The following is a 180,140-nucleotide window of genomic DNA, read 5'->3' as shown; positions in this document are numbered from 1 at the left end:
TGGCAGCGGTCACGGTGAAGGTCCGCGGATCCGAGACCTGCCCCGAACCATACAACGCCTTGGCCGTGAAGCTGTGCGGTGTTATGTCCAGCCCGGAGACCGTTTTGCTCCAGACCCCGGTGACCGGGTCTGCGGTTGCTTCGCCTTTATCGTCGTCACCATCCAGAATCTGCACTTTCTGACCCTTGCTGGCCGTGCCCGTCAGGGTCACGGCCGTTTCCACGGTCAATCCGTCCGGCGGAATCTCGTCCCCGCTGGGTGAGCCCTTGACCAAGGTGATCGCGGGTTTGCTGTCCTCGATGGCTTTGATGGTGTAGGTGCGCACCGGGAAGGTCACTGCTTCGTTTTCGTCCTGGCTGCCGCCGAACGCAACCTTGAACTCAATCGTTAGCGGAGTACCATGCTTGAGGTTCTTGAGCTCGGCCAGAACCGGCGCAAGGACATCCTCTTCGTAATGGCTGCTGATCCATGCCGGATCGATAACCCTGGAGTGGGGCGCTGTCCAGACGACCCGATCATAAGGGCCATTGGCGTTGGTGCCTTTGAACCGTAGCCACACATACTGCCCCAGGGCAATCAGTGGCCATTTCAGGCTGTGCAGGCGCGCGTTGGTGCTGATGGCGTTCAGATCCAGCTCCGGCCCTTCGCCGTTGTTGGCCGCCTGGAGGATTTTCGGTGTGTGCGACAGATTCAGCGTCAGCGCCAGCACCATCAGAGACCTGATGTCCGACGGTTGCGGGTCCTGGCTGCCGCGCTTGACCGTGTAGCTCACGTTCACCGACTTGTTCAGGTTGAAGGCCACCACGCTGTTGGCCAGTGGAATCTCCTGCGGACCGAGCACGGTGACGGTTTTTTCCGGCGCGGTGTGTGAGCCTTCCCCCGGCGTGCCGGTCCAGGTGGCAATGATTTTGTCCTGTAACTTGATGTCCTCGAAATCGACCACGACGGTCAGGGTGTCCCTGGCGTCGATCGGGTCCAGGCGAGTGTCATCGGGGGCCTCCTTGATCTTCGGGGGCTTCAGGTCGAGTTTCACGCCAACACTGAACTCCAACGGATTCGAATAACTGGGCTTGCCCGTCGCATTCCGATCGATGTGATAGCGGACCCTCAACTGTTCACCGCGATGGGCTTCAAAATGCTGCTGTACAAACGCCGCATCGAGCAGGAATGTCACGTCTTTGCCGGCACTCATTGAGTTGAGGGTCTTGTCGTCCTTGAACAGCAACTTGTCTTGGGCATCATACAATTGCCAGTGCACCACATCCTTGGGCAGGGTCGGATTGTTCACGGGGTTGGGGCAGGTGACTTTGCTGATGCCGTTGGGCAGATCCTCGGGTTCAAACGTACCGTCCTTTTCACCGAGCAGGATGGCCGGAACCAGCTCAAGCCTCGGCTCGCCGATGTTCAATTGCGAGGCTGGCGGGGAAGGCCTGCGAACGATCTCGTCGTTCTCGCCTTCGCTGAGCACGTCGTACGACACCACCAGGGTGCCGCCTTCGCCGGGTTTCAGGTACTTGGGGCCTGAAATGGGGACGATGAAGCCCTCGGGGTCATCGGCCTCCTGTTGGGTCGGAGAGATCCAGTCCAGCTCGGGCTCGAAAACGGTGCCATCCGCAAGGGCAATGCTCCAGTGAATTTCAATGGCGTTGTCCGGGGTGATCAGCGGATCGTAGGGGATGCGGACGATCACGTTCGGCAAGTCTGGATTCAGCGCTCCTCCCACCTCACTTTCGACTTTGGGCGCTGCCAGGCGTTTGGGCTCGCCGATGATATTGATGAAGCGGCCTCTGGAGCGCTGAATAATGCTGCCGTCACGTTCCAGGTCGAAGAAAAACACACTCTGGGTTTTTGCCAATGCCCGGGCACCGTCGTTGTCCATCAGCACCTCGACCACCAGCGGTGGTGTTTTGTTGATGGTCTGGCGGGCATCGACCTGGATGCTTTCGCCGTCGAGGGTGGTGCCCTGCAAGTGCATGATGATGGTGTCGCCCTTGTTGTAGTCATCGGATGATGCTGCAACGACCTGGAGCAACAATGGCTCTTTATCCAACTGATCGACGTCGAGTTCGTTCCCGTCGGCCTGCTCAAGAATCGGCGCATCCAGCCGCGTGTTGCCGGTGTCGACGACGATGCGCGTTTCCTTGCACCAGTCCTCGGAGTCGTTGTCTGCAAAGTCTCTGACGAAGAATGACACCGCCAGCCCTTCGCTCCCTGAGTCGCTGGCTGCAAGGATGACGTCCTTGCTGATGTGGATGATGATGGGGTTGTTCAGCGGGTCGTCGATCTGCTCCTGGGTGACCGGATCCGACGGCACCCTTTTGCCGCCCCAGCTTACCCAGCTCACGTCGCCCACGGCGATTTCGGGGTAAGGCAGGTTCGAGCCGCTGCCGGGTTTGGCCACGACCAGAACGTCCACGCCTTTTTCGGCGGTGTCCTTGTCGACACCGTCCTGGACAATTTCCGACGGCCTGAACTCCATGTGCAGGTTGGAGTGACCCTGCCCGGGATCGGTGTCCTGGCCGGCGGGGATTTCCAGTTTGACCTTGAGTTTGAGCGGTGGCGTAAAAGGCTCTGGCGCCTGGTTGTAGCGCGTCACCCGGTAGGCCAGATCCCACGTGCCGCTCTGAAAACGACCCGGTGCGACGAACAGGGTGGTGCGCTGGGTCTTTTCGGCATCCTGGGTAACGATTTGATGGTCGACCGGGAGGTTGTTGAGCAGCAGCTCGACCTTGTCGGCCAGATCTTTGTTCGACCAGACCGGGATCTGCACCTTGAGACCATGAGTGGGAGAGTTGAGCAGTGCGGCGGCGCGGTTGATGGCCCATTCTCCGCTCGGCAGCTGCTTGGCGCCGGGGATGTCTGGGTCGAGCAGGGCGAGTGTGCCGATGGCTTTTTTGGGTTGGACGAGCATGACGGGAACTCCTGCCGGAGGGTGTGGGCGGTGGAGTGATTGAGCGATCAAACGGGTAATTTGGCTACTGTCAGATCTGACAGGTACAGGAGGGATTTAGACGAGCGGTAAACAGGGAAGCGATAGGTGTTGGCAGACCGCCCCTCCCTCCGCAAGTTGGCGCAGTTTGTAGGGGCGGTCTCCAGAGATGAATCAACTACAACGTTTCATTCTCGACAGGTACTCAACCTTTTATTTGATGCCGACCACGTTGGAGTAGTCATTCCAGGGTGGTGTCTTGGCTGCACCTTCCCCTCCCGAATTAAGGTAAAAAGTTTTTCTGGCCGGCAGGGGCCACCAAAAGTTGCTGGGATCGGTTGACCAGTAATGATGGTTTCCCATGGGCCATCGATTCCCGAAGGCCGCATGTATTTCGTATAGCTCCGCCATGCTCGGGATCCGCGTACCTGCCGACGCGACGCTTGAGTTGGCTTGCGTCCAGGTTGCATTCCCATAGCCGAAACATTGGATCACGTTCGTCACCGTCACGGTGTAACTCTTGGATTGGTAGGCTGCATCTGTGGCAGTGATGGTGGTTGTTCCCCGGCCACGCACGGTGACAAGCCCTGTTGTATCTACCACCGCTACACCTTCAATACTGGAGGTATAGGTGTAGCCTGGGCGGCCACCGGAGGCTTGATGTCGCACCGAGTTACCCGAATTGAACGCGGGAAGAACATTGGGGCTGCCCGGAATGATATAGGTCTTGCCACCCAACGTGACCGGGTTGGTATTGAAGTTCAACGGCGCTAGCGGATTCTCCCTGGTAAAGCTGCGCGACTCGGTCTGTTGATTGTTGGCAACCGATCTCGCGTAAACCGTGTTCGAGCCCAGATGAATGCCGAGGCAGAGTGACCAGACACCGCTCCCGTTGACAGGCACGGTTTGCCCCCCCACGTTGTTGAGAAAAATCTGCACGCTGTACAACGGCGTTGCCGCCCCGGTCACGGTTACCGAAGTGTCTGTTGTTTTGCCGCCATTACCCAGCTCCCCGCCTGAATGCCGGATCGAAGTGAGGGTGGTGGTGAGGTGGGCCCTGACTGTAAATGAGTGGGCAGGTGACTCAAGCTGATTTCCATAAAGTGCTTTGGCTTTTAGGACATAAGTGCTCTGACTGAGGCTGGAAAGTCGAATGCTGGCGCTGCCATTACTGCCCAGTGTTATCGGCGAACCGATGGGCGCTGCACCGTTGTAAAGCTGCACACGCTGATTGCTGTCTGCACTGACTGTTACGGTGACTTCGTTTGAGTATGTGGTGCCATTGTTGCCAACGGAACCTTTGGCATCGGTTACAGAAACGATACGAGGGGTAGTAGAAACAGCCACAGTAAAATTTCGAACTTCAGATTCCGGTTGCGTACCGTACAAAGCCTTGGCCTTGATTTTATGAGTAGTGGTTCTCAGGCCAGTCAGTGTTTTTGTCCATTCGCCCGTGCCATCTACCGGTGTATCGGGAGTGATAGCCGTTGTGTCATCGTAGATTTGCACTCGCTGATTTACGCTCGCGGTACCCGTAACCGTCACGGTGGTGTCGAACGTCGTGCCGTTGGGAAGGATTTCTCCCTTTGAATCGTTGATCAAGGAAATGATAGGAGCCAACGCTTCCAGTACGGTGAAGACTCGTACCCCGGATTCTGGCTGAGCTCCGTACAGTCCCTTTGCCAGGATACGGTACCCGGCGGGATTTAGGTTGGTCAGCGTCTTGGTCCATATCCCTTTGTCGTCGACGAGTGTGTCGGGTGCGATTGGCGTCGTGCCGTCGTAGATCTGTATCCGCTGGTTGGGAATGGCAGTGCCAATGATGGTTACACGCGAATCAAATGTCGTGCCATTGTTTTGGATAGCACCATTTGAGTCGCGAACCTCGGATATGACTGGAGCTGTAGCTTCCGCTACTTTAAATGTCCGGACAGCAGACTCAAGCTGATCGCCATAAGTTGCCTTGGCTTTGATCGGGTAAGTCTTTGTATTCAGATTCTGCAGCTTTGTACTTCCTTCACCATTGTTGCCGAGTGTTATTGGGCTTCCAATCGCCGTGGCACCCTCGTAAAGCTGCACAGTCTGGCCGCTATCCGCATGAACCGATACCGTGACCTCAGTAAAATAGGTTGTGTCGTTGTCATCAACCGGGCCGCTGGCGTCCGTAACGGCTGTAATGCTTGGCTTCGTAGCGACTGCAATTGTAAAGGTACGCGGATCGCTGACCTTGTCATCGGCGTCGTATTGGGCAATTGCCTCTACCCGGTGCAAACCCTCAATCAAATCCACCGTCAGTGTCCATTCGCTGCTGGCATCCACCGTTGGCATACCTTTGGGTACACCATTGATTTGAACATCGACTTTCTCGGCCCGAGTGGCTGTCCCTTCGATCGTCAAACGCTTGTCGTAGGTCTGACCTGCCTCAGGAATGACCGTACCCAATGCCGTTTTCACGATGGTGATGACGGGCGTGACGTACTCGTAGTGCTGGCGGATGACCAGCGGCAGTTTCGGGAGAACGATGGCGGCATCTTCATCCGTGCTGTTATCGAAAATGACCTTGCAAACCACGGTGGCGTTGGAGCCGTGCAGCAGCTTCAGCAATTCCGTTTTGAGCAGGGTTTCATTCAACCCTTGTGTGAGCTGTGTTGAGTTCACTTCATGTGCGGTGAGCAGATCGATTCGATAGTCGCCCGTGCTGGCCTGCCCTTCGATATATAGCCAGACCAACTGCTTGAGCGCAATGAAAGGCCATGCCTTGACCAGAACCCTCGCGTTCGCGGTGAGCTCCATTACCAGCAACTCGCCTGACTTCGCTTCTGGAACCTCGGGCCGCGGCAGTTCCGTTTCTGGATTCTGGAAGTTGAGAACCTTCAGCGGAAGGATTTCCGAGGGGGTCCATAAGCCATAGCGTTGGACGTCGTAATTGACCGCTACCTCACGGTTGATGTTGGCTCCAACAAAGGAGCGCGACAGGTGGAATCTCACGGTGCCGGTGGCCTCGGCAGGTTTCTCCAGGTCTTCCGAAGTCCCGGCGCCTGGCGAGCCCCGCCATTTCAATCCGAGGTTGTCGAGCAGGGCGTCCATGGTCGCGTAGCTGCAATCGATGTCCACGCCGTTGCGGCCATCCATTGGGTTCAGAATACCGCCAGGGGCCTGTACGACCGTAGGTGGCAACAGCCTGCCCAGAGGAATGCCGACCAGCACCTCAAGAGGTGCTGAATAGCTGTATTTTCCGGTGGCAGCGTGCAGCAATGTGTAGATGACGGTCACGTAGTAGCCAATGTTGGCCGAGACATATTGTTTGTCCACCCGGAATCGTACCGGTTGGCCAACTGTCGCCAACGTGATCGGCACGCTGCCGGATGTACTGCCGTAAAGGTTGATTCCGATCCAGTGGAAGGTGAGCGTATCGCCCTTGACCCAGTTCACTGGCAAGACCCGCACATGAACCAGCTTGTCAGTTTGCGAGGGGTCGAGAATGTCATCCGGAGCCTCTTCAACTTTGGGTGCCGGAAGCGTTGCCTGCCATGATCCCACGTTGACCCGCAGAAACTCGGACTCGCTGGTGCCGTAGTGGCCGGTAGCTTCGTTGAATACCCGGTACTTAAGTTTGAGACTGCCGTTTTCCAAGGCTTTGACGTGCTCGCCCATGACGTAGATCGTCACCTCGCCGGCCTTCTGCTCTTCGCCCGACACGGTATGCTCTTCTTCATGCAGATAGTCATCGTCGTTGGATTTTTTACCTAACCAGATCAGCGTCAGGACATCGCCATTTGCGATGCCTGAATATCTGATTACCACCGATGCCGCTTGTATCAAGGCGGGCAAAATGTTCCCGACTACCTCTCTGATCGTCGGTGCCGGCAGCAGCGACGGATTACCGATCACCGTGGCAAACGTACGCTTGGAATAAAGCGTTGGGCTGCCATCCTGTTTACGCAACGCATAGGAAGCGTCGAGGGTGCCCTGGGCGAAGAGTTTCACGAACTCGTAGGCAACCGGGATTTCATGAATGTACGTCGGGTTGCGGACGATGGCTTCAACGGTAAACGTCCGGGGCGGTCTGCCGGGAATCGGCGTGCCGACCACTGTGATCAGGAGAGTGTCACCGGCTGTGAAGACGTCGTCGGCTTTGATCAGGATCTGCAGGGTGACAGGGTTGGCGTCCAGGTCTGCAAGAATGATCCTCCCGTCATCCGCTTCCTTGATGATGAGCGCATCGAGGCGTGATACCCCGGCATCAACTGGCACGGAAGTCGCCTCTGACCACTTCACACTCCAGTTGTAAACCAGATCGCAAACGTCATATTGGATCTTCATTGCGGCGCTGTCGCCAGCCGTCAGGATATCTTCCGGCCTGGCCATGACGATGATTTCGGCGGTGCCTTCCACTTCTGCCTGTGTCAGCTCGTGGGGTAGTAGAAATACACTGCCCCACATTGCGAGGATGATGTCGCCAACCGCGATATTCGGATAACGCGTGATGGTCATCGGCACGCCTTTGTCGGCCCACTCTTTGGTCACGCCGTTGTCGATGACATCCTGCGGTAGCCCGACCTTTTTCAGCTCCGAGTGCCAAGGTTCGAAGGGGCGCTTGTCGTCACCGGCCGGGTCGTCGATTTCCAGCAACAGCGTCAATGTGGCCGATGGGTCGTCGGGTACGGTCTCGCCTGCCCGGGTCAATACGTAGTGGCAGGTGAAGAGGCCCGGTACAAGCCCGACCGTCGGTACGAAGAAGAACCACCGCTGATTGAGGTGCTCATCCTTGACCTTGAGTTCGCCGACCTTTTTGTCATTCAGGAATACTTCGAGAAAATCATCGATTGCCATGTTCGGATAAGGGTCGATAAGGGCAAACAACCCAGCATCGAACGCTTCGTATGCAATTCTGTTGATCCCTCCATCGGCACTTGGCACCGGGATGACCATGTCGGCGAAGTAGGGCGGGAACAGACCCGATAACGGGGCGAGCAGCTCATTACGACTCGGGAACAAGGATCGGCGAAAAGTGAACATGATCAACTCCATCCGAAGGGGTACGCCAGTGGCGTCAAGGGCTTCTGGCTTGCCGGCGGTTACGGGATTACCGGGCATGAACGCACATCTGGACGTTCGAGCTGTGGATCGGGGGCTGGAGTGATTTAAGGCGTGAAGCGAGGGAATTGTCGACTGTCAGAAATAACAGGTCGGCAAGCGTTTCCGATGAACGGTTCGTTGCTTTGAAAAGCTTGATGGCAGGGTGAGATCAGGGTTTGGACAACGTTTTCTGCCGCAAGATATAAACCGTCACCAGCACCGCGCTGGTCAGCATGAACCCCCGCGCCCAAGGCAGCGGCACCAGGTAGCACGAGAACAGAATGCTCACCCACATCAGCCCGATCGCATAGACCTTGCCCTTGAGCGGAATGCCGTTGCCATCCAGGTAATCGCGGATCCATGGCCCGAGCCGGGGATGCTCGACCAGCCATTGATAGAAACGCGGAGAGCTGCGGGCGAAGCAGGCGGCTGCCAGCAGGAGGAAGGGGGTGGTGGGGAGAACAGGCAGGAAAATCCCGATCACCCCCAATGCCACGCTCAGCCAGCCGATGGCCAGCAGGATGTAGCGCAACATCAGGGGGCGGTTGCCTATGGGATTGTCCATAGGCCGGATCTTAGTGGTGACGAGGCTTGAGGATCGCCGGTTTTTCGTCGGGTGCCTGGCACAGCAGGTACAGCGCGGTCAGGGCTTCCGGGATCTGCACGATCATGTCGTCCATCAGGTTGGCGTCCTTGGCGATGTCTTCGAACTCAGGCTGTTCGTCGAACAGGCCCGAACCGACCATGATCGGCAGGAGCATTTCGCTGACTTCTTCTTCGGCGGTTTCGAACCAGGCCGCTTCGCGCAGGAACACGCCTTCCATGAAGCCGATGCACCAGCCGCGCAGTTCGGAATCGTCCGGGTCGTCGCCCAGGTCCAGCTCGCATGGCAGCTCGAACTCTTCGTCCGACGCCAGTTGGCGGGCGATGTGGGCCTTGAGGCCGATCAGCGTGGCTTCGATCTCTTCACGCTGCGCTTCGCTGCTGTAATGCGGCTCTTCGGCGAACAGGGCGTCGATCCATTCACGCTCCGGCACCACGTCGGCGCAGATCGACAGCGCAGTCAGGTAACCGTGAGCGGCCACGTAGTCCAGCGCCTCTTCATGCAGCTCGTCGGCGTCAAGGAAGACTTGCAGGCGGGTTAGTTGCTCGGCGAAGGACATTAAAGGGCTACCTTGGGGGAATAAACAATGCGGGAATTCTAGGCCTTCTTGAGCCCTCAAGCCAGCCGCACGGCAGATTTGCCCGCACAAGCTTCTTATCGGCGGTGCCCTTTGCCGGGAAGGGCTCGGGTATACTGCCGCGCTTTGCGATCCCTGCCGGTGTCGCGGCTGATTGTGTACGGCGCGATGCAATGCGCGCTTACGTTTTGTTTAAAGCAGCCTCGGCTGTCTTGAACCAGCCTGTGCAGGGATGTTTCAGTGGATTTTTGGAGTTTTTATGCTCGAACAGGCTCAACGCGTCCTCAAGGACATCTTCGGCTACGACAGTTTCCGTGGCCGTCAGGGTGCAATCATTGAGCGCGTGGCCAGTGGCGGTGATGCCCTTGTCCTGATGCCGACCGGCGGCGGTAAATCCCTGTGCTTCCAGGTGCCGGCGCTGCTGCGCGACGGCCTGGCGGTGGTGGTTTCGCCGCTGATCGCTTTGATGGACGATCAGGTCGCCACCCTCGAAGAGCTGGGCGTGGCCGCCGCCGCGTTGAACTCCACGCTGAGCGCCGAGCAACAGCGCGACCTCGCCAACCGGATCAAGCGCGGCGAAGTGAAGATGCTCTATCTGGCGCCGGAGCGGCTGGTGCAGCCGCGCATGCTGTCGTTCCTGCAAGGCTTGAACATCGCCCTGTTCGCCATCGACGAAGCGCACTGCGTATCGCAATGGGGCCATGACTTCCGCCCGGAATACCTGCAACTGGGGCAGTTGGCGGAAATGTTCCCCGACGTGCCGCGCATCGCCCTGACCGCCACCGCCGACAAGCGCACCCGCGAAGAAATCGTCACCCGCCTGCACCTGCAGAATGCCGAACGTTTCCTCTCGAGCTTCGACCGGCCGAACATCTTCTACCGCATCGTGCCCAAGGAGCAGCCGCGCAAGCAGTTGCTGGCGTTCCTTGCCGAGCGGCGCAGTGACGCCGGCATCGTCTACTGCCTGTCGCGCAAGAAAGTGGAGGAGGTGGCCGCGTTTCTCACCGAGCAGGGCTTCCCGGCACTGCCGTATCACGCCGGTCTGCCCAACGATCTGCGCGCCTATCACCAGAAGCGCTTCCTCAACGAGGAAGGCCTGATCATGGTCGCCACCGTGGCGTTCGGCATGGGCATCGATAAACCCAACGTGCGCTTCGTTGCTCACCTCGACCTGCCGAAATCCCTTGAAGCCTATTACCAGGAAACCGGACGTGGCGGTCGTGACGGTCTGCCGGCGGACGCGTGGATGGCCTACGGCCTGCAAGACGTGGTGATGCTCAAGCAGATGCTGCAGAACTCCGAGGGCGACGAGCGCCACAAGCGTCTGGAGCAGCACAAGCTCGACGCCATGCTCTCGCTCTGCGAAGAAACCCGCTGCCGCCGTCAGGCGCTGCTGGCCTACTTCGATGAAGACATGCCGGAGCCGTGCGGCCACTGCGACAACTGCACCGACGGCGTGCAGACCTGGGACGCCACCGAGCCTGCGCGTCAGGCGCTGTCGGCGATCTATCGCACCGGCCAGCGTTATGGCGTCGGCCATCTGGTGGACGTGCTGCTGGGCAAGGACAACGAAAAGGTCCGCAGCTTCGGTCATCAGCATCTGTCGGTGTACGGTGTCGGCAAGGCGCTGAGCGAGAGCGAATGGCGCTCGCTGTTCCGTCAACTGGTTGCTCGCGGCCTGGCCGATGTCGATCACGAAGGTTACGGCGGGCTGCGTCTGAGCGACACGTGCCGGCCGCTGCTCAAGGGTGAAGTGAGCCTGGAGCTGCGCCGCGACCTCAAGCCGCAAGTCTCCGCCAAGAGCGGCAGCAAGAGCCCGGCCAGCCAACTGGTGCGCGGCGAAGAACGGGAACAGTGGGAAGCGTTGCGCGCCCTGCGGCGCAAGCTGGCGGAAGAACACGGCGTGCCGCCGTACGTCATCTTCCCCGACTCGACCCTGCTGGAAATGCTCCGCAGCCAGCCGACCTCGCTGGCGGACATGGCCCGGGTCAGCGGCGTCGGCGCGCGCAAGCTGGAGCGCTACGGCGAGGCCTTCCTCGAAGTGCTCGGCGGCGAGGCCGAGGCGCCGAAAGTCGTGGCCGACGTGCGCCACGAACTGATCACCCTGGCCCGCGCCGGCATGACGCCGTTGCAGATCTCCGGTCAATTGCAGTGCTCGGAAAAGAACGTCTACACCATGCTCGCCGAGGCCATCGGCAAGCAGCAGCTGTCGCTGGAACAGGCGCTGGATTTGCCGGAAGACCTGATGGGCGAAGTCCAGGATGCGTTCCTTGACGGCGAAGGCGAGTTGCCGTCGGTCGCCGAAGTGGCCGAGCTGTTTGCCGGGCGCGTGCCTGAAGGTGTGCTGTATTGCGTACGGGCTGCGCTGCAATCCGAGTTTGAAATGTGAGAGGGCGTTTGTGCCAACCGCTATACCGATGTAACGATTCAGTACAGGACGCCTCTTGCCTATAGGCAAATGTCATGCTTAGCTGACTAATAATTAGTTTTTCTCTATTTCTTCAGTCTGATCATGAGTGTTTTATGCCGTTAACCGATCAACACCGTTTTGGCATGCAATTGGCCCAGATGTCCCGTGGCTGGCGTGCCGAACTGGATCGCCGGCTGGCCGGCCTGGGCTTGTCCCAGGCGCGCTGGCTGGTGCTGCTGCATCTGGCGCGCTTCGAAGAGGCGCCGACCCAGCGGGAGCTGGCGCAAAGCGTCGGCGTCGAAGGGCCGACCCTGGCCCGTCTGCTCGACAGCCTGGAAAGCCAGGGTCTGGTGCAACGCCAGTCCGTGATGGAAGACCGCCGGGCGAAAAAAATCGTGCTGTGCTCACCGGCCTTGCCGCTGATCGAACAGATCGAAACCATCGCCACGCAACTGCGCAAGGAATTGTTCGAAGGCGTCGACGAAGCGGATTTGAAGGTCTGCATGCGGGTTCACGGGCACATTCTTGCCAATCTGGAAAAGTCTTGAGGCACAACCGCGTGCCGTTTTTTTGAGAGAACGCGCTGGGCAGACTATAAGAACTACTGGGCAATATCGTGTTCGTACCGGATGTGCGAACGCATAGAAGTCGGTTTTGCTTATACAAGGGATGCTCATGCTCGGAAGTCGGCACGTGGTAAAGCGTTGCGCCAACTCGCTGCTGGTGGCCGGTGTTCTCGCCTGGTCCACCGCCTCATTGGCGCTGGGGCTCGGTGACATCACCGTGCATTCAGCCCTCAATCAGCCGCTCAAGGCTGACATCGCGCTGGTGGATGTCGGGGGCGTCAGTGAAAGCGAACTGGCGGTCCGTCTGGCCTCGGCGGACGAGTTTGGCCGCGCCGGCATCGAGCGCGTGTTCTTCCTCAATGACCTCAAGTTCACCCCGATCCTGCGCGGCAATCGCAACATGATCCGGGTGACGTCCAGCAAACCGGTCAACGAACCCTTTCTGAATTTCCTCGTGCAGCTCGATCAGCCCAACGGCCACCTGCTGCGCGAATACACCGTGCTGATCGACCCGCCGGGCTCACCGGGAATTGTTCCGGCCACCGACGAGCCAACGGCGCGCGCGCAATCCTCGGAATTCCCGACCCCCGAGACTCCCACCGCAACTACGCCGGCCAAACCTGCTGCGCCGGTGCAGCCACCGGCTCCGGTCGCCGACGCGCAGGCCGAACAACTGGCGGCGAGTCTTGTGCAGAACCAGCAACTGCAAAAAACCATCGATGCATTGAACGTGAAGCTTCAGGCGCAGGAAGTGCTGATCGCTGACGGCAAGAAACAGCTCGGTGATTTGCAGGCCCGCCTCATTGAAGTGCAACAGGCGCCGCCGGCACCGGTAGCCCCTGTGGCAGCTGCGCCTGCGCCGGTCATTGCCCCGGTTGAGTCCCAAGAGGATTCACTCAACTGGCCGCTGCTCGGCGGACTGCTGCTGGTACTGGGGTTGCTGGTGGCGGGGTTGTATGTGCGCCGGCAACGCCAGCAGGCGCAAGGGACTGCTGCGCCGTTGCCGTTCCTGCCGGTACGAAACGAACCCCCGGTCGACGACGCCGAACCGATGCAGCCGAGTGCCATTCACAGTGCTGTCGAGCATCGCGAGGAACACGCCAACGGCGATGTGCTGGAAGCGGTCGGCATTTATCTGGCTTACGGACGCCTGGGCGAGGCCGCCGGCCTGTTGCGCGATGCGTTGCAGCGGGAGCCGGAGCGCATCGACCTTGGCGTGCAGTTGCTTGAAGTGCTGGGGCGGCAGGGCGACACGCCGATCTATGACGAGCAGGAAAACCGCCTGCGCCAGCTCGGGGTCGAGGATCAGCGCTTGCAGGAGATTCGCGCCCGCTACCCGAAACTGGCCAGCGCCGCACCTCTGGCGGCAGCGGCTCCGGTGATTGCTGCGCTGCCGATCGAACCCCCTGTGGAGCCGGAGCCCGAAGACAATTTCGAACTGAACCTGGATCAGCTCTCGATGGCGTCGAGTTGGGATCTTGAGGAGACTCGCTCCATCACCGACGCACCTGAACAGGCGCCATCAACGCTCGGCTCCGATCTGCAGGTACTGCCACAGGATTTCGAATTGCCGGAAACCCTGCCCGACGATACCGAAACCGCCGAACTGGAATGGATCGTCGAACCGGAAACGCAGCCGCTGGATGAGGACTTTCTCAACGAGTTTGGCGATCCCGGTTCGTCGCTCTCGTTGGAACCACTGGAGCTACATGCTCCTGAACTGGAGCCCGAACCCTCAGACGCCGCCAACGCCGGCAAACTCGAACAGGCCCAGACCTGCATCGACGACGGCGATATCGACAGCGCCATTGCCTTGCTCAACGAACTGCTCAAGGAAGCCGACGAACCCCTCAAGCAAACGGCGCGCACGCTGTTGGCGGGGATTCGCTGACCGCTGTCAGAAGGTCTGCCCGAGGTTCAGGTACACCGCCTGCTCATCCGCATCGTTCAGTCCATAGCTGAAGTTCAGCGGCCCCAGCGGCGTATCGAAGCCGATGAACACGCTGGCGGCGTTGATGTAGCCACTGTCGAACTCGTTGTCGTTGTTCCACGCCCGGCCGCGTTCCAGCGAGGCGCCGGCGTACAGCGGGAAGTCCAGCGGCAGGTACGAGCGCGGGGTGAGGCGGCGGTAATACACCGCACGCATCAGACTGACGTTCTGCCCGGAGATCGCGTCCTCGCGGAAACCGGACAGTTGCCGGGCACCGCCGAGCAGGAAACTGGAGGTCACCACGTTGGCATCGTCCAGCGTTCGACCGTAACGACCGCCCAGGATCAGCGTATCCGGGCCACTGCTCATGGCCTTGTCCAGTTTGAATTCCCACTGCCGGTAGCGCGTGTCGGAACCCAGGCTCGGCTCGAACTGCACCAGCGTCAGGCCGATGTCCTCGCCTTCGTGGGGGTAGTAGACGTTGTCCAGCGAGTCGAACGAGTACTTCAACGCATAGAACCCTTCGTTGAAGTTTTCGCTCGGCAGGTCCTGATCGCCGATCCGTACATCGGCCTTGCCCCAAGCCTCGCCGACGCCGAAACGCACTTCGCCGCTGTTGCCGATCTGCCGGCCGACATTCAGGCCGAAGCCGTAGCGCTCGACGCGATACTGGGCGATCGGATCGTTGTCCAGCACCGAGTCGACGTTTTGTGCGGCGAACGACGCATAAGGCGCCACGAAGTAGCGAGAGCCCACGTCCAGCGGTTGATAGAACTCGCTGTACAGTTCTTGTTTATCGCCGATTTGCGCCCGGGTCAGCCATTCCGCGCCGAGCCGGTTGATGCCGTTCATGCGGTAACTGGCGCCGAGGTTGAAGGCGCTGTCGCCGCGCATGTCGTCCGACAGGCTGAGGCCGACCCGCAGGTAATCGGTGCCGGTGCGTTTGCCGCGCGCGCTGATCACCAGCGTGTGATCCGTGCCCTTGTGCACCACGCGGTATTGCACCTGCTCGAAATAATCGAGGCCGTACAGAGTGCCCATGTCGGTTTGCAGGCGGCCCAGGTCCAGCGGTTCGCCGATGTGCTGGCGGATGTAGTAGCGGATCACGTCATCGCCGACTTTCGAGTCGTTCTCGACCTTGATCGCAGTGATGATCGGCGTGCGCTGGCCCGGCGCGCGGGCGGCGTTGAGTTCGGCGTCCTGCGACTGCACCGGTTTGAGGCGGGCGAGGCGCACGTTCAGGGCCTGGGTCGCTCGGTAGCCGGCATCGATCATCTCCTGGCCTCGGCCGAAATCGGTGGAACCGAAACTCGCCAGCGGCGGCTGGATCAGCACGTCGTCGGGATGCAGGGTCGCCAGTTGCTCTTCGGAGTTGCGTCGGGTCATCAGGGTGATCGACTGGTTCAGCACATCGACCACGGTCACCAGTTGCTTGCGGTTGCGCAGTGGGGTGCCGATGTCGACCACGATGGCCACGTCGACGCCCATTTCCCGCGCCACATCGAGGGGAATGTTGTCGGTCATGCCACCATCCACCAGCAATCTGCCGTCGAGTTCGACCGGGGCGAACACTGCCGGGATCGACATGCTGGCGCGGATCACTTGCGGCAGATGGCCCTTGCGGAACACCACTTTTTCGCCGTTGGCGATGTCGGTGGTCACGGCGCGGAACGGTATTGGCAGCTTGTCGAAATCCCGGGTGTCGCTGGTATGGGCCAACAGGCTTTCGAGCAGCAGCGCGAGGTTCTGGCCTTGAATCACGCCCAAGGGCAGGCCGAGGCTGCCGTCGTCGCGAAAGCTCAACTTCTGTTTCACCAGAAAATCGCGGTCGTCCTGCTTGCGCCGGAACGGTACGTCTTTGCGGGGCGGGGCGTCGGACAATGCCTGCTGCCAGTCGATGGTCAGGGCGAGTTTTTCCAGCTCGTCAATCTTGTAACCCGAGGCGTACAGCCCGCCGACCACCGCGCCCATGCTGGTGCCGGCAATCGCATCGATCTTGATGCCTTGCTCTTCCAGGGCCTTGAGCACACCGATGTGCGCTAGGCCACGGGCCGCGCCACCGGACAGCACCAGTCCGACTTTCGGTCGCGGTGCTTCACTGGCATGGACGAACAGCGGAAGGAAACCAAGTAAAAGGCAGATCAGCAGACGACGCATCGTGATTCTCGGGGCGAGCGATAAAGCCGGCTATTATAGCGGCGCCCTCTGGCTCAGGAGTTTCAGCAATCATGACCGTCACAAAACCGGAAATCGTCATCACCTATTGCACGCAATGCCAGTGGCTGTTGCGTGCCGCGTGGCTGGCACAAGAGCTGCTCAGCACCTTCGGCGATGACCTCGGCAAAGTGTCACTGGTGCCGGGCACCGGCGGGATATTTCACATTACCTGCAACGACGTACAGATCTGGGAACGCAAGGCCGACGGCGGCTTCCCCGAGGCCAAGGTGCTCAAGCAGCGGGTGCGCGACCGGATCGACCCTGACCGCGACCTCGGCCACAACGACCGTACTCAGTGAGAGGCGGCTTCGGCCGCGACGGTTTTCTTGTCGCTGCTGCCTGACATCCGGCTCGACACCACGATGGCAACGATGATCAGCGCGCCGCCGATCAGCATGCGCAGGGTCGGATCTTCATCGAACAGCAGCCAGGCCACGGTAATTCCGTACACCGGCTCCATGGCAAACACCACTGCGGCGGTGCGCGCCTTGATCACCGCGAGACTGGCGACGAACAGACTGTGGGCGACGCCGGTGCAGAACACCCCGAGCAGACCGATCCACAACCAGTCGATGGCCCGTACTTCGCTCAGTTGCGGCGCTGCCACCGGCAGCAGACACAACGCCACCACCACGTTCTGACACAGCGCTGCCTGCACCGCCGGGATGCGCCCGGAGCTGGCGCGGTTGGTCAGGGACAACAGGGAAAACAGCAGCCCGGACAGGATTGCCCAGAGCAGGCCGGTGGTCGCGCCGCTGGCCAGATCGAAGGCGGGGGTCACCAGCACCAGTCCGACACTGACCAGCACCACCAGCACGATTTCATTGATGCGGATGCGTTCGCGAAAGATCAACCCTTCGAGGATCACCGTGAAGGCCGGGAAACTGGCGAAACCCAGGGTCGCAATGGCGACGCCCGCGACCTTGACCGCAATGAAGAAACTCACCCAGTGGCCGGCCAGCAGCACACCGCTCAGGGCCAGTCGCCGCCAGTCGACGGCCTGCAGTTTCTGCCAGCCGCCCTGTTGGGCGAAGCGGGCAAAAAACGCCAGGGCCAGCACGGCAAACGCGGCGCGTCCGAACACGATGACGGCGGGCGTTGCGGCCGCGAGTTTGCCGAAGACACCGGTCAGGCCGAACATCAGTGCGCCGATATGCAGGGCGCCGAGGGCGGTACGGGGAGTCATTGCAGTCCTTTTTCCAAACACCATTACAGGCACACATTGAAGCGTGTCACGGCGCAAAAGTCTGTCGGCAGGCTATCGACTTTTGTCGTCAGCCTCGCGTCGCAATTGTGTAGGAGACGTACCGAACTCACGCAGGACGGCGGCCGAGAACGCACTCTGCGAGCTGTAGCCGACGCGGCTGGCCACTTCACCGACGGGCAGTGTGGTGTTGCGCAGCAGCGCCACGGCTTTGTGCAGCCGGCGACTGCGAATGTAGTCCATCGGTGTCTGCCCGCATTCGGCGACGAACCGCGCATGCAGCCGGGCGCTGGACAATCCGGCGACACGTGCCAGATCCGCGACTTGCAACGGATAGGCCGCGTACTGCTCGATGTGCGCATCGAGTGCCGCGTAGGGCAGGCGGCGCGCGACGATCTCGGCGGGTGGCACGTGGTTCAGGCTCGCCAGCAGCAACACCGCGCCCTGTTGCGCAATCAGAGGATCGTTCACCGGACTGTTCGCCAGCCAGTTGACCAATTGACCTTGCCCGGCATCCAGCGACAACCGCGCGGCGTTGTCCAGCAGGCGACGGCTGGCATCGGCGTGATCGCCCAGCGAGCGCGCCAGCCATTGCTCGTCGGGCACATCCAGCACCAGACAGCGACTGCCCTTGGGACTGCCGCACGCGTGATGCGCGCCAGCGGGGATCACCACGAAGCTCTGCTGCAAGACCTGGCTGCCGTGCCCTTCGACTTCAAAATCCAGCGCGCCGGACAGGCCGAACACCAGTTGCGCGTGGTCGTGGCTGTGGGCGATCAGGTCGTGGCTGTAATGGCGCAGGGTCAGGATCGGTTGCATGGCGGTCTCCGGGCGAGCCGCCAGTCTACACCGGCGCAGGGGCGACGCGTTTGTCACACGACTGACGCACACCTGTCATGGTCGATTAACCGGGCGCGCGCAAAGTGGCGAAAACATCGCAGAGGGTTGCCCATGACCAGCGCCGAGCTCGCCAGACCCAGCCGTAAACAACGGGTTCGCACCCTGTGGATCTCCGACGTGCACCTGGGCACGCGGGATTGCCAGGCCGAGCATCTGTCGCAATTTCTCAAGGGCTATCACGCCGACAAGATCTACCTGGTCGGCGACATCATCGACGGCTGGAAACTGCGCGGCGGCATGTATTGGCCCCAGGCCCACACCAACGTGATTCGCCGTTTGCTGACCATGAGCAAGCGTGGCACCGAGGTGATCTACGTCACCGGCAACCACGACGAATTCCTGCGCCGCTATTCGAAACTGATTCTGGGCAACATCCAGCTGGTCGACGAGGCAGTCCACGTCACCGCCGATGGCCGGCATCTGCTGGTGATTCACGGTGACCAGTTCGACGTGATCACCCGTTACCACCGCTGGCTCGCGTTCCTCGGCGATTCGGCCTACGAGTTCACCCTGACCCTCAACCGCTGGCTCAATCACTGGCGGGCGAAATACGGTTACGGCTACTGGTCGCTGTCGGCCTGTCTCAAGCACAAGGTGAAGACGGCGGTCAGCTTCATCAGCGACTTCGAAGAAGCCATCGCCCACGAATGCGTGAAGCGCGAGTTGCACGGCGTGGTCTGCGGGCACATTCACCACGCCGAGATCCGCAAGGTCGGCGAGGTGGATTACCTCAATTGTGGCGATTGGGTGGAGTCGTGTACGGCGCTGATCGAGCACTGGGACGGCACGATCGAGCTGTATCGCCTGGCCGATGCGCAGGCGCGAGAGGCCGAGTTGAAAGCGGCGAAGGTTGCCGAGCTGGCTTAGAAAAGATGTGTGTCGGTTTTGCTGGCCTCATCGTCGGATCGCCGCCCGGAGCAAGCCCGCTCCCACAGTGGTCGAAGGTGTACGTAGCCTTTGTGTACACCCCAAAAACCTGTGGGAGCTGGCTTGCCAGCGATGAGGCCGGTGCAGACAACATCAGGCCTAGGCGTGCTCTTCCATCGCCGCTTTGTAGATCGAGTTTTTCGGCTGGGCGAACAGCCTTTCCATCATCGGCTCGAAGAAGCTCAGCGGCAGGGTGTCGTACTCGGGGTCGAACGCCGCTGCGTCGTATTTGGCGCAGAACTCCGCGGTCGCCAGAAACTGCGGGTGGTCGCTGAACTGCTCGCGCAGGTGCCGATCCATGCCCAGGTGATGGAAGAAGTAGTAGCCCTGGAAGATCCCGTGCTTTTCCACCATCCACAGGTTTTCGGCACTGACGAACGGCTTGAGAATGGCCGCGGCAATGTCCGGGTGATTGTAGGAACCGAGGGTGTCACCGATGTCGTGGAGCAGGGCGCAGACCACGTATTCCTCGTCGCGCCCGTCGCGAAAGGCGCGGGTCGCGGTTTGCAGCGAGTGGGTCAGGCGATCCACCGGGAAACCGCCGAAATCGCCTTCTAGCAGTTTCAGGTGCGCCATGATCCGGCCCGGCAACTGACGGGCATAGGCGCTGAAATCCGCCGCAATGATCGCCCAGTCGTCCGGTGTGCCGTCCTTCATGTGGGTGAAACGGGCATTGGCATTCATCGGCAATCCTCTTGGTCGGAATTTCTAGAACGGCACGCGGCCCAGGATCATGTCGCGGTACATGACAAAGTCGCCGAGCAGGCTGTAGAACGGGTGCTGGAAGGTGGCCGGGCGGTTTTTCTCGAAAAAGAAATGGCCGACCCAGGCAAAGCTGTAGCCCGCCAGCGGCAACGCAAGTAAAAGCAGCCAGGCGCCCTTGGCGATGGTCAGGGCGAGAATGAAGATCACCAGCGTCGTGCCGATGAAATGCAGGCGACGGCAGGTGCTGTTGCTGTGCTCGCTGAGGTAATACGGATAGAACTCGGCGAAGCTGTTGAAAGGCTTGAGGGTTTCCACGACTGCGATCTCTGTGGCTATTGTTCTGATTGCAAGTTGTTCGGCGGGTAGCTTATTTGAGTCTAGAGTGATCATTGGCGTCGGCCAGTGACAATCGGCGCCACTTTACTATCCTTGGGAAATCGGCCGTAGTATGCGGCTTACCATGTCATCCAAGAAAAAACGCCATGAGCGAAAGAACGACTTCTGCAAGCTGGGCGATGGGGATTGTCAAGGCACTGGAAATGGACGGCCTGGATTGTCGGGTTCTGTTCAGACAGCTGGGGCTCGACTACGCGGCGCTGGAGGATCCGGACGCACGCTTCCCACAGGATTCCATGACCCGACTCTGGCAACGGGCGGTCGAGCTGTCCGGGAATCCGGCGATCGGCCTGAACATGGGCAAGGTGGTGCGGCCGGCTTCGTTCCATGTCGCGGGCTATGCACTGATGTCCAGTAATACGCTGGCGGAAGGTTTTCAGCGTCTGGTGCGTTATCAGCGGATCATCGCCGAAAGTGCCGACCTGAGTTTTCGCCTGCTCGACGAGGGTTATGCGCTGATCCTGACGGTGCACGGCGATCATCTGCCACCGACCCGCCAGAGTGCCGAAGCCTCGCTGGCCTGCGCGCTGGCACTGTGCGGCTGGCTGACCGGGCGCACGCTGCACCCGCGCAAAGTGCTGGTGCAGGGTGACGAGCCGGATGATCTTGAACCCTACAAACAGGCCTTCCATGCACCGCTGGTGTTCAACGCGCCGTATGACGCGCTGATCTTCGAACGGGCCGACATGGAAGCGCCGCTGCCCACGGCCAACGAGGCGATGGCGCTGCTGCACGACCGGTTCGCCGGGGAGTATCTGGCGCGTTTTTCCGAAAGCCGCGTGACCCACAAGGCGCGTCAGGTGTTGTGCCGCCTGCTGCCGCAGGGCGAACCCAAGCGCGATACGGTGGCGCAGACCCTGCATCTGTCGCAGCGAACCTTGCAGCGACGCTTGCAGGAGGAGGGCACCAGTTTTCAGCAGTTGCTCGATGACACCCGCCGCGAACTCGCCGAGCAGTACCTGGCGCAACCGAGCATGACCTTGCTGGAGATTGCCTATCTGTTGGGGTTTGCCGATCCGAGCAATTTCTTCCGCGCCTTCCGTCGCTGGTTCGACACCACGCCCGGCGATTACCGGGCGCGGTTGCTGGAGGCGCCGAAGGCGATCAGTGACGCCAGAACGCCGGAATACACAGTACAAACACCGTAATGATCTCCAGTCGGCCGAGCAGCATGCCGAACGACAGAATCCACTTGGCCGCATCCGGCAGGCTGGCGAAGTTGCCGGCCGGGCCGATGGTCTCGCCCAGGCCCGGGCCGACGCCGGACACGGTGCTGGCGGCGCCAGTCAACGCGGTCATCCAGTCCACGCCCAACAGCGACAGCAGCAGGGCGATCACGCAGATGGTGATCGCGAAGAAGAACGAAAAGGTCAGAATCGACCGGACGATTTCTTCGTCGAGGCGGTGACCGTTGTACTTCTGCTTGATCACCGCCCGTGGGTGAATCAGCTGGTTAAGGTTGGCCTTGAGCAAAATGTAGGCGACCTGGAAACGGAAGATCTTGATCCCGCCCGCCGTCGAACCGGAACAGCCACCGACGAAGCCCAGATAGAAGAACAGCATCAGCGAGAAATTGCCCCACAGGCTGTAGTCCCCCAATGCAAACCCCGTGGTAGTGACCACCGACGTCACGTTCAGCGCCACATGGCGCAGCGCGTCCAGCCAGTGCAGGTTGGTGGTCCACCAGTACCAAGTGCCGAGCACCAGCCAGGTCGCCAGCAACATGCCGAGCAAACCCTGCACCTGTTGATCCTTGATCAGCGCCCGGCGGTTGCCGCGCAGCGTCGCCACGTACAGGGTGAACGGCAGGCTGCCGAGAATCATCACCACCACGGCCACCCAGTGCACCGCCGGTTGCGTCCACTTGGCCAGGGACTGGTCGGAGGTCGAGAACCCGCCGGTGGAAATCGCTGACATCGCATGGTTGATCGCATCGAACGGGCTCATCCCGGCCCACCAGAACGCCAGGCTGCCGAGAATCGTGATGCCGACGTAGGCCGCCACGATCAGCCGCGCCACCATGTGCGAGCGGGGCATGACCTTTTCCGAGCGGTCCGAGGATTCGGTCTGGAACAGGCGCATGCCACCGATGCGCAGCAGCGGCAGGATCGCCACCGCCATGCCGATGAAGCCGATACCGCCGATCCAGTGCAGCAGCGAGCGCCACATCAGGATGCCGGGGGACATGTCGTCCAGATGGTTGAGCACGGTCGACCCGGTGGCCGTGATGCCGGACATGCTTTCGAAGAACGAGTCGGTGTAGCTGATGTGCTGGGTCAGCAAAAACGGCAGCGCGGCGAAAATGCACACCACCAGCCAGCTGCTGACGGTCAGCAGGTACATGTCCCGGGGGCGCAGGTGAATGTGTTCCGGGCGGCCGGGAATGACCAGCGCGAGGCCGGCGACGAAGGTGATCATGCTCGCCCAGAGGAACGACGGCAGATCGCCGGTGCGCTCGAAAATCACCAGGGTGGCCATGGGCACGACCATGGCGACGGCCAGGGTGATCAGGAAGATGCCGATGATGAAACCAATGATCCGTAAGGTCGGCAACGCCATGAAGTCCGCTCGGGCTGATGTGGGAAGGGCGCCATTCTACCTGCGGTGCAAGGCATGTAAACCGACGCGTCTGGATCACTTGCAGCTAGAATAGCCGGACATTTTTTCAGGAGGTGGCCGATGCAGGCTCTCGACGCTTTGCTCAACCGTGTTTCCGTTCCACGACTGATCGATCCGGCCCCCACTGCCGCACAGCGCGAAGTGCTGTTCGCCGCCGCGACCCGCGCACCGGATCACGGCCATTTGCAGCCGTATCGCTTCCTGACCGTCGAAGGCGCGGCGCGTGAGCAGATGGGCGAGTTGCTGGCCGAAGCTGCGCAGATGCAGGAAGGCGAAGTCACCGAAGCGATGATCGACAAGGCACGCAACGGCCCGCTGCGGGCGCCGCTGGTGGTCGTGGTCATCGCCAAGTTGCAGGATCACGTCAAATACCCGAAGGCCGAGCAATTGCTGGCAGCGGGCTGTGCGGCGCACGGGATTCTGCTGGCGGCTTACGCGCAGGGGATTGGCGCGGTGTGGCGCACCGGTGATCTGGCTTATTCGAAACATGTCGCCAGGGGCCTGGGCCTGACGGATGACGAAGAGGTGATTGCGTTCCTGTACCTAGGCACGCCGCAGAAAGAACCGCGGGTGGCCGAGAAGGTTGATTTGGCGGAGTTTGTTAGCGCCTGGTCGGGTAAGGCTTAAAGGGCGTTAAAAGCTATAAAATCGCCCTCACCCTAACCCTCTCCCGGAGGGAGAGGGGACTGATTGGGGGATGCTTCAGAGGTTCACCGACCTGAAAGAACTTGGCCGAATCCGGAATTGACGCGGTTCAGGGGCTTTGGCAGATCCATAATCGACTCGTTTTTTCAGGTTGATGTATGACGCAAGACACCTCGGTCGGCTCCCTCTCCCTCCGCGAGAGGGCTGGGCGGGCGGCGTTCCGATGAGGGGGGCTTTTCAGGGTTGCACCACAATCCCAGGCTCCAGCGGTAACTCAAGACTGGCCACAAATCCGCCCTGCGGGTGATTGGCGAGCACCAGCGTCCCGCCATGCCGCTCCGCCGCCCGCCGGGCAATCGCCAGCCCCAGGCCATGACCCGCAGCGGTCTGCCCCGGCGCCCGATAAAACGGTTCGCCCAACTGGCTCAGATGCTCGGCCTGCACCCCGGGCCCATGGTCACGCACGCTGACCACGATCCGCTCGCCCTGACGTGACGCCTGCATTTCAATCGACTGCCCGACCGGGTTGAAGCGTTGGGCATTGCGCAGCAGGTTGTCCACGGCGCGTTCGATCATGGTCGGCCAGCCTGTCAGATTGAGCGCCGGCTCGGCCTCCAGACGCACGGTCTGCTCTGGCGAACCCAATTGAGCGTCTTTTTGCAGGGTGGCGAGCAGGGCATTCAAATCCACCTCTTCGGCGCTGGCGTTGTCGGCATCGACTCGCGCCAGCACCAGAATTTCACTGATCAGCGCTTCCAGCCGGTCACACTCGCGGGTCAGGCGCGGCCAGAGTTTTTCCCGTTCTTCGGGGCTTGCACGTTCGGCCAAAGCCAGGGCGATGCGCAGTCGGGCCAGTGGTGAGCGCAACTCGTGGGACACGTCGCGCAACAGTTGGCGCTGGCTGCCGATCAGGCTTTGCAGGCGTGCGCCCATGCGGTTGAAGTCGTTGGCCAGCACGCCGAATTCATCGCGACGGTTGGCCAGTTGCGCCAGGCTGTTCTGCTGATAGGTGGTCTGCCCGAGGTCGTGCACCGCGCCGCGCAAACGGCTGAGCGGGCGGGTGATGGAAAAGGTCACCAACAGGCTGAACAGGGTCAGCACCACCAGCGCGATGCCCAGCGCGCTCAACGGCCAGAGCAGGCTTTCGCGGTGCCAGGCGTCGAGTTCCGGGTGCGGGATGCGGTAGATGAAGAGGTAGGTGTCGCCGCTTTTGTCGCTGGTGAATTCGTCGGTCAGTCGGCGCCAGGGCAGGCGTCGGTCATCGTTGTTCTGCCGCGCCTCGAAGGCGGCCGCGCGCCGGGGGAAGGTGCCGCGCACTACCGGGTCGCCGCTTTCGTTCAGCACCTGCACGTCGATGTGGTACTGGCGTTTGCGCTGTTCGAGGATGTCCTGGGCGGCGTCTTCGCCCTGGGCTTCGTAGGTCTGCGTCCATTCGGCAGCCAGGGTGTTGAGGCCCGGATGGCGGCTGAGGATCCACGCATCCTGATTGAGCATGTGCCCCAGCAGAATGGAAAGCCCTGCAACCAGAGCGATGGCCAGCCAGAAGCTGGCGAGAATACGCCAGAACAATGAACGCACAGAAAATCCTCAGGACAGACGCAAAACCTTTGTGGGAGCGAGCCTGCTCGCGATGGCGTAGCGTCAGACAGCACATCGTGTCTGATACACCGCCATCGCGAGCAGGCTCGCTCCCACATTGGGCCGGGTGAAAGCAGGCCCGACGGGGTAAGCCGTCGGGCTTGGGGTCAGAACATTATTGCGCCTTTTGCGGCTGTTGCGCTTTCCAGGCTTTGAACTCGGCCCATTCGGCGCGACGTTCGGCCTGTTTCTTCTGGATCTCGTCGAATTTCTTCTGTTGATCCGGTTTCAACACGGCGCGAACATCAGACTCGGCTTTCTTGTGGTTCGCCGCCATCTCGTCCTTCATGGCTTTCTGGTCGGCTGGCGAGAGTTTCTCCAGGTATTTTTCGACCGTCTGTTTACGCTCGTGCATCTGCTCGCCCATGATCTTGCGAATTTGCTCGCGCTGTTCGCGGGACAAGTCGAGCTGGCTGTACGGGCCTTTGCCGTGCATGCCGTGCATCTGACCGCCATGGCGCGGGCCGTCCAGCGGGCCACCCATCGGGCCACCATCCTGTGGCATGGCCATGGCGACGGTCGGCAGGGCAGCGGCGAACATCAGAGCGATAAGAGTCTTGCGCATGGTGAATCTCCTTTGTCTCGTTCCCGGTACGTTCCGGATGAGTACAGATTACGGAGATCAAGGTCAGCGGCGGTCAGCGCTGTGTAAAGCTTGGGTAAACACGTTTTCGCGCCGACCTGACAAAACTGACAGACGATCAGAGGCTGTAGTAGTAGCCACGGCTGCGCAGGGCGACGATGCGCGGGCGGCCGTCGGGGTGCGGGCCGATCTTTTTGCGCAGGTTGCTGACGTGCATGTCCAGGCTGCGGTCGTACAGGGTCAGCTTGCGGCCGAGGGCGATCTGCGCCAGTTCCTGTTTGTCCAGCGGCTCGCCCGGTTGCTTGAGCAGGGCTTCAAGCAGGCGGCTTTCGGAGACGGTGAGGGTGAATTCCTTTTCGTCGATGCTGACCACGCCGCGCACCGGGCTGAAGCTCAGGTCGCCCAGCTCGAGCTGGGTCGACACGGCGGCCGGGTGGCTGCGGCGCAGCACGGCGCGCAGGCGGGCGGTCAGTTCGCGTGGATCGCAAGGTTTGGCCAGGTAATCGTCGGCGCCCAGTTCCAGGCCGAGAATCCGGTCCAGCGGCTCGCCCCGGGCCGAAAGCATCAGCACCGGCAGGTCGGCATGATCGCTGCGCAGTTGCTTGAGCAGTTCCAGACCGCTGCCGTCGGGCAGCATCACGTCCAGCACCACGGCCGCCGGCGCGGTTTCGGCCAGCGCCTTGCGGGCACTCTGGCCATCGTGACAGGCCCGGACCTGAAAGCCTTCCTGGCTCAGCCAGCTACTCAGGAGTTCACACAACTCCTGGTCATCATCAATCAGTAACAGCTCGCTCATGACTCACTCAATTTAGCCATTGCCGACGTTTTCGGCTTGCTCCACTGGCAAAGATACCGCAGAGCAGCGCCAATAGCGCTACCCCGGCCCCGGTGACGAACCATTGCTGCTGTTCGGTCAGCAGGCGCGGCAGCGGGCTGGCCTGGGCTTCCTTGAGTTGCAGCTTCAGGCGCTGGTTCTCCTGGCGCAACCGGGCGAGCTGGGCGCTTTCGCGGGTGTTGTCGGCATTTTGCAGTTGTTTGCTCAGTTCTTCCCGTTGCTGCTCGCTGGCCTTCAGGCGCTGCTGCAACTCGGTGATCTGGCTGCCGGCGCTCAATGAAAGCGGCGTGGAGCTGTTGCCTTCGGTGCTTTCTTCACCATGGGCGGGCGCCATGATCGACAACGTGATCAACATCAGACACAACGGACCCTTGCGCATCGCGACTCCTGTTTCCAAATGGATATTGGGCAGGTTGTCGGCCGGCAAACGAGAATAATGAGCGATTGAGAACGCGATGAACCGACAAGGTTCATCGCGCTGAGGGCTTTTGCGGGGGAGGTTACGGCAGGACTTGCTTGAACGGCTTCACGACAACATTGGCGTAGACGCCGGCGGCGACGTACGGGTCGGCATCGGCCCAGGCTTGCGCCGCGCTCAGGGAGTCGAATTCGGCAACGATCAGGCTGCCGCTGAAACCTGCTGCGCCCGGATCATTGCTGTCGACCGCCGGGTGCGGGCCGGCCAGCACGATGCGGCCTTCGCCCTTGAGTACTTGCAGGCGTTCAAGGTGTGCCGGGCGCGCAGCGAGGCGGGCGTCCAGGGAATTGGCGACGTCGGTGGCAATGATGGCGTAGAGCATGTCAGTCCTCGGTTTTTGGCGTTGTGGTATCGGCGTCGTGCAGGTGACGGGACAGGTAGATGCCCTGACCGACCAGGAACAGCACGGTCATGCCCAGGCTGCCGAACACCTTGAAGTCCACCCAGATGCTCTGGAAGGTGAAGGCGACGAACAGGTTGGCGGCCCCGCAGAACAGGAAAAAGGCGATCCAGGCGATGTTAAGGCGGGTCCAGACCGGATCCGGCAGGGTCAGCGCGTGACCCATGATGCGCTTGATCAGCAGGCGGTCACCGATGAAATGGCTGCCGATGAAGGCCAGGGCGAACAGCCAGTTGACCACCGGGGCTTTCCATTTCAGGAAGGTTTCGCTGTGAAAGGCCAGGGTCAGGCTGCCGAACACCAGGCAGGCGATCAGGGTCAGCCACTGGCTCTTCTCCAGCTTGTGCTGCTTGATGAAAAGCGCGCCGTACACCACCAGGGAGCTGATGATCAGCATGGCGGTGGCACTGTAAATGCCGCCTACCGTCAGTTCATGGCCGGCAACGTCGACGGTGCGTGGATCGAGTTTGTAGACGATGAAGAACAGCAGAAGCGGGATGAAATCGATGAATTGTTTCACAGTGAGAGCCAGAAGCTGGATGTGGCGGCATAATAACAAACATATGGGCGCGCGATAGCGCCAGCTGATTTGAGGTAACACATCCCCGTGAATGTTGATTTGCACTGCCACAGCACGGCCTCCGATGGCGCCCTGGCGCCTGCGGCACTGGTTGCGCGTGCGTTCGAGAACGGCGTGCGAGTCCTGGCCCTGACCGATCACGACACCCTCGAAGGCCTCGCCGAAGCGCGCACGGCCGCCGAGGGGCTGGGCATGCAACTGGTCAACGGCGTCGAATTGTCCTGCACCTGGGGCGGGGCGACCATTCACGTGCTCGGCTATGGTTTTGACGTCAATGCCGCGCCGTTGGTCGAGGCGATTGCGAAGTTGCACGACGGCCGCTGGCTGCGGTCTGAAGAAATAAGCCGCAAGCTCGCCCTCAAGGGCATGCCGAATGCGCTCGACGGCGCGCGGCAGATCCAGCAGGAATTGGGCGACAGCGGCAACGCGCCGGCCCGCCCGCATTTCGCCGACTGGATGGTGCGTGAAGGTTTTGTAAAGGATCGCGCCGAGGCGTTTCGTAAATGGCTCGGCGCCGGCAAGCTGGGGGACGTCAAGCAGCACTGGCCGACCCTGGAAGACACCGTCGGCACGTTGCGCGCCGCCGGCGCCTGGGTCAGCCTGGCGCATCCGTGGCACTACGATTTCACCCGCAGCAAGCGCCGAAAGCTGATTGCCGACTATATTCAAGCGGGCGGGCATGCGATTGAAGTGGTCAACGGTCATCAGCCTGCGGAACAGGTGGGCAGCCTTGCCATCCTTGCCCGTGAGTTCGGTCTGCTGGTCAGCGCCGGCAGTGATTTCCATGGCCCTGGTGGCTGGTCCGAGATCGGCCAGTACCGGCCGGTGCCGGAGGACCTTCCACCCCTGTGGGGTCGGTTCAAACATGACCCAGTTATTGCCGCCGTCTGAACAGGTAGAGAATGTGAGTCAATTTTTCCAGATTCATCCGGAAAACCCGCAAGCGCGCCTGATCAAACAGGCGGTCGAGATCATCCGCAAGGGCGGAGTGGTGGTCTATCCCACGGACTCTTCCTACGCAATCGGCTGCCAGATCGGCGACAAGAACGGCATCGAGCGCGTTCGACGCCTGCGTCAGCTCGACGAGAAACACAACTTCGCACTGATCTGCAGCGACCTGTCGCAACTGGGCAATTACGCCAAGATCGACACCGGGACGTTTCGAATCCTCAAAGCCCACCTGCCGGGGCCGTACACCTTCATTCTCAACGCCACCCGCGAAGTGCCGCGCCTGTTGCTGCATCCGAAGAAGCGCACCATCGGTCTGCGGGTGCCGAGCCATCCCATCGCGCTGGCGCTGCTGGCCGAACTGGGCGAGCCGTTGATGAGCGTGACCCTGATCATGCCGGGCGATGAAGACCCGTTGAGCGACCCGTACGAAATGCGCCAGTTGCTCGAGCATCAGGTGGATCTGATCATCGACGGCGGTTCCGGCGGCATCAAGGCCTCCACCGTGATCGACCTCACGGGCGACGATCCGGAAGTGATCCGCGTCGGTTGCGGCGATCCTGCTCCATTCATGGTCGAGGCCTGAATGTCCGCAGTGGAAACCGTTGATCCCCAGGCCGGTGCCCAGCAGGAACTGCCGTTTGCCATGGTCTATGGCCAGGCCGTTACGGAAATGCCGCTGGACCTGTACATCCCGCCCGACGCGCTGGAAGTCTTCCTCGAAGCCTTCGAAGGCCCGCTCGACCTGCTGCTGTACCTGATCCGCAAACAGAACATCAACATCCTCGACATCCCGGTGGCGGAAATCACCCGCCAGTACATGGGTTATGTCGAGCTGATGCAGTCGGTGCGCCTGGAACTGGCCGCCGAGTACCTGGTGATGGCCGCGATGCTGGCCGAGATCAAGTCGCGGATGCTGCTGCCCCGGGCCGAAACCGTCGAGGACGAAGAGGACGACCCGCGCGCCGAACTGATTCGCCGTCTGCAGGAGTACGAACGGTTCAAGGCCGCTGCCGAAGGCATCGATGGCCTGAGCCGGGTCGGTCGCGACGTGATCGTGCCCAAGCTCGACGCCCCGGAAGCCCGCGCGCGCAAGCTGTTGCCGGACGTGGCGCTGGAAGAAATCCTGATGTCCATGGCCGAAGTGCTGCGCCGCGGCGACATGTTCGAAAGCCATCAGGTCAGCCGCGAGGCGTTGTCCACCCGCGAGCGCATGAGCGACGTGCTGGAGCGGCTCAAGGGCGGCGGGTTTGTGCCGTTCATCGAGCTGTTCACCGCCGAAGAGGGCAAGCTCGGGGTGGTGGTGACCTTCATGGCCATCCTTGAACTGGTCAAGGAATCCCTGATCGAGCTGGTGCAGAATGAGCCGTTCGCCGCGATCCACGTGCGAGCCCGAGCCGAATAACGAGTCCCGATATGAACCTGACTGAACCCCGCGAGCTGGCGTCCCTGCTTGAAGCCTTTCTGTTGGCCTCGGGAAAGCCGCAATCCCTCGAGCGTTTGTATGAACTGTTCGAAGAGGGCGAGCGCCCGGAACCGCCGGTTTTCAAGAAAGCCCTGACCCTGCTTGGCAAGTCCTGCGAGGGCCGGGCGTTCGAGCTCAAGGAAGTCGCGTCCGGTTATCGCCTGCAAATCCGCGAGAAGTTCGCGCCGTGGGTTGGTCGCTTGTGGGAAGAACGTCCGCAGCGCTATTCCCGCGCACTGCTGGAAACCATGGCGCTGATCGCCTACCGCCAGCCGATCACTCGGGGCGAAATCGAGGACGTGCGGGGCGTGGCGGTCAACACCAACATCGTCAAGACGCTGATCGAGCGCGAGTGGATTCGCATCGTCGGTTACCGCGACGTGCCGGGCAAGCCGGCGATGTTCGCCACCACCAAGGCGTTTCTCGATCACTTCAACCTGAAGAACCTCGACGACCTGCCGCCGCTGGCCGAGCTGCGCGAGATCGAGGCAGAACCGGTGCTCGACTTCGACGACGCTCCGGTGCCACCGGGCTTGCAGGAACTGGCCGACGCCAGCGCCGAGCCGGAAGAACCGAAGGAGGAAACCAGTTTCCACACCCTGCTGCTGGAACTGGACAGCATGGAGGAGGGGATCAAGACCGACTTCGACGACTTGCTGCGTGACGGGGTGGGCGGCGAATCGCTGCCGACCGGGGTTGAGTCCGATCCGGTCGAGCCGTCGGTTGAGGGTGAGCCAGAACCTGAATTCGAGCCTGAATTTGAGCATGAGCCTGAATTCGAGCCCGAACCCGAGCAGGAAGACGATGTGCTCGGCGTGGCCGAAGCCCGGGAAAAACTGCTGGCTGCCGTCGCCCGGCTTGAACAGCCCGCCCCGGAACCCGCCGCCGAGGAAGAACTGAGCGAAGAGGAAGCCGAAGCTCGCGCCCTGGCCGAAGCCATTGAAGCCGAACGCCGCGAGTTCGAGGACTGAGCATGAGCTCGACCAAAGACCCGTGCATCAGCGTCTGCAAGTTCAGCGACGACATCTGCCTCGGTTGCGGCCGCAGCAAGCGCGAGATCCGGGCCTGGAAGAAACTCGACAAGGACGACAAGCGCACCGTACTGGCCGAAGCCGCGCTGCGTCTGATCAAGCTCGGGGCCACCGGTCGGCGGAAAAAGAAATAACCTTGGCCTGATCGACTAGTCTCTGATGCGCGCGCGGCCACATCCGCGTATGATTCGCGACCCTTCGGCGATCCCTTCGCCCGAAAACCCAGATTTCAACGTTTCAGCGGCTCAATTCAGCGCCGCTGAACAGACCACACCGGGAGGTGCCCAGATGAGTGACATCAATCAGAAAGACGACCAGGAAATCGGCCCAGCAGGCGAAAAGCTGCAGAAAGTCCTCGCCCGTATCGGCGTCGGCTCGCGCCGTGACGTCGAATCCTGGATCGCTGCCGGCCGGATCAAGGTCAATGGCAAAGACGCCACCTTGGGCCTGCGTGTCGACATGCACGACGCCATCACCATTGATGGCAAGGTCATCAAGCGTGAAGAAGCTGCCGAGTCGGTTCGCCGCGTGATCATGTATAACAAACCCGATGGCGAGATCTGCACCCGTGACGACCCGGAAGGCCGTCCGACCGTGTTCGACAAGCTGCCGCGTCCGAAAGAAGGCCGCTGGATCAATATCGGTCGTCTCGACATCAACACCACCGGTCTGCTGATGTTCACCACCGACGGTGAACTGGCCAACCGCCTGATGCACCCGTCCTACGAGATGGACCGTGAATACGCGGTGCGTGTGCGCGGCGAAGTCGATGACGAGATGATCGAACGCCTGAAGGCCGGCGTGGTGCTGGAAGACGGCCCGGCGCGGTTCACCGACATCCAACAGGCACCGGGCGGCGAAGGCTTCAACCACTGGTATCACTGCGTGGTGATGGAAGGCCGCAACCGTGAAGTGCGTCGCCTGTGGGAATCCCAGGGCCTGGTGGTCAGCCGCCTGAAGCGCGTGCGTTTCGGTCCGGTGTTCCTCAACTCCGACCTGCCGATGGGCCGCTGGCGCGAAATGAGCCAGTACGAAGTCGACGTGCTGAGCGCCGAAGTCGGCCTGACCCCGGTGGCCATGCCACAACTGAACGCCAAGAGCAAAGACAAGCTTGACCGCATGCAGCGCAAGTCGTCGCGTCCGATGGCCCGTACCGAGCGCGTGCGTACCCTGCGTCCGGCCAACGGTGCGCCGATTGGCGCCGGTCCGCGTCCGGTTCGGGAGCCGCAGATCGAAGGCGAGCGTCCAGGTCGCAAACCGGCAGCGCGTCCGGATGGCGAGCGCGGTCCACGCACGCCGCGTCCGGCCAATGGCCGTACCGAGCGTGGTGAAGGTCGCGGTACGCCGGTGGCGGATCGTCCAGTCGACACTAAGCGTCCGTCCAAGCCATCGCCGAAGCGTCCAGGCATCAAGCTGGCTGATGATGACAAGCCGTCGGGCAAGCGCCGTGGCGCACCGGCCGGTTCCGGCCAGCGTCCGGGTTTCGGTCGCAAGAAGCCGGAATAACGCGGTTGTAAGCTTCGAGCGGCAAGCTTCAAGCTGAAAACAGAAACGCCAACCTCAGGGTTGGCGTTTTTTTTTGGACTTTTTATTTCTTTTTTTCGGGCGTTTTTTTTGTTTTTAAACAAAAAACTTAACGCCTTTCAAATAGTTAGCCAGCTAACGTCAATCACCGGACGCCGCTTCGATGGGTCTGGAGTGGAAACTTTACGTTACGCGCTGTCAGTGAATATTTACGAAAAAGCCCTCGCCTTCCCATGAATCGGGTGGCTTTGCCTGGCTGTAAGGAAAATCTGCCGCAGCCGCGCCCGCCGGGCCTTGCGCAGCCCTCTGGCGTGCTTGTTTCAGCGTCGTTTGGAAGGTGAGATGCGCGGCATGCCTGTCGTGCAGGTGCATAACAAGAAGGAGGCGCAATGAACGCCGTAATCCATTTTCACTTCTCCACGTGGGGCGGATTGTCCATCGTCCACGCCGATGGCCTGCAAAGGCCTGACTCAATTTTTGCAGCCGCCCGGGCTTCCCGGGGTGGACACATGCAATCCCGGCAACCGACACGCTGATCCGGCGAGGTCTGGCAGCAGGGGGTTAGCGGTGTACAATGCGCCGCGTTTTAACTGTGACCCTCTGCGTAATCGCGCAAACCTCAAGGTTTATCCGCCTTGTTCACTCCGCCGCGTCACAAGCGTGTCGGGTTCGATTTCGTCACAGATAAAAACAAACAGGTGACGCATGACCGTTGTAAAAAAGCTGAATTCCTGGTGCCTGCGCTGGGGTTTGATCAAGGTTGGCTGAAATCGCAACCTTGCAGCAACGTCTACTGAACATCATCAAACCTTGCGTGAGACCTTTTTCATGAGTGGACAAAACTCGCAATCAGGCGAGCTGAAACGCGGCCTGAAAAATCGCCATATTCAACTGATCGCCCTCGGTGGTGCGATCGGTACCGGACTGTTCCTCGGCTCGGCCGGGGTGCTGAAATCCGCCGGCCCGTCGATGATCCTCGGCTATGCCATCTGCGGCTTCATCGCCTTCATGATCATGCGCCAGCTCGGCGAAATGATCGTCGAAGAGCCGGTGGCCGGCTCCTTCAGCCACTTTGCGCACAAATACTGGGGCGGTTTCGCCGGCTTCCTGTCGGGGTGGAACTGCTGGATCCTGTACATCCTGGTGGGCATGTCGGAGCTGACCGCCGTCGGCAAATACATCCACTACTGGGCGCCGGAGATCCCGAGCTGGGTCACCGCTGCCGCGTTCTTCGTGCTGATCAATGCGATCAACCTGGCCAACGTCAAAGTCTTCGGTGAAGCCGAATTCTGGTTCGCGATCATCAAGGTCGTGGCGATCGTCGGCATGATCGCCCTGGGCAGTTACCTGCTGGTCAGCGGCCATGGCGGCCCGCAAGCCTCGGTCAGCAACCTGTGGTCCCATGGTGGCTTCTTCCCGAACGGCGTCAGCGGTCTGGTGATGGCCATGGCGATCATCATGTTTTCCTTCGGCGGTCTGGAAATGCTCGGTTTCACCGCAGCCGAAGCCGACAAGCCGAAAACCGTGATCCCGAAAGCGATCAACCAGGTGATCTACCGGATCCTGATTTTCTACATCGGCGCTCTGGTGATCCTGCTGTCGCTGACCCCGTGGGACAGCCTGCTGGAAACCCTCAATGCTTCGGGCGATTCCTACAGCGGCAGCCCGTTCGTGCAGGTGTTCTCGATGCTTGGCAGCAACACCGCCGCGCACATCCTCAACTTCGTGGTTCTGACCGCGGCATTGTCGGTGTACAACAGCGGCACCTATTGCAACAGCCGCATGCTGCTGGGCATGGCCGAGCAGGGCGACGCGCCGAAAGCGCTGGCGAAGATCGACAAGCGCGGCGTGCCGGTGCGTTCGATCCTGGCGTCGGCGGCAGTGACTCTGGTGGCGGTGCTGCTCAACTACCTGATCCCGCAACATGCGCTGGAACTGCTGATGTCGCTGGTGGTTGCGACGCTGGTGATCAACTGGGCGATGATCAGCTTCTCGCACTTCAAGTTCCGCCAGCACATGAACAAGACCAACCAGAAGCCGCTGTTCAAGGCGCTGTGGTACCCGTACGGCAACTACATCTGCCTGGCGTTCGTCCTGTTCATCCTCGGCGTGATGCTGCTGATCCCGGGCATTCAGATCTCGGTGTACGCGATTCCGGTGTGGGTCGTGTTCATGTGGGTCTGCTACGTGATCAAGAACAAGCGTGGTGCGCAACAGGCACTGCACGCAGCGAGCGCAGCCAAGTAAGCGTCGTTGCAAAAACACCAAACCCGGCCAAGTGCCGGGTTTTTTGTGCTTTCGCGGTATCCTGCGGGTTCTGATCAGGGACGCTTTTCCATGCTGGTGATTTCAAACAACGTGCATCTGCCGGATGCCGAGATCGAACTGACGTACATCCGCGCCCAGGGCGCCGGTGGGCAGAACGTCAACAAGGTCTCCAGCGCCGTACACCTGCGCTTCGACATTCCGGCCTCGTCCTTGCCCGAGTTCTACAAGGAGCGGCTGCTGGCGCTGCGCGACAGTCGCATCACCGGCGACGGCGTGCTGATCATCAAGGCCCAGAAATATCGTACGCAGGAACAGAATCGTGCCGATGCGCTGGAGCGTCTGACCGAGTTGATCCTCAGTGCTACCAAGGTTGAGAAGAAGCGGCGGCCGACCAAACCGACGCTGGGTTCAAAGAAGCGTCGGCTCGAGTCGAAGACCAAGCGCGGCAGCATCAAGGCCGGGCGCGGCAAGGTGGATTTCTAGTCTTCGCGGTACTTCGCCGTGTGGCGGTAGAGATAGACGCTCAGTGCCAGGCCGCTCAGCGCGGCGAGGGCGGCGAACAGGAAGATCGAGGCAAATCCGAAGCCCGCTGCAATCGCCCCTGCCAGCGGCCCGGTGATGCCCAGCGACAAGTCAATGAACAACGAATAAGCCCCGACCGCCGCGCCACGGCTGGAGGCCGGCACCAGGTTCACGGCTTCCACGCCCAGCGCCGGGAACACCAGCGAGAAACCGAAGCCGCTCAATGCCGCGCCGGCCAGTGCCCAGTGCGCGTCCGGCGCCAGCCACAACAACAGCAGACCCAGGGTTTCCACTGACAGGCAGGCAATCGCCACTCGAAAGCCGCCGAGGCGGTTGATCAGGTTGCCGAACAGCAGGCGTGCGCCGATGAAGCTGGCGCCGAACAGGCTGAGGCACAGCACCGCGTTATCCCAATGCTGCGTGGCGTAATACAGGGTGATGAAGGTGGCGATGGTGCCGAAACCGATCGAGCCCAAGGCCAGTCCACAGCCGTGCGGGAAGACGCGACCGAGAACGTGCATGAACGGCAGGCGCTCGCCGGCCACGATCGGCGCGGCGGTTTTCGGCCAGGCCAGCAGCAGCCCCAGCGTGGCGAGCAACAGAATGCTCACACCCATGCTCCACAGACCGAAACGGCTGACCAGCCACACCCCCAGCGGCGCACCGACCGCCAGCGCGCCGTAACTGGCGATGCCGTTCCACGAGATGACCTTGGCGGTGTTGGCGGCACCGACGCGGCCGATGCCCCAGCCGATCGATCCCGAGCCGACAAGACTTTCCGCGCTGCCCAGCACCAGGCGGCCGACGAACAGGCTGATCAGGCTCAGCAGCGGCAGGTTGGGCGTCCACGCCGAAATCAGCATGAACACACCGCTCAAACCACAACCGGCCAGACCGATCATCACCGCACGTTTGCTGCCCTGGTTGTCGATGATCTTGCCAGCATACGGGCGGCTGAGCAGGGTGGCGAGGTATTGCACGCTGATCACCAGCCCGGCGATGACCGCGCCGAAGCCCAGGTCGCTGTGCACATAGCCGGGCAGCACCGCCAATGGAATGCCGATGTTCAGGTAGCCGATGAAGGTGAACAGGACGATGGAAACGACTTGCAGCGTGACCGCCAGGGGGCGCTGGGGTTCTGGCATAGAGGACGACATGAATTACGATCCACGGGAAGAGCAGAATAGATAGGCTGCTCATGATACCGATGCGGACGCGTCCGGGGCGGGGAAAAGTAAAACTATTTGGCCGGGGCGACCAATTGCGTGGTGACCAGGGCGGCCAGCGCGTTTTCTTCGCTGCCGAAACGGGCGAGCAGGGCGGCCTGTTTCTCGGGCGAGAGACGGCTCCAGATCTCGATCATCTTTTCGGTGGCACCGATCAGGGTCTCGGCCTGTTGTTCATCGAATTCTTTGGACATGGCAACTCAGGTTTCAGGCAGTGTGGAAAGCGCATGTTAGCGCTTTCCACACGGTCTGTACGGCGGGTGTTGCTTACTCTTCGCTGTCGGCCGGACGGCTCTCGGCGGCTTCTTTCGGCTCGGGCTGTTGGGCACCGGCTTGTTGCGTGGTCGTCTGCTCAGTTTCGTGCAGGCTTGGGAAGGGGAGATTCGGAATCTCGTGCATGGTTGCGCTCCTCGCTAAGTCTGTTGATAGATCTGGTAGATCCGCGCTTTCAGAAAGCCTGCGCAGGATACAGCAAGAAAAATGACAATCAGACTTTTAAATCCATTTGGTTCGACGGGCGGGATTGTCTAGACAAGTGCGACAGGGTGACGCAGGGCAGATGTGGGAGCGAGCCTGCTCGCGATGAGTGCTTGTCAGTCGACATTTGTGCTGACTGATGCACCGCTATCGCGAGCAGGCTCGCTCCCACAGTTGGGACTATTTGCAGACGTTGGCGATCGCTTCGGCCAGCAGGTCGAGACGCGTCGCATCAATCCCGGCAACGTTGGCCCGGCCCGAGCTGACCATGTACACGCTGTGATGCTCACGCAGGTTCTTCACCTGTTCCGGCGACAGCCCGGTGTAGGAGAACATCCCGCGTTGCACGCCGATGTGCGCAAAACGCTCGCGCAGGCCGTGCGGTTCCAGCGCTTCCACCAGTCCGCTGCGCAACTGGGCGATGCGCAGACGCATGGCTTCCACTTCGTCGGCCCAGCGGCGTTTCAGCTCCGGGTCGGCGAGGATCGTGGCGACCACAGCCGCGCCGTGATCCGGTGGCGTTGACCACAGGTTGCGGGCGATGTGCGCCAACTGGCTGCGGATGTCGATCAGCTTGTCAGCGGTTTTCGCGCTGACGATCAACGCACCGGTGCGGTCGCGATATAAACCGAAGTTCTTCGAGCAGGAGCTGGTGATCAGCAGCTCGGGCAACTCGGCGGCGAACAGCCGGGTCGACCATGCATCCTGCTCCAGACCGTCGCCAAAGCCCTGGTAGGCAAAGTCGATCAGCGGCAGCAGGTCACGGCGGCGTACTACCTCCAGCACTCGCTGCCAGTCGTCGTGGCTCAGGTCGAAACCGGTCGGGTTGTGGCAGCACGCGTGCAGCAGCACCACATCACCTTTCGGCACTTCGTTGAGCACGGCGAGCATCGCATCGACGTCGAGGCGGTTGTCGCTGCCGACGTACGGGTAATGGCTGATCTTGACCCCGGCGGCCGCGAAAATCGTTTCGTGGATCGGCCAGGTCGGGTTGCTCAGCCATACACCTTTGCCCGGCAGGCATTGGGTGATGAAGTCCGCCGCCAGACGCAGGGCGCCAGTACCGCCCGGCGTTTGGGTGGCGCCGGCGCGTTGCTCGGCGATCAGCTTCGAATCGACGCCAAGCACCAGCTCATTGATCACCTTGCCGAACAGCGGATTGCCGTGGCCACCGATGTAGGTCTTGGTGTCCTGGCTCTCGACCAGACGTGCCTCGGCGATTTTCACCGCCTCGGGGATCGGCGTCAGGCCCTGGGCATCCTTGTAGACGCCCACGCCAAGGTCGAACTTGCGCGGGTTGGAATCCTGCGCGTAGGCCTCCATCAGACCGAGGATCGGGTCGCCGGGCACTCGGCCGATGGCGTCGAAGTGCATTACTTGCGTCCTTCTGCGGTCTTGGCCACTTCGTCAGTGCGCGCGGCCATGATGAAGTCGTTGCGATGCAGTCCTTTGATGGAGTGGCTCCACCAGGTCACGGTGACTTTGCCCCACTCGGTCAGCAGGCCCGGGTGGTGACCTTCGGCCTCGGAGATCTCGCCGACGGCGTTGGTGAACGCCAGCGCGTGTTTGAAGTTCTTGAACAGGAAGACTTTTTCCAGCTGCATGATGCTGTCGCGTACTTCGATGTTCCAGTCAGGAATCTGCTTGATCAGGATCGGCAGTTCTTCATCGCTGACTTGTGGGGCATCGGCACGGCAGGCTTCGCAATGGGCTTGGTTCAAAGTGGACATGGTGAACTTCCTGAAATCTGAAGGTGTTTTTTTATATTGGCGGTCAATGTCGCCACGCTAAACCAAAGTGGCGACGACGGACAGACTCACTTGTAAGCAAAAGTCGCGGGTCACGCGGCTTTCGGTTTTGGCGGAAACTTCGGTGCGTGCAGACCCAGCTGCATGCCTTGCTTGACCATGGCCATGATGTCTTCGTGGGCCAGGTCGAACAGGCGCTTGAGGTTCGGCAGGACAAAGTACAGCGGTTGCAGGATGTCGATGCGATACGGCGTGCGCATGGCTTCCAGCGGATCGAAGGCCTGATGCTCGGGCTCGTCCGACAGCGAGTAAACAGTTTCTTTTGGCGAGGACAGGATGCCGCCGCCGTAGATGCGTTTGCCTTGCGGGGTGTCGACCAGGCCGAACTCGATGGTCATCCAGTACAGACGCGCCAGATAAACGCGTTCTTCCTTGGTCGCCTGCAGGCCGAGTTTGCCGTAAGTGTGGGTGAATTCGGCGAACCACGGGTTGGTCAGCAGCGGGCAGTGGCCAAAGATCTCGTGGAAAATGTCCGGCTCCTGCAGGTAGTCCAGTTCTTCACGGGTGCGGATGAACGTGGCCACCGGAAACTGCTTGCTGGCGAGCAATTCGAAAAAGGTCTGGAAAGGGATCAGCGCCGGGACGCGGGCAACCTGCCAACCGGTAGTCTCACCGAGCACCTTGTTGATCTCGCCCAGTTGCGGAATGCGGTCGTGGGGCAGACCGAGTTTTTCGATACCGTCCAGGTATTCCTGGCACGCACGACCCTCGATCACTTTCAACTGGCGGGTGATCAGCGTGTTCCACACCGCGTGTTCTTCGGCGGGGTAGTCGATAAAACCTTGCGCATCGGGCTCGCGGGCCACGTATTGCGTCTGCTTCATACTGCTCTCCTGCGAGGGGAATTTCGTTCTTGTTATGTCCTGCGATGGACTGAGAAATACCCCGGAACGTTTGTTGTTGCAGCAGGTTGAAGACTGGTTGAGTAGGAAAAGTCTCTTTAATTCGTAAAATTTTCGTTACGCTTCGCGCGATAAGTCGTGTTTACGGTGACTGTCGGGTTTGAAAAGGCCGATGGCTGTCACATAATCTTGACGACTATCTTGCGCGCTGCGCAGAAAATTCCGGCGTCAGACCGCCGCCTCACCTGTTTCGGGCCTTTATATGCGTATCAAAGTCCACTGCCAGAATCGCATCGGCATCCTGCGCGACATTCTCAATCTGCTGGTGGAGTACGGGATCAACGTCGCCCGTGGCGAGGTGGGCGGTGAACATGGCAACGCGATCTACCTGCATTGCCCGAACCTGATCAACATTCAGTTCCAGGCGCTGCGACCCAAGTTCGAGGCGATTGCCGGGGTGTTCGGCGTCAAGCGGGTAGGGTTGATGCCCAGCGAACGGCGGCACATGGAGTTGAATGCGCTGCTCGGCGCGCTGGAGTTTCCGGTGCTGTCGATCGACATGGGCGGCTCCATCGTTGCCGCCAACCGTGCGGCAGCGCAGTTGCTCGGGGTACGGGTGGACGAGGTGCCGGGGATTCCGTTGTCGCGTTACGCCGAGGATTTCGACCTGCCGGAACTGGTGCGCGCCAACAAATCGCGAATCAACGGCATGCGGGTCAAGGTCAAGGGCGACATCTTTCTGGCCGACATCGCGCCACTGCAATCGGAACACGACGACAGCGAGGCCATGGCTGGTGCTGTGCTGACGCTGCACCGCGCGGACCGGGTCGGCGAGCGCATCTATAACGTGCGCAAACAAGAGTTGCGTGGCTTCGACAGCATCTTCCAGAGCTCGAAAGTGATGGCGGCGGTGGTGCGCGAAGCGCGACGCATGGCACCGCTGGATGCGCCGTTGTTGATTGAGGGCGAAACCGGCACCGGCAAGGAATTGCTGGCGCGGGCCTGCCACCTGGCGAGCCCGCGTGGTCAGTCGCCGCTGATGGCGCTCAACTGCGCGGGGCTGCCGGAGTCGATGGCCGAGACCGAACTGTTCGGCTACGGCCCCGGTGCCTTTGAGGGCGCGCGGGCCGAAGGCAAGCTCGGGCTGCTGGAGCTGACGGCGGGCGGCACGCTGTTCCTCGATGGTGTCGGCGAAATGAGCCCGCGCTTGCAGGTGAAACTGCTGCGATTCCTGCAGGACGGCTGCTTTCGGCGGGTGGGCAGTGATGAAGAGGTTTACCTGGATGTGCGGGTGATCTGCGCAACCCAGGTCGACCTGTCGGAGCTGTGCGCGCGCGGCGAATTTCGCCAGGATCTGTATCACCGCTTGAACGTGCTGTCGCTGCACATCCCGCCACTGCGCGAATGCCTCGACGGTTTGACGCCGCTGGTGGAGCACTTTCTCGATCAGGCCAGTCGGCAGATCGGCTGCCCGCTGCCGAAACTGGCGCCGGCGGCGATGGATCGGCTCAGTCACTACCACTGGCCGGGCAACGTGCGGCAACTGGAGAACGTGCTGTTCCAGGCGGTTTCGCTGTGCGACGGTGGCACGGTCAAGGCCGAGCACATTCGCCTGCCGGATTACGGTGTGCGTCAGCCGCTTGGCGATTTCTCCCTCGAAGGCGGGCTCGACGAAATTGTTGGGCGCTTCGAGAAGGCGGTGCTGGAGCGCTTGTATTCCGAGCATCCGAGCAGCCGGCAACTGGGCAAGCGGCTCGGGGTTTCCCATACGACCATCGCCAACAAGTTGCGTGAGTACGAAGTCGGCAAGGACGCGTCGGAGTGATCACGGCCGGATCGGGTGTTTGCCGCCAAGCGGCATGACACCGCCGGTTTTTCGTCTTCGATACATTTCCCTTCTCCCCGCAAAATCCCTCAAGTCCTTTGTTTACCGGGTCGTGGGCCGCCAGAAAAAAGTTGGTCTGCAAATTGCTTATGGCTCAGCAGTACAGCGGTGGGCGGCAAACGCCCGGCATGCAGAGGAAAGAGTGTGGACAAGTACCTTTATGTGGCAATGACCGGCGCCAGCCAGAACGCACTGGCGCAAAAGGCTCATGCCAACAACCTGGCGAACATCTCCACCAACGGTTTTCAGCGCGACCTGGAGCAGGCACGTTCGATGCCGGTGTTCGGTGACAGCTTTCCGGCGCGTGCGTTTGCCATGAGCGAACGGCCCGCCACCGACTTCACGCCGGGCTCGCTGGTGCAGACCGGTCGTGACCTCGACGTGGCTGTGTCGGGTAACGGCTGGATCGCCGTGCAGAACCCTAATGGCGGTGAAAGCTACGTGCGCACCGGCAGCCTCAATATCGATGCCCTCGGCGTGTTGCGTGCCGGCAACGGCATGCCGGTCATGGGCAATGGCGGGCCGATCGCCGTGCCGCCGGAGCAGCAGGTGGAAGTCGGTGAAGACGGCACCATCAGTATCCGTGCGATGGGCGAGGGCCCGCGCGTCATGGCCGAAGTCGACCGGATCAAGCTGGTCAATCCGGACATCAAGAACATGAACAAGGGCCTGGACGGTTCGATTTACACCAAGGACGGCCAGCCTGCGCCGGCCGATGCCAACGTCAAGCTGGTGTCGGGTTTCCTGGAGTCGAGCAACGTCAATGCCGTGGAAGAGATGACGTCGGTGCTGGCCCTGGCCAAGCAATTCGAATTGCACGTCAAGATGATGAACACCGCCAAAGACGACGACCAGGCCATGGCTCGGGTCTTGCAGATCAGCTAATTATCAGAACGTCGCGCCGTAAAACAGGCGCACGAGGAGAATCGAATGCTTCCGGCTCTATGGGTTGCCAAAACCGGTCTGTCCGCCCAGGACACCAACCTGACCACCATTTCCAACAACCTGGCGAACGTGTCGACCACGGGTTTCAAACGTGACCGCGCCGAGTTCCAGGACCTGCTGTACCAGATCAAGCGTCAGCCAGGCGCCCAGTCGACCCAGGACAGCGAACTGCCGTCGGGTCTGCAAGTGGGTACCGGTGTGCGCATCGTCGGCACCCAGAAAAACTTCACCGCCGGCAGCCTGCAAACCACCGAGCAGCCGCTGGACATGGCCATCGACGGTCGCGGTTTCTTCCAGATCCTGCAGCCGGACGGCACCACGTCCTACACCCGTGACGGTACTTTCCACCTCGACTCCAACGGCCAGATCGTCAACGCCAGCGGTTTCGCCCTGGAACCGGCCATCGTCATCCCGAACAACGCCCAGACCTTCACTGTGGGTCGTGACGGCACCGTGTCGATCACCACCGCCGGCAACGCCGCATCGCAAGTGATCGGCAACCTGCAAACCGCTGACTTCATCAACCCGGCCGGTCTGCAAGCGGTGGGCAACAACCTGTTCCTGGAAACCGCCGCTTCCGGTGCGCCGCAAGTCGGTACGCCGGGCCTGAACGGTTTCGGTACCACCCTGCAGAACACCCTGGAAACCTCCAACGTCAGCACCGTGGAAGAGATGGTCAACATGATCACCACCCAGCGCGCGTACGAGATGAACTCCAAGGTGATCTCCACCGCCGACCAGATGCTCTCGTTCGTAACGCAGAATCTGTAATCAAGTCTATGAGGCGGCCATGAGGCTGCCTGCAACACCGTGAGGTAAGGGTCATGAAGCGCTTTGTATCTGTTGTGGCATTGAGCGGGGTCGTCTCGCTCGCGGGCTGCGTCGCTCCGACGCCCAAGCCCAATGATCCTTACTACGCCCCGGTGTTGCCGCGCACACCGTTGCCGTCGGCCGCCAACAACGGCTCGATCTATCAGGCCGGTTTCGAGCAGAACCTGTACAGCGACCGCAAGGCGTTCCGGGTCGGTGACATCATCACCATCACCCTGAACGAGAGAACCCAGGCCAGCAAGAACGCCAACTCTCAGGTGGCCAAGAACAGCAAGACCGGCATCGGCCTGACGTCGCTGTTCGGCAGCAGTGCAACCACCAACAACCCGATCGGCGGCAATGACCTGAGCCTGAGCGCCAGCTATGAAGGCGACCGCGCGACCAAGGGTGACAGCAAGGCGGCCCAGGGCAACACCCTGACCGGCTCGATCACCGTGACCGTCGCCGACGTGCTGCCCAACGGCATCATCGCCGTGCGTGGCGAGAAGTGGATGACCCTCAACACCGGCGACGAGCTGGTGCGGATCGCCGGTCTCGTGCGTGCCGATGACATCGCCACCGACAACACCGTGTCCTCGACCCGGGTCGCCGATGCGCGCATCACCTACTCGGGCACCGGTTCGTTCGCCGATGCGAGTCAGCCAGGCTGGTTCGACCGTTTCTTCCTCAGCCCGCTGTTCCCTTTCTAGGTGGCTACGTTGAATTTCAGAAGTCTCATGGTGGCCGCGTTCCTGTTGTCGGCGGCCTTCAATGCACAAGCCGAACGGTTGAAGGACATCGCCAGTATCTCCGGCGTGCGTTCCAACCAGTTGATCGGCTATGGCCTGGTGGTCGGTCTTAACGGCACCGGCGACCAGACCACGCAGACCCCGTTCACCCTGCAGACCTTCAACAACATGCTCTCGCAGTTCGGCATCAAGGTGCCGCCGGGATCGGGCAACGTGCAGCTGAAAAACGTTGCGGCAGTGTCGGTGAGTGCCGATCTGCCGGCGTTCGCCAAACCGGGTCAGCAGGTCGATATCACCGTGTCGTCCATCGGTAACTCCAAGAGCCTGCGCGGCGGCACGCTGTTGCTGACCCCGCTCAAAGGTATCGACGGCAACGTCTACGCCATCGCCCAGGGCAACCTGGTGGTCGGCGGTTTCGATGCTGAAGGTCGTGACGGTTCGAAGATCACCGTCAACGTTCCGTCGGCCGGTCGCATCCCGGGCGGTGCGTCGGTCGAGCGTTCGGTGCCGAGTGGTTTCAACCAGGGCAACAGCCTGACGCTGAACCTCAACCGTTCCGACTTCACCACCGCCAAGCGCATCGTCGACAAGATCAACGACATGCTCGGCCCAGGCGTGGCCCAGGCCATCGACGGCGGTTCGATCCGTGTGACCGCGCCGCTCGATCCGAGCCAGCGCGTCGACTATCTGTCGATCCTGGAAAACCTCGAAGTCGATCCCGGTCAGGCGGTGGCGAAAGTCATCATCAACTCGCGTACCGGCACCATCGTCATCGGCCAGAACGTGAAGGTATCGCCGGCCGCCGTGACCCACGGCAGCCTGACCGTGACCATCACCGAAGACCCGATCGTCAGCCAGCCGGGCCCGCTGTCCAACGGCCAGACCGCCGTAGTGCCGCGCTCGCGGGTGAATGCCGAACAGGAAGCCAAGCCGATGTTCAAGTTCGGCCCGGGTACCACCCTCGACGAGATCGTCCGTGCGGTGAACCAGGTCGGCGCCGCGCCGGGTGACCTGATGGCCATCCTTGAAGCACTGAAGCAGGCCGGCGCGTTGCAAGCCGACCTGATCGTGATCTGAGGACGCCGACCATGGATATGCGCAAAAGCGGTCTGGTCAGCAGCAGCGATTCGGGTTCGTACTCCGACCTCAATCGTCTGAACCAGCTCAAGGTCGGCGACAAGAACAGCGACGCGAACATGCGCAAGGTCGCGCAGGAATTCGAATCGCTGTTCCTCGGTGAAATGCTCAAGTCGATGCGCTCGGCCACTGAAGCGCTGGGCCAGGACAACCCGCTCAATACGCCGGCGGCCAAGCAATATCAGGAAATGTACGACCAGCAACTGGCGGTCTCCATGTCCCGCGAGGGCGGGGGTATCGGCCTCGCCGACGTGCTGATGCGCCAGATGTCGAAGAACAAACCAATGGCGCCGGGCGAGGCTGCGGCCGCGTCCGCCGCCAAGCAGGAAGAAGCCAAAGCCAAGGCCGCTGCCGTGGCCACGCCGATTGCCGCCGGCACCGTGGCTACGAATGGTCCGTTGTCGCGACTCAATGGCGAGCGTCCGTTGTGGGCGTCGCGTTCGGTGCATGCGCCGAGCACCGAACTGACCCATCGCAATGACATGGAAATGATCAACCAGCGTCGTCTGGCGCTGCCGCCGAAACTGGCGGATCGCTTGCTCGCAGGTCTGGTGCCGTCAGCCACGCCGGCGGCGACCGCTCAACTGCCGCAACGCGCCACGGCCGCCGCTGCCACCGGTTCCGGCCCGCTGTACAACGGCGACTGGCTGGACCGCGCCGAGGCAGATAAAGCCTCGGGCGGGCAGATGCAGATTTACGGCCGCGCCATGGCGCAGATCCCGCTGGCACCGGCAAAGAAAGCGTTCGGCAACGCCGACGAATTCGTCAACACCATGCTGCCGATGGCGCAGGAAGCCGCCGCGCGAATTGGCGTCGATCCGCGTTATCTGGTGGCTCAGGCTGCGCTGGAAACCGGCTGGGGCAAATCGGTCATGCGCGCCCAGGACGGCAGCAGCAGTCACAACCTGTTCGGCATCAAGGCGAGCAGCAACTGGAAGGGCGATTCGGCCCGGGCGATCACCAGCGAATTCCGCAACGGGCAGATGGTCAAGGAGACGGCCGAGTTCCGTTCCTATGCCTCGTACAAGGACAGCTTCCACGATCTGGTGACGTTGCTGCAGAGCAATAATCGCTATCAAGATGTGCTGAAGTCGGCCGATAACCCAGAACAGTTTGTACGCGAATTGCAGAAGGCCGGTTACGCGACCGACCCGAACTACGCGACGAAGATTTCGCAGATTGCCAGGCAGATGACGGTCAATCAGAACTACGCTGCGGCCGGCGTTTCAACAACGCCCTTATAAACACAAGGTAAGGTTTGAATCATGAGTTTGCTCAATATCGGGATGTCGGGGTTGGCCGCGAGTTCATCCTCTCTGGCTGTGACGGGTAACAACATTGCCAACGTCGACACCGCCGGTTATTCGCGCCAGCAAACCGTGCAGGGCACCAAGTCCTCGATTCAGTACGGTAACGTGTTCATCGGTACCGGTACGACCCTCGCCGACGTGCGTCGGGTGTACAACTCCTACCTTGAATCGCAGCTGCGTACCGCCACGTCGCTCAATAGCGAAGCCGCCGCTTTCGGTGCGCAGGCCACCGCACTGGACGGCTCGCTGTCCGACACCAACACCGGCCTGACCGGCGTGCTGCAGAAATTCTTCACCTCGATGCAAGGCGTATCGACCTCGGCCACCGACGACACTTCCCGTCAGTCGGTACTGACCGGCGCGCAGGCCCTGACCAGTCGCTTCAACGCGCTGGCCAAGCAGATGAACGATCAGAACGCCACGCTCAATGGCAACCTGTCCGACATGGCGTCCCAGGTGAACAAGCTGGCAACCTCGATTGCCACGCTGAACCAGAAGATCGGCGAGATCTCCACCAGCGGCGGCCAGCCGAACGATCTGCTCGACAGCCGTAACGAAGCCGTGCGTCAGCTCTCCGAGCTGACCGGCGCGCAAGTCGTTGAGCGTGGCACCAGCTTCGACGTCTACATCGGCAGCGGCCAGCCGTTGGTCATCGGCAATACCACCAATACCCTGAGCACCGTGCCGCTCAAGGGTGACCCATCGCGCATGGGCATCCAGATGGATCGTGGTTCGAGCACCATCGACATCACCTCGGCGATGACCGGTGGTGAAATCGGCGGTCTGCTGACTTATCGCAAGGAAGTGCTCGATCCTGCACTCAACGAGTTGGGCCGTGTGGCACTGGTCGTTGCCGACCAGATCAACCGCCAGCAAGCCCAGGGCATCGACAAGAACGGTGACTTTGGCGCGGCGATTTTCAACGACATCAACAGTGCCGCCCTGATCAGCCAGCGCAGTATTGCCCAGTCCGGCAACAGCGCAGGTTCGGGCAACCTTGATGTCACCATCAAGGACACCGGCAAGCTGACCACCAGCGACTACCAGGTCACCTTCACCAGCGCGACCAATTACACGGTCAAGCGCTCCGACGGCACCGACATGGGTTCGTTCAGCACCACGACCACGCCGCCTCCGGTAATCGACGGCTTTACCCTGGCCCTGAACGGTGGTGCCCTGAGTGCCGGCGACACGTTCAAGGTCACCCCGACCCGCAACGCGGCGGCCAGCATCCAGACCGTGCTCACCGACCCGAAGAAAATCGCGGCAGCCGCACCGTTGACCGGCGTGGCCAGTGCCAACAACTCAGGCACCTACACTCAGCCGACGCTGACTGACGTCGTCGATATCTACAACCCGGCGTCCCAGGCGGAGCTGCAGAACGCGCTCAAGTATTCGACCCCGGTCAAACTGGTATTCGGTGCCACCACCAGCGGCAGCCAGACTTACAACATGGTTGATGCCAAGGGTGCCACGATCGGTTCCGGCGTCATCGTTCCCGGTCAGGCGAACACCCTGAACCTGAAGATCGGCATGGTCGACTCCACCGGTGCTCCGGTGATGGACACCACCGTCATCCCGAACGTGCAAAAGACCTTCACCGTGCAGACTACCGTGGGCGCGACGCCGAAGTCCGGCGAAACCTTCACCATCAACCTGACCGGCGCAGCTTCTTCGGACAACCGCAACGCCCAGGCACTGGTCGGTTTGCAGACCAAACAGACCGTCGACACCGGCACGGCGAGCAAGGGCATCAGCCTGACCGACGCCTACAACAAACTGGTGACCAACGTCGGTACCCAGGCGGCCCAGAGCAAGTCCGACGGTGCGGCCACCACGGTGATTCTGGATCAGGCCCAGGGTGCGCGGGACTCGCTGTCCCAGGTCAACCTGGATGAAGAGACCGGCAACCTGGTCAAGTATCAGCAGTACTACACAGCGTCTTCGCAGATCATCAAAGCTGCGCAGGAAACCTTCGCCACGCTGATCAACAGCCTTTAAGGAGCCGTAATTCATGCGCATTTCCACCGCCCAGTATTACGCGACACAAGCTGCCCAATATCAGCGCAACTACAGCAAGACGGTCGCGACCGCCAACGAAGCCAGCAGCCTGCAGCGCATCAACACCGCCGCCGACGATCCGATCGGGGCTGGTCGTTTGCTGAAGTTGGGCCAGCAGGCCGCAATGCTCGAGCAGTACAAAGGCAACATTGACACCACCAAGAGCTCGTTGACCGTTCAGGAGTCCACCCTGAGCGCCATCACCACCGCTCTGGCACGTGCCAAGGAAATCGGTCTGGCGGCCAACAACGGCATCGCCACCGACAAGGACCGCCAGGCTTACGCCGCGGAACTTGGCCAGATCCAGCAGCAGGTGCTGGGCCTGATGAACTCCAAGGACGCCAACGGCAACTACCTGTTCTCCGGTTCGAAAACCGATACCGCGCCGTACTCGCAGAACGCCGATGGCACCTACACCTACAACGGCGACCAGACCCAGATCAACCTGGGCATTGGCGACGGCCTGTCGGTGGCCACCAACACCACCGGTTGGGATGCCTTCCAGCAGACCATCAATACCGCCCGGACCCAAACCAGCATGACGGCTCCGGCGGTCGATGACGGTCGTGTGGTGCTGACCAACGGTATCGTGGGTACCGCTGCGACTTACAACGCCAAATTCACGGCCGGCCAGCCGTACACCGTGGATTTCATCAGCAGCACTCAGATCAAGATCACCGATGCCCTGGGCAATGACGTAACCACCGAAGCCAGTCAGAACGGTGCGATCACCAACAGCAACGGTGCCAACCAGACGGTCAGTTTCCGTGGTGTCGATCTGAAACTGAACATCAACCTCAAGCCAGGTGATACCAACCCGGACGCGGTCATTGCCGGTCACAGCTTCCAGCTGTCGGCCACACCGGACTCTTTCACCTCCGTGCGCAGCCCGGGCAACCCGTCGACCGCGGTCATCACCGGTTCGAACGTGACCAACCAGGCGGCCTACAACGGCGCTTTCCCGTCGGGCGGCGGCGCCGTTCTGAAGTTCACGAGTGCCACGGCATTCGACCTGTACGCGGCGCCTGTCACTGCCGACAGCAAACCGGTGTCTTCGGGCACCGTGGTCGGTGGCAACGCTACGGCTGCGGGCGTGACTTTCGCCATCGGCGGCACGCCAGCCGCCGGTGACCAGTTCTCGATCCAGTCCAACAACCACCAGACCCAGAACGTGCTCGACACCCTGGGCCAGATGGTCACTGCATTGAACACACCGATCGATGGTGATCCGGTCGCCAAGCAGAAATTCCAGGGGGCGATGGAGTCGGCGCTGGGCAACATCGACAGCGCCAGCAACCAGATCGGTTCCGCCGTCACGTCGATCGGTGCCCGTGGCCAGTCGCTGGATGACCAGACCACCACCAACGAGTCCCTGATCCAGGCGAACACCACCACTCAGGGCTCGATCCGCGATTCCGATCCGGCCGAGGTGATGACCCGCCTGACCCTGCAGCAGACCATGCTGCAGGCCTCGCAACTGGCGTTCAGCAAAATCAGCCAGCTGGGTCTGTTCAACAAGATCTGACGGCAGGCGGGCGCGCAAGCGCCCGCGTTGCCCTGTTCCTTCAATAGTTAATGTCTTAGCGGTTTCAAGAGCTCGCTTTTCTGGGCGGGTTCGCACCGCCTGTGAGCCCGCCGTGAATTCACTTCCCCTCGTCAGCCTCGTCATTCCAGCCTTCAATCCGCGTTTTTTCGAACGGGCATTGCAAAGTGCCGTGAGTCAGGGCTATGGCAATCTCGAAATCATTGTCTGCGATGACAGTCGTGGTCACGAGATCAAAACCATCGTCGACTCGGTGAGCGATAGCAGCGGCGTGGCGGTGCGTTATGTACGCAATTCCCGGACGCTGGGGCTGGTGGGCAACCTGCACGTCTGTCTCGAACAGGCTCAGGGCGAGTTCATAAAATTCCTGTGCGATGACGACCAGTTGTTCAGCATCTGTGTCGAGCGTCAGGCGCAGGTACTCATCGATCAGCAGGATGTCAATCTGGTCCTGGCTCAGCGCCTGTTCTGGGACGCAGACGATCGGCCGCTGCCGTCACGCCTGCAAAACACGCCGCTGTCTCCGACCTGCGGGCTGTTCAAGGGTGAAGACCTGCTGGCGATCTTCGAGAACTTTCCGGTCAACATTCTGGGCGGTTTCAGCAATGCCCTGTTTCGCCGCGCCGATGTAGTGGAGTTGCTGCCGGCGTTGACCCAGCCGGGGCACTGCTTTGTCGCCAGTCTGGACTTCGCCCTGTATGTCTGTCTGCTGCGCCGGGGCAACATGGTGGTCTCGAACCATGTATTGAGTGTCGAGCGACTGTACCCTGAACGATTGAGCGGTCAGCAGGCCATGCGCGATGCGATCGAGGCCGAGCGTCAATGGCTGACGCAGATGCTCAAGGCGCGCAGCGGCGAGTCGGCGCCTGCACCGGGCTGGGTGCGCTACGTGCCGATGACCAAGGCAGACGAGTCGCCGCGTGTCTGGGAAGAGCTGCCGCTGAGCCGGACACTGGGTACCAAGCAGACGACCCAGGATTGGCACGTGGGCATCTCCAGCGTCAGTTTCGCCGAGCTGTACGCGCAGTGGCTCGAATGCCGCCACCTGACCGAAGGCCAGCGTGAATTGCTGCCGGATACACTGGCCGCGTGGCCGCGTATACCGAAAATCGTTGCACTGATCATTGACGAGCAGGGCAGTCGCTCGGCGCTGGATCTTACGTTGCAATCGCTGGCCGCCCAGGAGTATTTGTCCGAGCTGACCATCGTATTGTCTGCGGCCTGTACCGAGGTGCAGCTGGACGAGCGCGTGGTGCGCATGCCGCTGCAGGATGACTGGCAGCAACAAATCAATGATCTGCTGCCGCAACTCGATGGCGCCGACTGGTTCTACCTGCTGCGTGCCGGCGATCGGTTGGTGGTGCCGGCGCTGCTGGTGATGGCCGAGCGCATTGCGTTGTCGCGTACCTTGACGTGTCTGTACAGCGATGAGGGTGGTCTGTCCCAGGGTGAATCGACCGAGCCGGTATTCAAGCCGGACTTCAACCTCGATCTGATGCGCAGCTACCCCTACGTCGGCAGGGCGCTGGCGTTCGAGCGTGAACGTTTCCTGGCCCTGGGTGGTTTCGATTCGTCGTTTGGCGAACTGGCACCCCACGATGTGCTGTGGCGCATGGTCGAGGAGGGCGGCACGCCAGTGGTCGGTCATATCGCCGAGGTGTTGCTGGAGTCGGCATTTGACCTGGCCAAGTGGCTGTCGGGACCGGAAATGGCAGACAGCAATGCGCAACTGGTCGGCGCACACCTGGATCGGCTGGGCATCGCTCATGACATCCGTCGAGGTGCGTCGAACCTGTTGAACCGGGTCGACTATCACCACGCCCGCCGGCCGCTGGTGTCGATCATCATCGTCAGCAAGGATCAGACGGCGGCGGTGCAGCGCTGCGTCGAGAGCCTGCTGGAGAAAACCGCATACGCCGAGTACGAACTGCTGCTGGTGGACAACGGCAGCGAGAGCGCCGAAGCCCGGGCCTGGTTCGATGGCATGGCGCAATTGGGCAGCGAGCGGATTCGCGTGCTGGACTGCCCGCAGCAGGACAACCTGGCGTCAGTGCGCAATCTCTCCGTGAGTGAGGCCCGTGGCGATTACGTCCTGCTGCTCAACCCGTACGCCGTGATCACCAACGGCGAATGGCTGGCGGAAATGCTCAATCATGCGCAAAGGCCGGAAGTCGGTGTAGTGGGCGCGAAACTATTCAACCCGGATGGCCGGATCGTGCATTCCGGGCTGATTCTGGGTCTGCAAGGGCCGGCCGGCGTACCGTTTTTCGGTGAATCGCTGCAGGCGACGGGTTATATGTATCGTCTGCTGGCGGCGCATGACCTGAGCGCCGTCGGCAGCGATTGCCTGCTGGTGCGCAAGTCGGTTTTCGAGGCCGTCGGTGGCCTCGACGAACAGGATCTGGCGCAGTCGCTGAACGAAGTGGACTTGTGCCTGCGTGTCGGTCAGCAGGGTTATCTGGTGGTCTGGACGCCTTATGCGCAGCTGGCATTGGGTGCGCAGCCGGCCGTTACGCCAAAAGAGGGTGAAGAGGCGCAGCTCGGCAAGGAGCAGGAAACGTTCTACAAGCGCTGGTTGCCCATCGTTGCGCGGGACCCGGCCTACAACAAGAATCTGTCGCTGAACGGCCTTGGCGGGTCGAGCTTCAGTCTCGATCCAGGCTTGCGTACTGGCTGGACTCCGTTCTCCCAGCCACAACTGCCGAAGATCCTTGCGCTGCCGGTCAACGCCTCCGCCATCGGCCACTACCGCGTGACGCAGCCTTTGATCGAGCTGGAAGCAGCAGGTCGCGCGCTGGGGCGCATTCACTACAACCTGCCGACCATCATTGAAGTCGAGCGTCAGTCGCCGGACGTGATCATTTTGCAGGGGCGCTATGCCGAAGCGCCGATCAACGAAATCCCGAGTCTGCAAAAGTACTCCAGTGCGCGGCGGATCTATGAGCTCGATGACTACGTCATCGATGTGCCGCACCGCAATGCGCACATCCGCAACATGCCGAACAAGGACGAAATGGAAAAACTCGTCCGCCGGGCAATTGCCATGTGTGACCGGGTCGTGGTGTCCACGGCGCCGCTGGGCAATGCGCTGTCGAGCATGCATAACGACATCCGGGTCGTTCCGAACATGCTGTCCCGACACATGTGGTGCGACTTGCGCAGCCAGCGCCGCACCTCGAAAAAACCACGGGTCGGCTGGGGTGGCGGCACCAGCCACCACGGCGACCTGGCCGTGATTGCCGACGTTGTTCGTGAACTGGCCAATGAAGTCGACTGGGTGTTCTTCGGCATGTGTCCGGATGATCTGCGTCCGTACATGCATGAATTCCACGGCGTGATCGGCCTGGACGTGTACCCGGCGAAACTGGCGAGCCTCAACCTCGACCTGGCCCTGGCACCGCTGGAGTTCCACATTTTCAACGACTGCAAGAGCAACCTGCGTCTGCTGGAGTACGGTGCCTGCGGATACCCGGTGATCTGCACCGACACCGAGGCCTATCGCGGTTACCTGCCATGCACCCGGATCAAGACCAACACCACGGATGAGTGGCTGCAAGCGATCCGCATGCACCTGGCCGATCCGGATGCGAGCTATCGCATGGGTGACGAATTGCGTGAAGTCGTGCTGCGCGATTACGTGCTGCGTGGGGATAACCTACGGTACTGGGAAAACGGCTGGCTGGCGGACTGATCGGTTCGTACAGGCTTTTTCTCAAAACAGGCGACTTTTACAGTCGCCTGTTTTGTTTTTTTCAGGCTGGTTCCTATCGTTCGGCGTCGTTTGAGATGACCGAAGTCATGGGTCCGAAGTTTATTTTCAGCAAGCTGGCGCTCAGCGCTCTTTGACGGTATCCGGTTCAACAACAACGCAAGGAAGAAGCAATGTCAGTAGTGAATGGAACGAGTGATGTGGATTACCTGGTGGGCACCGATGGCAATGACGAACTCTATGGAATGGGGTCGGATGATCAGCTGATCGGCAGCGCCGGATCGGACGTGCTGGACGGGGGTGAGGGTTTTGACACGGCGGACTATCGCGTGCTGTCTTCGGCCGTCAGTGTCGAAATCGACCAGGACTCACTGACTGTCACGGTGGCCGACGGCAAGCGCGATACCTTGCTCAATGTCGAGAAAGTCATCGGTACCTCTTTGAACGACACCTTCACCAGCAACAACTCCGGTGTGACGCTGGAGGGCAGCTGGGGGGACGATGTGTACATCGTCGGCAGTGAAGGCGTGACCATCATCGAAGAGAATTACGGCGGTTACGACGAGCTGCGCACCAGTCTCAACACCATCAAGATGGACTTCTTCATCGAGAAGCTGACCTTCACCGGTACGGGTGATTTCAAGGCCTACGGCAGTGACACTGACAACGAGATCATTGGCGGTGCCGGCAACGACTGGCTGTGGGGCGGCGACGGGGCGGATCACTTCGTCGGTGGTGATGGCTTCGATACCGTCAGCTACAGCGACAGTTCCGAAGGGGTGAGAATCGCGGACTGGAGCAACTATGACGGGTTGACCATTGCCTACGGAGACACCTTCACCGGTATCGAAGCCATTGAAGGTTCGAAGTTCGATGATCTGATCTATCGCTTCGAAGGGTCGATGATCATTGACGGTTCCGATGGCTACGACACGGTGAGCTATCACCATAACGCAGGGCCGGTCAGCATCGAGATCGGCAGTGGAATCAATGCAGTTGGCGACACCTTTCGCAATGTCGAAAAAATCATTGGCACCAGCAATGCTGATCAGTTCACCGCCAACATCGGTGGCGTGACCCTGGCCGGTGGCGACTGGAACGATGTGTACATCATCAACAGCACCGGTGTGACCATCGAAGAAGTCGAGGGCTTCATGGGCGGCACCGATCAGGTTTACACCACGCTGTCTGTGATGCACCTGGATCCGTTCGTTGAAAACCTGACGTATACCGGGACCGGCGACTTCACCGGCTACGGCAACGACACCTGGAACACGATCGTCGGCGGCAGTGGCAACGACGTGTTGTTCGGCGGTGACAAGGGCGATTCCTTTGACGGTGGCGACGGTATCGATGTGCTCAGTTACGGCGACAGCACGGTCGCCATGACGCTGAACTGGGCGACCCGGGAGTTTTCAGGGATCGCTGACGGCGATACGTACCAGAACATCGAGATCATCCGTGGCAGTGACTTCAACGACACCTTTTACGCCAGCGGCATGTCCTGGTTTTTCGGCCTCGATGGCGGGCAGGGGCAGGATCTGCTGAGTTTCAAATACGCCTTCATGCCGATGACGATCGACCTGAGCGGGGCCGCGTACAAACCCTGGAATCCGGTGCCTGAATACACCGGGATCGAACTGATCGAGGGCAGTCAGTATTCTGATAACTTCATGGGTTCGGCTGGCAATGACACCTTCATCGGTGGTGGTGGCGCAGATGCGGTCGATGGGCGCGATGGCATCGATAGCGTCTGGTACCTCACCAGTGCCTCGGCAGTAGAAATCAATCTGCAGACCGGTATCAACCTGGGTGGCGATGCCCTGGGCGACATGCTGACCAATATCGAAGGCGTGATGGGCAGTCATTTCGACGACACCTTGACCGGCAACGATGCGGACAACACGCTGGAAGGCGGGCGCGGCAGCGATCTGATCAATGGTGGTGACGGTAACGACGTCATCTATGGCGGCCTGGTATCCGATATCGGGCCGTTCAGCCTCGAAGGTGTGGCCGATAATGCGCAGGCCGATCAGTTATATGGCGGGTCGGGTGACGACGTGATTGTCAGTGCTGAAAACGATCTGGGTACCAACGCGTTCGGTGAGGACGGCAATGACGCCGTGACGGTAGTCAACGGCAGCGCCATCGGCGGTATCGGCAACGACGTATTGACCGGCAAGGGCAGCACCTACTCGTTGTTCGGTGGCGAGGGTGACGACCGGTTGATTCTCAATCTGGCCGGCCAGCAGGCATCCGGTGGTTTCGCCAATGGCGGTGAGGGTGATGATACCTACGTGGTGAACACCTCCGGTCTGGTGGTGATTCAGGACGGCGGCACCAGCCTGAACGACACCCTGATCCTGAACGCCATTGCCAACGCCAGCCAGTTGGGCGTTACCCGTATCGGTGACGACGCCTATCTGCACAGCGCCAATGACGGCAGCACCGGGGCACCGACCAATGGCGTGAAACTGGCGGGCTGGTATGCGGGCTTCAATAGCATCGAGCACATCCAGACCGCTGATGGTCAGGTTTACAATTTGCCGGCCGCTGTTGACGGGTTTGCCATGTTCGGTTGATCCGGTCGACGCACGGGAGTTGTTTGAAGGGAGGGATGAAGCCGGCAACGGCTTCCTCCCTTTTTTCATGGGCAAATGTCCTGCCGACGCGCAGCCAGCGGAGCTGGCGCGTTTCCTGCAAGTCCCCCTCAAATCGCCATAAAACGAGCGCTCGCGGTCATTGCCCCTGCGCCCGTACCGGCAGAAAGGTTTAGCCAGAAGGCCGCAATGCGCAAAAAGCAGCGCGCAGCCCTGTGACGAACGAGAGGGGAGACCATGAAGGCAGTTATTTTGGCGGGTGGCCTGGGCACGCGCATCAGTGAAGAGTCGCACCTCAAGCCGAAACCGATGATCGAGATCGGTGGCAAGCCAATTCTCTGGCACATCATGAAACAGTATTCCGCCCACGGGATTCATGACTTCGTGATTTGCCTTGGCTACAAGGGCTACGCGATCAAAGACTTCTTCGCCAACTACTTCCTGCACACCTCCGACGTGACGTTCGACATGCGTGAAAATCGCATGGACGTTCACCAGAACTACAGCGAACCGTGGCGCGTGACGCTGATCGACACCGGCGAGGAAACCATGACCGGTGGCCGTCTGCGCCGCGCCGCACGCTATCTGGAAAACGAACAAGCCTTCTGCTTCACCTATGGCGACGGCGTCTCCGACCTGAATATCAGCTCGCTGGTGGATTTCCACCTGACTCACGGCAAGTTGGCGACAGTCACCGCCGTACAACCGCCGGGTCGCTATGGCGCGCTGGATCGTGACGGCGACCGGGTTCTCGGTTTCACGGAAAAACCGCGCGGTGACGGTGGCTGGATCAACGGTGGTTTCTTTGTGCTCTCGCCCAAGGTTTTGCCGCTGATCGAAGGCGACGAAACCTCGTGGGAGTCCGGCCCGCTCGACGGTCTGGCCGAGCGCGGCGAGTTGATGGCGTACCAGCACGAAGGCTTCTGGCAGCCAATGGACACCCTGCGTGACAAAAACCACCTCGAAGCGTTGTGGCAGAGCGGGGAGGCCCCATGGAAGCAATGGGACTGAGTCCGGAATTCTGGCGCGGCAAGCGGGTTCTGGTCACCGGTCACACCGGTTTCAAGGGCAGTTGGCTGACCCTGTGGCTGCAAAGCCTCGGTGCGCAAGTCAGCGGTTTCTCCCTCGACCCGTCGACCGAGCCGAGCCTGTTCGAACTGGCGCGTGTGAGCGAAGGCATCAACGACCAGCGCGGCGACCTGCGTGACCTCGGCGCCTTGCTCGAGATCATCGCCGACACCGAGCCGGAAATCGTCCTGCACCTGGCGGCCCAGCCGCTGGTGCGCGAAGGTTATCGCGATCCGCTCGGCACTTATTCCAGCAACGTCATGGGCACCCTCAACCTGCTCGAAGCGATTCGTCAGGTTGGTTGCGTGCGGGCCTGCGTGCTGGTGACCACCGACAAGGTCTACGCCAACAAGGAATGGCTGTGGCCGTACCGCGAGGACGAAGCCCTCGGTGGACACGACCCTTACAGCAGCAGCAAGGCCTGCTGCGAGTTGCTGGCGCAGTCTTACGCGGCATCGTTTTTCCCGGCCGACAAGTACGCCGAGCACGGTCTGGCCCTGGCCACCGCGCGCGCCGGCAACGTGTTGGGCGGTGGCGACTTCGCCCCTGAACGGCTGATCCCCGATGTACTGAAAGCCTGGACGGCAGACGAGCCGGTGACCCTGCGTTATCCGCAAGCCGTGCGCCCGTGGCAGCACGCGCTGGAGCCGCTGGCCGGCTACCTGCAACTGGCCGCCGGCCTCTATGAAGATGGCCCGGAATACGCCGGCGCGTGGAACTTCGGCCCGGGTGAAGCGGACATGTGCAGCGTCGGTGAAGTGGTCGAACTGCTTTCCAACCGCTGGCCTCAGGCCCGTGGCCTGCGCCTCGAAAAGAGTGACCTGCACGAAGCCGGCCTGTTGCGTCTGGACAGCAGTCGCGCCCGTCAGGTGCTGGGCTGGCAACCGCGCTGGTCGTTGCAGCAATGCCTGACCCAGACCCTCGACTGGCATCTGGCGTGGCAGAACGGCGACGACATGCGCACCGTGACCCTCGGCCAACTGAACCTGTACCGGGGCGCGCTGTGAGCGAGTTTTCCTTGAAACCGTTGCCGCTGGCCGGGTTGTTCAGCGTCCAGCACAGACGCTTCGAAGATCAGCGCGGGCACTTCGCCCGGCTGTTCTGCGAAGGCAGCCTGAAAGCGTTCGGCAGCGAATTCCACATCCGCCAGATCAACCATTCCTGCACCCGCGAGAAGGGCAGCGTGCGCGGTCTGCATTACCAGAATGCCAATGCGCCGGAAGCCAAACTGATCACCTGCCTGCGCGGTGAAGTGTGGGACGTGGCGGTGGACCTGCGCCCGGATTCCGAAACCTTCCTGCACTGGCACGCCGAGCACCTGAAGGCCGGCGACGGTCGCAGCCTGCTGATTCCGGCCGGCTTCGCCCACGGTTTCCAGACCCTCACCGAAGACGCCGAACTGCTTTATCTGCACAGCGCCGATTACGCGCCGGAGCACGAGGGCGGCCTGTCGGTGAACGATCCACGGCTGGCGATTGCCTGGCCGTTGCCTGTCAATAATTTGTCAGCGCGTGATTCCAGCCATCCCGCGCTCGATCAACACTTTGCTGGAGTGCGTCTATGAACTGCCGTGGGTGCGCCGCACCGCTGAGCCTGCCGCTGATCGACCTCGGCACCTCGCCACCGTCCAACGCCTACGTGCATGCCGATCGGCTGGAGCAGGCCGAACAATGGGTGCCGCTGAAGGTCGCCGTGTGTCAGCAATGCTGGCTGGTGCAGACCGAGGATTACACCTCGGCCGACAGCCTGTTCGACGCCGATTATGCCTACTTCAGTTCGTTCTCCAGCACCTGGCTGGCCCACGCCGAGCGTTATGTGGCCGAGATGGTCGAGCGTTTCGGCCTGACCGCCGACAGCCGTGTTGTGGAGGTCGCCGCCAACGATGGCTACCTGCTGCAATACGTGGCCGGTCGCGGCATCCAGTGCCTGGGCGTCGAGCCGACCCGCAGCACCGCGCAGGCAGCACGGGAAAAAGGCCTGGAGATTCGTGAACTGTTCTTCGGTCGCGACACCGCCGCCCAGCTGAAAAGCGAAGGCTGGGCCGCCGACCTGATGGCCGCCAACAACGTGCTCGCTCACGTGCCGGATATCAACGATTTCCTCGGCGGTTTCGCTGCGCTGCTCAAACCGACCGGCGTCGCTACCTTTGAATTCCCGCAACTGCTGACGCTGATGGCCGGCGCGCAGTTCGACACGCTGTATCACGAACACTATTCGTACCTGTCGTTGACCGCCGTGCAGACCCTGTGCGAACGCAATGGCCTGGAAGTGTTCGACGTCAACCAGCTGACCACCCATGGCGGGTCGCTGCGGGTGTTCGTCCAGCGCAAGGACGGTGAACGCCGCGCCGTGCAGCCTGCCGTGCAGCAGCAGTTGCAGGCCGAGCTCGACGCCGGGGTGAAAACCACCGGGTACTACGCGACGCTGGCGCCGGCCGCCGAAAACATCAAGCACCAGTTGCTGCGTTTTCTGTTGCAGGCCAAGGCCGAGGGCACGCGCGTGGTCGGCTATGGCGCGGCAGCCAAAGGAAATACCTTGCTCAACTTCGCCGGCGTGAGGACGGATCTGCTGGCCTGGGTCGCCGATGCCAACCCGCACAAACAGGGCAAGTTCCTGCCGGGCAGCCGCATTCCGATTGTCGAGCCCGAACGCATCGAGCTGGAAAAGCCCGACTACATCCTGGTGCTGCCGTGGAACCTGTTGAGTGAAGTCACGCAGCAACTGGCCTCGGCCAAAACGTGGGGCGCACGCTTTGTCGTCGCCGTTCCGGAGTTGAGCATTCGATGAGCAGAATTCATTACACCAAACCCAGCGTCGGCGAACTCGAAGCCCGCTACACCCTTGACGCCGTGCAGAACGGCTGGGGCGCACGTTGCTACGAATACCTGACCCGCTTCGAGCACGGTTTTGCCGAGCACCTGGGCGCGACCTACGCCATCGCCACCTCCAGTTGCACCGGAGCCCTACACATGGGCATGGCGGCGCTGGGCATCGGCGAAGGCGATGAAGTGATCCTTGGCAACACCAACTGGATCGCCTCGGCGGCGCCCATCACTTATCTGGGCGCCACGCCGGTGTTCGTCGATGTGCTGGCCGACAGCTGGTGCCTCGACCCGCAGCAGGTCAGAAACGCGATCGGCCCGCGCACCAAAGCCATCCTGGCGGTGCATCTGTACGGCAATCTGTGCGACATGGATGCCTTGCTGGCCATCGGCAAGGAATTCGGCATTCCCGTGATCGAGGATGCAGCCGAAGCCATCGGTTCGCAGTGGCGCGACAGGGCGGCGGGCTCGCTCGGTGCTTTCGGGGCTTTTTCGTTCCATGGCACCAAGACCATGACGACTGGCGAGGGCGGGATGTTCGTCACCTCGGACAAGGCCTTGTACGAGCGCGTGCTGACCCTGTCCAACCACGGTCGGGTGGCCGGCTGCACCAAGCAGTTCTGGCCCGAGTTCGTCGGTTTCAAATACAAGATGAGCAACCTGCAGGCGGCCGTCGGTTGCGCACAGGTCGAGCGGATCGAAGAGTTGATCGCGCGCAAGCGGGCGATCTTTGCCAACTATGCGCAGGCGCTGGAAGGCGTGCCGGGTGTGTCGCTCAATCCCGAGCCGGCTCACGGGCGCAACGGTTACTGGATGCCGACCGTGGTGTTCGATGCCGACACCGGTATCCATCGCGACCAGTTGATCGCAGCGTTCCAGGCCGCCGACATCGATGCCCGGGTGTTCTTCTGGCCGCTGTCGACGCTGCCGATGTTCAGCGGGCACAACGTTGACACGCCGGTGTCATTCGCCCTGCCGGAGCGCGCCTTCAACCTGCCGAGCTATCACGACATGACCGACGCCGATCAGCAGCGCGTCGTGCAAGTGGTGCTGGACTTGCTGGCAAGCAGGCCCGCGCCGTGAAGATGTATCTGCTGGGGGCCGCCAACCCGGAAGCGGTACGCATGCTGCACGCGGTCAAACGCAGTACGCCGAATGTCGAATTCGCGTTTCTGGACAACGATCCGCGCAAGCACCACACGATGTTTTACGGGGTGCCGGTGGTGGGTGGTTCGGAGCGGGTCGCCGAGCTCAATGGGCCGGACGTGCGCTTCGTCAATCTGATCACCGGCAGTACCCGGTTACGCTACGAAACCACGTGTCAGTTGGTAGATGCAGGGGCGAAGCTTGGTCAGTTCATTCATCCCGGCATCGATCTGAGCATGATCCGCATGGGGCAGGGCAGTTATCTGCAGGAAGGCGTGTTGATGCAGGCCGAAGTCGAACTCGGCGACAACACCAGCATCAGCGCCGGCAGCGTCGTGGGACATGAGGGGCGAATCGGTCACTCGGTGTTCATGGCGCCGGGCGTGTGCATCGCCGGCTGTGTGGAAATCGGCGACGGCACGTTTATCGGTACCAACGCCACGATCCTGCCGCGCCTGCGCATCGGTCGCTGGGTGACCATCGGCGCCGGTGCCGTGGTGACAAAAGACGTTCCGGATTTTTCGGTCGTGGTGGGCAATCCCGCCAGGATCATCAAGACCAACACCGTGCCATACCCTGACGCCAGGGTGTTCAGGTAAGCCGTTTTCCCGAATTTTTGGAGAGTCGCAATGAATCCACATGAGCAGTTTCGCGAAGAAGTAAAAGCCAACATCGAAGGCCTGCAACAGGACAAGGCACTGCAAACCGAATCGCTGGGCTGGGTCGGCACCACCGCAAAACACAAGTACACCTACAACTTCAGCTGGATGGGCCGGCCGATCATTCAGTTCCCGCAGGACATGGTCGCCATGCAGGAAATCATCTGGAACCTGCGTCCGGACGTGATCGTTGAAACCGGGATCGCCCACGGCGGTTCGCTGGTGTTCTACGCCTCGATCCTCGAACTGATCGGTCACGGCGAAGTGCTGGGCGTCGACATCGACATCCGCCAGCACAACCGCGAAGCCATTGAAGCGCACCCGATGTTCAAGCGGATCAGCATGATCCAGGGTTCGAGCATCGATACCGCCATCGTCGACCAGGTACGTGATCGCGTGCAGGGCAAGAAAGTGCTGGTGGTGCTGGACTCCAACCATACCCACGAACACGTCCTCGAAGAGCTGCGCCTGTACGCACCACTGGTGTCGGTGGGCAGCTATTGCGTGGTGATGGACACCGTGGTCGAAGACATGCCCGAAGACGCCTTCCCGGATCGTCCGTGGGGCAAGGGTGACAACCCGAAAACCGCTGTGTGGGCCTACCTGGAAGAGAACAGCGATTTCGAAATCGATCAGGCCATTCACAGCAAGTTGCTGATCACTGTCGCGCCGGATGGCTATCTGCGTCGCGTTCGTTAATCGACAAAAACAACGTTGAGTTTTCGGCGACTCGCCGCTTGTGGGGAATTTATGCAAGGCAAGAACAGTTCTGGACACGATTTGGCACTCAACGAACAGTTGACCGTTGTGCTGATATCTCACGAACGCCCGGCGTTTCTGCGCAGGGCCGTGCGTTTCTACAGCGCCCTGCCGTGCAGGATCCTGGTGCTGGACTCGTCCGCCGAGGCATTGCCGGGCGTGGCCGGGCAATTTGCCAACGTGGAATATCAGCATCTGCCGCAGTTCGGCTATTGGGGCATCCGCGCCAAGCTGGCCTACGGCGTGCAGCAGTTGCAGACCCCCTACATGGTGTTCGCCGCCGACGATGACTTCCTGGTGCACGATGCCTTGCACCAGGCCGTTGACTTCATGGATGCCAACCCCGACTACAGCTTGTGCCACGGCTACAGCATGATGTACCTGACGCTGGCCAATGGCGTCAGCTACTACCGTCGTGACAAGAAAGTCTGCGAGGACTACTCGGCCGATCGTGCCCAGGATCGCCTGCTGGAATACATGTCCCAGTACCTGCCGCCGTTTTATGCGGTGCAGCGCACCGAGATTCTGCGCGACTGGTATGACGCGATGCCGCAAGACACGATCTTCCAGTGGCAGGAAGTCGGTCACACGTACTACATGCTGGCACGCGGCAAGGCACGTATCCTGCCGATCCCCTATGTTGTGCGTGAAATCAACTATCAGCATTCCGATCACAACACCGAGATCTTTCACTCACTGGCTTACACCGACGCCAAATCGGTGTCCGAGCGAGAGGCGTTTGCCACGTTCCTGGCCGGGTTGCCGACCCAGGTCGAGCATCAGGATCCGCAACAGGGAAAACAGTTTGTCCTGCAAAGTTTCGAAGCCCTGGCCGACAGCCTGCGCACCGGTCGGGCATTGACCGCCGAATTGATTCTGGAGTCGACCTGGACCGATATCGAAGCCGGCCCGCAGCGCCGCTTCGGGCCGAAACAGTACGTCGAAATGCCGTTCTACAATCAGGCGTTCTTCGATCAGTTGACCCAGTTCGAGTTTCTGCTGCACGCCATGCCGGCCGGCCGCATCCAGTTGCAAGGCCTGGAAGGCATCTGGGCCCGCCAGGAAAACCTGATGCAGGCCCGCAACAACGACACACCGGAAAGCGTGGTGGACCGCTTGTGGCAAGCCCACGACGCCAACGTATTCAACCGCACGGTGATCAACCGTCTGGTGGCGCAACTGCAATTGCTGGGCGAGGACGAAGACGCCGAAAAACTGCGTGCGTGGGTCGCTCGACTCGAAGCGGTGTCGCTCGAAGGCAATCAGGCGGTATTCGGCAAAATGCTGACCGGGCGTTTGCTCAAGTGGCTCGATGAGCGTCAGCCGGATGCCGGGCAGGCCCAGGCCATTGCCCGTCAACTGGCGGCCAATGGCGGCAGTCCGCAGTTCGGCATCTTCCTGCTGGATCTGGACAACGACATCGACAAGCTGCAGGTCACCCTGGACAGTCTGCTGGAAGGACACAGCAAGGCATTCAAGGTTGTGGTGTTCACCACCGGTGAACCACCGGCCGCGACCACGGCGCAGAATACCTTGCACTTTGTACGGGTGACCCAGGGCAACTTTGTCGACAAGCTGAACCTGAGCGTCAATCAATCGCCGTGCGACTGGCTGCTGCTGGCCGAAGCGGGCGACGAGTTCACCGCCAGCGGTCTGCTGCGTGCCGGTCTGGAACTGCAGTCGGCCGACGGTTGCCGTGCGGTGGCCACCGATGAAATCCAGCGCAGCGCCGACGGTGCCCTGGTGGACGTGTTCCGTCCGGGCTTCAACCTCGATCTGCTGCAAAGTCTGCCAGCCCTCATGGCGCGGCACTGGCTGATCCGCCGTGAAGTGCTGATCGAGGCGGGTGGTTATCAGGCCGACTTCAGCAAGGCGCTGGAATTCGACCTGTTGCTGCGCATCATCGAGCAGCGTGGTCTGGGCGGCCTCGCGCACCTCGACGAACCACTGCTGATTACCCGCTCTTCGGAGCTGGCAGAGAACACCGATGAACGTCAGGCGCTGCTGCGTCACCTGGGCAATCGTGGCTACAAGGCCAAGATCACCTCGTCGACGCCCGGCACTTACCAGATCGATTATCGCCACACCGAGCAGCCGCTGGTGTCGATCATCCTGCCGGTCAGCGATGATCTGCCGGCCTTGCAACGTTGCCTGGAAGGCGTGTTGCTGAGAACCCGCTACACCCGCTATGAAGTGTTGCTGGCGGCACGGGCTGGTCAGTCAGCCGCCGTCAACGACTGGCTGGGCACCCTGAGCCACGCCAAAGTCCGCGTTCTGCATGCCGATCAACCGCTGAGCGACGTGGCGTTGTACAACGCCGCCAGCCAGCAGGCGCAAGGCGAGTACCTGGTGCTGATGGCCGCTGACAGCGAAGTCGTCAACCCGAACTGGATCGAGTCGCTGCTCAACCATGCCCAGCGTCCTGAAGTGGGCGTCGTCGGGCCGAAGCTGGTCGACCGCGACGGGAAAGTCTCCCAGGCCGGTCTGATTCTCGACGCGGATGGCACCGTTGGTTCGGCCTTCATCGGCGAGAAGCACGACGCCGAAGGTTACATGCATCGTCTGCAGGTTGATCAGAACTACTCGGCCGTGTCGGGCGTGTGCCTGATGGTGAGCAAAGAGTTGTTCGACGCCCTGGGCGGGCTGGACGCCAAAAGCTTCGACGAAGGTTTCAGTGACGTCGACCTGTGCCTCAAGGCCGGTCAGGCCGGTTACCTCACCGTGTGGACGCCGCTGGTGCAGGTGCTGCATGACGGGCAACTGTCGCAAGCGCCGCAGGCTCTGGAAGCACTGGCTGAAAAATGGTCCTCCGTCTTCGCTCAGGATCCGGCCGGTAACCCGAACCTGATCCTCAGCGGCAAAGGTTTTGGTCTGAACGAACGTGCTGCGGTGAATTGGGCGCAGTGGCTGGGCTGATGCCTCGGGGTACAGGAAACAGGACTCAAGACATGTTCAACGGTAAATCGATTTTCATCTCCGGTGGCACCGGCTCGTTCGGGCGCAAGTTCATCGCGCGCCTGCTCGAGCAATACCAGCCCAAGCGCGTGGTGGTGTTCTCCCGGGATGAGCTCAAGCAATACGAAATGCAGCAGATGTTCAACGCGCCGTGCATGCGTTACTTCCTCGGTGACGTGCGCGACGCCGATCGCCTGCGTCAGGCCATGCGCGGCATCGATTACGTGGTGCATGCCGCGGCGTTGAAGCAGGTGCCGGCGGCGGAATACAACCCGACCGAATGCATCCGCACCAACGTCAACGGCGCAGAAAACATCATCGCTGCCGCCATCGACAACGGCGTGAAGAAAGTCGTCGCGCTGTCCACCGACAAGGCCGCGAGCCCGATCAACCTGTACGGCGCCACCAAGTTGCTGTCGGACAAGTTGTTCGTCGCGGCCAACAATATCGCCGGTGAGCAACAAACGCGTTTTGCCGTGGTGCGCTACGGCAACGTCGCCGGTTCGCGCGGGTCAGTGGTGCCGTTTTTCAGCAAGCTGATCGCCGATGGCGCGACAGAGCTGCCGATCACCGATGAGCGTATGACCCGCTTCTGGATCACCCTCGATCACGGCGTGCAGTTCGTGCTCGACAGCTTTGCGCGGATGCACGGCGGTGAAGTGTTCGTGCCGAAGATCCCGTCGATTCGCGTGGTCGATCTCGCGCGGGGAATGGCCGAACACCTGCCGCACAAGAACGTCGGCATCCGTCCGGGCGAGAAGCTGCACGAGTTGATGGTGCCGCTGGACGATGCGCGGATGACCCTGGAGTTCGCCGATCACTACACCATCCAGCCGTCGATCCGTTTCACCAGCGTCGACGTGGATTTCGCCGAGGACAAACTCGGTGAGCGTGGGGTGCCGGTCGGCGAAGACTTCGAGTACCGCTCCGACACCAACCCGCACTTCCTTTCGGTGGGGCAGATCGCCGAGCTGCACGCGAAGCTGTCGGTATGATTCCGTACGGTCGGCAGAGCCTCGACCAGGCGGACATCGACGCGGTCGTCGAGGTGTTGCAGTCCGACTGGTTGACCCAGGGGCCGACCATCGAACGCTTCGAGCAGGCGATGGCCGAGCGTTGCCAGGCCGATTTCGCCGTGGCGGTGTGCAACGCCACGGCGGCGCTGCACATTGCCTGTCTGGCGGCGGGGCTCGGCGCGGGCGACCGCTTGTGGACCACGCCGAACACCTTTCTCGCGTCGGCCAACTGCGGGCGTTATTGCGGCGCTGACGTTGACTTCGTCGACATCGATCCGCTGACCTGGAACCTCGATGCTGAAGTTCTGGCGAGCAAACTTGATGCCGCCGAGCGCGACGGCACCTTGCCCAAAGTACTGGTGGCGGTCGCGTTCTCCGGGCAGAGCTGCGACATGCGGCGAATTGCCGAACTGGCCGAGCGCTACAACTTCACCGTGATCGAAGACGCTTCCCACGCGGTCGGCGCCCGTTACGCTGGGCGTCCGGTGGGTTGCGGTGAATTTGCCGCGATGACCGTGTTCAGCTTCCACCCGGTGAAGATCATCACCAGCGGCGAAGGCGGCATGGTGCTGACCAATCGCCCGGAACTGGCCGAGCGCCTGCAACGCCTGCGCAGCCACGGCATGACCCGCGATCCGCAGCAGATGACCGAACCCAGCCACGGCCCGTGGTACTACCAGCAGGTCGAGCTGGGTTTCAATTACCGGATCACCGATCTGCAAGCCGCGCTGGGCCTGTCACAGGTGAGCAAACTGGACGAGTTCATCGCCCGTCGCCGGGAGCTGGCCGCGCGTTACGACCGTTTGCTGGCGTACTTGCCGGTCACCGTGCCGAGCCTCCAGCCGGAGGCCGAATCGGCCTGGCATCTTTACGTGGTGCGTTTGCAGACCGAGCGCATCAGTCTCAGTCACCGTCAGGTATTCGAAGGCTTGCGCGCCGCCGGCATCGGCGTGAACCTGCACTACATTCCGCTGCATTTGCAGCCGTACTATCGTGATCTGGGTTTTGCCGAGGGCGACTTTCCCGAAGCCGAGCGTTATTACGCCGAAGCGATCAGCCTGCCGCTGTTCCCGTTGCTGAGCGATCAGCAGCAGGACTACGTGGTTGAGCAATTGCGTCGGTTGACTGAATGATTGCCGCCACGGCGGTGGATGGAAAACGGTAATGCGTGATCTCAGCGAGCAGGAACAATTCTGGCAGGGCGAATTCGGCAACCAGTACGTTGACCGCAACGTCGGCCAACCACTGGTGGCGGCCAATCTGGCGTTGTTCGCCAAGGCGCTGACCCGGGTCGGGCGGATCGACAGCCTGCTGGAACTGGGCACCAACGCCGGCAATAACCTGCAGGCGCTGCGTCAGCTGTTGCCCCGCTGTGAGCTGTTCGGGGTCGAAATCAATGCCAGTGCCTGTGCCCAGGCGCGTGCGCTGGAGATTGCGAACATCTGGCACGGTTCGCTGTTCGACTTTCCCCGTGAGCGCCAATACGACCTGACCCTGAGCAAAGGCGTGCTGATCCATCTGGCGCCGGAACTACTGCCGACGGCGTATGCGCAGTTGTATGCGTTGAGTTCGCGCTACATCCTGATCGCCGAGTACTACAATCCGTCGCCGGTGGAAGTGTCCTATCGCGGCAACAGCGGCAAGCTGTTCAAGCGTGATTTCGCCGGGGAAATGCTCGATCGCTATCCCGATCTGCAACTGCTGGATTACGGCTTCGGTTATCACCGCGATCCGCAATTTCCGGTGGACGACATCACCTGGTTTCTGCTGGAAAAACGTCCTTGAACAACGTCGCAATCATCCCGGCCCGCGGGGGCAGCAAACGCATCCCGCGCAAGAACCTCAAGCCGTTCGACGGTGTGCCGATGATTGTCCGTTCGATTCGTACGGCCCTCGATTCAGGCTTGTTCGAGCAGGTGGTGGTCAGCACCGACGACGCAGAGATCGCCGACGTGGCGCGAGCCAACGGTGCTCATGTGCCGTTCATGCGTCCGGTGGAGCTGGCCGATGACTTCACCGGCACTGCGGCGGTGATCGCGCATGCCTTGCAGCAGCTGCCAGCCTTCGATTACGCCTGCTGTGTGTACGCCACGGCGCCGCTGTTGCAGGCGCGGTTTCTGCGTCAGGGCCTGGAGTTGCTGGCGCAGCATCCGGACAAGTCCTTTGCTTTTTCAGTCACCGATTTTGGCTTTCCGGTGCAGCGCGCCCTGACCCTGGACGGGCAGGGCGCACTGACGGCGTTGTACCCCGAGTTTCGCAATACCCGTTCGCAGGATCTGCCGGCTGCCTTTCAGGATGCCGGCCAGTTCTATTGGGGTCGCCGCGAGGCGTGGCTGGGTGGCGAGGTGTTGTATTCGCCGGCCAGTCTGCCGGTGATCCTGCCACGCCATCTGGTGCAGGACATCGATACCGCCGAAGACTGGAAGCGCGCCGAATACCTTTACGCAGCGCTAAAGGTCGGCGGAGAACTGCAATGAGAGTGCTGATCCGCGCCGACGCCTCGCCGACCATCGGCAGTGGCCACATCGCCCGGTGTCTGACACTGGCGCGAGTACTGCGCACGCAAGGCAGTCATGTCGCGTTTGCCTGCCGTCGTTTGCCGGGGCATCGGCTCGATGCGTTGCAGCGCGAGGGTTTCGAGACCTTCGCGTTGCCGGATCGCTATGCCGGTGAAGACCCGGAGCAGGCCATCGAATCGATGCTGCCGTGGCAGGCGGATATCGATGCACTGGCGGCGCAACTGGAAGGGCAGCCTGAGTTTGACTGGGTCATCGCCGACCATTACGGCCTCGATCATCACTGGCAGACTGCAGCTCGTCGCTTCGCACCACGGATCGCCGCCGTCGATGATCTGGCGACCCGCCGCTACAGCGTGGATCTGCTGCTCAATCAGAACCTCTCTGGGCTCAGCGAAAATTATCAGCCGCTGCTGCCGGCCGGTTGCCGAACACTGCTCGGCCCGCGCTTCGCCATGCTGCGCGAAGAGTTCAGCGGCCCGGCCATCGAGATCAAACCGGTGGCGCGCCGGGTGCTGGTGAATTTCGGCGGCTTTGATGCGGCACGCCAGACTCATCACGCGATGCTGGCGCTGGCGGATTTTTCCGGGCTGGAAGTGGATTTCGTTGCCGGTGCCGACAACCCGGCCTGGGCAGAGATGCAGGCGCTGGCCGAAACCCGACCACACTGGCGGCTGCACAGTTTCGTCAGCGATTTCCATCGACGCATGACCGAGGCCGACCTGTTTATCGGTGCCGGCGGTGGCACCAGTTGGGAGCGCGCGGCCCTGGGCCTGCCGACGATCTGCATTGCGGTGTCGAACAACCAACAGGCCAACGGCGAAGTGATGGCGGCGGCCGGCGCGCATCTGTTCATGGGCGCGCGGGAGCAGGTCAGCGTCGAGCAACTACGCGATGCCATCGGCTTTGTCGTGGGCAACTTTTATCTGCGCCAGAGCCTGGCCGAGCGTTCACGGCAACTGGTCGATGGACGCGGCGCGCTGCGGGTGGCGGCGGCACTGGCCGGCGCGGTGCTCAAATTGCGTCCGGCGACGTCGGATGACGCGCAGTTGCTGTTCGACGGACGCAATGCCGAGGCGGTGCGCCGCTGGTCGCTGGACAGCGGGGCGATTGATTGGACGCAACATGTGAACTGGCTGGGCGCGAGTCTGCGCAATCCTCAGCGGTTGCTGCTGGTGGCCGAGGCAGATGACGGCCCGGTTGGTGTCCTGCGCTACGATCTGCGCGGCTTCGAGGCAGAGGTTTCGCTGTATTTGCTTGAGGGGCGTTTCGGCCTCGGCTGGGGCAGGGCGCTGCTGGCGCAGGGTGAAGTCTTCGTGGCTGCGCACTGGCCGCAAATGACCGCCATCACCGCCCAGGTGTTGCCGGCCAATCAGCCCTCGATGAATGTTTTTCGTGACGCCGGGTTCACTCAGAGTGCCTGCGCGTTCACCAAGGTTTTGAAGGAATCCCGTCAATGAGCAGTTTCAAGATCGGCAACCGCCAGATCGGTGCCGATGCGCCGCCGTTCATCATCGCTGAAATGAGCGGCAACCATAACCAGTCGCTGGACGTCGCCTTGCAGATTGTCGAAGCGGCGGCCAAGGCCGGTGCACACGCCTTGAAGCTGCAAACCTACACCGCCGAAACCATGACCCTGGATCTGGCCGAAGGCGAATTTTTCATCAAGGATCCGAACAGTCTGTGGGCGGGCACCTCGCTTTATGACCTGTATGAAAAGGCCCACACGCCCTGGGAGTGGCATGCGCCGATCTTCGCCCGGGCCAAGGAGTTGGGCATGCTCGCGTTTTCGACACCGTTCGACGACAGTGCCGTGGACTTCCTTGAAAGCCTCGATGTGCCGGCCTACAAGATCGCCAGTTTCGAAAACACCGATCTGCCGTTGATCCGCCGTGTCGCAGCGACTGGCAAACCGTTGATCATTTCCACCGGCATGGCCAGCCTCGCCGAACTCGACGAAACCGTGCGCGCCGCCCGTGAAGCGGGGTGCAAGGATCTGATACTGCTCAAGTGCACCAGCACCTACCCGGCGACCCCGATCAACAGCAACGTGCGCACGATTCCGCATCTGCGTGAGCTGTTCGGTTGTGAGGTCGGGCTGTCAGACCATTCGATGGGCGTCGGCGTGTCGGTGGCGGCGGTGGCGCTGGGCGCGACGGTGGTGGAAAAACACTTCACCCTCGACCGTTCTGCCGGTGGGGTGGACGCCAGTTTCTCGCTGGAACCGGCGGAACTGGCCAGCCTGGTCGTCGAGACCGAACGCGCCTGGCAGGCCATGGGGCAGGTGCATTACGGGGTGACCGAGGCTGAGCAAAAGTCGCTGGTTTACCGCCGGTCGCTGTATGTCACGGCCGATATGGCGGCCGGTGAACCCTTCACGGCGGCCAATCTGCGCGCCATTCGTCCCGGTTTCGGTCTGCCGCCCAAGCACGCCGAAGCCGTCCTCGGGCGTCGTGCGCGCCAGCCGATCAAACGTGGTACGCCGCTGGACTGGTCATTGGTCGAATGACCCGATCTGTCATCGATTCGGCAAAATAGCGTGACCTGCGAGTCATAACGCGCATCTTCACTGTATTGTAATGACCGGGGAGATGGCGCCTGGCCCGTTTTCGGTTCCAGTGATAGCCCTTTGCGCTCCCCGTGGCTGCCCGTTGTGGCGGCCGTTTTCTGTTTGTCGGCGCCCCTCGAATCCTTGCGAGCGGTGGTATTGGGCTGTTTATTATTGGGAAGCCGTAATGATTGGCATAAAAAGCATTGCGAGCTACGTTCCTGTAGCCGGCGTGGACAATTACGCACAAGGTGCAAAATTCGAGAAGGATGAAGAATTCATCCTCGGCAAGATCGGTTCGGCCTTCCTTCCACGCAAAGACGCGGAACAGGAAACCTCCGATCTGTGCGTTGAAGCGGCCAATGCGCTGTTTGCCAACAACCCTGAACTGAAACGTGAATCCATCGATGCGCTGATCGTCGTCACCCAGAACGGTGACGAAGAAGGCCTGCCGCACACCGCTGCCATCGTCCAGGACAAACTCGGCCTGTCGACCAATGTCGCGGCGTTCGACATTTCCCTGGGTTGCTCCGGCTACGTCTACGGCATCTACGCGATCAAGGGCTTCATGGAAGCCGCCGGCCTGAAGAATGGTCTGTTGATCACCGCCGACCCGTATTCGAAGATCGTCGATCCGGAAGACCGCAACACCACCATGCTGTTCGGCGATGCCGCCACTGCCACCTGGATGGGCGAAGACCCGGTCTGGGCGCTGGGCAAGGCCAAGTTCGGCACTGACGGTTCCGGCGCACCGCACTTGAAAGTCACCGATGGCGTGTTCTTCATGAACGGCCGTCAGGTGTTCAACTTCGCACTGCTCAAGGTGCCTGCGCATCTGCACGAACTGCTCGACGATTCCGGTCTGAAGGCCGATGACATCGATGCCTTCTGCATTCACCAGGGCAGTGCGGCGATTGTCGACGCCGTGGCGCGGCGGTTCGAAGGCGAGCCGGAGAAGTTCATCAAGGACATGGTCGAGACCGGCAACACCGTGTCGTCCAGTGTGCCGCTGCTGCTGGAAAAACACGTGATGGATTCCGACTGGAACCGCATCGCGATCAGTGGTTTCGGCGTCGGTCTGTCGTGGGGTTCGGCGATTATTTATCGTCCTTGAATCGGTTAAAAACGGCGGATACAAAAATAGCGTTCAAGGGTTAACCTTGAACGCTATTTTTTTGCCTGAAGGGAGCGCGAGGCGCCATGAGTGAGTTTTTCCAGGCCAATGCTGAAGTCGTCGAGCGACGCTGGCCGGCGTTGTTCGCACGATTGCTCGGCGAAGACAGTTCGGCGATCGAGGCTGAGCTGACGCAGGGGCTGGGCTCGACGCTGAGCATTGGCGGCATTCAGCTCACCAGCCGGCATGACCGTGTCCGCGAGGCGCAGATTCAGGCTGCCAGCCTGCCGGCGGACAAGCCGCAACTGCATGTCTACGGCACCGGCCTCGGGGACTTGCCCACGGTGCTGCTGGAGCGCACCGGGCTCGAGCGCCTGTATGTGCACATCCTCAACGGCGCGTTGTTTGCCCTGGTGCTGCAATTGCTCGATCAACGGGAGTGGTTGCAGGACCCGCGGGTTGAATTGCTCTACGCCGGCGACCTGTCCGACATCTGCACGCCGTTTTTCGCCTTGCCTGCCGAAATGCTGCTGGCCGATGACTTCAACGCGAAGATTCGTGATCGGCTGGTCAGCGAAGTGCACCTGAGCTTCAACAATCGTGAGTTCGATCCGCAGTCACCGTTCATTCAACAGCGTCTGCAGGACTGCTTGCCGGTATTGCTGGCTGACGATGATGTGGCAACGTTGTTCGGCACCTGTGCCGGTCGGGAGATCTATGTGATCGGCACCGGGCCGACGCTGGAACAGCATTTCGAACGTCTGGCCGCGATCCGCGAGCGGGCCGTTCGTCCGTTGTACATTTGTGTCGATACCGCGTACCGGCCGCTGCGCGAGCATGGGATCGTGCCCGACTATGTGGTGAGTATCGATCAGCGCATCAGCTTCCGGCATTTGCCATTCGAGGAATCCGACGGCATCCCGCTGGTGTATTTGCCCATGAGTGACCCTGAGGTGCTGAGGGCCTGGAAGGGCAAGCGTTATGGTGGCTATTCGGCCAGTCCGGTCTACGCGGCATTGCGTGAACAGCACCCGAGGGCGCTGCTGCATGTGGGCGGCAGCGTGATTCACCCGGCCGTGGACCTGGCGGTGAAGATGGGCGCTGCACGCATCACGCTGTTCGGTGCCGATTTTGCCTTCCCGATGAACAAGACCCATGCCGGCTGGAATGACGGTGACCTGGGGCCGTCGGTGAATCAGGCGCGGCACTGGGTGCGTGACGGTTATGGCCAGCGCGTCAGTACCCAGCTCAATTTTCGCGGCTATCTGTGCGTGCTGGAGCGATACATCGCCAGTCAGCCGCAGGTGGCGTTTTTCAACAGCAGCAGGGCGGGTGCGCAGATTGCCGGTACAGCGTTCAATCAGGAGTTTGTGCAATGACTGCGCAGCCGCAGTGGATAGAAGAGTGTCATCAGTGCGCCGCGCTTTTCCGCTTGGGGCGTGATGTCGAGGCCGCGTTGACCATGGTCGATGTGTTCGAGGGCGCGCAGCAGTCATTGCTGTCGGCCGGCGCGCAGACGCAGCAGGTCTGGGCGCAATTGCTCACGCAAATGCTCGAGTGCCAGGAGCGTCAGGACTGGCTGGGGCTTGCCGATTTCATGGAGTACGAGTTGATTCAATTGCTGGAAGAACCGTCCGCCTGAAGAGGAGCGAAGGCGCTGGCTCGCAGGTTTGCGCCACGGACGGTTTTATGACGTCATTTTTTCGAAGGTAAAGTGCTGCTAAGTCTTTGTTTTCTAGGGGGTGGCAGGGTGATGGCAAATTTTTTCAAAAAAGCCCTCAAGCAACCTGCAAACCCGACGATAACTATTACGAAGGTTCTCTAGGCCATACCCGGCGGTTGCCAGGGCCGGAAGCCGCAGTACCCAACCAACGAGGAATTCGTCATGGCTTTAACAGTAAACACCAACACCACGTCGTTGAACGTTCAGAAAAACCTGAACCGCGCTTCCGATGCTCTGTCGACTTCGATGCAGCGCCTGTCTTCCGGCCTGAAAATCAACAGCGCTAAAGACGACGCCGCCGGCCTGCAAATCGCTACCCGTATGTCCTCGCAGATCCGTGGTAACACCCAGGCGATCCAGAATGCCAACGACGGTATCTCCGTTGCCCAGACCGCTGAAGGCGCTCTGCAAGCTTCGACCGACATCCTGCAGCGTATGCGTGAACTGGCTGTTAAAGCTCGTAACGGTACCAACGGCACTGCTGACCAGACCGCAACCAACGCTGAATTCGCTCAGATGTCTGACGAAATCACCCGTATCTCGGCTGCTACCAACCTGAACGGCAAAAACCTGCTGGACGGTTCGGCTGGTACTGTAACTCTGCAAGTTGGCGCCAACACTGGCTCCGCCAACCACATCGACCTGGTACTTAGCGGCAAGTTCGACGCCGTCAGCCTGTCGGTAGGTAGCGGTACTGTTGTTCTGACCGGTGCTACTTCCGCAGCCGCCGCTTCGAACATCGACAACGCGATCACCGCGATCGACGCTGCAATTGCGAACATCAACGCCACTCGCGCCGCTCTGGGTGCTTCGCAAAACCGTCTGACCAGCACCATCCAGAACTTGCAGAACATCACCGAGAACACCACTGCTGCACAAGGTCGCGTACAAGATACCGACTTCGCCGCAGAGACTGCTAACCTGACCAAGCAGCAAACCCTGCAACAGGCTTCGACCTCTGTTCTGGCTCAAGCCAACCAACTGCCTTCCGCTGTACTGAAGCTGCTTCAGTAATTTCGGAATGAGTTTTAGCGGGGGAGTGCGCTTGCGTGCTCTCTCGCTTTTTACGTTATGAGGTGATGAGCATGGACATGAGCGTCAAGCTTAACGTGTCTTATCCGGCTCCCAAGCCAGCCAATACCGTTACCGACAAACCGTCGGAAACCAAGCCTCAGACCGTTGATGCTGTTCCTGCCTCGAAAAAGAGCCAGGAATCAGATGAAACCAAGCTGAAGCTGGCGGTGCAGGAGATCGAGAAATTCGTTCAGTCGATCAAGCGCAATCTGGAGTTCTCGATCGATGAGCATTCCGGCAAGGTGATTGTCAAGGTGATCGCAAGCGAGACGGGCGAGGTCGTACGACAGATCCCTTCCGCAGAAGCACTCAAGCTGGCAGATAGTCTGGCCAACGCGAGTCACGTGTTGTTCGACGCCAAAGTCTGATAACTGGCATGAATAGTGTTTGAAGTTCTTTAGACGCAAGTAGTGGTCAAAAGACTGGCAACAACCCAAGGGAGAAGCACATGGCAAGTCCAATTTTACCGGGTTCGGGCCTGGGTTCCGGCCTGGACATCGGTGCGATCGTTACAGCACTGGTCAATGCCGACAAGTCGCCGAAACAGACGCAGATCGACAACGCCACCAAAACCAACACGCTGAAGATTTCCGGTATCGGCACGTTGAAGAGTGCGCTGACCGCATTCCAGACGGCGATGACCAACCTGGGCAGCAAGACCAATCCAGCATTTGCGGGTTACACGGCGACTTCGGGTACTCCGGCCGTGTTGGGTGTTTCTGCGGATAACACTGCAGTCTCGGGTACTTATAGTGTTGTAGTGAATAAGCTGGCCACCGGCTCGAAAATAGCCAGTGCATCCTTTGCCGGCGGTGCTGCCAGTGCCATTCCGAGTGGTACCCTGAAAATCAGTCAGAATGGCACTGATTACAATGTCACGATCCCGGCCAATGCGACCTTGCAGAGCACCCGGGATGCGATCAACTCGGCTCAGGCCGTCAATGGTATTTCTGCCAACATCGTGACCGACAGCTCGGGTGCTTCGCGCCTGGTGATCAGTTCGAGCAAGACCGGCGCCGGCTCCGACATGAAAGTCAGCGGCATTGCCGGTTTGGAAATCGACGGCACCCAGACCATGGGCACCAACCCGGCCGCCGGCGCTTCTGGCGCGGTCAACGGCCTTGCTCAGGACGCGTCGCTGACCATTGACGGCCTGGCGGTGACCAGCAAGAGCAACACGGTCACCGGCGCCATCAGTGGCCTGACGATGAATCTGACGACGGTCAGTGCCGGTGATCCACCCTCGACACCTGTCACAGTGACTGTCGACGGTAACACCAAGGGATTGCAGACGTCGGTTCAGGCGTTCGTCGATGCCTACAATACCTTGAAAAACACCATCGATTCGTTGTCCAAGGCGACGCCGGACGAAGATGGCAAGCTGACCGTTCAGGCGGCGTTCACTGGCGACTCGCTGGCGCGTTCCTTGATTGCCGATATCCGCGGGCAGATTACGGCCCCGAGTGCGACTGCTGGCAGTCCGATTGCTTATCTCTCGCAGCTGGGCGTCATGACCGACCGCAACACCGGTAACCTGACGTTCGACACGACTGCGTTCAACAAGGCCATGTCTACGCCGGGCATGAGCGGCAAAGTCCAGGAGATGTTCACTGGCACCAACGACACCAATGGTCTGTTGGCGCGCATGAGCAAGGCGGTTGACCCATATCTCAAGGCTTCGGCTGATGGCAAGACCACCACCGGTCTGCTGGATCAGCGCCTGACTATCCTGAACAACAATACGCGCAACATTACGTCCCAGCAGTTGGCTCTGGACCTGCGTGTCGCCAACCTGACCAAGACGTTGACTGCTAAGTACAACGCCATGGACTTGCTGGTAGGGCAGATGAAAGCGACGGCGAGCAACATTACGTCGTTCTTCAGTTCGCTGAACGCCCAGCAGTCTGCGAAGTAACATGTAATAGCGACAAAAACCCGGCTACGCTTTCGAGCGTGTGCCGGGTTTTTGTCTTATGGTCTAAAGTTTTCTGGCTTGCAGGCGATACACTGCTCATACGAGTCATAGTTGCAAATGAGGTAGAACATGAATCCGATGTTGGCCCTTCGGCAATACCAGAAAGTCGGCGCTCAGGCCCAGACGTCCGAAGCGAGTCCCCACCGTCTGGTGCAAATGCTGATGGAAGGTGGTCTGGACCGTATCGCTCAGGCAAAGGGCGCCATCGAGCGCAAGGACATTGCCGCCAAGTGCACGGCGATCAGCAAGGCCATCGGCATCGTCAGCGGCTTGCGTGAAGGTCTGGATCTGGAAAAGTCTGCCGATACGCTGGCTGATCTGGACGGTCTTTATATCTACATGATGAAGCGTCTCGCCGAGGCGAACATCAGCAGCGATCCGCGCATTCTTGATGAGGTTGCCGGCTTGCTGAGCACCGTCAAGGAAGGCTGGGATGCGATCGCACCTGCGCCCGCTCCGCAGTTCTGAGGAGATCACCATGAGTCTTGTTTTGCAGCGAATCGAAGAAACCCGAGTAGCGCTGGTCGGTGCCCTGGCCGAGCGCAACTGGGAAGCCATCGGTCAATTGGACCTCGATTGCCGTTCCTGCATGGAAGATGTCTTGAGTGAAGCCTCGGTGGATGAGGTCGCGTTGCGCGATAACCTTGAGGAGTTGCTGCATGTCTACAAGCAGCTTCTGGAAGTGGCTATGGGTGAGCGTCAGGCGATAGTCGACGAGATGTCGCAGATCACCCAAGCGCAGAACGCGGCAAAGGTTTACCATCTGTTTGGTTAATTAACCCCCAGTTAATCCAGACATGTGCGCCATAAATTTGACTGTGCACGGTTTTTTGACTTAACTAGTGGCTGTTTTCAGATTTCAGGCGTCTACAGGCACAAGGTGTCCTGCAAGCGTCTCGCTTGCCCCTCATTTTGGGCATTGAGTTGACTAGGGAAGTTGCTATTGCATGTGGCGTGAAACCAAAATTCTGCTGATCGATGACGATAGCGTCCGCCGCCGCGACCTGGCGGTGATCTTAAATTTTCTTGGCGAAGAAAATTTACCCTGCGGAAGCCATGACTGGCAGCAGGCAGTCGGCTCTTTGTCGTCTAGTCGTGAGGTCATTTGCGTACTGATCGGGACGGTTAATGCTCCTGGTGCGCTTTTGGGCTTGCTAAAGACACTCTCAACCTGGGATGAGTTCCTTCCGGTTTTGCTGATGGGCGATAATTCTTCGGTGGACCTGCCCGAAGACCAGCGCCGCCGGGTACTTTCGACCCTCGAAATGCCGCCGAGCTACAGCAAACTGCTGGACTCCCTGCACCGTGCCCAGGTCTATCGCGAGATGTACGACCAGGCCCGTGAGCGTGGCCGGCATCGCGAACCCAACCTGTTCCGCAGCCTGGTCGGCACCAGCCGCGCGATCCAGCACGTGCGTCAGATGATGCAGCAAGTGGCCGACACCGACGCCAGCGTTCTGATCCTCGGCGAGTCCGGGACCGGCAAGGAAGTGGTTGCACGAAATCTGCATTACCATTCCAAGCGTCGCGACGCGCCGTTCGTACCGGTCAACTGCGGGGCGATCCCGGCCGAGTTGCTGGAAAGCGAACTGTTCGGTCATGAGAAGGGCGCCTTCACCGGCGCGATCACCAGCCGTGCCGGCCGCTTCGAGCTGGCCAACGGCGGTACGCTGTTCCTCGACGAAATCGGCGACATGCCGCTGCCGATGCAGGTCAAGCTGCTGCGCGTGCTGCAGGAGCGCACCTTCGAGCGCGTGGGCAGCAACAAAACCCAGAGCGTCGACGTGCGCATCATCGCCGCGACCCACAAGAATCTCGAAAGCATGATCGAGATCGGCACCTTCCGCGAAGACCTCTACTACCGCCTGAACGTGTTCCCGATCGAGATGGCGCCGCTGCGTGAGCGCGTCGAAGACATTCCGCTGCTGATGAACGAGCTGATCTCGCGCATGGAGCACGAGAAGCGCGGTTCGATCCGCTTCAACTCCGCCGCAATCATGTCCCTGTGCCGCCACGGCTGGCCGGGCAACGTCCGCGAACTGGCCAACCTGGTGGAGCGCATGGCGATCATGCACCCGTACGGGGTGATCGGCGTGGTCGAGTTGCCGAAGAAATTCCGCTACGTCGACGACGAAGACGAGCAGATGGTCGACAGCCTGCGCAGCGATCTGGAAGAGCGCGTGGCGATCAACGGCCATACGCCGGACTTCAGCGCCAACGCCCTGTTGCCGCCGGAAGGTCTGGATCTGAAGGACTACCTCGGTGGTCTGGAGCAGGGCCTGATCCAGCAGGCACTGGACGATGCCAATGGTATTGTGGCTCGCGCCGCCGAGCGCCTGCGTATTCGCCGCACTACGCTGGTGGAGAAGATGCGCAAGTACGGCATGAGCCGTCGTGAAGGTGATGAACAGGCGGATGATTGACGCCTGTTTTTCAACTGCTTCATTTATAAGCGGTTTTTTTTAGGCACGGGTATTGCTATGTCCCTCGCAACGTTCCGTTTCACTGACGGTCAGCCAAGCGAGAAAGCACAATGCCCCAAGCCTCCCAGATGTCTTCTGTTCCCGAGTCCTCGGGGCAACTGCCGTCCGTAGAGCAGGCGAGCCGCCAGGGGCTTGAGCAGGCATTCGCCCTGTTCAACCAGATGTCCAGCCAGTTGACCGACTCCTACAGCATGCTCGAAGCCCGGGTCACCGAGCTCAAGGGCGAGCTGGCCGTGGTCAGCGCCCAGCGCATGCAGGAACTGGCGGAAAAAGAACGCCTGGCCAACCGTCTGCAAAACCTCCTCGACCTGTTGCCCGGTGGCGTCATCGTCATCGACGGCCACGGCATTGTGTGCGAGGCCAACCCTGCCGCCATCGAATTGCTCGGTCTGCCACTGGAAGGCGAGCTGTGGCGCCATGTCATCACCCGTTGCTTCGCGCCCCGTGAAGATGACGGTCACGAAATTTCCTTGAAAAACGGTCGACGCCTGTCGATTGCTACCCGCTCGCTGGATGCCGAGCCCGGGCAGTTGGTGCTGCTCAACGACCTGACTGAAACCCGTCACTTGCAGGATCAGCTGGCGCGCCACGAGCGCCTCTCGTCCCTGGGGCGGATGGTCGCGTCGCTGGCTCACCAGATCCGCACACCGTTGTCTGCCGCGTTGCTGTACGCCAGTCATTTGACCGAGCAGGAACTGCCGGTCGCGACCCAGCAGCGTTTTGCCGGTCGCCTCAAGGAGCGTCTGCACGAGCTCGAGCATCAGGTGCGCGACATGCTGGTCTTCGCCCGTGGCGAGCTGCCGCTGACCGACCGTGTCACGCCGAATGCCCTGATGCAGTCGTTGCAGGCCGCGGCGCTGACCCATGTGCAGGATCTGCCGATCCGCTGGCAATGCGACAGCCATGCCGGCGAGTTGCTGTGCAATCGCGACACGCTGGTCGGGGCGCTGCTCAATCTGATTGAAAACGCGATTCAGGCGAGTGCCGGTGAGGTGCGTCTGAAGGTGCATTGCTATACCCGCGACAACACCTTGCGTTTGTGTGTCAGCGACAGCGGCAGCGGTATTGATGCGGCGGTGCTGGCGCGGCTGGGCGAGCCGTTTTTCACCACCAAAGTCACCGGGACCGGCTTGGGCCTGACCGTGGTCAAGGCCGTGGCGCGTGCGCATCAGGGAGAATTGCAGCTGCGTTCGCGGGTCGGGCGCGGTACGTGCGCGCAGGTCATCCTGCCGTTGTTTTCTGCTGTTCAGGGAGCTGAGTGAAGGTCATGGGCATCAAGGTTCTGCTGGTCGAGGACGACCGCTCGTTGCGTGAAGCGCTGGCCGATACGCTGCTGCTGGCCGGTCACGACTATCAAGCAGTGGGTTCGGCCGAAGAGGCGCTGAGCGCCGTCGAGCGCGAAGCGTTCAGTCTGGTGGTCAGCGACGTCAACATGCCGGGCATGGACGGCCATCAATTGCTCGGCCTGCTGCGCGCGCGACAGCCGCAATTGCCGGTGCTGCTGATGACCGCCCATGGTGCAGTCGAGCGCGCGGTCGATGCGATGCGTCAAGGCGCGGCGGATTATCTGGTCAAGCCGTTCGAACCCAAGGCTCTGCTGGATCTGGTAGCCCGTCACGCCTTGGGCAATCTTGGCGTCAGTGACGCCGAAGGGCCGGTCGCGGTCGAGCCCGCCAGTGCTCAATTGCTGGATCTGGCAGCGCGGGTCGCGCGCAGTGATTCCACCGTGCTGATTTCCGGCGAGTCCGGTACCGGCAAGGAAGTATTGGCGCGTTACATTCACCAGCAATCCCATCGTGCCAGTCAGCCGTTCATTGCGATCAACTGCGCGGCGATCCCCGACAACATGCTCGAAGCCACCCTGTTCGGCCACGAGAAAGGCTCGTTCACTGGCGCTATCGCGGCCCAGGCCGGCAAGTTCGAACAGGCGGACGGCGGCACCATTCTGCTCGATGAAATTTCCGAAATGCCCCTCGGCCTGCAAGCCAAACTGCTGCGGGTGTTGCAGGAGCGGGAAGTGGAGCGGGTCGGCGCCCGCAAGCCGATCACTCTCGATATTCGCGTGGTAGCGACCACCAACCGTGATCTGGCCGGCGAAGTTGCGGCGGGGCGCTTCCGTGAAGACCTCTATTATCGTCTGTCGGTATTTCCGCTGGCCTGGCGTCCGTTGCGCGAGCGCACCGCCGATATCCTGCCGCTGGCCGAGCGTCTGTTGGCCAAACACGTCAATAAAATGAAGCATGCGATGGCGAAGTTCTCGCCCGAGGCGCAAGCGTGCCTGATCGGTTATCCGTGGCCGGGCAATGTGCGCGAGCTGGATAACGCGATCCAGCGGGCCTTGATTCTGCAGCAGGGCGGGTTGATCCAGCCGCAGGATTTCTGTCTCTCCGGGCCTGCGCTGTTCGCCCCGTTGCCAGCGGCAGTGCCGGTTAAGCCGGTCATTCGTGAAGTCGAAATCGAGGCCGATTCGGCCGGTGCACTGGGCGATGACCTGCGTCGTCGCGAGTTCCAGATGATCATCGACACCCTGCGTACCGAGCGCGGTCGACGCAAGGAAGCCGCCGAAAAACTCGGCATCAGCCCGCGCACCCTGCGTTACAAACTGGCGCAAATGCGCGATGCGGGCATGGATGTCGAAGGCTACCTGTTCGCCACCTGACGGGTCGCGCAAACGTTTGAAACGGCTTTTCTGAAAGCGGTGCCCATGAGCTGGCACCGTTGTTGCTAACACCTGAGTACCCGCCGAGTGAGTGTCAAAAAATTGCGGGCCGCCCAAGAGAGTAGACCATGAGCCAAGGTATTGAATTTAATCGGTTGATGATGGACATGAAGGCCATGCAAATGGACGCCATGTCGAAGCCGAAATCGACTTCCGCTGTCCCGGAAGTGGCAGGCAGCAACTTTTCCGACATGCTCGGTCAAGCCATCAACAAAGTGAACGATACCCAGCAGGCATCGAGCCAATTGGCCAACGCGTTCGAGATCGGCAAGAGCGGCGTCGATCTGACGGACGTGATGATTGCCTCGCAGAAAGCCAGCGTATCGTTCCAGGCCCTGACCCAGGTGCGCAACAAGCTGGTTCAGGCTTATCAAGACATCATGCAGATGCCGGTTTAAGGACGAGATTGAGTCATGGCAGAAGCAGTCGCCGATAACGTTCCGGCCAAGGCCACCCCGATAGACGGCAAACCGCCGCTGTTCGGCCTGTCCTTCCTGGAAAACCTCTCCGAGATGACCGTGCTGCGTCAGGTGGGCCTGTTGGTCGGCCTGGCCGCGAGCGTGGCGATTGGCTTTGCCGTGGTGCTGTGGTCGCAGCAACCGGACTACCGGCCTCTGTACGGCAGCCTTGCCGGCATGGACGCCAAGCAGGTCATGGACACCCTGGCCTCCGCCGACATTCCCTACACCGTCGAACCGAATTCCGGCGCCTTGCTGGTCAAGGCCGATGACCTGTCCCGTGCGCGGCTCAAGCTCGCGGCCGCTGGTGTCACTCCCAGCGACGGCAACATCGGTTTTGAAATCCTCGACAAGGAACAGGGTCTGGGCACCAGCCAGTTCATGGAAGCGACCCGTTATCGTCGCGGCCTCGAAGGCGAACTGGCCCGCACCATCTCCAGCCTGAACAACGTCAAGGGCGCGCGCGTTCACCTGGCGATCCCGAAAAGTTCGGTGTTCGTGCGTGACGAGCGCAAGCCAAGCGCTTCGGTACTGGTCGAGCTGTACTCCGGTCGTTCGCTGGAGCCAGGTCAGGTCGTTGCCATCATCAACCTGGTAGCAACCTCCGTTCCCGAGCTGAGCAAATCGCAGATCACCGTCGTCGACCAGAAGGGCAACCTGCTGTCGGATCAGGCGGAAAACTCCGAAATGACCATGGCCGGCAAGCAGTTCGACTACAGCCGCCGCATGGAAAGCATGCTCACCCAGCGCGTGCACAATATTCTGCAACCGGTACTGGGCAACGATCGCTACAAGGCTGAAGTCTCGGCCGACGTCGATTTCAGTGCCGTCGAGTCGACTGCCGAGCAGTTCAACCCGGATCAACCGGCCCTGCGCAGCGAACAGTCGGTCAACGAACAACGCACCGCCAGCAATGGCCCGCAAGGTGTGCCGGGTGCCTTGAGCAACCAGCCACCTTCGCCGGCTTCGGCGCCGCAGACCACCGGTGGCGCAGCCGCCCCGGCGAGCATGGTGCAGCCAGGCCAGCCACTGGTTGATGCCAACGGTCAGCAGATCATGGACCCGGCCACCGGCCAGCCGATGCTCGCGCCGTATCCGGCGGACAAGCGTCAACAATCCACCAAGAACTTCGAGCTCGACCGCTCCATCAGCCACACCAAACAGCAGCAGGGTCGCCTGAATCGCCTGTCGGTGTCGGTGGTGGTGGACGATCAGGTCAAGATCAACCCGGCCAACGGCGAAACGACTCGCGCGCCGTGGAGCGCCGACGAATTGGCGCGCTTCACTCGTCTGGTACAGGACGCCGTCGGCTTCGACGCCAGCCGTGGCGACAGCGTCAGCGTGATCAACATGCCGTTCTCCGCCGAGCGCGGCGAAGTGATCGCCGACATTCCGTTCTACTCCCAGCCATGGTTCTGGGACATCGTCAAACAAGTGCTGGGCGTGTTGTTCATCCTGGTGCTGGTGTTCGGCGTGCTGCGTCCGGTGCTCAACAACATTACCGGTGGCGGCAAAAGCAAGGAGCTGGCCGGTCTGGGCGGCGACATGGAACTCGGTGGCATGGGCGGTCTGGACGGTGAACTGTCCAATGATCGCGTCAGCCTCGGCGGCCCGACCAGCATCCTGCTGCCGAGCCCGAGCGAGGGTTATGACGCTCAGTTGAACGCAATCAAGAGTCTGGTGGCAGAAGACCCGGGTCGTGTGGCCCAGGTCGTGAAAGAGTGGATTAACGCAGATGAGTGATAACCGAGCCGCCGTCGCCAAACTGTCCCGGGTCGATAAAGCCGCGATTCTGCTGCTGTCCCTGGGTTCGACCGATGCCGCACAAGTGCTGCGCCACATGGGCCCCAAAGAGGTCCAGCGAGTCGGCGTGGCCATGGCACAGATGGGCAACGTCCACCGTGAGCAGGTCGAGCAGGTCATGAGCGAGTTCGTCGACATCGTCGGCGATCAGACCAGCCTGGGCGTCGGCTCCGACGACTACGTGCGCAAAATGCTCACCCAGGCCCTGGGTGAAGACAAGGCCAACGGCCTGATCGACCGCATTCTGCTGGGCGGCAACACCAGTGGCCTCGACAGCCTGAAATGGATGGAGCCGCGCGCCGTTGCCGACGTGATCCGTTACGAGCACCCGCAGATCCAGGCGATCGTGGTCGCGTACCTCGATCCGGATCAGGCCGGTGAAGTGCTGGGCAACTTCGACCACAAGGTGCGTCTGGACATCATCCTGCGCGTCTCGTCGTTGAACACCGTGCAGCCGGCCGCGCTGAAAGAATTGAACCAGATCCTCGAGAAGCAGTTCTCCGGCAACTCGAACGCCTCGCGCACCACCCTGGGTGGTATCAAGCGGGCGGCGGACATCATGAACTTCCTCGACAGCTCGATCGAAGGCCAGCTCATGGACTCGATCCGCGAAGTCGACGAAGACCTGTCCGGTCAGATCGAAGACCTCATGTTCGTGTTCAACAACCTGGCCGATGTCGACGACCGCGGTATCCAGGCGCTGCTGCGCGAAGTCTCTTCCGATGTGCTGGTGCTGGCCCTCAAGGGGTCGGACGAAGGCGTCAAGGAGAAGATCTTCAAGAACATGTCCAAGCGTGCCGCCGAACTGCTGCGCGACGACCTCGAGGCCAAGGGCCCGGTGCGCGTCAGCGACGTGGAGACCGCGCAGAAGGAAATCCTCACCATCGCCCGCCGTATGGCCGAAGCCGGAGAAATCGTGCTCGGTGGCAAGGGCGGCGAGGAAATGATCTAAGCCCATGGACAAGCATGACGACGATGTGACGGACCTGATCCGTGCCCGGGACGTCCGCGGCTTCGATACCTGGGCCTTGCCCAGCTTCGATCCGCCGGCGCCTGAACCCGAGCCGGAACCGGAGCCCGAACCGCCGGAAATGGAAGAAGTGCCGCTGGAGGAAGTCCAGCCACTGACCCTCGAAGAGCTCGAAAGCATCCGTCAGGAGGCCTACAACGAGGGCTTCGCCATCGGTGAAAAGGAAGGCTTTCACAGCGCCACCCTCAAGGTGCGCCAGGAAGCCGAAGTGGTCCTGACGGCCAAGGTCGACAGCCTTGAGCAACTGATGGGCCACCTGTTCGAGCCTATTGCCGAGCAAGACACCCAGATCGAAAAGTCGCTGGTCGACCTCGTTCAGCACATCGCCAAACAGGTGATTCAGCGCGAGCTGGCCATCGACTCGACGCAGATCGAACACGTCATGCGCGACGCGCTCAAGCTGTTGCCGCTGGGCGTGGGCAATGTGCGGCTGTACGTCAATCCGCAGGATTTCGAACAGGTCAAAGCCCTGCGCGAACGTCATGAGGAAACCTGGCGCATCGTCGAGGACGAAACCCTGCTGCCGGGCGGTTGCCGGGTCGAGACCGACCACAGCCGGATCGACGCCAGCATCGAAACCCGCGTCAGCCAGGTCATGGCCAAGCTGTTCGACCAGTTGCACGAACAGGCCCTGCACCCGGCCGCGCCGGACCTGAGCCTCGACTTACCGGAAGCGCCGAAACCGGCACCGGTCGCAGAAGAGCCGCTCGCGGACGCCCCCGATGCGCCTTGAACGCACCAGTTTCGCCAAGCGCCTGAGCACCTACGCCGAGGCCACCGAAATCGCCGGTGCGCCGATTCTCGAAGGGCGCCTGCTGCGCATGGTCGGTCTGACGCTCGAAGCCGAAGGCCTGCGCGCCGCCATGGGCACCCGCTGCATGGTGATCAACGACGACACCTATCACCCGTCCCAGGTTGAAGCCGAAGTCATGGGCTTTTCCGGCAGCAAGGTGTTTCTGATGCCGGTCGGCAGCGTGGCCGGCATCGCCCCGGGCGCCCGCGTGGTGCCGCTGGCCGACACCGGTCGCTTGCCGATGGGCATGAGCATGCTCGGTCGCGTGCTGGACGGCGCCGGACGGGCGCTGGACGGCAAGGGCGGCATGAAGGCCGAAGACTGGGTGCCGATGGACGGCCCGACGATCAACCCGCTCAACCGAGACCCGATCAGCGAACCGCTGGACGTCGGCATCCGTAGCATCAACGGATTGTTGACGGTCGGTCGCGGTCAGCGTCTGGGTCTGTTCGCCGGTACCGGTGTCGGTAAGTCGGTGTTGCTGGGCATGATGACCCGCTTCACCGAGGCCGACATTATCGTCGTCGGCCTGATCGGTGAGCGGGGTCGAGAAGTTAAAGAGTTCATCGAGCACATCCTCGGTGAAGAAGGCCTCAAGCGCTCCGTAGTGGTGGCGTCGCCGGCGGACGATGCGCCACTGATGCGTCTGCGCGCGGCGATGTACTGCACGCGGATCGCCGAATATTTCCGCGACAAGGGCAAGAACGTCCTGTTGCTGATGGACTCCCTGACCCGTTTCGCCCAGGCCCAGCGGGAAATTGCCCTGGCCATCGGTGAGCCGCCGGCGACCAAGGGATATCCGCCGTCGGTATTCGCCAAACTGCCGAAACTGGTGGAGCGTGCCGGTAACGCGGAGAAGGGCGGTGGTTCGATCACAGCGTTCTATACCGTGCTGTCCGAGGGCGATGACCAACAGGACCCGATTGCCGACTCTGCGCGGGGTGTACTTGACGGGCACATCGTGCTGTCCCGGCGGCTGGCCGAGGAAGGGCATTACCCGGCCATCGATATCGAAGCCTCGATCAGCCGGGTGATGCCTGCAGTCGTGGCGCCGGAACACATGCAGCGCGCGCAATACTTCAAGCAGCTGTGGTCGCGCTATCAACAGAGCCGCGACCTGATCAGCGTCGGCGCCTATGTCGCTGGCGGTGACCGCGAGACGGACCTTGCCATCAATTTGCAACCGCAACTGGTCAGATACCTGCGTCAGGGGCTCAACGACAAAATCAGCCTGGGTGAAAGCGAGGCGTACCTCGAAACGATTTTCGCCCCGGCGGCCGGCGGGTAACCGGTCATGGCCCTGAGTCGAGCCGCGCGTCTGGCGCCGGTGGTGGACATGGCCGAGAAGGCCGAAAAAACCGCCGTGCAACGCCTGGGCTACTTTCAGGGGCAGGTGAAAGTGGCCGAGAGCAAACTCGCCGACCTCAACGCCTTTCGTCTGGATTATTCGCAGCAGTGGATCGTGCGCGGCAGCACCGGCGTGACCGGTCAATGGCTGCTGGGTTTTCAGGGCTTCCTGGCGCAACTCGACACCGCTGTCGATCAGCAGCGCCAGAGCCTGCAATGGCACCAGAACAACCTGGACAAGGCCCGTGACGCCTGGCAACAGGCATTCGCCCGGGTCGAGGGCCTGCGCAAACTTGTACAACGCTACCGCGACGAAGCCCAGCGTGTCGAAGACAAGCGCGAACAGAAGCTGCTGGACGAGTTGTCCCAGCGTTTGCCGCGGCACGAGGTGTTTTGACGAGCCGCAGCAATGTCACTAGGTAGCAGACCATGAATCAAGTATCTGAAACGGTGAACTCGAACGCTGATGATTGCCCCACGGGCATGGAATTACGCTGGACATTGAAATACGCGGTTACTTCTTGGCCCACAAGCTCCCAATCATCGACACTGTTGATTTTCGTGCCGACTTTACCCTTTTCAGCTCCACCGGGAGCGACTGTGGCGAGCTTTTCATAATGATTCCCCCCCTTGATATGCAGGACAAAAGTGACCTTGTCATTCAGTTGTGCAGGGTATTGCGCCATAAGGGCAGTGTTACCTCCTTCAAATTCATCTTTGCTGATGTTGGTTGGTGAGTGGGTGTTTTCCAGGTACGGTTTATCGAATGCTGTGGTGGGTGAGTTCATGATTCAAGGTTCTCCGGTGTCTGTGCAGCGTTTTTGCTGCCAATTCATTTAGGGCTATAGGAGGGCGTCGTCGCTACTGTCAGATCTGACAGTAGCGACGAGTGGAGTGCGGGGGAGGGAATCATGAATCATTTTCTTTTGTTGCCGTGTTCGGGTTGATGCTCTCCCCGTCCAGTGCTAAACCTTGTACAGGTTCGTCAATGACAAGGAAGCCAGTACATGTCAGTCGTTACAGAAGTGTCTGCGGATGGGCAAAAGTTGACGATTTCCGTCAAGGGCCGATTCGACTTCGGTCGCCATCAGGAATTTCGCGAGTCCTACGAGCGGCTCACTAAAAAGCCTGACTCCATCGTGGTGGATCTCAAGGATGCCACCTATCTCGACAGTTCGGCCCTGGGCATGTTGCTTCTATTGCGTGATCACGCCGGCGGTGACGACTCGGATGTGCGGGTGGTCAACAGCAATTCGGATGTGCGCAAGATCCTCGCCATCTCCAACTTCGACAAATTGTTCGACATCAGTTGACGGCCATGCAGCCGCTAGAGCCGCTGACGATCCTGATCGCCGAAGACAGCGCCGCCGACCGGCTGTTGTTGTCGACCATCGTCCGTCGCCAGGGGCACGAGGTGCTGACGGCCACCCACGGTGGGGAGGCGGTCGAGGCATTTATCCGGCAAAAGCCGCATCTGGTATTGATGGACGCCATGATGCCGGTGATGGACGGGTTCGAAGCTGCACGGCAGATCAAGAAGCTGGCGGGTGAAAGCCTGGTGCCGATCATCTTCCTTACCTCGCTGACGGAAAGCGAAGCGCTGGCCCGTTGCCTTGAAGCCGGCGGTGACGACTTTCTGGCGAAACCGTACAACCAGGTGATCCTCGCCGCCAAAATCAAGGCGATGGATCGCTTGCGACGTTTACAGGCCACGGTTCTTCAACAGCGCGACCTGATCGCCAAACACCACGACTATCTGCTCAACGAGCAACGGGTCGCCAAGGCCGTGTTCGACAAGGTCGCGCATTCCGGTTGCCTGAGCGCACCGAACATCCGTTACCTGCAATCACCCTATGCGCTGTTCAACGGCGATCTGCTGTTGGCCGCGTACACCCCGGCCGGCGACATGCATGTGTTGCTCGGTGACTTCACCGGTCACGGTTTGCCGGCGGCGGTCGGCGCCATGCCCCTGGCCGAGGTGTTCTATGGCATGACCGCCAAGGGTTACGGTCTGGCCGAGACCCTGCGGGAAATGAACGCCAAGCTCAAGCGCATCCTGCCGGTGGACATGTTCTGCTGCGCGACGCTGTTGTGCCTGAGTTTTCAGCGGCGCTCGGTGGAGGTCTGGAACGGCGGCATGCCCGACGGCTATCTGCATTGCCTCGCCACGGGCGAGCGCACGCCGCTGGCAGCGCGTCACTTGCCGCTGGGGGTGCTCAGCCCGCAGACCTTCGATGACCGCACCGAGGTTCACCCGATGGCGGTGGGCGATCGGGTGTTCCTGCTCTCGGACGGGGTCATCGACACCTGCGATGCCAACGATCAGTTGTTCGGTGTCGAGCGCCTGCACAAGGTGTTCGCCGCCAATCGCCAGCCGGATCGGCTGTTCGAGGACATCGAGCAGGCGCTGCAGGACTTTCGCGGTGAGGCCCGGGACGATGTGAGCATGGTCGAGGTCAGCCTGCTGGAGGCTGAGCAGATCAATCCATCGGCGCCGGTGTATTCCGACAGCGGCCAGTCCTGTCCGCTGGACTGGTCAGTGAGCTTCGAATTTCGCGGTGCCACGCTCAAGCGCTTCAATCCGTTGCCTTACCTGTTGCAGTTGCTGCTGGAGGTGCATGGATTGCGGGCGCAAAGTGGCGCACTGTACAGCGTGCTGGCCGAGCTTTATTCCAATGCGCTGGAGCATGGTGTACTGGGCCTGGACTCGAGCCTCAAGCGCGATGCCTCGGGTTTCGCCCATTATTACGAGCAGCGCAATGCGCGCCTCGAGGCCCTGCAGGACGGTTATGTGCGGGTGCATTTGCAGGTGCGGCCGGAAGGCGAGGGTGGTTGTCTGGTGGTGCGGGTCGAAGACAGCGGCCAGGGATTCGATGTCTCGCGCGTGATGGAGCGGCCGCTGGACGAAGTCCGTCTGTCAGGGCGCGGTGTCAGTCTGGTCCGGCAATTGGCCCGAAATGCCAGCTGGTCAGACGATGGTCGCAGTGCCCGCGTGGAGTTTTTCTGGGAGGCTCTGGCATAATCCGCGCATTCTTGATCAGGGAGTGAACAAGTGGCTGATACACATGTGGACCACGAGGCGCTGAGCGCGCTGCGGGAAGTGATGGAAGACAGCTATCCGGAACTGCTGGATACCTTTCTTGCCGATTCCGAAAATCGCCTGCGGGAGTTGCAGCAGACTGCCGATGCCGACGCATTGTCTTCCGTTGCGCACAGCTTCAAGGGCAGCAGCAGCAACATGGGCGCGACCCGTCTTGCCGTGCTGTGCCAGGAGCTGGAACAGCATGCCAAAGACAAAAGCCCTTCTGAAATCATCAAACTGGTCGCCGATATTCATAGCGAATTCGCCGATGTGCGGCCCGTATATGTCGCCGAGCGACAGCGCTCGCTGACGCACTGATCCTGCCGCCGGGCGGTTTTGTCGGATTTCTGACGAAAACTGGCCCGGCACTTGCAGTCATCTATCCTAACTGTACCTACGATCCCAGTGCAGCGGAGACCGTGCCATGCCTGCAAGCCCCAACATTCTTCTTCAGACCGCCGCCCAGGCCAAGGCGCAAGCTGCCTCGGCCAAATCATCGGCAGTGGCCGCAGAGCCCGGGGACAAGGCCTCCAGCTTCGCTCAGGTGTTCGCCGATCAAGGCCCGAACAAGCCCTCGGTGACCGTCGACAATTCGGTCAAGCCTGCCCGTGAAAAGGTTGCCGACAACAGCGGCAAGAAAGACCTCGGCAAGGATCAGTCTGCCGCCCCGACGCCGGCGGTTGCCGATAGCGGCAAAGCCTTGCCCGCCGACAAACCGGCGACGGCGGCAACGGACGACAAGACCGCGGCCGATGACGAAACGGCTGAAACAGCGCCGGCCCCCGTTGCCGATACGGCGCCGGTGGACCCGGCACTGGTGGCGGCGGTGGAGCCCGTCGTCACGGCACCGGTGGTGGCCACGCCGGTCGTCGAGACAGCTGCGCAACCGGAAACCGACAAACCTGCCGTGGCGGCATTGCCAGGAATGGTCAAGGATCCGGCACCGGCCACTGACCCGGCTTTCGACCCCGAGGCGGATCCCCTGGATTCGCTTCCCGCCGTGCGCCTGGCCATGGAGCAGAGCGGTCACATTTCCGCTTCCAGCCAGTCCCAGCCCAAGGCCACCCCGGCCCAGGCGCAGGCCGACGGTGAGTTGACCTCGGCGCAGAATTTCGCTGCCGGCATGGCCAGCATGCTGGATGTGCAGGCGGACAAGGACAGCACCAGTCAGGGCGGTGAAAAAGCGTTCAGCGGTCTGATCGATGACGGCCTGAAAGACCTGAAGACCGCCACCAGCGACACCCGGGTGGATGATTTCGCCAACCGTCTGGCGGCGCTGACCCAGGCTGCCACACCGAAAACCGCCAATGCGGTGCCGGTGAACCAGCCGATCGCCATGCACCAGAACGGCTGGACCGAAGAAGTGGTCAACCGGGTCATGTACCTGTCGAGCAACAACCTGAAGGCCGCCGACATCCAGTTGCAGCCAGCCGAGCTTGGGCGTCTGGATATCCGGGTGAACATGGTGCCGGATCAGCAGACCCAGGTGACCTTCATGAGCGCGCATCCGAGCGTGCGTGAAGCCCTCGACGGTCAGATGCACCGCCTGCGCGACATGTTCAACCAGCAAGGCATGGGGCAGGTCGACGTCAACGTTTCCGACCAGAACCGTGGCTGGCAGGGCCAAGGCCAGGAACAGGCGCAGCAGGGGCAGAGTGGTCGCACCAGCGCTGCCGGCGGTCGCCTGGACTCGGCTGAAGAAGAGTTGACGCCGACTGCCGTGGCTGAAGCGGCGGCCACCGCCACTCACGTGATCGGCTCCAGCGCCGTCGACTACTACGCCTGATCAAATCAAAAGCCCCTCACCCTAGCCCTCTCCCGGAGGGAGAGGGAACTGATTGGGGGATGCTTGAGATGCTCGCTAACCTGATTGTTTGGGCTGAATCCAAGTCGACTCGGTGCCTCAGGTCGATATATCACGACAAGACAACTCGATCGGCTCCCTCTCCCTCCGGGAGAGGGCTGGGGTGAGGGTTGCTTTTGACTTCAGCGTTGTCTCCGCTACTACCTACACTTCTGGCATAACACTTGCTCTTGCCTTGCCGTGCGACTGTGAAAACCCGATTAGTGACGGATTATTGGCATGGCGAAGAGCGAAGCTGCAGCAGTAAAAGACCCCGCAACCAAAGGCAAACTCAAGCTGATCATCATGATCGTGCTGGGTCTGCTGCTGGCCATCGGTACGTCCGTGGGGGCGACGTGGTTCTTCATGCACAGTGCCCAGAGCAAGCCTGCGGCGGCCGCCGAAGCGGCCCCGGTCGGCAAGCAACCGGCGATTTTCGAGCCGATGGCGCCGGCCTTCGTGGCCAACTACAACCAGAACGGCCGTCAGCGCTACATGCAGGTGAGCATCACCATGCTGGCGCGCAATCAGGCGGATCTGGAAGCGCTCAAAGTGCACATGCCGGTGATCCGCAACAACCTGGTGATGCTCTTCTCCGGTCAGGATTTCGCCACGCTGGCGACCCCGGTCGGTCAAGAGATGTTGCGCCAGAAGGCCACAGCCAGCGTCCAGGAAGTGGCGCAGAAAGAGCTGGGCAAAGTGGTGATCGAACAGTTGCTTTTCACTAATTTCGTACTGCAGTAGGAACACGACATGGCCGTGCAGGATCTGCTGTCCCAGGATGAAATCGACGCGCTGTTGCATGGCGTCGACGATGGTCTGGTACAGACCGATAACGCTGCCGAACCCGGCAGTGTCAAAAGCTACGACCTGACCAGCCAGGATCGCATCGTCCGTGGACGCATGCCGACTCTGGAAATGATCAACGAGCGTTTTGCCCGTTACACCCGCATCAGCATGTTCAACATGCTGCGCCGCTCGGCGGACGTTGCCGTCGGTGGCGTACAGGTGATGAAGTTCGGCGAATACGTGCACTCGCTGTACGTGCCGACCAGCCTCAACCTGGTCAAGATCAAACCCCTGCGCGGCACCGCGCTGTTCATCCTCGACGCCAAACTGGTGTTCAAGCTGGTGGACAACTTCTTCGGCGGCGACGGCCGTCACGCCAAGATCGAAGGGCGTGAATTCACCCCGACCGAACTGCGCGTGGTGCGCATGGTGCTGGAGCAGGCGTTCGTCGATTTGAAGGAAGCCTGGCAGGCGATCATGGAAGTCAACTTCGAGTACATCAACTCGGAAGTGAACCCGGCCATGGCCAACATCGTCGGCCCGAGCGAAGCGATCGTGGTTTCCACGTTCCACATCGAACTCGACGGCGGTGGCGGCGATCTGCACGTGACCATGCCGTACTCGATGATCGAGCCGGTGCGCGAAATGCTCGACGCCGGTTTCCAGTCGGACCTCGACGACCAGGACGAACGCTGGGTCAATGCCCTGCGCCAGGACGTGCTCGACGTCGACGTGCCGATCGGTGCCACCGTGGCGCGCCGCCAGTTGAAGCTGCGCGACATCCTGCACATGCAGCCGGGTGACGTGATTCCGGTCGAGATGCCGGAAGACATGATCATGCGCGCCAACGGCGTGCCGGCCTTCAAGGTCAAGATGGGCTCGCACAAAGGCAACCTTGCGTTGCAGGTGATCGAGCCGATCGAGCGCCGCTGAAGCGGCGCCCTCACTCCCTGATTCTTTTACCGGTTTTTTGCCCGCCGAGGACAAATGATGAACGACGATATGAACACCCAGGACGATCAGGCACTGGCCGATGAATGGGCTGCCGCCCTGGAAGAAACCGGTGAAGCCGGGCAGGCCGACATCGACGCGCTGCTGGCCGCCGATGCAGGCGCTTCGAGCTCCAACCGTCTGCCGATGGAAGAGTTCGGCAGCGTGCCGAAGAACAACGATCCAGTGACCCTCGATGGTCCGAACCTGGACGTGATTCTCGACATTCCGGTGTCGATCTCGATGGAAGTGGGCAGCACCGACATCAACATCCGCAACCTGCTGCAACTCAACCAGGGTTCGGTGATCGAGCTTGATCGTCTGGCCGGCGAGCCGCTGGACGTGCTGGTCAACGGCACCCTGATCGCTCACGGTGAAGTGGTTGTGGTCAACGAAAAGTTCGGCATCCGTCTGACTGACGTGATCAGCCCGAGCGAACGCATCAAGAAGCTGCGCTGAGTGAAAAAGCTTCTGGGGGCTTTGTTCGGCCTGGCACTGGCGTTGCCGTTCAGCGTGCTGGCGGCCGAGCCGGTGGCGACCACGGCAGCGGCGGCTGCGCCAGCCGTCAACAGCGGCGTGGCGGGGCAGTTGACGCAGCTGGTGCTGGGGCTGTTGCTGGTGCTGGGCTTGATCTTCTTCCTCGCCTGGCTGTTGCGCCGGGTGCAGCAGGCAGGTCCCGCCGGCAAGGGCCAGGTGATCGAGTTGATCGGTTCCCGCGCGCTCGGGCCGCGTGACCGTCTGATGCTGGTGCAGGTCGGCAACGAGCAGATTCTGCTGGGTCTTAGCCCCGGAACCATCACTGCGTTGCACGTGCTCAAAGAGCCGGTCGAGGTGCCGAGCACCGCCGACAAAGCGACTCCGGAATTTGCCCAGCATCTGTTGAAGATCCTCGGCAAGGATCAGAAGGATAAGAAGTAATGGGTGCGTTGCGCATCGTCTTGACCCTGGCCTTGATGTTGGCCGCGCCGCTGGCATTCGCCGCCGATCCGTTGTCGATCCCGGCGATCACTCTGGGCACCAACGCCGAGGGCGCGCAGGAGTACTCGGTAAGCCTGCAGATCCTGCTGATCATGACGGCGCTGAGCTTCATTCCGGCCGCCGTCATCCTGATGACCAGTTTTACCCGGATCATCATCGTCTTCTCGATCCTGCGTCAGGCCCTGGGCTTGCAGCAGACCCCGTCGAACCAGATCCTCACCGGCATGGCGCTGTTTCTGACGCTGTTCATCATGGCGCCCGTGTTCGATCGCGTGAACAACGATGCCTTGCAGCCGTACCTCGCGGAAAAGCTGACCGCCCAGCAGGCAGTGGAAAAGGCCCAGGTGCCGATCAAGGACTTCATGCTCGCCCAGACCCGCTCCAGCGACCTGGAGCTGTTCATGCGCCTGTCCAAACGCACCGACATCGCGACGCCGGATCAGGCGCCGCTGACGATTCTGGTGCCGGCATTCGTGACGTCTGAACTGAAGACTGCGTTCCAGATCGGCTTCATGATCTTTATCCCGTTCCTGATCATTGACCTGGTGGTCGCGAGCGTGCTGATGGCGATGGGTATGATGATGCTGTCGCCGCTGATCATCTCGCTGCCGTTCAAAATCATGCTGTTCGTGCTGGTGGATGGCTGGGCGCTGATCATCGGCACCCTGGCCAGCAGTTTCGGAGGTGTATCGCCATGACGCCAGAAGTAGCGGTCGACATCTTTCGCGAGGCCCTGTGGCTGACCACCATGATGGTGGCGATCCTGGTGGTGCCGAGTCTGTTGGTGGGCCTGCTGGTGTCGATGTTCCAGGCCGCCACCCAGATCAACGAACAGACCCTGAGCTTCCTGCCGCGTCTGCTGGTGATGCTGGTGACGCTGATCGTCGCCGGCCCGTGGCTGGTGCAGACGTTCATGGAATACATCACCCAGTTGTACAAAAACATTCCGATGGTCATCGGCTAAGCCATGCAATCGCTGCTTCAGCTGACCGATACCCAGATCAGTACCTGGGTGGCGACGTTCATGCTGCCGCTGTTTCGCGTCGCCTCGATGTTGATGGTGATGCCGGTCTTCGGAACCACGCTGGTGCCCCGGCGGATCCGTCTGTACTTCGCTTTTGCGATCACCGTGGTGATCACGCCCAACCTGCCGCCGATGCCGGCGGTCAGCCCTCTGGACCTCAGCGGTCTGCTGCTGATTGCCGAGCAGATTCTGGTGGGGGCGGTGCTGGGCTTCTCTCTGCAACTGTTCTTTCAGGCTTTCGTGGTGGCGGGGCAGATCGTCGCGATCCAGATGGGCATGGGCTTCGCGTCGATGATCGACCCTACCAACGGCGTGTCGGTGGCGGTGATCGGGCAGTTCTTCACGATGCTGGTGACGTTGCTGTTCCTGTCGATGAACGGGCACCTGGTGGTGTTCGAAGTGCTCACCGAAAGCTTCACCACGCTGCCGGTCGGCGGCGGGCTGATGACCACCCATTACTGGGAGCTGGCCGGCAAACTCGGCTGGGTGCTGGGCGCCGCGTTGTTGCTGGTGCTGCCGGCGGTCACCGCGCTGCTGGTGGTCAACATCGCCTTTGGCGTGATGACCCGCGCCGCACCGCAGCTCAACATTTTCTCCATCGGCTTTCCGCTGACCCTCGTACTCGGCCTGTTCATCGTCTGGGTCGGGCTGGCGGACATTCTTAATCAGTATCAACCGCTGGCCACCGAGGCCTTGCAGTTTTTACGCGAACTGGCAAAGGCGCGCTGAGTCATGGCTGAGAGCGAAAGCGGTCAGGACAAAACAGAAGACCCCACGGAGAAGCGCAAAAAGGACTCCCGGGAAAAGGGTGAGATTGCGCGCTCCAAGGAGCTCAACACCCTGGCGATCATGCTCGCCGGCTCTGCCGCGCTGCTGATTTTTGGCGGGATGCTGGCGCAGGATTTGATGGACCTGATGCGCCAGAACTTCACGCTGTCGCGGGAAGTGATCATGGACGAGCGCTCCATGGCGACGTTCCTGATGAGTTCCGGATTGCAGGCATTGCTGGCGATCCAGCCAATCATGATCACCCTGTTGCTGGCCGCTTTCCTCGGGCCGATCGCGCTGGGCGGCTGGCTGTTCGCCGCCGGTTCGCTGGCCCCCAAGTTCAGCCGGATGAACCCGGCGGCGGGCCTCAAGCGGATGTTCTCGATGAAGGCCGTGGTCGAACTGCTCAAGGCGCTGGCCAAGTTCCTTATCACCTTGGGTGTGGCGCTGGTGGTGCTCAATTCGGACATCGACGACCTGCTGCGCATCGCCCACGAGCCGCTGGACCGGGCGATCATTCACAGCTTGCAACTGGTGGGCTGGAGCTCGCTGTGGCTGGCGTGCGGGTTGATCATCATCGCCGCCGTCGACGTGCCCGTGCAGATCTGGGAGAGCATCAAGAAGCTCAAGATGACCAAGCAGGAAGTGCGCGACGAGCACAAGGACCAGGAAGGGCGGCCGGAGGTCAAACAGCGCATTCGCCAGGTTCAGCGCGAGATGTCGCAGCGCCGGATGATGGCGGCGATCCCGGATGCCGACGTGGTCATCACCAACCCGACCCACTACGCCGTGGCGCTCAAGTACGACGCCGAGAAGGGCGGGGCGCCGATGCTGCTGGCCAAGGGCAGCGATTTCCTGGCGTTGAAGATCCGTGAAATCGCCGTGGCCAACAACGTCATGCTCCTCGAATCGCCAGCGCTGGCGCGTTCGATCTACTACTCCACGGAGCTGGAAGAAGAAATCCCCGGTGGCCTGTACCTGGCGGTCGCTCAGGTCCTGGCCTACGTCTATCAGATCCGCCAGCACCGCGCGGGCAAGGGCAAGTTCCCGGAACCGCTCAAGGACGACCTGCCGATCCCGCCGGATCTGCGGCGCGATTCCTGATGCTGATGAAGTAAAAAAACCGCCATCCGGTTGCATCCGGTGGCGGTTTTTTTATGCCCGATGACCTGTGTTGCCTGTGAGGCCTCTTTCGCGAGCAGGCTCGCTCCCACAGTTGACCGCGTTCCAATGTGGGAGCGAGCCTGCTCGCGATGACGTCAGCCGCCACGACACATCACTCAAACCTTCACACAGTGTTCGGCGACTGCGGTATTTCCAGGTTATCCAGCACCCGATTCACTGCCAGCTCGCCGAGCATGATCAGTTGCCCAATCCCCACCAGCGTCCTGCGCTGCGAGGCGGGCATGAGATGGGTGAAGTCATTGACGATGGTTCTGGCTGAAGCCAGGGTTTCGCAGGCATCGGCCAGCAGTTCCTCGTTTTTGAAGTCTGCGGTGACGGCGTACATTCTGCGGGTTTTGCGCGGTGGTGGCGTGGAGCCGGGCGGGCAGAGGTAGTGATCGAGGGCGCGGTCGGCGGCTTCGTGAAGCTTTCTGGAATCGAGGGATTCGTAGGGCGAGGCGGGGTCGGTTTCGGGTGGGTTGGGTGTGGGTTTGATCATGGTGAAGCTCCTATAAAGTGGAGCCGCCCGGAACTGTCGCTAAACAGTAAGGTGGCGGCTGTACGCAGGTTAGCGAACCGGTTATAGGCACCCGGCAGACCCGAGGGTCTCCCGCATACAGCCACCATAGCGGAGTTGCAGACATTGAATCTGCGACAAGGCATCGAGCGCTGGTGCACCTATTTATGATTCGAGTCGCTAAACCCGATCGCTGATTCGTCAGCGACCAATCCACAATAGAACCCGACCCCAAGGCGCACAAGCCGGCGGATTCTGGCGTAGCTGTAGGCAATGGCGCAAGAGTTCGTAGCCTCGAAGGCGTGTCTGGAGGTGTCTTTTAAACGCCGGAGTTTAAGAGGTAAAAGATCGCGTGGCAGTCTCTCGGAGCTATCCCATCAGACCTTTAGGAATTCGTCGTTACGCCGAGCATGGCGACATGCGCAATGCCCAGCGATTTATGGCGGGAAAGCAAAAAAAACGCTCAATAAACCATTGAGAAGTTATCTAGGTATGAATCGCCTCCTCCATCAGTTATGTCTATATATTTAATTTTCCTATTTGGCGTTTCTGTTATGTCAACCCATACTTGGTTCTGTCCATCAAATCGCGGGGTGAACTCGTCTTTAACTAGTTCTAGGATTTCGTCATAGCATTTGTATGGTGACGGGATTTTAGAAGTGTCGGCAATCCCGAATCTAATGCTTTTTGCTGGGTGGTTTAGTGTGAATCTTAGAGTCGCGCCGGGGCGAATGTATAAACACTTCCCTGTTATAGGCGGAGCATAAGTCGTGCCGTTAGGAGCGACACTTACTATTCCTTCCACTACCTTAACGGTCATGCTGGGGAAATCCATGACCGTACCAGGGGGCTTGTAACCCACTGTACCTGTCTCAAAATCCTCTGAGGTTACTAAAGGTTTTTTCAATAACTTTAAAGTCAAAGTCGGAAACGCAATGGGCGTCAAATTGTTGGTCGCGCTTGGCAATACTTCAAAGGAAACTTTGAATTCAGTGTCATGCTTCAGGGTTGATAGTTGTTCTCTAGTCAGTGTTTCTTTTATTCCAGAGGTTGTTTCCGGATCTGTTATTTTGTGGTTGGTCAATATCGGGATTATGTAGTCGTTATTGTTATTGTCTTTCCCCGATAGTTTTAGTTGCACAATGTTATCCGTGCTGATGCCTGTCCACGGCCGCACGGTAACCTCAGCGTTTCCTTGAAACGAATTCAAATCCAGCACTTTGTCATCCGGTGCCTGTGGAATTTTCGGCAAGGGTAACCGCTCATCTCCATCCGCGATCTTCAGCAAAGTCACCTTGGTCGCATCTGATTTACCCGCTTCTCCACCATCGCGATTCAAATCCCAGCGCAATTCGATCACCTTGCCATGTCGCGCCGCCAGAAACGCCGGGCTCAACACCATATCCACCGGCTTGTTGTTGAACTCCACCAACGGAAATGGTGGCGAGCCTGCTGGTGGATCGACCTCCACCAGCCTTGCCCGGTCGCCGTCCCGCGCCTGTAGGTGCTCGATGCGTACCGTCACTCCATTCGGATAGGCCAACACATCGATAGGGTTGACGGCCGGAGCCACCAGAAACGGCGGTAGCAAATCCTCCGGAGTCGATCCTGTTACGGTGCCGGTCGCCGGTCTGGAAGTGCCCACCAGATCGCCGTTCGGCTCGCGCAGTTCGTAAGTCACGATGACGTTGCTACCGGCAAAGATCTTGTTGTTTGGCACTTCAAGGATGCAGGGTTTTTTCTGCCCGAACGGATCCGCTTCGACTTTGCCACTGACGGTAACCACCACATCAGCGGGTTGCCCCGTATTTTTCGCTGTGTACGTCGCGATAACTTCATAGCCCGCGACAAAGCGCTGGTCGATCGTCAGGACCACCAGCAGCAATGGCTTGCCCGCCAGTTTCACCAGATCGATTTCCTCGGCGTCGTCGCCGGGATAATCCTCCATCCGCTCCAGCAGGATCGCCATTGGCAGACGCGTACCATCCAGGTCCTCATCCACCGTCTGCACCGACGACCACGGTGCATCGGTGTCCGGGCCGTTGCCGAGCTGATCGGTGACGGTGTAGGAGAAATGCAGCTTTTTATCCAGCCGTTTCGCCTCGTCCAGAAAGGCGCGGGTGATGGTGAAACAAATGGTAATGGGGATTTCGTCACCGGGATTCGGCGGTTGCGGCGCCTGATTCGGATTGACCTTGGGCTTGGGTTCCAGCAGTTCGCCATTGCACTTGAGGGTGATGAGGTCATACGCCCGGCAATATGGATAGGCAACGCACACCTCGGCGCTGACGAAATCCGGGCCGACGCCGTTCTTGATTGCGTCAGGCAGAAGGAGCTTGAGTTCAGAGTGGCCGCCGGGGTCGGTCAGGCGATCCTTCAGGCCGGGGCGGATGCGGTTATAGAGTATTTCGAGCGGGGGCGTGGACGTCCCTAAATTGCTGCTTCCACGCCTGATCGTGTAGTACAGCTTGTTGACCCGGTCCGGATGTAGTCGACCCTTGGGAATACGCAGCGTGGTGCGTGCGTTCGGATCGACAATGGTTTCGCTGTCCAGTGCTGCCGGTTCCTCCTCAAGCCAAAGCTCCATGACATCTCCGGGATCCATGGTGCCCGTCGACGGCGGATCGACGAGAACGACTGCACCTTCACCATCGGTGACCAGATCATAGGCGACCAAGGGCACGCCGATATGTGCACCTTCCACGGGCGTGGTCTGGCCATTGACGATTGGCGGATAGAGAACGAAAACGGTGTCGTCCGGTGGGGTTGAAGTGGTCACGGTTGAGGCTCCTGCGCGGTGGGAACGGGCAGGAGCTATCAGAGCGCTAAACGATGAATTTCGCACCTGTCAGATCTGACAGGTGACGGCGGTTTTGCGACGAGTGGTCGTGTACTGTATGAAAAAACCGCCGTCCCGGTTGATTCGCAACGGCGGTTCTTTTTGTCTGGAAAGAGGTGTTGCCTGTAAGTCAGCCTTCGTGAGCAAGCTCACTCCCACAGGAGGGCAACAGTGGCGACGCGTTAATTCGGCAATTCCAGATTATCGAGCACCCGATTCACTGCCAGCTCACCGAGCATGATCAGTTGCCCAATCCCCACCAGCGTCCTGCGCTGCGAGGCGGGCATGAGATGGGTGAAGTCATTGACGATGGTTCTGGCCGAGGCGAGGGTTTCGCAGGCATCGGCCAGCAGTTCTTCGTTTTTGAAGTCCGCGGTAACGGCGTACATTCTGCGGGCCTTGCGCGGTGGTGGCGTGGAGCCGGACGGGCAGAGATAGTGATCGAGGGCGCGGTCGGCGGCTTCATGAAGCTTTCTGGAATCGGCGGATTCGTAGGGCGAGGCGGGGTCGGTTTCGGGTGGGTTGGGTGTTGGTTTGATCATGGTGAAGCTCCGTGGTTGATTTAGCCGCCACGGCTCATCGCTAAACAAGTAAAGGTGGCGGCTGTACGCAGGTTAGCGATCCGGGCCACAGGAACCCCGGGTAGACCCTAAGGTCTCCCGCGCACAGCCACCATGACGCCAATTGTAGGAAGGAAAAACCTGCAATCGAGACTGGGCATGTTGTGTCTGTAAAGTGCCGGATCGCTAAACCCGATCGCTGATTCGTCAGCGACCGATCCACAATAGAACCCGACCCCATAGCGCACAAGCCGGCGGATTCTGGCGTAGCTGTAGGCAACGGCGCAAGGGTTCGTAGCCTGTGAGGCGTGTCTGAAGGTGTCTTTTAAATACCAGAGTTTAAAAGACATTTTGTGCTGATTTCTCGGGCCACTTCGCGAGCAAGTCGAATCGTCGCGCCGTCGCTCCCACATCTGGAATGCATTTCTCTGTGGGAGCGAACTTGCTGGTAAATAAATACGTCCCCTTTTTCCAGTGCCATTCAAATACGTACCCTTTTTTAGGTGACTATCTGGATGCGATATCACCCTTCTCTGTCTGCCAGTTTGATCTACAGTTTAAATGTGAAACAGTCTAATAAATAAGCGTCATTAGATCCTGTGATTTCCATTTCAATTATTCCGGAATAAGTGGCTGTCATATTTTCCAGTTGTGAGGGATTTTCAGTGTTTTTGAAGTTTTGTGTGCCAAGAATAAGTTTATTGGGGCCATAAAAAAATACGGTGGTGGTCGATTTTGTTTGGTTGTACCAAAAGCTAATCGATGAATATATTTCCTTGAAGGTTATTAGGATTGTGGTGGTTGAAGTTGAATATAGATATAAAACATTCTGGTACATTTTTCCCGCCTCTGCAGGAGGTTTCGGGAACGGTGGATTGAGCGTGTCCAGTTTTGCGATCTCTAGTGTTGCGGCGGGTGTTAACAACTTGATTGTCATGGCCGGGGTTTTGATTGTCTCGTTATAACCGATTGATTGAATTGGTACCTCGTCAAAGTTTTCTTCAAGTATCGAATTTTGGATTTTGTAATTCCTCTCTGGGAACTTGGTTGTTATCAAGCCGAATGAGGTGTCGGTGGATGTGCTGAATGTTATGTGGAGATTACTGTTGTTTTTTAGTTCTTTTAACTCTTCAATCGGCGTAAAAGTGCTGAAGCCAGGAGGTGTGGAAGGTTCGTTTTTGACGAGCTCCGATTTGAAGTCAGTGCCGTCAAAGTATTCCCCTTTCAGTACTAATGAAATTAGTTCACCAGGGATGTGCGGCCAAGGGTTGACGGATATTGTGTCTGCCGGCTCTAGCTTGGTTACATCGAGAATATCGCCGGAGGCGCGACTGATAAGCGGAGTCGGGAGTCGTTCGTCCTCATCTGCAATCTTCAATATGTTCACTTCCAATGGACCTGACTTTCCAGCCTGTCCTCCACTGCGATTCAGATTCCAGCGCAGTTTTATTTCTTGGCCTTGCCTTGCAGCGAGAAACGTCTGGCTCAACAACGTGTTCACCCGCTTGTTGCTGTTGAAATCCACCAAAGGAAACGGTGGCGTGCCTGCTGGTGGATCGACCTCCACCAGGCGTGCCCGGTCGCCGTCCCGCGCCTGTAGGTGTTCGATGCGTACCGTCACTCCATTCGGATAGGCCAACACATCGATAGGGTCGACGGCTGGATCCACCAGAAACGGCGGTAGCAAATCCTCCGGAGTCGATCCTGTTACGGTGCCGGTCGCCGGTCTGGAATTGCCCACCAGATCGCCGTTCGGCTCGCGCAGTTCGTAAGTCACGATGACGTTGCTACCGGCAAAGATCTTGTTGTTTGGCACTTCAAGGATGCAGGGTTTTTTCTGCCCGAACGGATCCGCTTCGACTTTGCCACTGACGGTAACCACCACATCAGCGGGTTGCCCCGTGTTTTTCGCTGTGTACGTCGCGATGACTTCATAGCCCGCGACAAAGCGCTGGTCGATCGTCAGGACCACCAGCAGCAACGGTCCGCCGGCCAGTTTCACCAGATCGATTTCCTCGGCGTCGTCGCCGGGATAATCCTCCATCCGCTCCAGCAGGATCGCCATTGGCAGACGCGTACCATCCAGGTCCTCATCCACCGTCTGCACCGGCGACCACGGCGCATCGGTGTCCGGGCCGTTGCCGAGCTGGTCGGTGACGGTGTAGGAAAAATGCAGCTTTTTATCCAGCCGTTTCGCCTCGTCCAGAAAGGCGCGGGTGATGGTGAAGCAAATGGTAATGGGGATTTCGTCACCGGGATTCGGTGGTTGCGGCGCCTGATTCGGATTGACCTTGGGCTTGGGTTCCAGCAGTTCGCCATTGCACTTGAGGGTGATGAGGTCATACGCCCGGCAATACGGGTAGGCCACGCAGACTTCGGCGCTGACGAAGTCCGGGCCGACGCCGTTCTTGATCTCGTCGGGTAGTAACAACTTGAGTTCGGAGTGGCCACCGGGGTCGGTCAGGCGATCCTTCAGGCCGGGGCGGATGCGGTTATAGAGTATTTCGAGCGGGGGCGTGGACGTCCCTAAATTGCTGCTTCCACGCCTGATTGTGTAGTACAGCTTGTTGACCCGGTCCGGATGTAGTCGACCCTTGGGAATACGCAGCGTGGTGCGTGCGTTCGGATCGACAATGGTTTCGCTGTCCAGTGCTGCCGGTTCCCCCTCAAGCCAAAGCTCCATGACGTCTCCGGGATCCATGGTGCCCGTCGACGGCGGATCGACGAGAACGACTGCACCTTCACCATCGGTGACCAGATCATAGGCGACCAAGGGCACGCCGATATGTGCACCTTCCACGGGCGTGGTCTGGCCATTGACGATTGGCGGATAGAGAACGAAAACGGTGTCGTCCGGTGGGGTTGAAGTGGTCACGGTTGAGGCTCCTGCGCGGAGGGAACGGGCAGGAGCTATCAGAGCGCTAAACGATGAATTTCGCACCTGTCAGATCTGACAGGTGACGGCGGTTTTGCGACGAGTGGTCGTGTACTGTATGAAAAAACCGCCGTCCCGGTTGATTCGCAACGGCGGTTCTTTTTGTCTGGAAAGATGTGTTGCCTGTAAGTCAGCCGTCTTGAGCAAGCTCACTCCCACAGGAGGGCAACAGTGGCGACGCGTTAATTCGGCAATTACAGATTATCCAGCGCCCGATTTACTGCTGAGATAAATAAATGCCTCCCTATCGAGGTCGTTACTCCCCGTGAAGTAGGAAGTTAATCTGACGATTGTCAGGGGCGCTGTTGGCCCTGGTATCCCAGCTATTCGGCGCCGTTTAGTCGACCCCTAATACAACCATAACTTGTCTAAGCAATGTTGAAGGAGGGAGATAGATTTCTGTGAATCTATTGTTACTGAACCGCGTTGCGAAGTGACCTTCCGGGGCGTGACCCCAAATGGGTCCCCACGAGTCAGTCATTGGTTGAGGTATATGTGTTTCCAACAATTTGTCCAACACCGTTTGACCCCAGTACTGCGGCTGTGGTTGGGTGTTTTTCCATGCGAAGGCAGTCTCGAAATCATACGATCCGGCGGGTGAGACAACGAGCTGAAAGATACCGGAGCAGGTAACCTCATATTCGACCTTTTCACCGGCGCTATCCGTAACGGTTATCGTCGTTGTATTTGGCAAGGTGCAGTTTGATCTTGTTATTGGGCCCTCAGTGGTGGCGACTCGTGTATTTTGAGGTGTATAAGTGTAAGGAGGAACACCACCTGTGGCCTCTCTTTTCGCAAAGGTACCCGGGGCATCCTTGCCATTTGTTACCCAGCCTGCATAGCGCATAGCTGTCCCTGTCAGGGACATGGGGGATTGATCGATCGATAGTCGGTGATTCACTTTGAAAGTAAAGGGCGGGGCCGACACCGGGTTGTCGCCATACAGCGCTTTGGCAGTGAAACTGTGCTCGGCAGCGGTCAGCGCGGAAACGAGCAGCGTCCAGATGCCCGTTACTGGGTTGGCGGTCGGCTGCCCTTTGGAGGTGGTGCCATCCATCACATCGACTTTCTGTCCTTTGGCAGCGACACCGCTCAGCGTTACGGCAGTTTCGACGGTGGTACCGCCGTTGGGAATATCAGCGCCACTTGGTGAGCCTTTTGCCGAAGTGATTTCCGGTTGCAGATCAATCGGGGCCGCATCGGTCACCGTGGCGATCGCTATGTTGGAACTCCCCACCAGATCGTCATTGGACCTGCGCAGTTCGTAAGTCACGGTAACGTTACTGCCCGCAAAAACCTTGTCGTTAGCCACTTCAATAAACAAGGTTTTCTTGGAACCAAAAGGATCCGCTTCAACTTTGCCGGGGACAGTCACCACTACGTCGGCGGGCTGGCCTGTGTTTTTAGCGGTGTAGGTTGCGAGCACTTCATCGCCCGCCACAAAGCGGTTGTCTGCCGTCAGAACCACCACCAATAACGGATTTCCGGCCAGTTTTTCCAGATCAATGATGCTCGCGTCATCACCGGGATAGTCCTCTTTACGTTCAAGCAGAATTGGCATTGGAAGTAAGACGCCATCCAGATCCTCATCCACACTCTGCACCGGCGACCACGGTGCATCGGTGTCCGGGCCGTTGCCGAGCTGGTCGGTGACGGTGTAGGAAAAATGCAGCTTTTTATCCAGCCGTTTCGCCTCGTCCAGAAAGGCGCGGGTAATGGTGAAACAAATGGTAATGGGGATTTCGTCACCGGGATTCGGCGGTTGCGGCGCCTGATTCGGATTGACCCTGGGCTTGGGCTCCAGCAGCTCGCCGTTGCACTTGAGGGTGATGAGGTCATACGCCCGGCAATATGGATAGGCCACGCACACCTCGGCGCTGACGAAATCCGGGCCGACGCCGTTCTTGATCTCATCGGGCAGTAGCAATTTGAGTTCGGAGTGGCCACCGGGATCGGTCAGGCGATCCTTCAGGCCGGGGCGGATGCGGTTATAGAGTATTTCGAGCGGGGGCGTGGACGTCCCTAAATTGCTGCTTCCACGTCTGATCGTGTAGTACAGCTTGTTGACCCGGTCCGGATGTAGTCGACCCTTGGGAATACGCAGCGTGGTGCGTGCGTTCGGATCGACAATGGTTTCGCTGTCCAGTGCTGCCGGTTCCCCCTCAAGCCAAAGCTCCATGACGTCTCCGGGATCCATGGTGCCCGTCGACGGCGGATCGACGAGAACGACTGCACCTTCACCATCGGTGACCAGATCATAGGCGACCAAGGGCACGCCGATATGTGCACCTTCCACAGGCGTGGTCTGGCCATTGACGATTGGCGGATAGAGAACGAAAACGGTGTCGTCCGGTGGGGTTGAAGTGTTCACGGTTGAGGCTCCTGGGCGGTGGGAACGGGCAGGAGCTATCAGAGCGCTAAACGATGAATTTCGCACCTGTCAGATCTGACAGGTGACGGCGGTTTTGCGACGAGTGGTCGTGTACTGTATGAAAAAACCGCCGTCCCGGTTGATTCGCAACGGCGGTTCTTTTTGTCTGGAAAGATGTGTTGCCTGTAAGTCAGCCTTCGTGAGCAAGCTCACTCCCACAGGAGGGCATCAGTGGCGACGCGTTAATTCGGCAATTCCAGATTATCCAGCACCCGATTCACTGCCAGCTCGCCGAGCATGATCAGTTGCCCAATGCCCACCAGCGTCCTGCGCTGCGAGGCGGGCATGAGGTGGCTGAAGTCATTGACGATGGTTCTGGCTGAAGCCAGGGTTTCGCAGGCATCGGCCAGCAGCTCTTCGTTTTTGAAGTCCGCGGTGACGGCGTACATTCTGCGGGTCTTGCGCGGTGGTGGCGTGGAGCCGGGCGGGCAGAGATAGTGATCGAGGGCGCGGTCGGCGGCTTCATGAAGCTTTCTGGAATCGGCGGATTCTGGCGTAGCCGTAGCCTTAGCCGTAGCCGTAGGCAATGGCGCAAGGGCTCGTAGCCAGTAAGGCGTGCCTGGAGGTGTCTTTTAAACGCGAGAGTTTAAAAGACGCTTTGTGCCGTCGGTCTGAAAGTTTCCACGACCTGTTAGTTATGACAGTAGACGGCTGTCATTACCTGTCGCCTCATAAACCCGGAGGTCACGCCGTTTCCTGCTCGCGCTCTGCGAGCACGGTGGGTGATGGCTCATTCACTTTAAATCGGGGATAAAACATGACAACGCGCACTTACCGAAAACTGCCGGGCATGGAGATGGAGTTCGTTTCAGGGAAGCTGGAAAGGGATGCCGGAGAGAGGGCCATTTTCTATGAGGTGACGTTCAGCCTGAAGCTGGACTTTCTCAACTTTCTGGTCATGGCTAATCAGTACATTCCTGGTTATCTGGATACGCCGATAAATGCGATCCGCCCCGAGCTCGCCGGGTTTGCGTATCACTACTCCTACAATTACTTCTTTGGTGCGGCCGGTAATATCAGCGATAACCCGTCGTTGTTCGCTCTATTCACCGACCCTGGTTATTACATGGACCAGTGGGCGAGTGATGGCGGGCCCGTAGAGCGACGTTATGGAAAACCCTCGTTCACGGTGGTCGGCAACCAATTGCGCATCACGACGCGGCAATATTTTCGGCTGGATGCGGGCGCGCCTCCGATCGAAATCAGCGACCTGCCATTCATACGTTTCGAATGGGCCTTGAATCTGATGGAAGGTCAGGAGAAGTCCACTAATGTCGCGCCTGTCACCAGGGCGGTACTGATGTATACGGAGGAGGACGTTGTCGATGCCGGCGGTCAAAGCGTGTTCAGGGGCACGCGCTATCTGGATAATGCATCCCTTTCCATCGGTCCGATCACTTCGGCGCACATTCTGGTAGCCAGTTGACTATCAGGGTTTCTTCTCAGTGAACATCGCTGAACAGGGGCGGGCGCACGACGTGCGTGCCGCCCATTTGTGCATCCATCACCGCTTCCGTTTCACGCCTTGGTAAAAGTTGGAAGGCTTCTTGCAGTAGCCGCCGTGCGCCTGCTTCGGGCGTCAAAAGTTTGCTTTAAAGGAACGGGGAAAACCGGTGGATCGCACTCAGTTATTCAACACTGCTCGCACAAACGTTGCCGACCTCAGTCGAGGCAATCTGGGTGTGCCGCTGTTGCTGCTGGTCATGCTGGCGATGATGATGTTGCCGGTGCCGCCGTTCCTGCTCGACGTGTTCTTCACCTTCAACATTGCCCTGTCGATCGTCGTGCTGCTGGTCTGCGTGTACGCCTTGCGGCCGCTGGATTTTGCGGTGTTCCCGACGATCCTGCTGGTGGCGACGCTGTTGCGACTGGCGCTGAACGTGGCGTCGACGCGGGTGGTGATGCTCCACGGTCAGGACGGCCACGCTGCTGCCGGTAAGGTGATTCAGGCCTTCGGTGAGGTGGTGATCGGCGGTAACTACGTGGTCGGTATCGTGGTTTTCGCGATCTTGATGATCATCAACTTCGTCGTGGTGACCAAGGGTGCCGGGCGGATTTCCGAGGTGAGCGCGCGTTTCACCCTCGATGCGATGCCCGGCAAACAAATGGCGATCGACGCCGACCTCAACGCCGGTCTGATCGATCAGGCCCAGGCCAAGGCCCGTCGTTCTGAAGTTGCCCAGGAGGCGGAGTTCTACGGTTCGATGGACGGTGCCAGCAAGTTCGTGCGCGGTGACGCCATCGCCGGCCTGCTGATTCTGTTCATCAACCTCATCGGCGGCATGGCCGTCGGCATCTTCCAGCACAACATGACTTTCGCCGACGCGGGCAAGGTTTACGCCTTACTGACCATCGGTGACGGTTTAGTGGCGCAATTGCCATCACTGTTGTTATCTACAGCGGCGGCGATCATGGTGACCCGTGCTTCCGGCTCGGAAGACATGGGCAAGCAGATCAATCGCCAGATGTTCGCCTCGCCCAAAGCGCTGGCGGTGGCTGCCGGTCTGATGGCGGTCATGGGCCTGGTGCCGGGCATGCCGCACTTCTCGTTCCTGACCATGGCTGCACTGGCTGCCGGTGGCGCTTACCTGTTCTGGAAGAAGCAGAACGTGGCCAAGGTCATCGCGCTGGAAGAGGTCAAGCGCCAGCAGGAACTGCTGCCGTCGCCGGCCCGCGCCATGGAAACCAAGGAGCTGGGCTGGGACGACGTGACTCCGATCGACATGATCGGCCTGGAAGTCGGCTACCGCCTGATTCCGTTGGTGGACCGCAATCAGGGCGGGCAATTGCTGGCGCGGATCAAGGGCGTGCGCAAGAAGCTCTCGCAGGATCTGGGCTTCCTGATGCCGACCGTGCACATCCGCGACAACCTCGACCTGGCGCCGAGTGCCTACCGCCTGACCCTGATGGGCGTGATCCTGGCCGAAGCCGAGATCTACCCGGATCGCGAACTGGCGATCAACCCGGGTCAGGTCTACGGCTCGCTCAACGGCATTACCGCCAAAGATCCGGCTTTCGGCCTGGAGGCGGTGTGGATCGAAGTCAGCCAGCGCGCCCAGGCGCAATCGCTCGGTTACACCGTGGTCGATGCCAGCACCGTGGTTGCGACTCACTTGAACCAGATTCTGTACAAACACTCCAGCGAGCTGATCGGCCACGAAGAAGTGCAGCAATTGATGCAATTGCTGGCCAAGAGCTCGCCGAAACTGGCTGAAGAGCTGGTGCCGGGCGTGGTTACGCTGTCGCAGTTGCTCAAGGTGCTGCAGGCGTTGCTGGCCGAACACGTGCCGGTGCGCGATATCCGCAGCATTGCCGAAGCCATCGCCAACAATGCCGCCAAGAGTCAAGATACCGCCGCTTTGGTGGCCGCTGTGCGGGTCGGCGTATCCCGCGCCATCGTCCAAAGCATTGTAGGGACTGAGTCGGAGCTGCCAGTTATCACGCTGGAGCCAAGGTTGGAACAAATATTGCTCAATAGTCTGCAGAAGGCAGGGCAAGGCTCGGAAGAGGGCGTTCTGCTGGAGCCGAGCATGGCCGAGAAGCTGCAGCGTTCGCTGATCGAAGCGGCGCAGCGCCAGGAAATGCAAGGTCAGCCGGTGATCCTGTTGGTAGCAGGCCCGGTTCGCGCGATGCTCTCGCGCTTTGGTCGCCTGGCAGTTCCCGGACTGCATGTGCTGGCCTACCAGGAAATTCCGGACAACAAGCAAGTGACCATCGTTGCGACAGTAGGGCCCAACGGCTGAGGTAGTGGTTTATGCAAGTTAAGCGTTTTTTCGCCGCCGATATGCGTCAGGCCATGAAGCTGGTTCGTGATGAGCTGGGCGCTGATGCCGCCATCATTGGCAACCGCCGCATTGCCGGCGGCGTCGAGCTGACGGCGGCGCTCGATTACAAACTGTCGGCGCTGGCCCCGCGCGTTCCGAACATGGAACTCGAGGATGAGCTGCGCAAGACCCAGTCGCGCATCGTCACCGCCCAGGCCGAGCTGAGCCTGCGTGGCGAAGCCGACGGCAACACCAATCGCCAGTTGTTCGCCGGGCTGCCGTTGACGGCCGGCCTGCCGCTGACCGCTGCCGAGCCGCTGACTGAACCGACCTACGAGGCGCCGGCCCGCCAAGCCCCGGCGCCTGCACCGGCCGCCGCTGGCGTTGACCCGCGTGCACTGGATTCGATGCGTTTCGAACTCAACAGCCTGCGCGAACTGATGGAAGTGCAACTCGGCACCCTGGCCTGGAACCAGCTGCAAGGCAGCCGTCCGGCCCAGGCCAATCTGTACCGTCGTCTGCAACGCATCGGTTTGTCCGGCCCGCTGTCCCGGGATCTGCTGTCGATGATCACCGAGATCGACGAGCCTCGTCAGGCCTGGCGCATGCTGCTGGCGCACCTGGCGCGGATGATAGCCGTACCGGAAGTCGAGCCGTTGGAAGAGGGTGGGGTGATTGCCATGGTCGGCCCGGCCGGCATGGGCAAGACCACCACCCTGGCCAAACTGGCCGCCCGCTACGTGCTCAAGTACGGCGCGCAGAACATCGCGCTGGTGAGCATGGACAGTTTCCGTATCGGCGCGCAGGAGCAGCTAAAGACTCTGGGTCGCATCCTCAATGTGTCGGTGACCCACGTCGATCCGGGCCAGTCCCTGGTGCAGGCGCTGGATCCACTGCTGCGCAAACGCGTGGTGCTGATCGATACCGCCGGCCTGCAAGCCAGCGATCCGGCGCTGCGCATGCAGCTGGAAAGTCTGGCCGGTCGTGGCATTCGGTCGAAAAATTATCTGGTGCTGGCAACCACCAGCCAGAAACAGGTTCTAACCGCCGCGTATCACAGTTACAAGCGTTGCGGGCTGGCCGGGTGCATCCTGACTAAACTGGATGAGACGGCCAGCCTTGGCGAAGTGCTGAGCCTGGCGATCAGTCACGAACTGCCGGTCGCCTACCTGACCGATGGGCCGCGTATTCCGGATGATCTGCATCTGCCGCGCCGTCATCAACTGGTCAGCCGCGCCGTCAGTGTGCAAATGCAGGAAGAACCCAGCGAAGAAGCCATGGCTGACATGTTCGCTGATATCTACCACAGTCCGACCAAGCAGGTTGGCTGAGGTAATGAACCGTTTTTGTACCTACATCGATGGTCTGCCATGCATTGTTCCGGTTGTGAACGCGCAGCCAGTAATGTGGCCTCCGTCTATGCAAGACAAGGTAAAGAAATAACATGGGCAGCATGCATCCCGTACAGGTGATCGCGGTGACCGGCGGCAAAGGTGGCGTCGGCAAGACTAATGTGTCAGTGAACTTGTCCCTGGCGCTGGCAGAGCTTGGCCGTCGGGTCATGCTGCTGGACGCCGACCTGGGGCTGGCGAACGTCGACGTTCTGCTGGGCCTCACCCCCAAACGCACCCTGGCCGACGTGATCGAAGGCCGCTGCGAGCTGCGCGACGTGCTGTTGCAGGGCCCCGGCGGGATCCGCATCGTGCCGGCCGCTTCCGGCACCCAGAGCATGGTTCACCTGAGCCCGGCCCAGCATGCCGGCCTGATCCAGGCGTTCAGCGACATCGGCGACAACCTCGACGTGCTGGTGATCGATACCGCTGCGGGTATTGGTGACTCGGTAGTCAGTTTCGTGCGCGCTGCCCAGGAAGTGTTGCTGGTGGTCTGCGACGAGCCGACCTCGATCACCGACGCCTACGCGCTGATCAAACTGCTGAACCGCGATTACGGCATGAACCGCTTCCGCGTCCTGGCCAACATGGCCCAGAGCCCGCAGGAAGGTCGCAATCTGTTCGCCAAGTTGACCAAGGTCACGGATCGCTTCCTGGACGTCGCTCTACAATACGTCGGCGCGGTGCCTTACGACGAAAGCGTGCGCAAGGCGGTGCAGAAGCAGCGTGCGGTCTATGAAGCCTTCCCGCGTTCCAAGTGCGCGCTGGCGTTCAAGGCGATCGCACAGAAGGTCGACACCTGGCCGCTGCCCGCCAACCCGCGCGGCCACCTCGAATTTTTCGTCGAGCGCCTCGTGCAGCAAACGGCAGGACCTGTGCTATGACCGCCAGCGGTATGAATTTTTACAAGAAGTCGGCGCGTGACGCGCAGTACGAGCTGATCGAGCGTTACGCGCCACTGGTCAAACGCATCGCCTACCACTTGCTGGCGCGATTGCCGGCCAGTGTGCAGGTCGAAGACCTGATCCAGGCCGGGATGATCGGCCTGCTCGAAGTCTCGACCAAATACGACGCCAGCAAGGGCGCCAGTTTTGAAACGTACGCGGGCATCCGGATCCGCGGTGCGATGCTCGATGAAGTCCGAAAAGGGGACTGGGCGCCACGCTCGGTTCACCGCAACACCCGTATGGTCAGCGACGCAATTCGCTCGATTGAAGCTAAAACCGGCCGCGACGCTAAAGATCACGAAGTTGCGGCCGAACTCCAATTGAGTCTCGACGATTACTACGGGATTTTGAACGACACCCTGGGCAGCCGGCTGTTCAGTTTCGACGACCTGTTGCAGGACGGCGAACACGAAGGGCTGCACGAGGATGGCGCCAGTGCTCATCTGGAGCCGTCGCGCGATCTGGAAGACGAACGTTTCCAGGCCGCGCTGGCGGACGCGATTGCCAATTTGCCGGAGCGTGAGCGACTGGTGTTGGCGCTGTACTACGACGAAGAGCTGAACCTCAAGGAGATCGGTGAAGTCCTTGGCGTCAGTGAATCGCGGGTCAGCCAGTTACACAGCCAGTGCGCGGCCCGCTTGCGGGGGCGTTTGGGGGAGTGGCGAGCGCGCTGAAGGCAGTGTGGGGACACTGCGAACGAGGCTGGTGCGGTGGTGAACGGCACCGGTCTCGATCTGTTGTGCTCCAGACAGTCATCGAGTGTTTTGCCGGATTGATTGAAATGGCGCGTCCAGGTGCTGGGCGCGTTTAAGACTGCTTGGAGGTCGAATTGAACAAAGACATGAAAATCCTCATCGTTGATGACTTCTCAACGATGCGGCGGATCATCAAGAACCTGTTGCGTGATCTGGGGTTCACCAACACCGTTGAAGCCGACGATGGCACCACTGCCATTCCGGTGCTCAACAGCGGCAGCATCGACTTTCTGGTGACCGACTGGAACATGCCCGGCATGACCGGTATCGACCTGCTGCGCCACGTGCGTGCCGATGAAAAGCTCAAGCACCTGCCGGTGCTGATGGTGACCGCTGAAGCCAAGCGCGAGCAGATCATCGAAGCGGCCCAGGCCGGCGTGAACGGCTATGTGGTCAAACCTTTCACGGCCCAGGCGTTGAAAGAAAAAATCGAGAAGATTTTCGAACGCATCGGCTGATGAACGCGCGGGGGAGCTATGGAGCATAACGAATCTTCACAGGGCGATTTTGAGTCGACCCTGAAAAAACACGCGGTCGAACTGGTCGAAAGCCTTGAAAAAGGCAAGTTCGGCGACGCGGTGCAACTGATCCATGAGCTCAATCAGACCCGTGACCGTGGCCTGTACCAGGAAGTGGGCAAGCTCACGCGTGAACTGCACAGTGCGATCGTCAATTTTCAGATCGATCCGCACATGCCGCAGGCTGAGGAAGTGTCGCAGATTACCGACGCTACCGAGCGCCTGGGCTACGTGGTCAAACTGACCGAAGCTGCCGCCAACCGCACCATGGATCTGGTGGAAAGCGCGACCCCTGTGGTCAATGGCCTGGCTGATGAAGCCCAGGCCTTGAGCGCCGATTGGGGCCGTTTCATGCGTCGTGAGGTCGGGGCTGAAGAGTTCCGCGAACTGGCGCGCCGGGTCGACGGTTTTCTGGCACGCAGCAGCGCGGACAACCGCGCGGTGTCGAGCAATCTGAACGACATTCTGCTCGCCCAGGATTACCAGGACCTCACCGGCCAGGTGATCAAGCGCGTGACCCAATTGGTCACCGAAGTCGAAAGCAACCTGCTCAAGCTCGTGCTCATGGCCAGCCAGGTGGACCGCTTTGCGGGCATCGAACATGACCGTGCGGCGATGCTTGCTGAAAAAGATCCACAAAAACATCTCTCGCAGGGTGAAGGTCCGCAGATTCATGCCGATAAACGAGAAGACGTTGTGTCCGGTCAGGACGATGTGGACGATTTGTTATCCAGCCTTGGATTCTAGAGTTTTGGAATCATAGGTTTTTTGGGTTTTTAGACCTGTAGGAGCACCCCATTAATGAGCTTCGGCGCCGATGAAGAGATCCTTCAGGATTTCCTGGTTGAGGCCGGCGAGATTCTTGAGCAACTGTCCGAACAACTGGTCGAGCTGGAAAGCCGCCCGGATGACGCAGATCTGCTCAACGCAATTTTTCGCGGTTTCCACACTGTAAAAGGGGGCGCCGGCTTCCTTCAGCTCAACGAGCTGGTGGAGTGCTGTCACATCGCCGAAAACGTGTTCGACATCCTGCGCAAGGGTGAACGACGCGTCGATGCAGAACTGATGGACGTGGTGCTCGAAGCGCTGGACGCGGTGAACAGCATGTTCAGCGAAGTCCGCGATCGCAGCCCGATCACCGCCGCCACCCCGGAACTGCTGGCCGCCCTGGCGCGTCTGGCCGAACCGCAATCGGCGGATGAAGCCCCGGCTTCGCCGGTTGCCGAGATGATCGAAGAACTGGTCGTCGAAGGCGATTCGGGCGACATCACCGATAACGAATTTGAACAGTTGCTGGACTCGCTGAACGCCGTCAAGGCCGAAGCCGAAGCCCCGGCGGCTGCCGCTGCACCTGCTTCCACCGAAGCGGCCAGCGATGAAATCACCGACGCAGAATTCGAGTCGCTGCTCGACCAGTTGCACGGCAAGGGCCAGTTCGCGGCCGACGCCGTGGCACCGGCGGCGGCTGCACCTGCTGCCCCGGCGGCGGGCGACAGCTCGGACATTACCGACGACGAATTCGAAGCCTTGCTCGATCAGTTGCACGGCAAGGGCAACTTTGCCGTCGATGCGCTGGAGTCGGCGATTGCTTCGGTGCCTGCGCCGGCTGCTCCGGCAGCCGCTGCGGCCGGTAGCGATCTGATCAGCGACCACGAGTTCGAATCGCTGCTCGACGATCTGCATGGCAAAGGCAAGTTCACTGACGTCGCCACCGGTGCGGTCGTGACTGCCGGCAATGCTTCGGCGGTTGCAACGCCGGCTGCGAAGGCCCCGGCCGCTGCGGCAAAACCCGCCGCGAAAGCACCTGAGCCTAAAGCCGAACCGGCCAAACCGGCTGCCGCCGCAGCACCGGCTCCGGCCCGTGCCCCCGCGACGCCGCCACCGGAAAAACCGACGACTGAAGCTGAAACCACCGTTCGCGTTGATACCGCGCGTCTCGACGAAATCATGAACATGGTCGGCGAGCTGGTGCTGGTACGTAACCGTCTGGTGCGCCTGGGCCTGAACAGCGGCGACGAGTCGATGCAGAAGGCCGTGTCGAACCTCGACGTGGTCACCGCCGACTTGCAGACCGCCGTCATGAAGACCCGGATGCAGCCGATCAAGAAAGTCTTCGGCCGCTTCCCGCGTCTGGTTCGCGACCTGGCGCGCCAGCTCAAGAAAGAGATCAACCTGGAACTGGTGGGTGAAGAGACCGACCTCGACAAGAACCTCGTCGAGGCACTGGCCGACCCGCTGGTCCACTTGGTGCGCAACGCCGTCGACCACGGCATCGAGTCGCCGGAAGAACGCGAAGCCTCGGGCAAGGCCCGTGGCGGCAAGGTGATCCTGGCGGCCGAGCAGGAAGGCGACCACATCCTGCTGTCGATCTCCGACGACGGCAAAGGCATGGACCCGAACGTCCTGCGCGCCATCGCCGTGAAACGCGGTGTGATGGACAAGGATGCCGCCGATCGTCTGAGCGACACCGAGTGCTACAACCTGATTTTCGCCCCGGGTTTCTCGACCAAGACCGAGATCTCCGATGTGTCCGGCCGCGGTGTCGGCATGGACGTGGTGAAGACCAAGATTTCCCAGCTCAACGGTTCGATCAACATCTACTCGACCAAGGGGCAGGGCTCGAAGATCGTCATCAAGGTGCCGCTGACGCTGGCGATCATGCCGACCCTGATGGTGATGCTCGGCAATCAGGCGTTCGCGTTCCCGCTGGTGAACGTCAACGAAATCTTCCACCTCGACCTGTCGACCACCAACGTGGTGGACGGCCAGGAAGTGGTGATCGTGCGGGACAAGGCGCTGCCATTGTTCTACCTCAAGCGCTGGCTGGTCAGCTCCGCCGCTCACGAAGAGCAGCGCGAAGGCCATGTGGTGATCCTTTCGGTGGGCACCCAGCGGATCGGCTTCGTCGTCGATCAACTGGTCGGCCAGGAAGAAGTGGTCATCAAGCCATTGGGCAAGATGCTCCAGGGAACCCCGGGCATGTCCGGCGCCACCATCACCGGTGACGGCCGCATTGCACTGATTCTCGATGTTCCGAGCATGCTCAAGCGTTACGCCGCACGGCGTATTTGAATCCGGGGTGGCGGGGCGACAACGTCCCGCCGCACCTAATGGAGTGTTTATGGCAGTCAAAGTCCTGGTGGTGGACGATTCGGGTTTTTTCCGCCGCCGCGTCTCGGAAATTCTTTCAGCGGATCCGAGCATCCAGGTTGTCGGCACGGCAACCAACGGTAAAGAGGCGATCGATCAGGCCCTGGCCCTCAAGCCGGACGTGATCACCATGGACTACGAGATGCCGATGATGGATGGCATCACGGCCGTGCGGCACATCATGCAGCGCTGCCCGACACCGGTGTTGATGTTCTCCTCGCTGACACACGAAGGCGCCCGGGTGACCCTGGATGCGCTGGATGCCGGCGCGGTGGATTTCCTGCCGAAGAATTTCGAAGACATCTCCCGTAATCCGGAGAAGGTCAAGCAACTGCTGTGCGAGAAGGTTCACAGCATCTCGCGCAGCAACCGTCGTTTCAGTGCCTACAGTGCGCCGGCGCCTGCCGCTGCACCGACGCCTGCGCCGACTCCGGCAGCGGCGCCGTCGAGTTTTGGCAGCCACAGCGCTCCGGCCCGTCCGGCATCTGCGCCGGCACCGACTCGCGCGCCAGCGGCCAGCGCTTCGTCGCCGGCCCCGAAACGCAAGAACTACAAGCTCGTCGCCATTGGTACATCGACCGGCGGCCCGGTAGCGCTGCAACGGGTCCTGACCCAGTTGCCGGCCAGCTTCCCGGCGCCGATCGTGCTGATCCAGCACATGCCGGCGGCCTTCACCAAGGCCTTCGCCGAACGTCTGGACAAGCTGTGCCGCATCAGCGTCAAGGAAGCCGAGGATGGCGACATCCTGCGTCCGGGCCTGGCGCTGCTGGCACCGGGTGGCAAGCAGATGATGATCGACGGCCGTGGCGCGGTGAAAATCCTGCCGGGCGACGAACGTCTGAACTACAAGCCGTGCGTGGACATCACCTTCGGTTCTGCAGCCAAATCCTACAGCGACAAAGTTCTGGCGGTGGTACTGACCGGCATGGGCGCCGACGGCCGCGAAGGTGCTCGCCTGCTCAAGCAGGGCGGCAGCACGGTCTGGGCTCAGGACGAAGCCAGTTGCGTGATCTACGGCATGCCGATGGCCATCGTCAAAGCTGACCTCGCCGACGCGGTGTACAGCCTGGACGATATCGGCAAGCACATCGTCGAGGCATGCGTCTGATGGATGTTCTAAGCCTTATCGGGATCATCATGGCGTTCGTCGCCATCATCGGCGGCAACTACCTGGAAGGCGGTCACCTCGGCGCGCTGGCCAACGGCCCGGCGGCGCTGATCGTGCTCGGTGGCACCGTCGGTGCCGCGCTGCTGCAATCGCCGATGAGCGCGTTCAAGCGCGCCATGCAGATTCTGGCCTGGATCTTTTTCCCGCCGCGGGTGGACCTGGCCGGCGGCATCGACCGCGTGGTCAACTGGAGCCTCACCGCCCGCAAGGAAGGCCTGCTGGGTCTGGAAGGCGTGGCGGATGCCGAGCCTGACGCCTACTCGCGCAAGGGCCTGCAACTGCTGGTCGACGGCGCCGAGCCGGAAGCGATCCGCAGCATCCTCGAAGTGGATTTCTACACCCAGGAAGCCCGCGACATCGAGGCCGCCAAAGTGTTTGAAAGCATGGGCGGCTACGCGCCGACCATCGGCATCATCGGTGCGGTAATGGGCCTGATCCACGTGATGGGCAATCTGGCCGATCCGTCGCAACTGGGCAACGGGATTGCGGTGGCGTTCGTCGCCACCATCTACGGTGTGGCCAGTGCCAACCTGATCCTGTTGCCGGTGGCCGCCAAGCTCAAGTCAATCGCGTTGCGACAGTCGCGTTATCGCGAAATGTTGTTGGAAGGTATTTTGTCGATCGCTGAAGGTGAAAACCCACGCTCCATCGAGTTGAAGCTTCAGGGCTTCATGGATTAAGGGACTGACCTCATGGCACGTCGTCGCCAGCATGAAGAGCATGTAAACCATGAACGTTGGCTGGTTTCCTACGCCGACTTCATCACCTTGCTCTTTGCCTTTTTCGTGGTGATGTACTCCATCTCGTCGATCAACGAAGGCAAGTACAAGATCATCTCCGAAGCGCTGATCGGGGTCTTCACCGACTCCGACCGCGCGCTCAAGCCGATTCCGATCGGCGAAGAACGACCGAAGACCGTTACCCCGGCCAAGCCGCTGGTCAAGGACGCCGAACAGGTCGACGCCGGCATCGCCGGGGCCAGCGATCCGCTGAAAAGCATCGCCGATGACATCAGTGCCGCGTTCGGCGACCTGATCTCCTCGAACCAGATGACCGTGCGCGGCAACGAGCTTTGGGTCGAGATCGAACTCAACTCCAGCCTGCTGTTCGGCAGCGGTGATGCGATGCCGAGCGACATCGCGTTCAACATCATCGACAAGGTCGCAGCGATTCTCAAACCGTTCGACAACCCGATCCACGTCGAAGGCTTCACCGACGATCAACCGATCCGCACTGCGCAGTACCCGACCAACTGGGAACTGTCCTCGGCGCGTTCGGCGAGCATCGTGCGCATGCTGGCGATGCAGGGCGTGAACCCTGGCCGCCTGGCGTCGGTGGGCTACGGCGAATTCCAGCCGGTGGCCAACAACGCCACCGCTGAAGGCCGGGCGAAAAACCGTCGTGTGGTGCTGGTGGTGTCGCGCAATCTCGATGTGCGCCGCAGCCTCACCGGCACCGGAACCGCCCATGCGCAACCGGATGCCGCGTTGAAGCGTGCTGGCACACAAACTGCACCGACCCCGGTCAAGACGCCGGGACGCGAGAGTGCCGTCAATTCTCCGTCGCCCGCATTAATACGCTGAACCATGTCTCGGCCGAGTATCCCGGCCGGGAGGAACGATCCGAATGAGAGTCTGGGCAGTCGCCAATCAAAAGGGTGGTGTTGGTAAAACCACTTCTTCCATCGCTTTAGCCGGTTTGCTGGCAGAGGCGGGCAAGCGCGTGGTCGTGGTCGATCTCGACCCGCACGGCTCGATGACCAGCTATTTCGGTTACGACCCCGACAGCCTGGAACACAGTAACTACGACCTGTTTCTACACAAGGGCAGCGTGCCGCAAGGCCTGCCGGGCCAACTGCTGCTGTCGACCAGCGATGAACGCATTTCCCTGTTGCCGTCGAGCACCGCGCTGGCCACCCTCGAGCGCCAGTCGCCGGGGCAGAGTGGCCTGGGCCTGGTGATCGCCAAGAGTCTGGCGCAACTGTGGCAGGACTTCGATTACGCGATCATCGACAGCCCGCCGTTGCTCGGCGTGCTGATGGTCAACGCCCTGGCCGCGAGTCAACAACTGGTGATCCCGGTGCAGACCGAGCACCTGGCCGTCAAAGGCCTGGAGCGCATGGTCAACACCTTGGCGATGATCAACCGCTCGCGCAAACAGGCGCTGCCGTTCAGCATCGTGCCGACCCTGTTCGACCGCCGCACCCAAGCGTCAATGGGCACCTTGCGCGTGCTGCGCGACAAATTCCCCGACGAGATCTGGCAGGGTTACATCCCGGTCGATACCCGTCTGCGCGACGCCAGTCGTGCCGGTGTCACCCCTTCGCAGTTCGACGGCAAGAGCCGTGGCGTGCTGGCTTACCGCGCGCTGCTCAAGCATCTGCTGGCGCAGCAACTCGTTCCGCAGGTGGCTTGAGCATGAATCGGCCGATCAAGCTGACGTCGAAGCCGCAACTGGCGCTGCAGTCCTATCTGGACGGCTTGCTCCAGGAAGTGACGGACGAGGTCGAGCAGGAAATCGCAGCGCCGGTCGAGGTGGTCGAGAGCGCTGCGGCGCTGGATGAATTCCAGGCCGCCGTGCTTGAAGAGCAGGCCCGGGATGCGCAAAAAGCCGCTAGGCCGGTGGCCCCGGTTGCAGCGCCTGCCGCTGTAGTAGCGACGGCACCTGCGACGTTGATCAAAGAGCCTGAGCCGGTGCGCGTGGTATCGACGCTGGCGCCGTTGCTGCAAACCCAACTTCTGCAAACGCCGCCTCCGGCGGCGCCAGAGCCCGAACCTGTAGCGCCTGCGCCAGCCCCGGTCGAACCGACCCTGGTTGCGCCACTGGTGGAAGTGCATTTGCCACCCAGCAACACGCCGCCACCGGTGGAAACCGACGGCCGTCCGGCCTGGGCTTCGGAAGCGTTCGAATGCCTGCTGTTCGACGTCGCCGGGCTGACGCTGGCCGTGCCACTGGTGTGCCTCGGCTCGATCTACTCGCTGGCCGGCCACGAGCTGACGCCGCTGTTCGGTCAGCCGGAATGGTTCCTCGGGATTCTGCCGAGCCAGGCCGGGAATCTGAAGGTGCTGGACACCGCACGCTGGGTCATGCCGGATCGCTACCGCGACGATTTCCGTCAGGGCCTGCAATACGTAATTTCGGTGCAGGGTTACGAGTGGGGACTGGCGGTGCATCAGGTCAGTCGCTCGTTGCGTCTGGACCCGAATGAAATCAAATGGAGAAGTCACCGAGGTCAGCGGCCATGGCTCGCCGGCACGGTGATTGAACACATGTGCGCCTTGCTCGATGTTTCCGCTCTGGCCGAGTTGATCGCCAGCGGTGGGGCAAAGCACATGTCCGGCAGTAAGCCGAACCACAAACCGACATAAAGACAGTACCGGCATTCAAATGCCGGCGAACGAAACACACACCGCCAGGCGCGGTTTTTCGAGGGGCTAGGGTATGAACGACAAGGCTACGGCGGCAAAGGGTTCCGAAGATCCGATCCTGCAATGGGTGACCTTCAAGCTGGACAACGAAACCTACGGCATCAACGTGATGCGCGTTCAGGAAGTCCTGCGCTACACCGAGATCGCTCCGGTTCCGGGTGCGCCAAGCTACGTGCTGGGCATCATCAACCTGCGCGGCAACGTGGTGACCGTGATCGATACCCGTCAGCGCTTCGGCCTGATGAGCGGTGAGATCAGCGACAACACCCGTATCGTCATCATCGAAGCCGACAAGCAGGTCGTGGGCATCATGGTCGACAGCGTGGCTGAAGTGGTTTACCTGCGTCAGTCGGAAATCGAGACCGCACCGAACGTCGGTAACGAAGAGTCGGCCAAGTTCATCCAGGGCGTGTGCAACAAGAACAACGAGTTGCTGATCCTGGTCGAGCTGGACAAGATGATGAGCGAAGAAGAGTGGTCGGAACTGGAGAACATCTGATTGATTCTCGAGGTAGCGGTCATTGTCCTGTTCCTGTTCTGGGCAGGCACGCTGGCGATGTTTCTGGCGTACATCAAGGCGCAGCGGGTGATCGCTGCGCAACAGGCCCAGGGCGATGCGCTGCGTGATCAGCGCATCAGGGACCTGGCCAAACGTGTCGACGATTACCAGAACGGCAACGTGCGCATGGGCGAAGCCCTGCACGAGCTGCGCGCGGTGGTCAGTCCGATCCCGGACAAACTCTCCCAGCTCGAACAGCGCGATCCTTCCAGCCTGTCATTCGCCCAGGCGGCGAAACTGGTGGGGATGGGCGCAAGCGTCGATGAGTTGACCCAGTCCTGCGGGTTGACCCAGGCTGAGGCGGAGTTGATGCGCAAGCTGCACAAGAACTGATTTGTAGCGCGGCTGAAATCGCTATCGCGAGCAGGCTCGCTCCCACATTGAATCGCGGTCGTCATGACGAGACGCGGTCAAATGTGGGAGCGAGCCTGCTCGCGATGGGGCCTGTGAAAATTCAGTAATCGTCGCCGCGTTCGGTGACGTCTTTCTCGACCATCGGCGCATCCGGATTCTGTCCCGCCGGGAACTTGCCCTTGAGGTTCCAGGCGAAAGCGATGATCTCCGCGATCGTGCGGTACAGCTCTTCGGGGATGCTGTCGCCCAGTTCCATTCGCGCCAGCAGTTTCACCAGTTCGGCGTTTTCGTAGATCGGCACTTCATAATCGCGGGCGATCCGCAGGATTTCTTCGGCCAGTTCTTCGTCGCCCTTGGCGGTAAGGGTCGGGGCGTGGCTGCCGTCGTATTTGAGGGCGATGGCCTGGCGTGGAGCGGTGGTGTCATTCATGCGGTTTCGTCGACCCAGCGGTGTTCGAGGCGGGTTTGGATGCCTTGCGGCGGGGTGCCGAGGTGGCAGTCGATGTCGCCGACGTTCAGCCCGGAATCCAGCAGGCGCTGGCGCAGGGCGGTCAGGTTGCTTTCGATCAGACTCGCGGTGTACGGCCGCTCGGCCCACAACTGGCTGGACAGGCTGCCGCTGATCAACTGTGCCTGAATCTGCATCGGCCCCAGCGGTTCCATGTCGAAAGCCAGATCGACGCGCCACAGTTGTTGTTTCGGCTCGCGCTCATCGCGGCGCTGCTCGTTCGCATCCTGTTTCTCCGGCGCTTCTTCGCGCTGGAACTTGACCTGCAACGGCACGATGTCCTGCAGGTTGCGCATCGGGATTTCCAGTTGCCAGGTGCTGAGCAGGCGGCCGTCGTCGGTCACGCCGGTCTGTTCCAGACTCGACAGTTGATGACTTTGCAGGCGCGACACGGCAGCGGCGGCGAGGCGCAGCAAATGCTCCAGATCGCCTTCACCTTCCAGGCTTTGCAGCAGTCGGTCGGGCAACGGGAAACTGCTCGGCACCGGTTTTGCGCTGACCTGACCGAGCATGCCGAGGGCGTTGCGCACGAAGCTTGGCAATGCTTGAGCCAGGGTGTTGGCGGCGATGATCGCATTCAGGTTGGTGTTGCCGGGCAGGCCGGGGGTGAGTTGGGCGATCAGCTTGAGCAGATCGGCTTTCATGTCCGGGGCCAGCGTCGGGTTCTGCCCGGTCAGCAGTTTGGTTTCGAGGAACACACCGCTGTTGGCCAGCGCCTGGGCCAGACCTTTTGGGGTGCTCAGTTGCTGCACGTCCGGCAGGTTGGCGAGCAGTTTGTCCACGGCCGCGCGCAAATCCTGGGACGTCTGATCGGTGGCGGGGGGCAGGCTCTGGAGCATTTTCAGCAAGCCGTCTAGGGAGCCCTGACGGCTTTGCTGGCTGACCAGCTGCTGGCTGACCGCCAGTTGTTCCTGGCGATTGCTCAGCGGCAGGAACTTCAGGGTTTGCGAGTCCTGCACCAGCGCCGAGAGCAGGGTGCCGATGCGCAGCGGTTGCGGGCTGTCGATGCTCAGTGTGCTGCCGCTCAACGTCGTGTTGAGCAGGCTGACCATCGAGCGGTACACCGTCGGCTGCCCCGGCACCTGTGGCAAGGCCTGAGCCGTCAGCACCTTGCCTTGCAGCAGCGTGCCGACCGGCAGTTGCGCAGTGTCGATGCGGGTGAGGGTGGCGACGCTGCTGGCGATGGCCTGTTGCACGGTGATCGCCAGATTGCCCGCCGACGGCTGGGTGATCGCCAGACTGGTGCCCTGGGGCAGCGGCAGATTGCTGGTCGCCTGCACGGTGGTCTGACGGCCGCTTTCCAGCGTCACCTTGAGCAGCAACTGAAAGGTCTGATCCGCCTGCTTGAGCGACAACACCTCGGCCTTGGCGCTCTGGCCGGCGGCAATCAGCCCGTCGACCGGCGTCAGCAACTTCAGCAGCTCACCCACCTGCGGGCGAACGGTCGCCGGGGTGGTGGGCGGGAGCGGGAGGATGTTCATTTCGCCTGTCATACGCGGACACAACCTGAGGAAAATGCACTCGGGAGAGCGGGGGACGCCATGTATAATGCCGCCCGTCCTTCCATTCGTTCAAAAAACATAGCAATTGTTTGACGCAGCTCTCTGGATTGAGCCGTCATTGCATTTATGCTGCAACTCTTTAACGGCCGCGCCAGAGCCGACTTGAACCGTATAAGGCCCGTGAACCCTTGACCAGTCCTGTCCTGCAAACCGTTGCCCTCGCGTGTGAACGTGATCTCAGACTGCTCTTCGACAATCTCGAATTGAGACTGGCCAGTGGCGATATGGTGCAGATCAGCGGCCCCAACGGCAGCGGCAAGACCAGCCTGCTGCGTTTGCTGGCCGGTCTGATGCAGCCGACCGACGGTCAGGTGCTGCTCAACGGCAAGCCGCTGGGCGAGCAACGCAGCGAGCTGGCGCGCAACCTGTTGTGGATCGGCCATGCCGCCGGGATCAAGGACTTGCTCACGCCGGAAGAAAACCTCGCCTGGCTCTGCGCCCTGCATCAACCCGCCGAACGCGACGCGATCTGGCAGGCCCTGGCGGCGGTTGGATTGCGCGGTTTCGAGGATGTTCCCTGCCACAGTCTGTCCGCCGGCCAGCAGCGCCGCGTGGCGCTGGCGCGGTTGTATCTGGACAGCCCGCCGTTGTGGATTCTCGACGAACCGTTCACTGCGCTGGACAAGCAGGGCGTGGCGCAGCTTGAAGAACACCTGGCCGGGCACTGCGAACGGGGCGGCCTGGTGGTGCTCACCACGCACCACACGCTGAGCCGGATGCCAGCCGGTTATCGCGACATCGATCTGGGGAATTGGGCGGTATGAGTGTGTTCGGCCTGCTGGTTGCCCGTGAATCCCGACTGCTGTTCCGCCGCCCGGCGGAGCTGGCCAATCCGCTGATTTTCTTCGCCATCGTCATCGCGCTGTTCCCGCTGGCCGTCGGCCCGGAAACTCAAGTATTGCAAAACTTGTCCCCGGGGTTAGTCTGGGTGGCGGCACTTTTGTCGGTCCTGCTCTCGCTGGACGGGCTGTTCCGCAGTGATTTCGAAGATGGCTCCCTTGAACAGTGGGTCCTTTCGCCGCACCCCCTGCCACTTCTGGTATTGGCCAAGGTGCTGGCACACTGGCTTTTTTCCGGGCTGGCACTGGTTTTGCTCTCGCCGTTACTGGCGTTGATGCTCGGGTTGCCGGCTGCGTGTCTGCCGGTTTTGCTGCTTTCGTTGCTGCTGGGAACACCGGTGCTGAGCTTGCTCGGTGCGGTGGGCGCGGCGCTGACGGTCGGTCTGAAACGCGGAGGCCTGTTGCTGGCGCTGCTGATTCTGCCGTTGTACATCCCGGTGTTGATCCTCGGCAGTGGCGCCTTGCAGGCGGCGTTGCAGGGCATGCCGGCGCTTGGTTATCTGTTGTGGCTTGGCAGCCTGACCGCCCTGGCGATAACCCTGACACCTTTTGCAATAGCGGCTGGCCTGAAGATCAGCGTCGGCGAATAATGAGGTCTGGTTAAAATTTAACCAGCAAAGACCCTGAGACTGCTCACACCGATGAGCGGCACCCGTGATGGAAACAGTATGAACTGGACCTGGTTTCACAAGCTCGGCTCGCCCAAGTGGTTCTACGGCATCAGCAGCAAGTTTTTGCCGTGGTTGAGCCTCGCCGCGTTGTTGCTGATCTGCGTTGGCGTCATCTGGGGCCTGGCCTTCGCGCCGCCGGACTATCAGCAAGGCAACAGCTTTCGCATCATCTATATCCACGTTCCCGCCGCGATGCTTGCTCAGTCGATCTACGTGATGCTGGCGGTGTGCGGTGTGGTCGGGCTGGTGTGGAAGATGAAACTGGCCGACGTCGCCCTGCAATGCGCCGCGCCGATCGGTGCCTGGATGACGGCCGTGGCGCTGGTCACCGGGGCGATCTGGGGCAAGCCGACCTGGGGCTCGTGGTGGGTCTGGGACGCGCGCCTGACCTCGATGCTGATTCTGCTGTTCCTGTACTTCGGCGTGATTGCCCTGGGCAACGCCATCAGCAATCGCGACAGCGCCGCCAAGGCCTGCGCGGTGCTGGCCATCGTCGGCGTGATCAACATTCCGATCATCAAATACTCGGTGGAGTGGTGGAACACCCTGCACCAGGGCGCGACCTTCACCCTTACCGAAAAACCGGCGATGCCCGTCGAGATGTGGCTGCCGCTGCTGCTGACGGTGCTGGGATTCTACTGTTTCTTCGGCGCCGTGCTGTTGTTGCGCATGCGCCTTGAAGTGCTCAAGCGCGAAGCCCGCGCCAGTTGGGTGAAAGAAGAAGTGCAGAACAGCCTGGAGGCCGCTCGATGAGTTTCGCGTCATTCGGCGACTTCCTCGCCATGGGCCATCACGGCCTGTATGTCTGGTCGGCCTACGGCATCTGTCTGGCGGTACTGATCCTCAACGTGGCGGCGCCGATCGCGGCCCGCAAGCGCTATCTGCAACAAGAGGCGCGTCGTCTGCGCCGGGAGAACGGCAAGTGAATCCGCTGCGTAAAAAGCGTCTGATCATCATCCTGGCAATTCTGGTCGGGGTCGGCGCTGCCGTCGGCCTGGCCCTGAGCGCCCTGCAGCAGAACATCAACCTGTTTTACACGCCGACCCAGATCGCCAACGGCGAAGCGCCGCAGGACACCCGCATCCGCGCCGGCGGCATGGTCGAGAAGGGCTCACTGCAACGCTCCACGGATTCGCTGGACGTCAAATTCGTGGTCACCGACTTCAACAAGTCCGTGACCATCACCTATCGCGGGATCCTGCCGGACCTGTTCCGCGAAGGGCAGGGCATCGTCGCGCTGGGCAAGCTCAACGCCGACGGCGTGGTGGTTGCCGATGAAGTGCTGGCCAAGCACGACGAGAAATACATGCCGCCGGAAGTGACCAAAGCCCTGAAGGACAGCGGTCAATCCGCGCCAACCCCTGTGAAGGAGGGTTGATCGATGACATCCAGCATTTTCATTCCTGAGTTGGGCCATCTGGCCATGATTCTGGCGCTGTGTTTCGCGCTGGTGCAGGCCGTGGTGCCGTTGCTCGGTGCCTGGCGCGGCGACCGTCTGTGGATGGGCCTCGCCCAACCGGCCGCGTGGGGGCAGTTCGCATTCCTGCTGTTCGCCTTCGGTTGCCTGACCTATGCGTTCATGACCGACGACTTCTCCGTGGCCTACGTCGCGATGAACTCCAACAGTGCTTTGCCGTGGTACTACAAGTTCAGCGCGGTGTGGGGCGCCCACGAAGGGTCGCTGCTGCTGTGGGCGTTGATCCTCGGCGGCTGGACCTTCGCGGTGTCGGTGTTCTCCCGGCAGTTGCCGCAAGTCATGCTCGCTCGTGTGCTGGCGGTGATGGGCATGATCAGCACCGGTTTTCTGCTGTTCCTGATCCTCACCTCGAACCCGTTTTCGCGGATCCTGCCGCAGATCCCGGCCGACGGCCGTGACCTCAATCCATTGCTGCAGGACATCGGTTTGATCGTGCATCCGCCGATGCTCTACATGGGTTACGTCGGTTTCTCGGTTGCGTTTGCTTTCGCCATCGCCGCATTGCTCGGCGGTCGTCTCGATGCTGCCTGGGCACGCTGGTCGCGTCCGTGGACCATCGTCGCGTGGGCCTTCCTCGGCATCGGCATCACCCTCGGTTCGTGGTGGGCCTATTACGAACTCGGCTGGGGCGGCTGGTGGTTCTGGGACCCGGTGGAAAACGCCTCGTTCATGCCATGGCTGGTGGGCACGGCGCTGATTCACTCGCTGGCGGTCACCGAGAAACGTGGCGTGTTCAAGAGCTGGACGGTGTTGCTGGCAATTGCCGCATTCTCCCTGAGCCTGCTCGGCACCTTCCTCGTGCGTTCCGGCGTGCTGACCTCGGTACACGCGTTTGCTTCGGATCCTGAGCGCGGCGTGTTCATCCTGATCTTCCTGCTGTTTGTGGTCGGCGGTTCGCTGACCCTGTTCGCGCTGCGTGCGCCAGTGGTCAAGAGTCAGGTCGGCTTCAACCTGTGGTCGCGGGAAACCCTGCTGCTGGGTAACAACCTGGTGTTGGTGGTGGCGGCGTCGATGATCCTGCTCGGCACGCTGTATCCGCTGATTCTTGATGCGATCAGCGGCGCCAAGCTGTCGGTTGGCCCGCCGTACTTCAACGCGCTGTTCATTCCGTTGATGGCGCTGTTGATGCTGGTGATGGCGGTCGGTGTGATCGTGCGCTGGAAAGACACCCCGGTGAAATGGCTGGTCAGCATGCTGACGCCGGTGCTGCTGGGCAGCGTTGCCCTGGCGGTAGTAGCCGGTGTCGCTTACGGCGATTTCAACTGGGCCGTCATCGCGACGTTCCTGCTCGCGGCCTGGGTGTTGCTGGCCGGCGTGCGCGACATCTTCGACAAGACCCGCCACAAAGGTCTGATCAAAGGCCTGCCGACCCTGACCCGCAGCTACTGGGGCATGCAGATCGCGCATCTGGGCATCGCCGTCTGTGCGCTGGGCGTGGTGTTGTCGAGCCAGAACAGTGCCGAACGTGACCTGCGCCTGGCGCCGGGCGAGTCGATGGATTTGGCCGGTTATCAGTTCGTGTTTGAAGGCGCCAAGCACTTCGAAGGCCCGAACTTCACTTCCGACAAGGGCACCGTTCGGGTGATCCGCAACGGTCAGGAAGTCAGCGTGCTGCACCCGGAAAAGCGCCTGTACACCGTGCAGAACTCGGTGATGACCGAGGCCGGGATCGACGCCGGTTTCACCCGCGACCTCTACGTCGCACTGGGTGAACCGCTGGGTGACGGCGCCTGGGCGGTGCGGGTTCACGTCAAACCGTTCGTGCGCTGGATCTGGTTCGGCGGCCTGCTGACCGGTTTCGGTGGTCTGCTGGCGGCGCTGGATCGGCGTTATCGAGTGAAGGTCAAAGCCCGCGTGCGTGAAGCGCTGGGCATGGAAGGAGCCGCTGCATGAGACGTTGGTTGATGCTGGTGCCATTGGCGATTTTCCTGCTGGTGGCCGTATTCCTTTATCGCGGTCTGTACCTGGATCCGGCGGAGCTGCCGTCGGCGATGATCGGCAAACCGTTCCCGGAGTTTTCCCTGCCGGCAGTGCAGGGCGACAAGACCCTGACCCGCGCTGACATTCTCGGCAAACCGGCACTGGTCAACGTCTGGGGCACTTGGTGCATTTCCTGCCGGGTCGAGCACCCGGTGCTGAACAAGCTCGCCGAGCGCGGCGTGGTGATCTACGGCATCAACTACAAGGACACCAACGCCGATGCGCTTAAGTGGCTGGCCGAATTCCACAACCCGTATCAACTGGACATCCGTGACGATGAGGGCTCGCTGGGCTTGAATCTGGGTGTCTACGGCGCGCCGGAAACCTTCTTCATCGACGCCAAGGGCATCATCCGCGACAAGTACGTCGGGGTGATCGACGAGCAGGTCTGGCGGGAAAAACTGGCGGCCAAGTATCAGGCGCTGGTCGACGAGGCCAAGCCATGAAGCGCTTCTTAGCTGCCATGGTGCTGGGCTTGAGCCTGGCCGGGGTGGCCCACGCGGCCATCGACACTTACGAGTTTGCCAAAGAAGGCGATCGCGAGCGTTTTCGCGAACTGACCAAGGAACTGCGCTGCCCCAAGTGCCAGAACCAGGACATCGCCGACTCCAACGCGCCGATTGCCGCTGACCTGCGCAAAGAGATTTTCCGCATGCTCGGCGAAGGCAAGGACAATCAGCAGATCATCGACTTCATGGTCGACCGCTACGGTGATTTCGTCCGCTACAAACCGGCGCTCAATGCCAAGACCGCTTTGCTCTGGTTCGGCCCGGCCGGCCTGTTGCTGGGTGGGTTCGTGGTGATTGCCGTGATCGTCCGCCGCCGTCGCGGGCAGCGCGCCGAGACGCCGCAATCGCTGTCCCCTGAAGAGCGTCAGCGCCTCGACCAACTGTTGGATAAAAACCAAGAATGATTGATTTCTGGCTTGCCGCAGGGCTGTTGCTTCTGGTCGCCCTGAGTTTTCTGCTGATCCCCGTCCTGCGCGAACGTCGCGCCCAGCGTGAAGAGGATCGAACCGCTCTCAATGTCGCGCTGTATCAGGAGCGCGTCGCCGAGCTGCAATCGCAGCAGGCCGAAGGCGTGCTCGACGCCGCGCAAATGGACAGCGGCCGTGCCGAAGCGGCCCGGGAACTGCTGGCCGACACCGAAGGTGTGGCGCCGGCGCGGGTTTCGCGTTTGGGTAAACCACTTCCATTGCTGGCAGCCGTGCTGGTGCCGGTGTTGGGGCTCGGTCTGTATTTGCATTTTGGCGCGAGCGACAAGGTCGAACTGACCCGGGAATTCGCCCAGGCGCCGCAGTCGATGGAAGAGATGACTCAGCGTCTGGAGCGCGCAGTCGCTGCGCAGCCGGATTCGGCTGAAGGCGTGTATTTCCTCGGTCGTACCTACATGGCCCAGGATCGCCCGGCGGACGCGGCGAAGATGTTCGAACGCGCGGTCAATCTTGCCGGTCGTCAGCCGGAACTGCTCGGCCAGTGGGCGCAGGCCCAATACTTCGCCGACAACAAGAAATGGTCGGACAAGGTACAGGCCCTGACCGATGAAGCGCTGAAAGCCGATCCGAAAGAAGTCACCAGTCTCGGCCTGTTGGGCATCGCCGCGTTCGAAGGCGAGCGTTATCAGGAAGCCATCGACTACTGGAACCGTCTGCTGGCGCAACTGCCGCCGCAGGACAAATCCCGCGAGGCCCTGCAGGGCGGCATCACCCGCGCCACCGAGAAACTGCAGGCCAGCGGCGGCAAGGTCGCCCAGGCACCGGCGGCAAAAGCGGCGGCGCTGTTGAAAGTGCGTGTGGATCTGGCCAGCGAGCTCAAAGCCAAGGTGCAACCGGGCGACAGCGTGTTCATTTTTGCCCGTGCGGTTTCCGGCCCTCCAGCACCGCTGGCAGCCAAGCGCCTGACCGTCGCCGACTTGCCGGTGACCGTGGAACTGGGCGATGCCGACGCGATGATGCCGCAATTGAAACTGTCGAACTTCCCCGAAGTCCAACTGGTTGCGCGCATCTCCCGTGCCGGTCAGCCGACCGCCGGTGAGTGGGTCGGTCGCAGCGGGCCTCTGGCCAGCAGCACCACCGCGCCGCAGACACTGACCATCGACAGCCCGGACAAATAGCCGGAACCAACAGGAAAGCACCGCCATGAACGCCATCGCCCGAATCACAGTCCTCACACTGGCCCTGGGCTTGAGCGCATGTGCGGTGCAACGACCGGAGCCGACCACCAGGCTGCCGCCGATCCCGCCGTCACAACCCAGCCCGACCCCGTCGACCAGCCCGACGCCGAGCAAACCGGGCATCCCGGCCAAACCCGCCAAACCCGTCCCGCGCACCTCCGCCAGCTTCGCCCCGCCACCGGGCGGTAACAGTCACTGGGACCAGAAACTGGGCGTTTACGTGCTCGACGACCAGACCAACACCTTCTACCGTCAGCGCACCTACTACCGCTGGAACAACGGCTGGAGCCGCTCGATCAGCCCCAACGGCCCGTGGGAAGAAACCAACATCCACGGCGTACCGGCGGGACTGGGCAAACAATTTCAGTAACCTCTGACTGGATCGTAAAGTTCTTCCGGCGCTTCTCTTGCTCGAAACACGACAGCGCCGCTTGAGTTTTGCGTAAAGCGCTGCAACAGTGGCGCGATGTAAGTCTATTATCCTGTGCGTTGAATCGACGGGATGAAATGTGGGGAAGGGATTGTGTTAAAGAGTTTGAAACTGAGCCATGTAGGGCCGCTTCCACAACTGGATGTGCAGTTCTCCAGCCGGTTGAATTTGATCACTGGTGATAACGGTCTCGGGAAAAGTTTTCTGCTTGATATCGCATGGTGGGCGTTGACGCGAAAATGGCCAGGAGATTTAAACCGTGCCTTAACGGGAGCGGGCATGGTTCGACCTACCGATCCCGCCAAGGCCAGCATTGAATTCTCCGTTTCAGCGAAAACAAAAGACGTTTCTTACGCAACAACTTTTTCGCCATTGGATCAAGCCTGGACGGGCAAGGCGGGACGTCCGATCAACCCGGGTCTGGTGCTGTATGCCATGGCCGATGGTAGTTTTGCCGCATGGGATCCAGCCAGAAACTATTGGTTGAAAAAAGGCAATCTCGATGTACAGGATCGAGTGCCAGGCTATGTTTTCAGCGCTCGTGAAATCTGGGACGGTTTGGTCGATAGCGAGCGTGGTCTGTTGTGCAATGGTTTGATCGCAGATTGGGCAAGCTGGTACAAGGAGAAAGGCGAGTCTTATGAGCACTTGTGTGCAGCGCTTGCCAAGCTGTCGCCTGAAGAAGGTGAAAGCCTGGAGCTTGGGCCACTTACGAGAATAAGCCTAGATGACCCAAGGGACATTCCAACTTTGAGAATGCCTTACGGCCAGGACGTCCCGGTCGTACACGCGTCTTCAGGTATGAAGCGAGTACTGGCAATTGCCTATTTGCTGGTCTGGAGCTGGCAGGAGCACGTCAAGGCATCGGCACTACTTGGACAGGACACGACCCCTAGACTGACTTTTCTGATCGATGAAGTGGAGTCTCATCTGCACCCACGCTGGCAGCGCTCAGTTGTCGGCGCGTTACTTGATGTTGTAACCGCTCTGTCGCCGACGGCGCAGGTTCAGATTTTGCTGGTGACTCATTCACCGTTGGTGATGGCTTCTGTAGAGCCTCGCTTTGATAAGTCCCAAGACGCATGGTTTGATCTGGATCTGGAAACGAACAGCAAATCTGGCGAGACCGAAGTCCATTTCAGGCAGCGTGAGTTTGTTCGCTTGGGTGAGGTATCACGTTGGTTGATGAGCGATGCCTTTGATTTGGGAAGTGCCAGGTCAATCGAGGCGGAAAAGACGCTGGAGGAGGCATCGCGAATACTCTCCCAGGAAGTAATTGACGAAAAGCTCGCATTGTCTCTGGATGCCAGATTGCGGAAATTGTTGGGAGATACTGATCCTTTCTGGATTCGATGGAGATATGTGGGGGAAAAACAGGGATGGCTTAAATGATTTATGTCAAGCCTCAGCCTGAACCGAGTGATTTCGATAAGAAAGTGCGGGTAAAGGGTATTGCTCATCTGAAGGCAAAAGGCATTGCTCTCAATAAGGCACTCCCTTCAGGAACCGAGGTCACACCACTATGGCGGGAAAGCTTGACGGACCTTCATGTAGCCTATGGAGGTATCTGTGCTTACCTTGGAATGTTCTTTGAGCGCGTTGCGGGTTCCAGCGTCGATCACTTCATTGCCAAGTCTGTCAGCGCGAAAGATATTTACGAGTGGAGTAACTATCGTCTGGCATGTTCAACGCTGAATAGTCGAAAGCGCGAATACAATACGGTACTTGATCCTTTTTATCTGGCCCCTGACTTGTTCCGTCTTCAACTGAGTACCGGGCATATCTATCCGAACCCGAGTCTCTCGCCACACGCAATGCGGCTAGTTGAGCTGACCATAGAGACGCTGAGCCTGGATGACGCTCTTTGCCGAGACACCAGAGCCAGGTGTTACCAAGAGTATGTTAAGTACAAACTTGATAATGATTATTTTAGAAGCAAGTACCCATTTATCTGGTTAGAGGCTTATCGGCAGGGATTGCTGTTGACGTAATCGCGGGCTCATCGCCCACTATTAATTTCACATACTCAACAAACGCCCGCGCCTTGGTGCTCGCCATTCTGCCCGTGGGAAACACCGCCCATAATTCCTGATTCGGCAACACCCAGTCGTTCATGACGGTCTTGACCGTAGCGCTGACCAGTTTCGGCGCGAACAACCATTCCGAGCCCAGTGCCAGGCCCTGGCCTCGGATCTTATGCAGTCACCAGCGCCGGCTTCTGCGCAGCACTCAAAAACCGCACCAGCGCCAGCAGCGGGAACGCGCTGCCGACAATCACGATCCACAACCAGCCGCCATGTTCGTACACCGCACTCGCCACCGACGAGCCGAAGGCGCCGCCGACGAAGATGCTGGTCATGTACAGCGCGTTCAGGCGGCCGCGGCTTTTGGCGTCGAGGGAGTAGACCGCGCGCTGGCCGAGCACCATGTTCATCTGTACGCAGAAGTCGAGCACCACGCCGGTCACGGCCAGGCCGATCACGCTGTAGGCCGGGTGGATGAAGGCGGGCAGGAAGCTCAGGCTGGCGAACAGCATGGCCAGCAGCGAGGCGATGCGGGTGTGGCCGGCATCGGCCAGGCGTCCGCTGATCGGCGCGGCGATGGCACCGATCGCGCCGACCAGGGCGAAGATCGCAATTTCACTCTGGGACAGGCCATGGTTGCGCGCCAGTTCCAGCGGCACGGCGGTCCAGAACAGGCTGAACGTGGCGAACATGCAGGCCTGGTAAAACGCCCGCTGACGCAGCACCGGTTGTTTGCGCAGCAGCGTCCACAACGAACCCAGCAACTGGCCGTAGGAGGCGCTGTGATCCGGCTGGCGCTTGGGCACAGTCAGCGCCAAAACCACGCTGATCGCTGCCATCAAGCCTGCCGCGATCATGAACATCGCCCGCCAGCCCAGATGGTCGGCGACCACGCTCGACACTGGCCGCGCCAGCAGAATCCCCAGCAGCAGACCGCCCATGATCCCGCCGACCACCCGGCCACGGGATTCCTCCGGCGCCAAGTGCGCCGCCAATGGAATCAGCACCTGCACCGACACCGAACTGAAACCCACCAACAACGAAATCAGCAGGAATACATTCGGCTGATCGGTAAACGCCGCGCCGAGCAGGCTGGCGATCGCCACCACGGTGGTGATGATCATCAACCGGCGGTTTTCCAGCAGATCCGCCAGTGGCACCAAGAAGAACAGGCCCAGCGCATAGCCGATCTGGGTCAGCGACACGATGAAGCTGGCCATGGTGTCGCTCAGGCCGATGTCCGGCGCGATCATGCCGATGATCGGCTGGGCGTAGTAGATGTTGGCAACGATGGCGCCGCAGCAGAAAGCGAACAGCAGCACCATGCCTCGGGTCATTGCGTGAGTTGTGGCGGTCATAGGGTTTCTCGATCCAGCGAAAAGGAATGCGGTGAGGCTAAGGGACGGGCCGAGCCGGCAGTAGAGGCTTCTGATCGATATCAGTTATTCCGTTGCGGAACAGGTGGCGCCGAACAATCCATTGTTCATCGGCGAACCTTGCGTCCGACCGTTGAGCGTCGATGATACATTCACTTACATCTTGTTCGATAGCGTGCTTATGTTGTGACCGGTTTTCAGCGTTCATCAACGGAGGATTGCGATGTTTCGTCAGTTGCTTCGCCACACCACAACGATTGCCCTGATCAGTCTGCTCGGCGCCACTGCCGCACAGGCCGCCGAAGCGCCCGGCATGCGCATGGGCGTGCGCGGCGAGATCACCGGGGTCAGTCCCGACTCGCTCAAGGTTCACGTCAACAGCGGTGAAAACGTCGTGATCCAATTGACCCCGGACACCAAGGTCCGTGCGGTCACCCTGGCCAACATCGAAGACATCAAGCCCGGCAGCTACATCGGCTCGGCCGCCATTCCCCAGGAGGATGGCACGCTCAAGGCGCTGGAGGTTCACGTGTTCCCGCCGGAGCTGGCCGGCAGCGGCGATGGTCATCGGCCGTTCGACCTGGCCAAGGGCAGCAGCATGACCAACGGCAGCGTCGGCGATCTGGTGGTGAGCAACGGCCGGGTGCTGACCGTCAACTACAAGGGCGGCCAGCAGAAGATTCTGGTGCCGGAGGACGTGCCGATCGTCAACCTGACGCCGGGTGATCGCAGCCTGCTCAAGGTCGGGGTGAAGATCGTCACCTTCGTGACCCAGAGCGCGGACGGCACGCTGACCGCGCAATCGATCTCGGCGGGCAAGGATGGCGTCAAGCCGCCGATGTAAACGCCCACAAAAAAGGCGACCTCTGCAGGTCGCCTTTTTCATGTCAGCTCAAGCCTTATTGGCCGTTGTAGATCTGGTCGAAGATCCCGCCATCGTTGAAGTGAGTCTTCTGCACGGTGCGCCAGTCGCCGAAGGTCTTCTCGACCGACAGGAAGTCGACTTTCGGGAAGCGATCGGTGTACTTGGCCAGTACCGCCGGGTCACGTGGACGCAGGTAGTTGGCGGCGGCGATTTCCTGACCCTCTGGCGACCACAGGAACTTCAGGTATTCCTCGGCAGCGGCGCGGGAGCCTTTCTTCTCGACCACTTTGTCGACCACCGACACCGGCGGCTCGGCTTCAGCGGAAACGCTTGGGTAGATGACTTCGAACTGGTCGCGGCCAAATTCGCGGGCGATCATTTCGGCTTCGTTCTCGAAGGTCACCAGCACGTCGCCGATCTGGTTGGTCATGAACGTGGTGGTGGCGGCGCGGCCACCGGTATCCAGCACCGGCGCCTGCTTGAACAGCTTGCCGACGAAGTCCTTGGCCTTGTTCTCGTCACCGCCGTTTTTCAGCACGTAGCCCCAGGCCGACAGGTAGGTGTAGCGGCCGTTACCCGAGGTTTTCGGGTTCGGCACGATCACTTGCACGCCGTCCTTGAGCAGGTCCGGCCAGTCTTTCAGGGCTTTCGGGTTGCCCTTGCGCACGATAAACACCGTGGCCGAGGTGAACGGCGCGCTATTGTTCGGCAGACGGGTGACCCAGTCCTTCGGCACCAATTGGCCGTTGTCGGCCAGGGCGTTGATGTCGGTGGCCATGTTCATGGTGATGACGTCAGCCGGCAGGCCGTCGATCACCGAACGGGCTTGCTTGCTCGAACCGCCGAAAGACATCTGCACGGTGATGTCTTCCTTGTGCTCGGCTTGCCAGTGTTTCTGGAACGCAGCGTTGTAGTCCTTGTAGAAATCGCGCATCACGTCGTAGGACACGTTGAGCAGGGTCGGTGCGGCCTGAGCCACGCTGCCGAAGGCAAGACCTGCGGCGAGAAGTGAGGCGCCAAAGAGTTTTTTCACTGCGCATTCCTTGTTCTGTGGGGGTGTTTTTGACAAAGATAAGGCCATTTGCCAGCGACTATAGCGGGGCGCGCATAGTCGCTTAAAGATTAAAAAGAACTTTGCTTATTCCATTTTCTTGAATAACGGATTGCCGCATCGCGAACAGAAGGCGGCGCTGCTTTCATGGCTCTTTTTCTGGCAAACCGGGCAGTCGTGTTGCAACTGTTCACCACGCATCGCATTGGCCAGTTCGGCGGTGAAGATCCCGGTGGGTACCGCGATGATCGAGTAACCAGTGATCATCACCAGCGACGAAATCACCTGGCCCAACGGAGTCTTCGGCACGATGTCGCCGAAGCCGACGGTGGTCAGGGTCACGATAGCCCAATAGATCCCCTTGGGAATGCTGGTGAATCCGTGTTCCGGGCCTTCGATTACGTACATCAACGTGCCGAACACGGTTACGAGTGTGCAGACGCTCACCAGAAACACCACGATCTTCTGCTTGCTGCCACGCAGCGCCGACATCAGGTAGTTGGCTTGTTTGAGGTACGGACTGAGTTTGAGGACGCGGAAAATTCGCAGCATCCGGATGATCCGGATAATCAGCAAGTACTGCGCATCGCTGTAGTACAGCGCGAGGATGCCCGGCACGATCGCCAGCAGATCCACCAATCCGTAAAAACTGAAGGCATAGCGCAACGGTTTGGGCGAGCAGTACAGACGCAGAATGTACTCGCCGGCAAAGATGATGGTGAACCCCCACTCGATATACGCCAGCACATCGGCGTAATTGCGGTGAACGCTGTCGATGCTGTCGAGCATCACGATCACCAGGCTGGCGAGAATGATCAACAGCAGGATGCCGTCGAAACGTCGCCCGGCGGGGGTGTCGCTCTGGAAAATCATGACGTAAAGCTGTTCACGCCAGTGCTGGTTACTGTCCATGGATCACGCCTGAATCAAAGATCAGCGCAGCCTAGGTTGATTCTCCCCGCGAGCGCAAGGCGCGCCGCTGATCTGCGGTTGTTGCATCAGGCGAATGCCGGTGCGCAGCAGCCAGCAGGCGAGAATGAACGGTGCCGTGAGGGTTGCCAGACCCAGGGCACTGAACAGCGGCGCCAACAGCAGCGCCAGGCCGATGCCGAACAGCGGCAGCCACGGTTGCTGGCGCTGGGTGCTGAAGGCGAGGGCGGCGAGGACTGCGTTGTAACCACCCAGACCCAGCAACGCGATTTGGCTGTCGTGGTGCAACAGGCTGGAACCCAGACCGATGACCGAAGCCAGCAACGCCCAGGCAAAGGCCCGGCGATCGGCGATCAGCAAACCGGCGGCGATCAAACCACCGGCCAACGGATGGTCGAGGAACATCACTTGACCGAAGCCTTTCAGGCCGGCACCGATCAGGTTCACGGTATTCAGTTCAAGCGCCGGTGCGGCGGACAAAGGCTCGGCGAAACACAGGAACAGCCAGCTCAGCAATACGAACGGCGCGGTGTAGGCGGGCAGGTACTCGGTGAGGCGTGCGCGTTTGAGCCACTGCTGCGTGATCATCGCGCTCAGTCCGCCAGCCGCCAGAATCAGCGGCGGCAGCATTGGCGACCAGGGGAAATACAGGCTCAGCAACAGGCCGACCAGCACGCCGTTGTAGCTGAACAGTCCGGCCTGACGATCCGCCTTGGCGTAGTTGCGCCGTTGCGCGGTGAGCAAACCGGCGACCGCGCCGAGCAGCGCACCGGCGAACAGCACCGGCGCGGTGAATAAAATGGCCAATAGGCACAGGAGGCCACAAAGCGGATGACGCTGGAGGAAGATTTGACTGAAGCCGTTGAGCAAAGCCTCGGCCCAGTCAGGGCAGTGGGTGTTGAAATGATTGGCAGGCATGTCTGGAGAATCTGGGCAGTAGGAAAATCAAAGGGTCTTGCTTGAAGCTGTGGTGAGGGAGCTCATGCCCGGTGAATGCGGTGTCTCTTGTGGAAACCGTCATGCCGGGCGTCGGGAGCACGCTCCCTCGCCACACAGGTGTTGCTTAAATCAATGTTTCGATCCGCAGCGAATTAGTCGACCCCGGCTGCCCGAACGGCACACCCGCGGTGATCAGCAACGTATCGCCACGCTCGGCCATTCCTTGCGCCTGAGCGATTTCCAACGCGGTCGAGCACACCTCATCCACCTGACGCAGGCGATCATTGACCACCGAATGAATGCCCCACGCCACGCTCAACCGGCGGGCGGTCTGCAGGTTCGGCGTCAGGTTGAGGATCGGCGCTTTCGGCCGCTCCCGCGCCGTACGCAGACTCGATGCACCGGACTCGCTGTAGTTGACCAGCACCGCCACCGGCAGCACGTTGCTGATCCGGCGGATCGCGCAGCTGATCGCATCGGACACCGTCGCCTCGGCTTTCGGCCGGCTGACGTCGAGTTGGGTCTGGTAGTCCGGACCGTTCTCCACCTGGCGGATGATCTTGCTCATCATCTGCACGGCCTCCAGCGGGTATTCGCCGGACGCGGTTTCCGCCGACAGCATCACCGCATCGGCGCCTTCGGCCACGGCGTTGGCCACATCGGTGACTTCGGCGCGGGTCGGCGCCGGGGAGAAGCGCATCGACTCAAGCATCTGCGTCGCCACCACTACCGGTTTGCCGAGGTGGCGGCAGGTGGTGATGATGTTTTTCTGGATCTGCGGCACGCTCTCGGCCGGCACTTCCACGCCCAGGTCACCGCGAGCCACCATGATCGCGTCGCTCAGTTCGGCGATCTCGCGCAGTTGCTCGACCGCCGACGGCTTCTCGATTTTCGCCATCAGGAACGCCTTGTCGCCGATCAGCGCGCGGGCCTCGATGATGTCTTGCGGACGCTGCACGAACGACAGCGCGACCCAGTCCACACCCAGCTCCAGACCGAAGCTCAGGTCGCGGCGATCCTTGGCGGTCAGCGGGCTCAGGTCGAGCACCGCTTGCGGCACGTTCACGCCTTTGCGATCCGACAGTTCGCCGCCATTGAGCACGGTGGTGTCGATCGTGTCGGAGTATTTGGTGACGACCCGCAGACGCAGTTTGCCGTCATCGAGCAGCAGATCCATCCCGGCTTCCAGCGCCGCGATGATCTCCGGGTGCGGCAGGCTCACCCGGCGTTCGTCGCCCGGTGTTGCGTCCAGATCGAGGCGGAAGGCCTGACCGCGATGCAACTGAACCTTGCCGTCAGCGAACTTGCCGACCCGCAGTTTTGGCCCTTGCAGGTCCATCAGGATCCCGAGCGGGTAGTTGAGCTGGCGCTCGACTTCGCGGATCCACTGATAGCGCTTGGCGTGGTCGGCGTGATCGCCGTGGCTGAAGTTGAGGCGGAAGATATTGACCCCGGCCTCGACCAGCTCGCGGATGTCTTCGATGCCGTCGACGGCAGGCCCGAGGGTGGCGAGGATTTTGACCTTTTTATCAGGCGTCATGATTTAGAGCTCTCGAGGATCAGGATGGCGCGGAAGTCGTTGACGTTGGTGCGGGTCGGTTCGGTGACGATCAGCGCATCGAGCGCCGCGAAGTAGCCATAGCCGTTGTTGTTATCCAGCTCGTCGCTGGCGCTCAGGCCCAGGGCGGCGGCACGGGCATAGCTGTCCGGGGTCATGATCGCGCCGGCGTTATCTTCCGAGCCGTCGATGCCGTCGGTGTCGCCGGCCAGCGCATAGACGCCGGGCTGGCCCTTGAGGCTGTCGGTGAGGCTGAGGAGAAATTCGGCGTTGCGTCCGCCACGACCATTGCCGCGCACGGTCACAGTGGTTTCGCCGCCGGAGAGAATCACGCACGGCGCTGCCAGTGGCTGGCCGTGATGGATGATCTGGCGCGCGATGCCGGCGTGGACTTTCGCCACTTCACGGGATTCGCCTTCCAGGTCGCCGAGGATCAGCGTGCTGAAACCGGCCTGACGGCATTTCACCGCCGCCGCATCCAGCGATTGCTGAGGGCGGGCGATCAACTGGAAGTGACTGCGGGCCAGGCTCGGATCGCCGGGTTTGACGGTTTCCGATTCCGGGCTTTGCAGCCAGCTGCGCACGGACGCCGGAATCTCGATGCCGTAGCGCTTTATGATCGCCAGCGCTTCGGCGCTGGTGCTCGGGTCGGCCACGGTCGGGCCGGAGGCGATGACCGTGGCAAGATCGCCCGGTACATCGGAAATCGCGTAGGTGTAAACAGTCGCCGGCCAGCAGGCCTTGCCCAGGCGTCCGCCCTTGATCGCCGAGAGGTGCTTGCGCACGCAGTTCATCTCGCCGATGGTCGCGCCGGATTTGAGCAGGGCTTTGTTGATCGATTGCTTGTCGGCCAGGGTGATGCCTTCGGCCGGCAGCGCCAGCAGGGCAGAGCCGCCACCGGACAGCAGGAAAATCACGCGGTCGTCTTCGCTCAGATTGCTGACCAGTTCCAGCACGCGTTTGGCCACGGCCAGACCGGCAGCGTCCGGCACGGGGTGCGCGGCTTCGACCACTTCGATTTTTTCGCACGGGGCGCCGTGACCGTAGCGGGTCACCACAAGGCCCGAGACTTCACCTTCCCAGCAGCGCTCGACCACTTGCGCCATGGCAGCGGCAGCCTTGCCGGCGCCGATGACGATCACGCGACCTGTGCGATCGGCCGGCAGATGCGCTTCGAGGACCTGGTTCGGATGGGCCGCGTCGATGGCTGTGGCAAACAGCTCGCGCAGCAGTTGTTGCGGATCGACCGACATGGCGGGCTCCCGGAATTCTTGTTATTCGAAAGGGCAACTCAGATCCATTGTGGGAGCGGGCTTGCTCGCGAATGCGGTGGGTCAGTCAATCTCCATGTCGACTGACACGCCCTCTTCGCGAGCAAGCCCGCTCCCACATGGAAAGTGGGGCAGGGCTTACTTCTTGTCGCGAATCGAGAAGTTGGCCATGTGTTCCAGGCCCTTGATCAGCGCCGAGTGGTCCCAGTTGCTGCCACCGATGGCCGCGCAGGTGCTGAACACTTGCTGGGCGTTGGCGGTGTTCGGCAGGTTGATGTTCAGCTCCTTGGCGCCTTGCAGGGCCAGGTTCAGGTCCTTCTGGTGCAGGCTGATGCGGAAGCCCGGATCGAAGGTGCCCTTGATCATGCGCTCGCCGTGCACTTCGAGGATCTTCGAGGAGGCGAAGCCACCCATCAGCGCTTCACGCACCTTGGCTGGATCGGCACCGTTTTTCGAAGCGAACAACAGGGCTTCGGCCACGGCCTGAATGTTCAGGGCAACGATGATCTGGTTCGCCACCTTGGCGGTCTGACCGTCGCCATTGCCGCCGACCAGGGTGATGTTCTTGCCCATGGCCTGGAACAGCGGCAGTGCGCGTTCGAAGGCATCGGCGTCGCCACCGACCATGATGCTCAGGGTCGCGGCCTTGGCACCGACTTCACCACCGGACACCGGGGCGTCGAGGTATTGCGCGCCTTTCTCGTTGATCTTCGCGGCGAAAGCCTTGGTGGCGGTCGGCGAGATCGAGCTCATGTCGATCACGACTTTGCCTTTGCCGATACCGGCCGCGACGCCGTCGGCGCGGAACAGCACGTCGTCGACCTGGGGGGTATCCGGCACCATCACGATAATGAATTCAGCTTCCTGGGCCACTTCTTTCGGGTTGGCCAGGGCAACGGCGCCAGCGGCGACCAGGTCGGCAGGAGCGGCGTCGTGGTGCGCCGACAGGAACAGGCTGTGACCGGCTTTCTGCAGGTTCGCCGCCATTGGGTGGCCCATGATGCCGGTGCCGATGAATCCGATTTTAGCCATGAGAAAATCCTCTTGTTTTTGTCTTGCTCAAGCAAATAGGGGGTCAGATCGCGTTGTGGGTCTTCAGCCAGCCGAGGCCCGCTTCCGTGGTGGTCAGCGGTTTGTACTCGCAGCCGACCCAGCCCTGATAACCGATGCGATCGAGGTGTTCGAACAGGAAGCGGTAGTTGATCTCGCCGGTGCCCGGCTCGTTGCGGCCCGGGTTGTCGGCCAGCTGCACATGGTTGATCTCGGCCAGGTGCGATTGCAGGGTGCGGGCCAGATCGCCTTCCATGATTTGCATGTGATAGATGTCGTATTGCAGGAACAGATTGGCGCTGCCGACCTGCTCGCGAATCGACAGGGCCTGTGCCGTGTTGTTCAGGTAGAAGCCCGGGATGTCGCGTGTATTGATCGCTTCCATCACCAGTTTGATGCCGACGGCTTGCAGCTTGTCGGCGGCGTACTTGAGGTTGGCGACGAAGGTCTTTTCAACGGTGGCATCGTCCACGCCCTGCGGACGGATACCGGCCAGGCAGTTGACCTGGGTGTTGCCCAGCACCTGGGCGTAAGCGATGGCCAGGTCGACCCCGGCGCGGAACTCTTCGACCCGGTCCGGCAGGCACGCGATACCGCGCTCGCCCTTGGCCCAGTCACCGGCCGGCAGGTTGAACAGCACTTGGGTCAGACCGTTGGCGTCGAGTTTGGTCTTGATTTCGGCAGAGCTGAAATCGTACGGGAACAGGTACTCGACACCGCTGAAGCCAGCCTTGGCGGCGGCGTCGAAACGGGCAAGGAAATCCTGTTCGGTGAACAGCATGGACAGGTTGGCTGCGAAACGCGGCATGGTGGTCTCCTAAAACAGTTTTGACACGGTTGGTCAGACTGAACGCGATCAAGTCCCCTCTCCTGGGGGAGAGGGACATGTAGCCACCCTCTCCCGGAGGGAGAGGGAGCCGGTTACGGTCAGTCGAGCAACGAAATCGCGGTAGGCGCATCGTTGCCGACCAGCGCCAGGTCTTCGAATTCGTTGACGGCGTTGATCTCGGTCCCCATGGAGATGTTGGTCACACGCTCCAGAATGATCTCGACGATCACCGGCACCTTGAACTCTTCGATCAGCTCTTCGGCCTTGCGCAGGGCAGGGGCGATGTCAGCCGGTTCGAACACACGCAGTGCCTTGCAGCCCAGGCCTTCGGCGACTGCGACGTGGTCGACACCATAACCGTTGAGTTCCGGCGCGTTCAGGTTATCGAAGGACAGCTGCACGCAGTAGTCCATATCGAACCCGCGCTGGGCCTGACGGATCAGCCCCAGGTACGAGTTGTTCACCACGACGTGGATATACGGCAGTTTGAACTGAGCGCCGACCGCCAGTTCTTCGATCATGAACTGGAAGTCATAGTCCCCCGACAGGGCCACGACTTTACGGTTCGGATCGGCCTTCACCACGCCCAGCGCTGCCGGAATGGTCCAGCCCAACGGGCCGGCCTGGCCGCAGTTGATCCAGTGACGCGGCTTGTAGACGTGCAGGAACTGCGCGCCGGCAATCTGCGACAGACCAATGGTGCTGACGTAGCAGGTGTCCTTGCCGAACACCTGGTTCATTTCTTCGTAGACGCGCTGCGGCTTGACCGGCACGTTGTCGAAGTGGGTCTTGCGGTGCAGGCTGGCCTTGCGCTGCTGGCAGTCCTGCAGCCAGGCAGAGCGGTTTTTCAGTTTGCCGGCGGCTTGCCATTCACGGGCGACTTCGATGAACACGGTCAGCGCGGCGGCAGCGTCGGAAACGATGCCCAGGTCCGGGGTGAACACGCGGCCGATCTGGGTCGGTTCGATGTCGACGTGAATGAACTTGCGGCCTTCGGTGTAGACGTCGACCGAGCCGGTGTGACGGTTCGCCCAGCGGTTGCCGACGCCCAGTACCACGTCGGATTTCAGCATCGTGGCGTTGCCGTAGCGGTGCGAAGTCTGCAGACCGACCATGCCGACCATCAGCGGGTGATCGTCCGGAATGGTGCCCCAGCCCATCAGGGTCGGGATCACTGGAATGCCGGTCAGCTCGGCGAACTCGACCAGCAACTCGCTGGCGTCGGCGTTGATGATGCCGCCGCCGGCCACCAGCAATGGACGCTCGGCCTGATCCAGCATCGCCAGGGCTTTTTCAACCTGCACGCGGGTGGCGCTTGGCTTGGCCAGCGGCAGTGGCTGGTAGGCGTCGATGTCGAATTCGATTTCAGCCATCTGCACGTCGAACGGCAGGTCGATCAGCACCGGGCCTGGACGGCCGGAGCGCATTTCGTAGAAGGCTTTCTGGAAGGCGTAAGGCACCTGGCCCGGCTCCAGAACGGTGGTCGCCCACTTGGTCACCGGCTTGACGATGCTGGTGATGTCGACGGCCTGGAAGTCTTCCTTGTGCATACGGGCGCGGGGTGCCTGCCCGGTGATGCAGAGGATCGGGATCGAGTCCGCGGAGGCGCTGTACAGACCGGTGACCATGTCGGTACCGGCCGGGCCGGAAGTACCGATGCACACGCCGATGTTGCCGGCCTTGGTGCGGGTGTAGCCCTCGGCCATGTGCGAGGCGCCTTCAACGTGGCGAGCGAGGACGTGATCGATGCCACCGACTTTCTGCAGGGCGGAGTACAGCGGGTTGATTGCAGCGCCCGGAATGCCAAAAGCGGTATCAACCCCTTCACGGCGCATCACCAGAACGGCGGCTTCGATTGCTCTCATTTTGCTCATGGTTTTGTGCCTCTTTACGTTTTGTAATTGTATACAAGTGGCTTTGCGCAGAGTGTATTCACGGCGGACGGCGCAGGTCAATCCATTTTCTCAAGCGCCTGTTTCATTCGTCGGAAGCCTGTTCTGCTGTGGCTTTTCGTCGCATGGAGCGCTTTTCTGGAATTATTGTATACAAAAAAATAATTCATTGTGTTCTATTTGTTGCATCGGACTGCGGCACTTGCGCGCAGTCCAACGACTTTCCCAATAACAAAATGAGGACGGCACCATGAGCGCTTTAACCTTGAAAGTCGCAGTCGAGCTGGTCAACGAAGCCATCAATGCAGGGCGGGCCATTTCCGCCGCGCCGCTGACCATCGCGGTACTGGATACCGGCGGCCATCTGGTCACCTTGCAGCGCGAAGACGGCGCCAGTCTGCTGCGCCCGAACATCGCCATCGGCAAAGCCTGGGGCGCCATCGCCCTGGGCAAGGGCTCACGCCTGCTGGCGCTGGACGCGCAACAACGCCCGGCGTTCATCGCCGCGCTCAACAGCATGGGGCAGGGCAGCGTCGTGCCGGCACCGGGCGGTGTGCTGATTCGTGATCAGGCGGGGAACGTGCTGGGTGCGATCGGCATCAGCGGCGATCTGTCGGACATCGATGAACAGGTGGCAATCAAAGCCGTAGAGGCCCTGGACCTGCGGGCGGATGCGGGGGTGGCAGCCTGAGTGGCTAAAACCGAATAGCCGCTGAAACGCACAAGCCCGCCCTCACAGGATCATGTGAGGGCGGGCTTGTTTGTGTCTGGAGGTGCGGATTTCAGTCCGGCTCGCAGCCCTTGAGCACCAACCGGATGATGGTTTGTGCTGCCGCTTCATAGTCGGCTTCGTCGAGCTTGTCCTTGCCGGTGACGGCGGAGATCTGCCAGTCGAAGTCGGCGTAGGTCTGGGTTGCGGCCCAGATGCTGAACATCAGGTGGTTGGGGTCGATCGGGGCGATCTGGCCGCGGTCGATCCAGGTCTGGATGCAGTCGATGTTGTGCTTGGCCTGGCCGTTGAGCTGCTCGACCAGGTCGGCGCTCAGGTGCGGGGCGCCGTGCATGATTTCGCTGGCGAACACCTTGGAGGCGAAGGGCAGGTCGCGGGAGATGCGGATCTTCGAGCGGATGTAGCCGCTCAGCACTTCGCTCGGTACGCCGTCCGGATTGAACGGGGTCGAGGCCTGCAGGATCGGTACGATGATACTTTCCAGCACCTCGCGGTAGAGGTTTTCCTTGGACTTGAAGTAGTAATAGACGTTGGGCTTGGGCAGTCCTGCCTTGGCGGCGATGTCGCTGGTTTTGGTCGCAGCGAAGCCCTTGTCGGCAAACTCTTCACTGGCTGCACGCAGGATCAGTTCTTTGTTGCGCTCGCGGATTGTGCTCATAAACCCGGTGGTTCCTTGCCTGTTCTGGCGGTTGCGCATGGTAGCACCGGCCTCGCGCGGCGCTCAACAATGCCCCGTGTGGCCCGCAGTCGCGGTATGCTGCGCGGCATTATTCACATAAGGAAACATGATTCATGGCAGGAAGCAGTTTGCTGGTGCTGATCGACGACATCGCTACCGTTCTGGACGACGTTGCGTTGATGACCAAAATGGCTGCCAAGAAGACCGCCGGCGTGCTCGGCGACGACTTGGCGCTCAACGCCCAGCAAGTCTCCGGCGTACGCGCGGAGCGGGAAATCCCGGTGGTCTGGGCGGTGGCCAAGGGCTCGTTCGTCAACAAACTGATCCTGGTGCCCTCGGCGCTGGCGATCAGTGCGTTCGTGCCGTGGCTGGTGACGCCGCTGCTGATGGTCGGCGGCGCCTACCTGTGTTTCGAGGGTTTCGAAAAGCTCGCGCACAAGTTCCTGCACAGCAAGGCCGAAGACGAGGCCGAGCATGCGCAACTGGTCGACGCCGTGGCCGATCCTGCCACCGATCTGGTGGCGTACGAGAAGGATAAGATCAAGGGCGCGATCCGCACCGACTTCATCCTCTCGGCGGAAATCATCGCCATCACCCTCGGCACCGTGGCCGATGCTTCGCTGACCCAGCAAGTGATCGTGATGTCGGGCATCGCCATTGTCATGACCGTGGGCGTTTACGGCCTGGTGGCCGGTATCGTCAAACTCGATGATCTCGGTCTGTGGCTGACTCAGAAACCCGGGCAGATGGCCAAAAGTATCGGCAACGGCATCCTGCGCGCTGCGCCGTACATGATGAAAAGCCTGTCGGTGATCGGCACTGCAGCGATGTTCCTGGTCGGTGGCGGCATCCTGACCCACGGCGTGCCGGTGGTGCATCACTGGATCGAAAGCGTCGGCGCAGCGGCCGGTGGCGCCGGGTTCGTGGTGCCGATGCTGTTGAACGGCGTGGCGGGGATCATCGCGGGTGCGGTGGTGCTGGCGGGCGTGTCCGTGATCGGCAAAGTCTGGAAATCGCTGAAGGGTTGAATCCTGAGGCAAACAAAAAGGCCATTCGACTCGCATCGAATGGCCTTTTTTGTGGCTGGCGTTTTTACTCGGCGATCTGCAACTTGCGCGACTCGGTGTAGACGTAGCGCACCTTCTCGTACTCGAACGGTGAGTTCAGCTGCCCATAGCGGAAGCTGGTCTGGTAGCGCTTGTCGACGCCACGCAGTACCCAGACTTCCGGGTGGTTGGAGCTGACTTCCGAGACATTGAGGAAGTTGATCGCGGACTCGGCGGTGTAGTCCACGGCGAGACCTGCGGTATCGCGCAGGTTCGACGGGCCGAGGATCGGCAGCACGAAATAGGCGCCGCCCGGTACGCCGTAGAAGCCCAGGGTCTGGCCGAAGTCTTCGCTCTGGCGCGGCAGGCCCATGGCGGTAGCCGGGTCCCAGAGTCCGGCGATGCCGATGGTGGTGTTGAGCAGCAGGCGCGCGGTGGTTTCCATCGAGCGCTTGCCCTTGAACTGCAACAGGCTGTTGACCAGGTTCGGCACGTCGCCAATGTTGTTGAAGAAGTTGCTCACGCCGGTGCGCACGAAGCTCGGGGTGATGTAGCGATAGCCATCGACCACCGGCAGGAACACCCATTGGTCGAAGCGGTAGTTGAAGTGGTAGACGCGGCGGTTCCACTCTTCCAGCGGGTCATAGACGTTCAGCGCGCTGAGGGTCGAGCGCTCGAACTCGCGCTGATCCAGCCCCGGGTTGAACTTGAGTTTGGACAGCGGCTCCTTGAAACCGTCGCTGTCGATGACCACCGGTGCATTGGCTTTGCTGTTGTCGGCCTGGGCCATACCTGCACTGAGGAGCGCTGCAATCAGCAGGAGATATTTAGCCACGGAAGAACTCCAGCATGGCGTCGCTGTTGACGCGGTAGTTAAGGTTGCCGCAGTGGCCGCCCAGCGGGTAAACGGTCAGGCGATCGCCGAAGGTCCGGCGCAGGAAACCGAGATCGCCCGGGCCGAGGATCACGTCGTCGGCGTTGTGCATGACGGCGATTTTCGGGCTGTCGTGCAGGTAATCCTTCAACGCATACAGGCTGACCTGATCGATCAGTTGCAGCAGGCTGCCGCCGTCGGTGCGGGCCCGCCACATCGGGATCACCTGTTCGGTGAGGTAGCAGTCGAAGTCGCATTGCAGCGCACGCTTGAGGAACGGCGTGAGGCTGGTGCCTTCGGTGATCGGGAATTTCGGCGGGGTGATCAGGCCGCGACGGTTGATCAGGTCCGAAGTGAACGCGATATCGGCCGCCGAGAAACGGAATGACGTGCCGATCAGCATCGCCATCTGCTCGTTGCTCAAGTGCTGCTTGGACTGCTGGAAGTCGTAGAGCAGCGCATCGTTGAGGTCGATGTAGCCCTTCTGCTGGAAGTAGCGGGTCAGTTTGTTCAGCACCAGTTCATAGAAAGTAGTGCTGTTGTTGATGCCCTTGACCTCGGTCTGCACCAGCTTGTCGAGGTTGGTGATCGAGGTGTAGAGGTTGACCGGTGGATTCAGCAGCAGGACTTTCTTGAAGTTGAAGCTGCGACGGGTTTCATCCAGATGCGCCACGAAGGCCGCGTCCAGCGCGCCGAGGCTGTAGCCGCTGAGGTAATAGTCGGTGACCGGTACTTTCGGGTTCTGCGCCCGCACGGCCTGCATCACCCGGTACATGTCTTCGGCGTCTTCCTTGGTCACGCCGGGGGTGGCGAAACGCGAGGCGGCGCTCATGAAGTCGAAGCTGGTCGGCGAGGACAACTGCACCACGTGGTAGCCGGCCTTGTAATAAAGCTTCTTCAGGTACTCGTTGAGCGTGCTGTCGTAGCGCGCGCCGGTGCCGGCGATCAGGAAGATCAGCGGCGCGGCCTTGTCCTGAGTGGCGATGCGGTAGGTGAGTTTTTTCACCGGCCAGAAATTGTCCGGCAGGATGAATTCCCGCTCGGGGCGCAGGGTGACGCTGCGATCGGCCTGATCGATGTCGTCGTCCAGTGGCAGTTCCGGGCGCAAGTCCGGCGGCGTGGTGGCGATGGTCGCCTCGAACGGGTTGGTCAGGGGATAGCCATAGCTGGCGGCGTCGATATCCACCGCCAGCGCGGACGCACTCAGAATAAGGCCGCCAAACAGGGCGGCGAAGCGCAAGGAACGGAGCATGACTGGATCCCTTAGAGGAAGGTGCCGAATGAAGTTCGCAGGCTATGACCACCGGGTTTGCGTCAAAGTGCCATGCCACGGCACCAAACTGACAGAATTCGGAGTAATAGTAGCCGGACGATACACTTTGCAAGGAAGGAATGACCAGTTAAGAGTTGTTAGTCCTTGCGTATGCGCGGCGTCAGATTAAGCTGGCCGCCGATTTCGTCGATTGGAGTGTTCCATGTCCCGCCGCTTGCCCGTGATTCTGCTGCTCGTTCTGTTGCCGTTGTGGCTGGCTGCCAGTTATGGCGCGCGTTATGGCTTCATGGAGGACGCGCAGTGGGTGGGCATCTGCGTGGATGAGGCGAGCCGCTGGGAATGCTCGGTGCGCTCGAACCTGGGCCTGATGATTCATTTCCAGCTGCTGGGCTGGGCGGCGGTCGCTGCAGCCGTGCTCGGTTTTGTCGTGCCGGGCCGGGCAGGGTGGTGGCTGGCGGTGCTGGCGCTGGTGTTCGGGTTGCCGGCGCTGGCGCTGTACAACACGACGCTGGCGGTATTTGCGGTGGTGATTGCCGGGTTGCGACTGGTTAGAGAGTCTCGCGGCGTCTGACAGTCAGCCATCGCTGGCAAGCCAGCTCCCACGCTTGATCCATGTAGATGCAGAACCTGTGGCAGCTGGCTTGCCAGCGAAGAGGCCGGTTCAGCCTTTGAAGATCAGCCCTTGCGAACCCGCAGGCAGCGCCACAACGCAGCCACCATCAACACGCTGACCAGCGCCCAGCCCCACGCCTGCTGATTCTGCAATCCTTCACGGAACAGCTGCGGCGCAATGCCCGCGCCGATGATGAAGGTCAGCAGGGCGATCTCCCGACGGGCCACGCTGACCGGGCGGCACAGGTAGACCAGCGCCGGCAGAATGAAGGCCATGCTCGGAAAACTGCGATAACGCGGATCGAACACCAGCTCGAGCATCATCACGGCAGCGGCGAAACCGGCCGCCGCCGCCAGCCAGCCGGCCCGTCGCTCGAAAGCGTTGAACGCCTGTTCACGCCAGCCATTGCGGGCGCTCAAGGTCAGCGCGGCATGGGCCAGCACCAACAGATTCAGGATCGTCAGCAAGCCGACCCACAGCCATTCGCTGGCAAACCGCGTGGTCACCCGCGCCAGATCGCCCCAGGCGCCGATCGAGCAGGCGGCGAGGGCGCCGAGCAACGGCAGGATCAGCGCCGAGCGCGTCGTACGAACCCGACCGCCCAGCAGCAATGTGCCGAGGAAGATCACTCCGCCGACCGCCAGCCACTGCGACCAGTACGGCACATTCGATACCGGCCCGGCCAACACGCCCTTGTCCTGGCGGTCCGCATCGAACAGCCCCCAGTAACCGCCGACCGCGCCTTCGCTGCCGCGCTTCCACGGCTGGTCGAACGCTTCGATCAGGTTGTAACGCCAGCCTTCCTGTTCGGCGAGGGTGACAAAACCACGAATGAACTTGGCCTCGTTGACCCGGCTCGGCAGGGCGGTCTCCCGCTGTCGGCCTTCGCTCGGCCAGCCGGTTTCGCCAATCATCACGTCTTTGGGCGCGAACTTGTTGCCGAACACCTGACGCACTTGCGCCACATGATGCAGCGCGGCGTCGATGTTCGACGGATCGTCTTCCCAGTACGGCAGCAAGTGAATGGTCAGGAAATCTACCGCCGGCGCGACTTCCGGGTGCTTGAGCCAGAACTCCCAGACATCCGCGTAGGTGACTGGTTGCTTGATATGGCTCTTGACCTTGTTGATCAGCTTCGCCAGTTGCGCACCGGTGACTTCCTTGCGCAGCAAGGCTTCGTTGCCGACGATCACGGCGCTGACCACGTCCGGGTTGGCATTGGCCGAGGCGATCAGCAAGTCGACTTCCTTCTCGGTGTCGACCGGATTGCTGTTGACCCACGCGCCGATCATCAACTTCAAACCATGTTTGCGCGCCAGATCCGGCAGCGCTTCGAGGCCGGTCATGGAATAGGTGCGGATGCATTCGAAGCGGGTGGCAAGCAGGGCGAGGTCGGCGTCCATGCGCTCCGGGCGCAGTTTGAACGGCACGTCGAACGGCGACTGGTCTTTATCGAACGGGGTGTAGGAGGCGCATTGCAACTTGTGGGTCGGGGTGGCGACGTCCGGCAGGATCACCGGTTTGCCGAGGCCGTACCAGAAGCCGCACAGGGCAAACAGCCCGAGCAGGCAGGCGAACAGATAGGGAAGAAAGGGGAAACGGGAAGTCGCGGACATGGTCAGGCCGAGTGGCTGCAAAGCGACGCATGTTACCTGCATTTATAAGCAGGTTGGTGGCCCGCACGATTTTGACATGCAAAGTTCGGGCGGATTGTCTGGCGCCAAATATCCGGACTCAGTTAATGGCTTTCTGATGTCGTTTCTCGTTGCTTCGAGGTCGCTGGTAGAGCAGGTCTTAACGGGCGTCAGGTTGATGATCGGACTCATCAGTACTCCGCTGATGATCTAACGAGTTTGCGGTCAGGCGTGATGGGGGCGCTGTGCACCATAACAATACGTTGACGATGCCCGGCATCCGTCGGGCGCAGCATTTCGGGGAAGTAACGATGAAGATGCGACGACTTTTAGGCGCAGGTGCCGCTCTGGTACTTGCGATGGGCTCCACTTTCGCCAGCGCTGAAAAACAGACCCTGAACATCGGTTACGTTGACGGCTGGTCCGACAGCGTCGCGACCACCCACGTGGCGGCCGAAGTGATCAAGCAGAAACTTGGCTACGACGTGAAACTGCAGGCCGTCGCCACCGGCATCATGTGGCAGGGCGTTGCCACCGGCAAACTCGACGCCATGCTCTCAGCCTGGCTGCCCGTGACCCACGGCGAATACTGGACCAAGAACAAGGATCAGGTCGTCGATTACGGCCCGAACTTCAAGGACGCGAAAATCGGTCTGATCGTGCCGGAGTACGTCAAGGCCAAGACCATCGAAGACCTGAAAACCGACGACTCCTTCAAGAAACGCATCGTCGGCATCGACGCCGGTTCAGGCGTGATGCTCAAGACCGATCAGGCGATCAAGGATTACGACCTGACCGGCTACCAACTCAAGGCCAGTTCCGGCGCCGGCATGATTGCCGAGCTGACCCGCGCCGAGAAGAAAAACGAATCCATCGCTGTCACCGGCTGGGTGCCGCACTGGATGTTCGCCAAGTGGAAACTGCGTTTCCTCGACGACCCGAAAGGCGTGTACGGCGCGGCTGAAACCGTGAACAGCATTGGCAGCAAGGAACTGGCGACCAAGGCGCCGGAAGTGGCCAAGTTCCTGAAAAACTTCCAGTGGGCTTCGAAGGACGAAATCGGCGAAGTCATGCTGGCGATTCAGGACGGTGCAAAACCTGACGCAGCGGCCAAGGATTGGGTTGCCAAGCACCCTGAGCGTGTTGCCGACTGGACCAAGTGATTTAAGCCGAAGCGTCTAATCTGCGCTTCCCAGGGTCGCCCGACATGACAGTCGGGCGGCCTTTTTTGTTTGTCCTCTATTAATAGGCAGGGGGGGCGGTTTTCGGCTCGTCTGGAAATTGGCAAAAACGTCATGGCGTTCTACTACTAAGGTCGTCTGGAACCCGGCTCGCAGCCGCATACAGTGGATACGTTCCAAAAATAAAAATCTGTGCTGCGAGGATAAAAACAATGAACGACAGCATTTACCTCTCGATTCAGAACAGCCCGCGCTTCAAGGAGCTGGTCAAGAAAAGAGAAAGGTTCGCCTGGATACTCTCGGCGATCATGCTCGGGCTCTACTCCGGCTTCATCCTTCTGATCGCGTACGGGCCGCAAGTGCTCGGGACGAAAATCAGCCCCGAATCATCCATCACCTGGGGCATCCCGATCGGTGTCGGACTGATTGTCTCGGCCTTCATCCTGACCGGCATCTATGTGCGCCGCGCCAATGGCGAGTTCGACGACCTGAACAACGCGATTCTCAAGGAGGCTCAGCAATGATCCGGCGTCTACTGGCTCTTTTGAGCATCGCAGCGTTTGCTCCAGCCGTCTGGGCCGCTGACGCCCTGACCGGCGAAGTCCACAAACAACCGCTCAACGTTTCCGCGATCGTCATGTTCGTGGCGTTCGTTGGCGCGACCCTGTGCATCACTTACTGGGCGTCCAAGCGCAACAACTCGGCGGCCGACTACTATGCGGCGGGCGGCAAGATCACCGGGTTCCAGAACGGTCTGGCGATTGCCGGTGACTACATGTCGGCGGCGTCCTTCCTGGGGATTTCCGCGCTGGTGTTCACCTCCGGCTACGACGGCCTGATCTACTCGATCGGCTTCCTGGTGGGCTGGCCGATCATTCTGTTCCTGATCGCCGAGCGTCTGCGTAACCTGGGCAAATACACCTTTGCCGACGTGGCGTCCTACCGCCTCGGGCAAACCCAGATCCGCACCCTGTCTGCCTGCGGTTCGCTGGTGGTGGTGGCGTTCTACCTGATCGCGCAAATGGTCGGTGCCGGCAAGCTGATCCAGCTGCTGTTCGGTCTCGACTACCACGTTGCGGTGATTCTGGTCGGTATCCTGATGTGCATGTACGTGCTGTTCGGCGGCATGCTGGCGACCACCTGGGTGCAGATCATCAAGGCGGTGCTGTTGCTGTCCGGTGCCTCGTTCATGGCGCTGATGGTGATGAAGCACGTCAACTTCGACTTCAACACCCTGTTCTCCGAAGCCATCAAGGTTCACGCCAAGGGCGAAGCGATCATGAGCCCGGGCGGCTTGGTAAAAGACCCGATCTCGGCGTTCTCCCTGGGTCTGGCGCTGATGTTCGGTACCGCCGGCCTGCCGCACATCCTGATGCGCTTCTTCACTGTCAGCGATGCGAAAGAAGCCCGCAAGAGCGTGCTGTACGCGACCGGTTTCATTGGCTACTTCTACATCCTGACCTTCATCATCGGCTTCGGCGCGATCCTGCTGGTCAGCACCAACCCGGCCTTTAAAGATGCAGCGGGCGCTCTGCTCGGCGGCAACAACATGGCGGCGGTGCACCTGGCCAACGCCGTGGGCGGCAGCGTGTTCCTCGGCTTTATCTCGGCGGTGGCGTTCGCGACCATTCTGGCAGTCGTGGCCGGCCTGACCCTGGCCGGTGCTTCGGCGGTGTCTCACGACCTGTACGCCAGCGTGATCAAGAAGGGCAAGGCCAACGAGAAGGATGAGATCCGCGTTTCGAAGATCACCACCATCGCACTGGGCGTTCTGGCCATCGGCCTGGGCATCCTGTTCGAAAGCCAGAACATCGCGTTCATGGTTGGTCTGGCGTTCTCCATCGCGGCGAGCTGCAACTTCCCGGTACTGCTGCTTTCGATGTACTGGAAGAAACTGACCACCCGTGGCGCCATGATTGGCGGCTGGCTGGGGCTGGTGAGTGCGGTGGGTCTGATGATTCTTGGCCCGACCATCTGGGTGCAGATTCTGCATCACGAGAAGGCGATCTTCCCTTATGAGTATCCTGCGTTGTTCTCGATGATCATTGCGTTTATCGGGATCTGGTTCTTCTCGATCACCGATAAGTCGGTGGCGGCAGAGAACGAGCGTGCGGCGTTCTTCCCGCAGTTTGTGCGTTCGCAGACTGGGTTGGGGGCTAGTGGGGCGGTTTCGCACTGAGGCTTTTTGTGTAGGTTGATTTGAATTGAAAATGCCCTGGTCGAGAGATTGGGGCATTTTTTTTGTGGGCGGTTATCGGACTTTCTTTGGGTGGTTTTGGTTTGTGTGTATATCCGTTGCTGCGGTAACGGCTGCTTAGGGTTCCGCCCTTACGGCGGGTCACTTTTTCCAAACGCCCGGAATGCCGGCCCAGAAAAAAGTAACCAAAAAGGCTTTACCCTGACGTACGGCCCTCGCTGTGGCTCGGGTTCCTTCGCTCCGGGATCAATCCGGGGGCATCGCCTACGGTTTGCTTCGCTGCACCTCCTCTCGATGCATGCGGCTGCGCCGCACGGTCGCTGCGCTCCCACCCCCGGATCAATCCCTCCACTCAGCCTGCCGACGGGCCCTGCGATCAAAAGCGGTACTCGAGCTAACGCTCATTGTGGTAAGTGGTGAAGGGCGGGTGTTCGGCTTTTGTTTTGTGGTGGGTTTACCCCTCACCCCAGCCCTCTCCCCGAGGAGAGGGAGCCGATTTTTGTGCTTTTCAAAACCTGAGTTCAACGCGGTATCGCACGTCGGCGAACCTCTCCCAAACCACTCAGTCAGTCCCCTCTCCCTCCGGGAGAGGGCTAGGGTGAGGGGGGCTCTTGATCTGGCTTTTGCTCTGGCTCTGGCTTTTGATCTCCAGCCCCATCGGCAGGCCGAGCGGAGGTGTCCATCAGGGGGAAGGCGCGCAGCGCCGTGCGGCGAAGCCGCATACATCGAGAGGAGGTGCAGCGAAGCAAACCGTAGGCGATGCCCCCTGATGGACACCGTAGCGAGGGAACACTGAGCCTAAGCGAAGTGCCGTACGCCGGGGCAAAAGCCTTTTGGTTCCTTTTTGGCGTTTGAAAAAGGGACTCGCTGTAAGAGCGAAACCGCCAGCGGCAGCACCCGAAGCAACGGATATGTACCCAATCAACAAAAAAACAGTCGGCCCAAAGGCCGCTGATATGCCAAAAACAAAAAACGGCCCCCATTCACATGGAGGCCGTTCCCGGTAAAACGCTAAGACGCTATCGCAAGACAGCTCTTATTTGCGGTCTTCCAGCTTGGTGATATCCCGCGACTCATAACCCGTATAAAGCTGGCGCGGACGGCCAATCTTGTACGGGCTGGAGAGCATTTCCTTCCAGTGCGAAATCCAGCCGACAGTACGTGCCAGGGCGAAGATCACAGTGAACATGCTGGTCGGAATGCCGATCGCCTTGAGGATGATCCCCGAGTAGAAGTCGACGTTCGGGTACAGCGAGCGTTCGATGAAGTACGGGTCGGTCAGAGCGATCTCTTCCAGGCGCATGGCCAGTTCGAGTTGTGGATCGTTCTGGATGCCCAGTTCCTTCAACACTTCGTCGCAGGTCTGCTTCATGACAGTCGCGCGAGGGTCGCGGTTCTTGTAGACGCGGTGACCGAAGCCCATCAGCTTGAACGGATCGTTCTTGTCCTTGGCCTTGGCGATGAACTTGTCGATGTTCGAAACATCGCCGATTTCATCGAGCATGGTCAGCACGGCTTCGTTCGCGCCGCCGTGGGCAGGGCCCCACAGTGCGGCGATGCCGGCGGCGATACAGGCGAACGGGTTGGCACCCGAGGAGCCCGCCAGACGCACGGTGGAGGTCGAAGCGTTCTGCTCGTGGTCGGCATGGAGGATGAAGATCCGGTCCATGGCCTTGGCGAGTACCGGGCTGATCGGTTTGATCTCGCACGGGGTGTTGAACATCATGTGCAGGAAGTTTTCCGCGTACGACAGGTCGTTGCGCGGGTACATCATGGGTTGACCCATGGAGTACTTGTAAACCATCGCGGCCAGGGTCGGCATCTTGGCAACCAGGCGGATCGCGGAGATTTCGCGATGCTGCGGGTTATTGATGTCGAGGGAGTCGTGGTAGAAGGCCGAGAGGGCGCCGACTACGCCACACATGACGGCCATCGGGTGGGCGTCACGGCGGAAGCCGTTGAAGAAGGTTTTCAGCTGCTCGTGAACCATGGTGTGGTTCTTCACGGTGCCGACGAACTGGGCCTTCTGTTCTGCGGTTGGCAGTTCGCCGTTCAGCAGCAGGTAGCAGGTTTCCAGGTAGTCCGACTTTTCAGCCAGCTGTTCGATCGGGTAGCCGCGGTGCAGCAGGATGCCGTTGTCGCCGTCGATATAGGTGATCTTCGATTCGCAGGAAGCGGTCGACATGAAACCGGGGTCGAAAGTGAAGCGGCCCGTGGCCGTCAGGCCCCGAACATCGATAACATCGGGACCAACGGTGCCGGTTAAAATGGGCAGCTCGACGGGGGCTGCGCCCTCGATGATCAACTGCGCTTTTTTGTCAGCCATGTGGCCTCCTATTTATGCTTGAAATCATCAGACAGACCCCCCACGCAGGGCCCGCACCACTATAGTGAGATAAATTCGAATGTCAATTTGCCTAAAGTCTTGCTCCAGAAGGCTTTAACCGTACTTTTTCCTCGAAATTGCCTGCCATTTACGCCTTTTATACGACTTGTGCAATCCGCTATTGGGGGTAGGCGATTGCGTTGTCATTAGTAGCCTAACTGTCTATACTCGGCGACCGACCGCCAAGGGCTTTTGGGCTTGCTTTCATTGGGGGTCGCATCCCTGGGTGGTGGTTACCTGACCAGTGCACTCCCCAACAACTTTGCCCTGATTGTTAGGGGCTCTTCAGTGTGAAAAAAAAGCCGTGAAAAGCCAACGACCTGTAAACCTAGACCTAAGGACCATCAAACTCCCCATCACCGGCGTTACGTCGTTTCTTCACCGTGTTTCCGGCATCATCCTCTTCCTGGGCCTTGGCATCATGCTTTATGCATTGGGCAAATCCCTGGGTTCCGAGGAAGGTTATGTCGAGGTGAAGGCATACTTGACCAGCCCGCTGGCCAAGTTCGTAGCATGGGGCCTCCTGTCCGCTCTTCTGTATCACCTGGTTGCCGGTGTGCGCCACTTGATCATGGACATGGGCATCGGTGAGACGCTGGAAGGCGGCCGCCTGGGCTCGAAACTGATCATCGCCGTTTCCGTGGTGCTGATCGTTCTGGCAGGAGTTTGGATATGGTAACCAGCGTTACAAACCTTTCGCGTTCGGGCCTCTATGACTGGATGGCACAGCGTGTGTCTGCGGTCGTTCTCGCGGCTTATTTCATCTTCCTGATCGGCTACCTCGCCGCGAACCCGGGCATTGGCTACGACCAATGGCACGGCCTGTTCGCCCACAACGGAATGCGTATCTTCAGTCTGCTGGCACTGGTTGCCCTGGGCGCTCACGCCTGGGTCGGCATGTGGACCATCGCGACCGACTACCTGACGCCAATGGCGCTGGGCAAGTCCGCGACTGCGGTACGTTTCCTTTTCCAGGCAGTATGCGGCGTCGCGATGTTCGCTTACTTCGTCTGGGGTGTGCAGATTCTCTGGGGTATCTGATTCATGGCTAACATTCCAACGATTTCTTTCGACGCCATCATTATTGGTGGCGGCGGTGCCGGCATGCGCGCAGCGCTGCAACTGGCACAGGGCGGTCACAAGACTGCCGTGATCACCAAGGTTTTCCCGACCCGTTCGCACACTGTGTCCGCACAGGGCGGCATCACCTGCGCCATCGCTTCGGCCGACCCGAACGATGACTGGCGCTGGCACATGTACGATACCGTCAAGGGTTCCGACTACATCGGTGACCAGGACGCTATCGAATACATGTGTCAGGAAGGCCCGGCTGCCGTTTTCGAGCTGGACCACATGGGTCTGCCGTTCTCGCGTACCGAGCAAGGCCGTATCTACCAGCGTCCGTTCGGCGGTCAGTCGAAGGATTACGGTAAAGGCGGGCAGGCTGCCCGTACGTGCGCCGCTTCCGACCGTACCGGTCACGCGCTGCTGCACACCCTTTATCAGGGCAACCTGAAAGCCGGTACCACGTTCCTGAACGAGTACTACGCTGTCGACCTGGTGAAAAACCAGGAAGGCGAATTCGTTGGTGTGATCGCGATCTGCATCGAAACCGGCGAAACCACCTATATCCGCGCGAAAGCCACCGTACTGGCTACCGGCGGTGCAGGTCGTATCTATGCATCCACCACCAACGCCCTGATCAACACCGGTGACGGCGTCGGCATGGCTCTGCGTGCTGGCGTGCCGGTACAAGACATCGAAATGTGGCAGTTCCACCCGACCGGCATCGCCGGCGCCGGTGTACTGGTTACCGAAGGTTGCCGTGGTGAAGGTGGTTACCTGATCAACAAGCACGGCGAGCGTTTCATGGAGCGTTATGCTCCGAACGCCAAAGACCTGGCCGGTCGTGACGTGGTTGCCCGTTCGATGGTTAAAGAGATCATCGCCGGTAACGGTTGCGGTCCGAATGGCGACCACGTGATGCTCAAACTCGACCACTTGGGCGAGGAAGTGCTGCACAGCCGTCTGCCAGGCATCTGCGAACTGTCGAAGACTTTCGCACACGTTGACCCGGTGGTTGCTCCGGTTCCGGTTGTTCCGACTTGCCACTACATGATGGGCGGCGTTGCCACCAACATTCATGGCCAGGCGATCACCCAGGACGCCGAAGGCGTGGATCAGATCATTCCTGGTCTGTTCGCGGTAGGTGAAGTGGCTTGCGTATCGGTTCACGGTGCCAACCGTCTGGGCGGCAACTCGCTGCTCGACCTGGTGGTATTCGGCCGCGCTGCCGGCCTGCACCTGGAGAAGGCGCTGACCGACGGCATCGAATACGACGATGCTACCGAAGCCGACATCGAAGCTGCCCTGGCGCGTCTGAACGCCCTGAACAACCGTACCGACGGCGAAGACGTCGCTACCCTGCGTCGCGAGCTGCAAAGCTGCATGCAGAACTACTTCGGTGTATTCCGTACCGGCGAATACATGCAGAAGGGTATTGCCCAGCTGGCTGATCTGCGCAAGCGCATCGCCAACGTGAAGATCAACGACAAGTCGCAGGCGTTCAACACTGCACGTATCGAAGCGCTGGAACTGCAAAACCTGCTGGAAGTGGCTGAAGCTACCGCCATCGCTGCCGAAGTACGTAAAGAGTCCCGCGGCGCTCACGCCCGTGAAGACTTCGAAGACCGTGACGACGAAAACTGGCTGTGCCACACCCTGTACTTCCCGGGTGAGAAACGCGTCGCCAAGCGTGCCGTGAACTTCTCGCCGAAGACTGTTCCGACTTTCGAACCTAAAGTCCGGACTTATTAAGGGTGACCGCCATGTTGCAAGTCAGTGTTTATCGTTACAACCCTGATCAGGACGCTGCGCCGTTCATGCAGGAATTCCAGGTCGATACCGGTGGTAAAGACCTGATGGTGCTGGACGTGCTGGCCCTGATCAAAGAGCAGGACGAAGGTTTCTCCTATCGTCGCTCCTGCCGTGAAGGCGTGTGTGGCTCCGACGGCATGAACATCAACGGCAAGAACGGCCTGGCGTGCATCACGCCGCTGTCCGCTGTCGTCAAAGGTAACAAGCTGATCGTTCGTCCGCTGCCAGGTTTGCCGGTTATCCGTGACCTGGTTGTCGATATGAGCATCTTCTACAAGCAATACGAGAAGGTTAAGCCATTCCTGCAGAACGACACGCCGGCTCCGGCCATCGAGCGTCTGCAGTCCCCTGAAGAGCGTGAAAAGCTCGACGGTCTGTACGAGTGCATCCTGTGCGCCTGCTGCTCGACCTCTTGCCCGTCCTTCTGGTGGAACCCGGACAAGTTCCTGGGTCCAGCTGCCCTGCTGCAAGCGTACCGCTTCCTGGCAGACAGCCGTGACACCAAGACGTCCGAGCGTCTGGCGTCCCTCGATGACCCGTTCAGCGTTTTCCGCTGCCGGGGCATCATGAACTGCGTCAACGTATGTCCGAAAGGCCTGAACCCGACTAAGGCCATCGGTCACATCCGTAACATGCTGCTTTCGAGCGGCGTGTGATTCAGCTGCTGTAACCGCTGTACCCGCAGAGGGCTTAGGCGCGGGCTTCAACCCGCGCCATGGCTATAACCAGAGCAGCAGCCATAAGCTGCGGCTCTTATTTTGAAGAAATGAGACAAGCAGGGGCATCCGGGCTGGTACCCGGACTATCAGTGTGATCCTAAGTGGCTTGTTTTGGTCGCTGCATTCGGACTTCTGCAAGCTTGCTCGGTGTCGGCACCGATGGTGTTCCCCTAACCGAGGGTGACCAAGCATGCAAGAAAGCGTGATGCAGCGCATGTGGAACAGCGCCTACCTTTCAGGTGGAAACGCTGCCTATGTGGAAGAGCTCTACGAGCTCTACCTGCACGACCCTAACGCTGTGCCAGAAGAGTGGCGCACCTACTTTCAGAAGCTGCCTGCCGACGGCAGCTCTGCCACCGATGTTTCGCACTCCACAATTCGCGATCATTTCGTGCTGCTGGCAAAGAACCAGCGCCGCGCCCAACCGGTTTCCGCCGGCAGCGTGAGCAGTGAGCACGAGAAGAAGCAGGTTGAAGTGCTGCGATTGATCCAGGCCTACCGTATGCGTGGCCACCAGGCAGCCCAGCTTGACCCGCTGGGACTGTGGCAGCGTCCTGCACCTGCAGACCTGTCGATCAATCACTACGGCTTGACCAATGCCGATCTTGATACGACCTTCCGTGCCGGCGACCTGTTCATCGGCAAAGAGGAAGCGAGCCTACGCGAAATTCACGAAGCGTTGCAGCAGACATATTGCCGCACCATCGGCGCTGAATTTACGCACATCACCGATTCCGAGCAGCGCCAGTGGTTCCAGCAGCGTCTGGAAAGCGTGCGTGGCCGTCCGGAATATTCCGCGGACATCAAGAGCCACCTGCTCGAGCGCGTGACGGCCGGTGAAGGCCTGGAAAAATACCTGGGTACCAAATACCCGGGCACCAAGCGTTTCGGTCTGGAAGGTGGCGAAAGCCTGATTCCGATGCTCGACGAACTGATCCAGCGTTCCGGCTCGTACGGCACCAAGGAAGTCGTCATCGGCATGGCCCACCGTGGCCGTCTGAACGTACTGGTCAACACCTTCGGCAAGAACCCGCGCGAGCTGTTCGACGAGTTTGAAGGCAAGAAGAAGGTCGAGCTGGGTTCCGGTGACGTCAAATACCACCAGGGCTTCTCGTCCAACGTAATGACCACCGGCGGTGAAGTTCACCTGGCCATGGCGTTCAACCCGTCCCACCTGGAAATCGTTTCCCCGGTGGTCGAGGGTTCGGTTCGCGCCCGTCAGGACCGTCGCAACGATTCGACCGGTGAGAAGGTTCTGCCGATCTCCATCCACGGTGATGCTGCATTCGCCGGTCAAGGCGTGGTCATGGAAACCTTCCAGATGTCGCAGACCCGCGGTTTCAAGACCGGCGGTACCGTGCACATCGTGATCAACAACCAGGTCGGTTTCACCATCAGCAACCCGCTGGACTCGCGTTCCACCGAGTACGCCACCGACGTCGCGAAAATGATCCAGGCGCCGATCCTCCATGTGAATGGTGATGATCCGGAAGCCGTATTGTTCGTGACCCAGCTGGCCATCGACTACCGCATGCAGTTCAAGCGTGACGTGGTGATCGACCTGGTCTGCTACCGTCGTCGCGGCCACAACGAGGCCGACGAGCCAAGCGGCACCCAGCCTCTGATGTATCAGCAGATCACCAAGCAGCGCACCACTCGTGAGCTGTACGCTGATCGTCTGACCCAGGCCGGTGTACTGGACGCAGAGCGTGTTCAGGCGAAAGTCGACGAATACCGCAACGCGCTGGACAACGGTCTGCACGTCGTGAAATCGCTGGTCAAAGAGCCGAACAAAGAGCTGTTCGTGGACTGGCGTCCGTATCTGGGCCACGCCTGGACTGCGCGTCACGACACTCGCTTCGACCTCAAGACCCTGCAGGAACTGTCCGCCAAGCTGCTGGAAATTCCGGAAGGCTTCGTGGTTCAGCGTCAGGTCGCGAAGATCTACGAAGACCGTCAGAAGATGCAAGCCGGCGGCCTGCCGATCAACTGGGGTTACGCCGAAACCATGGCGTACGCGACCCTGGCGTTCGAAGGTCACCCGATCCGCATGACTGGCCAGGACATCGGCCGCGGTACGTTCTCGCACCGTCACGCTGTGCTGCACAACCAGAAAGATGCCGGTACCTACATTCCGCTCAAGCATCTGTATGAAGGTCAGCCACGCTTCGACCTGTACGACTCGTTCCTGTCGGAAGAAGCCGTACTGGCGTTCGAATACGGCTACTCGACCACCACGCCAAACGCGCTGGTGATCTGGGAAGCCCAGTTCGGCGACTTCGCCAACGGTGCGCAGGTTGTTATCGACCAGTTCATCACCAGCGGCGAGCACAAGTGGGGCCGTCTCTGCGGTCTGACCATGCTGCTGCCGCACGGCTACGAAGGTCAGGGCCCTGAGCACAGCTCGGCACGTCTTGAGCGTTACCTGCAGCTGTGCGCCGAGCACAACATTCAGGTGTGCATGCCGACCACCCCGGCCCAGATCTACCACTTGCTGCGCCGTCAGGTGATTCGCCCGCTGCGCAAGCCATTGGTCGTTCTGACTCCAAAGTCGCTGCTGCGCCACAAACTGGCCATCTCGACCCTGGAAGATCTGGCCGAAGGTTCGTTCCAGACCGTTATCCCGGAAATCGATGCCCTGGACCCGAAAAAGGTCGAGCGCGTTGTTCTGTGCAGCGGCAAGGTCTACTACGACCTGCTGGAAAAACGTCGTGCCGAAGGCCGCGAAGATATCGCCATCGTGCGTATCGAGCAGCTGTACCCATTCCCTGAGGACGACTTGAAAGAAGTCCTGGCTCCTTACACCAATGCCAAAGCGGCCGTGTGGTGTCAGGAAGAGCCGATGAACCAGGGCGCCTGGTACTGCAGCCAGCACCACCTGCGTCGCAGCATCAGCAACCTCAACAAATCTCTCGTACTCGAGTACGCGGGCCGTGAGGCTTCTGCTGCACCAGCATGTGGTTACGCATCGATGCACGCCGAGCAGCAGGAACAACTGCTGCAAGACGCGTTTACCGTTTAACGCCTTCGCGCACCTGAAACCGAATTTAAGGAACCACAGATAATGGCTATCGAGATCAAAGCCCCCACTTTCCCGGAATCGGTTGCCGATGGCACCGTTGCCACCTGGCACAAACAACCGGGCGACGCCGTCAAGCGTGACGAACTGATCGTCGACATCGAAACCGACAAAGTCGTACTGGAAGTGCTGGCTACCGCCGACGGCGTGCTGGGCGCAATCGTCAAGGGCGAGGGCGAAACCGTCCTGTCCGACGAGGTCCTGGGCTCCATCGTTGAAGGCGGCGCTGCTGTCGCCGCTCCGGCTGCCGCTGCTGCTCCGGCCGCTGCTGCCGCTGCACCTGCTGCCGCTGATGGCGAAGACGACCCGATCGCTGCTCCTGCCGCGCGCAAGCTGGCTGAAGAGAACGGCATCAACATCGCGTCCGTTGCCGGCACCGGCAAAGGCGGTCGCGTGACCAAGGAAGACGTGGTTGCAGCCGTTGCTGCCAAGAAAGCCGCTCCGGCTGCCGCGCCTGCCAAGGCTGCTGCTCCGGCTGCCGCCGCTCCTGTGTTCGCCGCTGGCGACCGCATCGAGAAGCGCGTTCCGATGACCCGCGTTCGTGCCACCGTTGCCAAGCGTCTGGTTGAAGCTCAATCGAACATGGCGATGCTGACCACTTTCAACGAAGTCGACATGACCGAAGTCATGGCCCTGCGTTCGAAGTACAAGGACCTGTTCGAGAAGTCCCACAACGGCGTACGCCTGGGCTTCATGTCGTTCTTCGTCAAGGCTGCCACCGAAGCGCTGAAACGCTTCCCGGCGGTCAACGCTTCGATCGACGGCAACGACATCGTTTACCACGGTTATGCCGACATCGGTGTCGCTGTTTCCAGCGACCGTGGCCTGGTAGTTCCGGTTCTGCGTAACGCCGAGCACATGAGCCTGGCTGAAATCGAAGGCGGCATCGCCACCTTCGGCAAGAAAGCCCGTGACGGCAAACTGTCGATGGACGAAATGACCGGCGGCACCTTCACCATCACCAACGGTGGTACCTTCGGTTCGATGATGTCGACCCCGATCGTCAACCCGCCGCAGGCAGCGATTCTGGGCATGCACAACATCATCCAGCGTCCGATGGCCATCAACGGTCAGGTCGTGATCCGTCCGATGATGTACCTGGCACTGTCCTACGATCACCGTCTGATCGATGGCAAAGAAGCTGTAACCTTCCTGGTGACCATCAAGAACCTGCTGGAAGATCCGGCTCGTCTGTTGCTGGATATCTGATAGAAGCAGTCACGCGCTGCAAGCTTCAAGCTGCGGGAAAACGCAGCCTGGCTTGCAGCGCGCGGCTTGAAGCTTTTCGCTAAAGAGGATTTTTTGAATGTCGCAGAAATTTGACGTAGTAGTGATCGGTGCGGGCCCTGGCGGCTACGTGGCAGCTATCAAGGCCGCGCAACTCGGCCTGAGCACTGCCTGCATCGAGAAGTACACCGATGCTGAAGGCAAGCAAGCCCTGGGCGGCACCTGCCTGAACGTAGGCTGCATTCCTTCCAAGGCGCTGCTGGACAGCTCCTGGAAATACAAGGAAGCGAAAGAAAGCTTCAACGTCCACGGTATCTCGACCGGCGAAGTCAAAATGGACGTCGCTGCGATGGTTGGCCGCAAGGCTGGCATCGTCAAGAACCTGACCGGTGGTGTTGCCACTCTGTTCAAGGCCAACGGCGTTACTTCGATCCAGGGCCACGGCAAACTGCTGGCCGGCAAGAAAGTCGAAGTCACCAAGCCGGACGGCTCGGTTGAAGTCATCGAAGCCGAAAACGTCATTCTGGCTCCGGGCTCGCGTCCGATCGACATTCCACCGGCTCCGGTCGATCAGAAAGTCATCGTCGATTCGACCGGCGCTCTGGAATTCCAATCCGTACCTAAGCGTCTGGGCGTGATCGGCGCTGGCGTGATCGGTCTGGAACTGGGTTCGGTCTGGTCGCGTCTGGGTGCAGAAGTGACTGTCCTGGAAGCACTGGACACCTTCCTGATGGCAGCGGACACCGCTGTTTCCAAGGAAGCGCTGAAAACCCTGACCAAACAGGGTCTGGACATCAAACTGGGCGCTCGCGTAACCGGCTCGAAAGTGAACGGCGACGAAGTCGTTGTGAACTACACCGACGCCAACGGCGAACAGACCATCACTTTCGACAAGCTGATCGTAGCCGTTGGTCGCCGTCCTGTGACCACTGATCTGCTGGCTGCCGACAGCGGCGTGACCCTGGACGAGCGCGGTTTCGTGCACGTTGACGATCACTGTGCCACCACCGTACCGGGCGTTTACGCCATCGGTGACGTGGTTCGCGGCATGATGCTGGCTCACAAGGCCTCGGAAGAGGGCATCATGGTTGTCGAGCGCATCAAGGGCCACAAGGCCCAGATGAACTATGACCTGATCCCTTCGGTTATTTATACTCACCCGGAAATCGCATGGGTCGGTAAAACCGAGCAGGCCTTGAAAGCTGAAGGCGTTGAAGTTAACGTCGGCACCTTCCCGTTCGCAGCATCCGGCCGTGCCATGGCCGCCAACGATACCGGTGGTTTCGTCAAGGTCATTGCCGATGCCAAGACCGACCGCGTATTGGGCGTGCACGTGATTGGCCCGAGCGCCGCAGAACTGGTTCAGCAGGGCGCGATCGGTATGGAATTCGGCACCAGCGCTGAAGACCTGGGCATGATGGTTTTCTCCCATCCGACCCTGTCTGAAGCCTTGCACGAAGCAGCTTTGGCAGTGAATGGCGGCGCCATCCACATTGCCAACCGCAAGAAGCGTTAAGACACACAATAAGAAACCACGGCGGTACGGCCCGTCGTGAGCCTTGCGTGCAAGACTCACCGCGGAATGTCCGCTGGACGCAGCCTTGCGTAGCTGCACCGGGTATCCGGAAAGGCTACGCAAGCAGCAGTCACAGGTGGCGCGGCACTCATAAAGAGCGCAGCGCCGAATGCGCAGTACCTAACGAAGACGGTAAAAAGCATGAATCTTCACGAGTATCAGGGTAAGCAGCTGTTCGCTGAATACGGCCTGCCAGTTTCCACTGGTTTCGCAGTAGACACCCCGGAAGCAGCAGCAGAAGCTTGCGACAAAATCGGCGGCAACGAGTGGGTTGTCAAAGCCCAGGTTCACGCCGGTGGTCGCGGTAAAGCGGGCGGCGTCAAGCTGGTTCGCAGCAGAGAAGACGCCAAAGCCTTCGCACAGCAGTGGCTGGGCAAGCGTCTGGTGACTTACCAGACTGACGCCAACGGCCAGCCAGTCACCAAGATCCTGGTTGAATCGTGCACTGATATCGCTAAAGAGCTGTACCTGGGCGCTGTCGTTGACCGTTCGAGCCGTCGCATCGTGTTCATGGCTTCCACCGAAGGTGGCGTGGACATCGAGAAAATCGCTCACGACACTCCAGAAAAAATTCTGAAAGCCACCATCGATCCACTGGTCGGCGCTCAGCCATTCCAGGGTCGCGAGCTGGCATTCCAGCTGGGTCTGGAAGGCAAGCAGGTTGCTCAGTTCGCCAAGATCTTCGTAGGTCTGGCCAAGCTGTTCAAGGATCACGACCTGGCTCTGCTGGAAGTGAACCCGCTGGTGATCAAGGCTGACGGCGATCTGCACTGCCTGGATGCCAAGATCAACATCGACGCCAACGCAATGTACCGCCAGCCCAAGCTGAAAACTTTCCACGATCCGTCGCAGGACGATCCGCGCGAAGCGCACGCTGCCAAGTTCGAACTGAACTACGTAGCGCTGGAAGGCAACATCGGCTGCATGGTGAACGGTGCCGGCCTGGCCATGGGTACCATGGACATCGTCAACCTGCACGGCGGCAAGCCAGCCAACTTCCTCGACGTAGGTGGTGGTGCTACCAAAGAACGCGTAACCGAAGCTTTCAAAATCATTCTGTCCGACAGCAACGTCGCTGCAGTACTGGTTAACATCTTCGGCGGCATCGTTCGTTGCGACATGATTGCCGAAGGCATCATCGGTGCAGTGAAAGAAGTCGGCGTGAAAATCCCGGTTGTTGTTCGTCTTGAAGGCAACAACGCTGAACTGGGCGCTAAAGTACTGGCAGAAAGCGGTTTGAACATCATCGCTGCTACCAGCCTGACCGACGCTGCTCAACAAGTCGTTAAAGCTGCGGAGGGCAAGTAATGAGCGTCCTGATCAATAAAGACACCAAAGTAATCTGCCAGGGCTTCACCGGCGCGCAGGGTACTTTCCACTCCGAACAAGCCATTGCCTACGGCACCAAAATGGTTGGCGGCGTGACCCCAGGCAAAGGTGGCACCACTCACCTGAACCTGCCTGTGTTCAACACCGTGAAAGAAGCTGTAGAAGCTACTGGCGCCACCGCCAGCGTAATCTACGTTCCGGCTCCTTTCTGCAAGGACTCGATCCTGGAAGCAGCTTTCGGCGGCATCAAGCTGATCGTCTGCATCACCGAAGGCATTCCTACCCTGGACATGCTGGACGCGAAAGTTAAGTGCGACGAGCTGGGTGTTACCCTGATCGGCCCTAACTGCCCAGGCGTGATCACCCCAGGCGAATGCAAGATCGGCATCATGCCAGGTCACATTCACTTGCCAGGCAAGGTCGGTATCGTTTCCCGTTCCGGCACCCTGACCTACGAAGCTGTTAAGCAGACCACTGACGCCGGTTTCGGTCAGTCGACTTGCGTCGGCATCGGTGGTGACCCGATCCCGGGTTCGAACTTCATCGACATCCTGAAGCTGTTCCAGGAAGACCCGAAGACCGAAGCGATCGTCATGATCGGCGAGATCGGCGGTTCGGCTGAAGAAGAAGCGGCTGCCTACATCAAGGCTAACGTGACCAAGCCGGTTGTTTCCTACATCGCTGGTGTGACTGCTCCTCCGGGCAAGCGCATGGGCCATGCTGGTGCAATCATCTCCGGCGGCAAAGGCACTGCAGACGAGAAATTCGCTGCTCTGCAAGACGCAGGCGTGAAAACCGTGCGTTCGCTGGCAGACATCGGCAAGGCCCTGGCCGAGCTGACTGGCTGGGAAGTGAAGAAGTAAGCTTCGGCTGACTTCTCTGCTCCAGCAACAAAGGCCACCTTCGGGTGGCCTTTGTCGTTTCTGGCGTTCGGGTGGACGATGGCAATTTATAAGCACTCACCCAATAACATGCAAAAACGCGACACAGAAGCGTCGCGTATCGGATAGTTCGCCCTCTAACAGTGCGTTTGTCGGGCAAATTCGTTAGGCTAGCCGCCATTTTGCGTCTGCCGCCCACAAGGCATGCAACGCGCTAAACGGGTCAGTCTCATACGGATTGACAGCATTTCCCTAACCCCACAGGGAAATCCCCCTCTAAATTCCGATTCAGTAGTGTGGTATTTCCTTAATGAAAGTTTTGAAAGGTCAGGACATCCTGGCACTTGGCTTTATGACATTCGCCCTGTTCGTCGGGGCCGGCAACATCATCTTCCCGCCTATCGTCGGTTTGCAGTCCGGGCCTAACGTCTGGATCGCGGCGCTGGGCTTTCTGATCACGGCGGTCGGTCTGCCGGTGGTCACCGTGGTCGCACTGGCCAAGGTCGGTGGCGCAATGGACGCCCTGAGCAGCCCGATCGGCAAAATCGCTGGTGGCGTGCTGGCAGCGGCTTGCTACCTGGCCGTCGGCCCATTGTTCGCCACCCCGCGAACCGCGACCGTCTCCTTTGAAGTAGGTCTGGCGCCGCTGACCGGCGAGAGCCCGCTGGCACTGTTCCTCTACAGTTCGGTGTACTTCCTGCTGGTGTTCTTCATTTCGCTCTACCCTGGGCGTCTGCTGGACACCGTCGGTCGTTTCCTCGCGCCGCTGAAGATCATCGCCCTGGCCGTGCTCGGCATCGCCGCATTCGCGCTGCCAGCCGGTGACATCGGCGTGGCCACCCCGGAATACGTCGCGGCACCGTTCTCCCAGGGCTTCATCAATGGTTACCTGACCATGGATACCCTCGGCGCGCTGGTGTTCGGCATCGTTATCGTCAACGCGATCCGCTCCCGTGGCGTCGAGTCGCCGGTGCTGATCACCCGTTACGCGATCATCGCCGGGCTGATTGCCGGTGTCGGTCTGGCGCTGGTGTATGTCAGCCTGTTCCGTCTGGGCTCCGGCAGCCATGAAGTGGCGGCGGGCGCGACCAACGGTGCGGCGGTGCTGCACGCTTACGTGCAACACACCTTCGGTTCGCTGGGCAGCGGCTTCCTCGCCGTGCTGATCTCCCTGGCGTGCCTGGTGACGGCGGTTGGCCTGACCTGCGCCTGTGCCGAATACTTCAGCCGCGTACTGCCGCTGTCCTACAAGACTCTGGTGATTATCCTGGCGGCGTTCTCGCTGCTGGTGTCCAACCTGGGCCTGACCAAGTTGATCGCGTTCTCGATCCCGGTACTGACCGCGATCTACCCGCCGTGCATCGTGCTGGTGGCCCTGAGCTTCTGTGCGGCGTTCTGGCATGAACAGAGCCGCATCATGGGCCCGGTAATGTTGGTGTCGTTTGTGTTCGGTACCATCGATGCCTTGAAAGGCGCGGGTCTGGCTGACTGGATGCCATCGCAACTGGCCCACCTGCCGCTGAGCGAGCAAGGTCTGGCGTGGCTGGTGCCGTGCGTGATGACCCTGGTGGTTGCCGTAGTTTGCGACCGCCTGCTGGGCAAACGCGCCGAAGCGCTCGCCTAAGACTGCCGGGCCGCCACAAGCGGCTGCCGAGCGATTAAACAGAAATGCCCCGTATCAATCGATACGGGGCATTTTTTATGGGCCTCAGGCAGTGTCTTTTTCCCTCGACTAACGTCGAAGGGGAGCCGAAATCTTCATCACAGGGAATTGCATGTCGTTCATCCAAGCCAACCTGATCCACCTGCTGGCCGCGCTCTGGTTTGTCATCTGTTGGGGTGGCTACACCCGTTATGCCACCTGGAAGGCCCGTGATACCGCGTGCCTGGCCAGCGTGCTGCACCTGTACCGCGAAGACTGGATGCGCCGCATGCTGCTGCGCGACAACCGCATCGCCGATGCCAGCGTGATCGGCAACCTTGAGCGCAACGCCTCGTTCTTCGCCTCCAGCACGCTGATTATCCTGGCGGGCATTCTGACCGTGCTCGGCGCCTCCGAGCGCGCGGTGTCATTGCTGGCGGATATTCCGATGGTGCAACAGGCCTCGCAGGGCATGTCGGAGATCAAATTGCTGTGCCTGGCGCTGGTGTTCGTCTATGCCTTCTTCACCTTCAGCTGGTGCATGCGCCAGTACAACTTCGCCGCAATTCTGGTCGGCTCGGCCCCGATGATCGGTGAGCGGCAAGTCTCGGAGCAGGAGCGCAAGGCGTTCGCCTCGCGGGCGGCGCGGGTGATTTCGATGGCGGCCAACCAGTTCAACTTCGGTCTGCGTTCGTATTACTTCGGGATGAGCATGCTGGCGTGGTTCGTCAGCCCGTGGCTGTTCATGTTGATGAGCGCCGGCGTGGTGCTGGTGTTGTATCGCCGGGAGTTTCATTCCGACGTGCTCGATGTAATGGTCTATACCCCTACAGAGGCGCCATTGCCCGAAGCGAACAAAGAGGCCGCTTGATGAGTATTCCGTTCTGGTGTGTGTTTATCAGTGCATTGTTGATCTACGTGGCGCGTATGCCGGTCGGCAAGGCCATGAAAGAGCAGGGCGGTTACAACAACCACCTGCCGCGTCAGCAGCAGGCGCAACTCACCGGTTACGGCGCCCGGGCACTGGCGGCACATCAGAACAGCATCGAAGCGTTCATCCTGTTCGCCGTTGGCGTGCTGATGGCGCATACCACGCAGACGGCGGGATGGCTGATCGATACATTGGCGATCATCTTCGTGATCTCACGGATTTTCTATCTGTGGTTCTACCTGGCGGATATTCCCAAGCTGCGCAGTCTGGTCTGGCTGGTCGGCTTAGTGTGTTCATTGTTGCTGATGATTAGTCCGACTTTTAGAACTGTTTTGCTCTAAGACGGCATGGGCAAAAAATCACAGGCAAAAGAAAACCCGCACTTGGCGGGTTTTCTTTTTTGGCCATCAAGAGCGGCTTATTGCTTCTTGGCAGCTTCTTCTTGCGCTGCAGCGTTCGATTCGGCCTGAGCTTTGGCAGCTTCGGCGTTTTCTTTCGCTGCGTCGTTCACTTTATCCTGAGCTTTGTTCATGTCTTGCTGAGCTTGTTCAGCATGTTGGTTGGCATCTTGAGCTTTGTCCTCGGATTTTTTATCGCAGGCAGCGAGACCGAGGGAAGCGGTCAACATCAAGGCAATAGCTAAAGTCTTACGCATGGGGTGTTTCTCCTTATGGAAAATAACTACTGGCCTTAAGAGCTCAGGCCCACGGCTTAAGTTCCTCATTTCTTTCAGATATATAAGTTTGTGTTGCAATGGAACTTTTGCTGTTCTTTCCACTACTGGGAATAGCCACTAACAAGAGTAATTATCAAATGGCCGAAAACCCCGTTTTTGAGCGTGCGACACGGTTTCTCTCGGCCTTGCGCCACTGTCAGGTGCTGGGATTGAAGGTGCACAGCGCAAGTAGCGAAGGCCTGACGGTGGTGCTGCCGTACAGTGCGCAGATCGTTGGCAATCCGCTGACCGGCGTCATCCACGGCGGGGCAATCACGTCATTGATGGACACCGCGTGCGGCATGTCGACCCTGTGCGTCCTGCCGGAATTCGAAGTCTGCCCGACCCTCGATCTGCGCATCGACTACATGCACGCCGCCGAGCCGCGTAAAGACGTGTATGGCTTCGCCCAATGTTATCGAGTCACCACCGATGTGATCTTCGCTCGCGGCTTCGCCTATCAGGATGATCCCGAGCAACCGATTGCCCATGTCGTCGGCACCTTCATGCGCATGGGCAAGGGCCTTAAAGGCACCAAAGGCTTTGGTGGCGCGATCAAGGGAGAAACCCCATGAGCGACGATTTCAAGCAGCAACTGCAAGAGGCACACGAGAAGGGTGACTACGCGCCGTTGCTGAAGCTGATTCCCTACGCCGGACTCATCGGCGTCGAGTGCTCGCGAGTCGGTGATGACTTGCTGTTCAGGCTGCCAGCAAACAAGGACAACATTGGTAACCCTTTATTGCCAGCGATTCACGGCGGAGTGATTGCCGGGTTCATGGAGCTGTCCGCGGCCCTGCACCTGCTGATTTTCACCGGCGCGCCCGGTGTACCGAAAATTATCGATTTCTCCCTCGATTACCTGCGGGCCGGGCAGTTTCGCGATACCTGGGCCCGGTGTCAGGTCTGCCGCCAGGGCCGTCGGGTGGCCAACGTCGCGGTCACGGCCTGGCAAAGTACCGAGAGCCAACCGATCGCCACTGCCCGCGCGCATTTCAAAATCGATGAGCCCTTGAAATCCTGAAGCACGCCCCCAACTCACAGAACAACCCGCCGCCGACCGGTAAGGTCGCGGCCAATGCCATCTGATTGGAGTTTGATGACCATGAGTGTGGAAACTCAAAAGGAAACCCTGGGCTTCCAGACCGAGGTGAAGCAACTGCTGCACCTCATGATCCATTCGCTGTATTCCAACAAGGAAATCTTCCTTCGCGAATTGATCTCGAACGCCTCTGACGCTGTCGACAAATTGCGCTTCGAAGCCCTGGCCAAGCCTGAGTTGCTCGAAGATGGCGCTGAACTGAAAATCCGTGTGAGCTTCGACAAGGACGCCAAGACCGTCACCCTCGAAGACAACGGCATCGGCATGAACCGTGACGATGTGATCACCCACCTGGGTACCATCGCCAAATCCGGCACTGCCGATTTCATGAAAAACCTGTCCGGCGATCAGAAGAAGGATTCGCACCTGATCGGTCAGTTCGGTGTGGGTTTCTACTCGGCCTTCATCGTAGCTGACAAAGTTGACGTGTACAGCCGTCGCGCCGGCACTGCTGCCAGCGAAGGCGTGCACTGGTCGTCGAAAGGCGAGGGCGAATTCGAAGTCGCCACCATCAACAAGCCGGAGCGCGGCACTCGCATCGTCCTGCACCTGAAATCCGGTGAAGACGAGTTTGCCGATGGCTGGCGTCTGCGCAACATCATCAAGAAGTACTCCGACCACATCGCGCTGCCGATCGAGCTGCCGAAAGAAGTGGCCGCTGCCGAAGGCGAAGAGAAGCCTGAAGTTGAATGGGAAACCGTCAACCGCGCCAGCGCCCTGTGGACCCGTCCTCGCACCGAAGTGAAGGACGAGGAATACCAGGAGTTCTACAAACACATCGCTCACGACTTCGAAAACCCGCTGTCGTGGAGCCATAACAAGGTCGAAGGCAAGCTCGAGTACAGCTCGCTGCTGTACGTACCGGCCCGCGCACCGTTCGATCTGTACCAGCGTGAAGCGCCGAAAGGCCTGAAGCTGTACGTACAGCGCGTGTTCGTGATGGATCAGGCCGAGTCGTTCCTGCCGCTGTACCTGCGCTTCATCAAGGGCGTGGTCGACTCCAACGACCTGTCGCTGAACGTGTCGCGGGAAATCCTGCAGAAAGACCCGATCATCGATTCGATGAAGTCGGCGCTGACCAAGCGCGTGCTGGACATGCTGGAAAAACTGGCGAAGAACGAGCCTGAGCAATACAAGGGCTTCTGGAAGAACTTCGGTCAGGTCATGAAAGAAGGCCCGGCAGAAGATTTCGCCAACAAGGAAAAAATTGCCGGTCTGCTGCGCTTCGCATCGACCAATGGCACCGACGGCGAGCAGATCGTCGGTCTGGCCGAGTACCTGGCGCGCGCCAAGGAAGGTCAGGACAAGATCTACTACCTCACCGGCGAAACCTACGCGCAGGTCAAGAACAGCCCGCACCTGGAAGTCTTCCGCAAGAAAGGCATCGAAGTGCTGCTGCTGACCGACCGTATCGACGAGTGGCTGATGAGTTACCTCAGCGAATTCGACGGCAAGACGTTTGTCGACGTCGCGCGCGGTGACCTGGATCTGGGCAACCTGGACTCGGAAGAGGACAAGAAGGCCGCAGAAGAAGTCGCCAAGTCGAAAGAAGGTCTGGTCGAGCGCCTGAAAACCGCACTGGGCGATTCCGTTGCCGAAGTCCGGGTTTCCCATCGCCTGACCGATTCGCCGGCTATTCTGGCCATCGGCGAGCAGGATCTGGGTCTGCAAATGCGTCAGATCCTCGAGGCCAGTGGGCAGAAGGTGCCGGATTCGAAGCCGATCTTCGAATTCAACCCGAGCCACCCGCTGATCGAGAAGCTCGACAACGAGGCCAGCGAAGATCGCTTCAGCGACCTGTCGCACATCCTCTTCGACCAGGCCGCCCTGGCGGCGGGCGACAGCTTGAAAGACCCGGCCGCTTACGTGACCCGTCTGAACAAGCTGCTGGTCGAGCTGTCGGCCTGATCAAGCTGTAGAAAAACCCGCTTCGGCGGGTTTTTTCATTCTGGAATTCAACCAATCTGGAGTCAGAAATGAGCCAAGTCACTGTACGTTCCGTGGTCTATCAGATTGACGGCCAGCCTTATGAAGGTCGCCTGGCCTTCGACGCCGAGCACAAAGGCGCGCGTCCGGGGCTGCTGATGGCGCCGAACTGGATGGGTGTCAGCGCTGGCGCTGAAGATATCGCCAAATCGGTGGCGGCCAAGGGTTATGTGGTGCTGATCGCTGACGTGTATGGCCAGGCCGTGCGTCCGCAGAACGCTGATCAGGCTGGTGCGGCGATGATGCCGCTGAAGAATGATCGTGCGCTGCTGCGCAAGCGTATGCAGGCCGCATTCGAGCAATTGCAGAAGCAGGGCGAGGCGGTGGTCGATACCTCGAAACTGGCGGTGTTCGGCTTCTGCTTCGGCGGCTGCTGCGCGTTGGATCTGGCCCGCACCGGTGCCCCGGTGAAAGCGGCGGTGTCGTTCCACGGCACACTGGATTCGCCGAACCCGGCGGACGCGAAGAACATCAAGGGCTCGGTGCTGGTGCTGCACGGTGCTTCGGACCCGCTGGTGCCGAAAGAGCAGTTGCCGGCATTCGAGGACGAGATGAACGCTGCTGGCGTGGACTGGCAGTTGCTGAGCTACGGTGGCGCCGTGCACTCGTTCACCGATCCGCACGCCAATGTGCCGGGCAAGATGATGTACGACGCGAAGACCGCAGCGCGGGCGTTCAAGTCGATGCATGACTTGCTGGAAGAAGTGTTCAAGGGCTGAAGCCTGAAGAGCAAAAGCCCCTCATCGGAACGCCGCCCGCCTAACCCTCTCCCGAAGGGAGAGGGGATCGATTGGGGCATATTTCAGAGCTACGCCGACCTGAACTTGCATTGTTGAATCCATAATCGACTCGGTGTTTCAGGTCGATGTATAACGCAAGACACCTCGGTCGGCTCCCTCTCCCCCTGGGAGAGGGCTGGGGTGGGTAAAGACCGGGTACATCCTTTACGTTTGAGACCGGGGACATGGTTTACAGGTATCAATCATGGTCAGGAG

The 180,140-nt window shown here is 60.5% G+C and carries 164 protein-coding genes and 1 pseudogene; 118 read left to right on the top strand and 47 right to left on the bottom strand.

Translation table 11 applies throughout. The features are described from left to right. From ACKUG4_RS22255 to ACKUG4_RS22240, 4 genes are all read right to left on the bottom strand, one after another. Positions 1-2,911: Ig-like domain-containing protein (locus tag ACKUG4_RS22255; RefSeq protein WP_445434843.1), on the bottom strand; the 2,911-nt coding region annotated here is incomplete at its 3' end. 231 nt (positions 2,912-3,142) lie between these two features. Next, positions 3,143-7,948 (bottom strand): immunoglobulin-like domain-containing protein, encoded by a 4,806-nt coding sequence (locus ACKUG4_RS22250; RefSeq protein WP_445434842.1) that lies wholly within the window; start codon positions 7,946-7,948, stop codon positions 3,143-3,145. A gap of 229 nt (positions 7,949-8,177) precedes the next feature. Then, entirely contained in the window at positions 8,178-8,573 is a 396-nt protein-coding gene (locus ACKUG4_RS22245; protein WP_445434841.1) for a YbaN family protein, read from the bottom strand. Positions 8,574-8,583: 10 nt separating this feature from the next. Next, on the bottom strand, positions 8,584-9,171 hold the full coding sequence (locus tag ACKUG4_RS22240) for a UPF0149 family protein (RefSeq protein WP_064594261.1): 588 nt from the start codon (positions 9,169-9,171) through the stop codon (positions 8,584-8,586). 277 nt (positions 9,172-9,448) lie between these two features. Between ACKUG4_RS22240 and recQ the strand changes: the two genes are divergently transcribed. From recQ to ACKUG4_RS22225, 3 genes are all read left to right on the top strand, one after another. Continuing rightward, entirely contained in the window at positions 9,449-11,578 is a 2,130-nt protein-coding gene (gene recQ / locus ACKUG4_RS22235) for a DNA helicase RecQ (RefSeq protein ID WP_007958398.1), read from the top strand. Between the two features lie 134 nt (positions 11,579-11,712). Continuing rightward, the gene (locus ACKUG4_RS22230) at positions 11,713-12,147 is read left to right on the top strand and encodes a MarR family transcriptional regulator (protein WP_007958397.1); all 435 of its coding nucleotides are present in this window, start codon (positions 11,713-11,715) and stop codon (positions 12,145-12,147) included. Positions 12,148-12,274: 127 nt separating this feature from the next. Then, positions 12,275-14,056, top strand: coding sequence for a motility hub landmark protein FimV (locus tag ACKUG4_RS22225; protein WP_445434840.1), 1,782 nt, complete (start codon positions 12,275-12,277; stop codon positions 14,054-14,056). Between the two features lie 6 nt (positions 14,057-14,062). Here the strand turns inward: ACKUG4_RS22225 and ACKUG4_RS22220 are convergent, their stop codons facing one another. Next, complete coding sequence (locus ACKUG4_RS22220; protein WP_445434839.1) at positions 14,063-16,252, bottom strand: patatin-like phospholipase family protein; 2,190 nt, start codon at positions 16,250-16,252, stop codon at positions 14,063-14,065. A gap of 71 nt (positions 16,253-16,323) precedes the next feature. On the opposite strand from ACKUG4_RS22220, the gene ACKUG4_RS22215 reads away from it, so the two are divergent. Beyond that, positions 16,324-16,611, top strand: a complete 288-nt coding sequence (locus ACKUG4_RS22215) for an Rdx family protein (protein ID WP_039765482.1) — start codon at positions 16,324-16,326, stop codon at positions 16,609-16,611. Here the strand turns inward: ACKUG4_RS22215 and ACKUG4_RS22210 are convergent. After that, positions 16,605-17,498 (bottom strand): DMT family transporter, encoded by an 894-nt coding sequence (locus ACKUG4_RS22210; RefSeq protein ID WP_007958389.1) that lies wholly within the window; start codon positions 17,496-17,498, stop codon positions 16,605-16,607. The genes ACKUG4_RS22215 and ACKUG4_RS22210 overlap by 7 nt on opposite strands. 72 nt (positions 17,499-17,570) lie before the next feature. Further along, positions 17,571-18,335 carry a helix-turn-helix transcriptional regulator gene (locus ACKUG4_RS22205; RefSeq protein ID WP_445434838.1) on the bottom strand — a complete coding sequence of 255 codons (765 nt, stop codon included), beginning with the start codon at positions 18,333-18,335 and terminating at the stop codon, positions 17,571-17,573. 132 nt (positions 18,336-18,467) lie between these two features. Here ACKUG4_RS22205 and ACKUG4_RS22200 point away from each other — a divergent pair, with 132 nt between their 5' ends. Beyond that, positions 18,468-19,283: a UDP-2,3-diacylglucosamine diphosphatase gene (locus tag ACKUG4_RS22200; protein WP_445434837.1), complete on the top strand. Its 816-nt coding sequence runs from the start codon at positions 18,468-18,470 to the stop codon at positions 19,281-19,283. Positions 19,284-19,442: 159 nt separating this feature from the next. Here the strand turns inward: ACKUG4_RS22200 and ACKUG4_RS22195 are convergent, their stop codons facing one another. After that, a complete protein-coding gene (locus ACKUG4_RS22195; RefSeq protein ID WP_064594270.1) occupies positions 19,443-20,027 on the bottom strand; it encodes an HD domain-containing protein in 585 nt (194 codons plus the stop codon). A gap of 24 nt (positions 20,028-20,051) precedes the next feature. After that, entirely contained in the window at positions 20,052-20,363 is a 312-nt protein-coding gene (locus tag ACKUG4_RS22190; protein ID WP_041475173.1) for an Mpo1-like protein, read from the bottom strand. A 167-nt stretch (positions 20,364-20,530) separates the two neighbouring features. On the opposite strand from ACKUG4_RS22190, the gene ACKUG4_RS22185 reads away from it, so the two are divergent. Continuing rightward, on the top strand, positions 20,531-21,592 hold the full coding sequence (locus tag ACKUG4_RS22185; protein ID WP_011332998.1) for an AraC family transcriptional regulator: 1,062 nt from the start codon (positions 20,531-20,533) through the stop codon (positions 21,590-21,592). Here the strand turns inward: ACKUG4_RS22185 and ACKUG4_RS22180 are convergent. Continuing rightward, positions 21,549-23,003 (bottom strand): TrkH family potassium uptake protein, encoded by a 1,455-nt coding sequence (locus ACKUG4_RS22180; RefSeq protein ID WP_039765494.1) that lies wholly within the window; start codon positions 23,001-23,003, stop codon positions 21,549-21,551. The genes ACKUG4_RS22185 and ACKUG4_RS22180 overlap by 44 nt on opposite strands. Positions 23,004-23,123: 120 nt before the next feature. Here ACKUG4_RS22180 and ACKUG4_RS22175 point away from each other — a divergent pair, with 120 nt between their 5' ends. Further along, a complete protein-coding gene (locus tag ACKUG4_RS22175) occupies positions 23,124-23,690 on the top strand; it encodes a nitroreductase family protein (protein ID WP_445434836.1) in 567 nt (188 codons plus the stop codon). Between the two features lie 255 nt (positions 23,691-23,945). On the opposite strand, the gene ACKUG4_RS22170 is transcribed toward ACKUG4_RS22175, so the two are convergent. The 6 genes from ACKUG4_RS22170 to ACKUG4_RS22145 all read right to left on the bottom strand — a co-directional run bounded on the left by ACKUG4_RS22170 (position 23,946) and on the right by ACKUG4_RS22145 (position 28,162). Then, complete coding sequence (locus tag ACKUG4_RS22170; protein WP_085648549.1) at positions 23,946-25,286, bottom strand: sensor histidine kinase; 1,341 nt, start codon at positions 25,284-25,286, stop codon at positions 23,946-23,948. 175 nt (positions 25,287-25,461) lie between these two features. After that, a complete protein-coding gene (locus ACKUG4_RS22165; protein ID WP_007958371.1) occupies positions 25,462-25,911 on the bottom strand; it encodes a Spy/CpxP family protein refolding chaperone in 450 nt (149 codons plus the stop codon). A 136-nt stretch (positions 25,912-26,047) separates the two neighbouring features. Next, positions 26,048-26,725 carry a response regulator transcription factor gene (locus ACKUG4_RS22160; protein ID WP_007958370.1) on the bottom strand — a complete coding sequence of 226 codons (678 nt, stop codon included), beginning with the start codon at positions 26,723-26,725 and terminating at the stop codon, positions 26,048-26,050. A 7-nt stretch (positions 26,726-26,732) separates the two neighbouring features. After that, on the bottom strand, positions 26,733-27,143 hold the full coding sequence (locus tag ACKUG4_RS22155; protein ID WP_445434835.1) for an SH3 domain-containing protein: 411 nt from the start codon (positions 27,141-27,143) through the stop codon (positions 26,733-26,735). 121 nt (positions 27,144-27,264) lie between these two features. Next, positions 27,265-27,564 carry a YciI family protein gene (locus ACKUG4_RS22150; RefSeq protein WP_134334346.1) on the bottom strand — a complete coding sequence of 100 codons (300 nt, stop codon included), beginning with the start codon at positions 27,562-27,564 and terminating at the stop codon, positions 27,265-27,267. Between the two features lies 1 nt (position 27,565). Further along, the gene (locus ACKUG4_RS22145) at positions 27,566-28,162 is read right to left on the bottom strand and encodes a septation protein A (RefSeq protein WP_445434834.1); all 597 of its coding nucleotides are present in this window, start codon (positions 28,160-28,162) and stop codon (positions 27,566-27,568) included. Between the two features lie 87 nt (positions 28,163-28,249). On the opposite strand from ACKUG4_RS22145, the gene ACKUG4_RS22140 reads away from it, so the two are divergent. The 8 genes from ACKUG4_RS22140 to arfB all read left to right on the top strand — a co-directional run bounded on the left by ACKUG4_RS22140 (position 28,250) and on the right by arfB (position 35,941). Beyond that, on the top strand, positions 28,250-29,113 hold the full coding sequence (locus ACKUG4_RS22140) for a PHP domain-containing protein (RefSeq protein ID WP_064594281.1): 864 nt from the start codon (positions 28,250-28,252) through the stop codon (positions 29,111-29,113). A gap of 13 nt (positions 29,114-29,126) precedes the next feature. Continuing rightward, positions 29,127-29,756, top strand: a complete 630-nt coding sequence (locus ACKUG4_RS22135) for an L-threonylcarbamoyladenylate synthase (RefSeq protein WP_102686021.1) — start codon at positions 29,127-29,129, stop codon at positions 29,754-29,756. After that, positions 29,757-30,575, top strand: coding sequence for a segregation and condensation protein A (locus tag ACKUG4_RS22130; RefSeq protein WP_011333006.1), 819 nt, complete (start codon positions 29,757-29,759; stop codon positions 30,573-30,575). 11 nt (positions 30,576-30,586) lie between these two features. Continuing rightward, a complete protein-coding gene (scpB, locus tag ACKUG4_RS22125) occupies positions 30,587-31,606 on the top strand; it encodes an SMC-Scp complex subunit ScpB (protein WP_445434833.1) in 1,020 nt (339 codons plus the stop codon). 2 nt (positions 31,607-31,608) lie between these two features. Continuing rightward, a complete protein-coding gene (locus ACKUG4_RS22120; RefSeq protein WP_007958358.1) occupies positions 31,609-31,800 on the top strand; it encodes a DUF1289 domain-containing protein in 192 nt (63 codons plus the stop codon). A 154-nt stretch (positions 31,801-31,954) separates the two neighbouring features. Then, the gene (gene rluB / locus ACKUG4_RS22115) at positions 31,955-33,172 is read left to right on the top strand and encodes a 23S rRNA pseudouridine(2605) synthase RluB (RefSeq protein ID WP_007958356.1); all 1,218 of its coding nucleotides are present in this window, start codon (positions 31,955-31,957) and stop codon (positions 33,170-33,172) included. 846 nt (positions 33,173-34,018) lie between these two features. Beyond that, positions 34,019-35,437 (top strand): amino acid permease, encoded by a 1,419-nt coding sequence (locus tag ACKUG4_RS22110; RefSeq protein ID WP_273896622.1) that lies wholly within the window; start codon positions 34,019-34,021, stop codon positions 35,435-35,437. Between the two features lie 90 nt (positions 35,438-35,527). Then, on the top strand, positions 35,528-35,941 hold the full coding sequence (gene arfB / locus ACKUG4_RS22105) for an alternative ribosome rescue aminoacyl-tRNA hydrolase ArfB (RefSeq protein WP_445434832.1): 414 nt from the start codon (positions 35,528-35,530) through the stop codon (positions 35,939-35,941). Here arfB and ACKUG4_RS22100 read toward each other — a convergent pair. The 6 genes from ACKUG4_RS22100 to phhA all read right to left on the bottom strand — a co-directional run bounded on the left by ACKUG4_RS22100 (position 35,938) and on the right by phhA (position 40,315). Beyond that, positions 35,938-37,125 carry an MFS transporter gene (locus tag ACKUG4_RS22100; protein ID WP_172829517.1) on the bottom strand — a complete coding sequence of 396 codons (1,188 nt, stop codon included), beginning with the start codon at positions 37,123-37,125 and terminating at the stop codon, positions 35,938-35,940. The genes arfB and ACKUG4_RS22100 overlap by 4 nt on opposite strands. A 95-nt stretch (positions 37,126-37,220) precedes the next feature. Beyond that, positions 37,221-37,400, bottom strand: coding sequence for a hypothetical protein (locus ACKUG4_RS22095; protein WP_011333012.1), 180 nt, complete (start codon positions 37,398-37,400; stop codon positions 37,221-37,223). A 73-nt stretch (positions 37,401-37,473) separates the two neighbouring features. Then, positions 37,474-37,605, bottom strand: a complete 132-nt coding sequence (locus tag ACKUG4_RS22090; protein WP_007958347.1) for a hypothetical protein — start codon at positions 37,603-37,605, stop codon at positions 37,474-37,476. Between the two features lie 258 nt (positions 37,606-37,863). Next, entirely contained in the window at positions 37,864-39,057 is a 1,194-nt protein-coding gene (locus tag ACKUG4_RS22085; RefSeq protein ID WP_445434831.1) for an amino acid aminotransferase, read from the bottom strand. After that, positions 39,057-39,413, bottom strand: a complete 357-nt coding sequence (locus ACKUG4_RS22080; RefSeq protein ID WP_003222798.1) for a 4a-hydroxytetrahydrobiopterin dehydratase — start codon at positions 39,411-39,413, stop codon at positions 39,057-39,059. Before ACKUG4_RS22080 ends, ACKUG4_RS22085 begins: the two co-directional genes overlap by 1 nt. 110 nt (positions 39,414-39,523) lie before the next feature. Next, positions 39,524-40,315, bottom strand: a complete 792-nt coding sequence (phhA, locus tag ACKUG4_RS22075) for a phenylalanine 4-monooxygenase (RefSeq protein WP_011333014.1) — start codon at positions 40,313-40,315, stop codon at positions 39,524-39,526. Positions 40,316-40,595: 280 nt separating this feature from the next. Here phhA and ACKUG4_RS22070 point away from each other — a divergent pair, with 280 nt between their 5' ends. The 41 genes from ACKUG4_RS22070 to fliJ all read left to right on the top strand — a co-directional run bounded on the left by ACKUG4_RS22070 (position 40,596) and on the right by fliJ (position 89,487). After that, positions 40,596-42,158: a sigma-54-dependent phenylalanine hydroxylase transcriptional regulator PhhR gene (locus ACKUG4_RS22070; RefSeq protein ID WP_011333015.1), complete on the top strand. Its 1,563-nt coding sequence runs from the start codon at positions 40,596-40,598 to the stop codon at positions 42,156-42,158. A 204-nt stretch (positions 42,159-42,362) separates the two neighbouring features. Continuing rightward, on the top strand, positions 42,363-43,103 hold the full coding sequence (locus tag ACKUG4_RS22065; RefSeq protein ID WP_007958343.1) for a flagellar basal-body rod protein FlgF: 741 nt from the start codon (positions 42,363-42,365) through the stop codon (positions 43,101-43,103). Positions 43,104-43,148: 45 nt separating this feature from the next. Next, positions 43,149-43,934: a flagellar basal-body rod protein FlgG gene (flgG, locus tag ACKUG4_RS22060; protein ID WP_039765524.1), complete on the top strand. Its 786-nt coding sequence runs from the start codon at positions 43,149-43,151 to the stop codon at positions 43,932-43,934. A gap of 53 nt (positions 43,935-43,987) precedes the next feature. After that, a complete protein-coding gene (gene flgH, locus ACKUG4_RS22055) occupies positions 43,988-44,683 on the top strand; it encodes a flagellar basal body L-ring protein FlgH (protein WP_039765527.1) in 696 nt (231 codons plus the stop codon). 27 nt (positions 44,684-44,710) lie between these two features. After that, positions 44,711-45,799 (top strand): flagellar basal body P-ring protein FlgI, encoded by a 1,089-nt coding sequence (locus tag ACKUG4_RS22050; RefSeq protein ID WP_039765528.1) that lies wholly within the window; start codon positions 44,711-44,713, stop codon positions 45,797-45,799. Positions 45,800-45,810: 11 nt separating this feature from the next. After that, positions 45,811-47,103 (top strand): flagellar assembly peptidoglycan hydrolase FlgJ, encoded by a 1,293-nt coding sequence (flgJ, locus tag ACKUG4_RS22045; RefSeq protein WP_064594290.1) that lies wholly within the window; start codon positions 45,811-45,813, stop codon positions 47,101-47,103. Positions 47,104-47,124: 21 nt separating this feature from the next. Next, entirely contained in the window at positions 47,125-49,170 is a 2,046-nt protein-coding gene (gene flgK, locus ACKUG4_RS22040) for a flagellar hook-associated protein FlgK (protein WP_440814257.1), read from the top strand. A gap of 13 nt (positions 49,171-49,183) precedes the next feature. After that, on the top strand, positions 49,184-50,755 hold the full coding sequence (locus tag ACKUG4_RS22035; RefSeq protein ID WP_064594294.1) for a flagellar hook-associated protein 3: 1,572 nt from the start codon (positions 49,184-49,186) through the stop codon (positions 50,753-50,755). 112 nt (positions 50,756-50,867) lie between these two features. Next, positions 50,868-54,464, top strand: a complete 3,597-nt coding sequence (locus tag ACKUG4_RS22030; RefSeq protein ID WP_445434830.1) for a glycosyltransferase — start codon at positions 50,868-50,870, stop codon at positions 54,462-54,464. A 191-nt stretch (positions 54,465-54,655) separates the two neighbouring features. Beyond that, complete coding sequence (locus tag ACKUG4_RS22025) at positions 54,656-57,064, top strand: calcium-binding protein (RefSeq protein WP_445434829.1); 2,409 nt, start codon at positions 54,656-54,658, stop codon at positions 57,062-57,064. A gap of 255 nt (positions 57,065-57,319) precedes the next feature. Continuing rightward, a complete protein-coding gene (gene rfbF, locus ACKUG4_RS22020; RefSeq protein ID WP_011333025.1) occupies positions 57,320-58,093 on the top strand; it encodes a glucose-1-phosphate cytidylyltransferase in 774 nt (257 codons plus the stop codon). Further along, positions 58,075-59,157: a CDP-glucose 4,6-dehydratase gene (gene rfbG, locus ACKUG4_RS22015; RefSeq protein ID WP_192563975.1), complete on the top strand. Its 1,083-nt coding sequence runs from the start codon at positions 58,075-58,077 to the stop codon at positions 59,155-59,157. Before rfbF ends, rfbG begins: the two co-directional genes overlap by 19 nt. Next, the gene (gene rfbC / locus ACKUG4_RS22010; protein ID WP_085611546.1) at positions 59,154-59,714 is read left to right on the top strand and encodes a dTDP-4-dehydrorhamnose 3,5-epimerase; all 561 of its coding nucleotides are present in this window, start codon (positions 59,154-59,156) and stop codon (positions 59,712-59,714) included. Before rfbG ends, rfbC begins: the two co-directional genes overlap by 4 nt. Further along, positions 59,711-60,937 carry a methyltransferase domain-containing protein gene (locus ACKUG4_RS22005; RefSeq protein WP_445434828.1) on the top strand — a complete coding sequence of 409 codons (1,227 nt, stop codon included), beginning with the start codon at positions 59,711-59,713 and terminating at the stop codon, positions 60,935-60,937. Before rfbC ends, ACKUG4_RS22005 begins: the two co-directional genes overlap by 4 nt. After that, positions 60,934-62,055: a DegT/DnrJ/EryC1/StrS family aminotransferase gene (locus ACKUG4_RS22000; protein ID WP_445434827.1), complete on the top strand. Its 1,122-nt coding sequence runs from the start codon at positions 60,934-60,936 to the stop codon at positions 62,053-62,055. Before ACKUG4_RS22005 ends, ACKUG4_RS22000 begins: the two co-directional genes overlap by 4 nt. Then, positions 62,052-62,717: an acetyltransferase gene (locus tag ACKUG4_RS21995; protein WP_064594314.1), complete on the top strand. Its 666-nt coding sequence runs from the start codon at positions 62,052-62,054 to the stop codon at positions 62,715-62,717. The genes ACKUG4_RS22000 and ACKUG4_RS21995 overlap by 4 nt, the downstream gene beginning before the upstream one ends. Positions 62,718-62,747: 30 nt before the next feature. Beyond that, on the top strand, positions 62,748-63,476 hold the full coding sequence (locus ACKUG4_RS21990; RefSeq protein ID WP_064594315.1) for a cephalosporin hydroxylase family protein: 729 nt from the start codon (positions 62,748-62,750) through the stop codon (positions 63,474-63,476). A 51-nt stretch (positions 63,477-63,527) separates the two neighbouring features. After that, positions 63,528-66,452 (top strand): glycosyltransferase family 2 protein, encoded by a 2,925-nt coding sequence (locus ACKUG4_RS21985; protein ID WP_445434826.1) that lies wholly within the window; start codon positions 63,528-63,530, stop codon positions 66,450-66,452. Between the two features lie 32 nt (positions 66,453-66,484). Then, positions 66,485-67,486: a UDP-N-acetylglucosamine 4,6-dehydratase (inverting) gene (pseB, locus tag ACKUG4_RS21980; RefSeq protein ID WP_445434825.1), complete on the top strand. Its 1,002-nt coding sequence runs from the start codon at positions 66,485-66,487 to the stop codon at positions 67,484-67,486. Continuing rightward, positions 67,483-68,640: a UDP-4-amino-4,6-dideoxy-N-acetyl-beta-L-altrosamine transaminase gene (pseC, locus tag ACKUG4_RS21975; protein WP_445434824.1), complete on the top strand. Its 1,158-nt coding sequence runs from the start codon at positions 67,483-67,485 to the stop codon at positions 68,638-68,640. The genes pseB and pseC overlap by 4 nt, the downstream gene beginning before the upstream one ends. 31 nt (positions 68,641-68,671) lie before the next feature. Continuing rightward, positions 68,672-69,292, top strand: coding sequence for a pseudaminic acid biosynthesis-associated methylase (locus ACKUG4_RS21970; protein WP_445434823.1), 621 nt, complete (start codon positions 68,672-68,674; stop codon positions 69,290-69,292). Then, on the top strand, positions 69,289-69,984 hold the full coding sequence (gene pseF, locus ACKUG4_RS21965) for a pseudaminic acid cytidylyltransferase (protein ID WP_445434822.1): 696 nt from the start codon (positions 69,289-69,291) through the stop codon (positions 69,982-69,984). Before ACKUG4_RS21970 ends, pseF begins: the two co-directional genes overlap by 4 nt. Further along, complete coding sequence (gene pseG, locus ACKUG4_RS21960) at positions 69,981-71,483, top strand: UDP-2,4-diacetamido-2,4,6-trideoxy-beta-L-altropyranose hydrolase (protein WP_445434821.1); 1,503 nt, start codon at positions 69,981-69,983, stop codon at positions 71,481-71,483. The genes pseF and pseG overlap by 4 nt, the downstream gene beginning before the upstream one ends. Beyond that, positions 71,480-72,532 carry a pseudaminic acid synthase gene (gene pseI / locus ACKUG4_RS21955; protein ID WP_445434820.1) on the top strand — a complete coding sequence of 351 codons (1,053 nt, stop codon included), beginning with the start codon at positions 71,480-71,482 and terminating at the stop codon, positions 72,530-72,532. The genes pseG and pseI overlap by 4 nt, the downstream gene beginning before the upstream one ends. 226 nt (positions 72,533-72,758) lie before the next feature. Further along, complete coding sequence (locus tag ACKUG4_RS21950; RefSeq protein WP_064594341.1) at positions 72,759-73,685, top strand: ketoacyl-ACP synthase III; 927 nt, start codon at positions 72,759-72,761, stop codon at positions 73,683-73,685. Between the two features lie 86 nt (positions 73,686-73,771). Then, a complete protein-coding gene (locus ACKUG4_RS21945) occupies positions 73,772-75,064 on the top strand; it encodes a motility associated factor glycosyltransferase family protein (RefSeq protein WP_445434819.1) in 1,293 nt (430 codons plus the stop codon). Further along, entirely contained in the window at positions 75,061-75,327 is a 267-nt protein-coding gene (locus ACKUG4_RS21940) for a hypothetical protein (protein ID WP_039765576.1), read from the top strand. The genes ACKUG4_RS21945 and ACKUG4_RS21940 overlap by 4 nt, the downstream gene beginning before the upstream one ends. A gap of 243 nt (positions 75,328-75,570) precedes the next feature. Next, a complete protein-coding gene (locus tag ACKUG4_RS21935; RefSeq protein WP_064594348.1) occupies positions 75,571-76,422 on the top strand; it encodes a flagellin domain-containing protein in 852 nt (283 codons plus the stop codon). A gap of 71 nt (positions 76,423-76,493) precedes the next feature. Further along, a complete protein-coding gene (locus ACKUG4_RS21930; RefSeq protein WP_064594351.1) occupies positions 76,494-76,850 on the top strand; it encodes a flagellar protein FlaG in 357 nt (118 codons plus the stop codon). An 80-nt stretch (positions 76,851-76,930) separates the two neighbouring features. Continuing rightward, positions 76,931-78,397 (top strand): flagellar filament capping protein FliD, encoded by a 1,467-nt coding sequence (fliD, locus tag ACKUG4_RS21925; RefSeq protein ID WP_064594352.1) that lies wholly within the window; start codon positions 76,931-76,933, stop codon positions 78,395-78,397. 129 nt (positions 78,398-78,526) lie between these two features. Continuing rightward, on the top strand, positions 78,527-78,925 hold the full coding sequence (gene fliS / locus ACKUG4_RS21920) for a flagellar export chaperone FliS (protein WP_064594357.1): 399 nt from the start codon (positions 78,527-78,529) through the stop codon (positions 78,923-78,925). Between the two features lie 10 nt (positions 78,926-78,935). Further along, complete coding sequence (fliT, locus tag ACKUG4_RS21915) at positions 78,936-79,232, top strand: flagellar protein FliT (protein ID WP_039765621.1); 297 nt, start codon at positions 78,936-78,938, stop codon at positions 79,230-79,232. Between the two features lie 172 nt (positions 79,233-79,404). Further along, positions 79,405-80,880, top strand: a complete 1,476-nt coding sequence (locus tag ACKUG4_RS21910; protein ID WP_039765583.1) for a sigma-54 dependent transcriptional regulator — start codon at positions 79,405-79,407, stop codon at positions 80,878-80,880. A gap of 110 nt (positions 80,881-80,990) precedes the next feature. After that, complete coding sequence (locus ACKUG4_RS21905) at positions 80,991-82,202, top strand: sensor histidine kinase (protein WP_039765586.1); 1,212 nt, start codon at positions 80,991-80,993, stop codon at positions 82,200-82,202. Positions 82,203-82,207: 5 nt separating this feature from the next. Continuing rightward, positions 82,208-83,599 carry a sigma-54-dependent transcriptional regulator gene (locus ACKUG4_RS21900; RefSeq protein WP_445434818.1) on the top strand — a complete coding sequence of 464 codons (1,392 nt, stop codon included), beginning with the start codon at positions 82,208-82,210 and terminating at the stop codon, positions 83,597-83,599. Between the two features lie 128 nt (positions 83,600-83,727). After that, the gene (gene fliE / locus ACKUG4_RS21895) at positions 83,728-84,057 is read left to right on the top strand and encodes a flagellar hook-basal body complex protein FliE (protein ID WP_011333048.1); all 330 of its coding nucleotides are present in this window, start codon (positions 83,728-83,730) and stop codon (positions 84,055-84,057) included. A 15-nt stretch (positions 84,058-84,072) separates the two neighbouring features. Further along, positions 84,073-85,860 carry a flagellar basal-body MS-ring/collar protein FliF gene (fliF, locus tag ACKUG4_RS21890; RefSeq protein WP_007958290.1) on the top strand — a complete coding sequence of 596 codons (1,788 nt, stop codon included), beginning with the start codon at positions 84,073-84,075 and terminating at the stop codon, positions 85,858-85,860. Next, positions 85,853-86,872, top strand: coding sequence for a flagellar motor switch protein FliG (gene fliG / locus ACKUG4_RS21885; protein WP_007958288.1), 1,020 nt, complete (start codon positions 85,853-85,855; stop codon positions 86,870-86,872). Before fliF ends, fliG begins: the two co-directional genes overlap by 8 nt. A 4-nt stretch (positions 86,873-86,876) precedes the next feature. Further along, entirely contained in the window at positions 86,877-87,683 is an 807-nt protein-coding gene (gene fliH / locus ACKUG4_RS21880) for a flagellar assembly protein FliH (protein WP_445434817.1), read from the top strand. Next, a complete protein-coding gene (fliI, locus tag ACKUG4_RS21875) occupies positions 87,673-89,031 on the top strand; it encodes a flagellar protein export ATPase FliI (RefSeq protein ID WP_039765593.1) in 1,359 nt (452 codons plus the stop codon). Before fliH ends, fliI begins: the two co-directional genes overlap by 11 nt. 6 nt (positions 89,032-89,037) lie before the next feature. After that, positions 89,038-89,487 (top strand): flagellar export protein FliJ, encoded by a 450-nt coding sequence (gene fliJ, locus ACKUG4_RS21870; protein ID WP_445434816.1) that lies wholly within the window; start codon positions 89,038-89,040, stop codon positions 89,485-89,487. A gap of 37 nt (positions 89,488-89,524) precedes the next feature. On the opposite strand, the gene ACKUG4_RS21865 is transcribed toward fliJ, so the two are convergent. Continuing rightward, a complete protein-coding gene (locus ACKUG4_RS21865) occupies positions 89,525-89,878 on the bottom strand; it encodes a hypothetical protein (RefSeq protein WP_064594366.1) in 354 nt (117 codons plus the stop codon). Between the two features lie 219 nt (positions 89,879-90,097). On the opposite strand from ACKUG4_RS21865, the gene ACKUG4_RS21860 reads away from it, so the two are divergent. From ACKUG4_RS21860 to flhB, 12 genes are all read left to right on the top strand, one after another. Further along, positions 90,098-90,403, top strand: coding sequence for an STAS domain-containing protein (locus tag ACKUG4_RS21860; RefSeq protein ID WP_039765597.1), 306 nt, complete (start codon positions 90,098-90,100; stop codon positions 90,401-90,403). A 5-nt stretch (positions 90,404-90,408) separates the two neighbouring features. Then, entirely contained in the window at positions 90,409-92,112 is a 1,704-nt protein-coding gene (locus ACKUG4_RS21855) for an ATP-binding SpoIIE family protein phosphatase (protein WP_445434815.1), read from the top strand. A 30-nt stretch (positions 92,113-92,142) separates the two neighbouring features. Continuing rightward, on the top strand, positions 92,143-92,490 hold the full coding sequence (locus tag ACKUG4_RS21850; RefSeq protein WP_007951942.1) for an Hpt domain-containing protein: 348 nt from the start codon (positions 92,143-92,145) through the stop codon (positions 92,488-92,490). Positions 92,491-92,596: 106 nt separating this feature from the next. Continuing rightward, entirely contained in the window at positions 92,597-93,958 is a 1,362-nt protein-coding gene (locus ACKUG4_RS21845) for a flagellar hook-length control protein FliK (protein WP_445434814.1), read from the top strand. 297 nt (positions 93,959-94,255) lie between these two features. Beyond that, positions 94,256-94,759, top strand: coding sequence for a flagellar basal body-associated protein FliL (fliL, locus tag ACKUG4_RS21840; protein ID WP_064594377.1), 504 nt, complete (start codon positions 94,256-94,258; stop codon positions 94,757-94,759). 9 nt (positions 94,760-94,768) lie between these two features. Beyond that, positions 94,769-95,737, top strand: a complete 969-nt coding sequence (gene fliM / locus ACKUG4_RS21835) for a flagellar motor switch protein FliM (protein WP_003222890.1) — start codon at positions 94,769-94,771, stop codon at positions 95,735-95,737. A 57-nt stretch (positions 95,738-95,794) separates the two neighbouring features. After that, positions 95,795-96,253: a flagellar motor switch protein FliN gene (gene fliN, locus ACKUG4_RS21830; RefSeq protein ID WP_007951948.1), complete on the top strand. Its 459-nt coding sequence runs from the start codon at positions 95,795-95,797 to the stop codon at positions 96,251-96,253. Further along, positions 96,254-96,712: a flagellar biosynthetic protein FliO gene (fliO, locus tag ACKUG4_RS21825; RefSeq protein ID WP_074687540.1), complete on the top strand. Its 459-nt coding sequence runs from the start codon at positions 96,254-96,256 to the stop codon at positions 96,710-96,712. Next, complete coding sequence (fliP, locus tag ACKUG4_RS21820) at positions 96,712-97,470, top strand: flagellar type III secretion system pore protein FliP (protein ID WP_007951950.1); 759 nt, start codon at positions 96,712-96,714, stop codon at positions 97,468-97,470. The genes fliO and fliP overlap by 1 nt, the downstream gene beginning before the upstream one ends. After that, a complete protein-coding gene (gene fliQ / locus ACKUG4_RS21815; RefSeq protein WP_007951951.1) occupies positions 97,467-97,736 on the top strand; it encodes a flagellar biosynthesis protein FliQ in 270 nt (89 codons plus the stop codon). Before fliP ends, fliQ begins: the two co-directional genes overlap by 4 nt. A 3-nt stretch (positions 97,737-97,739) precedes the next feature. Further along, entirely contained in the window at positions 97,740-98,525 is a 786-nt protein-coding gene (gene fliR, locus ACKUG4_RS21810) for a flagellar biosynthetic protein FliR (protein WP_085611525.1), read from the top strand. 3 nt (positions 98,526-98,528) lie between these two features. Beyond that, positions 98,529-99,668, top strand: a complete 1,140-nt coding sequence (gene flhB / locus ACKUG4_RS21805) for a flagellar biosynthesis protein FlhB (RefSeq protein WP_127797305.1) — start codon at positions 98,529-98,531, stop codon at positions 99,666-99,668. Positions 99,669-99,852: 184 nt separating this feature from the next. On the opposite strand, the gene ACKUG4_RS21800 is transcribed toward flhB, so the two are convergent. The 6 genes from ACKUG4_RS21800 to ACKUG4_RS21775 all read right to left on the bottom strand — a co-directional run bounded on the left by ACKUG4_RS21800 (position 99,853) and on the right by ACKUG4_RS21775 (position 109,537). Then, entirely contained in the window at positions 99,853-100,227 is a 375-nt protein-coding gene (locus tag ACKUG4_RS21800; protein WP_445434813.1) for a DUF6124 family protein, read from the bottom strand. A 481-nt stretch (positions 100,228-100,708) separates the two neighbouring features. Beyond that, positions 100,709-103,024: a hypothetical protein gene (locus ACKUG4_RS21795; RefSeq protein WP_445434812.1), complete on the bottom strand. Its 2,316-nt coding sequence runs from the start codon at positions 103,022-103,024 to the stop codon at positions 100,709-100,711. A 242-nt stretch (positions 103,025-103,266) separates the two neighbouring features. Beyond that, on the bottom strand, positions 103,267-103,626 hold the full coding sequence (locus ACKUG4_RS21790) for a DUF6124 family protein (protein ID WP_445434811.1): 360 nt from the start codon (positions 103,624-103,626) through the stop codon (positions 103,267-103,269). Positions 103,627-104,194: 568 nt separating this feature from the next. Next, positions 104,195-106,519 (bottom strand): hypothetical protein, encoded by a 2,325-nt coding sequence (locus ACKUG4_RS21785; RefSeq protein ID WP_445434810.1) that lies wholly within the window; start codon positions 106,517-106,519, stop codon positions 104,195-104,197. A 397-nt stretch (positions 106,520-106,916) separates the two neighbouring features. Further along, entirely contained in the window at positions 106,917-108,950 is a 2,034-nt protein-coding gene (locus ACKUG4_RS21780) for a hypothetical protein (protein WP_445434809.1), read from the bottom strand. 242 nt (positions 108,951-109,192) lie between these two features. Next, the gene (locus ACKUG4_RS21775) at positions 109,193-109,537 is read right to left on the bottom strand and encodes a DUF6124 family protein (protein WP_445434808.1); all 345 of its coding nucleotides are present in this window, start codon (positions 109,535-109,537) and stop codon (positions 109,193-109,195) included. A 230-nt stretch (positions 109,538-109,767) separates the two neighbouring features. Between ACKUG4_RS21775 and ACKUG4_RS21770 the strand changes: the two genes are divergently transcribed. The 15 genes from ACKUG4_RS21770 (at position 109,768) to ACKUG4_RS21700 (ending at position 125,023) form a co-directional block, all read left to right on the top strand. Continuing rightward, a complete protein-coding gene (locus tag ACKUG4_RS21770) occupies positions 109,768-110,436 on the top strand; it encodes a hypothetical protein (RefSeq protein ID WP_445434807.1) in 669 nt (222 codons plus the stop codon). Between the two features lie 187 nt (positions 110,437-110,623). Beyond that, positions 110,624-112,753 (top strand): flagellar biosynthesis protein FlhA, encoded by a 2,130-nt coding sequence (flhA, locus tag ACKUG4_RS21765; RefSeq protein ID WP_445434806.1) that lies wholly within the window; start codon positions 110,624-110,626, stop codon positions 112,751-112,753. Between the two features lie 11 nt (positions 112,754-112,764). Beyond that, a complete protein-coding gene (gene flhF / locus ACKUG4_RS21760) occupies positions 112,765-114,105 on the top strand; it encodes a flagellar biosynthesis GTPase FlhF (protein WP_445434805.1) in 1,341 nt (446 codons plus the stop codon). A gap of 113 nt (positions 114,106-114,218) precedes the next feature. Next, the gene (fleN, locus tag ACKUG4_RS21755; protein WP_003222917.1) at positions 114,219-115,049 is read left to right on the top strand and encodes a flagellar synthesis regulator FleN; all 831 of its coding nucleotides are present in this window, start codon (positions 114,219-114,221) and stop codon (positions 115,047-115,049) included. After that, a complete protein-coding gene (fliA, locus tag ACKUG4_RS21750) occupies positions 115,046-115,786 on the top strand; it encodes an RNA polymerase sigma factor FliA (protein ID WP_011333070.1) in 741 nt (246 codons plus the stop codon). The genes fleN and fliA overlap by 4 nt, the downstream gene beginning before the upstream one ends. 167 nt (positions 115,787-115,953) lie before the next feature. Next, positions 115,954-116,325 (top strand): chemotaxis response regulator CheY, encoded by a 372-nt coding sequence (locus tag ACKUG4_RS21745; protein ID WP_003183998.1) that lies wholly within the window; start codon positions 115,954-115,956, stop codon positions 116,323-116,325. Positions 116,326-116,343: 18 nt separating this feature from the next. Then, positions 116,344-117,132, top strand: a complete 789-nt coding sequence (locus ACKUG4_RS21740) for a protein phosphatase CheZ (RefSeq protein ID WP_011333071.1) — start codon at positions 116,344-116,346, stop codon at positions 117,130-117,132. Between the two features lie 54 nt (positions 117,133-117,186). Beyond that, positions 117,187-119,457: a chemotaxis protein CheA gene (locus ACKUG4_RS21735; protein WP_440814201.1), complete on the top strand. Its 2,271-nt coding sequence runs from the start codon at positions 117,187-117,189 to the stop codon at positions 119,455-119,457. Positions 119,458-119,506: 49 nt separating this feature from the next. Further along, entirely contained in the window at positions 119,507-120,643 is a 1,137-nt protein-coding gene (locus ACKUG4_RS21730; RefSeq protein WP_445434804.1) for a protein-glutamate methylesterase/protein-glutamine glutaminase, read from the top strand. After that, positions 120,643-121,383 carry a flagellar motor protein gene (locus ACKUG4_RS21725; protein ID WP_085605871.1) on the top strand — a complete coding sequence of 247 codons (741 nt, stop codon included), beginning with the start codon at positions 120,643-120,645 and terminating at the stop codon, positions 121,381-121,383. Before ACKUG4_RS21730 ends, ACKUG4_RS21725 begins: the two co-directional genes overlap by 1 nt. Positions 121,384-121,395: 12 nt before the next feature. Then, entirely contained in the window at positions 121,396-122,286 is an 891-nt protein-coding gene (gene motD, locus ACKUG4_RS21720) for a flagellar motor protein MotD (protein ID WP_011333075.1), read from the top strand. Positions 122,287-122,329: 43 nt separating this feature from the next. After that, the gene (locus ACKUG4_RS21715) at positions 122,330-123,118 is read left to right on the top strand and encodes a ParA family protein (RefSeq protein ID WP_007959220.1); all 789 of its coding nucleotides are present in this window, start codon (positions 122,330-122,332) and stop codon (positions 123,116-123,118) included. A gap of 2 nt (positions 123,119-123,120) precedes the next feature. Then, entirely contained in the window at positions 123,121-124,071 is a 951-nt protein-coding gene (locus tag ACKUG4_RS21710) for a CheW domain-containing protein (protein WP_445434803.1), read from the top strand. 73 nt (positions 124,072-124,144) lie between these two features. Beyond that, positions 124,145-124,630: a chemotaxis protein CheW gene (locus ACKUG4_RS21705; RefSeq protein ID WP_007959223.1), complete on the top strand. Its 486-nt coding sequence runs from the start codon at positions 124,145-124,147 to the stop codon at positions 124,628-124,630. After that, positions 124,631-125,023 (top strand): DUF2802 domain-containing protein, encoded by a 393-nt coding sequence (locus tag ACKUG4_RS21700; protein WP_039769738.1) that lies wholly within the window; start codon positions 124,631-124,633, stop codon positions 125,021-125,023. A 121-nt stretch (positions 125,024-125,144) separates the two neighbouring features. Here ACKUG4_RS21700 and ACKUG4_RS21695 read toward each other — a convergent pair whose 3' ends face one another. Together ACKUG4_RS21695 and fliK are read right to left on the bottom strand one after the other, a co-directional pair. Beyond that, the gene (locus tag ACKUG4_RS21695; RefSeq protein ID WP_236189665.1) at positions 125,145-125,474 is read right to left on the bottom strand and encodes an EscU/YscU/HrcU family type III secretion system export apparatus switch protein; all 330 of its coding nucleotides are present in this window, start codon (positions 125,472-125,474) and stop codon (positions 125,145-125,147) included. Continuing rightward, positions 125,471-127,045 carry a flagellar hook-length control protein FliK gene (fliK, locus tag ACKUG4_RS21690; protein WP_445434802.1) on the bottom strand — a complete coding sequence of 525 codons (1,575 nt, stop codon included), beginning with the start codon at positions 127,043-127,045 and terminating at the stop codon, positions 125,471-125,473. Before fliK ends, ACKUG4_RS21695 begins: the two co-directional genes overlap by 4 nt. Before the next feature lie 197 nt (positions 127,046-127,242). Between fliK and ccmA the strand changes: the two genes are divergently transcribed. The 12 genes from ccmA (at position 127,243) to ACKUG4_RS21630 (ending at position 136,674) form a co-directional block, all read left to right on the top strand. Further along, positions 127,243-127,878, top strand: a complete 636-nt coding sequence (ccmA, locus tag ACKUG4_RS21685; RefSeq protein WP_007959232.1) for a cytochrome c biogenesis heme-transporting ATPase CcmA — start codon at positions 127,243-127,245, stop codon at positions 127,876-127,878. After that, complete coding sequence (gene ccmB, locus ACKUG4_RS21680) at positions 127,875-128,543, top strand: heme exporter protein CcmB (RefSeq protein ID WP_011333083.1); 669 nt, start codon at positions 127,875-127,877, stop codon at positions 128,541-128,543. Before ccmA ends, ccmB begins: the two co-directional genes overlap by 4 nt. Positions 128,544-128,621: 78 nt before the next feature. Continuing rightward, complete coding sequence (locus ACKUG4_RS21675; protein ID WP_039769743.1) at positions 128,622-129,377, top strand: heme ABC transporter permease; 756 nt, start codon at positions 128,622-128,624, stop codon at positions 129,375-129,377. Continuing rightward, positions 129,374-129,550 (top strand): heme exporter protein CcmD, encoded by a 177-nt coding sequence (gene ccmD / locus ACKUG4_RS21670; protein ID WP_011333085.1) that lies wholly within the window; start codon positions 129,374-129,376, stop codon positions 129,548-129,550. Before ACKUG4_RS21675 ends, ccmD begins: the two co-directional genes overlap by 4 nt. Continuing rightward, positions 129,547-130,002, top strand: coding sequence for a cytochrome c maturation protein CcmE (gene ccmE / locus ACKUG4_RS21665; RefSeq protein WP_445434801.1), 456 nt, complete (start codon positions 129,547-129,549; stop codon positions 130,000-130,002). Before ccmD ends, ccmE begins: the two co-directional genes overlap by 4 nt. Before the next feature lie 3 nt (positions 130,003-130,005). Beyond that, positions 130,006-131,994, top strand: coding sequence for a heme lyase CcmF/NrfE family subunit (locus tag ACKUG4_RS21660; RefSeq protein WP_085611515.1), 1,989 nt, complete (start codon positions 130,006-130,008; stop codon positions 131,992-131,994). Continuing rightward, positions 131,991-132,527 (top strand): DsbE family thiol:disulfide interchange protein, encoded by a 537-nt coding sequence (locus ACKUG4_RS21655; protein WP_103385710.1) that lies wholly within the window; start codon positions 131,991-131,993, stop codon positions 132,525-132,527. Before ACKUG4_RS21660 ends, ACKUG4_RS21655 begins: the two co-directional genes overlap by 4 nt. Further along, positions 132,524-132,994, top strand: coding sequence for a cytochrome c-type biogenesis protein (locus ACKUG4_RS21650; RefSeq protein ID WP_011333089.1), 471 nt, complete (start codon positions 132,524-132,526; stop codon positions 132,992-132,994). The genes ACKUG4_RS21655 and ACKUG4_RS21650 overlap by 4 nt, the downstream gene beginning before the upstream one ends. Then, positions 132,991-134,193, top strand: a complete 1,203-nt coding sequence (ccmI, locus tag ACKUG4_RS21645; protein WP_064594421.1) for a c-type cytochrome biogenesis protein CcmI — start codon at positions 132,991-132,993, stop codon at positions 134,191-134,193. Before ACKUG4_RS21650 ends, ccmI begins: the two co-directional genes overlap by 4 nt. A 25-nt stretch (positions 134,194-134,218) precedes the next feature. Continuing rightward, on the top strand, positions 134,219-134,623 hold the full coding sequence (locus ACKUG4_RS21640; RefSeq protein WP_064594424.1) for a hypothetical protein: 405 nt from the start codon (positions 134,219-134,221) through the stop codon (positions 134,621-134,623). A 153-nt stretch (positions 134,624-134,776) separates the two neighbouring features. Further along, positions 134,777-136,075, top strand: a complete 1,299-nt coding sequence (locus ACKUG4_RS21635; protein WP_064600717.1) for an AAA family ATPase — start codon at positions 134,777-134,779, stop codon at positions 136,073-136,075. Further along, positions 136,072-136,674 (top strand): HNH endonuclease family protein, encoded by a 603-nt coding sequence (locus ACKUG4_RS21630; protein WP_236189670.1) that lies wholly within the window; start codon positions 136,072-136,074, stop codon positions 136,672-136,674. Before ACKUG4_RS21635 ends, ACKUG4_RS21630 begins: the two co-directional genes overlap by 4 nt. Here the strand turns inward: ACKUG4_RS21630 and ACKUG4_RS21625 are convergent. Further along, positions 136,631-136,867 (bottom strand): annotated as a pseudogene (locus tag ACKUG4_RS21625) (hypothetical protein); the annotation flags it as partial. The gene ACKUG4_RS21630 and the pseudogene ACKUG4_RS21625 sit on opposite strands and share 44 nt — an antisense overlap. A gap of 10 nt (positions 136,868-136,877) precedes the next feature. Then, on the bottom strand, positions 136,878-138,065 hold the full coding sequence (locus ACKUG4_RS21620; RefSeq protein WP_445434800.1) for an MFS transporter: 1,188 nt from the start codon (positions 138,063-138,065) through the stop codon (positions 136,878-136,880). A 241-nt stretch (positions 138,066-138,306) separates the two neighbouring features. Here ACKUG4_RS21620 and ACKUG4_RS21615 point away from each other — a divergent pair, with 241 nt between their 5' ends. Further along, the gene (locus ACKUG4_RS21615) at positions 138,307-138,927 is read left to right on the top strand and encodes a DUF5666 domain-containing protein (protein ID WP_085605828.1); all 621 of its coding nucleotides are present in this window, start codon (positions 138,307-138,309) and stop codon (positions 138,925-138,927) included. Positions 138,928-138,982: 55 nt separating this feature from the next. Here the strand turns inward: ACKUG4_RS21615 and ACKUG4_RS21610 are convergent, their stop codons facing one another. From ACKUG4_RS21610 to gcl, 8 genes are all read right to left on the bottom strand, one after another. Beyond that, on the bottom strand, positions 138,983-139,981 hold the full coding sequence (locus tag ACKUG4_RS21610) for a sulfate ABC transporter substrate-binding protein (protein WP_445434799.1): 999 nt from the start codon (positions 139,979-139,981) through the stop codon (positions 138,983-138,985). Positions 139,982-140,086: 105 nt separating this feature from the next. After that, a complete protein-coding gene (locus ACKUG4_RS21605; protein ID WP_064594438.1) occupies positions 140,087-140,911 on the bottom strand; it encodes an ion transporter in 825 nt (274 codons plus the stop codon). Positions 140,912-140,932: 21 nt separating this feature from the next. Continuing rightward, a complete protein-coding gene (locus ACKUG4_RS21600) occupies positions 140,933-141,847 on the bottom strand; it encodes an urea transporter (RefSeq protein WP_445434798.1) in 915 nt (304 codons plus the stop codon). Positions 141,848-141,992: 145 nt separating this feature from the next. After that, positions 141,993-143,408: a pyruvate kinase gene (pyk, locus tag ACKUG4_RS21595; protein WP_445434797.1), complete on the bottom strand. Its 1,416-nt coding sequence runs from the start codon at positions 143,406-143,408 to the stop codon at positions 141,993-141,995. Further along, complete coding sequence (locus ACKUG4_RS21590; protein ID WP_085611505.1) at positions 143,405-144,679, bottom strand: glycerate kinase type-2 family protein; 1,275 nt, start codon at positions 144,677-144,679, stop codon at positions 143,405-143,407. The genes pyk and ACKUG4_RS21590 overlap by 4 nt, the downstream gene beginning before the upstream one ends. Before the next feature lie 156 nt (positions 144,680-144,835). Then, positions 144,836-145,729 (bottom strand): 2-hydroxy-3-oxopropionate reductase, encoded by an 894-nt coding sequence (locus tag ACKUG4_RS21585; RefSeq protein ID WP_085648499.1) that lies wholly within the window; start codon positions 145,727-145,729, stop codon positions 144,836-144,838. A 43-nt stretch (positions 145,730-145,772) separates the two neighbouring features. Then, positions 145,773-146,555: a hydroxypyruvate isomerase gene (hyi, locus tag ACKUG4_RS21580; RefSeq protein ID WP_114881926.1), complete on the bottom strand. Its 783-nt coding sequence runs from the start codon at positions 146,553-146,555 to the stop codon at positions 145,773-145,775. Positions 146,556-146,674: 119 nt separating this feature from the next. Then, on the bottom strand, positions 146,675-148,450 hold the full coding sequence (gene gcl / locus ACKUG4_RS21575; RefSeq protein ID WP_085747087.1) for a glyoxylate carboligase: 1,776 nt from the start codon (positions 148,448-148,450) through the stop codon (positions 146,675-146,677). A 268-nt stretch (positions 148,451-148,718) separates the two neighbouring features. Between gcl and ACKUG4_RS21570 the strand changes: the two genes are divergently transcribed. Then, complete coding sequence (locus tag ACKUG4_RS21570; protein ID WP_445434796.1) at positions 148,719-149,159, top strand: GlcG/HbpS family heme-binding protein; 441 nt, start codon at positions 148,719-148,721, stop codon at positions 149,157-149,159. Between the two features lie 91 nt (positions 149,160-149,250). On the opposite strand, the gene ACKUG4_RS21565 is transcribed toward ACKUG4_RS21570, so the two are convergent. Next, entirely contained in the window at positions 149,251-149,856 is a 606-nt protein-coding gene (locus ACKUG4_RS21565) for a TetR/AcrR family transcriptional regulator (protein WP_007959290.1), read from the bottom strand. 134 nt (positions 149,857-149,990) lie between these two features. Between ACKUG4_RS21565 and ACKUG4_RS21560 the strand changes: the two genes are divergently transcribed. Beyond that, positions 149,991-150,905, top strand: coding sequence for a DUF808 domain-containing protein (locus ACKUG4_RS21560; RefSeq protein WP_085611503.1), 915 nt, complete (start codon positions 149,991-149,993; stop codon positions 150,903-150,905). A gap of 64 nt (positions 150,906-150,969) precedes the next feature. On the opposite strand, the gene ACKUG4_RS21555 is transcribed toward ACKUG4_RS21560, so the two are convergent. Both ACKUG4_RS21555 and mlaY read right to left on the bottom strand, forming a co-directional pair. Further along, positions 150,970-151,758: an MlaA family lipoprotein gene (locus ACKUG4_RS21555; protein ID WP_007959292.1), complete on the bottom strand. Its 789-nt coding sequence runs from the start codon at positions 151,756-151,758 to the stop codon at positions 150,970-150,972. After that, positions 151,751-153,049, bottom strand: a complete 1,299-nt coding sequence (mlaY, locus tag ACKUG4_RS21550) for a lipid asymmetry maintenance lipase MlaY (RefSeq protein WP_085648497.1) — start codon at positions 153,047-153,049, stop codon at positions 151,751-151,753. The genes ACKUG4_RS21555 and mlaY overlap by 8 nt, the downstream gene beginning before the upstream one ends. 223 nt (positions 153,050-153,272) lie before the next feature. Between mlaY and ACKUG4_RS21545 the strand changes: the two genes are divergently transcribed. Continuing rightward, on the top strand, positions 153,273-153,641 hold the full coding sequence (locus ACKUG4_RS21545) for a hypothetical protein (RefSeq protein WP_064594465.1): 369 nt from the start codon (positions 153,273-153,275) through the stop codon (positions 153,639-153,641). A gap of 104 nt (positions 153,642-153,745) precedes the next feature. Here the strand turns inward: ACKUG4_RS21545 and ACKUG4_RS21540 are convergent, their stop codons facing one another. Continuing rightward, positions 153,746-155,341, bottom strand: coding sequence for a glycoside hydrolase family 17 protein (locus tag ACKUG4_RS21540; protein ID WP_445434795.1), 1,596 nt, complete (start codon positions 155,339-155,341; stop codon positions 153,746-153,748). A 287-nt stretch (positions 155,342-155,628) separates the two neighbouring features. Here ACKUG4_RS21540 and ACKUG4_RS21535 point away from each other — a divergent pair, with 287 nt between their 5' ends. The 3 genes from ACKUG4_RS21535 (at position 155,629) to ACKUG4_RS21525 (ending at position 158,677) form a co-directional block, all read left to right on the top strand. Continuing rightward, a complete protein-coding gene (locus tag ACKUG4_RS21535; protein ID WP_064594471.1) occupies positions 155,629-156,480 on the top strand; it encodes a glycine betaine ABC transporter substrate-binding protein in 852 nt (283 codons plus the stop codon). A 230-nt stretch (positions 156,481-156,710) separates the two neighbouring features. Continuing rightward, positions 156,711-157,022 (top strand): DUF485 domain-containing protein, encoded by a 312-nt coding sequence (locus ACKUG4_RS21530; RefSeq protein WP_011333111.1) that lies wholly within the window; start codon positions 156,711-156,713, stop codon positions 157,020-157,022. Next, on the top strand, positions 157,019-158,677 hold the full coding sequence (locus ACKUG4_RS21525; protein ID WP_074687559.1) for a cation acetate symporter: 1,659 nt from the start codon (positions 157,019-157,021) through the stop codon (positions 158,675-158,677). The genes ACKUG4_RS21530 and ACKUG4_RS21525 overlap by 4 nt, the downstream gene beginning before the upstream one ends. A gap of 1,054 nt (positions 158,678-159,731) precedes the next feature. On the opposite strand, the gene gltA is transcribed toward ACKUG4_RS21525, so the two are convergent. Continuing rightward, positions 159,732-161,021: a citrate synthase gene (gene gltA / locus ACKUG4_RS21520; RefSeq protein ID WP_007959044.1), complete on the bottom strand. Its 1,290-nt coding sequence runs from the start codon at positions 161,019-161,021 to the stop codon at positions 159,732-159,734. Positions 161,022-161,385: 364 nt separating this feature from the next. Between gltA and sdhC the strand changes: the two genes are divergently transcribed. From sdhC to ACKUG4_RS21460, 12 genes are all read left to right on the top strand, one after another. Further along, positions 161,386-161,760 carry a succinate dehydrogenase, cytochrome b556 subunit gene (gene sdhC / locus ACKUG4_RS21515; protein ID WP_445434794.1) on the top strand — a complete coding sequence of 125 codons (375 nt, stop codon included), beginning with the start codon at positions 161,386-161,388 and terminating at the stop codon, positions 161,758-161,760. Then, positions 161,754-162,122 carry a succinate dehydrogenase, hydrophobic membrane anchor protein gene (gene sdhD, locus ACKUG4_RS21510; RefSeq protein WP_007977503.1) on the top strand — a complete coding sequence of 123 codons (369 nt, stop codon included), beginning with the start codon at positions 161,754-161,756 and terminating at the stop codon, positions 162,120-162,122. Before sdhC ends, sdhD begins: the two co-directional genes overlap by 7 nt. A 3-nt stretch (positions 162,123-162,125) precedes the next feature. Then, entirely contained in the window at positions 162,126-163,898 is a 1,773-nt protein-coding gene (gene sdhA / locus ACKUG4_RS21505; RefSeq protein ID WP_011333114.1) for a succinate dehydrogenase flavoprotein subunit, read from the top strand. A gap of 11 nt (positions 163,899-163,909) precedes the next feature. After that, positions 163,910-164,614, top strand: a complete 705-nt coding sequence (locus tag ACKUG4_RS21500; protein WP_007959035.1) for a succinate dehydrogenase iron-sulfur subunit — start codon at positions 163,910-163,912, stop codon at positions 164,612-164,614. A 253-nt stretch (positions 164,615-164,867) separates the two neighbouring features. After that, positions 164,868-167,699: a 2-oxoglutarate dehydrogenase E1 component gene (locus ACKUG4_RS21495; protein ID WP_039769786.1), complete on the top strand. Its 2,832-nt coding sequence runs from the start codon at positions 164,868-164,870 to the stop codon at positions 167,697-167,699. A gap of 42 nt (positions 167,700-167,741) precedes the next feature. Then, a complete protein-coding gene (gene odhB / locus ACKUG4_RS21490; RefSeq protein WP_445434793.1) occupies positions 167,742-168,965 on the top strand; it encodes a 2-oxoglutarate dehydrogenase complex dihydrolipoyllysine-residue succinyltransferase in 1,224 nt (407 codons plus the stop codon). 97 nt (positions 168,966-169,062) lie between these two features. Then, positions 169,063-170,499, top strand: coding sequence for a dihydrolipoyl dehydrogenase (lpdA, locus tag ACKUG4_RS21485; protein ID WP_011333117.1), 1,437 nt, complete (start codon positions 169,063-169,065; stop codon positions 170,497-170,499). A 201-nt stretch (positions 170,500-170,700) separates the two neighbouring features. Next, positions 170,701-171,867, top strand: a complete 1,167-nt coding sequence (sucC, locus tag ACKUG4_RS21480) for an ADP-forming succinate--CoA ligase subunit beta (protein WP_064594483.1) — start codon at positions 170,701-170,703, stop codon at positions 171,865-171,867. Then, entirely contained in the window at positions 171,867-172,751 is an 885-nt protein-coding gene (sucD, locus tag ACKUG4_RS21475) for a succinate--CoA ligase subunit alpha (protein ID WP_011333119.1), read from the top strand. Before sucC ends, sucD begins: the two co-directional genes overlap by 1 nt. A 328-nt stretch (positions 172,752-173,079) precedes the next feature. Beyond that, on the top strand, positions 173,080-174,393 hold the full coding sequence (gene brnQ, locus ACKUG4_RS21470; protein ID WP_445434792.1) for a branched-chain amino acid transport system II carrier protein: 1,314 nt from the start codon (positions 173,080-173,082) through the stop codon (positions 174,391-174,393). Positions 174,394-174,544: 151 nt separating this feature from the next. Continuing rightward, a complete protein-coding gene (locus ACKUG4_RS21465) occupies positions 174,545-175,282 on the top strand; it encodes a DUF599 domain-containing protein (protein ID WP_085608854.1) in 738 nt (245 codons plus the stop codon). Beyond that, on the top strand, positions 175,282-175,683 hold the full coding sequence (locus tag ACKUG4_RS21460) for an MAPEG family protein (RefSeq protein ID WP_064594489.1): 402 nt from the start codon (positions 175,282-175,284) through the stop codon (positions 175,681-175,683). The genes ACKUG4_RS21465 and ACKUG4_RS21460 overlap by 1 nt, the downstream gene beginning before the upstream one ends. Positions 175,684-175,760: 77 nt before the next feature. On the opposite strand, the gene ACKUG4_RS21455 is transcribed toward ACKUG4_RS21460, so the two are convergent. After that, positions 175,761-175,997 (bottom strand): hypothetical protein, encoded by a 237-nt coding sequence (locus ACKUG4_RS21455; protein WP_007959016.1) that lies wholly within the window; start codon positions 175,995-175,997, stop codon positions 175,761-175,763. Positions 175,998-176,155: 158 nt separating this feature from the next. Here ACKUG4_RS21455 and ACKUG4_RS21450 point away from each other — a divergent pair, with 158 nt between their 5' ends. From ACKUG4_RS21450 to ACKUG4_RS21435, 4 genes are all read left to right on the top strand, one after another. Beyond that, complete coding sequence (locus tag ACKUG4_RS21450; RefSeq protein WP_085648492.1) at positions 176,156-176,632, top strand: PaaI family thioesterase; 477 nt, start codon at positions 176,156-176,158, stop codon at positions 176,630-176,632. Further along, complete coding sequence (locus tag ACKUG4_RS21445) at positions 176,629-177,081, top strand: PaaI family thioesterase (RefSeq protein WP_236189687.1); 453 nt, start codon at positions 176,629-176,631, stop codon at positions 177,079-177,081. Before ACKUG4_RS21450 ends, ACKUG4_RS21445 begins: the two co-directional genes overlap by 4 nt. Positions 177,082-177,162: 81 nt before the next feature. Then, entirely contained in the window at positions 177,163-179,067 is a 1,905-nt protein-coding gene (gene htpG, locus ACKUG4_RS21440) for a molecular chaperone HtpG (protein WP_445434791.1), read from the top strand. Positions 179,068-179,135: 68 nt separating this feature from the next. Beyond that, entirely contained in the window at positions 179,136-179,864 is a 729-nt protein-coding gene (locus ACKUG4_RS21435) for a dienelactone hydrolase family protein (RefSeq protein WP_443522880.1), read from the top strand. The last annotated feature ends 276 nt before the right edge of the window (positions 179,865-180,140 follow it).

The organism is Candidatus Pseudomonas auctus (assembly GCF_048654275.1).
Taxonomy (GTDB): Bacteria; Pseudomonadota; Gammaproteobacteria; order Pseudomonadales; family Pseudomonadaceae; genus Aquipseudomonas; species Aquipseudomonas pharyngis.
The sequence above is the reverse complement of the archived record's forward strand: the minus strand, read 5'-3'. Positions and strand labels throughout refer to the sequence as shown.

Coding starts and splice junctions, on each gene's coding strand:
- ACKUG4_RS22250 (WP_445434842.1), bottom strand. CDS start 7,948: ATGTTCACTTTTCGCCGATCCTTGTTCCCGAGTCGTAATGAGCTGCTC.
- ACKUG4_RS22245 (WP_445434841.1), bottom strand. CDS start 8,573: ATGGACAATCCCATAGGCAACCGCCCCCTGATGTTGCGCTACATCCTG.
- ACKUG4_RS22240 (WP_064594261.1), bottom strand. CDS start 9,171: ATGTCCTTCGCCGAGCAACTAACCCGCCTGCAAGTCTTCCTTGACGCC.
- recQ (WP_007958398.1), top strand. CDS start 9,449: ATGCTCGAACAGGCTCAACGCGTCCTCAAGGACATCTTCGGCTACGAC.
- ACKUG4_RS22230 (WP_007958397.1), top strand. CDS start 11,713: ATGCCGTTAACCGATCAACACCGTTTTGGCATGCAATTGGCCCAGATG.
- ACKUG4_RS22225 (WP_445434840.1), top strand. CDS start 12,275: ATGCTCGGAAGTCGGCACGTGGTAAAGCGTTGCGCCAACTCGCTGCTG.
- ACKUG4_RS22220 (WP_445434839.1), bottom strand. CDS start 16,252: ATGCGTCGTCTGCTGATCTGCCTTTTACTTGGTTTCCTTCCGCTGTTC.
- ACKUG4_RS22215 (WP_039765482.1), top strand. CDS start 16,324: ATGACCGTCACAAAACCGGAAATCGTCATCACCTATTGCACGCAATGC.
- ACKUG4_RS22210 (WP_007958389.1), bottom strand. CDS start 17,498: ATGACTCCCCGTACCGCCCTCGGCGCCCTGCATATCGGCGCACTGATG.
- ACKUG4_RS22205 (WP_445434838.1), bottom strand. CDS start 18,335: ATGCAACCGATCCTGACCCTGCGCCATTACAGCCACGACCTGATCGCC.
- ACKUG4_RS22200 (WP_445434837.1), top strand. CDS start 18,468: ATGACCAGCGCCGAGCTCGCCAGACCCAGCCGTAAACAACGGGTTCGC.
- ACKUG4_RS22195 (WP_064594270.1), bottom strand. CDS start 20,027: ATGAATGCCAATGCCCGTTTCACCCACATGAAGGACGGCACACCGGAC.
- ACKUG4_RS22185 (WP_011332998.1), top strand. CDS start 20,531: ATGAGCGAAAGAACGACTTCTGCAAGCTGGGCGATGGGGATTGTCAAG.
- ACKUG4_RS22180 (WP_039765494.1), bottom strand. CDS start 23,003: ATGGCGTTGCCGACCTTACGGATCATTGGTTTCATCATCGGCATCTTC.
- ACKUG4_RS22175 (WP_445434836.1), top strand. CDS start 23,124: ATGCAGGCTCTCGACGCTTTGCTCAACCGTGTTTCCGTTCCACGACTG.
- ACKUG4_RS22165 (WP_007958371.1), bottom strand. CDS start 25,911: ATGCGCAAGACTCTTATCGCTCTGATGTTCGCCGCTGCCCTGCCGACC.
- ACKUG4_RS22160 (WP_007958370.1), bottom strand. CDS start 26,725: ATGAGCGAGCTGTTACTGATTGATGATGACCAGGAGTTGTGTGAACTC.
- ACKUG4_RS22155 (WP_445434835.1), bottom strand. CDS start 27,143: ATGCGCAAGGGTCCGTTGTGTCTGATGTTGATCACGTTGTCGATCATG.
- ACKUG4_RS22150 (WP_134334346.1), bottom strand. CDS start 27,564: ATGCTCTACGCCATCATTGCCACCGACGTCGCCAATTCCCTGGACGCC.
- ACKUG4_RS22130 (WP_011333006.1), top strand. CDS start 29,757: ATGTCCGCAGTGGAAACCGTTGATCCCCAGGCCGGTGCCCAGCAGGAA.
- scpB (WP_445434833.1), top strand. CDS start 30,587: ATGAACCTGACTGAACCCCGCGAGCTGGCGTCCCTGCTTGAAGCCTTT.
- ACKUG4_RS22120 (WP_007958358.1), top strand. CDS start 31,609: ATGAGCTCGACCAAAGACCCGTGCATCAGCGTCTGCAAGTTCAGCGAC.
- rluB (WP_007958356.1), top strand. CDS start 31,955: ATGAGTGACATCAATCAGAAAGACGACCAGGAAATCGGCCCAGCAGGC.
- ACKUG4_RS22110 (WP_273896622.1), top strand. CDS start 34,019: ATGAGTGGACAAAACTCGCAATCAGGCGAGCTGAAACGCGGCCTGAAA.
- arfB (WP_445434832.1), top strand. CDS start 35,528: ATGCTGGTGATTTCAAACAACGTGCATCTGCCGGATGCCGAGATCGAA.
- ACKUG4_RS22100 (WP_172829517.1), bottom strand. CDS start 37,125: ATGCCAGAACCCCAGCGCCCCCTGGCGGTCACGCTGCAAGTCGTTTCC.
- ACKUG4_RS22095 (WP_011333012.1), bottom strand. CDS start 37,400: ATGTCCAAAGAATTCGATGAACAACAGGCCGAGACCCTGATCGGTGCC.
- ACKUG4_RS22090 (WP_007958347.1), bottom strand. CDS start 37,605: ATGCACGAGATTCCGAATCTCCCCTTCCCAAGCCTGCACGAAACTGAG.
- ACKUG4_RS22085 (WP_445434831.1), bottom strand. CDS start 39,057: ATGCACTTCGACGCCATCGGCCGAGTGCCCGGCGACCCGATCCTCGGT.
- ACKUG4_RS22080 (WP_003222798.1), bottom strand. CDS start 39,413: ATGTCCACTTTGAACCAAGCCCATTGCGAAGCCTGCCGTGCCGATGCC.
- phhA (WP_011333014.1), bottom strand. CDS start 40,315: ATGAAGCAGACGCAATACGTGGCCCGCGAGCCCGATGCGCAAGGTTTT.
- ACKUG4_RS22070 (WP_011333015.1), top strand. CDS start 40,596: ATGCGTATCAAAGTCCACTGCCAGAATCGCATCGGCATCCTGCGCGAC.
- flgG (WP_039765524.1), top strand. CDS start 43,149: ATGCTTCCGGCTCTATGGGTTGCCAAAACCGGTCTGTCCGCCCAGGAC.
- flgH (WP_039765527.1), top strand. CDS start 43,988: ATGAAGCGCTTTGTATCTGTTGTGGCATTGAGCGGGGTCGTCTCGCTC.
- ACKUG4_RS22050 (WP_039765528.1), top strand. CDS start 44,711: ATGGTGGCCGCGTTCCTGTTGTCGGCGGCCTTCAATGCACAAGCCGAA.
- flgJ (WP_064594290.1), top strand. CDS start 45,811: ATGGATATGCGCAAAAGCGGTCTGGTCAGCAGCAGCGATTCGGGTTCG.
- flgK (WP_440814257.1), top strand. CDS start 47,125: ATGAGTTTGCTCAATATCGGGATGTCGGGGTTGGCCGCGAGTTCATCC.
- ACKUG4_RS22035 (WP_064594294.1), top strand. CDS start 49,184: ATGCGCATTTCCACCGCCCAGTATTACGCGACACAAGCTGCCCAATAT.
- ACKUG4_RS22025 (WP_445434829.1), top strand. CDS start 54,656: ATGTCAGTAGTGAATGGAACGAGTGATGTGGATTACCTGGTGGGCACC.
- rfbF (WP_011333025.1), top strand. CDS start 57,320: ATGAAGGCAGTTATTTTGGCGGGTGGCCTGGGCACGCGCATCAGTGAA.
- rfbG (WP_192563975.1), top strand. CDS start 58,075: ATGGAAGCAATGGGACTGAGTCCGGAATTCTGGCGCGGCAAGCGGGTT.
- ACKUG4_RS22005 (WP_445434828.1), top strand. CDS start 59,711: ATGAACTGCCGTGGGTGCGCCGCACCGCTGAGCCTGCCGCTGATCGAC.
- ACKUG4_RS22000 (WP_445434827.1), top strand. CDS start 60,934: ATGAGCAGAATTCATTACACCAAACCCAGCGTCGGCGAACTCGAAGCC.
- ACKUG4_RS21990 (WP_064594315.1), top strand. CDS start 62,748: ATGAATCCACATGAGCAGTTTCGCGAAGAAGTAAAAGCCAACATCGAA.
- ACKUG4_RS21985 (WP_445434826.1), top strand. CDS start 63,528: ATGCAAGGCAAGAACAGTTCTGGACACGATTTGGCACTCAACGAACAG.
- pseB (WP_445434825.1), top strand. CDS start 66,485: ATGTTCAACGGTAAATCGATTTTCATCTCCGGTGGCACCGGCTCGTTC.
- pseC (WP_445434824.1), top strand. CDS start 67,483: ATGATTCCGTACGGTCGGCAGAGCCTCGACCAGGCGGACATCGACGCG.
- ACKUG4_RS21970 (WP_445434823.1), top strand. CDS start 68,672: ATGCGTGATCTCAGCGAGCAGGAACAATTCTGGCAGGGCGAATTCGGC.
- pseG (WP_445434821.1), top strand. CDS start 69,981: ATGAGAGTGCTGATCCGCGCCGACGCCTCGCCGACCATCGGCAGTGGC.
- pseI (WP_445434820.1), top strand. CDS start 71,480: ATGAGCAGTTTCAAGATCGGCAACCGCCAGATCGGTGCCGATGCGCCG.
- ACKUG4_RS21950 (WP_064594341.1), top strand. CDS start 72,759: ATGATTGGCATAAAAAGCATTGCGAGCTACGTTCCTGTAGCCGGCGTG.
- ACKUG4_RS21945 (WP_445434819.1), top strand. CDS start 73,772: ATGAGTGAGTTTTTCCAGGCCAATGCTGAAGTCGTCGAGCGACGCTGG.
- ACKUG4_RS21940 (WP_039765576.1), top strand. CDS start 75,061: ATGACTGCGCAGCCGCAGTGGATAGAAGAGTGTCATCAGTGCGCCGCG.
- ACKUG4_RS21935 (WP_064594348.1), top strand. CDS start 75,571: ATGGCTTTAACAGTAAACACCAACACCACGTCGTTGAACGTTCAGAAA.
- ACKUG4_RS21930 (WP_064594351.1), top strand. CDS start 76,494: ATGGACATGAGCGTCAAGCTTAACGTGTCTTATCCGGCTCCCAAGCCA.
- fliD (WP_064594352.1), top strand. CDS start 76,931: ATGGCAAGTCCAATTTTACCGGGTTCGGGCCTGGGTTCCGGCCTGGAC.
- fliS (WP_064594357.1), top strand. CDS start 78,527: ATGAATCCGATGTTGGCCCTTCGGCAATACCAGAAAGTCGGCGCTCAG.
- fliT (WP_039765621.1), top strand. CDS start 78,936: ATGAGTCTTGTTTTGCAGCGAATCGAAGAAACCCGAGTAGCGCTGGTC.
- ACKUG4_RS21910 (WP_039765583.1), top strand. CDS start 79,405: ATGTGGCGTGAAACCAAAATTCTGCTGATCGATGACGATAGCGTCCGC.
- ACKUG4_RS21905 (WP_039765586.1), top strand. CDS start 80,991: ATGCCCCAAGCCTCCCAGATGTCTTCTGTTCCCGAGTCCTCGGGGCAA.
- ACKUG4_RS21900 (WP_445434818.1), top strand. CDS start 82,208: ATGGGCATCAAGGTTCTGCTGGTCGAGGACGACCGCTCGTTGCGTGAA.
- fliE (WP_011333048.1), top strand. CDS start 83,728: ATGAGCCAAGGTATTGAATTTAATCGGTTGATGATGGACATGAAGGCC.
- fliF (WP_007958290.1), top strand. CDS start 84,073: ATGGCAGAAGCAGTCGCCGATAACGTTCCGGCCAAGGCCACCCCGATA.
- fliG (WP_007958288.1), top strand. CDS start 85,853: ATGAGTGATAACCGAGCCGCCGTCGCCAAACTGTCCCGGGTCGATAAA.
- fliH (WP_445434817.1), top strand. CDS start 86,877: ATGGACAAGCATGACGACGATGTGACGGACCTGATCCGTGCCCGGGAC.
- fliI (WP_039765593.1), top strand. CDS start 87,673: ATGCGCCTTGAACGCACCAGTTTCGCCAAGCGCCTGAGCACCTACGCC.
- fliJ (WP_445434816.1), top strand. CDS start 89,038: ATGGCCCTGAGTCGAGCCGCGCGTCTGGCGCCGGTGGTGGACATGGCC.
- ACKUG4_RS21865 (WP_064594366.1), bottom strand. CDS start 89,878: ATGAACTCACCCACCACAGCATTCGATAAACCGTACCTGGAAAACACC.
- ACKUG4_RS21860 (WP_039765597.1), top strand. CDS start 90,098: ATGTCAGTCGTTACAGAAGTGTCTGCGGATGGGCAAAAGTTGACGATT.
- ACKUG4_RS21855 (WP_445434815.1), top strand. CDS start 90,409: ATGCAGCCGCTAGAGCCGCTGACGATCCTGATCGCCGAAGACAGCGCC.
- ACKUG4_RS21845 (WP_445434814.1), top strand. CDS start 92,597: ATGCCTGCAAGCCCCAACATTCTTCTTCAGACCGCCGCCCAGGCCAAG.
- fliL (WP_064594377.1), top strand. CDS start 94,256: ATGGCGAAGAGCGAAGCTGCAGCAGTAAAAGACCCCGCAACCAAAGGC.
- fliM (WP_003222890.1), top strand. CDS start 94,769: ATGGCCGTGCAGGATCTGCTGTCCCAGGATGAAATCGACGCGCTGTTG.
- fliN (WP_007951948.1), top strand. CDS start 95,795: ATGAACGACGATATGAACACCCAGGACGATCAGGCACTGGCCGATGAA.
- fliP (WP_007951950.1), top strand. CDS start 96,712: ATGGGTGCGTTGCGCATCGTCTTGACCCTGGCCTTGATGTTGGCCGCG.
- fliQ (WP_007951951.1), top strand. CDS start 97,467: ATGACGCCAGAAGTAGCGGTCGACATCTTTCGCGAGGCCCTGTGGCTG.
- fliR (WP_085611525.1), top strand. CDS start 97,740: ATGCAATCGCTGCTTCAGCTGACCGATACCCAGATCAGTACCTGGGTG.
- flhB (WP_127797305.1), top strand. CDS start 98,529: ATGGCTGAGAGCGAAAGCGGTCAGGACAAAACAGAAGACCCCACGGAG.
- ACKUG4_RS21800 (WP_445434813.1), bottom strand. CDS start 100,227: ATGATCAAACCCACACCCAACCCACCCGAAACCGACCCCGCCTCGCCC.
- ACKUG4_RS21790 (WP_445434811.1), bottom strand. CDS start 103,626: ATGATCAAACCAACACCCAACCCACCCGAAACCGACCCCGCCTCGCCC.
- ACKUG4_RS21770 (WP_445434807.1), top strand. CDS start 109,768: ATGACAACGCGCACTTACCGAAAACTGCCGGGCATGGAGATGGAGTTC.
- flhF (WP_445434805.1), top strand. CDS start 112,765: ATGCAAGTTAAGCGTTTTTTCGCCGCCGATATGCGTCAGGCCATGAAG.
- fleN (WP_003222917.1), top strand. CDS start 114,219: ATGGGCAGCATGCATCCCGTACAGGTGATCGCGGTGACCGGCGGCAAA.
- fliA (WP_011333070.1), top strand. CDS start 115,046: ATGACCGCCAGCGGTATGAATTTTTACAAGAAGTCGGCGCGTGACGCG.
- ACKUG4_RS21745 (WP_003183998.1), top strand. CDS start 115,954: ATGAAAATCCTCATCGTTGATGACTTCTCAACGATGCGGCGGATCATC.
- ACKUG4_RS21740 (WP_011333071.1), top strand. CDS start 116,344: ATGGAGCATAACGAATCTTCACAGGGCGATTTTGAGTCGACCCTGAAA.
- ACKUG4_RS21735 (WP_440814201.1), top strand. CDS start 117,187: ATGAGCTTCGGCGCCGATGAAGAGATCCTTCAGGATTTCCTGGTTGAG.
- ACKUG4_RS21730 (WP_445434804.1), top strand. CDS start 119,507: ATGGCAGTCAAAGTCCTGGTGGTGGACGATTCGGGTTTTTTCCGCCGC.
- ACKUG4_RS21725 (WP_085605871.1), top strand. CDS start 120,643: ATGGATGTTCTAAGCCTTATCGGGATCATCATGGCGTTCGTCGCCATC.
- motD (WP_011333075.1), top strand. CDS start 121,396: ATGGCACGTCGTCGCCAGCATGAAGAGCATGTAAACCATGAACGTTGG.
- ACKUG4_RS21715 (WP_007959220.1), top strand. CDS start 122,330: ATGAGAGTCTGGGCAGTCGCCAATCAAAAGGGTGGTGTTGGTAAAACC.
- ACKUG4_RS21710 (WP_445434803.1), top strand. CDS start 123,121: ATGAATCGGCCGATCAAGCTGACGTCGAAGCCGCAACTGGCGCTGCAG.
- ACKUG4_RS21705 (WP_007959223.1), top strand. CDS start 124,145: ATGAACGACAAGGCTACGGCGGCAAAGGGTTCCGAAGATCCGATCCTG.
- ACKUG4_RS21695 (WP_236189665.1), bottom strand. CDS start 125,474: ATGAATGACACCACCGCTCCACGCCAGGCCATCGCCCTCAAATACGAC.
- fliK (WP_445434802.1), bottom strand. CDS start 127,045: ATGACAGGCGAAATGAACATCCTCCCGCTCCCGCCCACCACCCCGGCG.
- ccmB (WP_011333083.1), top strand. CDS start 127,875: ATGAGTGTGTTCGGCCTGCTGGTTGCCCGTGAATCCCGACTGCTGTTC.
- ACKUG4_RS21675 (WP_039769743.1), top strand. CDS start 128,622: ATGAACTGGACCTGGTTTCACAAGCTCGGCTCGCCCAAGTGGTTCTAC.
- ccmD (WP_011333085.1), top strand. CDS start 129,374: ATGAGTTTCGCGTCATTCGGCGACTTCCTCGCCATGGGCCATCACGGC.
- ACKUG4_RS21660 (WP_085611515.1), top strand. CDS start 130,006: ATGACATCCAGCATTTTCATTCCTGAGTTGGGCCATCTGGCCATGATT.
- ACKUG4_RS21655 (WP_103385710.1), top strand. CDS start 131,991: ATGAGACGTTGGTTGATGCTGGTGCCATTGGCGATTTTCCTGCTGGTG.
- ACKUG4_RS21650 (WP_011333089.1), top strand. CDS start 132,524: ATGAAGCGCTTCTTAGCTGCCATGGTGCTGGGCTTGAGCCTGGCCGGG.
- ccmI (WP_064594421.1), top strand. CDS start 132,991: ATGATTGATTTCTGGCTTGCCGCAGGGCTGTTGCTTCTGGTCGCCCTG.
- ACKUG4_RS21640 (WP_064594424.1), top strand. CDS start 134,219: ATGAACGCCATCGCCCGAATCACAGTCCTCACACTGGCCCTGGGCTTG.
- ACKUG4_RS21630 (WP_236189670.1), top strand. CDS start 136,072: ATGATTTATGTCAAGCCTCAGCCTGAACCGAGTGATTTCGATAAGAAA.
- ACKUG4_RS21620 (WP_445434800.1), bottom strand. CDS start 138,065: ATGACCGCCACAACTCACGCAATGACCCGAGGCATGGTGCTGCTGTTC.
- ACKUG4_RS21615 (WP_085605828.1), top strand. CDS start 138,307: ATGTTTCGTCAGTTGCTTCGCCACACCACAACGATTGCCCTGATCAGT.
- ACKUG4_RS21605 (WP_064594438.1), bottom strand. CDS start 140,911: ATGGACAGTAACCAGCACTGGCGTGAACAGCTTTACGTCATGATTTTC.
- ACKUG4_RS21600 (WP_445434798.1), bottom strand. CDS start 141,847: ATGCCTGCCAATCATTTCAACACCCACTGCCCTGACTGGGCCGAGGCT.
- pyk (WP_445434797.1), bottom strand. CDS start 143,408: ATGACGCCTGATAAAAAGGTCAAAATCCTCGCCACCCTCGGGCCTGCC.
- ACKUG4_RS21590 (WP_085611505.1), bottom strand. CDS start 144,679: ATGTCGGTCGATCCGCAACAACTGCTGCGCGAGCTGTTTGCCACAGCC.
- ACKUG4_RS21585 (WP_085648499.1), bottom strand. CDS start 145,729: ATGGCTAAAATCGGATTCATCGGCACCGGCATCATGGGCCACCCAATG.
- hyi (WP_114881926.1), bottom strand. CDS start 146,555: ATGCCGCGTTTCGCAGCCAACCTGTCCATGCTGTTCACCGAACAGGAT.
- gcl (WP_085747087.1), bottom strand. CDS start 148,450: ATGAGCAAAATGAGAGCAATCGAAGCCGCCGTTCTGGTGATGCGCCGT.
- ACKUG4_RS21570 (WP_445434796.1), top strand. CDS start 148,719: ATGAGCGCTTTAACCTTGAAAGTCGCAGTCGAGCTGGTCAACGAAGCC.
- ACKUG4_RS21565 (WP_007959290.1), bottom strand. CDS start 149,856: ATGAGCACAATCCGCGAGCGCAACAAAGAACTGATCCTGCGTGCAGCC.
- ACKUG4_RS21560 (WP_085611503.1), top strand. CDS start 149,991: ATGGCAGGAAGCAGTTTGCTGGTGCTGATCGACGACATCGCTACCGTT.
- mlaY (WP_085648497.1), bottom strand. CDS start 153,049: ATGCTCCGTTCCTTGCGCTTCGCCGCCCTGTTTGGCGGCCTTATTCTG.
- ACKUG4_RS21545 (WP_064594465.1), top strand. CDS start 153,273: ATGTCCCGCCGCTTGCCCGTGATTCTGCTGCTCGTTCTGTTGCCGTTG.
- ACKUG4_RS21540 (WP_445434795.1), bottom strand. CDS start 155,341: ATGCAGGTAACATGCGTCGCTTTGCAGCCACTCGGCCTGACCATGTCC.
- ACKUG4_RS21535 (WP_064594471.1), top strand. CDS start 155,629: ATGAAGATGCGACGACTTTTAGGCGCAGGTGCCGCTCTGGTACTTGCG.
- ACKUG4_RS21530 (WP_011333111.1), top strand. CDS start 156,711: ATGAACGACAGCATTTACCTCTCGATTCAGAACAGCCCGCGCTTCAAG.
- ACKUG4_RS21525 (WP_074687559.1), top strand. CDS start 157,019: ATGATCCGGCGTCTACTGGCTCTTTTGAGCATCGCAGCGTTTGCTCCA.
- gltA (WP_007959044.1), bottom strand. CDS start 161,021: ATGGCTGACAAAAAAGCGCAGTTGATCATCGAGGGCGCAGCCCCCGTC.
- sdhD (WP_007977503.1), top strand. CDS start 161,754: ATGGTAACCAGCGTTACAAACCTTTCGCGTTCGGGCCTCTATGACTGG.
- sdhA (WP_011333114.1), top strand. CDS start 162,126: ATGGCTAACATTCCAACGATTTCTTTCGACGCCATCATTATTGGTGGC.
- ACKUG4_RS21500 (WP_007959035.1), top strand. CDS start 163,910: ATGTTGCAAGTCAGTGTTTATCGTTACAACCCTGATCAGGACGCTGCG.
- ACKUG4_RS21495 (WP_039769786.1), top strand. CDS start 164,868: ATGCAAGAAAGCGTGATGCAGCGCATGTGGAACAGCGCCTACCTTTCA.
- odhB (WP_445434793.1), top strand. CDS start 167,742: ATGGCTATCGAGATCAAAGCCCCCACTTTCCCGGAATCGGTTGCCGAT.
- lpdA (WP_011333117.1), top strand. CDS start 169,063: ATGTCGCAGAAATTTGACGTAGTAGTGATCGGTGCGGGCCCTGGCGGC.
- sucC (WP_064594483.1), top strand. CDS start 170,701: ATGAATCTTCACGAGTATCAGGGTAAGCAGCTGTTCGCTGAATACGGC.
- sucD (WP_011333119.1), top strand. CDS start 171,867: ATGAGCGTCCTGATCAATAAAGACACCAAAGTAATCTGCCAGGGCTTC.
- brnQ (WP_445434792.1), top strand. CDS start 173,080: ATGAAAGTTTTGAAAGGTCAGGACATCCTGGCACTTGGCTTTATGACA.
- ACKUG4_RS21465 (WP_085608854.1), top strand. CDS start 174,545: ATGTCGTTCATCCAAGCCAACCTGATCCACCTGCTGGCCGCGCTCTGG.
- ACKUG4_RS21460 (WP_064594489.1), top strand. CDS start 175,282: ATGAGTATTCCGTTCTGGTGTGTGTTTATCAGTGCATTGTTGATCTAC.
- ACKUG4_RS21455 (WP_007959016.1), bottom strand. CDS start 175,997: ATGCGTAAGACTTTAGCTATTGCCTTGATGTTGACCGCTTCCCTCGGT.
- ACKUG4_RS21450 (WP_085648492.1), top strand. CDS start 176,156: ATGGCCGAAAACCCCGTTTTTGAGCGTGCGACACGGTTTCTCTCGGCC.
- ACKUG4_RS21445 (WP_236189687.1), top strand. CDS start 176,629: ATGAGCGACGATTTCAAGCAGCAACTGCAAGAGGCACACGAGAAGGGT.
- htpG (WP_445434791.1), top strand. CDS start 177,163: ATGAGTGTGGAAACTCAAAAGGAAACCCTGGGCTTCCAGACCGAGGTG.
- ACKUG4_RS21435 (WP_443522880.1), top strand. CDS start 179,136: ATGAGCCAAGTCACTGTACGTTCCGTGGTCTATCAGATTGACGGCCAG.